The sequence below is a fragment of the Loktanella sp. SALINAS62 genome, from assembly GCF_018263905.1.
Lineage (GTDB): Bacteria > Pseudomonadota > Alphaproteobacteria > Rhodobacterales > Rhodobacteraceae > Loktanella.
This window is the reverse complement of the sequence record NZ_JAAFZU010000055.1, coordinates 75,673-303,289: the sequence shown is the minus strand read 5'-3', so window position 1 is coordinate 303,289 and position 227,617 is coordinate 75,673. Positions and strand designations below refer to the sequence as shown.

At 60.6% G+C, this 227,617-nt stretch carries 224 protein-coding genes, 2 tRNA genes and 1 pseudogene (1 of these 227 cut by a window edge); 129 read left to right on the top strand and 98 right to left on the bottom strand.

Going from position 1 to position 227,617, the window contains the following annotated elements; all coding sequences use genetic code 11:
• Positions 1-2,477 carry the 5' portion of an aminopeptidase N gene (gene pepN, locus GZH79_RS15970; protein WP_211644750.1) on the bottom strand. 73 nt of this gene lie to the left of the window's left edge, so 2,477 of the gene's 2,550 nt are visible here — the first part of the coding sequence; the start codon lies at positions 2,475-2,477; the stop codon falls past the left edge of the window.
• Between the two features lie 109 nt (positions 2,478-2,586).
• Between pepN and GZH79_RS15965 the strand changes: the two genes are divergently transcribed.
• The 4 genes from GZH79_RS15965 to GZH79_RS15950 all read left to right on the top strand — a co-directional run bounded on the left by GZH79_RS15965 (position 2,587) and on the right by GZH79_RS15950 (position 4,290).
• Complete coding sequence (locus tag GZH79_RS15965; protein ID WP_211644749.1) at positions 2,587-2,790, top strand: hypothetical protein; 204 nt, start codon at positions 2,587-2,589, stop codon at positions 2,788-2,790.
• Position 2,791: 1 nt separating this feature from the next.
• Complete coding sequence (locus tag GZH79_RS15960; RefSeq protein ID WP_211644748.1) at positions 2,792-2,944, top strand: DUF2256 domain-containing protein; 153 nt, start codon at positions 2,792-2,794, stop codon at positions 2,942-2,944.
• Between the two features lie 70 nt (positions 2,945-3,014).
• The gene (locus GZH79_RS15955) at positions 3,015-3,440 is read left to right on the top strand and encodes a heme-binding protein (protein WP_211644747.1); all 426 of its coding nucleotides are present in this window, start codon (positions 3,015-3,017) and stop codon (positions 3,438-3,440) included.
• Positions 3,441-3,513: 73 nt separating this feature from the next.
• Positions 3,514-4,290, top strand: a complete 777-nt coding sequence (locus tag GZH79_RS15950; RefSeq protein WP_211644746.1) for a gamma-glutamyl-gamma-aminobutyrate hydrolase family protein — start codon at positions 3,514-3,516, stop codon at positions 4,288-4,290.
• An 18-nt stretch (positions 4,291-4,308) separates the two neighbouring features.
• Here the strand turns inward: GZH79_RS15950 and GZH79_RS15945 are convergent, their stop codons facing one another.
• Positions 4,309-9,882 carry a Hint domain-containing protein gene (locus GZH79_RS15945; protein ID WP_211644745.1) on the bottom strand — a complete coding sequence of 1,858 codons (5,574 nt, stop codon included), beginning with the start codon at positions 9,880-9,882 and terminating at the stop codon, positions 4,309-4,311.
• A gap of 367 nt (positions 9,883-10,249) precedes the next feature.
• On the opposite strand from GZH79_RS15945, the gene GZH79_RS15940 reads away from it, so the two are divergent.
• The 5 genes from GZH79_RS15940 (at position 10,250) to GZH79_RS15920 (ending at position 13,541) form a co-directional block, all read left to right on the top strand.
• Entirely contained in the window at positions 10,250-10,870 is a 621-nt protein-coding gene (locus GZH79_RS15940) for an ATP-dependent Clp protease proteolytic subunit (RefSeq protein WP_211644744.1), read from the top strand.
• Positions 10,871-11,017: 147 nt separating this feature from the next.
• A complete protein-coding gene (clpX, locus tag GZH79_RS15935) occupies positions 11,018-12,283 on the top strand; it encodes an ATP-dependent Clp protease ATP-binding subunit ClpX (protein WP_211644743.1) in 1,266 nt (421 codons plus the stop codon).
• A gap of 72 nt (positions 12,284-12,355) precedes the next feature.
• Positions 12,356-12,739 carry a RidA family protein gene (locus GZH79_RS15930; RefSeq protein WP_211644742.1) on the top strand — a complete coding sequence of 128 codons (384 nt, stop codon included), beginning with the start codon at positions 12,356-12,358 and terminating at the stop codon, positions 12,737-12,739.
• Positions 12,740-12,801: 62 nt separating this feature from the next.
• Positions 12,802-13,185: an NADH:ubiquinone oxidoreductase subunit NDUFA12 gene (locus GZH79_RS15925; RefSeq protein WP_211644741.1), complete on the top strand. Its 384-nt coding sequence runs from the start codon at positions 12,802-12,804 to the stop codon at positions 13,183-13,185.
• Entirely contained in the window at positions 13,182-13,541 is a 360-nt protein-coding gene (locus tag GZH79_RS15920) for a DUF2155 domain-containing protein (protein WP_349291223.1), read from the top strand. The genes GZH79_RS15925 and GZH79_RS15920 overlap by 4 nt, the downstream gene beginning before the upstream one ends.
• Here the strand turns inward: GZH79_RS15920 and aat are convergent.
• The 8 genes from aat to GZH79_RS15880 form a co-directional block, all read right to left on the bottom strand.
• Positions 13,505-14,146: a leucyl/phenylalanyl-tRNA--protein transferase gene (gene aat, locus GZH79_RS15915; RefSeq protein WP_349291222.1), complete on the bottom strand. Its 642-nt coding sequence runs from the start codon at positions 14,144-14,146 to the stop codon at positions 13,505-13,507. The two genes, GZH79_RS15920 and aat, sit on opposite strands and share 37 nt — an antisense overlap.
• A 4-nt stretch (positions 14,147-14,150) precedes the next feature.
• A complete protein-coding gene (gene accC / locus GZH79_RS15910) occupies positions 14,151-15,497 on the bottom strand; it encodes an acetyl-CoA carboxylase biotin carboxylase subunit (RefSeq protein WP_211644739.1) in 1,347 nt (448 codons plus the stop codon).
• Between the two features lie 11 nt (positions 15,498-15,508).
• Entirely contained in the window at positions 15,509-15,997 is a 489-nt protein-coding gene (gene accB, locus GZH79_RS15905; protein ID WP_211644738.1) for an acetyl-CoA carboxylase biotin carboxyl carrier protein, read from the bottom strand.
• Between the two features lie 168 nt (positions 15,998-16,165).
• Complete coding sequence (locus GZH79_RS15900) at positions 16,166-16,915, bottom strand: ABC transporter ATP-binding protein (RefSeq protein ID WP_211644737.1); 750 nt, start codon at positions 16,913-16,915, stop codon at positions 16,166-16,168.
• A gap of 69 nt (positions 16,916-16,984) precedes the next feature.
• Positions 16,985-17,743 carry an ABC transporter ATP-binding protein gene (locus tag GZH79_RS15895; protein ID WP_211644736.1) on the bottom strand — a complete coding sequence of 253 codons (759 nt, stop codon included), beginning with the start codon at positions 17,741-17,743 and terminating at the stop codon, positions 16,985-16,987.
• Between the two features lie 4 nt (positions 17,744-17,747).
• Positions 17,748-18,959: a branched-chain amino acid ABC transporter permease gene (locus GZH79_RS15890; RefSeq protein WP_211644735.1), complete on the bottom strand. Its 1,212-nt coding sequence runs from the start codon at positions 18,957-18,959 to the stop codon at positions 17,748-17,750.
• 4 nt (positions 18,960-18,963) lie between these two features.
• Positions 18,964-20,040, bottom strand: coding sequence for a branched-chain amino acid ABC transporter permease (locus GZH79_RS15885; protein WP_211644734.1), 1,077 nt, complete (start codon positions 20,038-20,040; stop codon positions 18,964-18,966).
• A gap of 126 nt (positions 20,041-20,166) precedes the next feature.
• On the bottom strand, positions 20,167-21,525 hold the full coding sequence (locus GZH79_RS15880) for a substrate-binding protein (protein WP_211644733.1): 1,359 nt from the start codon (positions 21,523-21,525) through the stop codon (positions 20,167-20,169).
• Between the two features lie 198 nt (positions 21,526-21,723).
• On the opposite strand from GZH79_RS15880, the gene GZH79_RS15875 reads away from it, so the two are divergent.
• From GZH79_RS15875 to GZH79_RS15855, 5 genes are all read left to right on the top strand, one after another.
• Entirely contained in the window at positions 21,724-23,016 is a 1,293-nt protein-coding gene (locus GZH79_RS15875) for a short-chain fatty acyl-CoA regulator family protein (protein ID WP_211644732.1), read from the top strand.
• A 90-nt stretch (positions 23,017-23,106) separates the two neighbouring features.
• Positions 23,107-23,475 (top strand): response regulator, encoded by a 369-nt coding sequence (locus tag GZH79_RS15870; protein ID WP_211644731.1) that lies wholly within the window; start codon positions 23,107-23,109, stop codon positions 23,473-23,475.
• Positions 23,472-23,768 carry a hypothetical protein gene (locus tag GZH79_RS15865; RefSeq protein WP_211644730.1) on the top strand — a complete coding sequence of 99 codons (297 nt, stop codon included), beginning with the start codon at positions 23,472-23,474 and terminating at the stop codon, positions 23,766-23,768. Before GZH79_RS15870 ends, GZH79_RS15865 begins: the two co-directional genes overlap by 4 nt.
• Positions 23,765-26,452, top strand: coding sequence for an ATP-binding protein (locus GZH79_RS15860; protein WP_211645045.1), 2,688 nt, complete (start codon positions 23,765-23,767; stop codon positions 26,450-26,452). The genes GZH79_RS15865 and GZH79_RS15860 overlap by 4 nt, the downstream gene beginning before the upstream one ends.
• Positions 26,453-26,520: 68 nt before the next feature.
• On the top strand, positions 26,521-27,465 hold the full coding sequence (locus GZH79_RS15855; RefSeq protein ID WP_211644729.1) for a flagellar motor switch protein FliM: 945 nt from the start codon (positions 26,521-26,523) through the stop codon (positions 27,463-27,465).
• A 3-nt stretch (positions 27,466-27,468) separates the two neighbouring features.
• Here the strand turns inward: GZH79_RS15855 and GZH79_RS15850 are convergent, their stop codons facing one another.
• Positions 27,469-27,882: a TIGR01244 family sulfur transferase gene (locus GZH79_RS15850; RefSeq protein ID WP_211644728.1), complete on the bottom strand. Its 414-nt coding sequence runs from the start codon at positions 27,880-27,882 to the stop codon at positions 27,469-27,471.
• An 84-nt stretch (positions 27,883-27,966) separates the two neighbouring features.
• On the opposite strand from GZH79_RS15850, the gene GZH79_RS15845 reads away from it, so the two are divergent.
• Positions 27,967-28,251: a metalloregulator ArsR/SmtB family transcription factor gene (locus GZH79_RS15845; protein WP_211644727.1), complete on the top strand. Its 285-nt coding sequence runs from the start codon at positions 27,967-27,969 to the stop codon at positions 28,249-28,251.
• Here the strand turns inward: GZH79_RS15845 and GZH79_RS15840 are convergent.
• On the bottom strand, positions 28,248-28,463 hold the full coding sequence (locus tag GZH79_RS15840; RefSeq protein WP_211644726.1) for a hypothetical protein: 216 nt from the start codon (positions 28,461-28,463) through the stop codon (positions 28,248-28,250). The genes GZH79_RS15845 and GZH79_RS15840 overlap by 4 nt on opposite strands.
• 109 nt (positions 28,464-28,572) lie before the next feature.
• On the opposite strand from GZH79_RS15840, the gene GZH79_RS15835 reads away from it, so the two are divergent.
• The 7 genes from GZH79_RS15835 to GZH79_RS15805 all read left to right on the top strand — a co-directional run bounded on the left by GZH79_RS15835 (position 28,573) and on the right by GZH79_RS15805 (position 35,631).
• Positions 28,573-28,833, top strand: coding sequence for a DUF2312 domain-containing protein (locus GZH79_RS15835; RefSeq protein WP_211644725.1), 261 nt, complete (start codon positions 28,573-28,575; stop codon positions 28,831-28,833).
• 50 nt (positions 28,834-28,883) lie between these two features.
• Positions 28,884-29,846 carry a Gfo/Idh/MocA family oxidoreductase gene (locus GZH79_RS15830; protein ID WP_349291221.1) on the top strand — a complete coding sequence of 321 codons (963 nt, stop codon included), beginning with the start codon at positions 28,884-28,886 and terminating at the stop codon, positions 29,844-29,846.
• A 66-nt stretch (positions 29,847-29,912) separates the two neighbouring features.
• Positions 29,913-32,000: a hydantoinase/oxoprolinase family protein gene (locus GZH79_RS15825; RefSeq protein WP_211644723.1), complete on the top strand. Its 2,088-nt coding sequence runs from the start codon at positions 29,913-29,915 to the stop codon at positions 31,998-32,000.
• Positions 31,997-33,697 carry a hydantoinase B/oxoprolinase family protein gene (locus tag GZH79_RS15820; RefSeq protein WP_211644722.1) on the top strand — a complete coding sequence of 567 codons (1,701 nt, stop codon included), beginning with the start codon at positions 31,997-31,999 and terminating at the stop codon, positions 33,695-33,697. Before GZH79_RS15825 ends, GZH79_RS15820 begins: the two co-directional genes overlap by 4 nt.
• Positions 33,698-33,702: 5 nt before the next feature.
• Entirely contained in the window at positions 33,703-34,344 is a 642-nt protein-coding gene (locus GZH79_RS15815) for a glutathione S-transferase (RefSeq protein WP_349291220.1), read from the top strand.
• 219 nt (positions 34,345-34,563) lie between these two features.
• Positions 34,564-34,782, top strand: coding sequence for a hypothetical protein (locus GZH79_RS15810; protein ID WP_211644721.1), 219 nt, complete (start codon positions 34,564-34,566; stop codon positions 34,780-34,782).
• A 174-nt stretch (positions 34,783-34,956) separates the two neighbouring features.
• Positions 34,957-35,631 (top strand): sugar transferase, encoded by a 675-nt coding sequence (locus tag GZH79_RS15805; protein ID WP_349291219.1) that lies wholly within the window; start codon positions 34,957-34,959, stop codon positions 35,629-35,631.
• A 33-nt stretch (positions 35,632-35,664) separates the two neighbouring features.
• Here GZH79_RS15805 and GZH79_RS15800 read toward each other — a convergent pair whose 3' ends face one another.
• Positions 35,665-37,707: an ASKHA domain-containing protein gene (locus GZH79_RS15800; protein ID WP_211644720.1), complete on the bottom strand. Its 2,043-nt coding sequence runs from the start codon at positions 37,705-37,707 to the stop codon at positions 35,665-35,667.
• A 164-nt stretch (positions 37,708-37,871) separates the two neighbouring features.
• On the opposite strand from GZH79_RS15800, the gene guaB reads away from it, so the two are divergent.
• From guaB to GZH79_RS15785, 3 genes are all read left to right on the top strand, one after another.
• Positions 37,872-39,323, top strand: coding sequence for an IMP dehydrogenase (gene guaB, locus GZH79_RS15795; protein ID WP_211645042.1), 1,452 nt, complete (start codon positions 37,872-37,874; stop codon positions 39,321-39,323).
• Between the two features lie 6 nt (positions 39,324-39,329).
• Complete coding sequence (locus GZH79_RS19350) at positions 39,330-40,502, top strand: RsmB/NOP family class I SAM-dependent RNA methyltransferase (RefSeq protein ID WP_211644719.1); 1,173 nt, start codon at positions 39,330-39,332, stop codon at positions 40,500-40,502.
• Positions 40,503-40,563: 61 nt separating this feature from the next.
• Positions 40,564-42,927, top strand: coding sequence for an ATP-binding protein (locus GZH79_RS15785; RefSeq protein WP_249219234.1), 2,364 nt, complete (start codon positions 40,564-40,566; stop codon positions 42,925-42,927).
• Between the two features lie 91 nt (positions 42,928-43,018).
• Here GZH79_RS15785 and GZH79_RS15780 read toward each other — a convergent pair whose 3' ends face one another.
• Positions 43,019-43,999 carry an ROK family protein gene (locus GZH79_RS15780; protein WP_211644718.1) on the bottom strand — a complete coding sequence of 327 codons (981 nt, stop codon included), beginning with the start codon at positions 43,997-43,999 and terminating at the stop codon, positions 43,019-43,021.
• Complete coding sequence (locus tag GZH79_RS15775; protein WP_211644717.1) at positions 43,996-45,324, bottom strand: GH1 family beta-glucosidase; 1,329 nt, start codon at positions 45,322-45,324, stop codon at positions 43,996-43,998. Before GZH79_RS15775 ends, GZH79_RS15780 begins: the two co-directional genes overlap by 4 nt.
• A 141-nt stretch (positions 45,325-45,465) precedes the next feature.
• Here GZH79_RS15775 and GZH79_RS15770 point away from each other — a divergent pair, with 141 nt between their 5' ends.
• Entirely contained in the window at positions 45,466-47,127 is a 1,662-nt protein-coding gene (locus GZH79_RS15770; RefSeq protein WP_211644716.1) for an alpha-glucosidase, read from the top strand.
• 141 nt (positions 47,128-47,268) lie between these two features.
• Here the strand turns inward: GZH79_RS15770 and GZH79_RS15765 are convergent, their stop codons facing one another.
• From GZH79_RS15765 to GZH79_RS15755, 3 genes are read right to left on the bottom strand one after another with little or no spacing between them, the layout of a single operon-like run.
• Positions 47,269-48,336 (bottom strand): methyltetrahydrofolate cobalamin methyltransferase, encoded by a 1,068-nt coding sequence (locus tag GZH79_RS15765; RefSeq protein ID WP_211644715.1) that lies wholly within the window; start codon positions 48,334-48,336, stop codon positions 47,269-47,271.
• Positions 48,333-49,328: a methylenetetrahydrofolate reductase gene (locus tag GZH79_RS15760; protein ID WP_211644714.1), complete on the bottom strand. Its 996-nt coding sequence runs from the start codon at positions 49,326-49,328 to the stop codon at positions 48,333-48,335. The genes GZH79_RS15765 and GZH79_RS15760 overlap by 4 nt, the downstream gene beginning before the upstream one ends.
• On the bottom strand, positions 49,325-49,621 hold the full coding sequence (locus GZH79_RS15755; RefSeq protein WP_211644713.1) for a virulence factor: 297 nt from the start codon (positions 49,619-49,621) through the stop codon (positions 49,325-49,327). The genes GZH79_RS15760 and GZH79_RS15755 overlap by 4 nt, the downstream gene beginning before the upstream one ends.
• A 235-nt stretch (positions 49,622-49,856) precedes the next feature.
• Here GZH79_RS15755 and GZH79_RS15750 point away from each other — a divergent pair, with 235 nt between their 5' ends.
• On the top strand, positions 49,857-50,969 hold the full coding sequence (locus tag GZH79_RS15750) for a Ppx/GppA phosphatase family protein (RefSeq protein WP_211644712.1): 1,113 nt from the start codon (positions 49,857-49,859) through the stop codon (positions 50,967-50,969).
• A 65-nt stretch (positions 50,970-51,034) separates the two neighbouring features.
• Positions 51,035-51,760, top strand: a complete 726-nt coding sequence (locus GZH79_RS15745) for an RlmE family RNA methyltransferase (RefSeq protein ID WP_211644711.1) — start codon at positions 51,035-51,037, stop codon at positions 51,758-51,760.
• On the opposite strand, the gene GZH79_RS15740 is transcribed toward GZH79_RS15745, so the two are convergent.
• Complete coding sequence (locus GZH79_RS15740; RefSeq protein ID WP_211644710.1) at positions 51,745-52,353, bottom strand: gamma-glutamyl kinase; 609 nt, start codon at positions 52,351-52,353, stop codon at positions 51,745-51,747. The two genes, GZH79_RS15745 and GZH79_RS15740, sit on opposite strands and share 16 nt — an antisense overlap.
• A 196-nt stretch (positions 52,354-52,549) precedes the next feature.
• Between GZH79_RS15740 and recA the strand changes: the two genes are divergently transcribed.
• The 4 genes from recA (at position 52,550) to GZH79_RS15720 (ending at position 57,250) form a co-directional block, all read left to right on the top strand.
• Positions 52,550-53,626, top strand: coding sequence for a recombinase RecA (gene recA / locus GZH79_RS15735; protein WP_211644709.1), 1,077 nt, complete (start codon positions 52,550-52,552; stop codon positions 53,624-53,626).
• Between the two features lie 176 nt (positions 53,627-53,802).
• Entirely contained in the window at positions 53,803-56,460 is a 2,658-nt protein-coding gene (gene alaS / locus GZH79_RS15730; protein WP_211644708.1) for an alanine--tRNA ligase, read from the top strand.
• Positions 56,457-56,744, top strand: a complete 288-nt coding sequence (locus GZH79_RS15725) for a DUF1330 domain-containing protein (protein ID WP_211644707.1) — start codon at positions 56,457-56,459, stop codon at positions 56,742-56,744. The genes alaS and GZH79_RS15725 overlap by 4 nt, the downstream gene beginning before the upstream one ends.
• 5 nt (positions 56,745-56,749) lie before the next feature.
• On the top strand, positions 56,750-57,250 hold the full coding sequence (locus GZH79_RS15720; protein ID WP_349291232.1) for an MOSC domain-containing protein: 501 nt from the start codon (positions 56,750-56,752) through the stop codon (positions 57,248-57,250).
• A 63-nt stretch (positions 57,251-57,313) separates the two neighbouring features.
• Here the strand turns inward: GZH79_RS15720 and typA are convergent, their stop codons facing one another.
• From typA to GZH79_RS15660, 12 genes are all read right to left on the bottom strand, one after another.
• A complete protein-coding gene (gene typA, locus GZH79_RS15715; protein ID WP_211644706.1) occupies positions 57,314-59,137 on the bottom strand; it encodes a translational GTPase TypA in 1,824 nt (607 codons plus the stop codon).
• A gap of 61 nt (positions 59,138-59,198) precedes the next feature.
• Positions 59,199-59,528 carry a multidrug efflux SMR transporter gene (locus tag GZH79_RS15710; protein WP_211644705.1) on the bottom strand — a complete coding sequence of 110 codons (330 nt, stop codon included), beginning with the start codon at positions 59,526-59,528 and terminating at the stop codon, positions 59,199-59,201.
• Between the two features lie 31 nt (positions 59,529-59,559).
• Positions 59,560-60,162, bottom strand: coding sequence for a YitT family protein (locus GZH79_RS15705; protein WP_211644704.1), 603 nt, complete (start codon positions 60,160-60,162; stop codon positions 59,560-59,562).
• 88 nt (positions 60,163-60,250) lie between these two features.
• The gene (locus GZH79_RS15700; protein WP_211644703.1) at positions 60,251-61,459 is read right to left on the bottom strand and encodes an NADP-dependent isocitrate dehydrogenase; all 1,209 of its coding nucleotides are present in this window, start codon (positions 61,457-61,459) and stop codon (positions 60,251-60,253) included.
• 93 nt (positions 61,460-61,552) lie between these two features.
• On the bottom strand, positions 61,553-61,690 hold the full coding sequence (locus GZH79_RS15695; RefSeq protein WP_211644702.1) for a hypothetical protein: 138 nt from the start codon (positions 61,688-61,690) through the stop codon (positions 61,553-61,555).
• Positions 61,687-62,934: a formate dehydrogenase subunit gamma gene (locus GZH79_RS15690; RefSeq protein ID WP_211644701.1), complete on the bottom strand. Its 1,248-nt coding sequence runs from the start codon at positions 62,932-62,934 to the stop codon at positions 61,687-61,689. The genes GZH79_RS15695 and GZH79_RS15690 overlap by 4 nt, the downstream gene beginning before the upstream one ends.
• A gap of 68 nt (positions 62,935-63,002) precedes the next feature.
• Entirely contained in the window at positions 63,003-63,596 is a 594-nt protein-coding gene (gene fdh3B / locus GZH79_RS15685) for a formate dehydrogenase FDH3 subunit beta (RefSeq protein ID WP_211644700.1), read from the bottom strand.
• Between the two features lie 11 nt (positions 63,597-63,607).
• Positions 63,608-66,565, bottom strand: a complete 2,958-nt coding sequence (locus GZH79_RS15680) for a formate dehydrogenase subunit alpha (protein ID WP_211644699.1) — start codon at positions 66,563-66,565, stop codon at positions 63,608-63,610.
• Between the two features lie 42 nt (positions 66,566-66,607).
• The gene (locus GZH79_RS15675; protein WP_211644698.1) at positions 66,608-66,799 is read right to left on the bottom strand and encodes a twin-arginine translocation signal domain-containing protein; all 192 of its coding nucleotides are present in this window, start codon (positions 66,797-66,799) and stop codon (positions 66,608-66,610) included.
• A 48-nt stretch (positions 66,800-66,847) separates the two neighbouring features.
• On the bottom strand, positions 66,848-67,435 hold the full coding sequence (locus tag GZH79_RS15670) for a molecular chaperone TorD family protein (RefSeq protein WP_211644697.1): 588 nt from the start codon (positions 67,433-67,435) through the stop codon (positions 66,848-66,850).
• Positions 67,432-68,109, bottom strand: coding sequence for a DUF3306 domain-containing protein (locus GZH79_RS15665; protein WP_211644696.1), 678 nt, complete (start codon positions 68,107-68,109; stop codon positions 67,432-67,434). Before GZH79_RS15665 ends, GZH79_RS15670 begins: the two co-directional genes overlap by 4 nt.
• Positions 68,106-68,690, bottom strand: coding sequence for a DUF3305 domain-containing protein (locus GZH79_RS15660; RefSeq protein WP_211644695.1), 585 nt, complete (start codon positions 68,688-68,690; stop codon positions 68,106-68,108). The genes GZH79_RS15665 and GZH79_RS15660 overlap by 4 nt, the downstream gene beginning before the upstream one ends.
• 205 nt (positions 68,691-68,895) lie before the next feature.
• On the opposite strand from GZH79_RS15660, the gene GZH79_RS15655 reads away from it, so the two are divergent.
• From GZH79_RS15655 to GZH79_RS15635, 5 genes are read left to right on the top strand one after another with little or no spacing between them, the layout of a single operon-like run.
• The gene (locus GZH79_RS15655) at positions 68,896-70,845 is read left to right on the top strand and encodes a 4Fe-4S binding protein (RefSeq protein WP_211644694.1); all 1,950 of its coding nucleotides are present in this window, start codon (positions 68,896-68,898) and stop codon (positions 70,843-70,845) included.
• Between the two features lie 9 nt (positions 70,846-70,854).
• Positions 70,855-71,049 (top strand): DUF6494 family protein, encoded by a 195-nt coding sequence (locus GZH79_RS15650; RefSeq protein WP_211644693.1) that lies wholly within the window; start codon positions 70,855-70,857, stop codon positions 71,047-71,049.
• Positions 71,046-72,110: an iron-sulfur cluster carrier protein ApbC gene (gene apbC, locus GZH79_RS15645; protein WP_211644692.1), complete on the top strand. Its 1,065-nt coding sequence runs from the start codon at positions 71,046-71,048 to the stop codon at positions 72,108-72,110. The genes GZH79_RS15650 and apbC overlap by 4 nt, the downstream gene beginning before the upstream one ends.
• A complete protein-coding gene (locus GZH79_RS15640; RefSeq protein ID WP_211644691.1) occupies positions 72,110-72,802 on the top strand; it encodes a biotin/lipoate--protein ligase family protein in 693 nt (230 codons plus the stop codon). The genes apbC and GZH79_RS15640 overlap by 1 nt, the downstream gene beginning before the upstream one ends.
• Positions 72,799-73,275, top strand: coding sequence for a DUF6505 family protein (locus GZH79_RS15635; RefSeq protein ID WP_211644690.1), 477 nt, complete (start codon positions 72,799-72,801; stop codon positions 73,273-73,275). Before GZH79_RS15640 ends, GZH79_RS15635 begins: the two co-directional genes overlap by 4 nt.
• 19 nt (positions 73,276-73,294) lie before the next feature.
• On the opposite strand, the gene GZH79_RS15630 is transcribed toward GZH79_RS15635, so the two are convergent.
• Positions 73,295-73,747 carry a cupin domain-containing protein gene (locus GZH79_RS15630; RefSeq protein WP_249219233.1) on the bottom strand — a complete coding sequence of 151 codons (453 nt, stop codon included), beginning with the start codon at positions 73,745-73,747 and terminating at the stop codon, positions 73,295-73,297.
• 304 nt (positions 73,748-74,051) lie between these two features.
• Here GZH79_RS15630 and GZH79_RS15625 point away from each other — a divergent pair, with 304 nt between their 5' ends.
• Positions 74,052-74,333, top strand: coding sequence for a hypothetical protein (locus GZH79_RS15625; RefSeq protein WP_211644689.1), 282 nt, complete (start codon positions 74,052-74,054; stop codon positions 74,331-74,333).
• Here the strand turns inward: GZH79_RS15625 and eno are convergent.
• The 3 genes from eno to GZH79_RS15610 form a co-directional block, all read right to left on the bottom strand.
• Positions 74,303-75,580 (bottom strand): phosphopyruvate hydratase, encoded by a 1,278-nt coding sequence (gene eno / locus GZH79_RS15620; protein WP_211644688.1) that lies wholly within the window; start codon positions 75,578-75,580, stop codon positions 74,303-74,305. The genes GZH79_RS15625 and eno overlap by 31 nt on opposite strands.
• 35 nt (positions 75,581-75,615) lie before the next feature.
• Positions 75,616-76,506, bottom strand: a complete 891-nt coding sequence (locus GZH79_RS15615; protein WP_211644687.1) for a DMT family transporter — start codon at positions 76,504-76,506, stop codon at positions 75,616-75,618.
• A 68-nt stretch (positions 76,507-76,574) separates the two neighbouring features.
• Positions 76,575-76,994 carry a Fur family transcriptional regulator gene (locus GZH79_RS15610; RefSeq protein WP_211644686.1) on the bottom strand — a complete coding sequence of 140 codons (420 nt, stop codon included), beginning with the start codon at positions 76,992-76,994 and terminating at the stop codon, positions 76,575-76,577.
• Positions 76,995-77,137: 143 nt separating this feature from the next.
• Here GZH79_RS15610 and GZH79_RS15605 point away from each other — a divergent pair, with 143 nt between their 5' ends.
• The gene (locus GZH79_RS15605) at positions 77,138-77,929 is read left to right on the top strand and encodes a DUF533 domain-containing protein (RefSeq protein ID WP_211644685.1); all 792 of its coding nucleotides are present in this window, start codon (positions 77,138-77,140) and stop codon (positions 77,927-77,929) included.
• Here GZH79_RS15605 and GZH79_RS15600 read toward each other — a convergent pair.
• The 4 genes from GZH79_RS15600 to tyrS form a co-directional block, all read right to left on the bottom strand.
• Positions 77,926-78,897, bottom strand: coding sequence for a CorA family divalent cation transporter (locus GZH79_RS15600; RefSeq protein WP_211644684.1), 972 nt, complete (start codon positions 78,895-78,897; stop codon positions 77,926-77,928). The two genes, GZH79_RS15605 and GZH79_RS15600, sit on opposite strands and share 4 nt — an antisense overlap.
• The gene (locus GZH79_RS15595; protein ID WP_211644683.1) at positions 78,887-79,729 is read right to left on the bottom strand and encodes a PhzF family phenazine biosynthesis protein; all 843 of its coding nucleotides are present in this window, start codon (positions 79,727-79,729) and stop codon (positions 78,887-78,889) included. The genes GZH79_RS15600 and GZH79_RS15595 overlap by 11 nt, the downstream gene beginning before the upstream one ends.
• Before the next feature lie 91 nt (positions 79,730-79,820).
• Positions 79,821-80,672, bottom strand: coding sequence for a GNAT family N-acetyltransferase (locus GZH79_RS15590; RefSeq protein WP_211644682.1), 852 nt, complete (start codon positions 80,670-80,672; stop codon positions 79,821-79,823).
• 168 nt (positions 80,673-80,840) lie between these two features.
• The gene (tyrS, locus tag GZH79_RS15585) at positions 80,841-82,091 is read right to left on the bottom strand and encodes a tyrosine--tRNA ligase (RefSeq protein WP_211644681.1); all 1,251 of its coding nucleotides are present in this window, start codon (positions 82,089-82,091) and stop codon (positions 80,841-80,843) included.
• Between the two features lie 61 nt (positions 82,092-82,152).
• Here tyrS and GZH79_RS15580 point away from each other — a divergent pair, with 61 nt between their 5' ends.
• Together GZH79_RS15580 and GZH79_RS15575 are read left to right on the top strand one after the other, a co-directional pair.
• Positions 82,153-83,256, top strand: a complete 1,104-nt coding sequence (locus GZH79_RS15580; protein WP_211644680.1) for an anhydro-N-acetylmuramic acid kinase — start codon at positions 82,153-82,155, stop codon at positions 83,254-83,256.
• Positions 83,257-83,390: 134 nt separating this feature from the next.
• Positions 83,391-83,969 carry an outer membrane beta-barrel protein gene (locus GZH79_RS15575; RefSeq protein WP_211644679.1) on the top strand — a complete coding sequence of 193 codons (579 nt, stop codon included), beginning with the start codon at positions 83,391-83,393 and terminating at the stop codon, positions 83,967-83,969.
• A 60-nt stretch (positions 83,970-84,029) separates the two neighbouring features.
• On the opposite strand, the gene GZH79_RS15570 is transcribed toward GZH79_RS15575, so the two are convergent.
• Together GZH79_RS15570 and GZH79_RS15565 are read right to left on the bottom strand one after the other, a co-directional pair.
• Entirely contained in the window at positions 84,030-85,208 is a 1,179-nt protein-coding gene (locus tag GZH79_RS15570) for a pyridoxal phosphate-dependent aminotransferase (protein ID WP_211644678.1), read from the bottom strand.
• A gap of 31 nt (positions 85,209-85,239) precedes the next feature.
• Positions 85,240-85,590, bottom strand: a complete 351-nt coding sequence (locus GZH79_RS15565) for an MmcQ/YjbR family DNA-binding protein (protein ID WP_211644677.1) — start codon at positions 85,588-85,590, stop codon at positions 85,240-85,242.
• A 196-nt stretch (positions 85,591-85,786) separates the two neighbouring features.
• Here GZH79_RS15565 and cysS point away from each other — a divergent pair, with 196 nt between their 5' ends.
• The 3 genes from cysS to GZH79_RS15550 all read left to right on the top strand — a co-directional run bounded on the left by cysS (position 85,787) and on the right by GZH79_RS15550 (position 89,702).
• Positions 85,787-87,220 (top strand): cysteine--tRNA ligase, encoded by a 1,434-nt coding sequence (gene cysS, locus GZH79_RS15560; RefSeq protein ID WP_211644676.1) that lies wholly within the window; start codon positions 85,787-85,789, stop codon positions 87,218-87,220.
• A gap of 70 nt (positions 87,221-87,290) precedes the next feature.
• Positions 87,291-88,916, top strand: coding sequence for a citramalate synthase (gene cimA, locus GZH79_RS15555; RefSeq protein ID WP_211644675.1), 1,626 nt, complete (start codon positions 87,291-87,293; stop codon positions 88,914-88,916).
• Between the two features lie 18 nt (positions 88,917-88,934).
• A complete protein-coding gene (locus GZH79_RS15550; RefSeq protein WP_211644674.1) occupies positions 88,935-89,702 on the top strand; it encodes a squalene/phytoene synthase family protein in 768 nt (255 codons plus the stop codon).
• On the opposite strand, the gene GZH79_RS15545 is transcribed toward GZH79_RS15550, so the two are convergent.
• The 3 genes from GZH79_RS15545 to cobA are packed head-to-tail and all read right to left on the bottom strand — an operon-like array spanning position 89,699 to position 93,081.
• Entirely contained in the window at positions 89,699-90,934 is a 1,236-nt protein-coding gene (locus tag GZH79_RS15545) for an MFS transporter (protein ID WP_211644673.1), read from the bottom strand. The two genes, GZH79_RS15550 and GZH79_RS15545, sit on opposite strands and share 4 nt — an antisense overlap.
• 7 nt (positions 90,935-90,941) lie before the next feature.
• Positions 90,942-92,285: a cobyrinate a,c-diamide synthase gene (locus GZH79_RS15540; protein ID WP_211644672.1), complete on the bottom strand. Its 1,344-nt coding sequence runs from the start codon at positions 92,283-92,285 to the stop codon at positions 90,942-90,944.
• A complete protein-coding gene (gene cobA, locus GZH79_RS15535; RefSeq protein WP_211644671.1) occupies positions 92,230-93,081 on the bottom strand; it encodes a uroporphyrinogen-III C-methyltransferase in 852 nt (283 codons plus the stop codon). Before cobA ends, GZH79_RS15540 begins: the two co-directional genes overlap by 56 nt.
• Positions 93,082-93,178: 97 nt before the next feature.
• Here cobA and GZH79_RS15530 point away from each other — a divergent pair, with 97 nt between their 5' ends.
• The 8 genes from GZH79_RS15530 (at position 93,179) to pgi (ending at position 100,793) form a co-directional block, all read left to right on the top strand.
• Positions 93,179-94,225, top strand: coding sequence for a cobalt-precorrin-5B (C(1))-methyltransferase (locus GZH79_RS15530; protein ID WP_211644670.1), 1,047 nt, complete (start codon positions 93,179-93,181; stop codon positions 94,223-94,225).
• On the top strand, positions 94,222-94,950 hold the full coding sequence (locus GZH79_RS15525; RefSeq protein ID WP_211644669.1) for a cobalt-precorrin-6A reductase: 729 nt from the start codon (positions 94,222-94,224) through the stop codon (positions 94,948-94,950). Before GZH79_RS15530 ends, GZH79_RS15525 begins: the two co-directional genes overlap by 4 nt.
• Positions 94,932-95,579 carry a DNA-3-methyladenine glycosylase 2 family protein gene (locus GZH79_RS15520; protein WP_211644668.1) on the top strand — a complete coding sequence of 216 codons (648 nt, stop codon included), beginning with the start codon at positions 94,932-94,934 and terminating at the stop codon, positions 95,577-95,579. The genes GZH79_RS15525 and GZH79_RS15520 overlap by 19 nt, the downstream gene beginning before the upstream one ends.
• Positions 95,576-96,244 (top strand): alpha/beta fold hydrolase, encoded by a 669-nt coding sequence (locus tag GZH79_RS15515; protein ID WP_211644667.1) that lies wholly within the window; start codon positions 95,576-95,578, stop codon positions 96,242-96,244. Before GZH79_RS15520 ends, GZH79_RS15515 begins: the two co-directional genes overlap by 4 nt.
• Positions 96,245-96,376: 132 nt before the next feature.
• Entirely contained in the window at positions 96,377-96,961 is a 585-nt protein-coding gene (locus GZH79_RS15510; protein ID WP_211644666.1) for an HNH endonuclease, read from the top strand.
• Positions 96,962-97,058: 97 nt separating this feature from the next.
• On the top strand, positions 97,059-98,513 hold the full coding sequence (zwf, locus tag GZH79_RS15505) for a glucose-6-phosphate dehydrogenase (protein WP_211644665.1): 1,455 nt from the start codon (positions 97,059-97,061) through the stop codon (positions 98,511-98,513).
• 4 nt (positions 98,514-98,517) lie between these two features.
• Entirely contained in the window at positions 98,518-99,189 is a 672-nt protein-coding gene (gene pgl, locus GZH79_RS15500; RefSeq protein ID WP_211644664.1) for a 6-phosphogluconolactonase, read from the top strand.
• A 5-nt stretch (positions 99,190-99,194) separates the two neighbouring features.
• Entirely contained in the window at positions 99,195-100,793 is a 1,599-nt protein-coding gene (pgi, locus tag GZH79_RS15495) for a glucose-6-phosphate isomerase (protein ID WP_211644663.1), read from the top strand.
• On the opposite strand, the gene GZH79_RS15490 is transcribed toward pgi, so the two are convergent.
• From GZH79_RS15490 to GZH79_RS15475, 4 genes are all read right to left on the bottom strand, one after another.
• On the bottom strand, positions 100,790-101,260 hold the full coding sequence (locus GZH79_RS15490; RefSeq protein ID WP_211644662.1) for a thioesterase family protein: 471 nt from the start codon (positions 101,258-101,260) through the stop codon (positions 100,790-100,792). The two genes, pgi and GZH79_RS15490, sit on opposite strands and share 4 nt — an antisense overlap.
• Positions 101,257-101,601, bottom strand: coding sequence for a RidA family protein (locus GZH79_RS15485; RefSeq protein ID WP_211644661.1), 345 nt, complete (start codon positions 101,599-101,601; stop codon positions 101,257-101,259). Before GZH79_RS15485 ends, GZH79_RS15490 begins: the two co-directional genes overlap by 4 nt.
• 156 nt (positions 101,602-101,757) lie before the next feature.
• The gene (locus GZH79_RS15480; protein WP_211644660.1) at positions 101,758-102,387 is read right to left on the bottom strand and encodes a siderophore-interacting protein; all 630 of its coding nucleotides are present in this window, start codon (positions 102,385-102,387) and stop codon (positions 101,758-101,760) included.
• Between the two features lie 148 nt (positions 102,388-102,535).
• Complete coding sequence (locus tag GZH79_RS15475; protein ID WP_211644659.1) at positions 102,536-103,444, bottom strand: iron-siderophore ABC transporter substrate-binding protein; 909 nt, start codon at positions 103,442-103,444, stop codon at positions 102,536-102,538.
• Between the two features lie 102 nt (positions 103,445-103,546).
• Here GZH79_RS15475 and GZH79_RS15470 point away from each other — a divergent pair, with 102 nt between their 5' ends.
• The 3 genes from GZH79_RS15470 to GZH79_RS15460 are packed head-to-tail and all read left to right on the top strand — an operon-like array spanning position 103,547 to position 106,324.
• A complete protein-coding gene (locus GZH79_RS15470) occupies positions 103,547-104,530 on the top strand; it encodes an iron ABC transporter permease (protein WP_211644658.1) in 984 nt (327 codons plus the stop codon).
• Positions 104,527-105,546: an iron ABC transporter permease gene (locus GZH79_RS15465; protein ID WP_349291218.1), complete on the top strand. Its 1,020-nt coding sequence runs from the start codon at positions 104,527-104,529 to the stop codon at positions 105,544-105,546. Before GZH79_RS15470 ends, GZH79_RS15465 begins: the two co-directional genes overlap by 4 nt.
• Complete coding sequence (locus tag GZH79_RS15460) at positions 105,539-106,324, top strand: ABC transporter ATP-binding protein (RefSeq protein ID WP_211644657.1); 786 nt, start codon at positions 105,539-105,541, stop codon at positions 106,322-106,324. Before GZH79_RS15465 ends, GZH79_RS15460 begins: the two co-directional genes overlap by 8 nt.
• 104 nt (positions 106,325-106,428) lie before the next feature.
• Here the strand turns inward: GZH79_RS15460 and GZH79_RS15455 are convergent, their stop codons facing one another.
• Positions 106,429-108,783 (bottom strand): DUF2309 domain-containing protein, encoded by a 2,355-nt coding sequence (locus GZH79_RS15455; RefSeq protein WP_211645037.1) that lies wholly within the window; start codon positions 108,781-108,783, stop codon positions 106,429-106,431.
• Positions 108,784-108,789: 6 nt separating this feature from the next.
• Complete coding sequence (locus GZH79_RS15450) at positions 108,790-110,349, bottom strand: proton-conducting transporter membrane subunit (protein ID WP_211644656.1); 1,560 nt, start codon at positions 110,347-110,349, stop codon at positions 108,790-108,792.
• A 105-nt stretch (positions 110,350-110,454) separates the two neighbouring features.
• Here GZH79_RS15450 and GZH79_RS15445 point away from each other — a divergent pair, with 105 nt between their 5' ends.
• Positions 110,455-111,324 carry a LysR family transcriptional regulator gene (locus GZH79_RS15445; protein ID WP_211644655.1) on the top strand — a complete coding sequence of 290 codons (870 nt, stop codon included), beginning with the start codon at positions 110,455-110,457 and terminating at the stop codon, positions 111,322-111,324.
• Positions 111,325-111,631: 307 nt separating this feature from the next.
• Here GZH79_RS15445 and GZH79_RS15440 read toward each other — a convergent pair whose 3' ends face one another.
• From GZH79_RS15440 to GZH79_RS15425, 4 genes are all read right to left on the bottom strand, one after another.
• Positions 111,632-111,874, bottom strand: a complete 243-nt coding sequence (locus GZH79_RS15440; protein WP_211644654.1) for a hypothetical protein — start codon at positions 111,872-111,874, stop codon at positions 111,632-111,634.
• A gap of 511 nt (positions 111,875-112,385) precedes the next feature.
• Positions 112,386-112,853 carry a DUF3237 domain-containing protein gene (locus GZH79_RS15435; RefSeq protein ID WP_249219232.1) on the bottom strand — a complete coding sequence of 156 codons (468 nt, stop codon included), beginning with the start codon at positions 112,851-112,853 and terminating at the stop codon, positions 112,386-112,388.
• Positions 112,850-113,794, bottom strand: coding sequence for an alpha/beta hydrolase (locus GZH79_RS15430; protein ID WP_211644653.1), 945 nt, complete (start codon positions 113,792-113,794; stop codon positions 112,850-112,852). The genes GZH79_RS15435 and GZH79_RS15430 overlap by 4 nt, the downstream gene beginning before the upstream one ends.
• Entirely contained in the window at positions 113,791-114,468 is a 678-nt protein-coding gene (locus tag GZH79_RS15425; protein ID WP_211644652.1) for a TetR/AcrR family transcriptional regulator, read from the bottom strand. Before GZH79_RS15425 ends, GZH79_RS15430 begins: the two co-directional genes overlap by 4 nt.
• Positions 114,469-114,600: 132 nt before the next feature.
• On the opposite strand from GZH79_RS15425, the gene GZH79_RS15420 reads away from it, so the two are divergent.
• The 5 genes from GZH79_RS15420 (at position 114,601) to GZH79_RS15400 (ending at position 120,306) form a co-directional block, all read left to right on the top strand.
• A complete protein-coding gene (locus GZH79_RS15420; RefSeq protein WP_211644651.1) occupies positions 114,601-115,491 on the top strand; it encodes a shikimate dehydrogenase in 891 nt (296 codons plus the stop codon).
• Between the two features lie 50 nt (positions 115,492-115,541).
• Positions 115,542-116,525, top strand: coding sequence for a TRAP transporter substrate-binding protein DctP (gene dctP / locus GZH79_RS15415; RefSeq protein ID WP_211644650.1), 984 nt, complete (start codon positions 115,542-115,544; stop codon positions 116,523-116,525).
• Positions 116,526-116,605: 80 nt separating this feature from the next.
• Positions 116,606-117,127 carry a TRAP transporter small permease gene (locus GZH79_RS15410; RefSeq protein WP_211644649.1) on the top strand — a complete coding sequence of 174 codons (522 nt, stop codon included), beginning with the start codon at positions 116,606-116,608 and terminating at the stop codon, positions 117,125-117,127.
• The gene (locus GZH79_RS15405) at positions 117,120-118,415 is read left to right on the top strand and encodes a TRAP transporter large permease (protein ID WP_211645035.1); all 1,296 of its coding nucleotides are present in this window, start codon (positions 117,120-117,122) and stop codon (positions 118,413-118,415) included. Before GZH79_RS15410 ends, GZH79_RS15405 begins: the two co-directional genes overlap by 8 nt.
• 4 nt (positions 118,416-118,419) lie before the next feature.
• On the top strand, positions 118,420-120,306 hold the full coding sequence (locus tag GZH79_RS15400) for a sugar phosphate isomerase/epimerase and 4-hydroxyphenylpyruvate domain-containing protein (protein ID WP_211644648.1): 1,887 nt from the start codon (positions 118,420-118,422) through the stop codon (positions 120,304-120,306).
• A gap of 159 nt (positions 120,307-120,465) precedes the next feature.
• Here GZH79_RS15400 and GZH79_RS15395 read toward each other — a convergent pair.
• A tRNA-Gly gene (locus GZH79_RS15395) sits at positions 120,466-120,539 on the bottom strand.
• A 94-nt stretch (positions 120,540-120,633) separates the two neighbouring features.
• On the bottom strand, positions 120,634-121,203 hold the full coding sequence (locus GZH79_RS15390; protein WP_211644647.1) for a DUF882 domain-containing protein: 570 nt from the start codon (positions 121,201-121,203) through the stop codon (positions 120,634-120,636).
• A 340-nt stretch (positions 121,204-121,543) separates the two neighbouring features.
• On the opposite strand from GZH79_RS15390, the gene GZH79_RS15385 reads away from it, so the two are divergent.
• From GZH79_RS15385 to GZH79_RS15370, 4 genes are read left to right on the top strand one after another with little or no spacing between them, the layout of a single operon-like run.
• Entirely contained in the window at positions 121,544-123,142 is a 1,599-nt protein-coding gene (locus GZH79_RS15385; RefSeq protein WP_211645034.1) for a L,D-transpeptidase family protein, read from the top strand.
• A gap of 34 nt (positions 123,143-123,176) precedes the next feature.
• Positions 123,177-124,271, top strand: coding sequence for a UDP-3-O-(3-hydroxymyristoyl)glucosamine N-acyltransferase (locus GZH79_RS15380; protein ID WP_211644646.1), 1,095 nt, complete (start codon positions 123,177-123,179; stop codon positions 124,269-124,271).
• Positions 124,272-124,302: 31 nt separating this feature from the next.
• Positions 124,303-124,560, top strand: coding sequence for an acyl carrier protein (locus tag GZH79_RS15375; RefSeq protein WP_211644645.1), 258 nt, complete (start codon positions 124,303-124,305; stop codon positions 124,558-124,560).
• Between the two features lie 6 nt (positions 124,561-124,566).
• On the top strand, positions 124,567-125,769 hold the full coding sequence (locus tag GZH79_RS15370) for a beta-ketoacyl-[acyl-carrier-protein] synthase family protein (protein ID WP_211644644.1): 1,203 nt from the start codon (positions 124,567-124,569) through the stop codon (positions 125,767-125,769).
• Positions 125,770-125,840: 71 nt separating this feature from the next.
• Here the strand turns inward: GZH79_RS15370 and GZH79_RS15365 are convergent, their stop codons facing one another.
• Complete coding sequence (locus GZH79_RS15365; RefSeq protein ID WP_211644643.1) at positions 125,841-126,470, bottom strand: invasion associated locus B family protein; 630 nt, start codon at positions 126,468-126,470, stop codon at positions 125,841-125,843.
• 323 nt (positions 126,471-126,793) lie between these two features.
• On the opposite strand from GZH79_RS15365, the gene GZH79_RS15360 reads away from it, so the two are divergent.
• Positions 126,794-128,332, top strand: a complete 1,539-nt coding sequence (locus tag GZH79_RS15360) for a helicase HerA-like domain-containing protein (RefSeq protein ID WP_211644642.1) — start codon at positions 126,794-126,796, stop codon at positions 128,330-128,332.
• Between the two features lie 48 nt (positions 128,333-128,380).
• Here GZH79_RS15360 and GZH79_RS15355 read toward each other — a convergent pair whose 3' ends face one another.
• From GZH79_RS15355 to GZH79_RS15340, 4 genes are read right to left on the bottom strand one after another with little or no spacing between them, the layout of a single operon-like run.
• Positions 128,381-129,697, bottom strand: coding sequence for an HlyC/CorC family transporter (locus GZH79_RS15355; protein WP_211644641.1), 1,317 nt, complete (start codon positions 129,695-129,697; stop codon positions 128,381-128,383).
• A gap of 55 nt (positions 129,698-129,752) precedes the next feature.
• Positions 129,753-130,691: a site-specific tyrosine recombinase XerD gene (locus tag GZH79_RS15350; RefSeq protein WP_211644640.1), complete on the bottom strand. Its 939-nt coding sequence runs from the start codon at positions 130,689-130,691 to the stop codon at positions 129,753-129,755.
• Entirely contained in the window at positions 130,688-132,205 is a 1,518-nt protein-coding gene (locus tag GZH79_RS15345) for a hypothetical protein (protein ID WP_211644639.1), read from the bottom strand. The genes GZH79_RS15350 and GZH79_RS15345 overlap by 4 nt, the downstream gene beginning before the upstream one ends.
• A complete protein-coding gene (locus GZH79_RS15340) occupies positions 132,202-132,354 on the bottom strand; it encodes a hypothetical protein (RefSeq protein ID WP_211644638.1) in 153 nt (50 codons plus the stop codon). The genes GZH79_RS15345 and GZH79_RS15340 overlap by 4 nt, the downstream gene beginning before the upstream one ends.
• Before the next feature lie 153 nt (positions 132,355-132,507).
• On the opposite strand from GZH79_RS15340, the gene GZH79_RS15335 reads away from it, so the two are divergent.
• A complete protein-coding gene (locus GZH79_RS15335) occupies positions 132,508-133,086 on the top strand; it encodes a shikimate kinase (RefSeq protein ID WP_349291231.1) in 579 nt (192 codons plus the stop codon).
• Positions 133,083-134,186: a 3-dehydroquinate synthase gene (gene aroB, locus GZH79_RS15330; protein WP_211644636.1), complete on the top strand. Its 1,104-nt coding sequence runs from the start codon at positions 133,083-133,085 to the stop codon at positions 134,184-134,186. The genes GZH79_RS15335 and aroB overlap by 4 nt, the downstream gene beginning before the upstream one ends.
• Positions 134,187-134,231: 45 nt before the next feature.
• Here the strand turns inward: aroB and ssb are convergent, their stop codons facing one another.
• A complete protein-coding gene (gene ssb / locus GZH79_RS15325; RefSeq protein ID WP_211644635.1) occupies positions 134,232-134,765 on the bottom strand; it encodes a single-stranded DNA-binding protein in 534 nt (177 codons plus the stop codon).
• Positions 134,766-134,937: 172 nt separating this feature from the next.
• On the opposite strand from ssb, the gene GZH79_RS15320 reads away from it, so the two are divergent.
• The gene (locus GZH79_RS15320; protein ID WP_211644634.1) at positions 134,938-135,525 is read left to right on the top strand and encodes a lytic transglycosylase domain-containing protein; all 588 of its coding nucleotides are present in this window, start codon (positions 134,938-134,940) and stop codon (positions 135,523-135,525) included.
• Between the two features lie 79 nt (positions 135,526-135,604).
• Complete coding sequence (locus GZH79_RS15315; protein WP_211644633.1) at positions 135,605-136,897, top strand: DUF2254 domain-containing protein; 1,293 nt, start codon at positions 135,605-135,607, stop codon at positions 136,895-136,897.
• Here the strand turns inward: GZH79_RS15315 and GZH79_RS15310 are convergent.
• From GZH79_RS15310 to miaA, 6 genes are all read right to left on the bottom strand, one after another.
• On the bottom strand, positions 136,894-138,987 hold the full coding sequence (locus GZH79_RS15310) for an ABC transporter ATP-binding protein (RefSeq protein WP_211644632.1): 2,094 nt from the start codon (positions 138,985-138,987) through the stop codon (positions 136,894-136,896). The two genes, GZH79_RS15315 and GZH79_RS15310, sit on opposite strands and share 4 nt — an antisense overlap.
• Before the next feature lie 59 nt (positions 138,988-139,046).
• Positions 139,047-140,492 carry an ABC transporter permease gene (locus GZH79_RS15305; protein ID WP_211644631.1) on the bottom strand — a complete coding sequence of 482 codons (1,446 nt, stop codon included), beginning with the start codon at positions 140,490-140,492 and terminating at the stop codon, positions 139,047-139,049.
• A 10-nt stretch (positions 140,493-140,502) separates the two neighbouring features.
• Positions 140,503-141,549, bottom strand: coding sequence for an ABC transporter permease (locus GZH79_RS15300; RefSeq protein ID WP_211644630.1), 1,047 nt, complete (start codon positions 141,547-141,549; stop codon positions 140,503-140,505).
• 99 nt (positions 141,550-141,648) lie between these two features.
• On the bottom strand, positions 141,649-143,307 hold the full coding sequence (locus GZH79_RS15295) for an ABC transporter substrate-binding protein (RefSeq protein WP_249219231.1): 1,659 nt from the start codon (positions 143,305-143,307) through the stop codon (positions 141,649-141,651).
• A 153-nt stretch (positions 143,308-143,460) separates the two neighbouring features.
• Positions 143,461-144,318, bottom strand: a complete 858-nt coding sequence (locus GZH79_RS15290; RefSeq protein ID WP_211644629.1) for an AraC family transcriptional regulator — start codon at positions 144,316-144,318, stop codon at positions 143,461-143,463.
• Positions 144,319-144,383: 65 nt separating this feature from the next.
• A complete protein-coding gene (miaA, locus tag GZH79_RS15285) occupies positions 144,384-145,265 on the bottom strand; it encodes a tRNA (adenosine(37)-N6)-dimethylallyltransferase MiaA (protein WP_211645032.1) in 882 nt (293 codons plus the stop codon).
• Between the two features lie 94 nt (positions 145,266-145,359).
• Here miaA and pyrH point away from each other — a divergent pair, with 94 nt between their 5' ends.
• The 13 genes from pyrH to lpxB all read left to right on the top strand — a co-directional run bounded on the left by pyrH (position 145,360) and on the right by lpxB (position 157,432).
• Entirely contained in the window at positions 145,360-146,073 is a 714-nt protein-coding gene (pyrH, locus tag GZH79_RS15280; protein WP_211644628.1) for a UMP kinase, read from the top strand.
• Positions 146,074-146,189: 116 nt separating this feature from the next.
• Complete coding sequence (gene frr / locus GZH79_RS15275; RefSeq protein ID WP_211644627.1) at positions 146,190-146,750, top strand: ribosome recycling factor; 561 nt, start codon at positions 146,190-146,192, stop codon at positions 146,748-146,750.
• Between the two features lie 97 nt (positions 146,751-146,847).
• Complete coding sequence (uppS, locus tag GZH79_RS15270; protein ID WP_211644626.1) at positions 146,848-147,576, top strand: polyprenyl diphosphate synthase; 729 nt, start codon at positions 146,848-146,850, stop codon at positions 147,574-147,576.
• Between the two features lies 1 nt (position 147,577).
• Positions 147,578-148,387: a phosphatidate cytidylyltransferase gene (locus tag GZH79_RS15265; RefSeq protein ID WP_211644625.1), complete on the top strand. Its 810-nt coding sequence runs from the start codon at positions 147,578-147,580 to the stop codon at positions 148,385-148,387.
• Complete coding sequence (dxr, locus tag GZH79_RS15260; protein ID WP_211644624.1) at positions 148,384-149,553, top strand: 1-deoxy-D-xylulose-5-phosphate reductoisomerase; 1,170 nt, start codon at positions 148,384-148,386, stop codon at positions 149,551-149,553. The genes GZH79_RS15265 and dxr overlap by 4 nt, the downstream gene beginning before the upstream one ends.
• Positions 149,554-149,557: 4 nt before the next feature.
• Positions 149,558-150,883 (top strand): RIP metalloprotease RseP, encoded by a 1,326-nt coding sequence (gene rseP, locus GZH79_RS15255; protein ID WP_211644623.1) that lies wholly within the window; start codon positions 149,558-149,560, stop codon positions 150,881-150,883.
• Positions 150,884-150,955: 72 nt separating this feature from the next.
• On the top strand, positions 150,956-151,081 hold the full coding sequence (locus tag GZH79_RS19275) for a hypothetical protein (protein ID WP_283094819.1): 126 nt from the start codon (positions 150,956-150,958) through the stop codon (positions 151,079-151,081).
• A 167-nt stretch (positions 151,082-151,248) separates the two neighbouring features.
• Entirely contained in the window at positions 151,249-153,540 is a 2,292-nt protein-coding gene (gene bamA / locus GZH79_RS15250) for an outer membrane protein assembly factor BamA (protein WP_211645031.1), read from the top strand.
• Positions 153,540-154,160, top strand: a complete 621-nt coding sequence (locus GZH79_RS15245) for an OmpH family outer membrane protein (protein WP_211644622.1) — start codon at positions 153,540-153,542, stop codon at positions 154,158-154,160. Before bamA ends, GZH79_RS15245 begins: the two co-directional genes overlap by 1 nt.
• A 71-nt stretch (positions 154,161-154,231) precedes the next feature.
• Positions 154,232-154,705 carry a 3-hydroxyacyl-ACP dehydratase FabZ gene (fabZ, locus tag GZH79_RS15240; RefSeq protein ID WP_211644621.1) on the top strand — a complete coding sequence of 158 codons (474 nt, stop codon included), beginning with the start codon at positions 154,232-154,234 and terminating at the stop codon, positions 154,703-154,705.
• Positions 154,702-155,484: an acyl-ACP--UDP-N-acetylglucosamine O-acyltransferase gene (gene lpxA, locus GZH79_RS15235; protein ID WP_349291217.1), complete on the top strand. Its 783-nt coding sequence runs from the start codon at positions 154,702-154,704 to the stop codon at positions 155,482-155,484. Before fabZ ends, lpxA begins: the two co-directional genes overlap by 4 nt.
• On the top strand, positions 155,481-156,263 hold the full coding sequence (gene lpxI, locus GZH79_RS15230) for a UDP-2,3-diacylglucosamine diphosphatase LpxI (protein ID WP_211644619.1): 783 nt from the start codon (positions 155,481-155,483) through the stop codon (positions 156,261-156,263). Before lpxA ends, lpxI begins: the two co-directional genes overlap by 4 nt.
• Positions 156,260-157,432 carry a lipid-A-disaccharide synthase gene (lpxB, locus tag GZH79_RS15225; protein WP_211644618.1) on the top strand — a complete coding sequence of 391 codons (1,173 nt, stop codon included), beginning with the start codon at positions 156,260-156,262 and terminating at the stop codon, positions 157,430-157,432. Before lpxI ends, lpxB begins: the two co-directional genes overlap by 4 nt.
• Here lpxB and GZH79_RS15220 read toward each other — a convergent pair.
• The 5 genes from GZH79_RS15220 to guaA all read right to left on the bottom strand — a co-directional run bounded on the left by GZH79_RS15220 (position 157,368) and on the right by guaA (position 162,639).
• Entirely contained in the window at positions 157,368-158,285 is a 918-nt protein-coding gene (locus GZH79_RS15220) for a DMT family transporter (RefSeq protein ID WP_211644617.1), read from the bottom strand. The two genes, lpxB and GZH79_RS15220, sit on opposite strands and share 65 nt — an antisense overlap.
• A gap of 102 nt (positions 158,286-158,387) precedes the next feature.
• Positions 158,388-159,812, bottom strand: a complete 1,425-nt coding sequence (locus tag GZH79_RS15215) for a hypothetical protein (RefSeq protein WP_211644616.1) — start codon at positions 159,810-159,812, stop codon at positions 158,388-158,390.
• 126 nt (positions 159,813-159,938) lie between these two features.
• Entirely contained in the window at positions 159,939-160,805 is an 867-nt protein-coding gene (locus tag GZH79_RS15210) for a DMT family transporter (protein WP_211644615.1), read from the bottom strand.
• Positions 160,802-161,068 (bottom strand): putative quinol monooxygenase, encoded by a 267-nt coding sequence (locus GZH79_RS15205; RefSeq protein ID WP_349291216.1) that lies wholly within the window; start codon positions 161,066-161,068, stop codon positions 160,802-160,804. Before GZH79_RS15205 ends, GZH79_RS15210 begins: the two co-directional genes overlap by 4 nt.
• Positions 161,065-162,639, bottom strand: coding sequence for a glutamine-hydrolyzing GMP synthase (gene guaA, locus GZH79_RS15200; RefSeq protein ID WP_211644613.1), 1,575 nt, complete (start codon positions 162,637-162,639; stop codon positions 161,065-161,067). Before guaA ends, GZH79_RS15205 begins: the two co-directional genes overlap by 4 nt.
• A gap of 127 nt (positions 162,640-162,766) precedes the next feature.
• On the opposite strand from guaA, the gene GZH79_RS15195 reads away from it, so the two are divergent.
• Positions 162,767-164,314, top strand: a complete 1,548-nt coding sequence (locus tag GZH79_RS15195; RefSeq protein WP_211644612.1) for a trimethylamine methyltransferase family protein — start codon at positions 162,767-162,769, stop codon at positions 164,312-164,314.
• Here GZH79_RS15195 and GZH79_RS15190 read toward each other — a convergent pair.
• Positions 164,307-164,615: a DUF6477 family protein gene (locus GZH79_RS15190; protein WP_211644611.1), complete on the bottom strand. Its 309-nt coding sequence runs from the start codon at positions 164,613-164,615 to the stop codon at positions 164,307-164,309. The two genes, GZH79_RS15195 and GZH79_RS15190, sit on opposite strands and share 8 nt — an antisense overlap.
• Positions 164,616-164,850: 235 nt before the next feature.
• Between GZH79_RS15190 and GZH79_RS15185 the strand changes: the two genes are divergently transcribed.
• Together GZH79_RS15185 and lipA are read left to right on the top strand one after the other, a co-directional pair.
• Positions 164,851-165,933 (top strand): DUF6456 domain-containing protein, encoded by a 1,083-nt coding sequence (locus tag GZH79_RS15185; RefSeq protein ID WP_211644610.1) that lies wholly within the window; start codon positions 164,851-164,853, stop codon positions 165,931-165,933.
• A gap of 99 nt (positions 165,934-166,032) precedes the next feature.
• Positions 166,033-166,980, top strand: coding sequence for a lipoyl synthase (gene lipA, locus GZH79_RS15180; RefSeq protein WP_211644609.1), 948 nt, complete (start codon positions 166,033-166,035; stop codon positions 166,978-166,980).
• 6 nt (positions 166,981-166,986) lie between these two features.
• Here the strand turns inward: lipA and GZH79_RS15175 are convergent, their stop codons facing one another.
• Positions 166,987-167,166 (bottom strand): hypothetical protein, encoded by a 180-nt coding sequence (locus GZH79_RS15175; RefSeq protein WP_211644608.1) that lies wholly within the window; start codon positions 167,164-167,166, stop codon positions 166,987-166,989.
• Complete coding sequence (gene hpt / locus GZH79_RS15170) at positions 167,163-167,699, bottom strand: hypoxanthine phosphoribosyltransferase (RefSeq protein WP_211644607.1); 537 nt, start codon at positions 167,697-167,699, stop codon at positions 167,163-167,165. Before hpt ends, GZH79_RS15175 begins: the two co-directional genes overlap by 4 nt.
• Positions 167,700-167,781: 82 nt before the next feature.
• Between hpt and GZH79_RS15165 the strand changes: the two genes are divergently transcribed.
• Positions 167,782-168,231, top strand: coding sequence for a type II toxin-antitoxin system RatA family toxin (locus tag GZH79_RS15165; RefSeq protein ID WP_211644606.1), 450 nt, complete (start codon positions 167,782-167,784; stop codon positions 168,229-168,231).
• A gap of 20 nt (positions 168,232-168,251) precedes the next feature.
• Here the strand turns inward: GZH79_RS15165 and GZH79_RS15160 are convergent, their stop codons facing one another.
• Genes GZH79_RS15160 through GZH79_RS15150 form a run of 3 tightly spaced genes read right to left on the bottom strand, consistent with a single transcriptional unit; the run spans position 168,252 to position 170,331 of the window.
• A complete protein-coding gene (locus tag GZH79_RS15160) occupies positions 168,252-168,728 on the bottom strand; it encodes a CinA family protein (RefSeq protein ID WP_211644605.1) in 477 nt (158 codons plus the stop codon).
• On the bottom strand, positions 168,725-169,216 hold the full coding sequence (locus GZH79_RS15155; RefSeq protein WP_211644604.1) for a phosphatidylglycerophosphatase A: 492 nt from the start codon (positions 169,214-169,216) through the stop codon (positions 168,725-168,727). The genes GZH79_RS15160 and GZH79_RS15155 overlap by 4 nt, the downstream gene beginning before the upstream one ends.
• Positions 169,213-170,331: a bifunctional 2-C-methyl-D-erythritol 4-phosphate cytidylyltransferase/2-C-methyl-D-erythritol 2,4-cyclodiphosphate synthase gene (locus GZH79_RS15150; protein WP_211644603.1), complete on the bottom strand. Its 1,119-nt coding sequence runs from the start codon at positions 170,329-170,331 to the stop codon at positions 169,213-169,215. Before GZH79_RS15150 ends, GZH79_RS15155 begins: the two co-directional genes overlap by 4 nt.
• 189 nt (positions 170,332-170,520) lie before the next feature.
• Here GZH79_RS15150 and dusB point away from each other — a divergent pair, with 189 nt between their 5' ends.
• The 9 genes from dusB to hflX all read left to right on the top strand — a co-directional run bounded on the left by dusB (position 170,521) and on the right by hflX (position 182,243).
• A complete protein-coding gene (dusB, locus tag GZH79_RS15145) occupies positions 170,521-171,504 on the top strand; it encodes a tRNA dihydrouridine synthase DusB (protein WP_211644602.1) in 984 nt (327 codons plus the stop codon).
• Entirely contained in the window at positions 171,501-172,571 is a 1,071-nt protein-coding gene (locus tag GZH79_RS15140; RefSeq protein WP_211644601.1) for an ATP-binding protein, read from the top strand. The genes dusB and GZH79_RS15140 overlap by 4 nt, the downstream gene beginning before the upstream one ends.
• Entirely contained in the window at positions 172,571-173,932 is a 1,362-nt protein-coding gene (locus tag GZH79_RS15135; RefSeq protein WP_211644600.1) for a response regulator, read from the top strand. Before GZH79_RS15140 ends, GZH79_RS15135 begins: the two co-directional genes overlap by 1 nt.
• Positions 173,933-174,037: 105 nt before the next feature.
• On the top strand, positions 174,038-176,266 hold the full coding sequence (locus GZH79_RS15130) for a PAS domain-containing sensor histidine kinase (RefSeq protein WP_349291215.1): 2,229 nt from the start codon (positions 174,038-174,040) through the stop codon (positions 176,264-176,266).
• Between the two features lie 10 nt (positions 176,267-176,276).
• Positions 176,277-177,677 (top strand): sigma-54 dependent transcriptional regulator, encoded by a 1,401-nt coding sequence (locus tag GZH79_RS15125; protein ID WP_211644599.1) that lies wholly within the window; start codon positions 176,277-176,279, stop codon positions 177,675-177,677.
• Positions 177,678-177,732: 55 nt separating this feature from the next.
• Complete coding sequence (gene trkA, locus GZH79_RS15120) at positions 177,733-179,109, top strand: Trk system potassium transporter TrkA (protein WP_211644598.1); 1,377 nt, start codon at positions 177,733-177,735, stop codon at positions 179,107-179,109.
• Positions 179,109-180,629 (top strand): TrkH family potassium uptake protein, encoded by a 1,521-nt coding sequence (locus GZH79_RS15115; protein ID WP_211644597.1) that lies wholly within the window; start codon positions 179,109-179,111, stop codon positions 180,627-180,629. The genes trkA and GZH79_RS15115 overlap by 1 nt, the downstream gene beginning before the upstream one ends.
• 102 nt (positions 180,630-180,731) lie before the next feature.
• The gene (gene hfq, locus GZH79_RS15110) at positions 180,732-180,965 is read left to right on the top strand and encodes an RNA chaperone Hfq (protein ID WP_072899168.1); all 234 of its coding nucleotides are present in this window, start codon (positions 180,732-180,734) and stop codon (positions 180,963-180,965) included.
• Positions 180,966-182,243: a GTPase HflX gene (hflX, locus tag GZH79_RS15105; RefSeq protein ID WP_211644596.1), complete on the top strand. Its 1,278-nt coding sequence runs from the start codon at positions 180,966-180,968 to the stop codon at positions 182,241-182,243.
• A gap of 99 nt (positions 182,244-182,342) precedes the next feature.
• On the opposite strand, the gene glnA is transcribed toward hflX, so the two are convergent.
• Together glnA and GZH79_RS15095 are read right to left on the bottom strand one after the other, a co-directional pair.
• Positions 182,343-183,749, bottom strand: a complete 1,407-nt coding sequence (gene glnA / locus GZH79_RS15100; protein ID WP_211644595.1) for a type I glutamate--ammonia ligase — start codon at positions 183,747-183,749, stop codon at positions 182,343-182,345.
• 30 nt (positions 183,750-183,779) lie between these two features.
• The gene (locus GZH79_RS15095) at positions 183,780-184,118 is read right to left on the bottom strand and encodes a P-II family nitrogen regulator (RefSeq protein ID WP_211644594.1); all 339 of its coding nucleotides are present in this window, start codon (positions 184,116-184,118) and stop codon (positions 183,780-183,782) included.
• A gap of 169 nt (positions 184,119-184,287) precedes the next feature.
• Between GZH79_RS15095 and GZH79_RS15090 the strand changes: the two genes are divergently transcribed.
• Complete coding sequence (locus GZH79_RS15090) at positions 184,288-185,835, top strand: NAD(P)H-hydrate dehydratase (RefSeq protein ID WP_211644593.1); 1,548 nt, start codon at positions 184,288-184,290, stop codon at positions 185,833-185,835.
• A gap of 13 nt (positions 185,836-185,848) precedes the next feature.
• Here GZH79_RS15090 and GZH79_RS15085 read toward each other — a convergent pair whose 3' ends face one another.
• Positions 185,849-186,316 carry a Hint domain-containing protein gene (locus tag GZH79_RS15085; RefSeq protein WP_211644592.1) on the bottom strand — a complete coding sequence of 156 codons (468 nt, stop codon included), beginning with the start codon at positions 186,314-186,316 and terminating at the stop codon, positions 185,849-185,851.
• A 173-nt stretch (positions 186,317-186,489) separates the two neighbouring features.
• On the opposite strand from GZH79_RS15085, the gene GZH79_RS15080 reads away from it, so the two are divergent.
• The 3 genes from GZH79_RS15080 to GZH79_RS15070 all read left to right on the top strand — a co-directional run bounded on the left by GZH79_RS15080 (position 186,490) and on the right by GZH79_RS15070 (position 188,567).
• Positions 186,490-186,574: transfer RNA gene (locus GZH79_RS15080), tRNA-Leu, on the top strand.
• 25 nt (positions 186,575-186,599) lie between these two features.
• Positions 186,600-187,934: a trigger factor gene (tig, locus tag GZH79_RS15075; protein WP_211644591.1), complete on the top strand. Its 1,335-nt coding sequence runs from the start codon at positions 186,600-186,602 to the stop codon at positions 187,932-187,934.
• 141 nt (positions 187,935-188,075) lie between these two features.
• Complete coding sequence (locus GZH79_RS15070) at positions 188,076-188,567, top strand: hypothetical protein (protein WP_211644590.1); 492 nt, start codon at positions 188,076-188,078, stop codon at positions 188,565-188,567.
• A 63-nt stretch (positions 188,568-188,630) separates the two neighbouring features.
• Here GZH79_RS15070 and rplI read toward each other — a convergent pair whose 3' ends face one another.
• The 3 genes from rplI to rpsF are packed head-to-tail and all read right to left on the bottom strand — an operon-like array spanning position 188,631 to position 189,893.
• Complete coding sequence (gene rplI / locus GZH79_RS15065) at positions 188,631-189,278, bottom strand: 50S ribosomal protein L9 (RefSeq protein ID WP_211644589.1); 648 nt, start codon at positions 189,276-189,278, stop codon at positions 188,631-188,633.
• A gap of 11 nt (positions 189,279-189,289) precedes the next feature.
• Complete coding sequence (gene rpsR / locus GZH79_RS15060; protein ID WP_211644588.1) at positions 189,290-189,517, bottom strand: 30S ribosomal protein S18; 228 nt, start codon at positions 189,515-189,517, stop codon at positions 189,290-189,292.
• A 22-nt stretch (positions 189,518-189,539) separates the two neighbouring features.
• Complete coding sequence (rpsF, locus tag GZH79_RS15055; RefSeq protein ID WP_211644587.1) at positions 189,540-189,893, bottom strand: 30S ribosomal protein S6; 354 nt, start codon at positions 189,891-189,893, stop codon at positions 189,540-189,542.
• Positions 189,894-190,139: 246 nt separating this feature from the next.
• On the opposite strand from rpsF, the gene GZH79_RS15050 reads away from it, so the two are divergent.
• Together GZH79_RS15050 and GZH79_RS15045 are read left to right on the top strand one after the other, a co-directional pair.
• Positions 190,140-190,718 (top strand): hypothetical protein, encoded by a 579-nt coding sequence (locus GZH79_RS15050; protein WP_211644586.1) that lies wholly within the window; start codon positions 190,140-190,142, stop codon positions 190,716-190,718.
• Between the two features lie 94 nt (positions 190,719-190,812).
• Positions 190,813-191,388 (top strand): YceI family protein, encoded by a 576-nt coding sequence (locus tag GZH79_RS15045; protein WP_211644585.1) that lies wholly within the window; start codon positions 190,813-190,815, stop codon positions 191,386-191,388.
• Positions 191,389-191,450: 62 nt separating this feature from the next.
• On the opposite strand, the gene GZH79_RS15040 is transcribed toward GZH79_RS15045, so the two are convergent.
• Positions 191,451-192,644 (bottom strand): cytochrome b/b6 domain-containing protein, encoded by a 1,194-nt coding sequence (locus tag GZH79_RS15040; protein ID WP_211644584.1) that lies wholly within the window; start codon positions 192,642-192,644, stop codon positions 191,451-191,453.
• Positions 192,645-192,779: 135 nt separating this feature from the next.
• Here GZH79_RS15040 and fabD point away from each other — a divergent pair, with 135 nt between their 5' ends.
• The 24 genes and pseudogenes from fabD (at position 192,780) to cysE (ending at position 212,653) form a co-directional block, all read left to right on the top strand.
• A complete protein-coding gene (gene fabD / locus GZH79_RS15035) occupies positions 192,780-193,718 on the top strand; it encodes an ACP S-malonyltransferase (protein WP_211644583.1) in 939 nt (312 codons plus the stop codon).
• 5 nt (positions 193,719-193,723) lie between these two features.
• Positions 193,724-194,461 carry a 3-oxoacyl-[acyl-carrier-protein] reductase gene (fabG, locus tag GZH79_RS15030; protein ID WP_211644582.1) on the top strand — a complete coding sequence of 246 codons (738 nt, stop codon included), beginning with the start codon at positions 193,724-193,726 and terminating at the stop codon, positions 194,459-194,461.
• Positions 194,462-194,598: 137 nt separating this feature from the next.
• Positions 194,599-194,832: an acyl carrier protein gene (locus tag GZH79_RS15025; RefSeq protein ID WP_056031618.1), complete on the top strand. Its 234-nt coding sequence runs from the start codon at positions 194,599-194,601 to the stop codon at positions 194,830-194,832.
• A 205-nt stretch (positions 194,833-195,037) separates the two neighbouring features.
• A complete protein-coding gene (gene fabF, locus GZH79_RS15020; protein WP_211644581.1) occupies positions 195,038-196,300 on the top strand; it encodes a beta-ketoacyl-ACP synthase II in 1,263 nt (420 codons plus the stop codon).
• Positions 196,301-197,461, top strand: a complete 1,161-nt coding sequence (gene mltG / locus GZH79_RS15015) for an endolytic transglycosylase MltG (protein WP_211644580.1) — start codon at positions 196,301-196,303, stop codon at positions 197,459-197,461. It begins immediately after the preceding gene.
• 186 nt (positions 197,462-197,647) lie between these two features.
• The gene (locus tag GZH79_RS15010) at positions 197,648-197,983 is read left to right on the top strand and encodes a hypothetical protein (protein WP_211644579.1); all 336 of its coding nucleotides are present in this window, start codon (positions 197,648-197,650) and stop codon (positions 197,981-197,983) included.
• Positions 197,919-199,263, top strand: a pseudogene (locus GZH79_RS15005) (terminase family protein). Before GZH79_RS15010 ends, GZH79_RS15005 begins: the two are co-directional and overlap by 65 nt.
• 99 nt (positions 199,264-199,362) lie before the next feature.
• Complete coding sequence (locus tag GZH79_RS15000) at positions 199,363-200,532, top strand: phage portal protein (protein WP_211644578.1); 1,170 nt, start codon at positions 199,363-199,365, stop codon at positions 200,530-200,532.
• A gap of 20 nt (positions 200,533-200,552) precedes the next feature.
• Positions 200,553-200,738: a hypothetical protein gene (locus tag GZH79_RS14995; RefSeq protein WP_249219228.1), complete on the top strand. Its 186-nt coding sequence runs from the start codon at positions 200,553-200,555 to the stop codon at positions 200,736-200,738.
• Positions 200,739-200,764: 26 nt separating this feature from the next.
• Positions 200,765-201,307: an HK97 family phage prohead protease gene (locus GZH79_RS14990; protein WP_211644576.1), complete on the top strand. Its 543-nt coding sequence runs from the start codon at positions 200,765-200,767 to the stop codon at positions 201,305-201,307.
• A gap of 35 nt (positions 201,308-201,342) precedes the next feature.
• Positions 201,343-202,524, top strand: a complete 1,182-nt coding sequence (locus GZH79_RS14985; RefSeq protein ID WP_211644575.1) for a phage major capsid protein — start codon at positions 201,343-201,345, stop codon at positions 202,522-202,524.
• Between the two features lie 154 nt (positions 202,525-202,678).
• Positions 202,679-203,269 carry a head-tail connector protein gene (locus tag GZH79_RS14980; RefSeq protein WP_211644574.1) on the top strand — a complete coding sequence of 197 codons (591 nt, stop codon included), beginning with the start codon at positions 202,679-202,681 and terminating at the stop codon, positions 203,267-203,269.
• Positions 203,269-203,607 carry a head-tail adaptor protein gene (locus GZH79_RS14975; protein ID WP_211645029.1) on the top strand — a complete coding sequence of 113 codons (339 nt, stop codon included), beginning with the start codon at positions 203,269-203,271 and terminating at the stop codon, positions 203,605-203,607. The genes GZH79_RS14980 and GZH79_RS14975 overlap by 1 nt, the downstream gene beginning before the upstream one ends.
• A complete protein-coding gene (locus GZH79_RS14970) occupies positions 203,604-204,014 on the top strand; it encodes a DUF3168 domain-containing protein (protein WP_211644573.1) in 411 nt (136 codons plus the stop codon). The genes GZH79_RS14975 and GZH79_RS14970 overlap by 4 nt, the downstream gene beginning before the upstream one ends.
• A gap of 30 nt (positions 204,015-204,044) precedes the next feature.
• Positions 204,045-204,458, top strand: coding sequence for a phage major tail protein, TP901-1 family (locus GZH79_RS14965; RefSeq protein ID WP_211644572.1), 414 nt, complete (start codon positions 204,045-204,047; stop codon positions 204,456-204,458).
• The gene (locus GZH79_RS14960; RefSeq protein WP_211645028.1) at positions 204,458-204,772 is read left to right on the top strand and encodes a gene transfer agent family protein; all 315 of its coding nucleotides are present in this window, start codon (positions 204,458-204,460) and stop codon (positions 204,770-204,772) included. The genes GZH79_RS14965 and GZH79_RS14960 overlap by 1 nt, the downstream gene beginning before the upstream one ends.
• Entirely contained in the window at positions 204,769-204,975 is a 207-nt protein-coding gene (locus GZH79_RS14955; RefSeq protein WP_211644571.1) for a rcc01693 family protein, read from the top strand. Before GZH79_RS14960 ends, GZH79_RS14955 begins: the two co-directional genes overlap by 4 nt.
• Complete coding sequence (locus tag GZH79_RS14950; RefSeq protein WP_211644570.1) at positions 204,968-205,627, top strand: phage tail tape measure protein; 660 nt, start codon at positions 204,968-204,970, stop codon at positions 205,625-205,627. The genes GZH79_RS14955 and GZH79_RS14950 overlap by 8 nt, the downstream gene beginning before the upstream one ends.
• Positions 205,628-205,639: 12 nt before the next feature.
• Complete coding sequence (locus GZH79_RS14945; RefSeq protein ID WP_211644569.1) at positions 205,640-206,272, top strand: DUF2460 domain-containing protein; 633 nt, start codon at positions 205,640-205,642, stop codon at positions 206,270-206,272.
• Complete coding sequence (locus tag GZH79_RS14940; protein ID WP_211644568.1) at positions 206,269-207,150, top strand: DUF2163 domain-containing protein; 882 nt, start codon at positions 206,269-206,271, stop codon at positions 207,148-207,150. The genes GZH79_RS14945 and GZH79_RS14940 overlap by 4 nt, the downstream gene beginning before the upstream one ends.
• Positions 207,147-207,575 (top strand): NlpC/P60 family protein, encoded by a 429-nt coding sequence (locus tag GZH79_RS14935; protein ID WP_211644567.1) that lies wholly within the window; start codon positions 207,147-207,149, stop codon positions 207,573-207,575. The genes GZH79_RS14940 and GZH79_RS14935 overlap by 4 nt, the downstream gene beginning before the upstream one ends.
• A gap of 7 nt (positions 207,576-207,582) precedes the next feature.
• On the top strand, positions 207,583-211,506 hold the full coding sequence (locus GZH79_RS14930) for a glycoside hydrolase/phage tail family protein (RefSeq protein ID WP_211644566.1): 3,924 nt from the start codon (positions 207,583-207,585) through the stop codon (positions 211,504-211,506).
• Positions 211,506-211,790 (top strand): hypothetical protein, encoded by a 285-nt coding sequence (locus GZH79_RS14925; RefSeq protein WP_211644565.1) that lies wholly within the window; start codon positions 211,506-211,508, stop codon positions 211,788-211,790. Before GZH79_RS14930 ends, GZH79_RS14925 begins: the two co-directional genes overlap by 1 nt.
• A gap of 53 nt (positions 211,791-211,843) precedes the next feature.
• On the top strand, positions 211,844-212,653 hold the full coding sequence (gene cysE / locus GZH79_RS14920) for a serine O-acetyltransferase (protein ID WP_211644564.1): 810 nt from the start codon (positions 211,844-211,846) through the stop codon (positions 212,651-212,653).
• Between the two features lie 68 nt (positions 212,654-212,721).
• On the opposite strand, the gene GZH79_RS14915 is transcribed toward cysE, so the two are convergent.
• From GZH79_RS14915 to GZH79_RS14890, 6 genes are all read right to left on the bottom strand, one after another.
• Entirely contained in the window at positions 212,722-214,086 is a 1,365-nt protein-coding gene (locus GZH79_RS14915; RefSeq protein WP_211644563.1) for a pyruvate dehydrogenase complex dihydrolipoamide acetyltransferase, read from the bottom strand.
• Positions 214,087-214,098: 12 nt separating this feature from the next.
• Positions 214,099-215,478, bottom strand: a complete 1,380-nt coding sequence (locus GZH79_RS14910) for a pyruvate dehydrogenase complex E1 component subunit beta (protein WP_211644562.1) — start codon at positions 215,476-215,478, stop codon at positions 214,099-214,101.
• A 3-nt stretch (positions 215,479-215,481) separates the two neighbouring features.
• The gene (gene pdhA, locus GZH79_RS14905; RefSeq protein WP_211644561.1) at positions 215,482-216,492 is read right to left on the bottom strand and encodes a pyruvate dehydrogenase (acetyl-transferring) E1 component subunit alpha; all 1,011 of its coding nucleotides are present in this window, start codon (positions 216,490-216,492) and stop codon (positions 215,482-215,484) included.
• Positions 216,493-216,598: 106 nt separating this feature from the next.
• Positions 216,599-216,898: a septum formation initiator family protein gene (locus tag GZH79_RS14900; RefSeq protein WP_211644560.1), complete on the bottom strand. Its 300-nt coding sequence runs from the start codon at positions 216,896-216,898 to the stop codon at positions 216,599-216,601.
• A 111-nt stretch (positions 216,899-217,009) separates the two neighbouring features.
• Positions 217,010-217,900, bottom strand: coding sequence for a fructose bisphosphate aldolase (locus GZH79_RS14895; protein ID WP_211644559.1), 891 nt, complete (start codon positions 217,898-217,900; stop codon positions 217,010-217,012).
• 95 nt (positions 217,901-217,995) lie between these two features.
• A complete protein-coding gene (locus GZH79_RS14890; protein ID WP_211644558.1) occupies positions 217,996-219,174 on the bottom strand; it encodes a phosphoglycerate kinase in 1,179 nt (392 codons plus the stop codon).
• Positions 219,175-219,299: 125 nt separating this feature from the next.
• On the opposite strand from GZH79_RS14890, the gene GZH79_RS14885 reads away from it, so the two are divergent.
• From GZH79_RS14885 to GZH79_RS14875, 3 genes are all read left to right on the top strand, one after another.
• The gene (locus tag GZH79_RS14885) at positions 219,300-219,806 is read left to right on the top strand and encodes a peptidylprolyl isomerase (protein WP_211644557.1); all 507 of its coding nucleotides are present in this window, start codon (positions 219,300-219,302) and stop codon (positions 219,804-219,806) included.
• The gene (locus GZH79_RS14880) at positions 219,799-220,347 is read left to right on the top strand and encodes a peptidylprolyl isomerase (protein WP_211644556.1); all 549 of its coding nucleotides are present in this window, start codon (positions 219,799-219,801) and stop codon (positions 220,345-220,347) included. Before GZH79_RS14885 ends, GZH79_RS14880 begins: the two co-directional genes overlap by 8 nt.
• An 81-nt stretch (positions 220,348-220,428) precedes the next feature.
• Positions 220,429-221,388: a DUF3179 domain-containing protein gene (locus tag GZH79_RS14875; protein WP_211644555.1), complete on the top strand. Its 960-nt coding sequence runs from the start codon at positions 220,429-220,431 to the stop codon at positions 221,386-221,388.
• Between the two features lie 4 nt (positions 221,389-221,392).
• Here the strand turns inward: GZH79_RS14875 and GZH79_RS14870 are convergent, their stop codons facing one another.
• From GZH79_RS14870 to GZH79_RS14845, 6 genes are all read right to left on the bottom strand, one after another.
• Complete coding sequence (locus tag GZH79_RS14870; RefSeq protein ID WP_211644554.1) at positions 221,393-222,799, bottom strand: protein adenylyltransferase SelO; 1,407 nt, start codon at positions 222,797-222,799, stop codon at positions 221,393-221,395.
• Complete coding sequence (locus GZH79_RS14865; protein WP_211644553.1) at positions 222,796-223,245, bottom strand: GNAT family N-acetyltransferase; 450 nt, start codon at positions 223,243-223,245, stop codon at positions 222,796-222,798. The genes GZH79_RS14870 and GZH79_RS14865 overlap by 4 nt, the downstream gene beginning before the upstream one ends.
• Complete coding sequence (locus tag GZH79_RS14860) at positions 223,242-224,180, bottom strand: nucleoside hydrolase (protein ID WP_211645027.1); 939 nt, start codon at positions 224,178-224,180, stop codon at positions 223,242-223,244. Before GZH79_RS14860 ends, GZH79_RS14865 begins: the two co-directional genes overlap by 4 nt.
• Positions 224,181-224,344: 164 nt before the next feature.
• Complete coding sequence (gene ilvN / locus GZH79_RS14855; protein WP_211644552.1) at positions 224,345-224,917, bottom strand: acetolactate synthase small subunit; 573 nt, start codon at positions 224,915-224,917, stop codon at positions 224,345-224,347.
• A gap of 30 nt (positions 224,918-224,947) precedes the next feature.
• The gene (locus tag GZH79_RS14850) at positions 224,948-226,699 is read right to left on the bottom strand and encodes an acetolactate synthase 3 large subunit (RefSeq protein WP_211644551.1); all 1,752 of its coding nucleotides are present in this window, start codon (positions 226,697-226,699) and stop codon (positions 224,948-224,950) included.
• 237 nt (positions 226,700-226,936) lie between these two features.
• A partial coding sequence (locus tag GZH79_RS14845) for a YihY/virulence factor BrkB family protein (RefSeq protein WP_249219226.1) occupies positions 226,937-227,617 on the bottom strand: 681 nt, incomplete at its 5' end.

Here is a 227,617-nt window from a genome sequence, read left to right as displayed (position 1 = left end):
GCGGCGCGCATCGCGGCCTGCCGCGTGGGGTTCTGCCGTCCAAGGCTGTCAAACGCCGTCACCATCCGTGCCGTCGTCTGCGGGTTCAGCGGGTCAAGCCGGATCAACCAATCCGCCAGCAGATCGTAGCCCGATCCGTCGGTGCGGTGAAATCCCGCTGGATTTGCGGCAAGGCTGCCAAATACGCTGCGGAACCGATTCGGGTTTTTCCAGTCAAAGGCGGGGTCCTGCGTCAGTCGTTCGGTCAAGGCGACGGTGTCGTCCGGATGCGATTGCCGAATTTGCAGACCGAACCATTTGTCCATCACCAGACGATCCGCCTGCCATTGCGCACGGAACGCGGCCAGCGCGTCCTGACCCTGTCCGATATCCAGCAGACAAGCCAATGCGGCGATCTGCTGGGTCATGTTGTCGGCGTCCGCATATTGCGCCTGCGCACGTCTGCCCCCGTCGATCAGGGTCAGATAGCCCAGTAGGACATTGCCCAGCGTGCGTTTGCCCGCATCATCGGCCCGTGGATCGTAGGGGCCGGGAACCTGCATCCTGTCGTGGACCGGCGCCAGCACGTCGTGCAGATGGGCGGCAATCGCCTGCCGTATCTCACGCCTGCCGATATAGATCTGCATCGGGTCAGGGTCGCCCTTGCGCCGCACCATGGCGTCGGACACGTCCTGTTCGCTGGGCAGGGTCAGCACACGGGCCCGAAAGGCGGGGTGCAGGGTGTCGTCCAGCAGCGTCGCGCGTAGCCCGTCCAGATAGGCGGCATCGGGGTCCGCCCCGGTCATGACACGGTTCAGCAATGCGTCCAATGCCAGCGTGCGCCCTGCTTCCCAGCGGTTGAATGGATCGGTGTCGTAGGTCAGCAGAAACGCACGCTCTGCCGTGGTCTGGTCGCGGTCCAGAATGACGGGGGCCGAGAAATCCCGCAGGATCGATGGCACGGGCTTTTCCGCCAGCCCGTCGAACGTGAACGTCTGGCTGGCCTGTGTCAGTTCCAGCATCTGGGTCGGCACAATCTGCGATCCATCGGGGGCCAGCAGACCGACCGCCACCGGAATATGCAGCGGTTGTTTGTCAGGCTGGCCGGGTGTCGCGGGTGTGTGCTGTGTCAGGGTCAACGTATACGTGCCGTCCGCGAAATGATCGCTGACGCCGATTTGCGGCGTGCCGGCCTGCGCATACCATAGCGCGAATTGCGACAGATCGCGGCCCGTCACATCCGCAAAACAGGCAAGCCAGTCTTCGATGGTGGCGGCCTGTCCGTCGTGGCGGTCGAAATACAGGTCAAGCGACTGGCGGTAGTGATCGTCGCCCACCAGACGTTTCAACATGCCGACCAATTCCGCGCCTTTTTCATAAACCGTCGCGGTATAGAAATTGTTGATCTCGACAAAGCTTGCGGGACGCACGGGATGGGCGAGGGGGCCTGCGTCCTCTCTGAATTGGCGGGCGCGCAGCATCAGCGCATCATCGATTCGTTTGACCGCGTGGCCGCGCAGATCACCGGTGAAGGTCTGGTCGCGGAACACGGTCAGACCTTCTTTCAGGCACAGTTGGAACCAGTCGCGGCAGGTAATCCGGTTGCCGGTCCAGTTGTGAAAATATTCATGCGCGATGATCGCTTCGATCCGTTCGAAATCCGCATCGGTCGAGGTTTCGGGTTTCGCCAGCACACAGCTGGAGTTGAAGATGTTCAAACCCTTGTTTTCCATCGCCCCCATGTTGAAATCGTCGACGGCAACGATGTTGAAAATGTCCAGATCGTAGGCGCGACCGTGGGTGCGTTCATCCCAGATCATCGAGTCCTTCAGCGCCGTCATGCCAAAGGCGCATTTGTCCAGATCGCCGGGCCGGACCCAGATGTTCAGCGCGACATCGCGGTTTTCCATCGTGGTGAAACGATCGCTGTGCGCCACCAGATCGCCCGCAACCAGCGCGAACAGATAGGCGGGTTTTGGCCAGGGATCGTGCCATTCGGCCCATCCGTCACCGGATGCCACCGGATTGCCGTTCGACAACAGCAACGGCATATCGCTTTCGATGCGCACCGTGAAAACGCCCATCACATCGGGGCGGTCAGGGTAATAGGTGATCTTGCGGAAACCTTCGGCCTCGCATTGGGTGCAATACATGCCGCCGGACATATAAAGCCCCTCCAACGCGGTATTGTCGGCGGGGGCGATGATGACCTCTGCTTGCCAGATGAACGGTCCGTCGGGCACATCACAGGTCAGCCCCCGCGTGGTCACATCAGGCGCAACCGGCTGTCCATCGATCTGGGCCGATACCAGTTCAAGCTGTTCGCCATGCAGGAAAAACTGGTCCTGCGCGCCGTCGGGATTAGGACGAAAGGCGATGCGAGAGATGACACGTGTCGCATCCGGCGACAGATGGAACGTCAGATGAACGCTGTCCACCAGCCAACCGGGGGCTGTGTAATCCGCCAGGTGGACGGTCTGCGGCGCGCTGTCTTTCATGGTCTTGTCCCAAATCGGTGCATCATCGCCGGGGACGGTATGTTCATCATTGAATAGCCGCAAGACGCACTATTTTGTGCATTAACAAGCTTGAAGAAGGAGTATTCCAATGTCTGCACCACGCACTGATCTGGATAAACAAGAAAAACGTCACCGCGGCGCATTGACCGGTATTTTTACGGTTGTCGGCTTTGCCCTGCTGTTGCTGGCCGGGCTTTTGATCTTCATCAGCGCCAACGGGAATGAACCCGATGGCGCGGAAACGCAGATCGACGGGCGCACCGGTGCCGAAGTGGAAGGCGCCACCGAATAACATGGCGCGGATGCGCAAAAAGGCGGATTTACCGTCAAAGGTTTGCGCAACCTGCGGACGGCCCTTTGTCTGGCGCAAGGCTTGGGCCAAGGTGTGGGATGACGTAAAATACTGTTCCGACCGTTGTCGTGCATCCCGCAGCCGAACGAAATGAACGCTGGAACGATCTGGTGTTGCGGGGCATGCTGCAGCCGGTTCAACACATACAAAGGCTGCATCATTCCATGACCGAAATCACCAGTGCACAGGCGCGCATCATCATCGACACGGCGATGGCCAAGGGGACCGAGTTGGGACTGAAACCGCTTGCCGTCGTGGTTCTGGACGCGGGTGGCCATGTCAAGGCGTTCGAACGTGCGGACAACGCCGCCGCCGGCCGGTTCAATATCGCGCATGGCAAGGCTTATGGTGCGGTCATGCTGGGTATGCCGGGCAGCGCACAGATGAAAAGGGCCGAAGATCAGCCCTATTTCATGGCGGCCATAAATGGGGTTTACGGTGGGCATGTGGTGCCCGTGCCCGGCGGCGTTCTGGTCAAGCACGATGACCGCGTCATCGGTGCGGTCGGTGTGACGGGCGATACATCGGACAACGATGTCATCTGCGCGCTGGCTGGATTGGACGCAGCGGGCCTGATCGGCGAAGCGTAATCAAGCGGTCTTTGCAGTTGCAGCACAAACGCGGTATTGCAAGGGCGTTCCCGCCCAAAAAGGATGTGTTTTCGTGCCTCGTCCCGTCATCGGTATCATCGCCAACTCTCATGTGATCAACGACAGTTATCTGGTTCAGGCTGTGGGGGACATGAATTTGGAAGCTGTCGCCGACGTCTGTGAAGCGGTGCCGGTGATCGTGCCGGCCAAACCCGGCATCGTCCTGATCGACGATTTGCTGCACACGTTTGACGGTTTCATCTTTCCGGGTGGTCGCCCGAACGTGCATCCCGAAGAATACGGAGAGGCTGAAACAGAGGCGCATGGCACCTTTGACCGCGACCGTGACCGGTTGGCGCTGCCGTTGATCCGTGCCTGTGTCGATGGGGGGCTGCCTGTGCTGGGGATTTGCCGTGGTTTTCAGGAAATAAACGTGGCCTTTGGTGGTTCGCTTTATCCTGAAATCCGCGATTTACCGGGCCGCGACAACCACCGCATGCCGCCCGATGGCACAATCGAAGAAAAATTCGCGATGCGTCACACCATCCGGTTCAGTCCGGGCGGCGTTTTCCATCGCCTGCTGGGGGCGGAACAGGTGGTGACCAATTCGCTGCACGGTCAAGGGATCAATGAGCCGGGCGCGCGGGTCATCGTCGAAGGCTGGGCCCCCGACGAAACGCCCGAGGCCATCCATATCCGCGATGCAAAAGGATATGCGCTGGGCGTGCAGTGGCACCCCGAATATCAGGCCGGGATCGACCCTGTGTCGCGTCCGTTGTTCCGGGCCTTTGGCGATGCGGCGGCGGCATGGGCGCAGGGCAAACGCACACCAGCGCGCAATATCGCCTGATTGGGCGAACCAGACGATCTAGATGCGCATGTTGTCTGCGGCAAGCAATTGTGACTCGTGCCGTTTCAGACAGCGCCGGGCCGTATCCCCGTACAGATTAACATCGGATCGCAGTTCCGGGAACAGTGCGAACAATTCTTCGCGTGCACTGTCATGGATCGCGTTCATGCCGACATCACCGGGGTGAAAGCTTTCTGTCGCGGCACCATTGGCAAACACGATTTCGTGGTGGTCGAACATCATGTGGATATATGTGACATCGCCGCCGAATTCCTGTGTGACATGCCGTCCGTCCAGCAGATGCTTGGCCGGAACAAGAACCTCTGATTCGCCGAACAATAATTCGGCGCGGTAGCCGTGGAACAGCATCCGATGCTGTGGCGACACCAGCAAATCCGCTTCTTGTCCGGTGACGACGCCGGGGCGGATCAGGATGGGTGCAAAACCGCCTGTGGCGGGCACCGTGCGGGATTGAATCCAGCGGATCGGCTGCAACCCGTGGTCACGGGTCACAACCAGATCACCGACACGCAGGGTGGCGACGTCACGCGCGCCGCGTGGTGTGGCGATCATGGCGCCGGGTGTGAAACAAACGATTTCCTCGATATTGCTGAAGTTCAGGATCGTGCCGTCGTCCAGCGTGGCGGTGCCGGAATAGCTGCCGGTGCCGTCATCGACCGCATTCGCAAGGATCTCTTTCAGGTTGCCCAGCGTGCCAAGCACCAGACGGTCGCCCGTGGTTTCATCGCCGGACCCGCCAAAAATATTGATCGTTTCGGTGCCAAGCTGGTCCTGAACGATAAACGTATCGTCCCCGTCGCCGCCTTCAGCCACGTCGCCTTCTGCGACGGTGATCAGGTCGTTTCCGGCGCCGGCGTCGATGCTGTCGGCCCCGGTGCCAAGGTCGATCGTGTCGTTGCCCGCGCCGGTGCTGACCGTCTGGCTGCCCGCATCGGCGGTGATGGTGTCGTTGCCACTGCCTGTCGCAACCTGTTCGATTTCGGAAAATGTCGCGGTGTCGACGCCGTTTGTCAGTGTGCCCGCTTCTGCGCCGGTGAACGTGACTGTGGTATCGGTGGTCATACCGGACGCATCCAGCAGGTCACCGGTTGTTTCCGTCGTTTCGCCACCCGTCAGCGTATCGGTGCCGAAACCGTCGCCCAGGACCAGAACATCATCGCCCGCGTCGCCAAAAACGGTGTCGTTACCCGCGCCACCGACAAGGCTGTCGTTGCCATCGCCGCCATAGATTTCGTCGTTGCCGTCGCCCGCAAGCACCACGTCATTGCCGGCGCCCGCTACGATCAGATCGTCATTTGCAGTGTCGCCTGACAGGATCGCATCGTCGCCATCCACACGGTCGCCGTCGGGATCACCGGTATATGCTGCATCAATGATGTCGTCGCCAGCGGTGCCGCTGACAGTCCCGTCTGGCAGGGGAATACCAATCGCGGCCAATGCAAAAGGTGACGACAATTCTGCGGCAGTGACGCCAACCAGCAGCACGGATTCCCCGTTGGCAAAGGTCAACAGCGCGCTGCCGCCCTGATCGGTCACGGTGACGTCGTTGGTGTTGACCGGCAGGCCGTCCGGGCCGCTCAGGTCGCTGACATCCAACAGGTCTTGGCTGGTGAATGTGCCGTCGCCGTTGTCGATCGGGCCTTCGAATTCAAAAACCTCGTCGTTGCCGCTGCCATCGTTCAGCTGAACGATGTCGACGGCATTGTCGTCGGCACCCAAGGCAATGGTGTCGTTGCCAGCGCCCGCGTTGACGGTATCCGCGCCCGCGCCTGCGTCGATGCTGTCATCGCCCGCGCCGGTGCTGATTGTGTCGTTGCCCGCGCCTGTGTCGATTGTGTCGTTGCCAGTGCTGCCGATGATTGTGTCATCGCCCGCGCCGGTCAGGACGCTTTCCATTTCGGCAAAGCTGAGCGTGTCGGTGCCGTCCGACAGTGTCCCGGCTTCGGGCCCGGACATTGTGACTGTCACGCCTGTCGTCAGGGCGCTGCCGTCCAGCGTATCACCGTTGGTTTCACCCGTCTCGCCGCCGGTTACGGTATCGTTGCCGAAGCCGTTGAACAGCGTGAAAATGTCGTCGCCCGCGCCCAGATCGACGGCGTCGTCGCCTTCACCGCCAAAAACGGTGTCATTGCCTGATCCCAGAAAGAACGATTCGATTTCTGCAAAGCTGACGGTATCGGTGCCGTCAGTCAGGGTACCGGTTTCCGCGTTCGTAAACGTCAGGGTGGTGTCGGTTGTCAGGGCTGACGCATCCAGCGTGTCGCCCGTGGTCTCGCCGGTTTCGCCGCCAGTGACAGCGTCGTCGCCAAAGCCTGCTTCCAGTTCGAAGAAGTCGTCGCCGTCACCACCAAACAGGGTATCGTTGCCGGTGCCGCCATCCAGCGTGTCGTTCCCCGTGCCACCTTGAAGGATATCGTTGCCAGCGTCGCCCGACAGCGTGTCGTCGCCGTCGCCGCCAAACAAGGTGTCGTCACCCGTGCCACCGGACAGGTCGTCGGCCCCGGTGCCGCCGTAGATTTCATCATTGCCGTCGCCCGCAAACACGGTGTCATTGCCTGCACCGGCTTCGATCAGGTCGTCGTTGCCACTATCACCCGCCAGAACCGCGTCATTGTCGTCGATGGAATCGCCATCGGCGTCGGTATAGCCCAACCCGATCAGATCATCCCCGGCGGTGCCGCTGACAGTGCCGTCCGGCAGCGGAAAGCCAATCGCATTCAGCAGAAATTCGTCGGACGCCTGTGTGGGTGTGATGCCTTGCAGGACCACTTCTTCGCCGTTCGGAAAGATCAGCAGCGCGTTGCCGAACCCGTCGTCGGACACGACCACGTCGCGGGTGTTGACCGGATTGCCCTGCGCATCCAGCAGTTGGCTGACATCAAGCGTATCGATCGAGCTGTAGGTGCCGTCCGGATTGGCGGTAATCGTGTCGAAGCCCACAATCGTCAGTCGGGTGAACCCGTCACGCAAGATCACAACGTCGGCTTCGCCGTCGCTGCCCAGATCGACAGTGTCGTTGCGCAGTCCTGCGTCAATCGTATCCGCACCGGTGCCCGCGACGATCAGGTCGTCGCCCGAACCGCCGATGATGCTGTCGTTGCCTGCGCCGCTTTCAAGCGTGACACTTGTTGTTGCGGCACTGGCGTCGATCGTGTCGTCAAATTCCGTGGTGACGACCCGTTCGATCTGCGAAAAGCTGCCGGTCGACGTGGTACCGTCAAAGCTGAACGTACCGGATTCGCTGCCGTCAAATGTTACCGTCGCGCCAAGGGTGCTGGTGGTGCTGGTCAGGCCCAGCGTATCGATGTCGCCATCGCCCAGGTCTTCGCCACCGATGACCGTGGTTTGATCGTGATCATCCGCGACCTGCAACAGATCGTTCCCGGTGCCGCCGTCCAATACGTCGTTGCCGGTGCCGCCGAACAGGGTGTCGTCACCCGTGCCACCGTACAGCGAATCGTCCCCGACGCCACCGCGCAGCGTATCGTTTCCGGCTTCGCCCCAAAGCGTGTCGTTGCCTGCTTCCAGATCGTCGGAACCCAGAATGTCGTTGCCGTCACCACCGATCAGCGCGTCATTGCCCAGACCGCCTGACAGGCTGTCATCGCCGCCTTCGCCCCACAAAGAGTCGTCACCACCGTCACCTGATAAGGTGTCGTTGCCGGTGCCCCCGATCAGCCAGTCGGTATCATCGCCACCGCTGAGCGTGTCGTCGCCGTCATCGCCATACAGTGTATCGCTACCCGTGCCGCCAAACAGCGTATCGTTCCCGGACCGGCCGATCAGGGTGTCGTTGCCCGCATCCCCGTACAGGATGTCGTCTTCGCCTTCGCCATTGATGTGGTCGTTGCCGATCCCGCCAAAGGCGACGTCGTTGCCCCCGCCGGTGTAGATCGTATCGTCACCGCCGCCGCCGTAAAACGTATCAGAGCTGCTGCCATTGAAAGAGCCCGGCTCGTCATCGATCAGGTCGTTGCCGTCGCCACCGTAAACAACGTCGTTCCCGGCGCGGCCATATAGCGAATCGTTTCCGCCACCGCCGTACAGCGTGTCGTCGCCGTCGCCACCGTCTAGCGTGTCGTCGCCGGGGCTTGGCAGGATGGTCGTGAACTGGATGTCGCTGATATAGATCGCGTGCTGCGTCGTGCCGCCGGGACTGTTAAAGTTGACGACGATGGAACTGACAGGGCCGGCGACCTGCACATAGATCGCCCCATCGGCCTGATTGGGCTCGTCGTTGTCAAAGGATGCGGTCACCGTCTGGCCGGATACGGAATCGTTGTTGCCGACCGGCTGGGTCAAGGTGACCGGGACGATGTTGCCATCCGAATCGTATGCGGTCAGCACCACCTGATCGCGGAAGTCGTTGGTGCCGTCGTCGACGGCGTCAATATCGGTGATCCAGAAACCCACGTTGCTGACAGCGTCGGTCACGCCGCTGTTTGGGTCGGCTGCAAAATCGATTGTGGTCGTGACCGTCTGTTCGGCCCCGCCGACCAAGAACAGCGATGAATCGGTCGCGATGCCGGTTGTTCCGGTAAAGATCGCGGTGTTCGACGACGAAACTTCTGTCAGGCTTCCGTCGTCGCGGAACGAGACACTGACGTTGATATTGCCGGTGTCCTGCGTAAAACCGCTGCGCAGATTTGTGCCGCTGGCAGCCTGTGTCGTCCAGCGCAGGCTTTCGGTGGTGACAGCAGCGGGGGCCGGATCATCGCCATACAGAATATCGTTGCCGCTGCCGCCCAGGATCGAGTCGTTGCCGGCCTCGCCATAGACAGTGTCATTTCCGGCCCCGGCGTCGACCGTGTCGTCGCTGTCGCCGCCGTAGACCGTATCGGCACCGTCACCTGCGATAATGCTGTCGCGGCCTGCGTTTCCCGACAGGATATCTGACCCGGTGCCGGCGATGATCGTATCGGACCCCGTACCGCCCATGACGCTGTTGTTGCCTTCGCCCGCGTCGACGTAATCGTTGCCAGCGCCCGCATCGATCCGGTCGGCACCGGCACCGCCATACAGACTGTCGGTTCCCATCCCGCCCAGAATCGAATCGTTGCCGTCACCGCCATAGACGATGTCGTTGCCACCATTGCCGTTCAGGGTGTCGTCACCCACGCCACCAAAAAGCGTGTCGTTGCCGGACCCACCGGATACAAGGTCGTTCCCGTCGCCTGCATACACCGTATCGTTGCCGCGCCCGGCAGAGATCGTATCGCTGGACGTGCCGCTACCGCTTGTGTTGGCCCCGCCATAGATCAGGTCGGATGTCGTCCCGCCCGTGATGGTATCCCCAGAGGATGTCCCGGTATAAAGTGAAAAGGTCGGTGCCGACTGTACCGTTACAGATCTGATATTGTTCGGGAATGCGGTGTCCGGGACGAAATAGACCCGTCCTTCCACACCCAGATAATAGGTTCCGGTGATGGTCGTGTTGGTGCCACCCCGGGTGACCGTAACGGACCCTGTCCCGATGATGCGGTCAGTTGTGAATGTCGTCGTATCGGTCGCGCCACTGTCACCGCCGTTCAGGCGGTTGTCACCAAGGTTAATTAGATAGCCTGTGGGCATGTGTGACCTCAATCCAACTGGTCGGTCATGAAAACCGCAAAATCGTTAGAATGGAGGTAAGATCGTGACATGGCCGGATTGGGACGACCGCGTGATCAATAGGCGATGAAAGCGGCCATTCGGTGGCAATTGGCTACAAAGATGGCAGGATCGCCTGAATCCGGCACGAAGAACATTGAATTGCTGCAATTGTCGCGCACAACCACTGGTCGGACCGGGGATTGATCGCTTTGCGACAACAGTGGGGTGATCCGTGCTGCGACGTGTTGCGCACCCTTCGACCCTTGAAGCTGCAAGTCACCCTGCATAGTGTTAGCGAGATCGACAAAGACACCGCCAACAGGTGTCCCCCAGTAAAGGCGTGCCCATGCAAGATCCGATGCAAACCCACATGAACCTCGTGCCGATGGTGGTTGAACAGACCGCACGCGGCGAACGCGCCTATGATATTTTCAGTCGTCTGCTGAAAGAACGGATCGTGTTCGTGAACGGTCCGGTCCATGATGGCATGAGCCAGCTCGTTGTCGCGCAGCTTTTGCACCTCGAAGCGGAAAACCCGAAAAAAGAAATCTCGATGTATATCAACTCTCCGGGCGGCAGCGTCGTGGCCGGGATGAGCATCTATGACACGATGCAGTACATCCGACCCAAGGTGTCCACGTTGGTCTGTGGTCTGGCCGCGTCGATGGGGTCCGTTATCGCAATCGGCGGCGAACCCGGCATGCGCTACGCGCTTCCGAATGCCGAATTTCTGGTGCACCAGCCGTCAGGCGGGGCGCGCGGCACCGCTGCCGACATCCTGATTTCGGCCAAAAGCATCGAAAATACCCGCGAACGGATGTACAAGCTTTACCAAAAGCACACCGGTCAAAGCTACAAAGAGGTTCAAAAAGCGCTGGACCGCGACAAGTGGATGACACCGGAAGAGGCGAAGGAATGGGGCCACATCGATGAAATCGTGACAAGCCGCGATAAATCGGACGATTGATCCCGCATCCGGTGCCATGATCACACGAAGATGAACGGGGTCGCCCTTTACGTCGATTTGGCGTTGTGACCCGATACGCGCTGTCCTACTCTGTCAGACCAAGGACAGCGCGACACCAAAACTGGCCCCGGCGCCGAAGGACACGACATGGCAACCACCACCGGCAGCGACAGCAAGAATACACTTTACTGCAGCTTTTGCGGCAAAAGTCAGCACGAGGTCCGCAAATTGATTGCGGGGCCGACCGTTTTCATCTGCGATGAATGCGTCGAGCTGTGTATGGACATCATCCGCGAAGAAACCAAAAGCGCATCGCTCAAATCGGGTGACGGCGTGCCGACGCCCCGCGAAATCTGCCAAGTGCTGGACGATTACGTCATCGGACAGATGCACGCAAAACGGGTCCTGTCGGTCGCGGTCCATAACCACTATAAGCGACTGAACAACAGCGACAAATCCGACATCGAACTGGCAAAATCCAACATCATGCTGATCGGTCCCACGGGCTGCGGCAAAACGTTGCTGGCACAAACGCTGGCCCGTATCATCGATGTGCCTTTCACGATGGCGGACGCCACCACCCTGACCGAAGCGGGTTACGTCGGTGAAGACGTTGAAAACATCATCCTGAAACTGCTGCAGGCGAGCGAATACAACGTCGAACGCGCGCAGCGCGGCATTGTCTACATTGACGAGGTCGACAAGATCACCCGCAAATCCGACAACCCGTCGATCACACGCGATGTCAGCGGCGAAGGTGTGCAGCAGGCCCTGCTGAAAATCATGGAAGGCACGGTTGCATCCGTGCCGCCACAGGGTGGGCGCAAACATCCGCAACAGGAATTCCTGCAGGTGGACACGACCAACATCCTGTTCATCTGTGGCGGTGCATTTGCCGGTCTGGACAAGATCATCGCACAGCGCGGCAAAGGGTCCGCAATGGGATTTGGTGCGGACGTCAAGGATACAGAAGACCGCGGCGTCGGTGAAACCTTTATGGATCTCGAACCCGAAGATTTGTTGAAATATGGTCTGATTCCGGAATTCGTGGGCCGTCTGCCCGTGATTGCGACGCTGACGGATCTGGACGAGGACGCGTTGATGATCATTTTGACTCAGCCGAAAAACGCGCTGGTCAAGCAATATCAGCGTCTGTTCGAACTGGAAGACACCAAGTTGACGTTCACCGACGACGCGCTGACAGCGATTGCCAAGCGCGCCATTGAACGCAAGACTGGCGCACGTGGCCTGCGGTCCATCATGGAAGACATCTTGCTGGATACGATGTTCGAACTGCCCGGCATGGACACCGTGACCGAAGTGGTCGTCAACGAAGAAGCCGTTGGTCCCGACGCATCGCCGCTGATGATCCACGACGAAAAACGCAAGGAAAAGGAAACCGCCAGCGCCTAAAGCGCGGCGGCGACCAGCCAAATTCTAAGGGCCGTCACACACCGTGGCGGCCTTTGCTTTGAGGGACGATCTATGGACGTTCGGCATATTTCCACCGGCAGCCCGTTCGAAGAGCGGATCGGCTATTCCCGCGCGGTCGTAGTGGATGGCTGGGTTTTTGTCGCCGGGACAACGGGTTATGATTACGCGACCATGACAATGCCCGACAGCATTGTGGACCAGTGCCGCAATACGCTGGCTACGATTAACCGCGCGCTTGTCGACGCGGGCAGCGGTCTGGATCATGTGGTGCGGGCGACCTATATCCTGCCGGACCGCACCGAATGGGAAGCCTGCTGGCCAGTGCTGGCCGAAGCGTTCCGCACCGCCAGACCTGCGGCCACCATGCTGGTCGCGGGGTTGCAGAACCCCGAAATGAAGATCGAGATCGAAGTCACGGCGCGCCTGCCGCGCTGAACCTGCTGGACCTTGGCACCCGATTGCGGCATGACAGGACCAACCAAAGACCGGAGACGACCATGGGCATCGGACGTAATATCGCACGTATTTTTACCTGGTGGGACGGACAGACCTTTGCCACGCAATTCTGGACGTGGCGCAAGGGTGAACGGGTTGGCGAAGACGGCGCCGGCAACATTTTCTACCGCAATGCCGACGACAGCCGCCGCTGGGTGATTTTCAACGGCGAAGCCGAAGCATCGCGCGTCGCACCCGAATGGCATGGTTGGCTGCACCGCACGTGGGATCAACCGCCGACCGAAGCGCCGATCCAGCATCAGCCGTGGGAAAAACCGCATTTGCCGAACCTGACCGGCACGTCAGAAGCCTATGCGCCCTCTGGATCATTGCGACGCGCGGCACCTAAACCCCAAAGCGACTACGAGGCATGGACCCCCGAATGATGATCCGCCTGCTGGCCATTGCACTGACGGTCTGGCCATTGTCCGCGACCGCACAGCAAGCCGTATCGCAGCCGGGTGCGGAATTGCGTGTGCTGGATAAGGTCACGGGCCAGGTTCAGGACGTCACGATGCAGGTCGGGCAGGCTGAAAGCATTGACCAGTTACTGATCCAGCTGAACGACTGTCGGACACCGGTGAATAATCCGTCGGGGGATGCTTTTGCGGAACTGTCGGTCAATTACCGCAACAGCGAAACGCCGGTATTTTCCGGTTGGATGATCGCATCCGCGCCAGCGCTTCATGCGTTGGACCATCCGCGCTACGATGTTTGGATCATGCGCTGCACAGACGGCTGATCCAGCCGGATCGGTCCAGCCGGCCCGAAACACGCGTCGATGGCGACGGCCTTTGCCAATCGTTGTTCATACGCGTGGCGCGGGATTTCGACGGCGCCAAGTGATGCCAGATGCGCTGTTAGGAATTGCGTATCGAACAGCGTAAAACCCGCGCTGCGTAGCCTGTCCACCGCGCAGAGCAGTGCAACCTTTGATGCGTCGGTGCGGGTCGAAAACATGCTTTCACCGAAAAACGCACCGCCAATCGTGACACCATAGACCCCGCCGACCAAATCGCGGTCCTGCCAGACCTCGATTGAATGGGCGTGCCCCGCAGCGTGCAACTGCCGGTAGGCTGCAAAGATCGACGCATTGATCCAGGTTTCGTCACGGTCTGCGCAGCCTGCGACCACGGCATCGAATGCCGCGTTGGCACTGGCCTGAAACAGTCCCTTGCGCAGGGTTTTGCGCAAGGACCGCGACACGTGAAAACCATCCAGTGGCAAAATGCCCCGCAGTCGGGGCTGCACCCAGAACACGTCTGTCGCGTCGCGGTCTTCGGCCATGGGGAACACGCCTGCCCGATAGGCCTGCAGTAACAGATCAGGGGTCAGCAGGTCCGACACACCCCTAGCCGAGATGGGTTTCCAGCCAGTGTTCCAGCCAGTGGATATTGTAGTTTCCGGTCTGGATATCTTCTTCGGCCAGCAGGGCATCGAACAGCGGCACTGTGGTGTCCACGCCGTCGATAATCAGTTCCCCCAATGCGCGCGACAGTCGGGCCAAAGCCTCTGGCCGGTCGCGGCCATGGACGATCAGCTTACCAATCAGGCTGTCGTAATAGGGAGGAATCCGATACCCCTGATACAGTGCGCTGTCGATGCGCACACCCAGACCGCCGGGCGCGTGATATTGCGAAATCGTACCGGGGCTGGGCTGAAAATGCGGCAGCTTTTCCGCATTGATCCGCACTTCGATGCTGTGACCGTTGATTGTCAGATCGTCTTGGCTGAACGACATCGGCAGACCGGCCGCGACGTTGATCTGTTCGCGGACAAGATCGACACCGAAAATCGCCTCTGTCACCGGGTGTTCGACCTGAAGCCGCGTGTTCATTTCGATGAAATAGAACTCGTCATTCTCGAACAGGAATTCGATGGTGCCGGCACCGATATAATTGATCTGTGCAACCGCATCGGCGCAAACCTTGCCGATCCGCGCGCGCAGTTCGGGTGTAATGGCGGGGCCGGGGGCTTCTTCCAGTACTTTCTGGTGGCGACGTTGCAGGCTGCAATCGCGTTCACCCAGATGCACGGCGTTGCCCTTCCCGTCGCCAAAGACCTGAATTTCGATATGGCGCGGGGTGGTCAGGTATTTTTCGATATAGACTTCGTCGTTGCCGAACGCGGCCTTGGCTTCCTGACGGGCGGATAAAAACGCCTTTTCCATATCGGCGGCGGTCTGCGCGACCTTCATGCCGCGTCCGCCACCCCCGGCTGTTGCCTTGATGATGACCGGATAACCGACTTCTTCACCGACGCGCTGTGCGTCCTGCAGCGTCGGAACACCGCCTTCAGAGCCCGGAACGCAGGGCACGCCAAGCGCCCTCATCGTGTCTTTTGCGGTGATCTTGTCGCCCATGATCCGGATGTGTTCGGCAGTCGGGCCGATAAAGGTCAGGCCGTGATCTTCGACGACCTGCACAAAAGCCGCGTTTTCAGACAGGAATCCGTAGCCGGGGTGGATCGCCTGCGCGCCGGTGATTTCGCACGCAGAGATGATGGCCGGAAAATTCAGGTAGGAATTGGTCGACGACGGCGGACCGATGCAGATCGCCTCGTCGGCCATGCGGACATGCATGGCGTCCGCGTCGGCTGTAGAATGGACGGCCACGCTGTGGATGCCCATTTCGCGGCAAGCCCGCACGACCCGCAGCGCAATTTCGCCGCGGTTTGCAATCAGGATTTTATCGAACATGGGACAGGCCTTTATTCGATGATCATCAAGGGTGCGCCGAATTCGACGGGGCCGCCGTCTTCGACCAGAATCCGTTTCACCGTGCCTGATCGCGGCGCGGGAATGTGGTTCATCGTTTTCATGGCTTCGATAATCAGCAGCGTATCACCTTCGGCAACAGTCTGACCGGCCACGACAAACGGTTTCGCGCCCGGTTCGGCGGCCATGTAGATCGTGCCGACCATGGGCGATGTCACGGCGCCGGGGTGGGCGGCCGGATCTGTCGCCGGTGCGGGAACCGGTGCAGATGGTGCCGGTGCGGATCCTGCCGGTGCAGGTGCCGGTGCGGCAGCGGGCGCTGCTGGGGCTGGCTGGGTAAAGCGGCTGACGCGCACATTCAGGCTGTCGTTTTCAGCATAGTCGCGTTTGACCTGCAGTTCCGTAAGATCGTTGGCACGCAAAAGCTCTGCCAGTGCCTGAATAAAACTGACGTCGCTATCCTGAGAGGTCTTGTTGCCCATAATCAGAACTGTCCTTGCATAATTTAATATACCCGACGCGACCTGTCGTCACATCGCATTGCGGACTTATAGGGCAACCCGGACGTGGGGGAAAGCGCAACCCGAAGGATGAGCTGTCGCAGTCAGCGTGCCAGACCGGCCCTATTGGGCCGGCCCATGCAGGTGGCTTTAGATTGCAAGGTATTCCGCGCGCAGTTTTTCGTCGTCCAGCACGTCCTTGGCAGAGCCGTCGAACACAACTGTCCCGGTATCAAGGATCACGGCACGGTCGGCCAGTTTCAGTGCCGCCACGGCATTTTGTTCCACGATGACCGTCGTAATCCCCTGATCACGAATGATATTCAGTGTCTTGGCAATTTCCTGCACGATGACCGGCGCCAGACCTTCGTAGGGTTCGTCCAGCAACAGTACCTTGATGTCACGGGCCAGCGCACGCGCGATCGCCAGCATCTGCTGTTCGCCACCCGACAGCGTTACACCTTCTTGTTTGCGGCGTTCTTTCAGGCGGGGGAACAGGTCATAGATCCGTTCCAGCGACCAACCAATCGGCGGTGCGATCTGGGCCAGTTGCAGGTTTTCCTCGACGGTCAGACCGGCAATGATGCGGCGGTCTTCGGGCACAAGCGCGATCCCGGCAGCGGCGGCCTGATGGCTTTTCATCTGGTGCAATGGCTGGTGATCCAGCCAGATTTCACCGTGACGCAGTTCTGGATTGCCCAGCCGCGCGATCGTGCGCAGGGTCGACGTCTTGCCCGCGCCGTTGCGCCCCAGCAGGGCCAGGATTTCGCCTTCGTGAATGTCAAAGCTGACGTTCTGGACGATATAGCTTTCGCCGTAATAAGCCTCTATTTCCCACACGCTGAGAAATTTCGACGCGGTGGCGGCGTTGTTGCGATTCTTGTCGAATGGGGCGTTCATCTTGTTTCCTTCGCGGTGCCGCATCTTCGCAAAAACGCGGGGGCTCGATTTTTCGCAGAAAAAAGTTTGTCAGACCTGCGCTTCACCCAGATATGCTTCGCGGACCTTGGGGTGACCCTTGATGTTTTCGGGGGTCTCCTCGACCAGCGGTCGGCCTTGGGCCAGAACAGTGATCCGTTCGGCCAGGCTGAACACCACATGCATGTCGTGTTCGATGATGCACATGGTGATGTTGCGCTTTTGCTTGATCTCTTTCAGCAGGTCGATCGTGTTGTTGGTATCTGCCCGCGCCATGCCGGCTGTCGGTTCGTCCAGCAACAAAAGCCTTGGTTCCTGAACCAGACACATCGCCATTTCCAGCCGCCGCTTGTCGCCACGCGACAGCGATGACGCCACCATGTCGCGCTTGTTGACCATATTGACGTCCGCCAGAATGGCCTCTGCCTGTGCGATGATCTCGCCCTCGTGACGCACGCTTTCGATTGCGTGCATCCGAAACGCACCGTCGCGTCTGGCAAAGCAGGGGATCATCACGTTTTCCATGACCGTCAGATCGGCAAAGATTTCCGGCGTTTGGAACACGCGGCTGATGCCCATCTGGTTAATCTCGTGCGGCTTGCGGCCCAGCACGGACTGTCCGTCGAACAGCACCGAACCTGAATCGGGGATCAGTTTGCCGACAAGACAGTTCAGCAAGGTCGACTTGCCAGCCCCGTTTGGCCCGATGATGGCATGGACGGTGTTTTCCACCACGCTCAGGTTCACGTCACCCAGCGCTTGCAGACCACCGAAACGTTTGTTGACGCCTTTGACTTCAAGAATGCCCATGATCTTACTCCGCCGGGGTTTTTGAATTGGCTTCGACAACGGAATCCGTCTCTGTCTCTGCGGGTTTGGCGCGGCGGCGGAACAGCCCGCCAAGCTTTTGTCCGCCCTGCACCAATCCGCCGGGCAGGAAGATGACGACCGCCATGAACAAGACGCCCAAGCTGAGGTGCCAGCCTTTGCCGATAAAGGGATGGATGATCGCGACCAGCAGATTGTCCAGCCAGTCCGGCATAAAGGCGAACCAGTTGTGCAGGATGGTATCATTGATCTTGGATACGATGTTTTCCAGATACTTGATCAGTCCAGCGCCCAGCACCGGGCCGATCAACGTGCCGACACCGCCGAGGATCGCCATGACGACGATTTCACCACTCGCGGTCCAGAACATGCGTTCCGCACCGGTCAGCGGGTCCATTGCAGACAACAGCCCACCGGCCAGCCCCGCGTAGCAGCCAGAGATCACGAAAGCGGCCAGCATGTATGGCTTGGTGTTCATCCCGGTATAGCTCATTCGGGTCTGGTTCGATTTGATCGCCCGCAGCATCAGTCCGAAAGGTGACCGGAAAATGCGGATCGACAGATAAAAGCCCGCAATCATAAAGACCGCCGCCAGATAGTAACCGTTCTGAAAAATGAACTCCCATCCGCCCAATTTCCACGTGACTGATGAATTCATTTCCAGCCCGAACAGGTGCGGCACGATGGGATCGCCTTGGCTCATCAGCACTTGGGGGTCGTCGCTGTAGACCTGCAACCCGGTTTCACCGTTCGTGATGGGCGACAGCACCGAATAGGCCAGCGCATAGGACATCTGCGCGAAAGCCAGCGTCAGGATCGAAAAGTAAATGCCAGAGCGTCGCAGACAGACGTATCCGATGACGACGGAAAACAAGCCAGCGACGACGACCGACAGGATCATGGCGGGTATGATGTTGTAGGACAGCAGCTTGAACATCCAGACGGCGGCATAGGAACCAACCCCCAGGAAAGCGGCGTGTCCGAATGACAGATAACCCGTCAGACCGAACAGGATATTGAACCCGATCGCCAGCAACCCAAAGATCACGAAGCGTTGCATCAGGGCGGGGTAGCCCGCGTTAAAGCTTTGCCCCAGCGCGCTGTCCACCGGGAACGGGTTCAGCAGTATAGGGGCTGCCAATGTCATGACGACGACAATGGCAAACAGTTTGAAATCGCGTGAATTAAGACCGAGCATATTCCTATTCCTCCATCACGCCCTTGCGGCCCAACAGGCCACGCGGACGGGTCAACAGAATGACGATGGCAACAAGATAGATGATGATCTGGTCCAGACCGTTGATCACTGTGCCGGTGAATGTATCGTTCAGCCGCAGGGCATCCACGATAAAGCCTTTGAAGGCCGGGTTGGAAAAGAAGCTTTGCATGATGCCCAGCAGGAACCCGGCAAGCACAGCGCCAGGCAGCGATCCCATGCCGCCGACGACCACCACCACAAAGCTCAGGACAAGGAAATCCATGCCGATGTTGTAGTGCGGGGACAGGATCGGCGCATACATCATGCCCGCCAGACCCGCGACCGCTGCGGCCAGGCCGAACATCAGCGTGAAACGCTTGTCGATATCGATCCCCAGCATCCCGACCGTTTCACGGTCCGCCATGCCAGCACGGACGACCATGCCAAAGGTTGTGAACTGCAAGAAAGCAAAGACCGCGGCGATGATGATCGCGGAAAAGAAAAAGTAGATCAGACGCCATGTCGGATAGGCAACGGCACCTTCACCAAGTCCCAGATACCGGCCCATATCAATCGTCCCGACAAATGCGGACGGCATGGGCGTCTGGATCGGGTTTGCACCGTAAAATGCCTTGATGATTTCACCGATGACGATGGCCAGGCCGAATGTGACAAGGATCTGGTCGGCGTGTGGGCGTTTGTAGAAATGCTTGATCAGGCCGCGTTCCATGCCCCAACCGACCAGCAGCATGACCGGAACCGTCAGAAAAAAGGCGAGTGGCACGGACCAGTCCTGAATGGTGGCGCCCGCTGCCGCCCCGAACCAATCCTGCACATACGGCACCTGAACCGCCATCGGATTGCCCAGAAAATCGGTCTGTGTCTCGTCAATGACCGTCCGCGACAGCCCCAGAATACGTTGCATGGTCACGGCGCAGAACGCACCGATCATGAACAACGCCCCGTGCGCAAAGTTCACCACGCCCAGCGTGCCGAAGATCAGCGTCAGACCCAGCGCGATCAGCGCATAGGCTGATCCCTTGTCCAGCCCGTTCAGAATTTGCAGGATAAATGCATCCACGTCACCACTCCTCAATGGTTTCAGCCAGCGCGGGCCTTTGGACAGTCTTTTGTCGTTTGGCGATCGGAACGCGTGTGTGCGTTCCGTAAAAGGGGCGGCGCGGAACGCCGCCCCCGGATGGCACGGTTACGCGCCGGGATTACATTCGCCCAGGCTACCGCCTGCGAACATCGGGTGGTCGGGTTCGTATTCGACCTGTGCACGCGGCGTCACTTCGACGATGGACAGTGTGTCGTAACCCATCATGTTGGCGTTGCCGGAACCGGCCACACCTTCCATGACCAGCACGTCCTTGAAACACTGGTGATCGGCGCCGCGATACGTCGTCGGACCGTTGCCAAGACCGTCAAAGTCAAAGTCTTCCAGCGCTTCAACGACGGCGCAGGGGTTGAACGACCCTGCACGTGCGACGGCATCTGCATACAGCATGATCTGGACATAGCAGGTGTGCGCGGCGTTCGACGGCGGGAAGCCATACTTTTCACCGAACGATTTGACGAACGCCTTGCTGCCCTCATCTTGCAGCTGCCAGTTCCAGTTCATCGAGCCGTAAACGCCTTCGATGTTGGACCCTGCACCTTTGGCCATCAGTTCCGAGTACAGCGGAACGATGATCTGGAAATCCTTGCCGTTGACTTGCTTGTCCTTCAGGCCGAACTGCACAGCCTGCGTAAGGGAGTTCACCATGTCCCCGCCGTAGTGGTTCAGGATCAGCACATCCGCGCCAGAGTTCAGCACAGGCGCGATGTAGGACGAGAAGTCGCCGGCACCCACGGGTGTCAGCACGTTCTGGACGGTTTCCCAGCCCAATGCCTCTGTCGATGCAGCGATGGATTCGTTCTGTGTCCAACCCCAGTTGTAGTCGGCGGTCAGGTGATAGGCACGACGGTCCGACCCGTATGCTTTTTCCAGCACGGGTGCGAGTGCGACGCCGGACATGTAACCGTTAAAGAAATGGCGGAAGCCATTTGCCTTGCGGTCCTTGCCGGTGGTGTCGTTGGAATGCGTCAGGCCCGCCATAAAGATCACGCCAGCTTCTTGGCACAGACCCTGCACGGCGACAGCCACACCGGACGACGACCCGCCGGTGATCATGATGCAATTGTCTTTTTGGATCATCGACTGCGCAGAAGCGCGGGCGACGTCGGATTTGGTCTGCGTGTCACCGGTGACGAAATTGACCTTCTTGCCCAGGATACCTGTGCCATCAAGGTTCTGTTCGCTAAAGGTCGCCAGCATGCCGCCGTCGCCTTCGCCGTTCAGGTGCTGAACGGCCAGTTCCTGTGCGCGCAGCTCGTCCAGGCCTTCTTCGGCATAGGGACCGGTCTGCGGCACGTTAAAGCCCAGCGTGACCGTGTCGCCGGTGGGTGCGTTGGTGAAACCTGTGTGGGCTTCGGCCCGCAGATACGTGGGCAGCATCAGACCTGTGCCGGCTACGGCACCCGTCTGTAACACCCGACGGCGTGAATACGTCGATTTCGTCATGGTAATCCTCCCGTTGAAACGCTGGCCGGACCCTCCCGTCCGGGCAACTGCACATTGGTCGTGCTGGCCAAAGGATGCAGGGCAACCTTGCGTCAAACAACAATCGCTTGCCACGGCGCATTGAATTTGTAAATTAATAGACGAATGCGTTGGTGGTTTTGTAAATCAGTTTCCGGATCAACGCGCTAAGGGGGGCCGATGAACAGAACCGGCGAACGCATCAGGGCGCGACGCATGGATGCGGGTTTGGCCCAGCGCGATCTGGCGCGCGCGGTCGATATCTCTGCCAGTTACCTTAATCTGATCGAACATGGCAAACGCCCGGCGGGGGCGGCATTGCTGCGGCGCATCGCGGCGACGCTTGCCGTCGACATCGGGCTTTTGGAACGGCCAGCCGATCCCACGCTGGTTGATCGTTTACGCGCCGCGTCGGATCGGTTGTCCACCATCGCCACCGAAACGGTGCAGACAGAGGATCTGGTCGCCCGGTTTCCAGGCTGGGCCGGTCTGATCACGGCGCAGGCGCTGGAAATCCGCACGCTCGAGGATCGGTTGCAGATGATGACCGACCGTCTGACCTATGACCCCGATCTGGCAAAGGCGCTTCACGGTGTCATTTCTGCGGTGACTGCCATTCAGTCTACGGCGGCGATCCTGACGGGTGACAGCAAGATCGACGCCGATTGGCAAGCCCGGTTTCACAGCAACATTCACAGCGACGCGCGCAAATTGGCGGATACCAGTCGCGCACTTGTCGCATATCTGGACGCACCTGATGATGCAGAGCGCACGCTTTTGTCGCCGCTGGAAGACCGCGAGGCGATCCTTGCCACCACCGGATTTCATCGCCCGCATCTGGAAACACACCCCGCACCGGCACCCGCACCGGTGACCCGCCCGGCGGTAGCGGCGCTGGTGACGCAGTATGATGCACGATACGCTGATGATGCGCAGGCCTTGCCGCTGGATGATTTCCTGCAGGCCGCACGCGCGGCGGATCATGACCCGATGGTATTGGCCAGTCAGACACGCCAGCCGCTTGACCGTATCTTTCGGCGGCTGGCCAGCGTGCCACCGACAAGCCATGATCCCGACCACGGATTGATGGAAATTGACGCTGCCGGCGCGGTTTTGCTGCTGAAGCAGGTGTTTGGCTTTGATCTGACCCGTGGCGGGGATTGTCCGCTTTGGCCGATTTACACAGCGCTTGGTCAGCCCGGACGTCCGATCACTGCGGCCGTCGTGCTGCCGGGTCAGAATGCCGCACATCTGGTTTGCCACGCCATCGCGGTGCCTGTGGCGCATCCGCATGGCCCGCATCTGCCGCCGCTTGTCTGTGCAACCATGCTGGTGCGGACAATCAATGCGCCATCTGGCCCGCAAACGATCCCTGTGGGCGTGGCTTGCCGCATCTGTGCGCGGTCAGATTGCCCGGCGCGGCGCGAACCGGCGATGCCTGTCCTTGCTGTCGGGAATGTCGCATCCCTTTGACATGATGCGCGGGGCGGACAATAGTGCGCCGTGGACCACGTCGGGGAGGGCGTCGTCCGTACCAAGCCAAGCAAAGCGGGGGGAATGCTGATGGCCAAACGCGTCTTGCTGATCGAAGACGAAGCCAACATCATCGAAGCCCTGAGCTTTATCCTCAGCCGGGACGGTTTTACCGTCCACACCCACGAGGATGGCACGACCGCGATGGACAAGATCCGTGGCCAGCGGCCTGACATGATCATTCTGGATGTCATGCTGCCGGGACGGTCGGGGTTCGATATCCTGCGTGATTTGCGTGCAGATCCGACGACCCGCGACCTGCCGGTCATGATGTTGACGGCGCGTGGTCAAAACAAGGACAAGGCGCTGGCAGAGGAACTGGGCGTTGACCGGTTCATGACCAAACCCTTTGCCAACGAAGAGGTCTGTGCGCAGGTCCGTGCACTGATCGGATCATGACGGTCCCGCATGATCCGCAGACACCACGCACCGGCGGCGGTGGGCTTTTTCTGGCGCGCGAACGCTATCGGCAACGCAGACTCCGCGATGTGGGGCGGGTTCTTCCGATCCTGGGGTTGGTGTTGTGGCTGGTCCCGCTGATGTGGACGCGCGAAGGTTCGGGCGGGCTTGCGGGAACCATCGTCTATATTTTCGTGGTCTGGACTTTTCTGATCCTGTGTGCCGCCATCATGGCGCGCCGGATCGACACAACGGACGATGCCGCATCCCCCCCTGAAGAGCCGCGCGGCTGATGTCGTTCAACGCGCTAGTCTTTGCCGCCGTGCTCTATGTCGCGTTCCTGTTCATCATCGCGGCACTGGCGGAACGACAGGCGGAACGCGGGCGGGGCGGCTGGCTGCGTATGCCGCTGGTCTATACGCTGTCACTGTCGATTTACTGCACGGCATGGACGTTTTACGGCGCGGTCGGCTACGCCGCCCGGTCGGGGCTGGAATATGTCACGATCTATTTGGGGCCGTCGCTGGTGATGGTGGGCTGGTGGCTGGTGTTGCGGCGGCTGGTGCGGATCGGACGCGCGCAGCGGATCACGTCGATTGCCGATCTGATCTCTTCGCGGTTTGGTAAATCCACGACGCTTGGCATGATCGTCACCATCATGGCGATCATCGCATCAACCCCTTATATCGCCCTGCAATTGCAGTCGGTCGTGCTTAGTTTTCAGGTCTTTGCGCAGGCAAGCGGCCAGAACTGGGACAGTCCGGACCTTAGCCTGGCGGCGATACTGGTGTCCGTCGGGTTGGCGATTTTTACGATCCTGTTCGGGACGCGCCACGTCGATGCCAATGAACGCCAGCATGGCGTCGTGATCGCCATCGCGGTCGAAGCTGTGGTCAAGCTGATCGCCTTGCTGGCGGTCGGGATCTTTGTGGTCTGGGGGCTGTCTGACGGGATTGCCGACACGTTGCAGGCCATCGAATCCTCGCCCGTTGCGGATTGGTCGCAATCCGGCACACGCTGGTCGGCCCTGATCTTTTTGTCTGCGGCGGCTTTTTTGTGCCTGCCACGGATGTTTCAGGTGCTGGTTGTTGAAAATGCGGACGAACGGCACCTCAAAACAGCCTCTTGGGCTTTTCCCCTATACCTCGCGTTGATGAGCCTGTTTGTGGTGCCCATCGCCGTGGTCGGGTTGCGCATCATGCCAGCGGGGTCAAATCCGGATCTGTTCGTGCTGACAGTGCCATTGGCCGAAGGTCAGACCGGTCTTGCGCTGCTGTCGTTTCTGGGCGGCTTTTCGTCGGCCACGTCAATGGTGATCGTATCCACGATCGCCCTGTCAACCATGGTGTCGAATCACGTGGTCTTGCCAGTCTGGATGCGCAGCCAGTCGCAGACGCGGGCGGCGATTTCGGGCGATGTGCGCGGCGTCGTGGTGCTGACGCGGCGGTTGGCCATCGTGGGCATTCTGGCGCTGGGTTATCTGTATTACAGCCTGTCGGGCGGCGGCGGTGCATTGGCGGCCATCGGGCTGATCTCTTTTTCGGGGGTGGTGCAGGTGCTGCCCGCGTTGCTGGGCGGCATCTTTTGGCGGGGGGCGACGCGGACGGGCGCGATCCTTGGGCTGGTGTCGGGATCGACACTTTGGTTCTGGACGCTGTTCCTGCCCAGTTTCGGGCCTGACGCGATCCTGTCCGCGCAGGTCATGGCGGATGGCCCCTATGGCATCGTCTGGCTGCGACCAGAGGCATTGTTCGGGATCGCAGGGATGGACCCGATCCTGCACGGTCTGCTGTGGTCGATGCTGGGCAACACTGTGCTGTTCTTCGTGGGATCGGTCCTGTCGTTCCCGACACCGCTGGAACGGCTGCAGGGTGCGCAATTCGTGAATATCTTTGACGGGCCCGGCGGCCAGCAGGCGTGGACACGCTCTGCCGCCACGGCAGAGGATTTGCTGATCATGTCGCAGCGCATTCTTGGTCCACGTCAAGCGCAGGCGATGTTTCAGGCCGAAGCCGCAGCACAGAACAAGACAGGGTTCCTGCCCGATGTCTCGCCCGCCTTTCTGGCGCGGCTGGAACGCGAATTGTCCGGGTCAGTCGGTGCCGCCACCGCCCATGCCATGATCGGACAATTGACCCAAGGTGTCAGCGTCACGGTCGACGATCTGTTCGCACTGGCGGATGAAACCGCACAGATCCTTGAATATTCCGGCAAGCTGGAAGCCAAAAGCCGTGAACAGGAACAGACGGCCCGCGCGCTGCGCGATGCAAACGCCAAACTGATGACCCTGTCAGTTCAAAAAGACGCGTTCCTGTCCCAGATCAGTCACGAGCTGCGCACGCCGATGACGTCGATCCGGTCGTTTTCGGAAATCTTGATGCAGCAAGATATGAAAGGGCCGGAATCGGCGCGCATGGCCGCTATCATCAATGCTGAGTCGCAACGCCTGACGCGGCTGTTGGACGATCTGCTGGATCTGGCTGTGCTGGAAAACGGGCAGGTGACGCTGCACCAGCAGACAGGACGGCTGCGCGATCTGATCGACCGGGCCATCGCATCGGCTGACGTCCGGCCGGATCAGTTGCGGATCATGCGCGACCCGGTGGCAGAAGACGTCACCCTGACGACCGATCTGGACAGGCTTAGCCAAGTTTTCATCAATCTGATCGCCAACGCCAAGAAATATTGCGATGCCGATATGCCCGTCCTGACGATCAAGGTCTGGACAACCAAAACCGGCGCCATCGTTGATTTCATCGACAACGGCAGCGGAATCGCGCCTGCCGACGCCCAGGTGATATTTGAGAAATTTTCGCGCCTGACCGATGCGGCGCGTGCTGGCGGGGCGGGTCTGGGTCTTGCCATTTGCCGCGAGATCATGACCCGTCTGGGCGGAGAGATCGTGTATTTGCCGGGGCAGGGCGGGGCTGCCTTTCGGGTTGTCCTGCCTGCACCGCTTGCGTTGGCCGCGCAGTAGGTCCGTGATTTACGCATGATTCATGCCTTGCGCCCTAAGGTTGGGCGTTGAGGCAAAGGATGGACGGCATGACGGGCCTGTTGCAGCGCATGATACAACGGCCCGGTGCGGATGCGCCCGATGTGCCGCTGACCGCCGCCCGCGCGGTAAAACGGTCTGTGACACAGGTGGCGCAAAACAGTCTGGGACTGGTGCTGGATATCGACGATGTGTCCGAACGGACCGGTGATCTGGACACAGTGCTGGCTGGCCTGTCCGATGATCTGTTGATGCTGCACTTGATCCGGGGCGGCGTGACGGTGGGATTGCTGACCTGTGATGCACAGCTTGTTGCCGTGGCGATCGAAACGCTGACCACGGGGCAGGTCGCAGCCGCCCCCGCGGCGGTGCGTCCCATCACACATACCGACATGGCGCTGATTTTGCCGTTTCTGCAGGGGGTTATTTCGGAACTGGATGGCAGCACCGTCGGCACGGCACTGGACGGCTGGTCCACTGGCTGTGACGTCGGTGCGCGGCTGGCGGATCGGCGTGCGGTGGGCTTTGCCTTGACCGAACAATCGTATCGCGTGATCGGGCTGACGGTGAATGACCGGGTGACGGATCGCAGGCCGGTCCTGTCCATCGTGTTGCCCAACCCCGCCGTTTCCGTTGCTGCACCGACAGCGCAACCTGCATTGGACGCAACGCAATGGAAAATCGCGATGCAGCGTGCGGTCAACAATGCGCCTGCGGCACTGGATGTCATCGTGCACCGGATGCCCGTGCCGTTGTCACGCCTGACCGAAATGGCGGTCGGGGATTGCCTGCCACTGCATGGCTGCACCATTGGCGCTGTCCGGTTGGAAGCGCCGGGCGGAATGCTGGTGGCCCGCGGCAGGCTGGGTCAGATGGCTGGCCGGATCGCGGTCCGTATCGAACGGCCTGACGACAGCCAGATGCAGGACCTGCCGCACCGCGAAGCCATCACCAAGGACGGCCACGCGATCAAAGACGTGTCGCAGATCGTATAGCGGTCAGGACAGCGTTTCCAACTGACTGCGCATGCCGTTCAGGTCGTAGCCGGCCTTGGCGGCGGCAGCGACGATGTCATCGACCGGCATTTTGCCCGCTTGACCCAATGCCCAGACAATCGTGGACCGCGTACCGGACGCGCAATAGGCCAGTGTCTTACCCTGTGCTGCTGCCGCGGTCTGGGCGTGGACCATATCCATGTTCAGCCCCTGATGGGTGACGGGGTTGTCCACAAATGTCATGCCCGCCGCTTCGACTGCGGCGCGTACGGCGTCGGATTGTTGCGCTGGCGGCACTTCGGCATCGGGACGATTGCAGATGACGATGGTAAAGCCCTGCGCGGCGATCGTGTCCGCGTCGGCGGGCATGATCTGCGGAGAAGCGGCGTAATCGGGGGTGATCTGATTGATTTGCATGGGCAGAGTGTTAGCCGCAGTCGGCGCGTTGGTCCAGCGCGATCAGGTCTGGTGGTTGCAGGGCACCGCGTCTAGTTTTCGGTTATGACAACACCGCCCGATCCAGTGACGGCCGCTGCAGACCACCTGAATGCCATGGGCAACCCGGTGCGGCTGGCCATCCTGTGCGCGCTACGTGACGGGCCGTTGACGGTTGGACAGCTTCAGTCCGCAGCGGGTCAGGCGCAGGCGCTGATATCGTCCCACCTGAAACGGTTGCGCAACGCGGGGCTTGTGCGGGCGGATCGTAGCGACGACGACGCACGCATCATTTTTTATTCGCTGTCCGACAGCCGGATCGTGACAATTCTGGACGCGCTGGGGCTTTAGCCCAGCAGCACGCCGACCAGCACCATCATCAACCCCAGCATCGCCGCAAAGAACGATCCAAGGTTGATGGGCATCATCGCGCCTACCTTGGCACGCAATGCCTCGTCCGACAGGTTTGCGCGCTTGGCGCGGGCCACGGTGACGATGGAATAGACCACACCACCCAGCCCCAGCAGGGACACCAGCGCCCCGATCCATATCATTGTCGCCATCGTCCACCTTTCTGATTTGCCGCCAATGCCGCTACCTTGCCACGGCGCACCTTGCAAGGTTTTGGCGGGACCGCTAGGACAGCCCGCAATCACCCGCAGGAGAGTTTCGATGTCCGACACCGCCACCCCCCCCGACGAAAACGTCGCAGGACAGGAACTGCGCCAGTTCATCGAACGGTATGAACGGCTAGAAGCCGAGAAAAAAGACATCGCTGACGGGCAAAAGGAAATCATGGCCGAAGCCAAGGGCCGTGGCTATGACGTAAAAGTCCTGCGCAAGATCGTCGCCATGCGCAAACGCGACAAGGACGATCTGGCCGAAGAAGAAGCCGTGCTGGAAATGTATCTGGCCGCGTTGGGGATGTCCTGACCGCTTAAAGCCCTATGTGCCGCCGCAGACATCAACAGACGAGGCATAGTGTGACAGCGACAAGTTCTTCTGGCCGGCAACTGACCGGTGCAAAAATCGCGCTGGCGGGGATCGGCAAGATCGCCAGCGAACAGCATATGCCGGCAATTGCAGACAGTACGGCCTTTGACCTTGCGGCGACGGTCAGCGGGTCCGGCGGCGTCGACGGTGTCGAAAACCACGACGACATCGGGGCACTGATCGACGCGCGCCCTGACATTGATATCGTCAGCCTGACCATGCCCGCACTGCCCCGCTATGACATCGCAGTCAAATCGCTGATGGCGGGCAAGCATACGATGCTGGAAAAACCGCCCGGCGCATCCGTGACAGAGGTTCTGAAACTGGAACGTCTGGCGCGGGCCAAAGGCGTGACCCTGTATGCGTCCTGGCATCTCAAACACGCCCCCGGCGTGGCTGCCGCCCGCGCATGGCTGCGCGACCGCACGGTCAAGGGAATGCGGATCAACTGGCGTGAAGACGTGCACGTCCATCACCCCGGTCAGGACTGGGTCTGGGAACCGGGCGGGCAGGGCGTGTTCGACACCGGGATCAACGCGCTGTCGATCATGTCTGAAATCCTGCCCAATCCCGTGCATCTGCGCGAATCCAAACTGGCATTTCCCGCCAATCGCAACATGCCTATTGCGGCAGACCTGACCTTTGTCGGTGCTGGCGGCATGAAAGTGTCGGCCACCTTTGATTGGCGTCATGAAAACCCGCCCGTCTGGGACATGGAAATCGACACGACAGACGGCACGTTGCGCCTGTACGATGCGGCGACAAAGCTGACGGTCAACGGCCAACCCCAGGCCATCAAGGACCAGACTGAATACGAAGGCGTCTATCACCGCTTTGCCGAATTGATCGAAACGGGCCAGTCCGATGTCGATGTGTCGCCGCTTCAGCACGTGGCCGATGCCATGATGATGGCGCAACGTCAGACGGTCGCAGAGTTCCATCAAAAAGACTGACCACAGCGTTTGACATTCCGGATGTTCGCGCGCTGCATGGGCGCAAACGGCACGGATGGATGCGGAATGAACGACACGACGATGCGGCTGGGCGTGGACATCGGTGGTACTTTTACCGATGTGGTGCTGGAAACCGGCACGGCGCGCTATTCGACAAAGGTACTGACGACTTACACCGCACCCGAAGATGCCATAGTCGATGGGATGCACCGCGTCTGCGCCGACGCGGGGGTCGAGCCGGGTCGGATCGGTCAGATTATCCACGGCACGACGCTGGCCACCAATGCGCTGATCGAACGGCGCGGTGCGCGGACGGCACTGATCACGACCGAAGGATTCCGCGACGTCATTGAAATGCGCAGCGAATCGCGGTTCGAACAATACGATCTGAACCTGTCGCTGCCCGAACCGCTGTTGCCCCGCAACCGCCGCTATGTGGTGCGCGAACGCATGGATGCAGACGGCGGCGTTTTGATCCCGCTGGACCGGGCAGAGGTTGCGGCGCTGGCCGACGAATTGATCGTTGCAGGGTATGACAGTATCGCCGTGGGCCTGCTGCATTCCTATGTGAACAACGCGCATGAACGGCTGATCCGCGACGTGCTGGCCGAACGGATGCCCGGCGTCATGGTGTCTTTGTCATCAGACGTCAGCCCCCAGATGCGCGAATACGAACGGTTCAACACGACCGTCGCCAACGCATATATCAAGCCGCTGATCAAATCCTATCTGGGCCGTCTGGCACAGCGTCTGCGTGACGAGGGCGCGGATTGCCCGGTGTTCCTGATGCATTCGGGCGGTGGGATCATCGACCTTGCGACTGCGGCGGAATTTCCGGTGCGGCTGGTGGAATCGGGGCCTGCGGGCGGTGCGGTTTTTGCCGCCGATATTGCGGCACGGCATGGACTGGACAGGGTACTATCGTTCGACATGGGGGGGACGACGGCCAAAATCTGTCTGATCCGCGACCAGACGCCGAAAACCGCCCGCGTGTTCGAAGTGGCACGGACCTACCGTTTCAAAAAGGGGTCAGGCATGCCGATTTCGATTCCCGTGATCGACATGGTGGAAATCGGCGCGGGCGGCGGGTCGCTGGCCCATATCGACGCGCTGCGCCAGATCCGCGTGGGCCCCGAAAGCGCGGGGTCCGAACCGGGGCCGGCCTGTTACGGGCGCGGCGGCACGCGTCCGGCCGTCACGGATGCCGACCTTGTGCTGGGAAAGCTGGACCCAGATGGCTTCGCGGGCGGGCGCATCCCGCTGTCGACGGCGCAATCGCTGGATGCGCTGACCGACACGCTGGCCATCCCGCTTGATATGTCGGCGATTGAGGCGGCGCATGGTCTGGCAGAGGTCGTTGACGAAAACATGGCCAACGCCGCCCGCGTGCATGCTGTCGAAAACGGCGAAGATCTGGCCGATTACACCATGATCGCATTTGGTGGTGCGGCCCCGCTGCATGCCGCGCGCCTGTGCGAAAAGCTGGGCATCACCCGATGCCTGATCCCGCAGGGTGCGGGCGTCGGGTCTGCTATCGGGTTCCTGCGCGCGCCCTTCAGCTTTGAGGCGAACAGGTCGGTGTTCATGCGGCTGTCGGATTTTGACAGCGGCGCGGTCACGGCCCTGTTCGACGAACTGACGGCAGAGGCCACCGGATTTGTGCGGTCTTGCGATGCGACCGCGCCGATCCGTGCCGAATACAAGATTTACATGCGCTACAGCGGGCAGGGCTGGGAAATTCCCGTCACGCTGACGCCGGACGATGCCAAAGCCCCCGATGCCGCAATCTATCTGCGCCGGTTCGAAGATGCCTATCAGACCCTTTTCAACCGCACCGTGGCCGGGATGGAGGTCGAAATCACCGTCTGGTCCGTCAACGCGACGACCCCGGTGCCGCCCGTCCAGCGCGAGGACGCGGTGACCGACCGCCGCGATGTCACACCATCGGGACAGCGTGACCTTTTTGATGCCGCACAGGCGCGCATGGTCAACGCCGGTGTCCATCGCCGCGCCGATCTGACACCGGGCGACACTGCGCGCGGTCCGGCGGTCATCACCGAAGACGAAACAACGATCATTTGCCCCAGCAGCCGCGATGCCGTGGTGCTGGCAGACGGATGCATCGACTTGCGTGCCAAAGGAATCGCCCCATGACCAGCACAGTCGCCCACCAGATCATGTGGAACCGCCTGATTTCCATTGTGGAAGAACAGGCGCAGGCGCTTGTGCGGACCGCGTTCAGCACATCCGTTCGCGAAGCGGGGGATCTGTCGGCGGGTGTCTACGATGCGGCGGGCCGGATGCTGGCGCAGGCCGTCACCGGCACGCCCGGCCATGTCAACGCGATGGCGGACGCGGTGCCGCATTTCATCCGCTGCATCGGCGCAGACACGATGCGGCCCGGTGACGTCTACCTGACCAACGATCCATGGCTGGGCACCGGCCACCTGCATGACATCACGGTCTGTTCTCCTGCGTTTTATCAGGACAGACTCGTCGGCTTCTTCGCCTGCACGGCGCATGTCACCGACATCGGGGGGCGCGGGTTCGGTGCGGATGCCGATTCCGTTTTTGAGGAAGGCTTGCACCTGCCTATCATGCGTTTTGCGGCAGCGGGTCAGGTCGATGCGACGCTTGTTCAGATCGTGCGGTCCAATGTGCGCGAACCCGACCAGTTGATCGGTGACTTGCACGCGCTGGCGACCTGCAACGACATCGGACAACGGCGGTTGGTCGATATGCTGGCGGAATTCACCCTGACCGATCTGGACGGCGTCAGCGATTTCATCCTTGATCATTCGCGGCAGGCAACGCTGGACCGGATCGCAGCGCTGCCGCGCGGGCGGGCGGACGGTCACATGCGGATCGACGGCTACGCGCGGCCCGTCGATCTGCGGGTATCTGTGACCTTTGCCGACGACCATGTGGCATGTGACTGGACCGGCACCAGCGGACCCGACCCAAAGGGGATCAATGTGCCGATGGTCTATACCAAAGCCTATTCCTGCTACGCGCTGAAATGCGCCATCGCCCCCGACATTCCCAACAACGCGGCCAGTCTGGAACCCTTTCGGATCAGCGCGCCCGAAAATACCATCGTAAATGCGCTGCATCCCGCGCCCGTCGCGCTGCGCCATGTGATCGGGCACTTGCTGCCAGACACGATTTTCGCTGCATTGGACCAGTTGTTGCCCGACACGGTCCCCGCCGAAGGGGCCGGGTGTCTGTGCAATTTCCAGATGTCGGTGCGGCCGCGCAGCGATGCACCCGCCCCCGATGGCGCGCGGCGCGCAGAGGTGCTTGTCTTCAACTCCGGTGGCACGGGTGCACGGCCGACACTGGACGGGATGAACGCGACTGCGTTTCCGTCGGGCGTGATGACCATGCCGGTAGAAGCCACTGAACAGGTCGGCCCCGTGGTGATCTGGCGGAAAGAGTTGCGCCCCGATTCCGGCGGTGCCGGCCGGTATCGCGGTGGGCTGGGGCAGGTGATGGATGTGGGCCCACGCGACGGGCACGAAATGGATTTGTCTGCCATGTTCGACCGGGTCGATCATCCCGCGCGGGGCCGCAGGGACGGCGGGGATGGCGCGCCAACCACGGTCGCCTTGGGCGATGGTACGCCATTGCGCGGTAAGGGACGCCATTTGATCACGCACGGATCGCGCGCCTGCATGGCATTTCCGGGTGGTGCTGGTTACGGATCGGCTGCCGACCGTGACCCTGCCGATGTCCGGCGCGATCTGGCGCTGGGTTATGTCACGCCGGCGGCGGCCAAGGCGGATTACGGGTTGAGCGATGATGACATCGCCGCCGTGCTGGCGGCGGTGCGACGCGGCGATCAGGGATAAGCGGCGTGGCGGTTGATCCATCCAGCCTGCCGATCCTGTGGTCGTTTCGCCGCTGCCCCTATGCAATCCGTGCGCGGCTGGCATTACAGGCGTCGGGCCAAACTGTCGCCCTGCGAGAGGTCGTTTTGCGGGACAAGCCAGATGCTTTTCTGGCCGTGTCACCCAGTGCCACTGTCCCGTGCCTGCAGACTGCGGACGCAGTGATCGATGAAAGCCTGGACATCATGCTTTGGGCACTGCGGCGAAATGATCCGCTGGGCTGGCTGGACATGCCGACCGAAGGTATGGCGCTGATCGCGCGCAACGATGGTCCGTTCAAGCAGGCGCTGGACCGCACAAAATACGCCATCCGCTACCCCGACAGTGACCCGTCGGAACAGCGCGCGGCGGCATCGCAATTCCTGCACGATCTGGATGATCGCTTAACACACGACTGGCTTTTTGGCAGGCAAAGCCTTGCGGATATAGCGATCCTGCCATTTGTGCGCCAGTTCGCGGCGATTGACCGGCCCTTGTTCGATGCACAGCCGTGGCCGCGTCTAAGAAGATGGCTTGACCGATTTGCCGCATCGGTCGAATTCACAGCCGTGATGTCACGCCACCAACCTTGGCGACCTGCACAGGCCCCGATCATATTCCCTGCTTAGCCCGTCGCTGCGTGGCGAGGGGCAGGCCGTGCACAATCCTAAGTCACACCATCACGCAACGTCATGTTCCGTTTCGCTGCATATCGACGTTTTTAGGGTTGCAAATAATTTCGGCTTGTTTTGCTGCGGTTGCAAAGCTATGAGTCCATAACAAATGTTGCTGAAAATTTTGAACTCAAAGCCAAACTGTAACGACGTTCGTGACCAAGGATTTAAACCATGAATAAAGTGATTGCCGCTGCTGCATTTTGTGCCTTTTTGCCACTTGGCGTGTCTGCCCAGAACGCGCCCGATGTTGCGGTGCCGGTTGTGCCAGGGATGGGGCTACCGACAGGCTATGAAACACTGCTTCCTGTCGGACTGCTGGTCGCGACTGTCATTCTGAACGGTCTGTCCGATGAGGACGATCAAGGCACGGCGCCGTCGGATACGAACTGAATAATTGCGCTGGCTTTGGGCCATCGATGCAGTGCCGGGCACAGAACAGCCCAAGCGCATCTTGTGTGTTCACGGGCAATTCGAACTTCGGTGTGTTGTCTAAGTGACGCGAAGACTTGGTGGTTTTAGCCGACGCGTCTCGCATGAATCTTTAGGTATTTTTGCAGGAATGTCGTGGTTGATCTAAGTCAGTTTTCTGCATTTTTGGCGTCACGGTCGTGTGGCGCGGAAACGCGATATGAAATCGTCAGGGAAACGACGGGGCCGTTTTACGTCATTTTCAAACGTGTTTTTGATATCGGTGTATCCGTGCTGTTGCTGGTGCCGACCGTCTTAACTGCGATCATGCTGCTGCTGCTCAACCGCTTTATCAATCCTGGACCATTGTTTTACGTGCAGGATCGGATGGGTCAGGATTGTGTGCCGTTCCGCGCGTATAAATTCCGGTCCATGCTTTGCGCAAAAGATATCGACAGAGGCGCGTTTGACGATCTGGAAGTATCACGCATAACGCCGTTGGGTCGTTTCTTGCGCAAATGCCGTTTGGATGAACTTCCACAGGTTTTCAATGTATTGGCCGGCGATATGAGCTTGATTGGCCCGCGTCCCGATTTTCTGGATCACGCCTGCATCTATTTTGAAACGGTGCCCGGATATCGCGCACGCCATCATGTCAAACCCGGAATTACGGGGTTGGCCCAGACCGAAGTCGGGTATGTCGACGGGCGCGACGGGCTGGAGCGTAAGGTATCGGCCGATCTGGCCTATATTGAAAATCGGTCGATCCGAATTGACCTGTGGATCAGCTGGCGCACGGTCGTGACCGTTTTCGGCGGCAAGGGCAGCTAATTCCAACGCATGCGGCAGCGCCGACTGACCCCGCTATTTGCGGGGCCGTCTGCGGCGGCGTCCCTGATCGTCGACGCTGCCCCCCCCACCAAGGTTAAAGCTGACATGGGGCAACGTCACGAGCGCTGCGAGATTGGGGAACGGATCGGTCGCGTGCGGGATGGCGTTCGCATTGACGAAATGTTCCTGGAATTTCGGGGCGATGGCGGTTTCGACCTTTGTGATCTGTCGCACAATGCGCGCGATGTCCTGACGCGCGGTGACGGAACACAGCGCGATCCGCGCGCCGGTGCCGGCCGCATTGCCCGCGCTGCGAACCTTGTCCAGCGGCGCATCGGGGATCATGCCCAGCACCATGGCGTGTTTGGGGCTGATATGCGCACCGAATGCCCCGGCAAGTGTGATGCGGTCAACATGATCCACACCCATTTCATCCATCAGCAGCCGGGCACCTGCATAAAGCGCCGATTTCGCAAGCTGGATCGCGCGGATATCGCCCTGTGTCACGGATATCAGCGCGCCACCCTGGGCCGTGCCATCATGCAACACGTAAGCGTGGGTGCGCCCGGTGGCGATGCAGCGCGCCGTGCCGGTCTGTTCGGCAGAGCCGATCAGCCCCTTGTCATCCAGCAGGCCCGCCATGCGCATTTCGGCAACCGCTTCGATGATGCCTGATCCGCAGATGCCCGTGATCTGTGCGGCGGCATCGAAATCGGGATCGGTGGACCATTGGTCGTGGCCGATAATCTTGAACCGTGGCTCCTTTGTCTCGGGGTCGATTTCCACACGTTCGATGGCACCCGGCGCCGCCCGCTGGCCCGCGCTGATCTGCGCGCCTTCGAACGCCGGGCCGGTGGGCGATGAACAGGCCAGCACGCGGCTGGTGTCGCCTAGCAGGATTTCCGCGTTGGTTCCCACGTCCACGATCAGCACAAGATCCTCTGACTTGCCGGGTTCCTCTGACAGGGCGACGGCGGCAGCGTCCGCGCCCACGTGACCTGCGATGCAGGGCAGGATGAACACCTGTGCGGCATCGTTCATGCGGGTCAGGTCCAGATCGCGGGCCGCCAGTCCCATCGCGTCGGATGTTGCCAGCGCGAACGGTGCCTGACCCAGTTCCACCGGGTCCACGCCAATCAACAGGTGATGCATGACCGGGTTGCAGACAAACACCGCTTCCATGATCTGGTCGGGTGTGATCCCGGCTTCTGCCGCGATGTCGACGGTCAGATCGTTGATCGCCGCGCGGACGGCGGCGGTCATCTCGACCTCTCCGCCGGGGTTCATCATGGCATAGCTGACACGGCTCATCAGGTCTTCGCCAAAGCGGATCTGCGGGTTCATGATGCCTGCGCTGGCGGCAACCGTCCCATTGCGCAGATCACACAGGTGGGCCGCGATGGTGGTGGACCCAAGGTCGATGGCCAGCCCGTAAATGCGGCCCTCGTAAAAGCCGGGATAGACGTCGATGATCTGGTGGCGCGTGTCCAGCGATCCACGGTGCAGGGCGACGGTGACTTCCCAATTGCCTTTGCGCAGCAGCTTTTGCAGCTTTTTCAAAACGGGCAACGGGGCATGCACATCCATGATGCCCCATTCATCGCGCAAGGCACGCGCCAGCCGTTCCAGATCGCCTGACGGTTCGTGCATATCCGGTTCTGTCACATGGACGAAATACATCTTTGTCGCCGGGTCCATGACGATGTCACGCGCGGCGGCGGCTTTGCGCACCACCTGACGGTGGACCTGGCTTTCGGGGGGGACGTCGATCACAACATCGCCCTGCACGGTGGCCTGACACCCCAGACGGCGGCCTTTTTTCAACCCACGGATATCGTCGTAGCGTTGTTCGACGCTGTTCCATTCCGACAGCGCGCCGTCGCGCACCGTGACGCCGTGTTTGGAAAATTCACCATAGGACGGCGCGATCTGGCATTTCGAACAGATGCCGCGCCCGCCGCAGACGCTATCCAGATCGACGCCCAGTTGGCGGGCCGCCGTCAGGATCGGCGTGCCTGCGGGAAACCGCCCCCGCTTGCCAGAGGGGGTAAAGATGACGAGAGGATCACTGGTCATTGCGGGCACCTTTGCTGCGTTGCGCGCACACTAGCCATTTCGCGGCGATACGAAAGGCCAAGGCGCGACGACACAGCGCCGCAAGCGTCATTCTTTTGACCTTTTGCCCGCGCGTCATTCGTGCAATACGGCACCGCCAAACGACCCTATCAGGAGAGACCGTGATGGAGATTCGCGAGGCATTGACCTTTGACGACGTTCTGCTTGTTCCCGCAGCGTCATCCGTGCTGCCGTCGACAGCAGATACCCGCACATTCGTCACGCAATCAATCCGGTTGAACATCCCGCTTTTATCGTCCGCGATGGATACCGTGACCGAAGGCCGCATGGCGATTGCGATGGCGCAGGCGGGCGGAATGGGGATCGTTCACAAGAACCTCGACATCGACGCGCAGGCCCGCGAAATCCGGCATGTGAAACGGTTTGTGTCCGGCACCGTCTATAACCCCGTGACCCTGCGCCCCGATCAGACACTGGCCGATGCAAAAGCGCTGATGGAACGTTATCGCGTTACCGGATTTCCGGTTGTGGGGCCCGAAGGACGCGTTGTCGGGATCGTCACCAACCGCGACATGCGGTTCGCAACGGACGACAACACCCCCGTCAGCGTGATGATGACATCTGACAATCTGGCGGTGCTGCACGAACCTGCCGATCTGGAAGAAGCGCGGTCATTGATGCAGGCGCGGCGGATCGAAAAGCTGCTGATCACCGATCAGGCAGGCAAACTGACGGGGCTTCTGACGCTAAAGGACAGCGAACAGGCGGTGTTGAACCCCGTGGCCTGCAAGGACGATCTGGGTCGTCTGCGGGTCGGGGCTGCGACTGGCGTGGGCGATGCAGGCTTTGAACGGTCAGAAGCGCTGATCGACGCGGGCGTCGATCTGATCGTCGTGGACACCGCGCATGGTCATTCTGACGGTGTGTCGCGCGCGGTCGAACGGATCAAGGCGCTGTCCAATCAGGTGCAGGTCGTGGCAGGCAACGTGGCAACGGCAGATGCCACAAAGGCGCTGATCGGTGCGGGTGCCGATGCCGTAAAGGTCGGGATCGGGCCGGGGTCCATCTGCACAACGCGCATGGTTGCCGGTGTCGGCGTGCCGCAGCTGACGGCTGTCATGGATTGCGCCGGTGTCGCTGGCGACGTTCCAGTCATCGCGGACGGCGGGATCAAGTTTTCCGGTGATTTTGCCAAGGCCATCGCGGCCGGTGCATCCTGTGCCATGGTCGGATCAATGATCGCCGGCACCGACGAATCTCCCGGCGAGGTGATCCTTTATCAAGGCCGCAGCTTCAAAAGCTATCGTGGTATGGGCAGCCTTGCGGCGATGGCGCGCGGATCTGCCGACCGTTATTTCCAAAAAGATGCCGCCAGCGACAAACTGGTGCCCGAAGGGATCGAAGGGCAGGTGCCGTACAAGGGATCGGCCAGCGCCGTTGTGCACCAGTTGGTCGGGGGGCTGCGGGCTGCGATGGGCTATACTGGCAACGCGACGGTGGCCGACATGCGCAAGAACGCGACATTCGTGAAAATCACAGGGGCGGGACTGCGTGAAAGCCACGTCCACGATGTGCAGATCACACGCGAATCGCCGAATTACCGGTCCACGGCTTAATTTGCTGTGACGCCCGCTGCCCGCTATGCCGCCGCGATTGCGGTTCTAGATGATGTTCTTGCCGGTGAATCGGCGGAACGGACCCTGACAACATGGGCCCGCAAGAACCGGTTTGCGGGGTCAAAGGACCGCGCGGCGATCCGCGATCACGTCTACGATGCCTTGCGCGGGCGTCGTTCTTTATGCGCGTTGGGCGGGGATACGTCAGGGCGCGGGGCGATCCTGGGCCTGTTGCGGCGTGAAGGGATCGCGCCGGACACTGTATTCGGCGCGGGTGGCTATGGCCCCGCGGCCCTGACCCCGCAAGAGGCGGCAGGCGGCTCTGAACCCGATACCGATGCGGCCCGTGCTGATCTGCCCGACTGGTTGTGGCCGATCTGGCAAGATGCCTTGGGTGGCGACGCGATGGATGTGGCGCAGGCGATGCGTCACCGCGCCGGGGTTTTCCTGCGGGTGAACCTGTCCCGCGCGACCCTTGCTGACGCGATCGACGCGTTGGCCGCTGACGACATTGTTGCGGTTCCCGTACCTGACGTGAAGACTGCGCTGAAAGTCATTGAAAACGAAAGAAAAGTAGCGAGCTCGGATGCGTTCGCTTCGGGCTTGGTCGAGGTGCAGGATACGGCGTCTCAGATCGCGATACATCGCCTGCAGGATGTACGGGCAGACCGCATCCTAGATTTCTGCGCGGGTGGTGGTGGCAAGGCGCTGGCGTTGGCGGACCTGCAGGATGCGGCCATCTTTGCCCATGATATCGACGCGGCCCGCACTGCGGATATCGCCCCGCGTGCAGCGCGCGCCGGGGTCAAGATCACGACGCTGCGCACGGCTGGCTTGGCGCAGGCGGTGCCTTTTGGGCTGGTGTTGTGCGATGCCCCCTGTTCCGGAAGCGGCACATGGCGCCGTGCGCCCGATGCCAAATGGCGGTTGACGCGCGATCAACTGGATCATTATGGCGAGCTTCAGTCCGGCGTGCTGGATCAGGCCCAGGGGTTGGTCGCACCGGGCGGCGTGCTGGCCTATGCGACGTGCTCTGTCATGACGCAGGAAAATGACGATATCGTTCATGACTTTTTGGCGCGCCGCACAGAGTTCAGCCTGGTTGATCGTATGCAGCTTTTGCCCGGCCCAGATCACGATGGTTTCTATCTGGCGATCATGCGCAAGGCTCAACCTTAAGTATTATTGATCCGTTTTAAGGACTTGTTTACGCTCCACCCGATACGGTCCTGCGACATGCATGTCCGCGGATGGAGAAATCGTGCTGCCCACCCACACACCCATCCTGCCGGATCGGCATGCCATGCCACCGGGATTCTGGTTTTTGATTGCAGCAACAGCGCCTTGCGGCTTTGCGGGCCTGTTCAGCAACGATCCTGTCGTCAGGGCCGTGGCGGTTGGTGGTGGGGTGGTGTTGTTGTTGGCGGCGCTGTTCATTTATGCGCGCAACACCAAGCGGACGCAGGATTTGGGCCCTGCTGTCAGCGATATCCAGCGCGCGTTTCAGACATTGCTGCATCTGGACCATGGCAGCGCCTATCTGGCTCGGACGGACGGCCGGATTGTATTTGCTAATGCGGCCGCGATATCCCGTTTCGGTGACGTCCAGGACGATCATCTGGCGACCGCCCTGGGCCGGATCGTGGCCAGCCCCGAAGTGATCCTGGCAACGCTTCAGGATACGGCCGCACGCGATGGTCTTGCCAAAGAAGATATCGTTACCCGCAGCGGCAACTACCGATTGTCGCATATGCCGGTGGAACCTGGGCTTGATTTGTGGCGGCTGGATGATCTGGGCCAGTCCAGTCAGTCACTCGGCCGGGCCGCCGATATCCTGACGCTACCGATGCTGACAGCGGGCCCATCGGATACGGTGCTTTACCTGAATGATGCTTTCCGCCGATTGCTGGGCGAAAGACCCAAATCGGTGCGCGATATTTTCGGACAAACACCGCCGGTCAGTGGCCGGGTTTGCCACATCGATACACCCGACGGCATGAAAGCCTTTATTGCGGGTGTGGTCGATCGGACCGCGCGTCGGCGCGAAATCTACCTTTTGCCATGTCAAAATGGGGCTGGCAGCAGCGACGGGCCGCCCGCATTGTCCGCCGGATGGGATGCGATAGAAGACCTGCCTGTCCCCCTGTTGAAAATCAACAATGCCGCGATGATCACGGCGTCGAACCGGCAAGCCAGGGTTTTGCTGGGGCTGGAAAACATGAATGACCGGCGGGTTCAGGACGTGTTGGACGGGCTTGGCCGCCCCATCGTTGACTGGATCCGCGAAGCGCTTGCTGGCCAAGGCGGACATGTGTCGCAATTTCTGCGCGGACGTGGTGATAATCAGGAAACCTTTGTTCAGGTCACGCTGAATATCGCAGACGGCGCAGAAGGGCGTCATCTGATCGCTGTGCTGAACGATGTCACTGAACTGAAAACGCTGGAAGCGCAGTTTGTACAAAGCCAGAAAATGCAGGCCATCGGGCAGCTTGCAGGCGGGGTGGCACATGATTTCAACAATCTGCTGACTGCGATTTCAGGGCATTGCGATCTGTTGTTGTTGCGTCACGATCAGGGCGATCACGATTATGGCGACCTGATCCAGATCCACCAGAATGCAAACCGCGCTGCCAGCCTTGTCGGGCAGTTGTTGGCGTTTTCGCGCAAACAGAACCTGCAACCCGAACGTATCGACTTGCGTGATACCCTGTCGGACCTGACGCATCTGCTAAACCGACTTGTCGGTGAAAAGGTCAGTCTTATGCTGGAACACGCGCCGGATCTGGCGGCGATCAAGGCGGACAAACGCCAGCTTGAACAAGTCATGATGAACCTCATCGTGAACGCCCGCGATGCGATGCCCCAAGGGGGCGAAATCCGGATCGTGACACAAAACCGCGTGCTTGATACGCCGATGGTCCGGGGCAATGTAGCGGTCCCGCCGGGCGAATATGTGGTGGTGCGCGTCATCGACGAAGGCTGTGGTATTGCGCCGGATCGACTGCAAAAGGTGTTTGAGCCGTTCTATACCACCAAGCGCACGGGCGAAGGCACCGGGCTTGGCCTGTCAACCGCCTATGGGATCGTCAAGCAGTCGGGGGGATTCATATTTGCCCATAGCGAAGCCGGGCAAGGCACCGAATTTGAAATGTTTTTCCCCAGCCAAACGCTGCCCGTGGCAAACGGGGGACTGCTGCCTGCGAAAGCGTCTGAACACACCGTCACGCATGGCACGGGCGTCGTTCTACTGGTCGAAGACGAGGCACCGGTGCGCGCCTTTGCATCCCGTGCGTTGCGTCTGCGCGGCTATACCGTCATGGAAGCCGATTGCGCCGAAGCAGCGCTGGAACTGCTGGCTGACCCCGATCTGATGGTCGACATCTTTGTGACGGATGTCATCATGCCCGGCATGGATGGGCCGACCTGGGTCAAAAAGGCCATCGTCGACCGTCCGGACACAAGGGTCGTTTTTGTATCCGGCTATTCGGAAGACGCGTTCAGCGATGACGCAGAACCTGTGCCGCAGGCTGTTTTCCTGCCCAAACCGTTTTCGCTGAACGCCCTGACTGAAACGGTGTCAGCGCAGCTTGCCGCGCGGCGCTGATCTTTTGCGGCATCTGATCCCGTAAGCCTTGTTTTGCGATTGTCTGATTCAGGGTGGACGCAAAACTCACCGAACTGCGACCAGCCGCGACCTAACCCTGACGATCCAGCGCTTCTAGCTGGCAGGCGCATCCTGTCAGCGCGGCATAGTCGTCTTCGATGATGGTGACCGGGAAATTCGACATGAATCCTGCAAACCTCCCCTTGTCGCGGAACGCATCACCAAACCCGAATTGGGTCAGATAGGGGCCGAACGCCCGGGCGACGCCACCGGCCAGATAGACGCCACCAAACGGCAGTTGGATCAAGGACAGGTTGCCCGCGACAGTGCCCAGTATCCGGACAAAAATTCGCGCCGCTTCCGCCGCACGGGCATCTGCACCGTCTGCAAGCGCGGTCATGATGTCCTGTGCCAGTATTTCCTTTGGTTCGCCCGCTTCCTGTCCCAAAAAGGCATAGACCCGTTCCAGGCCTCGGCCTGACAGCACGTCTTCGACCGCGGGAAACCCGTGGGCATTGGATACATATTGGCAAAGCCGCAATTCCAGATCCGTTCGGATCGGCAAATTGGCATGACCGCTTTCCGATGCGGTCACGATCCGCCCCCGTGGGGTTTCGAAAACGGGGGCGGCGTTGAACCCGGTGCCGACCCCGATCACCAGTTTGGTGGCGTCCGGACCGGCGCTGGTGCCGGTCAGAACCTGCCGCAAATGGGCAGGTGCAATATGTCCCAATGCGTGACCCTGCGCCTGCAGGTCGTTCAAAATGGCGACCTTTTCCGAACGGCTGGCGCGCGCAAGCGTATCGGTGTCAATCGTCCAGTCCAGATTAGTCATCGCGGCGCGCCCATCGCGGACAGGCCCGGCAACAGCGACGCAGGCGGCATGTGGATCAACGTGACCTTGGTCATCGCAATACTGGCGGATCACGCTTTCCAAGCCGGTGAAATCGACGTTGCGATAACGCTTTACGGTCGCAGGCATCACATCCGCCCCTTGGGCAAGTGCGATCCGTGTGTTCGTCCCGCCGATATCGGCGACAAGGTTGTAACTGTTGGCTTGCCGAATGGTCATGCTGGGTCCTGCCGTGCGATCGCGGTTTTGAGCGCGTGGTAAGACGATTTCGGCGTGCGGTCCAGAGTGTCAAAGTCGACGTGCACCAATCCGAACCGCTTTTCGTAACCAAAGGCCCATTCGTAATTGTCCAATAGCGACCAATAGAAAAACCCCTGTAAATTGACGCCTTGGCCGATGGCAGCATGCATCGCCTGCAAATGGCTGTCGATAAACCCGGTCCGCGCGTCATCTGCATGACCGTCCGTTTCCGGCCAGGCCATGCCGTTTTCAGTGACGAACATCGGCAGGGTTCCCACGTAATCCTTTGCCATGCGGATCAGGGTGTCCTGTAGTCCTTGGGGATAAATTTCCCAGCCCATCTGTGTTTTATCAAGCGGACCGCCGACCGGTGCGGTGGCAGGCCATGGCGCGTTTTCGACCGCCTGCACCAGCCCGCGCGTGTAATAGTTCACACCCAGAAAATCGATCGGCTGGCTGATTTCGGCCATGTCGTCTTGCCAGTTGGCGGGCAAATGGGGTTCCAGACCGTCCAGCGCCTCTGCCGGGTAATGGCCTTTGGCGATGGCTTCGATGAACCAGCGGTTGTGGGTTGCGTCCTGTGTGGCCGCCGCGCGTCGGTCGGCGCTGATATCACTCGCGGCCTGTGTCGCTTCGAAATTCAGGACGATTCCGCAGGTGTCCTGACCCATGTCGCGCAACCGGGTCATGGTGCGGCCGTGCGCCTTGTTCACGTGGTGCATCGCACGCGCGGTTGCGCGGATGTCGCGTAGACCGGGCGCATGATGGCCCAGAAAATGCGACAGATAACTGACGCACCACGGCTCATTCAGGGTCGCGATGGAATGGACGCGGTCACCGATACGGCGGGTGATCACCTCTGCGTAATCGGCCATCCAGTCGGCCACATCGGGATTGGTCCAGCCGCCCAGATCAGCCAATGCCGACGGCATTTCCCAATGATACAAGGTTTGAAACGGTTTCAGTCCGCGTGCCATGCAGCCATCGACCAGCCGATCATAAAAATCAAGTCCGTCTTGATTGGGCGTGCCGCGCCCGTCGGGCAGGACACGCGCCCAACTGGTCGAGAATCGGTATGCATCCATGCCTGCGTCGGACAGCAGGTCCAAATCCGCATCCATCCGGTGGTAGTGGTCGCACGCGATTGCCCCGTTTTCGGCACCCACGACGTTGCCGGGGGTTGCGGAAAACGTGTCCCAATGGGTGGGTCCGGCCCCGCCAAAGCTGTGGCCTTCGATCTGGTAGGCCGCGGTCGCTGCGCCGAACATAAAATCAGTCGGGAAATCTGCGCGTCGAAGTTTCATTTCTGTCTCCAGTAGGGGTTGCTGTGATCAAGCGACATGGCTGCCGAAATGGCAACCCGGTCACATGCGGCCCGTTGCCAAAGTCACCGGGCAAGGCTAGTGCGCTGGCACTAAACTGGATTGACCAAGGGAACGACTATCATGACCGCCATCGCCGCACGACGGATTGACAACATTGCCAACCCTGACTGGTGGCGCGGGGCCGTGATCTACCAGATTTATCCACGCAGTTTTCAAGACAGCAACAGCGACGGTGTCGGTGATCTGCTGGGGATCGTGAACCGTCTTCCCTATATCGCGTCGCTGGGTGTCGATGCGATCTGGATTTCGCCGTTCTTCACCTCTCCGATGAAGGATTTCGGCTACGACGTCAGCGACTACTGTGATGTCGATCCGATGTTCGGTTCCGTCGCTGATTTCGATGCGGTCGTGGAAACGGCGCATCGGTTCGGCATTCGGGTCATGATCGATCTGGTGCTTAGTCATACATCCGATCAGCATCCCTGGTTCAGGGAAAGTGTCATCGACCGCACCAATCCCAAGTCGGATTGGTATGTGTGGTCCGACCCCAGACCTGACGGCACGCCGCCCAACAACTGGCTGTCGATCTTTGGTGGGAGCGCGTGGCAATGGTCGTCGCGGCGCGAACAATATTATCTGCACAACTTTTTGACCAGCCAGCCGGACCTGAACTTTCACATGCCGGCGGTTCAAGATGCGTTGTTGGACGTGGCACGGTTCTGGCTGCACCGGGGTGTCGACGGGTTTCGACTGGATACGATCAATTTTTACACACATGATCTGGATCTGCGGGACAATCCCGCGCTGCCAAAGGATCGCCGCAACGCCACGATTGCGCCGTCGGTGAATCCCTACAATCACCAAGAGCATTTGTACGACAAAAACCGCCCTGAAAATCTGGCGTTTCTGCGCCGCTTGCGGGCAGAGATGCAGCCGTTTGGTGCCGCCGCCGTTGGAGAGGTCGGAGACGCGCAGCGCGGTCTGGAGATCATGGGTGAATACACCCGTGGCGACGATCTGATGCATATGTGCTACGCGTTTGAATTCCTCGCATCCGATCAGCCCACGGCATCGCGTATTGTCGATGTGATGAAACAGGTCGACGATGTGGCGAGGGACGGCTGGGCGTGCTGGGCGTTTTCCAATCACGACGTGGCACGCCATGTCAGCCGGTGGGGATTGTCGCCAGCCGCAGCGCGGATGTTTGTGACACTGATCATGTGCCTACGCGGATCGGTCTGCCTGTACCAAGGCGAGGAACTGGGCCTGCCAGAGGCGGATGTGCCCTACGATCAGTTGCAAGACCCTTATGGCATTGAATTCTGGCCCGAATTCAAGGGTCGCGACGGGTGCCGGACGCCGATGGTCTGGGATGATGACCATCACAATGCCGGTTTTTCGGAAAAGCCGAAAACATGGCTTCCGATCGGGTCGGCGCATCGCGCATTGGCGGTCGCGGCACAAGAGCATGATCCAAATGCGCTGCTGCATCACTATCGCCGTGCAATTTCGTTCCGCCACAATCACGCGGCACTGCGTGTCGGGTCACATGACGGACTGAAAGCAGACGGCAATGTCGTCTATTTCAGCCGCACGTTCGAAAACGAAACGATTTTTTGCGTCTTCAACATTTCGGATCAGCCCAGCGTTTTTGAAATGCCCAAAGGGGAATGGCGCACCACCGCGTCCGAATTGGGCAGCGCCTATATTTCGGAAGACGGCAAATTGCATCTGGGCCCATGGCAGGTGTCACTGTCGCTGGATCGGTCAGATCGGGCATAAATGTCTGAATTTTTGCTGCGCATAATCTAATTAAATCCCGACCGTGCGGGATCGAAATGCGTCGATCCTTTCGTCGTGGGCCGTAATGCAGGTCAGGTCTGTCATGACCCGCATCACGGCCGCCAGAATTAGATAAAAGCGTTAGTTGCGGCGGCGACGCCCGGTACGGGCGCGGCCTTCGCCTTCTTTGACGGGGGCGCGGTTAAAGCGGATCCATTCCGATCCCGACGGGTCGTTGTTGGTCAGAAAGTTGGCGGCGCGGATTGCTTCCATTTCGGACCCGGCGCGGGGCTTTGTGGACCCAAGGCCTGTCAGCATGGCCAGCAGTTCAGGATCGATGTCGTCGGGCACGATGATGCCTGCAGCGGCCATTTCGTCGATCTTGGCCTGCAGCTTGTTCGGGCCGACGGGCAGGGCGACGGGGTTCATGATTGCGGACGTCATGCCCGCCGTCATCGCCATCGGCAGGAACGCGTTGTTGATCCCGTGCCGGTTCGGCAGGCCAAAGCTGATGTTGGACGCGCCGCATGTGGTGTTCACACCCAGTTCTTCGCGCAGGCGACGCACAAGGGTAAAGACCTGCAGGCCAGCGGTCGACATGGCCCCGATCGGCATGACCAGCGGATCGACGACGATATCATGGGCGGGGATGCCGAAATCCGCTGCGCGTTCCACGATCTTTTTCGCGACGGCAAACCGGACGTCGGGGTCTTCGGAAATGCCAGTGTCGTCGTTGCTGATCGCCACGACGGGTACATTGTATTTCTTGACCAGCGGCAACACCAGTTCCAGACGGTCTTCTTCACCGGTGACGGAATTGAGCAGGGGGCGGCCTTCGGCGGCGGCCAGCCCGTTTTCCAGCGCACCGGGGACAGAGCTGTCGATGCACAGTGGCAGATCGACCACCCGCTGGACGCAGGCAATAAGCTGGGTCATCAGCATCGGTTCGACAAAGTTGTTGTCGGCATACCGAGGGTCTTCGGCCATCTTGTTGCTAAAGACCGCGCCCGAATTCACATCAAGCACGTTCGCGCCCGCAAGCGCCTGTGCGATGGCGTCGGATTCAACCCGGCTGAAATCGCCGCGTTCCAGTTCTTCGGACAGGATCTTGCGCCCCGTCGGGTTGATCCGTTCACCGATCACGCAGAACGGCTGGTCAAAGCCGATGATCGCGGTTTTTGTCTTTGATTCGACGACGGTACGGGTCATGCAATATTTTCCTGTGGATTTGCGGGAGCGGCAGAAGCGCCGCCATGGGTCATGGCCCAAGTCGCGTTGGTCTTGATCCCGCCCAGCGGGAAAAAGTGGACGTTGGTGACGTTGAAATCGGGGTTTGCCGCCTTGTGCGCGGCAAGGGCCGTGACGACCTCTTCGGGTTCATAGGGCAGCAGCAGTTTGGTCACGTCTGCGGCGCGTTTTTGCAACACGCGCAGGGACGGGCCGACACCGCAGGCGATGGCGAATTTGATCATCGTCTGCAGCTTGGCCGGACCGGCGATGCCGATATGGATGGGCAGGGTGATGCCCGCGTGTTTCAGGCTATCGGCCCATTCGATGATCGGCTGCGCCTCAAAACAGAATTGTGTGGCAATCGCCATGTCCGCATCGGTGCGCGATTGGAAATCATTTTTCCAGCGCAGGGCTTCGTCGACCCGCAGGCGCGATCCGTCCGTGTCGATATCACGGTTGCCTTCGGGGTGGCCTGCGACATGAATGCGGGTGAACCCGGCCTGATCGAACAACCCGGTTTCCATCAACTGCATGGAATCGCTGAAATCGCCGTGCGGTGCGGTCACGCCACCCGCCAGCAGCAGGCCCTGTTTGACGTCCGCTTCGCCCTGATAGCGGGCGATCCAGTCGGCCAGCGTCGCGCGGTCCTTGATGATGCGGGCCGGAAAGTGCGGCATGACGTTGTAGCCGTCTGCGTTCAAGCGCGCTGCAGTGGCGACCATGTCTTCGATCGGCGTCCCTTCGATGTGGGCGATGTAGACCCGGGTGCCGGCAGGCAGAAGCTGGGTGAAGTCCACAACCTTTTCGGCGGTCCGGGGCATCACTTCGATCGAATAGTCATTCAGGAACGCCTCGACCTCGGCATTTGCGTGGATGGGCGCCTGCGGCGCGTCTTTGCGTTTCAGAAAGGGAAGCAGGGACACGACAGTTTCCTTCAGTCGGAGGGGAATTAAAGACGCCGGAGGGATCATGCCCAGCCGTCTGTTGCAATCAGCGCCTTTAGGCGGTCGGTGGTGTATTCGGCATCCAGTCGCGCCGCTTCGGCGCTTGCAATCGCTGCATCGTCGCCGTCCACGACATAGGGGTCGCCGCGTCGCATGCCCGCCAGATATTCATCTGTCCCTGCGGCACCCGATTTCATCGCAGCACGGTCAATGGCTTGTTCAAACCGTTCCGGAAGCTGGATTTTCTGGGCCTTGCGTCCACGGCCGACCATGACCTGGGCAGGCATGTCGCGCCAGTAGATGATGGTCACGTCGGGCATGTTGCGTGGTCCTTTGGTATGTGTTCTGCGCCTTCTAGCATTCCCCGCGCGGGCCAAACGCCTGTTTTCGACATTCCCGCGCGCTGCCGCGACCGGTATCGCAAGTGCGGCACCGCAGGGCCACCCCGCCAAAGGTCAGAAAGCAACATGATGATGATGCAGCGGCTTCATGTCGCTTGCGTGACGACTGATCTGCCCCTACCTTGAAACTAACTCGAAATAGGAGGGCGTTAAGATGACGCCCATGCGTCCCCATGGTGCGGGCGCGTTCCCCAAAGCGATCGCAACCCCCGCGCCAAATCCCCCGGACCCTGCGCAGCTTTATGCGGCGCTGGATCTGGGAACAAATTCCTGTCGGATGTTGATTGCCCAACCCAAGGGCAGTCAGTTTCACGTCATCGACAGCTTTTCAAAGTCCGTCCAGTTGGGGCAGGGTCTTGAAAGCACGGGAAAATTATCGCGTGCATCCATGAATCGCACGATTCAGGCGATGCGGATCTGCAGGCAAAAACTGGAACGCCACGGCGTCAAACGGATGCGGCTGGTCGCAACCGAAGCATGTCGCCGGGCCCGCAACGGTGCCAATTTCATTGCGCAGGTGCGTCGCGAAACTGGGCTGCAACTGGAAATCATCAAACCAGAGGAAGAAGCCCGGCTTGCTGTTATTTCCTGCGCGCCGCTGGTCAGCACCAAGACCGAACAACTGCTGGTGGTCGATATCGGCGGCGGGTCCACGGAATTGGTGTGGATCGACATCAGCCATGTTCCGGCGCGCGAACGCCCCCGGGCGATCATGCGGCTGCACGCGGGATTCGTGGTGGACCCCGGCCCGTTTGCCGCCGCCAAGGTCGTGGACTGGATTTCGGTGCCCTTGGGTGTCGCCACCCTGCGCGACCAGTTTGCGGATGTGGATGACGATGCCGCGCGATTTGCGTTGATGAGCTGGTTTTTTGAGGAAAACCTTGCAAATTTCGCGCCCTATGCGGCAGAACAATCCCGCGCGGGGTTTCAAATCGTTGGAACCAGCGGCACGGTTACGACGGTCGCGGCGTCGCATCTGGGACTGAAGCGGTATGACCGGACCAAGGTGGACGGGCTGCGAATGACGTCGGACCAGATCGACGCGGTGATCCGCAGCTATCTGACGATGGGTCCGGACGGACGGCGACAGGACCCGCGGATCGGGCGTGATCGGCAAGCACTCATCATGTCGGGGGCGGCAATCCTTCAGGCGCTGATGCGGCTATGGCCGACGGACCGGCTGTCCGTGGCCGACCGCGGCCTGCGAGAGGGGTTGCTTTACGCGCAGATGTCGGCAGATGGGGTGCTGGAAGACGCGCCTTATTGACGGGGCCGATTTTTCTGTGAAAAATCGGTGGCCCCACGCAGGCTGCGATGACTTGGAAGAAGTGCATGGCGAATAAACCGACGAAAAACACATCCGGACGCGGCCAGCGAGACCTGACGGTCAAGGTCAAGACGGCGCGCGGGCGTTCGACGTCTTCGACGCGGTGGCTGCAGCGGCAGTTGAACGACCCTTACGTCAAAAAGGCCAAGGCCGAAGGCTATCGCGGGCGTGCTGCGTTCAAGATACTGGAGCTGGATGACAGGTTCCGGTTTCTTGTGCCGGGGGCCCGTATCGTCGATCTGGGCTGTGCGCCGGGTGGCTGGTGCCAAGTGGCGGCCCGCAGGGTTAATGCCTTGGGTGACCGCACGTCAAAGTCGATCGGCACCGTGCTGGGCATAGATCTGCAAGAGGTAGAGCCCGTCGCGGGGGCCGAAATCCACCAGCTTGATTTTCTGGACGAGGGCGCCGACGAACAGGTCAAGGGCTGGCTGGGCGGTAAGGCCGATGTGGTAATGTCCGACATGGCCGCCAGCGCGTCTGGCCATAAGCAGACCGACCATCTGCGCATCATTGCGCTATGCGAAGCCGCCGCTTATTTCGCGTTCGACGTTCTGGAAGACGGCGGCACATTTGTGGCCAAAGTGCTGGCGGGAGGTGCCGAAGGCGAGTTGCAGAAGCTGCTGAAAAACCGGTTTACAAAAGTTTCAAACGTCAAACCGCCCGCGTCGCGCGCGGACAGTTCGGAAAAGTTCGTGGTGGCGACGGGGTTCAAGGGTCAGCTGACCGACTGACGCCCTGCCATGTCCCAGACTGCAAATTCGACGGCGCGTTTGTCGCGCAACCTGTCTGCCACATCATCTGACAGCGGCGTCGGGACAGACGGCGACACGTTAAGCTGTTTCAGATCGATGGTCGTGTCCAGCCGATGTTCCAGAAATGCGATCAGGCGCGCCTGATCTTCGTAACGGAACAGATGGTCGACACCCAGATTGCCGTCGCCATCCAACACGAATTTCGCCTGCGAACCGACGTTGGCAAAATCGGCGGGCTTGCCCTTGCAGTATTCCAGCACAAAATCATCGAAACTGATGTCCCGGGTGCTGTTGGGATGACCATTAAGGTCATCACGCGACCGATACCGATACCAACTGCCCAGCCAGTCGATGGGATTACGCACGACGGCCATGACTTCGGGTTCCTTGCCGCCGGCCTGCACGAACAATGGTTTGAAAAACCGCCGGTAACGGTAGACCGGCGCGTGTTTGATGGTTGGCGGATCATGCAGCACCATGGCCGCTTTGGGGGCGAGCGCGCCTTCGATTGCTGTGGTGCCGGTTTTGGGGACCGCAAGAAAGACCAAATTTTGTTTCCAAAACACCAGCATGGCGCGTCCCCTTTTGGCCCGACGGATGCACCCTACGCCATGAACGAAGTTTTAACCACTCTGGATGCAACCTGAGGTGACAGAGAAAAAGGTTGAAATGTTCTTGTTTCGGTCTCATATCGGTTAACAAGAACACAGCAAGAACAAAGAGCGGTGATTGCCGCTGTTACAGGTACGTGACATAAGGACGAAACTCATGGCAACGGCAGAACTTCTCAAAATGGCTGACAAGAAAACCGCCGACAAGCAAAAGGCGCTCGAAAGCGCGCTGGCACAGATCGAACGCCAGTTCGGCAAGGGGTCGATCATGACCCTGGGTGGCAAGAATCAGATGCCCGATATCGAAGCGACCAGTACCGGATCGCTGGGTCTGGACATCGCGCTGGGGATCGGCGGCCTGCCCAAGGGGCGGATCGTGGAAATCTACGGTCCTGAATCGTCGGGCAAAACGACGCTGACCCTGCACACCCTTGCAGAAGAACAGAAAAAAGGCGGCGTCTGCGCCTTTGTCGACGCCGAACATGCGCTGGACCCGCAATATGCGAAAAAGCTGGGCGTCAATCTGGACGAACTGCTGATTTCCCAACCCGATACTGGCGAACAGGCGCTGGAAATCGTCGATACGCTGGTGCGGTCGGGTGCGGTCAGCCTTGTGGTGGTCGATTCCGTCGCCGCGCTTACGCCGAAATCCGAACTGGAAGGCGACATGGGCGACAGCAGCGTCGGCGTGCACGCCCGCCTGATGAGTCAGGCCATGCGTAAATTGACCGGGTCGATCAACCGATCTGGCTGCATGGTGATTTTCATCAACCAGATCCGCATGAAAATCGGCGTCATGTTCGGCAGCCCTGAAACGACGACGGGCGGCAACGCGCTGAAATTCTATGCCTCTGTCCGGTTGGACATCCGCCGCATCGGCGCGATCAAGGACCGTGACGAGGTTGTCGGCAACGCCACCCGCGTCAAGGTGGTCAAAAACAAGGTTGCACCGCCGTTCAAGCAGGTCGAATTCGACATCATGTATGGCGAAGGTATCTCGAAGACCGGCGAACTGCTGGACCTTGGGGTCAAGGCCGGAATTGTGGAAAAATCCGGTGCCTGGTTCAGCTATGGTGATGAACGGATCGGGCAGGGGCGTGAAAACTCCAAAACCTTCCTGAAAGAAAACCCGGCCATCGCGATGGAGATCGAGGACAAGATCCGTGCGTCGCATGGATTGGAATTCGATGCTGTCGGCGGTCCTGACGACGCGGACGATCTGGTCGAAATGTAAGCCACGGTGCGGGGCGACACCAGAAACGCCTGACGTGTGGATGATACGCACGGACAATATCCGGGATACGGCGCAAACATCGGTTTGCGCCGTATTTCGTTATCGGGAAATGCGCTGGACCCTTAGGCGCGGGACCGCTATTTCTGCGCGAACCCGTTGATCCGAAAGCGCCTGATATGACCTCACTTGCCGATATCCGTTCCACGTTCCTGAACTTTTACGGTCGGAATGGGCACGAGATTGTGGATTCCAGCCCGCTGGTGCCGCGCAATGACCCGACGCTGATGTTCACCAATTCAGGCATGGTGCAGTTCAAGAACCTGTTCACCGGGCTGGAAACCCGCGATTACCAGCGCGCGACATCGGCGCAAAAATGCGTGCGTGCGGGCGGCAAACATAATGATCTGGACAATGTCGGCTATACAGCGCGGCACCATACGTTCTTTGAAATGCTGGGGAATTTCAGCTTTGGCGATTATTTCAAGGACGACGCGATCGCTTTTGCCTGGGACTTGCTGACGCGTGATTTCGGTCTGAACAAGGACAGGTTGCTGGTCACGGTCTATCACAGCGACGACGAAGCGGTGAACATCTGGAAAAAGGTTGCGGGCCTGAGCGACGACCGGATCATCCGCATTGCGACCGACGATAATTTCTGGCGGATGGGCCCGACCGGTCCGTGCGGCCCCTGCACCGAAATTTTCTATGACCATGGCGACCATATCTGGGGCGGTCCTCCGGGCAGTGCCGAAGAAGACGGTGACCGATTCATCGAGATATGGAACCTTGTCTTCATGCAGAACGAACAGTTCGAAGACGGCACGATGCGCCCGCTGGACATGCAGTCCATCGACACAGGCATGGGGCTGGAACGGATCGGCGCGCTGCTGCAAGGCAAGCACGACAACTACGACACCGACCTGATGCGCGCCCTGATCGAAGCGTCGGCGCATGCAACCAGCACCGACCCCGACGGGCCGGGCAAGGTGCATCACCGGGTCATCGCCGACCATTTGCGCGCCACGTCGTTCCTGATTGCCGAAGGCGTGCTGCCCAGCAACGAAGGGCGCGGTTACGTCCTGCGCCGGATCATGCGCCGTGCGATGCGGCACGCGCACCAGTTGGGCGCCCAGGACCCGTTAATGCACCGGCTTGTGACCGCGCTGGTGCAGGAAATGGGTGCGGCCTATCCTGAACTGGGGCAGGGTAAGGCGCTGATCGAAGAGACTTTGAAGAACGAAGAAGTGCGTTTTCGTCAGACCCTTGATCGTGGTTTGAAACTGTTGGACGACGAACTGGCCATATTGCCCGACGGCACAGACCTGCCGGGTGAGACGGCGTTCAAGCTGTATGACACCTTTGGCTTTCCGCTGGATCTGACGCAGGACGCGCTGCGTGAAAAAGGGCGCGGCGTGAACACCGAAGGATTCAATTCCGCCATGGCCGAACAAAAGACCAAGGCACGCGCCGCTTGGTCGGGCAGCGGCGAACAGGCCGACGCGTCTGTCTGGTTCGATATTGCGGAAGCCAAAGGCCTGACCGAATTTCTGGGCTACGAGACGCTGAATGCCGAAGGCCAGATTGCTGCCGTCGTCGTTGATGGACAACCCGCAGAGGTCGGCAAGGATGCGGTCCAGATTGTCCTGAACCAGACACCTTTCTATGCCGAAAGCGGCGGTCAGGTCGGCGACGCGGGCACACTGAAAACCGAAACCGGCATGGTGCGGATCACCGACACCAAAAAGGTCGCGGGCGTGTTCATTCACATCGGAGAGGTCACAATGGGCGAGGTGCGGCGCGGTCAGGCCGCGGTGCTGTCCGTCGACGTGGACCGTCGTGCCGACATTCAGGCCAACCATTCCGCCACCCACCTGCTGAACGAAGCCCTGCGCGAAGTGCTGGGCGATCATATCGCGCAGCGCGGATCACTGAACGCACCGGATCGGTTGCGGTTTGATTTCAGCCATCAAAAGGCGCTGGATACAGCAGAACTTGCGCAGGTCGAACGTGATGTGAACCGACTGATCCGCCAGAATACGACCGTTGAAACCCGGATCATGACCCCCGACGATGCGCGCGCGCTAGGGGCGCAGGCGCTGTTCGGTGAAAAATACGGCGACGAGGTGCGGGTCGTGTCGATGGGCCGCAGGGACGGGTCCGGCAAGGGCGTGGACGGGCATACATATTCGCTGGAATTGTGTGGTGGCACGCATGTATCGCGTTTGGGTCAGATCGGGGCGTTCGTGCTGCTGGGTGACAGTGCATCCAGCGCCGGGGTCCGGCGGATCGAGGCACTGACCGGACAGGCGGCGCTGGATCACCTGAAAACCCAGGGCGAGGCATTGGCCCAAGCCGCTGCAACCCTAAAGGTGCCCGCTGCGGATGTGGCGGCGCGGGTCAAGGCGCTGATGGATGAACGCAAGGCCTTGGCCAATGAAGTGGCGCAATTGCGCCGCGACGCGGCGATGGGCGGTGGCAGCGGTCAGGCTGCTGACGGTGTGGACGTCAACGGCACCCGGTTTCTGGGGCAGGTGATGGACGGCGTGTCGGGCAAGGATCTGCCCGCATTGATCGACCAGTACAAGGATCGGCTGGGGTCGGGTGTGGTATTGCTGATCGCGGACGCTGGCGGCAAGGCGGCTGTGGCCTGCGGTGTCACGGCGGACCTGACGGGCCGCGTGTCGGCCGTTGACGTCCTGCGTGCCGCAGTCGCGGAACTGGGTGGCAAGGGCGGCGGTGGCCGGCCCGACATGGCGCAGGGCGGCGGTGCATCTGTCGACAATGCCGATGCCGCTTTGACGGCTGCGAAATCGGTTTTGGAGGGTTTATCATGAAAACCGCACTTTGGATCGCCCATGTGACGGTCACGGACGAAGAATCCTATGCCCGCTATGCGGCACTGGCGACGGGGGCGATTGCGGACCATGGCGGCGTGTTCTTGGCGCGTGGCGGCGATTACGAAACGCTGGAAGGACCGGACCGGTCGCGCAACGTCGTGGCGCGGTTCCCGTCCAAACAGGCCGCGCACGATTGTTACTACTCTGACGCGTACCAAGAGGCGTTAAGCCATGCCAAGGGCGCGTCCGTCCGAGAGTTGAGCATCGTCGAAGAGCTGTGACCGCTATTCGCGGTCTGGCCGCGATGATGGCGCAGCATGCCCGGCCCGGTCGGCTGGACTGGATCGGCCTGCGTGCCGCGCGCCGGGCCGATGTGCAGCCGGTTCATGACACGCAGGTCGATCAGGCCGGGTTGGTCGGTGATCACGGTCGGCCCGGCAAACGGGCGGTGACGCTCATTCAGGCGGAACATCTGCCTGTGATCGCCGCGCTGATCGACGCGGCGGTGTCGCCCGAATGTCTGCGGCGCAATCTGGTGATTTCGGGGATCAATCTGGCGGCCCTGCGCAAGGACCGGGTGCGGATCGGCGATGTCATTTTACAGATCGAGGGACCCTGTCCACCCTGTTCGCGAATGGAAGAAACATTCGGTCCCGGCGGTTATAACGCCGTGCGCGGTCATGGTGGCTGGTATGCATCTGTGGTGACGACTGGCCGGATCGCACTGGGGGACAGTGTCACGCGGGTGGAGGACGAGCCAGATGGAACGCCGTCACCTGCGCGCTAGTGCACCGTTCATGGTGCAACTGTTAAGGTGTCGTGGCGCGCCCTGAACGGGCGCGCCAATGGTTCAGGATGCCGCGCGGGACGCGCGTTTGCGTTCATGCGGGTCAAGGTGACGCTTGCGCAGACGGATCGCGTTCGGCGTGACCTCGACCAGTTCGTCGTCGTCGATGTAGGCGATGGCCTGTTCCAGCGACATGGTGACGGGGGTCGTCAGACGCACTGCTTCGTCGGTGCCGGACGCACGCACGTTGGTCAGTTTCTTGCCCTTGAGCGGGTTCACTTCCAGATCGTTGTCGCGGGAGTGTTCACCTATGATCATGCCGGTATAGATCGGTTCCTGCGCGCCGATGAACATCTTGCCACGATCTTCGAGGTTCCACAGGGCAAAGGCGACTGAAATCCCGTTTTCCATCGAAATCAACACACCCTGACGGCGACCTTGGATCGGACCCTTGTATGGGGTCCAGCCATGGAAAAGGCGGTTCAACACACCCGAGCCGCGTGTATCGGTCAGGAATTCGCCGTGATAGCCAATCAGACCGCGCGACGGGACATGCGCGATGATGCGGGTCTTGCCAGCGCCTGCCGGTTTCATCTCAACCAGTTCACCCTTGCGCGGGCCAGTCAGTTTTTCGACCACGGAACCGGTGTATTCGTCATCAACGTCGATGGTGACTTCTTCGACGGGTTCCAGACGGTTGCCGTTTTCGTCGCGGTCAAAGATCACCTGAGGCCGCGAGATTGACAGCTCGAACCCTTCGCGGCGCATGTTTTCGATCAACACGCCCATCTGCAATTCGCCGCGGCCAGACACCTCGAAGGCATCGCCGCCGGGGGTGTCGGCAATCTTGATGGCGACGTTGACTTCGGATTCTCTCATCAGGCGTTCGCGGATCACGCGGGACTGCACTTTTTTGCCATCCTTGCCAGCCAGCGGGCTGTCGTTGATGCCAAAGGTCACTGTGATCGTGGGTGGGTCGATAGGCTGGGCGGGGATTGCGGTATCGACGGTCAGATCGCACAGCGTGTCGGCCACGGTCGCCTTGGTCATGCCTGCGATGGTGACGATGTCGCCAGCTTCGGCCACGTCGATGGGCTGCTGGCCCAGACCGCGGAACGCCAGCACTTTGGACACGCGGAACTGTTCGATCTTGTCACCATTGCGCGACAGCGCCTTGATGGTTTCGCCAGCTTTCAACGATCCGGCTTCGACGCGCCCGGTCAGGATGCGCCCGATGAACGGATCAGCGGACAGGGTGGTTGCCAGCATCTGGAACGGTTCGTCCTTGCGGCTGATCTGCTTGGGCTTCTGCACATGTGTGAGGATCAGATCGAACAGCGCGTCGAGGTTTTCGCGCGGACCGTCCAGCGTGGCGTCACACCAGCCCGCACGGCCAGATGCGAACATGACCGGGAAATCAAGCTGGTCGTCGTCAGCTTCCAGTGCTGCAAACAGGTCGAACACGTTGTCCACGGCCTGATCGGGTTCACCGTCGGCCTTGTCGACCTTGTTGACCACCACGATCGGGCGCAGACCCAGCGCCAGCGCCTTGGATGTGACGAATTTCGTCTGCGGCATCGGGCCTTCGGCGGCATCCACCAGCAGGACGACGCCGTCGACCATGGACAGGATGCGTTCAACTTCGCCACCGAAATCGGCGTGGCCGGGGGTGTCGACGATGTTGATCCGCGTGCCTTTCCATTCGACGCTGGTACATTTTGCCAGAATCGTGATGCCGCGTTCGCGTTCGATGTCGTTGCTGTCCATCGCCCGTTCGGTCGTCGCTTCGTTTTCGCGGTAGATGCCGGATTGCTTCAGAAGCTCGTCCACCAGTGTGGTCTTGCCGTGGTCAACGTGTGCGATGATCGCGATATTGCGAATGTCCATGTGGTCAGCCTTTGTACGGAGTTGCGCGCGCCATACAGCGCGCAGCACACAAAGGCCAGCCCTAGTGCGGTGTGACGTCAGAGAACACCTGAATCACGACGATTCCCACCATGATCAGGGCCAGACCCAGCACCGCAGGGGTATCCAGACGCTGATTGAAGATCAGATAACTAAACCCGGTGATCAGCACGATTCCCAGTCCAGACCAGATCGCATAGACCACACCGACCGGCATGAATTTCAGCGCCAGCGACATGAAATAGAAGGACGCGAAATAGGTGGTCAGACACAGCACCGTCGGCCACAGCCGGGTGAACTGCTGACTGGCCTGCAGTGACATCGTGCCGATGGTTTCCAGCGCGATCGCAATGACGAGCCACAGGTAGTGCATGGGGTGGACCTAACGGCTTTGACGGTGGTTATCACGTCGCAACATAGCGATCACGGCGATGGTTGAAAGTGATGATCAGGTTCAGCACAACGGCCCCCATCAGGGACCACATGACGACGGTTGCGGGAAACAGCAGCAGCGCCGCGGCAAAGATCACGCCGTCGACCGCAAGTTGCAGATAACCGGCCTTGAACCCGGTTGTATCCTGCACCAGCAGTGCGACGATTCCCAAACCCCCCAGACTGCCGTTGTGGCGGAACAATGCCAACAACCCAACACCTGTCAGCGCGCCGAATGTGATTGCCCCGAGAAGCGGCGACAGGTCGGTAAACATCAGATTTGCGGGAATCACTTCGGTCAGCACCGACAGGGCCGTGACGCAGATCAGTGATTTGATTGTGAACGCGCGACCCATCCTGATCCACGCCAGCACATAGAACGGCAGGTTGATGACAAAGAATACCGGGCCGAATGACCAGCCGCTGAGATAGGAAATGATGACGGCAATTCCTGCGGTCTGGCCCGTGATCAGGCCCAGATGGGTCAGAAACGTCAGGCCAAGCGCGCAGAAGAACACGCCAAGCGACATGCCTTGCAGGTCTTCGACAAAGGTGTGGCGCTGAGGATCGGTCATGGCGGTCAGTTAGGACAATAAGCCTGACCCGTCCACGAAAAAGGCCGCCCCGAATCCGGGACGGCCTGAAATTCGCGGAAATGCGTGATTACATCGCGGCGTTCAGGTTGGCGTCGACGGCTTCAAGGAAGCCTTCGGTCGTCAGCCATTTCTGGTCGGGACCGACCAGCAGGGCCAGATCCTTGGTCATCTGACCCGATTCGACCGTATCGACCACGACCTTTTCCAGCGTTTCCGCAAATTCGCGCAGCTTGATGTTGTCGTCCAGCTTGGCGCGGTGCTTCAACCCGCCGGTCCATGCAAAGATCGATGCGATAGAGTTGGTAGAGGTCGCTTTGCCCGCCTGATGCTGGCGGAAGTGGCGCGTTACGGTGCCATGGGCGGCTTCTGCCTCGACGATCTTGCCATCGGGGGTCATCAACTGGCTGGTCATCAGACCCAACGAACCAAAGCCCTGCGCCACGGTGTCGGACTGCACGTCACCGTCATAGTTTTTGCAGGCCCAGACATAGCCGCCGGACCATTTCATCGCGGATGCGACCATGTCGTCGATCAGTCGGTGTTCGTAGGTCAATCCGGCTTCTTTGAACTTGCCCGCAAATTCAGCGTCAAAGATCCGCTGGAAAATCAGCATGAACTGACCGTCGTAATTTTTCAGGATCGTGTTCTTGGTGGACAGATAGACCGGGTAGTTCCGCTTGAGGCCATAGTTGAACGACGCGCGGGCGAAATCCTCAATCGATTGGTCAAGGTTGTACATGCCCATGTAAACGCCGGAGGAGGGGGCGTCGTAGACTTCTTCTTCCATGACGGTGCCGTCTTCACCGACGAATTTCATCGACAGCTTGCCCGGTCCGGGGAATTTCATGTCCGTCGCGCGGTATTGGTCACCGAACGCATGGCGACCGATGACGATGGGCTGGGTCCAGCCCGGCACCAGACGCGGCACGTTGGAACAGATGATCGGTTCACGGAAAACGACGCCGCCCAGAATGTTGCGGATCGTCCCGTTGGGCGATTTCCACATCTTTTTCAGGCCAAATTCTTCGACACGGCCTTCGTCCGGGGTGATCGTGGCGCATTTCACGCCGACGCCGATTTCCTTGATCTTGTTGGCGGCGTCGATGGTGATCTGATCGTCGGTGTCGTCGCGCGCCTCTATCCCCAGATCGTAGTACAGCAGATCGACGTCAAGGTAGGGCAGGATCAGCTTTTTCTTGATGAAATCCCAGATAATGCGGGTCATCTCGTCGCCGTCGAGTTCGACGATCGGGTTCTCTACCTTGATCTTGGACATGGTCACTCCGGTGTTTGGGCTGCATTTCACAACGCCTTACCGTAAAACCGGCAGGTCGAAAAGATGGTATACGAATGTATGCCGAATTTTACGCTAATCCGCGCCGACCCGCACATAAGGACCAGAGGTATAGGCCTGTTCAGACGCAAGCGGCACTGTTTCGGTCAGCACGATATTGGCCACGACGGTAATCAGGGCGGTGCAGACAAGGGCAGCAAGAAACGATTTCATATGCGACGCTCCGAGATCTTTTCAGGCTGGGTCTGCCGCACCTGTTCCAGCCACAGGTTATGATGTTCATGCGCCCATTCTTCGTCCACGTCGCCGCGGCCCATGGCGTCAAACGCGCCTTCCATACCGACGGTGCCCAGATAGATATGGAAAAAGATGATCGCAGTCAGGATCAATGCCATGGCCGCGTGCCAGATCTGGGCCAGCGCCATTTCTTCTTGCGGGGCCAGATCGGTGGGCAGGGGGGACAAGCCGACCCATGACAGCACACCGATATCGTTGATGATGCCGAACGTCTTGGCAAACAGGTTCAGCTGGAACGGGAACAGCAGCGACAGACCCGACAGTGAAATGGTCAGGCCAAACACGATGACGGCCCAGAAAATCAGCTTTTGCCCGGCGTTGAATTTCTTGGCGGGCGGGTGGCCGCCACCAAACATGCCGCCGCCGCGTGCCAGCCATTTCAGATCGGTGCGGTCGGGGATGTTGTTCATCACCCACATCACGAAAATCATCACCAGCGCGATCATGAAAGCCCAGCTGATGTTGTCATGCACCCATTTGGACGCCGACGCGACAGCGGCAAAAGATTCGTGTCCAAAGATCGGTATGAACACCTTACGCCCGAACAGCGACAGCAGGCCGGTAACACCCAGAACGATGAAACTGGTTGCAAGCAACCAATGGCCAAAGCGTTCGATCGCCTTGAACCGTTCGACACGGCGCCCGGTTGGCGGGTGGTCCATGCGCATCTTGCCCCGGAAAATGTAGAACACCGCAAGCAGTGCCAGCGACCCCAGCAGGATCACGCCCCCCCAGAATGCCAAGGGACCGCGCCGCGCTTCCAGCCATGTCATGCCGCCGTCCTGGATCAGCGTCGTCGCCGCCGGACCGTTGTTGACCGATGTCACATCGGCGCGGTCATAACGCAGCGCGCGCCACTGGTCACTGTCAGACGCCACGCCGGACGGCCCCAGAACCCCTGATGCCGGGATGTCACTGTCAAATCCGGTACTTTCGCGGCGGGCACTGTCATCGACAGGCGCACCGTTTTGCCGCCGCAGGATATCGTCCAGCGTTGCCGCCCCCCCGGTCGTTGCGCGATCCCCCATGGTCGGGACCGACCCGGCCCCGGTGGCGGAATCGGTCTGCGCCGCACCTGTGACAGCAGGGTCCACGTATTGCGCAAACGCCGGGCCGGTCAGGCCGACAGACAGAACTAGGGCGGCAAAAGCCTTTAGCATGGATCGCTCCCGGAATTTTGAAATGGGCGGGGCGCGCCCACAGACTGCGCGCCCCGTGTCACAGGCTATTAACCCTGCTTTTCGCCATAAGCTGTGCCCCAGCCCCATGCGCCAGCGCCAAAGCCGCGCGCCACGACACGTTCGCGGTAGATCGCGGATACGTCGTCGCCGTCACCAGCCAAAAGCGCCTTGGTCGCGCACATTTCGGCGCAGATTGGCAACTTGCCTTCGGCGATCCGGTTGCGGCCGTATTTCTGGAATTCGGCCTGGCTGTGGTTTTCTTCGGGTCCACCGGCGCAGAAGGTGCATTTGTCCATCTTGCCACGGCTGCCAAAGTTGCCGGCTTGCGGAAACTGCGGCGCGCCAAACGGGCAGGCATAAAAGCAGTAGCCGCACCCGATGCACAGGTCTTTGGAATGCAGCACCACGCCGTCGTCGGTCTGGTAGAAACAATCCACCGGGCAGACCGCCATGCAGGGCGCATCCGAACAATGCATGCAGGCCACGGAAATCGACCGTTCGCCCGGTTTGCCGTCCTGGATCGTGACGACCTTGCGGCGGTTGATGCCCCACGGCACTTCGTGTTCGTTTTTACATGCGGTGACGCAGGCGTTGCATTCGATGCAGCGTTCAGCGTCGCAAAGGAATTTTGCGCGTCCCATAGTATCTCTCCTTACGCTACGCTGATTTTGCAGAGTGTGGCTTTGGTTTCCTGCATCTGGGTGACGCTGTCATACCCATAGGTCTGTGCAGTATTGGTCGATTCACCCAACACGATGGGGTCCGCACCTTCGGGATAACGTGACCGCAGGTCTTCGCCTTCCATGACACCGCCAAAGTGGAACGGCATGAATGCGACACCCGGTCCGACACGTTCGGTCACCATCGCAGCCACCCTGACACGACCGTTTTCCGGGCCTTCGACCCAGACCTGCTGGCCGTCGCGCACGCCGATGTTGTTGGCGTCGCGCGGGTTGATTTCCACGAACATCTCTTGCTGCAGTTCCGCAAGCCACGGGTTTGACCGGGTTTCGTCACCGCCGCCTTCGTATTCGACCAGACGCCCAGAGGTCAGCACGATCGGATGGCTTTCGGAAAAGTCGTTTTCCTGAATAGAGGCATACAGGGTCGGCACACGCCAGAACGTCTTGTCTTCGTAGGTGGGATAATCCGCCACCAGATCGCGACGTGGCGTATACAGCGGTTCACGGTGGATCGGCACAGGATCGGGGAACGTCCAGACCACGGCACGCGCCTTTGCATTGCCGTAAGGCGCGCAACCATGGGCGATGGCGACCCGCTGGATGCCGCCCGACAGATCGGTTTTCCAGTTCACGCCACCGGATTTCTCGTTGTAATCGCTCGGCAATTCGCCCTGCTGGCTGGTTTCACCGACTTCTTCCTGACCCGGTTGCTGATCGCGGAACCCCGCGACCCAGTCGATCATCGCTTTTTCGTATGCGGTCAGATCGCTGTCCCAACCCAGTTCGCGCAGCATCGCCATCGTGAATTCGGGATAGCCGTCCTCGATCTCGGAGCCGGGGTTGGTCACACCTTCGGCCAGAAGATTGTCGCCGTCGCGTTCGACGCCGAAACGCGCGCGGAATGGCAAGCCACCTTCTGCGACCGGCAGCGACATATCATACAGGTTGGCCGAACCGGGGTGGTTCAGTTCCGCCGTGCCCCATGCAGGCCAGGGCATGCCGTAGAAATCACCATCCGCCGGGCCACCGTTCGCACGCAAGGTCGTGCGGTCGAATGTGTGCTGGTTCGCCATGTGCATTTTCATGCGTTCGGGGCTTTGTCCCGTATATCCGATCGTCCACATGCCGCGGTTGAATTCGCGTGTGATGTCTTCGATGTTGGGCTCGTCGCCTTCGACGGCGATGTTGCGGAACAGGCGGTCCGAAAATCCGAATTTATCGGCCAGCAGTTTCATGATGACGTGGTCAGGTTTCGATTCGAACATCGGGTCGATGATCTGGTCGCGCCATTGCAGCGACCGGTTCGATGCCGTGACCGATCCGCGCGTTTCGAATTGCGTGGTCGCGGGCAGCAGCCACGTGTTGTCCTGACGGTTCTGCATGACGGCGGACACGGTCGGGTAGGGGTCGATCACCACCAGCATGTCCAGGCTTTCCATCGCCGTGACCATTTCCTTTTGCCGGGTCTGGCTGTTTGGCGCGTGGCCCCACAGGACCATCGCGCGCGTGTTGTCGGGCTGCTGCAGGTTTGCGGAATCTTCCAGCACGCCGTCGATCCAACGGCTGACCGTGATCCCCGACAGGTTCATCATTGGCGTGTCGTTGAATGTCGCGTCACTGAACCGGCCTTCCAGCCAGCTAAGGTCTTCTTGCCAGACGCGGGCCCAATGCGCCCAAGCCCCCGGTGCCAGACCGTAATAGCCGGGCAGTGTATCGGCCAGCACGCCCAGATCGGTCGCACCCTGCACGTTGTCGTGGCCGCGGAAAATGTTGGTGCCACCGCCAGCGGTGCCCATGTTGCCCAGTGCCAGCTGCAGGATGCAGTAGGCGCGGGTATTGTTGTTGCCGTTGGTGTGCTGCGTGCCACCCATGCACCAGATCACGGTGCCGGGACGGTTGTTGACCAGTGTGCGGGCCACGCGTTCCAGCTGTTCGCCGGGCGCGCCGGTGACGCGTTCGACCTCTTCCGGGGTCCAGTTCGCGACTTCAGTCCGGATTTGATCCATGCCCCAGACGCGGGTGCGGATGAATTCCTGATCTTCCCAGCCGTTTTCAAAGATGTGCCACAGGATGCCCCAGACCAACGCGACATCGGTGCCGGGCCGGAACCGGACGTATTCGTCCGCATGGGCTGCCGTGCGGGTAAAGCGAGGATCGCAGACGATCAGGGGTGCGTTGTTTTCTTCCTTGGCCTTCAGGACGTGCAGCAGCGACACGGGGTGCGCTTCTGCGGGGTTGCCGCCGATGATAAAGATTGCCTTGGAATTGTGGATGTCGTTGTAGCTGTTGGTCATGGCGCCGTAGCCCCATGTGTTCGCCACACCGGCCACGGTGGTGGAATGGCAGATCCGCGCCTGATGGTCGACGTTGTTGGTGCCCCAATAGGCCGCGAATTTGCGGAACAGATAGGCCTGTTCGTTGTTGTGTTTGGCCGATCCCAGCCAATAAACGGAATCCGGGCCGGATTCTTCGCGGATTTTCATCATGCCGTCGCCGATTTCATTGATGGCATCGGCCCAGGACATCCGTTGCCATTCACCGGCAACTTTCTTCATCGGGTATTTCAGGCGGCGTTCGCCATGGGCGTTTTCGCGCACGGCTGCCCCTTTGGCGCAATGCGCGCCCAGGTTGAACGGGCTTTCAAATCCGGGTTCCTGTCCGATCCAGACGCCGTTATCGACCTCTGCCAGGACGGTGCAGCCGACGGAACAATGGGTGCAGACGGATTTGATGATTTCGACGTTGGCCGCGCTGACCTGCTGGGCGCTGGCCGGGGCCACGGCACCGCCGGTCGCGGCGATTGCAGACAAGCCCCCGATCGCAAGGCCAGAGCCCCGCAGGAAGCCGCGTCTGTCGATGGTGCCGCGCGGCGTGTCACCGGCAATACCCGGACGGGCGCGGCGGTTATCGGTCTTTTTGCGAAGCATGGTGTCCTCCCTCTGGCCGCGCTGTGGCGGCCGGCATTGAAATCAGAAGCGGGCGCTGGCCAGATAGGCACGCGTGTGATCGGTGTCCTGCATGGTGGTGGCGGACAGATCGACGGGTTTGGCCTGTGCCTTATCCGGCGAGGACAGGGCCACAGCCGCGATTGCTGCGGGTGCGGCGGTGCCTGCGAGCTTCAAAAAGCCCCTGCGGTTTGTGCCTGTTGTCTCTTTGGTCATCTGTAATCCTCCCCTTCGTGTTTCCGGGCGTCCCCGTGTTGTTGTGTGTCAGGCTGCGAGCCTGAAAGCCTCTCGTTCGATGGCCATGAACGCGGCCCCCACCGCGCCCACATGCGCATACAGGTCCGCCGATTTGGCCTTGACCAGATCGTCAAAGAAGTGACCGGCCCAAGGGCCGATATGTTTGGCGTAGAAATCTTTCTGCGCCGCAAGCGACACCGGCGCGCCGAAGCGTCCGACGATCATGCCGCCCATCATTTCCATCAATGATGCGGCGTTGTCTTCGGGTTCGAACACGTTGTCGGATCGCACGATACGCATATCCGACATATCGCGGCGCAGACGCGCCAGCGGTTTTTCGTTCAGAAATCCGGTCAGGTAATAGCTGGCATAGGGCAGCAATTCGCCGCGTCCCAAGCCGATGAACAACGCGTTGTATTCGCGGACCAGCGCCTTTGGACGGGCGGTGCGCGCGGCCTGCGACAGCCCGGTGATCGCCACCCCCAGATCGGTGTCGTCACCGGTCAGCTGTGCCGTCTGGTCCAGCAACATCTGTTCGGGCGGCGCGGACAGCATCACACCCAGATAGTTGTAAAGATCGGCGCGCATGCGGTCTTCGGGGTCAAGATCGCTCATGCGTCAGTCCCCTGAAATGCAAACCGCATCCGGCGCGGGGCTGGTGCATCGGTCATATCCGCGTCGGCGGGTGTATCCTGTTCCTGCGCATCCTGTTCCTGCGCGGCCTGCGGCTGTGTATCCGCCGACTGTGCGTCCGGGGCGGGTGCGACCGCAAAACCGGTATCTGCGCTATTGCCGGGCTGATCCGCCGCGGCTGTCACAATGTCAGAAGCTGCGTCAGCATCATCAATCATATCGTCCTGTGTGGCCGCCGCGTCTTCCTTGGCTGCCATGGCTTCGATATGCTTCAGCAGGCCGCGTCCGACCTGATAGCTGGTGCGGACCGGGCCCTGATCCATCGCCATCGCACGGTAATCATCGTCGTAATCGTTCAGGCCATCGACGCAGGCCAGCACCGGGTTGGACCGCCACAATGTGCGCAAAGCCCGTTTGCGCAGATAGGCCGGAACAGCCTTGGCCATGAAGGCCGCGAAATCATCGCCTGTTTTCAGCGTATCGGGATCGGGAAGGTTCAGCAGGCGCAACACGTCTTCTTCGGGCAGGTCGTCCAGATCGACGGAAGGCTCTTGCGCGGCCTCTGCGGCGACGTCGGCATGCTTTGCTGCTTCGGCTTCTGCCTCTGCTTTCAGACCGGCGCGGCGTCGTTCGAAAAAGGATGCCACGCTGCTCATGTCATGGTGTCCCGCTGCGTCGGCGCGCGGTAGACGTCGGTGGGCTGGCTGATGCGCTGATCGCCGATGCCGTGCTGCGTGCCATCGGTCGCCACGCTGTCCCGGCGACGTTTCACAAAGGGCGTGTCGACATGGTGCCGCGCGACAAAGGTTTCGACCCACGTGCGCAGGGCGGCGGGCATCGCGACCTTTTCAACGATATCTTCGCCGTTGTCGGCGTAATCCTGCGCTTCGAACGGTGACGCGGTGACGGATACGACCGTCAACGGTGCATCCGGACGCTGCGGATTGTCGCGCATGATAATATAGACCGACGGCACCCGCGTCTGCAGTTCATGCACATAAGCTTCGGTATCGGCGACATGCAAATCCATGTCCAGCGTGGCTGCGTGGAAATAGGTCACATCATGCGCTGCCCGCAGTTCCATCCAATCGGCGGGCCCGGCACCGGGCAGCACGTCGGTTGCGACCCACGACCATTTCGCCCAACGTGTGACGCCCGGCGCACGACGCACCACGACGCCGACCGGCAGCGTTTGCTGGTCAGGGGTCGTCAGGCGCAGGGCGCTGGTATCTTTCATGGCTGTCCCGGTTTTTTGGCTGTTGCTATCTTGGCAGTCGAAAGCCTGATTTTGCAAGTCATAACTCTGCTTTGCACTGGTGCAAGATTTCCGGAAAATATGCAGTGGTATACCGACCTGATGCACGTAATTGTGATCCCGCCGTGGGTGTTTACCCTGACCGCGTTTCACTGGTATCAGGTGCAACTTCGACGGGGGATGATGCATGACGAAGACCGTTTTGATCTGTGACTGCCTTGGCAGCCAGCGTGTTGACGGCACGCTGTTGGATGCCGCGGCGGGGGTGTCGTGTTCAGCCTGTCACACCAGCCTGTGCGACACCCAGATCGACATCGCAGAGCGTGCGATGGCGGGTGGCGATCTGGTGATTGCCTGCCAGCAGGAAGCGCCGCGCTTTCGCGAACTGGCCGCCGATATTGGTGCGTCTGAGCCGATGTTCGTGGACCTGCGTGACCGGGCCGGATGGACCGCTGACGACGCGGCCCCGGCCAAACAGGCAGCGTTGCTTGCAGAGGGGGTGCAGACGCCGCCGGCCACCCGGACATTTGATGTGGAAAGCGCAGGCACCTGCCTGATCCTTGGCACGTCAGAGGTGGCGGTCCGTGTCGCGGCAGACCTTGCGCCGATCCTTGGTGTGACCCTGCTGATGCCCGACGGCTGGGACGTCGATCTGCATACCGGATACGACACGGTTACCGGGACATTAACGCAGGCCACCGGATCGCTGGGACGGTTCGAGACGCGGTTCGACAACCTGCGTCAGACGATCCCGGGCGGACGTGGGCCTGTTGCGATGACGGCAGCGCAGGACGGGGCGCGGTCCGGCTGCGATATCATTCTTGATTTGCGCGGCGAGGGGGCCCTTTTCGCCGCCGATACCAAACGTGACGGCTATCTGCGCGCCGATCCCGGCAGCCAGCCAGCCGTCGCATCGGTGGTGCTGGCTGCGTCGCAGATGGTCGGCACATTCGAAAAACCGTTCTACGTGCGGATGGAACCATCGCTGTGCGCCCATAGCCGGGCCGAACAGGTCGCCTGCACCAATTGTCTGGATCTGTGTCCCACGGGGGCAATCACGCCGGACGGCGATCATGTGACCGTCGATCCCGCGATCTGTGCGGGCTGCGGCGCCTGTTCGGCGGTCTGCCCGTCGGGGGCGATCAGTTTCGATGCACCCGCACCCGACGACACGTTCCGGCGGCTGAACACACTGGCGTCCACATACCGCAAGGCGGGCGGCACCGCACCACGCCTGCTGGTCCATGACGCGGACCACGGCACCCAGATGATTGGTCTGGCCGCACGGTTCGGGCGCGGTCTGCCTGCGGATGTGATCCCGTTGCAGGTCGCGGCACTGGCGGCATTCGGCCATGCAGAATCGTTGGCCGCCCTTGGCGCGGGCTTTGCGGATGTGGCGATCCTGCTGTCGCCCAAAACCGAACGGCCCGCACCGATTGCCGAAACCGCGCTGGCCAATGCCATTGCGGGCCGCGATGCGGTGCGTTTGCTGGATCTGGCTGATCCCGATGCGCTGTCGGATGCCCTGTTTGACACTGTGCCCGGTCCGGTTGTGGCGACGCCAGCGTTGCAGATGGGCCGCCGTCGTCAGGTCGCACGTTTGGCCGCCCGGACGCTGAACCCCGACGTCGATGTGATCCCGCTGCCCGCAGGCGCGCCGTATGGGGCCGTGCTGGTGGATACCGACGCCTGCACGCTTTGTCTGGCCTGCGTGTCGCTGTGCCCATCGGGCGCATTGGGCGACAATGCCGACCGCCCGCAACTGCGGTTCCAGGAAGACGCCTGCCTGCAATGCGGGTTATGCGCGGGTGTCTGCCCCGAGGACGCGATCACCCTGAAACCACAGCTTGACCTGACAGAAGCCGCGCTGACACAGACCGTTGTGAACGAAGAAGAACCCTTTGCCTGCGTCTCCTGCGGCAGCCTGTTCGGCGTCAAATCCACGATCGAGGCGGTCACGGCCAAACTGGCGGGGCACGCCATGTTCCCGAACCCTGACGCGCTGCGGATGATCCAGATGTGCGACGATTGCCGGGTCAACGCGCAATATCACAGCGAAGGCAACCCGCTGTCGGGTGGCGACAGGCCCAAGCCGCGCACCAGCGACGACTATTTTTCGAAACGCAAGGACCACTAGGAGAAGACGATGAGTGACGATAATTTCAATATGTCGATGCGTAAGTTCCTCAAGCAGGTCGGCGTGACCAGCCAGCAGGCCATCGAAGAGGCGATGCGCGGCGCCGATACCGCTGGCAAGACCTTTGACGCAAAGGTCGTGCTGACCATCGACGGGCTGGACGTGGAACATGTCGTCACCGGAAAGATCGAAGGCCAGCAATGACCGCGACCCGCGATGATGTCCTGCGCGTTCTGGGCGGGATCACCGACCCCGTTACCGGCGGTCCGCTGAATGCATCCGGCGCGGTCAAGGCGCTGACCGTGGACGGCGGCACCGTGCGTTTCGTGCTTGAAATCGCAGCCAGCCGCGCGGCGGAGTTCGAATCCGTCAAGACGCAGGCCGAAACGGGAATAAAGGCGCTCGATGGTGTCGATACAGTCAGCGTCGTGCTGACCGCCCATTCCAGCCCTGCTGCCCCGCCGGATCTGAAATCGCAGCGGTCCGAACCCAAAGGCCCGCAAAAGATCCCCGGTATCGACCGCATCATCGCCATTGCGTCGGGCAAGGGTGGGGTGGGCAAATCCACCGTGACCGCAAACCTTGCCTGTGCGCTGGCGGCCGAAGGGCGGCGCGTCGGTCTGCTGGATGCCGATGTCTATGGTCCCAGCCAGCCGCGGATGTTGGGCGTGTCGGGCCGTCCGGCCAGCCCCGATGGCAAGACGATCCTGCCGCTGCGGAATTTCGGCGTGACGATGATGTCCATTGGCTTGATGACGAACGAAGATCAGGCGGTCGTCTGGCGTGGCCCGATGCTGATGGGCGCACTGCAGCAGATGATGAATCAGGTGCAATGGGGCGCGCTGGATGTGCTGCTGGTGGACCTGCCGCCCGGCACCGGCGACGTGCAGATGACGCTGGCGCAAAAGGCGCAGGTTGACGGCGCGATCATCGTCAGCACCCCGCAGGACATCGCGTTGCTGGATGCCCGCAAGGGGATCGACATGTTCAACCAGTTGAATGTGCCGATCATCGGGATGATCGAAAACATGTCGACGCACATCTGTTCCAACTGTGGCCACGAAGAACACGTCTTTGGCCACGGCGGGGTCAAGGCAGAGGCTGCGAAACTGGGTGTGCCGCTCTTGGCAGAGGTGCCGCTGCATATGTCGATCCGCAAGGCGTCTGACGGGGGCGCGCCCATCGTAGTGTCCGATCCCGAATCCCCGCAGGCCGGTGCATTCCGTGACGTGGCGCGTGCGCTGATTGCAGATGGCCGCGCCTGATGCCTGACTTTCCGCCGCTGTTTCGTGGGCTGGACTGCACTGGCCACGATCCAGTCACGGCGGCGGTCGCCGCCGGGCGGGCAGGCGATGATCCGGGGCTTGTGACCTATGATCTGGCTGCGGATCAGTTGCGCGCAGCGATCCTGTTTGCCCCGGAAATGCCGATCGACCGCGCTGCGATCATGCTGCCCTTGTGTGCTGTCGGGTTTCAAAACGCGCTGGGCGTCATTGGGCCGCCTGTTCTTGCGATCCATCTGGGATGGAACGGCACGATCTGGGTCAATGGCGGGCGCTGCGGCGGGTTGAGCATGCACGCGCCATCCGGTGACGGTGTGCCCGACTGGCTGGTGATCGGCCTGCGGGTGGCGTTATGGCCGCGCGACGGCGAAGGCGGCGACACGCCGGACGAAACAGCGCTGTACGCCGAAGGCTGCGCCGATGTAGCGGCCCCCGATCTGCTGGAAGCCTGGGTGCGGCATAGCCTGTCATGGCTCGACACATGGGATCATCACGGCGTGGTCGACCTGCACCGCGATTGGACAGGGTTGGCACATGGGATGAACGAGCCCGTCACCTTTGCGGGGCGTAGCGGCACATTTGTCGGCATGGACGAAAACTTTGGCGCCTTGCTGAAAGAGGCGGACACGACAGCGCTTGTGCCACTGACGGCACTCAGAAAGGACACCCCATGAAACTGGCCCGTGCCATCCATTTCGACGACAGCGATACGCGCGTTTTCCATAATCCCGCCCGCACGGGCGAATGGTGCATTTCCGGCGGGTTCGAGTTTTCGAACTGGAGCGAGGGCGATCTGGTCGGCAAGGCCCGTCAGGCATTTTCAAACGGCTGGTTCGGGTTGGAAACCTTTGGCCGGACCAGTTTTGTCGCCGTCACATCAATTCAGGGGTCTGAAATCGACGCCCTGACCGATGCATTGGCGTCGCATTTCGTGACAATCTACGGCGCCCCCGATCTGGACAGCGCCCGCCCCGTCGCCGCCGAAGAGATCCGACAGATGATCGACCTGTGCGACGATCACGACCCCAACACGCTGTTGACCGTGGCCCGCGAATTGACCGATGCAGGCGTGCGCGAAGGATATCGCGCGATCCCGCCGCAGGATGCAGGGCTGGAACAATTCGCGATTCACGTCACAGAAGACTGACGCACCGCCGGGTGAATTTTCACAGACGCGGAATGTCGAAATGTGGTGGCGCAAGCTCGAAGCCATCGTATTGAAAGCCGGGCGCGCAGATGCAGGTGCAAAGCGTCCAGTTGCCGGTGCTGCGGGCCGATTGCCATTCATAGGGCGCCAGCGCCACCTGTGGAATATGGCCCGATGCTAGGTCCGGTCCCATGACCATATCCTCTGCCGGGCCTGCATCGGTGGTGGATCGGGACAGGATCAGCGGCGATCCGGCGTGAAACAGCCAGACTTCCGGCGTATCGACACGGTGCCAATGGCTTTTTTCGCCCGCCGCCAGCAGAAAATAGATCGCTGTGATATTGGCACGCTCGCCGCCGCCGTGGGACCACGTTTCACGGAACCAACCGCCTTCGCGGTGTGGTGACAGGTCAAGATAGCTGATCAGTTGCGCCGTGCTCATATGCATCAGTCGCTCTGGCGATCCTTCCATTGCCTGCTCTCTTTCGTTTGCATTGATACATTCTGACGGCACTCGCCCTCTGGGTGCATGTTTAATGCGCAGGATAACCCTACGTAAAGCGCCGCGGCAACTGACTTTGCGTCAACACAGTAAACCTTGCGCGTTGATTTCCGGTGATTTTTGCCGCAGCGCCGTGGATGCTGTCCAAGCGTGCTTTCTTTGGCGTATCATAGCCACCGACAAAAACAGACTGAAAAATCAGTTCCGTTTGGAACCTGGGCGTGTCTGTCATCGGCCGCCCGCATCACCGGGCAGAACAGACGATCCGACGCTGATGAAAAAACTGACCGCTGCAATCGGCCCTGGCCTGATTGGAACGGTGGCGTTCGTTTTGCATGTGGAAATGAACAATGGGGGGATGCCTGCCGCCGACCGGAGTTGTCCCAGAGATGTCGAAAACAGCAACGTTTACTGGATGAGGAGGGACGACGCGCTGATCATGATGTCGGCAAAACGGCCCCGACCGCGCGGTCGTCATTGTGGGTTGGCAAAGGCCCAAAGCACATGCTTTGGGCCTTTTACCGATCAGGTTTTCAGGATCGAGCGCCCGGCGTAGATCGCTGTATCCCCCAGAATCTCTTCGATCCGGATCAACTGGTTATATTTTGCCAGACGGTCCGACCGCGATAGCGATCCGGTCTTGATCTGGCCGCAGTTGGTGGCGACGGCAAGGTCGGCAATGGTCGCGTCTTCTGTTTCGCCCGACCGATGCGACATGACGTTGGTGAATCGCGCGCGATGCGCCATATCCACGGCTTGCAGCGTTTCGGTCAGCGTGCCGATCTGGTTGACCTTGACCAGCATGGAATTGGCGCTGCCCCTTGCGATGCCTTCTGCCAGACGTTTGGGGTTGGTCACGAACAGGTCGTCACCGACCAGCTGGATGCGGTCGCCGATCCGGTCTGTCAGGGCTTTCCAGCCGTCCCAGTCGTCTTCGGACATGCCGTCTTCGATGCTGATGATCGGATAGTCACCGACAAGCTGTTCCAGATAATCGACGTTCTGTACGGATGTCAGCGATTTGCCTTCGCCCTTCATCTCATACTTGCCATCGCGGTAATATTCGGTGGACGCACAATCGAGCGCGAGAAAGATTTCCTCGCCCGGCTTGAAGCCCGCCTTTTCAATGGATTTCAGAATGAAATCCAATGCTTCGCGGGTGGATGACAGGCCAGGTGCAAAACCGCCTTCGTCACCGATCCCGGTGTTGTGGCCTGCAGCGGACAGTTCTTTTTTCAGCGTGTGGAATACTTCGGCACCCATGCGCACGGCTTCGCGGATGTTGTCCGCGGCGACCGGCATGATCATGAATTCCTGAATGTCGATCGGGTTGTCGGCGTGTTCGCCGCCGTTGATGATGTTCATCATCGGGACGGGCAGGGTGCGCGCGGACGTGCCACCGATATAGCGAAACAGCGGTTGCGTGGTGAAATCGGCTGCGGCCTTGGCCACGGCGAGGGACACGCCCAGAATGGCGTTTGCACCCAGACGGCTCTTGTTATCGGTGCCGTCCAGTTCGATCATCGTCATATCGATGCCGACCTGATCTGTCGCGTCGAAATCCAGCAGCTCGTCCGCGATTTCGCCGTTCACGGCAGCGACGGCTTCCAGTACGCCCTTGCCCATGTAGCGGCTTTTGTCGCCGTCCCGGCGTTCGTGGGCTTCGTGGATGCCTGTCGACGCGCCCGACGGGACGGCGGCCCGGCCCATGGTGCCATCTTCAAGGGTGACATCGACCTCGATGGTGGGGTTGCCCCGGCTGTCAAGGATTTCGCGGGCGTGGATGTCGATGATGCTGCTCATGATGGCTCCTGCTGGTGATGTTAGCGTTACCGGCGTCATACCAATGGCGGTTGCCGAAGGAAAGTGCGACGCCTTTGCGCTTCTCTCAGCAGGGTGTAAAGCCCAGAACCCACCACGATGGCCGACCCGGTCAGAACCCAGATATCAGGCCGTTCACCGAACACCAACGTGCCGATGACCAGCGCAAAGATCAGCCGCGAATACCGGAACGGCGATACATAGGACACGTCCCCGATCCGGGTCGCGGCGACAATGGTATAATAGGCGATGACCCCCGTGATGACGGTCAGGGCAACCAGCGCAATGGCTGACCCATGCGGCACCGACAGCGTCTGGTCGGTCAGGGCCAGCACGATCATGCCCGTGGGCACAATCACGGCAAAGGCATATGTCGACAATTGCATGCTGCTGACAGTGGCCGGCACGCCGCGCGTTGCCAGATCGCGCCCGGCCAGAAACACCGCCGCCTGCAATGCGAACAGTGACGCGGGCTGGAAATCGTCCATGCCGGGGCGGATAATCAACAAAACGCCGCTGAACCCCACCAGAATGGCGACCCAACGGCGCCAGCCCACGGTTTCGCCCAGAAACAATGCAGCACCCGCCGTCACGAACAGCGGAATTGCCTGCAGGATCGCACTGGCGGATGAAATCGGGGTCAATGCGATGGCCGTGACAAAACCGGCGGTGCCCAGCACCTCGCAGGCGTTACGCAGCAGGACCATGGGATGCAGCAGATCGCCCGACAGCAGCCTGTCGCCGCGCCGCAGGCTGAGTGCGCCGAACATCAACGCACCGCCCAGACCCAGAAAGATAAGGATCGCACCGACTGACAGCGAACCGGCCAGCAGCTTGATGAACATATCTTCGATGGCAAAGCCAAGCATCGCCAGCACCATCAGGATGCCACCGCGTAGATTGTTCATGGGGGACTCCGTTGGTGTCTGCCCCTGATTACGCCCGCCCGTCGCCGGTTGCCACCCCTGCGACGCGGTTAAGATGTCTTGTCATTGATCGGCACACCATAAAGTTCCAGCCTGTGCCCCTGCAAACGATAGCCCAGCCGTTTGGCGATCTTGTCCTGCAAAGCCTCAATCTCGGGATCGACAAATTCGATGACCTTGCCGGTCGTCATGTCGATCAGATGGTCGTGGTGCGCGCCATCCGCATGTTCATACCGTGCGCGGCCGTCACCGAAATCGTGTTTTTCCAAAATGCCTTCGGTTTCGAACAGCTTGACGGTGCGATAGACGGTCGCCAGTGAAATGCGGCCATCTACAGTTGTGGCGCGGCGGTGCAATTCCTCGACGTCGGGATGATCGCTGGATGCGTCCAGCACCTGCGCGATGATGCGCCGTGGACCTGTCATCCGCAGGCCAGCGGCGGCGGCGCGGGCGTGTATCGTCTGGTGCATCGGCCTTCCCCTCGACATGGTGCGTGCGGTTGTAGACAATTTTTTGCCGACGAACCATTGCTGCATTACCTTTGCAATTGGCATGCGGTCATCGAATGTGCCAGCCTGCAGTCCAACTGCTGAACCAAAAAGGGGGATAAGTCATGAGCCTGATGAAAACACTGGCCCGCGTGGCGATCGGCGTCGCTGTCGCCAAGGGCGCGTCGTCCATGGCACGCAGCGCGCGCAAGGGCAAATCCGGAACGATGCTGGACGATCTGCTGTCAGGTCAAAAAGGGAAAACCGGTGCATCGGGTGGCGGTCTGGGCGGCCTGTTGGACAGCCTGCAGGGGACCAAGACACGCGGGACGCGTCAGGCTGGCAGCTCTGGTGGGCTGGCGGACATCTTGGGCAACCTGACCGGGTCCGGCAGCGTCCGTGGTGGCGGTCTGGGCGGTTTGGCCGGAGCAGGCGGACTGGGCGGATTGCTGGGCGGTCTGGCTGGCACGGCTGCGGGGGGCAGCAGCGGCGGCGGTTTTGGTCGCACGCTGAATTCCCAGTTTGAAGACACGCCAGAACCCGCCGTCGATCCCAGCCCCGCCGAAGAAGGTCTGGCCGCGATCATGCTGCTGGCAATGGTGCAGGCTGCAAAAGCGGACGGCACGATGGATGCGGATGAACAAGGCCGCATCATGGACCATCTGGACGATGCGACGCCCGAAGAACGCGCCTTTGTCGAACAGGCGATGACCCGCGATATTCCGGTGGCTGATCTGGCCGCGATGGTGCCGCAGGGCGCAGAGGCACAGGTCTACGCAATGGCACTGGCGGCCATCGATCTGGACCACATGAAAGAAGCGGAATTCCTGCGCGATCTGGCGGACCATCTGGAACTGGAAACCGAAACGGTGAACGATATCCACGACCGGATGGGCGCGCCAAAGCTGTTCAACTAGAACCAGCGCAGCCAGCGCATGATCAGTGCGGATACCGCGCCGACCGCGACCATGCCGATGCACAAGATTGCAAAGGCGTTGTCGTGGTCGATCCCCGGCATCCCACCGACGTTGACCCCGAACAGCCCGGTCAGAAATCCCAGCGGCAGGAAAATCGCTGCCACGATCGACAGCCGGTAGCCATTGCGTTCCAGCCGGGTGGCGGCGACCGCGTCCAGATGATCGGCCATCGCGTCCAGCCGGTCATGAACCTCTGACAGCTCTTCCAGCGCCCAACGGCAGCGGCTGGCGGTATCGCGCATGCGTGCGCGCAGATCGTCCGCGATCAGGCCAGTGTCCGACAGCGCCAGTTGTTGCAGGGTATCGGCCAGCGGTGACACGTGGCGGCGCAGCTTGATGATCTCGCGCCGCAGGGGGGCCAGATCGGTCAGCGGCTGGCGGTTTTCCTCGTAGACGGAATCCTCCATGTCGTCGGCCAGATCCTCGCGGTCGAATGCGATCTGTTCGACGCGCGCGACCAGACCTTCGGTCAGGCGGGCCAGCATGTGATCGGGGCTGTGCGGGGCGTCACCCTGTTCGATACGCGCGCGCAAGGCGTCCACTGCAAAAACGCGCTGACGGCGCACGGTGACGATCAGACGGTCGCTAATCCAGATCCGAAGCGACACCATGTCGGCGTCTTCTTCGTCTTCGTTCAGGTTCACACCGCGCAGCGTGACCGATAGCCCGTTTTCACCCTGATCCATGCGCGGTCGCGTCTTGTCCGCCAGCAAGGTGCGCCGGGCCAGCGGGGGCAGGTGCTGGGTGGACCAGTCAGCCAATGCCCTGTCCGACAGATCCAGATGTAGCCAGCGATAGGACACCCCGTCGGGGGGCGCCACGCCAAGATCGGCACAGGGTCGTGCGCTGCCGTCGGCCCGGATATCGTAGCCGCACAATGGCACCAGCGTCGGTGTTTCAGTAGACAACGCGTCCCTCCATGATGTGACAGGCCTGACCTGCGATGCGCACACCATTTGCATCGGACTGCGCGCGTATGACCGACGGGCGCCCCATATCGTCGCCCTGATGGATCGTCAGATCCTGATCGGTGCCGGTGACGTCGCGCAGCAGCGCTGCGAGTGCCGCGGCGGCGCTGCCGGTGGCGGGGTCTTCGGGGATGTTGTCCAGTGGCGCAAACATGCGCGCATGCACCGTTGATCCGTCCCGGACATAGGCCAGCGTGGCGAAATCAAGACCGGCAGGATACAGGTCGCGCGCCTGTCGCATTGCGGCGATGTCCGGCTGACAACGGCTAAGCGTAGCGCGGTCGGCCAGTTGCACGATGGTAAACGCCAGACCCACACCCGCCTGCAGGGGGACGTGAACGGTCGTGTCGATGCCATCCGCCGTGATGCCCAGCGCCCGCGCCACCAGATCGGGCGCGGGTGTGGCAGTCCGGTTCAACGGCACGGTGGTAACAAAGGCTGCGCTGTTGCCCGTCACCTCGCACGGGATCGGACCTGCGCCGGTTTCCAGTGTCATGTCGGGCGGAAAGCCCAATTTGCACAACGCGACAGCGGTGCCGATGATGGGATGCCCGGCAAAGGGAATTTCCATTGTCGGGGTAAAGATCCGCAGCTTTGCCGTATGCCGCAGATCGTCGGGTGGATAGACGAATACCACCTCGGAAAAATTGAATTCGGACGCAAGGGTTTGCAGCTCGTGGTCCTTGATCGCTTCGCCGTCGGGGAATACGGCCAGCTGATTGCCGCCAAAGGGCGTATCGGTAAACACGTCATAGACGACATATGCGGTCATGGTCCGGCTCCGTTTTGTCAGGGATGGTGTGCGCCATCCGGTCGGTTTGAAATGTCATAAATGAGATGTTTCCGCCAGCCGTGCCGCATGGTCAGTGAAACGGCAGCCTGATCCATGTGCCGCCCAAACGCAGCGCCTGCGCGCCACACCCCAGTTTGAATCTGGCCAGACCGGGGCTGTTGATCGTATCCAGCGTGCCCAGATCCAGTTGCAGCACGCCGCAGGCGCGCAGCGCGTCAGCGGCATGCAACAGCAAGGCGTGATGCGCGCTGTGTCGCCGCCCGGCGGTGTCCGACCAGCCGATCTGATAGGTGGCCGTGGTCCCGTGCAGCAGCATCAGCATCGCGGCGACCGGGACCGCCCCGATGTGGGCGGTGAACAACTGCGCCAAGCCGGGATTGCTGGTGGCATAGGCTGTCACCACCGCCGCTGGCAAATTGCGGTAGCCCCGTGCGCGCGCCATCGCGCGGTCGACGTCGAATAACCAGTTGTGGCTGTCTGCGCGCAGCGCGGCTTGCCGGATCACCAGCCCCGACCGTTGTGCCTGCCGTGCTGCATTGCGCCACTTGCCCCGCGTCTGAACCAGTTGCGCATCGCGGTCGGAACACAGCGGCAGGATGGCGACCGTCGCCGGTGTCATGACCTGCCGAAAACCTGCGGCATGGCACATCGGTTCGGTTCCGCCATTGGCGTTCAGCACATGCAGCCTTAGCGCTTTCAGGGCTGCGATACGTTGGCCTGTGCTGGTGTGCGGGTCAAACACCGGGCCGCGCGACGCAAACCGTACGCTGACAGGACCAACGCGCCGTTGGATCACGGCGACCTGCCCCGCGTCATCCAGCGGAACGATGCGCGCATCGCGCCCCAGCGCGCGCAGGGTGCGCATCATCTGCGGTGATTGCATCAGGGCAAGGGGCGGCGCGGCGATGTTCATCGCGGGCATTAGGACCTTTGAAACCTAATGGCCGCTTAATGGCTGCATCCAACAAGGGGGGGATATGCAAAAACCCGTTCTATCAGTCGTTGCACGGCCCGCGCGGCCCACCGTTCTAGGGGCCGCGCTGATGGCCGTGCTTGTGTGCCTGCCGCTGCTGGCGCTTTGGTCGCTGGTCTAGCGCAAGCGCACCAGCGCGTGACGCTTTTTGCCTGCGCTCAGCTTGATTGGCGTGGCCAGTGCGTCGGCTGTGATCATCAGGCCCGCGTCGGTCAGGGGGGCGTCGTTCAGGCGTGCGCCGCTTTCGGTGATCAGACGCTTGGCTTCCTTGCCGGACCCGGCCAGACCGCTGCGCACGATCAGTTGCACGATGGACATGCCGTCGCCCAGTTCTGCCGCCGTCAGATCAAGGGTCGGCAGATCGTCACCGACGCCGCCTTGTTCAAACACCTCGCGCGCGGTGGCTTCTGCCGCTTCTGCCGCAGCGCGACCGTGCAGCAGGGCCGTGACCTCATTGGCAAGGATGATCTTGGCCTGGTTGATGTCCGACCCCTGCAACGCACCCAGACGGTCGCATTCGTCCACGGGCAGTTCGGTAAAGATCTTAAGGAACTTGGCCGTGTCCGCATCCGTGGTGTTGCGCCAGAATTGCCAAAAGCCGTAAGGCGCCAGCATGTCGCCGTTCAGCCAGATCGCGCCCCCCTGGCTTTTGCCCATCTTGCGCCCGTCGCTGGTGGTCAGCAGCGGGGTGGTCAGGCCAAAGATTTCCGTATCCGCCACGCGGCGGGTCAGGTCGATCCCGTTGATGATGTTGCCCCACTGGTCCGATCCGCCCATCTGCAACAAACAGCCATAGCGGCGGTTCAGTTCCAGAAAGTCGTAGGCCTGCAAAATCATGTAGTTGAATTCCAGAAACGACAGCGATTGTTCGCGGTCCAGCCGGGATTTTACCGATTCAAATGCCAGCATCCGGTTGACGCTGAAATGCCGTCCGATGTCGCGCAGAAATTCCAGATAGTTCAGCTGGTCCAGCCATTCGGCATTGTTCAGCATAATCGCGTCGGTCGCCCGATCGCCATAAGACAGGTATTTGGCGAACACCTGTCCCATACCGTCGATATTGGCCTGAATCTGTTCCGGTCCCAGCAGGGGCCGTTCATCGCTGCGGAACGATGGATCGCCCACCTTTGTCGTGCCGCCGCCCATCAGGGTGATCGGCTTGTGCCCGGTCTTTTGCAGCCAGCGCAGCACCATGATGTTCATCAGATGGCCGACATGCAGGGATGCGGCCGTCGCGTCATAACCGATATAGGCGGGCACGACCCCGTTGCTCAGTGCATCGTCAAGGCCCTGATAATCGGTGCAATCGGCCAAAAAGCCGCGTTCCATCATCACCGCGATGAAATCCGATTTGGGGTGGTAGGTCATATCTTGTTCCCTTGGCCATGAATTGGCATCAATAGCGGCGAGCTTGGCCAAGGGAAAGACCATGAAGATCAAAGGACCGGTGCGCGCACTGGGGGCCATGTCTGGGACATCGCTGGACGGGATCGACGCCGCGGTGCTGGTCACCGACGGCGTGACGATCACGTCCTTTGGCGATTGTGACTACCGCGAATATTCATCGCGCGAACGCGCCGTTCTCAAGGCGGCGCTGGGCCGCTGGCCGGGCGATGATCTGGATGCCGCAGCACATGTCGTGGCCAAAGGACACGACGTGTTGCTGTCGGGGTTCGACGAAATCGACCTGATCGGATTCCACGGACAGACGCTGGCGCATGATCCCGGCGGTCGCGGCACGCATCAGTTGGGGGATGGGGCCGCCCTTGCCGATGCGCTGGGCGTGCCAGTCGTCTGGGATTTTCGCACCGCCGATGTCCGGCTGGGTGGGCAGGGCGCGCCGCTTGCGCCGTTTTATCATTTTGCGCTGGCCAAATGGATGAATGCGACCGCGCCGTTGGCGTTTCTCAATCTGGGCGGGGTGGGCAACCTGACATGGATCGACCCGACACGGACCCGGCCAGAGGATGATGGCGCATTGCTGGCCTTTGACACCGGACCCGCGAATGCGCTGCTGGATGATGCGATGATGACCCGCACCGGACGCACGCGTGACGAAGGCGGGACGTTGGCTGCCCGTGGACAGATTGACGACGCCATTGTCGGTGCGTTTCTGGAACATCCCTATTTCTTCAAGATACCGCCGAAATCACTGGACCGGGATACCTTTGCCGGACTGGCGCAGGCGGTGCGCCCGCTGGCCGATGCGGACGCAGCCGCAACATTGACGGCCGCCACAGCGCTAAGCGTGGCCGAAGGGTTGCAGCATTGTCCCAGCCCCCCCGCCACGATCTGGGTCTGCGGTGGGGGGCGTCACAATCCGACGATGATGCAGATGATCGACGCAGCCACCGGCGCACGGGTCCGCCCGGTCGAAGACGCGGGCCTCAACGGCGATATGCTGGAAGCGCAGGCCTTTGCCTATTTGGCGGTGCGGGTCGCACGCGGCTTGCCGACGTCCTGCGCGGGCACCACCGGCGTGCGTGCGGCGGTGTCGGGTGGCACGGTATCGACACCGGATCGCGCATCCTGACGGGCCATCGGCAAGTATCCGCGCTTTCACGATCATATGACGCGATGGCAGGGGGCATTATCTATCTTTTGGACGGACCCGAACCTATGTCTTGCGCGTTAAACAGGCAAATGTGCTCAAAAGGACCTGCTGTAATGAAATACGTAATCTCGACCGCTGTTATGATGATTGGCCTGTCTGGCGCCGCGTCTGCCGGCGGTATGGCCGAACCAACGATGGAACCCGCACCTGCGCCCGTGGCACTGGCACCGATCGTCGCGTCCGACTGGACCGGTTTTTACGGCGGTCTGCACATCGCCACCGGTGACGTTGATATCGCGGGCAATAGCGTTGATGCGGACGGCCTAGGCCTGCATGCAGGCTACCGTTATGATCTGGGGTCTTATGTTCTGGGCGCAGAGGTCGATGTGACACGTCTGGACATCGACACCTTGCCCGATGACGGCACTGTCGCCCGCCTGAAAGGTGTTGCCGGTTACGACGCCGGTGCGTTCATGCCCTATGTCACCGCCGGGATCGCAAGCCTGAGCATCGACACAGCCGCCGACGACTTGCGCGACACCGGCAGCTTTTTCGGCCTTGGCGCGACCTATGCCGCAAGCGAGCGTGTCGATCTGTCGGTTGAATACCTGGAACACCAGTTCGACGATTACGAAACGCTGGGCGACGTCGATGCGTCGACCGCATCGGTGCGGGTGTCGTTCAATTTCTGATCCGGCGACCCTATGACCGATTTGGCGGGCATCCCGGCGGGGTGCCCGTTTTTCGTTTCTTCAGCCGTCGATCAATGACCCGGCATAGCTGACGATCCGGGTCAGAGCCGTGGCAAACCGGTCGTCATCCACCGTCATGGCCACACGGATATGACCTGCGCCACCAGCGCCAAAGCTTTCGCCCGGCATCACGCCGATTCCTTCGGCATCCAGCAGTCCGTTGGCGAAATCCTTGCCGCTCAGACCTGTCGCACGCACGTCCAGCATCGCATACATCGCACCCATGACGGGCGCGGCAGTCACGGCATTCTGACTGGACAGGGCATCCAGCACAATCTTGCGCCGCCGCTGGAATGGCGCGGCGACCATTTCTTCGAACGCGGTGCCTTGGGCCAGCGCGAACAGGGCGGCATCCTGCAGGAACGGTGCGACGCCATAGGTGTTGTGGGTTGCCAGATGGCCGATGGCCGCTATCGCATCTTCTGGTCCGCAGACCCAGCCGACGCGGCTGCCGGTCATGGCGTGGCTTTTCGACATCGACCCCACCACCAGCGTCCTGTCCTGCATGTCGGGCAGGCTGCGCGGGCTGATGTGGGCGCCGTCCCAGACCTGTGTGTCGTAAACCTCGTCCGAAATCAGCCACAGATCACGGTCGCGGCAGACGTCTGCGATCTCGTCCAGCGTGTCGCGTCCGTAAACCGCGCCCGTCGGATTGTTGGGCGAATTAATCAACAACGACCGCACATCGGGCGTTGCCGCCGCTTCCAGATTGGCGCGCTGCGGGTGAAACCCGTCTTCGGCCCTGACGCGTACGGGGCGGTCGATGGCACCGACAGCCCTGATCGTGCCGGGGTAGGTGGCATAATAGGGATCGATATACAGCGCCACATCGCCCGGATCGCAGACCGCATGATGTGCGGCGAACAAAGCGGCCTGACCGCCCGGCACGATAATGACATTGCGCGCCGTGGTCGCCACACCTGTGCGGGTCTGGATGCGGTCTGCCACAGCCGCGCGCAGGGACATGGCACCGGGCACAAGGCTGTAGCCAGTATTTCCCGCCACCCCCGACCGGTGCATCGCGTCCAGGATGCTGCGGTGGGTTCCGATGTCGTGTTCGCCCATCGTCAGTTCGATGACCGGTTGGCCCGCATCGCGCAGGGCGCGGGCACGATAAAAGACAGACCAGCCGTCGTCGCCACCGGTCGTGATATTCGATATACGGTTTGAAAGCTTCATGACCCCACACGAAAGGGCCATAGCGCCGGTGTCAAGCCGTCAGTGGTTGGGGCAGGCTGTCGCGCACCGCGCGGGTCAGGCCCGCGCGCACGATGTCATAGGACACGTTCAGGCGGTGGACCAGTTCGGCAGGATCGGCCGTCACCGGGACCGCGACCCATGACCGATGGAAATAGCGTGCCCGTGTTGCGGCGCCTGCGTCGATCAGCATCAGTGCCGTGTCGATACTGTCGGTCTTGACCGATACGCTGGTGCTGTCGGGCCCCATGCTGGCGAACAGCTTGCCGCCGATCTTCCAGCTGTCATGGCCCGGACCCAACGCGTCATCGTGGGTCGCGGCGGCAAAGCTGGCGCACAGCGCATTGACGGTCTCGCGGCTCATGCCCGCTAATCTGTGACAACCCAAATCCCTTGGCAAGATCGTTCAACACTGCTAGGGCTTGGGAATGAACAAGCGTTGCATTCTCATTTGCTGCATTATTTCCTGCTGATCCGCTCGGCAGGCTGCTTTTTCACGTTTCATCCTTGAACTGAACTCGCTAGGTCTGCCGCCGCGCATTGTCTGCCGCGAGGGCCCGATGACCACGATCCGACTGCATAATTCCAAGACCCGCCGGAAAGAAGATTTCCAGCCGCTCAAGCCCGATCACGTCGGGATGTATCTGTGTGGGCCGACGGTTTACGACCGCGCGCATCTGGGCAACGCGCGCCCGGTCATCATGTTCGACGTGCTTTATCGCCTGCTGCGACAGGTCTACGGCACTGATGCAGTGACATACGTGCGCAATTTCACCGACGTGGACGACAAGATCAACGACCGCGCCGCACAAACCGGACGCGCGATCGGTGATATCACCGCCGAAACGATCCGGTGGTATCACGACGACATGGATGCGCTGGGCGCGCTGCGGCCGACCCACGAACCCCGTGCGACCGGCTGTATCCCCCAGATGATTGCCATGATCGAAACGCTGATCGCGGGCGGCCATGCCTATGCCGCCGAAGGGCACGTGCTGTTCGCGGTTGAAAGCTTTGCCGACTACGGCGCGCTGTCGGGTCGGTCGCTGGACGACATGATCGCGGGCGCGCGAATCGAGGTTGCGCCATACAAGCGCAACGCAATGGATTTTGTGCTGTGGAAGCCGTCATCCGACGGCCAGCCCGGTTGGACCAGCCCATGGGGTTACGGGCGGCCCGGCTGGCATATCGAATGTTCCGCCATGTCAAAGGCGCTGCTGGGCGATACATTCGACATTCACGGCGGCGGCAACGATTTGATGTTCCCGCACCACGAAAACGAAGTGGCGCAATCATGCTGTGCCAACCCTGACGGCGATTTCGCGCGCTACTGGCTGCACAACGAGATGTTGCAGGTCGAAGGCAAGAAAATGTCAAAGTCGCTGGGTAATTTCTTTACCGTGCGCGACCTGCTTGATCAGGGCGTCGCTGGGACTGTGATCAGGCTTGTGATGCTGGGCACGCATTATGGCAAACCGATGGACTGGACCGAAAAGCGGCGTGAAGATGCGGATGCAACCCTGCGCCGGTGGTATGGCATTCTGGCCGGGCATCATTTCGGTCCGGACGTGATTGCGGCCTTGCGCGCAGACAATCTGTGGAAACCCGATGCCGAATTCATCGGCGTGCTGGCAAACGATCTGAACACATCCGGTGCCATCGCGCGGCTGCATGTGCTGGCCAAGGGTCGGACGGCCACGCAATTGGCGGGCTTTGCGCACGGGTTGGACATGTTGGGTCTGGTGCCCGACTGGGCCGCGCTGCCGCATCTGGACGGCGGCGAAGGGGGCGCAACCGTGTCTGCGGCCACCGCCGACCGGATCGACGCGCTGCTGGCCCGTCGCGCACAGGCCCGTGCGGACAAGGATTGGGATACCGCCGACGACGTGCGCAACATCCTGACGGCGGCGGGCGTGCTGGTCACGGACGTCGGGGGGCAGGCCACATGGTCCGCCGGCCCCGATTTCGACGCCGCCCGGCTGGAGGAAGACTGATGCCTCATTCATGCGCAAATAGGGATCGGACCAAACTTTTGCGAACGTTTGGTGGATCGGGGGCGCGGCCATGACCAAGGAACGCCTGTACCTATACGATACCACGCTGCGCGACGGGCAGCAGACCCAAGGCGTGCAGTTTTCCACGGCCGAAAAGCTGCGGATCACGCAGGTGCTGACCGATCTGGGCGTTGATTACATCGAAGGCGGTTGGCCGGGTGCGAATCCCACCGACTCGGAATATTTCGAAACGGTGGGGCAGATCACGCCGACGCTGGCCGCATTTGGCATGACGAAACGGGCAGGGCGGTCGGCTGAAAACGACGACGTGCTGGCCGCCGTTTTGAATGCGAACACGCCAGCCGTCTGCATTGTCGGCAAAAGCCATTCGTTCCACGTCAGCACGGCGCTGGGCATCACGAATGCGGAAAACACCGACAACATCAGTGCCTCTATCGCGCATATCGTGTCGCAGGGCCGCGAGGCGCTGTTTGACGCGGAACATTTCTTTGACGGCTACAAGGCCGATCCCGATTACGCGCTAGAGGCGGTTCACGCCGCCCATGCCGCAGGCGCGCGCTGGATCGTGCTGTGCGACACCAACGGCGGCAGCCTGCCGCAAGAGGTGTCTGATATCACCACAGCCGTGATCGCCAGCGGCATCCCCGGTGACCGGCTGGGCATCCACACCCACAATGACACAGAACATGCGGTCGCCAATTCGCTGGCCGCCGTCGCCGCCGGTGCCCGCCAGATTCAGGGCACGCTGAACGGGTTGGGCGAACGCTGCGGCAATGCCAACCTGACAACCCTGATCCCGACGCTGTTGCTGAAAGAACCCTATGCCAGCACGCTGGAAACCGGTGTGACGCATCACGCGCTTCAGGGGCTGAAATCTGCAAGCCGCGTGCTGGACGACATCCTGAACCGGGTGCCCGCAAAACAAGCCGCCTATATCGGGGCCAGCGCCTTTGCACACAAGGCGGGTCTGCATGCCAGCGCCATCGCCAAGAACCCCACGACCTATGAACACATCGACCCCGCGCTGGTGGGCAACGCGCGAATCGTGCCGATGTCCAATCAGGCCGGACAGTCGAACCTGCGCGAACGTCTGGCCAGCGCGGGGATCGTGGTGGAACCGGGTGACCCAAGGCTGGCGCGCATCCTTGACCGGATCAAGGAGATGGAATCGCGCGGCTATGCCTATGACACGGCACAGGCCAGTTTCGAGCTGCTGGCCCGGCGCGAACTGGGAATCATGCCCAATTTCTTCGAGGTGAAACGCTACCGCGTTACGGTCGAACGCCGCCGCAACAAGCGCGGCAAGATGGTGTCCCTGTCCGAAGCGGTGGTTGTTGTGAAAATCGGTGATGAACGGATGCTGAACGTGTCCGAAAGCCAGGGGCCGGATGGACGCGACCGTGGCCCCGTCAACGCGCTGGGGCGCGCATTGAGCAAGGATCTGGGCCCCTATCAGGCGATCATCGAAGACATTGATCTGGTCGATTTCAAGGTGCGGATCACAAGCGGCGGAATAGAGGCGGTTACCCGCGTCATCATCGACAGCGCCGATTCGCAGGGGCGCACATGGTCGACGGTTGGTGTGTCCGCCAACATCGTTGATGCGTCATTTGATGCGCTTGTGGATGCGATCAACTGGAAATTGGTGCGCGACGGTGCATCTGTCCAAGGGTGACACCGCTAAGGAGATGACATGAGCTTTGAGGCCTGTGCCGCCTTGGTCGAACGGGGTGATCCGCCACGATTTCGCGCGGCGATGGCCGCACCCGTGGCTGCGCGGCGCGTGCTTTTCCCGCTTTACGCCTTCAACCTTGAAGTGGCGCGCGCGCCTTGGGTCACGTCGGAACCGATGATCACCGAAATGCGGCTGCAATGGTGGCGCGATGTGCTGGACGAAATCGCGGGCGACGGCCCCGTACGACGACACGAAGTGACGGAACCGCTGGCCGATGTGCTGGACGCGCAAGGCGCCCGTGATCTGGACCGTTTGATCGCGGCGCGGCGTTGGGATGTCTATCCCGATGCGTTCGAGGACGCTGTCCATCTGGATGATTACATCGACGCCACGGCGGGCGGTCTGATGTGGACAGGGGCGCGTCTGCTGGGGGCTGAAAACGCTGAAAGTACCGTGCGTGATCTGGCCTTTGGCGCGGGGGTCGCGGCCTTTTTGCAAGCGGTCCCGACGTTGGAACAGGCGAACCGCAAACCATTGATCGATGGCACCCGCGACGGTGTGGCGGCATTGGCGCGGCGGGCGTTGGACCGTTTTGATCGCGGGCGCGCAGCGCAGCGTGAACTGCCGCAGGTCGCGCGTGCCGCGATCCTGCCGGCGTGGCAGGCGCGCCCCCTGCTTACGATGGCGGTCCGTGATCCGGGGCGCGTGGCCGACGGTGCGTTGCAGATCGGCCCGATTGCGGATCGGTTACGTCTGGCGCGCGCGGCGATGACGGGCCGGGTTTAGGCCGCTTTGCGCACGCCACCGCGCGCCAGCCAGACCAACGCACCCGCCGCCAGAATCAGGAACGGCACCATGGCGATGTTCACGTATGACCAGCCCTGCACCGCAGATCCGCCTGCACAATTCATCAACCCGCCCGATGCCAGCGACGCCAGCGTGACCATTCCGAACACGATCATGTCGTTCAGACCCTGAACGCGGCCGCGCTCTGCAGGGCTATGGCTGCTAGCCAGCATCGTGGTCGCGCCGATGAAACCGAAATTCCAGCCCAGTCCCAGCAGAACCAGCGCAACATAGAAATTACCCAGCTCGACCCCCGACAATGCGACGATTCCGGCGACGCCAAGTAACGCCAGACCGGTGCCGATAATCCGTTCGGCGCCAAAGCGCGCGATCAGGTGACCGGTAAAAAAGCTGGGTGCGAACATTGCAAGCACATGGCCCGTCACGATGTTGGACGCGTCGCTGACGCTGTACCCGCAGCCCACGACCGCCAGTGGTGTCGAGGTCATGACAAGGTTCATCAGCGCATAAGCAACCATGGCGCAAATGATGGCCACCGCGATGCGGGGTGTCGTCAAAAGCTGGCCGATGCTGCGTCCCTGATCCGATCCCATCACGGGACGCGGCGGTTTGGGGATGCGCAGCAGCGGAAACAGGGCCATGCCGATCAGGTTCAGCACGATCGCGCCATAGTATATCGGCAAAAACCGGGCCACGGTCGCATCCGGATTGTTAAAGGTCAGATAGGATACCAGTTGCGGCCCGATGATGGCCGACACCAGCCCACCCGCCAGTACGTATGAAATCGCCTTGGGCCTAAAGGCGTCGGATGCGGTATCCGCGGCGGCAAACCGAAAAAAGCCCTGCGCGCTCATGTAGATGCCGGTCAGATAGCTGCCCAGCAGGAACAGCGCGAAATGCCCGATGGTGATGGCATAGCCAGACAGGGCGGCGCCGATCAGCCCGCCTGCGGCCCCGGTCATGAACCCCGCGCGACGGCCGTACCGCTGCATCAGGTTGGACAGCCACGGCGCTGTGGTCATCGATCCGAACACGATCATCGAAATCGGCAGTGTCGCAAGGCACGCGATGGGCGATAATTGCTGCCCGGCCAGTCCGCCCACGACAAAGATCATGGTGATCTGGCTGCCAAGGATCGCCTGTGCTGCAACAAGGATGACAACATTGCGCTTGGCAAGCCGGTCGTCTGCGGGAGCTGATATCTGGTTCATGCGTGACTTATGACCTGTCGATCAGATGTGCGAAAGACCCCGCGACGCGGCCTGCGACCAATCCCATGTCCGGCAGGGCGGTGCCTGCGGCGTCGGTGGCGGTAAACAGCGGCTGCCCGGTTGCTGACAGGGTGGTGGCGTAATGAAACTCGTGCCCCGCCCATGATCCGGCCATACGTCCCTGTGCCGCCATCAAATTGCGGTAGCCCAGATGCAGGCGGCGCGTCTGGAAAGAGGTGTGCAGGTCCAGCAGGCCTGCCATTTTATGTGTCGTGCCGTCGGCATCTGTCAGGGTTTGCCCCAAAGCCATATATCCCCCACATTCACCATATATATCAGTTGATTGCGCGGCATGCCTTATGCTTTGCATGAACTGAATCGCAGCGCTTAACTGGCCCGCGTGCAGTTCCGGGTAGCCGCCGGGAAGCAGGATCAGGTCGGCGGCTGGCACCGCCATATCTGCCAGCGGCGAAAACGGCGTCACCGTCGCCCCTGCGGCCTGCCATTCCGCCAGTTGATGCGGATACACAAAGCTGAACGCCGCGTCCTGCGCGACAGCGATCCGTTGGGCGGGCGGATCGACGCGGACGGGCGGGGCTGCGGTCAGGGACGTGGCCAACGCGGTCAGGGACGTCAAATCCAGATGCGCCGTCATCACATCGGCGGCGGCGTTCAGAAAGGTGTCCAGCGCCGGGTCCTCTTGTGCTTGCACAAGGCCAAGGTGACGGGATGGACGCGCAAGTGCCGCGGCGCGCGGGATACAGCCCAGCACCGGCAGGCCCAGCGGGTCCAGCGCGCGGCGCAGCATCGCGGCGTGTCGGTCAGATCCGACGCGGTTCAGGATCACGCCCGCAATCCGGACATGCGGATCGTGGGCGGCAAAGCCTGCGACCAGCGGTGCGATGGATTGCGCCATGCGGGCGGCGTCGACAATCAGCACCACAGGCAGGTCCAGCAAGCGGGCCAGATCTGCCGTCGCGCCGCGCCCGTCAGGGGGGGCACCGTCGAACAGGCCCATCGCGCCTTCGATCAGCAGCAAACCGTCGCCTGACGCACGGGCGCGCAGGCTGGCAGGTGTCATCGCCCAAGCATCAAGGTTCAGACAGGCTCGCCCGCAGGCGGCGGCGTGAAACGCAGGGTCGATATAGTCGGGTCCGGATTTCGCGCCGCGCACAGGGACACCTTGGCGGGACAACGCCCGCAGAACGCCAAGCGTCACAGTCGTCTTGCCACTGCCCGATGCGGGCGCTGCAAAAATCAGGCCGCGGGCGGGGGCCGGGTTGGTCACGGCAGGATCAGGCGGATTCGGCGGGCAGACCCCGGCCAAGCGGGTCCAGATTGCGCGGCGCATCGCCCGCCATCATGCCTTGCCAGTCCAGCACCTGCCGCATCAGCACGGATTGCCCGACGCAAATGATCGCGGGCGGTTCCATGCCGGTGGCTTCGATATCGGCGACAAGCGACCCCAGCGTCGTTTCCAGCACCCGCTGGTCGGCGGTCGTGGCGGATGTGACGACGGCCACGGGTTCGGACGGTTGCCGCCCGGCGTCCATCAGGTGTCCCGCGATCTGGGCGGCGTGCTTCATCCCCATATAGATGACCAGCACCTGACTGCCCTTGGAAATACTGGCCCAATCCAGTGACGACGGTGCCGCCCCGCTCTGGTCGTGGCCTGTCACGAACGTGACCGATTGGTTCACGTCGCGGTGGGTGACCGGAATGCCCGCATAGGCCAGACCGCCGATGCCTGCGCTGATGCCGGGAATGATCCGGACGGGGACGTTATGTTGCACAAGGGTCTGTGCCTCTTCCCCGCCGCGGCCAAAAACGAACGGATCGCCGCCCTTTAGTCGCAGGACACGTTTGCCGGCGCGGGCCAGATCGACCAGCCGCAGGGAAATATCGCGCTGCTTTGCCGACGGTTTGCCGCCACGTTTGCCAGCATAGATATGTTCCGCCTGGGGCGCCCAATCCAGTATCGCCTCTTGCACCAGCGCGTCGAAAATCACGACGTCGGCCTGCCGCAGCGCATTCAGCGCGTGCAGGGTCAACAGCCCCGGATCGCCGGGGCCCGCGCCACAGAGCCAGACCCAGCCGGGTTCCATCCGGGGCCAGTCAAATGCGGGAAGGGATATGCTGTCGCTCATGTGCGCTTTATGGCCCAAGGTCGTCGCGTTGAAAAGGCGGGCAGCGGCGATTTGCGGTCTCTTGGCGACAGGCGGCGCAACACATATAGTCCACGTCATGACGCGCAAACCCGACGGTCCCCTGCGCCGTGGCTGGACCACGGGCGCCTGTGCAACGGCCGCCACAAAGGCCGCGTTGCAACGCCTGTGGGGCGGCGCATTTCCTGACACCGTCACCATCACGCTGCCGCGCGGCGAAACGCCCGTGTTTGCGGTGGCGCACAGCGCCGCGGGCGACAACTGGGCAGAGGTTGGGATCACCAAGGATGCGGGCGACGATCCCGACGTCACGCATGGTGCCCTGATTATCGTGCGGGTGGCCGCATCGGACGGGGGCGTGGTATTCCGCGCGGGTGACGGTGTCGGCATGGTGACAAAGCCGGGCCTGCCGATCCCGCCGGGTGAACCCGCGATCAATCCGGTCCCGCGCACCATGATGGGCGATGTGGTGGCCGAACAGGCGGCGGCCTATGGCATGTCGCCCGATGTGACCATTACCGTATCGGTGCCGGGTGGTGCCTTGATCGCGCAAAAAACGTGGAATCCGCGATTGGGTATCGCGGGTGGGCTGTCGATCCTTGGGACCACGGGTGTGGTGCGGCCGTTTTCCTGTGCCGCTTGGATTGCGTCGATCCATCGCGGAATAGATGTCGGCCGTGCAGCCGGATTGACCCATGTTGCGGGCTGTACCGGGGCCACCAGCGAGCGGACCGTGCAGGCACTTTACGGTCTGCCCGATCACGCGATGCTGGATATGGGCGATTTCGCGGGCGGGATGCTGAAATATCTGGCGAAACACCCGATCCCACATGTCACCATCGGTGGCGGCATCGGAAAGATGACGAAACTGGCGCAGGGCGCGCGCGATCTGCATTCCGCGCGCTCGCAGGTGGATTTTGCGGCGCTGGCCGAACGGACAGCGCTGCCGGAAATCGCGCAGGCGAATACAGTCTTGCAGGCCTATCAGATGGCGGGCACACCACTGGCACAGGCCGTGGCGCAGGATGCGCTGGCGGCGGTCACGCGTGACTTTGGGGGGCAGATGACCTTTGACATCGTCATTATTGACAGGGACGGGCAGATCATCGCCCGGGCAGACAAATGACATTACTGCTGCTGGCAGGCACGGGCGATGCGCGCAGGCTGGCGCATGGGCTGGCCGATAGCGACATTCCGGCAGTGGCGTCCCTTTCGGGCGCGACACGTCAGGCGCAACCGCTGCCGATTCCCACACGCGTCGGCGGGTTTGGCGGCGACGCAGGCTTTCGTGCGTATCTTGCGTCAGCGGGAATCACTGCCGTGCTGGATGCAACGCATCCTTTTGCCAGTTTCATCAGTGCGCGCACCTCTGCCGTGTGTCGCGCGCTGGGGGTGCCGTATCTGTATCATCTGCGCCCTGCGTGGACGCCCGGCCCGGACGACCGTTGGACGATGATCGACCGGGAAGAGGACGCTGCCCACCACATTCCGGCAGGCAAGACCGTGTTTCTGGGCACCGGGCGGCAGACGCTGGACCGGTTCCGCAATCTGGAAGGGCGGCGCGTCATCTGTCGCCAGATCGACCCGCCGACAGCACCCTTTCCGTTCGAGGGGGGTGAATTCCTGATCGGTCGCCCGCCGTTTTCGGTGCCGCATGAACGCGATCTGTTCTGCGCGTTGGGGATCGACGTGCTGGTGGTGAAAAACGCAGGCGGCAATGCAAGCCGCACGAAACTGGTGGCCGCCGCCGATCTGGGACTGCCTGTGGTGATGGTCCGCCGCCCGCCGCCACCGGACGCGCCCATTTGCGATGATCTGGCGGAAACGCTGGAATGGGCCAAGAAGCAGTGACGACGGGCCGGATCATCACCGGCCCCGACTGCGTGGCAGAAGGCGCCGCTTTTCTGGCGGCGGTCGATGACCGGATGGGCCATGCCTTGGGCCGCATCGGGCCGCTGCCCCTGCGCCTGAAGGACGATGGTTTTGCGGCGTTGTTGTCCGCGATCTGTGGCCAACAGGTCAGCGTGGCGTCCGCCAGCGCGATTTTTGCCCGGCTGACGGCGGCGGGCATGACTGATCCCGCGACGGTGGCCGCCAGCGATGTCGATACCCTGCGCGCCTTGGGGCTAAGCCGACCGAAAGCGCGCTATGCGATCGCATTGGCGCAGGCCGGGATCAATTTTCAGGCCTTGCGGACCATCCCAACCGAACGCGTGACCGAAACCCTGATCGCTGTGCCGGGCATCGGGCGCTGGACGGCGGAAATCTATGCCATGTTCAGCCTTGGCCGGGCCGATGTCTTTGCGTCCGGGGATCTTGCCCTGCAGGAAGGCGCGCGCATGCTGTATGATCTGCCCGACCGTCCGACGGACCGCGCGCTGCGTGACATGGCTGTCCGCTGGTCACCATGGAGATCGGTTGCGGCGCGCATTCTGTGGGCCTACTACGCTTTGGAACGATCGCGAGAGGGGATCCGATGACACGCGCACTTAACGCAGGCCGCAAGGAACCGAAATCAGGCGAGGTCCGCGCCGCGGTCATATTCCTGCACGGATATGGTGCGAACGGTGCCGACCTGCTGGGGCTGGCCGATCCGCTGGAAGACCACATGCCCGACACGCTGTTTCTGGCCCCCGATGCGCCCGAAGCCTGCGCCGGTGCGCCGATGGGATATCAGTGGTTCCCGATCCCGTGGATCGACGGGTCCAGCCAAGAGGAATCAGAAGACGGGCTGCGTCGCGCCAGTGCCGATCTGGATGCGTTTCTGGACGGTGTGATGGTGGACGAAGACCTGTTGCCGGAACAGGTCATGGTCGTGGGGTTCAGCCAGGGCACGATGATGGGCCTGCACGTGTTGCCGCGCCGTGACGATCCGGTTGCCGGTATGGTCGCCTTTTCGGGGCGATTGTTGCAGCCGGAACTGCTGGTGGACGAGGTCGTCAGTCGTCCGCCCGTCCTGCTGGTGCATGGCGATCAGGACGAGGTTGTTCCGCCGCAGTCACTGCCGCTTGCAGCCGAAGCCTTGCAGCAAGCAGGCTGGAAAGAGGTTTACGCCCACGTAATGAAAGGCACCGGTCACGGGATCGCGCCGGACGGGCTACAAGTGGCGCTTGCGTTCATGGCTGACCGGCTTGGGATGGACTGAAACCGCCTGAAAAACCTGTCATGCAAAATTCATTTGGAATTGGCTGGACACTAGATATAGTCGTTAACAACAGGTGGCGCGCCACGTGCGATTGGCAAAGCGCCACCCCCGACCAATTGGGACGTGGGCGACATGGACGGCGATTTCAGAACTGAATTTGTGCGTGATCCGGCGGGGTTGAAACACTTTCCCGCGCTGGTCCTGAACGCGGATTACAGACCGCTCAGTTACTATCCGCTCAGTCTTTGGCCATGGCAGGACGCGGTCAAGGCGGCGTGGCTGGACCGGGTGCAGATCGTCAGTGAATATGACGAAGTGGTGCACAGTCCATCCACTGTGATCCGGATCCCGTCCGTTGTGGTGCTAAAAGATTATGTTCGTCCTCAAAAGCGCGTGGCTTTCACGCGCTTTAATTTATTTCTGCGTGACGAATTTTGCTGCCAATACTGTGGTGCAAAGGGTGATCTGACGTTCGACCATGTGCTGCCGCGTGCACGCGGCGGGATCACAAGCTGGACCAATGTGGTTGCGGCCTGCAGCCCCTGCAACCTGCGCAAGGGATCACAGGTGCTGCGCAAATCCGGGCTGACCCTGCGGCGACTACCGCGCCAGCCGCAACCGTCGGAATTGCAGAATGTCGGGCGCAAGTTTCCGCCTAATCATTTGCACGAAAGCTGGATGGATTTTCTGTATTGGGATGCAGAACTTGATGCCTGAAATGGCTTGGATCGGCCCGCTGCGCTAGACTTTCGTTTCACCAATCGGTAACACGCACGCGTTAGCGCTAACGCGCACTCCGGGAATTGGAGCCGTCATGGTATCTCGCGTTATTCCGGTCGATGATTTCGACCTCGTCATTTTTGGCGGCACGGGTGATCTGGCCCGCCGCAAGATCCTTCCGGGCTTGTTCCGCCGCTTTCGGACCGGGCAGATGCCCGAAGCCAGCCGGATCATTGGTGCCGCGCGGTCCGAAATGGATTCGGCTGGCTACCGTGACATCGTGCGTGACGCGATCATGGAATTCGGCGGCGACGAAAAAGCCGATACCGACGCGCTGGACCAGTTCGTCGGTGCGCTGGAATACATCGCCATCGACGCAAAAGGCGACGGTGGCTGGGCCGATATGAAAAAGCTGATCCGCGAGTCTGTGATCAAAGCGTTCTATTTTTCCGTCGCCCCGTCACTGTTCGGTGATCTGGCGGAACGGCTGCACGCGCACGGGATTGCGGACGCCGACAGCCGGATCGTCGTGGAAAAACCGTTCGGGCGCGATCTGGCCTCTGCCAAGGCGCTGAATGCCACGCTGGCCGAACATTTCGAAGAATCGCAGATCTACCGGATCGATCATTATCTGGGCAAGGAAACGGTCCAGAACCTGATGGCCGTCCGGTTTGGCAACGTGCTGTTCGAACCGTTGTGGAACAGCCATTACGTCGATCACATTCAGATCACAGTGGCCGAAACGGTCGGTGTCGGCGGGCGCGGCGGTTACTATGACAAATCGGGCGCGATGCGTGACATGGTGCAGAACCATCTGATGCAGTTGCTGTGCCTGATTGCGATGGAACCGCCCAGCGTGTTCGGCGCGAACGAGGTGCGCGATGAAAAGCTAAAGGTGATCCGTGCCCTGCAACCGGTCGAATCGCATCATATCGTGCGCGGCCAGTATGATGCCGACGGCAACGAACCCAGCTACCGCGCCGACGTGGAAAACCCGCGCAGTTTCACCGAAAGCTTTGTAGCGATGAAATGCCATGTGTCGAACTGGCGTTGGGCCGATACGCCGTTCTATCTGCGGACCGGCAAAAAGATGAAAGGCCGGGCATCCGAAATCGCCGTCGTGTTCAAGGATCTGGGCCACAAGATGTTCGAAGGCGACACCGCGCGGCACCGCAATATCCTGGCCATCCGCCTGCAACCGAACGAAGGCATGGATCTTCAGGTCACGATCAAGGAACCCGGGCCGGGGGGTATGCGTCTGATTGATGTCCCCTTGGACATGACCTTTGCCGATGCGCTGGGTGATGACGCGGAACCCGCGACCGATGCCTACGAGCGGCTGATCATGGATGTGATCCGGGGCAATCAGACCCTGTTCATGCGGGGCGACGAGGTCGAGGCCGCTTGGGCCTGGACCGATCCCATCATCGAAGGATGGGAGGCACGCAACGATGTGCCGAAACTGTATGATGCGGGGTCCGCTGGCCCCGAAGATTCGATGATGCTGATGCATCGCGACGGGCGCCGCTGGCGCGAAATCAAAGGCTAAGACAATGGAAATGATCGCATATCCCGATACCGAAGCGATGATGATGGACCTTGCAGGCAAGCTGGCCAGCGAATTGCGTCAGTGTTTGCTGACGCAGGATCATGCGTCATTGGCGGTGCCGGGCGGCAGCACGCCGGGGCCGATCTTTGACAACCTGTGTGACGCCAATCTGGACTGGTCGCGCGTCCGCGTGATGCTGACCGACGAACGTTGGGTGCCCGAATCCAGCGACCGGTCCAACACCGGGCTGCTGCGCCGCCGTTTGCTGACGGGCCGCGCGGCGGACGCGGTGTATCTGCCGCTATATGCCGATGCACCCACGCCAGAGGACCGTCTGCCCGAACTGGAAGAATCGCTGCAACCGGCGCTGCCCTTGTCGGTTTGCCTGCTGGGCATGGGAACCGATATGCACACCGCGTCGATTTTTCCGGGGGCGGACCAACTGGACCGCGCGCTGACCGGCAACGATACGCTGGTGGCCATGCGCGCGCCGGGTGCGCCCGAACCCCGCATCACGCTGTCGGCGCGTGTGCTGCGCGACGCGATGCACCGCCATCTGGTGATTGTCGGCGGCGAAAAGCGCGACGCGCTGGAACGCGCCCGCAGCCTGACACCGCAAGAGGCACCTGTCGCCGCCATTCTGGACGGCGCAACCGTCCACTGGGCAGAAAGCTGAAAACCATGTTCGATGTCCTGAAACGACACCATGCCGGAATAAAGGACCGCCGGTTCGCAGATATGCTGGACGCCGACCGCGCGCGTGATTTCAGCGCAAGTCTGGGTGATATGCGGTTCGACTACGCCAAGACCAATATCGACCGCGAAGGCCGTGCCTTGCTGATCGACCTGCTGGATGCGCGCGGCGTGGCCGACCGTCGTGACGCGATGTTCAGCGGTCAGGCGATCAACGAAACCGAAGGCCGCGCCGTTCTGCATACCGCCCTGCGCAATCTTGACGGCGGGCCGGTCACGGTGGACGGACAGGACGTCATGCCCGACGTGCTGGCGACGCTGGACCGGATGGGTGATTTCGCGGCAGCCGTGCGCGATGGCAGTTTTGCAGGGCAGGGTGGCCGGATCACCGATGTGATCAACATCGGCATCGGGGGGTCCGATCTGGGACCGGCGATGGCGACACTGGCGTTGGCACCCTATCATGATGGCCCGCGCTGTCATTTCGTGTCGAACGTTGACCCGGCCGATATCGCGCAGACGCTGTCGGTCTGCGATCCTGCCACGACGCTGGTGATCGTGGCGTCAAAGACCTTTACCACCATTGAAACCATGACGAACGCGCAGACCGCGCGCGACTGGATGGCGGCCAGCGTGGCGGATACAGGCGCACAGTTTGCGGCCCTGTCCACCGCCGCCGAAAAGACGGCCGCGTTTGGCATTGCACCCGAACGCGTGTTCGGGTTCGCCGATTGGGTCGGTGGGCGTTATTCGATGTGGGGACCGATCGGGCTGTCGCTGATGATCGCCATCGGGCCGGACCACTTTCGCGCGTTCCTGCGCGGTGCGCAGACGATGGACACCCATTTCCGCGATGCACCATGGGACCGGAACCTGCCCGCGCTGCTGGCGATGGTCGGGATCTGGCACAATCAGGTCTGCGGCTACGCGACCCGCGCCGTGCTGCCCTATGACAACACACTGTCGCGTTTGCCTGCGTATCTTCAGCAGCTTGAAATGGAAAGCAACGGCAAGGGCGTCAGCATGGATGGCGCGGAACTGCCCTATGCCTCTGGTCCTGTCGTCTGGGGTGAACCGGGCACCAACGGCCAGCACGCGTTCTATCAGCTGATCCATCAGGGCACGCGGGTCATTCCCTGCGAATTCATGGTCGCCGCACGCGGGCACAATGACGATCTGCACCACCAGCATCGCCTGCTTGTCGCGAATTGTCTGGCCCAGTCAGAGGCGTTGATGAAAGGCCGCGATCTGGACGCGGCACGTGCAAAGGTCGCGGGTAGCTTTGCCGGTGATGAACTGGAACGGCAGGCGATGCACCGCGTTTTTCCGGGCAACCGCCCGTCCACCACGCTGACCTATCCAATGCTGACCCCGCAGGTGCTGGGCATGATCGTGGCCCTGTATGAACACCGCGTTTTTGTCGAAGGCGTCGTGCTGGGCATCAATTCCTATGACCAATGGGGCGTGGAACTGGGCAAGGAACTGGCGACGTCACTGCAACCTGTGGTCGAAGGCAAGACCGATGCGGCGGACAAGGACGGATCGACTGCCGCCCTTGTCGCGATCCTGCGCGAACAGGGGCTTTAATCCGCGATCTGTTCGATCTGCCGGATTTCGGCGCGCAGGCTGTCGGGCAGGGGCCGTTTGGTATTATCGGGGTTCAGCATCACCAGCACCGCGTGGCTGGTGGTGGTCAACCTGTCCCCGACCCAGACGCCGTATTCCATCGTGAAACTGGAATTTCCCATTTTCATGATGCGGCCCGTCAGGATGTAGCGGTCGGTCAGCTTGACCTCTGAGCGGTAATCCAGATCGACGGCGCGCAGCACGAATTTCGGGCGCGTGTCTGAGTCTCTCCATAGCGTAAACTGCTGGAAATAAAGAATCCGCAGGTTTTCGAACCACTTGAGGTAGACCGCGTTGTTGACGTGCTGCAGCGCGTCGATTTCACCGAACCGCACCTGATCGGCCATTCCAAACCGCCAAGGTTCCGGAATGCCCGCAGGGCGCAGATGATCGGCGTGAAGCGGTGTCAGAAACGGAATATCCGTCATACGGCTGCGGTCACGATGATTTCGATTTTGTAGTCTGGTGTGGCCAGCTTGGCCTCGCCGGTCCAGCGGGCGGGCGCATGTCCGGGCGCGACCCAAGTGTCCCAGACTGCATTCATCGCGGCAAAATCGGCCATGTCGGCGACCCAGACCTGAGCGGTCAGGATACGCGTCTTGTCGGTGCCGGCTTCTGCCAGCAGGGCGTCGATGCTGTTCAGGACGGCCTGTGTCTGGGCGGTCGCGTCTTCGCCGGGGGCACCGACCTGACCGGCCAGATAGGCGATCCCGTTGTGTACGACGGCTTGTGACATCCGGGCACCGGATTGAATGCGTGTAATGGTCATCTGGGATGTTCCTGCGCGATGGAGGGTGGAGCGGGTAACGAACCCCGCTGTGATGTCGTTTCCCGTATCAATTCGTAAGGTTTCGTCAAGTAAATTGGGTATTTACGATAGACGTTGTGACGGCACGTTGGGTTAAATCCGCAGCGGTATTTTCGATCACGCCATGCTGTGTCTTGGCTGCTCATGTCCAACACCCGACAGGTTTGTGTCTGCGAACCAGTCCGGACCCCTCTTTGCTGCGTCGATCTCTTCGGCGGTCAGTCCGGCTTTCCAATAGCCCGAAGTGATCACCTGTTTTCCAGAGAGTTCCAGATCATCGAGGGCGAACCGCCGCAGCCGCCGCATCTTGTTGGCTTCGCAAGCGACGAAAAGCAGGCCCGACTGACCGAACGTCATGGTCCGAAGCTCGGCTTCGACCTGACTGACAGTCTTGTACCGCGAAATTTTCACCGGTCTTCCCGGTTCGACTGGCGGTAGTTGCGTATGACTGTCGTTGAGCAGCATCAGCGCCCTGATATCGCGACCGATATGTGCGTTTTCGATCAGTGTCGAGATTAACGGTAGCGCCGTCATGTCACCGATGAGAACGGCTGCGTCATCGCATGGCCCGGCAAGCGAGACCTTGGGTGGGCCGCCATGACGCCATTGCAGGTTATCGCCGTGGCGAGCCTGACGCAGCCAGACGGCTGCGGGGCCGTTTCCGTCGTGAAGAACAAAGTCCACATCGAACCGACCGTCCGCGTGCCAGCGCCGGTAGGTAAATGTGCGCGGTCTACGTAAACGCACGCCCGCTGGGTCTGGGAAAAACAGCTGACAATGTCCGCCGTGAACCCGGCGATGAAACGGCTGTGGACCCACCAGCGGTATGAACGTCACGCGCCGCATTGTCGCGCCGAGCGGATAGATCCGCTCGACACTGACATCATGAATGGTCTCAGTCGACGCCATAGATCTGCGCGATGTCTTCAAGCATCAATTCGGCGGCGAGAATGCCGCCTGCGGTGTTCCAGATGGCATCGCTGACGGCATGGACCCGGCCTGCCTGAACCGCCGACAGCGATTGCCAAAGCGGGTCGGTCAGGACGTCCTCGGCCAGTGCATCGCCCTCGCCGTCACCAGTGTCCCACGTGAAATGGAATATCCGGTCGCCGTCCATATTCGGGATGCTTTCCTTGCCAGTCGAAATGGCGAAAGCTTCGACATTCTGATTGTCAGGGCGCTGAAATCCAAGGTCTTGCAAAAGAACGCCAGAGAAACTGTCGCGTTGGTAGATACGAATTTGTCCGGGAAGAAAGCGGATGACAGATACCTCTTCCGCGAGCGCATCGCCAAGCGATGTGCGAACTTCGTCAACATTTTCATCATAGGCAGCGATTGCGATCTCCGCCTCGTCCTGAAGGCCAAGAGCTTCGGCGTAGAGGCGGAAATTGATCTTCCAGTCACCGCGTAGTTCCTCCGACAGGACCGTAGGCGCGATGGCCGACAGTTGCGGATAGATTTCTTCTTGGCGCTGCGCATTTCCGATGATCAGATCGGGTTCCAGAGCTGCGATCAATTCCAGATTTACCGCGCTTTCGGTGCCTACTGGCACAGCGTCACCCATCTGGTCCGCGATATGATCCCACCACGGGTCACCATTCCAGGAATTTGCCGCACCCACAGGGACCATACCAAGCGCGAGCAGTGCCTCGGTTCCTTCGTTGGTCAGGACGACCACGCGCTGCGGATTTTCCGGAACATCGGTCGTTCCCATGGCGTGGCTGATGTCGCGGGCCTGAAGTGGACTGGCGAACAGTGCGACCGCGACAGGCAGAGCCGCGAAGACGGTTTTGAACAGTGACATTGACGGAATCCTTATTTCCGAGTGATTTGGTATGGTTATGAGTTATTTGTTGACTAAATCAATCAAGAATGTCAATTGGCCCCGTAAAACTGCGGGCATCCTGTGACCAAGCTCTTATTTACACTCGTCTTTGTCTTGGCGTTCGCGATCGGTGCGAGTTTGCATATCGGTCTGCGGACCTACTCTCCTGCGGTAGTGCTTGAAGCCTTGCAGGGCGGTGAAAGCACAGATGCGATCATCATTGCCACGCTGCGCATTCCGCGCACGCTGATCGGGATTTGCGCTGGTGCCGCATTCGGTGTGTCCGGTTTTCTGATGCAAGCGGCGACCCGAAATCCGTTGGCCGAACCCGGCCTGTTGGGAATCAATGCTGGGGCGGCTTTCGCCGTCGTGCTGGGGTTCTCCCTGTTTGGAACGCTGGGGCTGGGGGGGATCGGTGCGCTTGCACTGGCTGGCGGATTGACCGGAACCTTGCTTGTTTTTGCGATCGTCAGCGCGGCAGGGCGGACGGCAGGACCAGCGACGACACTTCTGGCCGGGGTGACGATGGCTGCGATGCTGTCGTCATTGACGCAAGTGATGCTGCTCGTCGATGAAACGGCGCTTGAAACCATGCTTTTCTGGCTTTCCGGTGGCTTTGCCGACCGGGGACTTGCACTCCTGACACTTGGTCTGCCGACGCTTGTCGTGGGCGGGCTTGGCGCTCTGGCGCTTGCTCCGTCACTTGACGCGCTCAGGCTGGACGACGACAGCGCGGGGGCGCTGGGGGTCAGGGTCGCGGGTGTGCGGCTGGGCGCGCTTTCACTGGCGGCCCTGCTGGCGTCCGGCGCTGTGGCCGTGGCGGGGCCTGTCGTTTTTCTGGGTCTCGTAGCCCCGCATCTGTCCCGGCGGCTTTGCCCGTCTAGCGGCAGCGCGCAGCTGATCGCGGTGACCGCGTTGGTTGGTGCAACCCTCGCCGTTCTGGCGGATATTGCGGCGCGGCTGATCGTGGCGCCCGGCGAGGCACCAATCGGTTCGGTTCTGGCTCTTGTGGGTGTGCCCGTTCTGATTGGCCTTCTCCGGCAGCGGCGGGAGACGGTTCAGTGATCGCGCGCGCGCCGCTTTACCGTCTTTTGGCACCTGCCGCCTGCCTGATTGCACTTACGGTCGTCGCGACGGGGATCGGGTCGAGCTATATGCCGCTTGATCGCGTCGCGGCCGCTTTGCTTGGGCAAGGCGAGCGGATGGACGAAGTCATCATCTGGACCCTGCGTTTGCCGCGCGTCGCACTTGCTGTTCTTGCTGGCATGGCGCTGGCGCTGGCGGGCGCATTGCTCCAGCGGGTCACGCGTAATCCGATTGCCGCCCCCTCTGTGCTGGGTGTCACTGACGGCGCGGCTGTGGGCGTCGTTGGGTTTCTTTGGTTATTCTCGGACGATGCCAATGCCTTGACGGTCTCGATCCATTGGCAACCGCTGGCGGCCGCAATCGGGGCGTTCGTCTTTGCGGGGTTGGTGACGCTTTTTGCCCTGCTTGACCCCGGCGGACGAACCCCGTTGCGGATAATCCTGTACGGTATTGCGCTTGCGGCGCTGGCCAAGGCAGCGGTCACGCTGATGATGATCCTCGGGCCGGTGTATCGCGCGGGGCAGGCGCTGACATGGCTGACCGGTTCCGTCGGTGCCGCACACTGGACCGACGTGTTCACCGTTGCCGCAGGGCTTGTTGTGGCCTCGGTCGCTTTCGTCTTGATGCGCGGCACCATCCGGCAACTTGTTCTTGATCCTGAAAGTGCCGCAGCGACGGGCGTTCGCGTGGGGCGGGCGCAGGTCGCTCTTCTTGCTTTGGCCGTCGGCTTGACCGCTCTTGCTGTTTCGCAGGTCGGCGCGGTGGGCTTTGTAGGGTTGATCGCGCCGCATGCCGCGCGGCTGCTGCACGGGCAGTTCACGGGTGGCTATCTCATTGCGACGGCCCTGATCGGCGGTGCGCTGGTTCTTGGCGCTGACACGCTGGCCCGCGTCATCGCGGCCCCGCTTGAATTGCCTGCAGGCGCGCTGACCGCGTTGATCGGTGCGCCGCTTTTTATCCGGCTGCTTTTGAAAGGACGCCGCGTTTATGGCTGATGCACTCGCCCGGCTTCATGGTGTGACCGCGTGCTATGATGGGATCACCGCACTCGATCTGATCAATCTTGATCTGCCAGAAGGGCAGGTCATCGCTTTTTGCGGGCCAAATGGCAGCGGCAAGTCCACTGCGTTGCGGGTGCTGCGGGGATTGCACAAGGTTGAGGGGGGCACCGTCGACGTGGCGGGCCGTCCGCTGCGTGATTGGGTGCCAAAGGATCTTGCGAAAGCGGTCGCGATGCTGAGCCAGTCGCCGGAAGCTCCGCCCGAACTGACTGTTCAGGATCTTGTGCGACTGGGCCGGTTTACACACCGAAAGCGGTTTGCGGGGCACTCCGGCGAGGATCATGCCGCCTGCGCCAATGCTCTGGCCGCCACCGAAATGACGGGGCTCGCAGAGCGGCCGATCGGGCATTTGTCCGGCGGGCAAATGCAGCGGGCCTGGATCGCGATGACGATCGCACAAGAGGCGCCACGGATCTTTCTGGACGAACCGACCAACCATCTGGACGTGGCGCATGCGTTCGAAGTGCTGGAACTGGTCCGCCGCCTTAACCGGACCGAAGGACGCAGCATCGTTCTGGTGCTGCACGATCTGAACATGGCGATGCGCTACGCCGACCACGTCGTGCTTTTCGATGCTGGCCGCGTTGTGACATCCGGTCCGGTTCGCGAGGTTCTGACTGAAACCCGCGTGGCGGATGTATTCGGCATTCGCTGCAAGGTCATCGATGTCAGTGGCGAGGATATTCCTTTTCTCATCACGCTGCCTGACTGATGCTCAAAGCCGCAAAAGCTTGTCGCATATACCGGGACCAAAAAACGTGGTCTGGCCAGCCGCGCGTGGAATAGCATGCGCCAGCTTAAACGTTTCGGGCAGCGTCAGATGCGGTCACCCCACGTCAAACTTGATCTGTAACGCGCCCTGATCTTGCCGCTGTCGAGCGCGAAGAGATGTAGCCAACCGTTGTCAAAGAGTTGCCGCACCTGATCGTGTTTGCGCAATACTTCGGTGATCGCCTCGGTCGGGGCGTCGATCATCACGGACAGACGCAGCGGATCGTGCGCCGGGGTTTCGCCATCGTGCACCGCTTGCCACGGCAAACCGGGACGCAGTTGACCGCCGTTTCCCTGCACCACGCCGATACCACCGACGACGTTGTGGATCAGTTTGTTACCGCCGCCGAACACCTGCGGTGCAACGGTCGATCCATAGTATTGCAGGCTGATCCAGCTTGCGACCACGACCGGCGCCGTCAAGATCAATTCCAGCGTGGCGAATCCGTTATCGGCGCGCCAGTCGTAATTGTGCAGAAATGCACGGCCTTTCAGGTCACGGCCTGCCGTTGCGCTGCGCGGGGCAGCGATGAAGGCGGCACAACCTGCGAGGCCCCATTCCGGACGCATCTCGGCCCAGTCGGCCGCGCGGCCGAGCAGGCTGTTGCCAGTCGCACCGGGCAGCCGCTGCGCGCGTTCCGCCCGTGCCAAACCGCTTGCCGCGCAAAGCCAACCCTGCACTTGGGCCAAATCTGTCGTGTGATCCGGTGCTGGCGTATCGGGGTAAAGCGTCACCTTGTCCGTCACGGTGTCGTGCAGGGCGGCGACGAAATGCGTGTCGTCGGCCAGATGGATGCCGTGCTGCGGCAAACCTGCACGCGTTTCGGGATCGTTTAGCAGTGCGGCCAGCAGACGGGCCGACACTTCGCCCGTCTGGCCACCACAGGCCCCGCAGTGATACCCGCTTTCATGTGGATTGTTGGTCACTTGTGCGCCGTGTCCGACCAGTAAAACCAGCCGTGCGGTGTTCTGCGTCAGGCTCATGGCGCGCAAGATCGATGCCGCTGTCTGTGCCTTGGCCTCGGGCGATAGGTCCGTTTCAAGGCGGGGCATCGGGCCCGGTGCAAGCCCGGTCGTTCCACTGCCAAGAGCGTCTTTCATCAGCTTCAAACCATAGGCGGGTCCCGCTGCTTCTACGAAGGCAAAAGAGGATACCGCCGCCTGCCGGAACCGGCCCCAAGCGCGGGTGGCACGCGCGCTGATGCGGGCCGTGGTTTCGCTGGCTGCATCGGTGTGGCTGGTCGAAACCAGCGCCGGGTTCAACAAGGCAGGCAGATGGGATTGCACCGCGTCGGTGCCGTGTTGGCGATGCGCCACGGGTAGCCCGAAGAAACCGGCAAAGCCCAGCGTTTCGATCCCGTCGTTCTGCGCCTCAAGCTCCCGCCGCATGACTTCGGACCGGACATCGATGCAAAACGCCGCCTGAAGGTCGGGGCGCCCGGCGCGTTCTGCTGGACCCGACAGGACCGCGCCAAGATGCCGTTGGTGGCCGCGTTCAGCCGCGTCCTGCAAGATCGCGTCGAGCACCTGGTCAGGCGTCGGCGCGACAGGAGCCGCATGTGCAGCGACTGTCGCCTGCCAGTGATCCGTGACCTGTGGGTACTGCGCCAGCAATGCTTCTTCCCAGATCAGGCGGATCGCCAGCAGATCGGTCAGGGTGCTATCCGTGCCGCCTGCCAGTTCCGCCTGCCACAAAAGCCACCGCGCATGTTGTGACCAGCCGCCCAGATCGATGAGAAGCCGGTGAAAGGCGGTGGGCCCGGCGTCTTTGGCCAAACCCAGCCGCTCTGCCGCGCGCAGAATCGCGCGTTCGGCGGTATCGGGCGCCTGCGCGATATGGGCGCAGAACCCGGACAGCCCCGCAATCTCGGGCGTCAGGTCGTGGGTCGCCCATTCACGCCATGCGGCATAGGCCGTGTTGTCGGGCCTTGGTGTCCACAGGGCCTGACCGCGGTCGAAATGGCCCGCGGCCCAAAGTCCGAAACACCGGTGCAGAATGGCGGACCAGTCGGTGCCGGTTGACGTGGCCGCCAGATCCGCGACGGTCGGCAGTGCCGCAGCTTGTGGCGCATCGACATGGATCTTTGCTTTCAGCAGCGCCAGGTCACGGGGCTTCATGGGTAGTGTCGATGCGATCAGCGCGGCCGCCAGATCGTCGTCCGTGATTTCGCCCGCTGCAATTTTTGCGCGGTAGCTCGCGCGTGGTGGCGTCAGGCTGACACCCGCGACGCGACCCAAGCGGGCGGCGGCATGAACCAGATCTTCGCCCGATTGACCAAGAAACGGATTAACGGCCACCGTGGCATCCAGTGGAAAAGCCGGTGGGATTGTGCGTGCCGCCGTTTTGGCAGCGTCCAAAATGGCACTTACCATGTCGGGTGCGACGGGTGTGGTGTTCATAAACATTTAAATCTCCGGTCCGGATTTATGTGACACGCGGAAACCACCGATCATCCGATCGAACACCGCATTGAGGTAAAGCCCGTTGGCCAGATGCACCCGCAGACCCGCTGTCGAAGGGTGATGTGCCCAGTAGGGAAAAAGCGATTGCGCCACGGCAACGCCTCCAAAAGATAAAAGCGCAAGGACGATCAACTGCCATTCCAGCGCGCCGGCCACGGGGGGCGGGGGAAGCGCCGGACCCCAAATCGCTTGGGCTGTCACATGAAATCCGAAGTAGGCGAGCGCCGTCGCCAGCGACGCACCAACGGTCAACCGTGTCAGGGCACCTGGTGCCGCATCGGCAAGACCCTGGGCGATCAGGTATGAGACGCCGAAGACGAGGATCGCACCAAGCGCCAAGGCCTGTGGCGTCTTTGGCCCCACAACAAGCGTGAAAACAAAAGCGACAGTGCCATAAAGCGCCAATGCCAGTCCAAAGGATCGCAGAACAGCGCCCGGTCCCGGCACCGCGACGGGCCCCGGCTTGCGGATCGCATTGACCGTCCGCACCGCGTTGCCCGATGAAAGAAAGGCATGCGCCTTATAAAGCGAATGTGCCACGATATGCAGCAGGGCCAGCGGCCATAGGCCCAGTCCGCATTGCAGCAGCATGAAACCCATTTGTGCGATGGTCGACCAGGCCAGCGCCGTCTTGATCGCGCTCTGCGTCAGCATCACGACGCTTGCGAACAGCGCGGTCAACCCACCCAGCATCACCAGAACCGCCATGACGCCGGGACTTTGCTGCACGACACCTGCCAAGGTGATCAAAAGAACGCCGCCCGCGTTGATGACGCCCGCATGCAGCAGCGCGGAAACGGGCGTCGGGGCCTCCATCACCTCTGTCAGCCAGCCGTGGACGGGCAGCATCGCCGTTTTTAGCAGGGCCGTCAGGACCAGCAGCGCCACTGCGACCTGTGCCATCGCAGGCAGCCCGTCGCTAGCGATGACGCTCAGTGCCGCGATGTCGGTTGTGCCAAAGGTTTGCCAAAGCAAGACTGCCGCGACGATCAGCGTCACGTCACCGGCTGTCCAGACGAGCGTGAATTTGGAAGCCGCCCGCCGGGCCTCCTTTCGGGCTGGATAGAACAGCAAAAGCTGACGCAGAAAGATACCGATCGCGATAAAGCTGGCGATCAGGATCACAAGATTCCCGGCCTGTACCAGCATCAAAACTGCGGCGATCGTGGCCAGCGTCCAGCCATGAAACGCACCTTCGCGCGCTTCTCCGTCAAGGGACCGCCTTGCGTAGCGCGTGACGACCCAGCCAATGAATGACACCAGCAAGCTCAGCGTGACGCTGATGGCGTCCAGCCGGACCGATGCAAACCCGCTTAGCGTGTGGCCCATTGATCCGGCGGTCCAGAACTGAACGGCACCGGCCACGACAAGACCGATGGCAAACAGTGTCGACCCTTCGGCAATCGCAAGCAGGTGAGGCGGACGACGCCCCGGCCGCCACACGAAAAGCGCCGCGCAGGCAAGAAGGGTAAGCGGGGCAAGAGCTGTCAGAGGTAGTAGCATCGCGGCGGCATCCGTGTTGTTGGCTGTCGCGGATGGTGTAGTCGGTGGCCGAGGTTCATAAAATTACATATATTGTTCGTTATCATTCTGTTTTATAGAAGAACGATGATACTCAATCTGCATCATTTGCGCCTGTTCAGGGCGGTGGCGACCGTCGGGACACTGACGGGCGCTGCGCGATCGCTGAACCTGTCACAATCGGCGCTTTCCACGCAGTTGCGTACGCTGGAGGCATCGCTGGGCCATGATCTGTTCGAGCGGCGGGGACGCGGACTGATCCTGACCGAAGCGGGACGGATCGCTCTTGATCATGCAGAGTCGATCTTTCGCACTGCCGAAGACCTGACCGCGACCCTGCGCGATGCGGGGCGCGCGCGCCGGGCATTGCGGGTGGGGGCGCTTGCCACACTTTCGCGCAATTTCCAGATGCAGTTCCTGCGGCCGCTGATCGGCCGTGCGGATGTCGAAGTCGTGCTGCGATCGGGTTCCCAGGTCGAGCTTTTGCGCGGATTGGAAGCACTCGCGCTGGATGTCGTATTGACCAATCTTGCACCACCACGCGATGCGGTCAGCCCGTGGTTGATAAACCGGATCGACGAGCAGGCAGTCAGTCTGATCGGTACGCCCGCCCGCGTCGGGACGCCACCGCGTCCCTTGGACGTCCTGCTGTCATCAGAGCCGTTGATCCTGCCTGCACCCGAAACGGTTCTGCGCGCGGCATTCGACGCGCTCGCCATCGGGCTTGACGTGCACCCGATCATTGCGGCCGAAGTCGACGATATGGCGATGATCCGTCTGTTGGCCCGCGCTGACGCAGGACTGGCGATCATTCCCCCGATCGTGGTGCGCGACGAACTCGAAACGGGGTTTCTGGTCGAAGCCGCAAAGCTCACTGGCATGAACGAAGCGTTCATGGCCGTCACGCTGCAACGCAGATTCCCTAATCCGCTGCTGGCCGAGATTTTGGCGCAGTGATGCGGCCTGTCGATGACCGTTTTCGCCGTAAAGATGGTATGTCTGTGACCATTGGCCTGATAAATGATCAAGGTCCAGTATGCTGCGCCGCATCTCGGGTCGGCATTGAGCCCAAATTGAACCTTAATCAGCCCGCAGCGAATGTCTGGTCTTCGTGGCCTCTCAAAAATCAGTGAAAGCGTACTGAACGAGAGGCAGGGTTTCGAGAGACCGTTCCGGGAGTATTTGCAGACGCAGTTCTTTCGCCTAGCAGACAGGCCAGTTCAACTCGCGTAAACCATCGAAATCAAGAGCTTTTAACTTGAATTCACCCACCGAACCCACGGACCCCCTCCTCCCCCTCAACATCGGCGTTATCGCTGATCCCCTTGTCAAGATTTTCTTGCCATTCCTCACTTCCCTCTTCGGGCTCGTCAAGATTTTCTTGCCATTCCTCTCTTTCTTCCTCGGTCTCCTCGTCGTCCGATGCGTAGCCAGCAAGGGGCGCGACAGAAATCAGTATGAATGCAGAGAGGCAAAGGAATAGTCGCACTAAGCGGCTGTTGGACATGTGAAACTCATTTCATTCGACATTTCCCAAATGGCATGCCGTTGGTGATCAAGGTCGCCCGATCAGGCGCGTAAGTCAATCATTTCGCGGCCATTGATGCGCGCATCGCTGCGGAGGCAGCTGGAACTGTGCGGATCAAGCTGCGAATCCGCATCATCCTGGCCTGGCGTCTCCGGTTTTCAGCGCGACGGACAGACCTGTCCTGCTGCTTTCGTTCCGGTTGGTTCTGGGTCGCGATCACGCGCATGACGGCGGCGGTCGCAAGCGTTGGATCGCGGGAAGGATGGCGCGTACCATCGGGCCGGTCACCGCGTCTTCGGCCACCGCTTGTCAGTGTGGCAGCGAAGGCCCGCTACGCCGAAGGAAACGGCCAAAACTCCTCGTCTGTGTCACCGGCGAAAAGGACGGATCTTGTCCGCCTGCTTTGGAAGCCGACTTCGACCAATGGCAGCAACGTCCTGCATCATTGCCCTTAATCGCTCCCGGACGGTGCGGAATCTATGCTGAACCGTCATTCGACAAGATAGACGTCAATCGCAATCGCTTCTGGTCTCGGTGACAGCGAGCAGACGAAGAGCCGCTCGCGCAGCCAGGCGTGGGGTCCGTCGGGTGCGTCAAAGACCGGGGCCGCGCGCATATAGACCTCCGCCGGGTCCACAGGCTCGCCCGCGCGCAACCGTTGCAGCGTTTGTGCAGACGACACGCGCAGGCCGCGGTTGACGACGTAGATCAGCGTGCCGTCATCGGCCTCGATCGTGTAGCGGGCGTCGATGCGCGAATTGCCGTCCGGACCAATCACCGGCCAGTCCGAACCGCCGGGACGGATCGTGCCCGTCAGGCGGGGGCCGCGAACTTGCCCGCCGATGATCGCGATGTGTAGCCGTTCGCCGTGCGGTGCAGGGCCCGCTGATCGCGGCGGCGCGATGTCGGCCTGAATCGTAAAGGCGTAGGTCAGCGCGGGCCGGGGGGGCTGCATCATGCGGCTGCGCTGGCGTTGGCCTGCCGCAGCCAGGCGGCCATGGATTCCAGTTTGCGCATGCTGTCGCTGCAGTAATCCATTGCCCGCAGGTAACCGTGGATCAGACCCTTGCCGTCGTCCAGCGTCATGGGCACGCCCGCCGATTTCAGTGCTGCGGCATAGGCACGGCCACTGTCGCGCAGGGGGTCGCATTCGGCCACGGCGACAAACGCCTGCGGCAGGCCGGTGTGATCCGTGGCGTGTAGCGGTGCCGCGCGCGGATCTACCAGATCGGACGGGTTGGGGCAGTACATCGCGTTCACAGCCGGCATGTCGCGTGGAAACAGCAAAGGGCCATTGGCGTTTTCGATCATCGACGGGCGCGATGTGTCGAAATCGCAGGCCGGATAGACCAAAAGCTGCGCCATCGGCATGTCAGCGGTCCCTTTCAATGCCAGCGTGACGGCAGCGGCCAGATTGGCACCGGCGCTGTCGCCACCGATGGAAATGCGCGCAGGATCGACGCCAAGATCGTGCGCCTGCGTCCTGACCCACCGCGTCACGGCGAGGCACTGGTCGTAGGCCTGCGGAAACGGATGTTCCGGGGCCAGCGCGTAATCCACGCTGATGACGGTCTGCCTGTTCCATGATGCGATGCGCGCCGTGATGTCCCAGTGGGTTTCGGGGCTGCCCTGCATCCACGCACCGCCATGCATGTAAATCAGGCAAGGCTGCGCCGTGTCGTCGCCATCATACCGAAACACCCGCACCCGCGCGGGCCCGGCCGGGCTGTCGACGTGATGTTCCGCGTCGCAATTCACATCGTCTGGCGTCGGCAATCGCATGTCGCGTGCGATCTGCTCGAAATGCGCGCGGCGTTCTGCAGGGCCAGAACCTTTGGGCAGGTCGCTCCACTTTTCGTTCCAGACGTTCAGGAAATCCTGCAATTCGGGGTTCATCATGGCAAAGTCTCCTTGGTCATGCGGACGGATTCAACCACCATGCGGATGATGTCGTCGCGCAGGGCGTTTTGTTGGGCGTCGGTGAACAGGTCTGCCCCGAACAAGGCCGAAAACGAAGGCCGGTTCGAGACGTTGAAAAATGAAAGAGCCGAAATCTGCCAGTGAAGCTGCATGGGATTCACGCCTGCGCGAAAAACGCCCGTCGCAACACCACGCTTGCAGATGTCGCTTAGCGTGTCGATTGCCGCGACGTTGAGGGTCCGGATCACGTCGGAATGCGCGATGCAATCGGCGTTGTGGATGTTTTCGATCATGACCATGCGGATGAAATCAGGATTCGCGCGGTGGTGGTCAAATGTGAATCCGATCAGGCGGGCCAGTGCGTCGTCGGGTTCAAATCCGGCAAGATCAAGGTTTTCTTCACCGTGACGCACTTTGGCGTAGGCTGCTTCGAGCGCGCGGGCGTAAAGCCCGTCCTTATCGCCGAAATAGTAGTAGATCATCCGTTTCGACGTGCGTGTGCGTGCCGCGATGTCATCAATGCGGGCGCCGGACAGGCCACGCGCTGCAAACTCGGATACCGCCACCGACAGGATATCGCGCCGGACGCCTTCCGGGTCCTGTTTCCAGCCCTGTGCTGTCGTCGCACCTTTGTCTGCGGTCCGTTCGGTCATGCCTCTTTCCTCCTGCGCGAACCCTAACATCCGTCAATTTAACCGGCCAGTACAAAATTCTTGACCAAGTTAAACGCACGGTACAATGTGCGGATGGAGGCAGTGGTCAGGACCACTGTGGGAGGAGACGACATGGGCAATGAGACAAAGGTTCAGTCCGGGCGCACCGGGGCAACCCAACGTGCCGTCCGTGTTGGACTGATCGGACGTGGTATCCAGCAATCCCGCACGCCCGCCATGCATACGGCGGAAGGGCGGGCACATGGGCTGGATTATCGCTACGATCTGATCGACCCGGACCAGCCCGGGGTCGAAAGCGACCCTGCCAAGATCATTGCGAAAGCCGAGGCAGACGGATTTGCCGGACTGAACGTCACATATCCTTTCAAGCAGGCCGTGTTCGATCTAACAGACGATCTGTCCGACGCTGCACGCAAGGTCGGTGCGGTCAACACTCTGGTTTTCCGCGACGGCAAGCGGTTTGGGCACAATACAGATTTCTGGGGTTTCGCAGAAAGCATGCGCCGTGGACTGCCCAATGTGACATTAAGCCGGGTGCTGTTGATCGGTGCCGGGGGCGCGGGGGCGGCGGTTGCGTTTGCCCTGCAAGATCTTGGCGTGACCGACCTGATGATCGCGGACAACCGGCCCGACGCGGCGCAGGCGCTTGTCGACCGTGTCAACCGCGCGTCGGGCGCCACGATTGCCCGTGCCGCAGACGATATCGCGGCCTGCGCCAGCCGGGCCGGCGGGATCGTCAATGCCACACCGATGGGCATGGCCAAGCTGCCGGGTGTGCCGCTTGATCCGGCCTATCTGACATCCAGTCAGTGGGTGGCCGAAATCGTCTACTTTCCACTTGAAACCGAATTTCTGCGTATCGCCCGGGCCAAGGGCTGCCGCACGCTTGACGGGTCCGGCATGGCTGTTTTTCAGGCCGTCCGTGCCTTTCACCTCTTTACCGGTCTCAATGCCGACGCCGATCGCCTGAAGGCGACGTTCGGCACCTTTGAGGCCCGGTAACACGTCGTTCCACAGAGCGGCAAAACGAAACGCGAAAGGGAGGAAAACCAATGCGTTCCACAACCACAAAGACCCTCATGGCCAGCGCGGCTGCCCTGGCACTGACGGCGACCGCCGCACTGGCACAAGACACCATCGAGATCATCTATTCGGACACCGTGTCGCCGACCGATATCCGGTCGGAAACCCTGCAATCAGCCTTTGGCGATTGCCTGGGCGAGGGGTTCGATTTTCAGGCGTTCCACGGTGCCACATTGTTCGAGCAAGGGACCGAGCTGACGGCGATGCAGCGCGGCAATCTGGACATGGGCAACCTTGCGCCCTTCGACTTTCAGAACCAGGTGCCGTCCACAAGCGTGCTGGGCACGCCGTTCCTGTTCCGCGACTACGATCACATGCGCGCGGTCTACAACAGCGACGTGATCGACGGCATGCTGGCCGAAATCGAAGAGAAGGCAGAGGTCAAGGTTCTGGCATTTCCCTACATCGGCGCAAGGCACATTGGATATGTCGGTGAAGAACGGATCATGACACCGGCCGATTTGCAGGGCGTGCAACTGCGGATGCCGCCGGGCGAAGGCTGGCAATTCGTGGGCGAGGCGATGGGGGCCACACCTGTGCCCGTGCCGTTCACCGAAGTCTACACCGCGCTTCAGACCGGTGCCATCGACGGACAGGACAACGGCTTTCCGGCCACGCGGTCGATGAAATTCGACGAAGTGCTGACTCATATCGGGACCACCAGCCACCTGATTGCATCCAATCTGTTCACCATCTCGCTTGAGACGTGGAACGAGATGACGCCCGAACAGCAAACCACGGTTCAGGGCTGTGCCGACCAGTTCGAAGCAGAACTTGACGCCATCACCATCGAACAGGAAACCACGCTGGCCGCAGACATCGCCGCCAACGGTGTCGACGTCTACATGCCCGACAACGCAGCGTTCCGAGAGCACGTGCTGGGGATCTATCAGGAATCCGAATATTCCAACGACTGGCCCGAAGGCTTGGTCGACGCGATCGGCAATATGTAAATCAGCCAATCGGACGATATCAGCGGGACCGGTCCATCCGGTCCCGCAGGTAAGACGATCCCACAGAAAGATTGATCAAGATGGAATCTGCAAAGAAACTTGGGTCATGGCTGCACGCCCGGGCAGAGAATATCCTTGCGGCCATGCTGCTGAGCATGTTCGTCGTGTTCTTGTTGCAGGTCCTGTTTCGCTACGTGCTCAACATCTCGGTCGATTGGACCGTCGAATGGGTCACGCTGGTTTGGGTCTGGGGAATCCTCTTTGGCTATGCCTTTGTGGTCAAAGGCACCGAAGTGATCCGTCTTGATATGGTGTATTACGCGGTCCCACGTGGCTGGCGACGCGGGTTCGACATTTTCGGCGGTCTGACAATCGCTGCGATCTTTGTTTTCACGCTGCCTGCGGTCTGGGACTACATCGATTTCATGGCCCGCGAACGGACGGCGGCCCTGCGCATCCCGTTCAATTGGGTCTTTTCCATCTACATGCTGTTCGCGGGGGCCGTGATCATCCGCGCGTTGGTACAGGTCTGGGACGCAGTCATGGGCCGGGGGCCGCATGTCCATCTGCCGCAGGACCCGGAGAGCCATGACTATGACTGATCCGCTGACCCTGTCTATTTTGCTGATCGTTCTTCTGGTCATCGCCGGACAATCCGTAGGCGTAACGATGATCACGGGGTCGCTGGCCTATCTGGTCCTGGCCGGGCGCGATCCGGGACTGGCCCCCGAGACGATGCTGCAGGGTCTATATAACGGCTATACCCTGCTTGCGATTCCGTTGTTCATCCTGGCCGCAGACATCATGAACGTCGGTTCGCTTGCTGACCGGCTATTGCGGTTCTGCCAAGCACTTGTCGGGCGGTTTCGGGGCGGGCTTGGCCACGTCAACGTCGTCTCTTCGGTGATCTTTTCGGGCATGTCCGGGTCTGCCGTGGCCGACGCCGTCGGCATGGGCAAGATCATCATCGGGATGATGACGAAAGATAACCGCTACACACCGCAATATGCCGCAGCAATCACCGCCGCCACCGCGACCGTCGGCCCGATCATTCCGCCTTCGATCCCGATGGTGCTTTACGCGCTCGTGTCTGACCAATCTATCGGATTTCTCTTTGCAGCTGGCATTCTGCCGGGTCTGATGATGGCGATGATGATGGCTGTCATGAATTACATCATCGCCCGCCGCCGCGATTTCCCGGTCGATGATATCGTCCCGGCGCGAGAGCTTCCGGGCCTTACGTTCAAGGCTATGCCCGCACTTTTGCTGCCGGTCATATTGCTGGGCGGGATCTATGGTGGGGTTGTTACCCCGACCGAAGCCGCAGCCGTTGCCGCATTTTACGCGCTGGTCATCTCGATCGCGCTTTACCGGTCGGTCAGCCTGCGGCAGTTCTATGGCGCGCTGCTGTCTTCGGCACGGTCAACCGCTGCGGTCGGCATCTTGGTCGCGGGCGCGCTTGCCTTTGAATACGTGATCGTGCGTGAACAGGTGCCCAACCAGATCGCGGCCCTATTGCTGGACTACGAGCTGAACGCAGTCACCTTTTTGATTGCAGTCAATGTATTGATCCTGCTCCTTGGCTGCGTGCTGGAAGGCGGCGCGATCCTGCTGATCATCGTGCCGATCCTGATCCCGACCGCCATCGCCCTGAATATCGACATGCTGCATTTCGGTGTCGTCGTGGTGGTCAACGCAATGATCGGGCTGATCACGCCGCCCTACGGGCTGCTGTTGTTCGTTGTCTCCAACGTCTCTGGTGCGCCCATCGGCAAAGTCATCCAAGAGATTTGGCCGTTCCTGCTGGCCCTGATCGGTGCGCTGATGATCATCACGTTTGTGCCCGACATCGTGCTGTTCCTACCGCGCCTTCTTGGCTACCGAGGTTAGAGTCATGAAAACATCCATCGCGACCGTTTCCATATCCGGCAATTTCACCGAAAAGCTTGAGGCGATAGCCGCCGCAGGTTTTGACGGGATCGAGATTTTTGAACAGGATTTCATTGCGCATGACGGCGACCCGCGCGAGGTTGGGGACCTGATCCGTGCGATGGGTCTGGAAATCACGCTCTTTCAACCGTTCCGTGATTTCGAAGGTCTGCCCGATCCCTTGCGCGCCAAAGCTTTTGACCGGGTGGAGCGTAAATTTGATCTGATGCAGGAACTGGGAGCGGACCTTGTTCTGATCTGTTCGTCTTGCCATCCTCAGGCGCTCGGCGGCATCGACAAGGCTGCGGCTGATTTCAATGAATTGGGCCATCGTGCTGCCAAGCGGGGTTTGCGGGTTGGGTATGAAGCACTCGCATGGGGTCGGCACGTCAATGATCACCGCGACGCATGGGAAATCGTGCGCAGGGCCGATCATGACAACATCGGTCTGATCCTCGACAGCTTTCACACATTGGCCCGCGGTATCGACCCCGAAACGATCCGGCGGATTCCCGGCGACAAGATCTTTTTTGTGCAACTCGCTGACGCCCCCGCGATCGAAATGGACCTGCTTTACTGGTCGCGTCACTTCCGCAACATGCCGGGAGAAGGCGATCTGGATGTCACCGCATTCATGCGCGCTGTCGTGGCGACAGGCTATGCGGGGCCAGTATCGCTGGAGATTTTCAACGACCAGTTTCGTGGCGGACGACCGTCGGAAATCGCCAAGGACGGCTATCGCGCGCTCGCCGCGCTGATGGACGACGTGCGCCGGGTCGAACCCGCACCGCAGCAAAACCTGGTGCCGATGCCCCCGCGCGCGCGTGTTGCCGGGGTGGCCTTCCTCGAATTCGCCAGCAAGGGGGCCGAGGCTGACGCGCTCGAGGCGCTGCTGGGCACGCTCGGTTTCCGGCACGCGGCCGATCACATCGGCAAGCGCCTGTCGCTGTGGGTGCAAAACGACATTCGCATCGTCATCAACCGCGAAACCGAAGGCTATGCCAGCAGCGCCTATACGACGCACGGCACCTTGATCTGCGACATCGGGATCGCGGTCGACAATGCGGCCGCGACCGTCGCACGGGCCGAACGGCTGGGCGCGCGCCCGTTCGATCAGCCGGTCGGTGCGCATCAGTTGGACATCCCTGCGATCAGGGGCCAAAGCGGCAGCGTTCTGCATTTCATCGACGACGCCAGCGGATTGTCCGACGTCTGGGATATCGAATTTACCCCGGTTCAAACCCCGGCAGCCGGGGTTGGCCTGACCCGGATCGACCATATCGCCCAGACGACGACCTATGATGAAATGCTCAGCTGGTCGCTGTTTTACACCACGCTGTTCCAGATGACCAAATCGCCCATGGTCGACGTGATCGACCCCGACGGGCTGGTGCGCAGTCAGGCATTGTCCACGCCGGACGGGACATTGCGCGTGACGCTGAACGGGGCAGAAACGCACCGCACCATGGCGGGTCATTTTCTGGCCGACAGCTTTCACGCTTCTGTCCAGCATGTGGCGTTGGCGACGGACGATATCTTTGCCACCGCCGATGCGCTTGACGGAACAGGATTCGCGACCTTGCCGATCTCTGGGAACTACTACGCCGATCTGGCCGCACGGTTCGATCTGGCGCCCGATGTGATTGACCGGCTAAGCGCGCGCAACATCCTGTACGACGAGGACGCCAACGGGGCGTTCTATCAGCTGTATTCGCGCCCCTTTGCGGGCGGCATGTTCTTTGAAATCGTCCAACGCGAGGCGGGATATGCGGGCTACGGCGGCCCCAACGCACCGTTCCGTATCGCCGCGCAAAAGCGTCTGATGCGGCATAAGGGAATGCCGCGAGCGTAACTGGTAAATCCCGCCACATCCTGACCACGTCGCTCTTGCAAACCGGTTGGCCGGTCCAGCCAAACCAAGGTCAGTCCAAAGCCCGTAAACCCAGCCTGGTTTCGGGCGGCTGGTTAAGCTTCCAAAAAAGCCTGAGTTCCAGAAGCGTACACATTAGATTGGAGCGGGTAACGGGAATCGAACCCGTAACTGAAGCTTGGGAAGCTTTCGTGATACCTTTTCACCATACCCGCGCAGGCCTGTCTGTACACGGGGTCCAGACGCCCCGCAAGACCGCACGAAAAAAGCGCCCGAAGGCGCTTTGTTTTCGTTGTCGTGCCGGCTGGGTCAGGCGCCCCAGGTCCGGACTGTGCCGCAATCCATATGCACGAAATCCGAACCGGAGTATTTTCCAACACCACCGGCACGGCAGGCTGCTGCGGCCTGTGCCATCTGACGCACCGTCCGGCTTTCAAGACGCAAATCGGCAGCCTGACCTTTGAGGTGAAGCGAATTTTTCGCCACACCGGATGATCTGCTGCGCAGCATGTTGTTGGTTTCCGGAGAGCGGTAGCCAGACAACAGCATATAAGGTTCAGAACAATCCAGCAGGCGGTGCGATGCTGCCATGATATCGATGGTGCGGCTGTCGATATTGGCAACCTTGTTGTTCCGCCAGTCCCGCATGAACGCGTTGATTTCGGCCATCGCTTCACCGATGTACTGGCCTTCGATCCAGTAGATCGTGTCCAGCCGTTCGCCTGTGCGTCCCGAATACATTTTAATCCGACGAATGTCGCCGCCGCCACGCAGGAACCCTGCTGCGTTGCCATAGGTCGGTGCGGCTGCCAGTGCCGTTGCCGCAAACGCACCGAGAAGTCCACGTCGAGTCATGCCCGAAGAGCTGTTCATTGCCATAGTAACCTGTCCCAGTCTGTCATTGCACGGTTGATCCGCGCTAAGTGATCTTTCAGATACTCCGAATATGTTGCACAGAACCTGCCACGCACCAACCCCGGAGCGGTTTTGTTCCATCGTCCGGCGGTTTATCGGCAAAAAATCGCGCAAATCCTCGTGTGTGTTAAGCAGGATCAAGCCGCGACCCAGATACAACAAACGATCGCAAACCCCGTTGATCGCACTGTAACACTGTGGACAGACACCGGCAGACCGGGAACAAACAACCCTAATGCCCATGCTGCTTGGGCGCATTTGCGGTGTGGGGAAACGCGTGACGATTCAATTTCATTCCGGGTCCATGATCCGGGCTACAGGGCTGGTTCTGGCCCGATTCATTCTTGTTGCCTGTTTCTTCAGTGTCGCCAATTCGGCATCGGCACAGGTCACGGCGTTTCGTCAGGCGGTCGCCGAATCGGTGGCGCGTGACACAGAACTTGCAGGTTTTTACCGTGATCGGGAATTTCAGGGCGTCTGGACCGGATCGGATTCCGCGGCACGGAACCGCCGCAACGCGCTTTTGACCGCTTTGGCCGATGCAGGGGCGCATGGCTTGCCGCAGGCTGAATATGACCCCGATCGCCTGATGGCGGAACTGCGCGCAGCACAGGCCCCCGCACAGCAAGGCGCGATGGAAGTCCGGCTGAGCCAGGTTTTCCTGCAATATGCCCGCGACGTGCAGACGGGTATTCTGACGCCGGGCCGCGAAATCGACCAGATCAAGCGTGAGGTGCCCCTGCGGTCCCGGTTGAGCACGATCAACGCATTTGCGCAGTCGAACCCGGCGGCCTTTTTACGGTCATTGCCGCCCAGTAGCCCCGAATACGGGCGCTTGCTGGTGGAAAAATTGCGGATGGAACAGCAATTGGCGCAAGGCGGCTATGGACCTGTCGTACCCGTCGGCAGTCTTGCCCCCGGCGCGTCCGGTGCCGCTGTTGTCGCCCTGCGGGATCGTTTGATCGCGATGGGTCATCTGGGCCGCACGGCGACCCAGACGTATGACGCCACCGTCCAATCCGGCGTGCAGCGGTTCCAGCAGGCGATGGGGTTGAGCGTCGATGGCGTGGCCGGCAGCAGTACGATGGAACAGATCAACATGCCGATGGAACGGCGCATGCAATCGGTCATCGTTGCGATGGAACGCGAACGCTGGATCAATCGCCCGCGCGGCGCCCGGCACATCTGGGTCAACCTGACGGATTTCACCGCCGCCATCGTGGACAATGACCGCGTGACGTTTTCGACCCGTTCGGTGATCGGTGCGCGTGACGTGGACCGCCGCACACCCGAATTTTCCGATGTGATGGACCACATGGTCATCAACCCCACGTGGTATGTGCCGCGTTCGATCGTTGTGGGGGAATACCTGCCGCAGTTGCAGCGCAACCCCGGCGCCGTCAGCCATCTGGACGTCACGGATCGGGCAGGGCGGGTGGTGCCACGTGGATCGGTGAATGCCAGTGCCTATACCGCGCGGACATTTCCCTATGCGATGCGGCAGGGGCCAAGCCCCCGGAACGCGTTGGGTCTGGTCAAGTTCATGTTCCCGAACAAATACAATATCTATCTGCACGACACGCCCGCCAAGAACCTGTTCGGCCAGTCGGTGCGCGCCTTCAGCCATGGCTGTATCCGTCTGAACGATCCGTTCGATTTCGCCTATGCGCTGTTGGCCAGACAGGAAGGCAATCCCGAAGCGTTCTTTCAATCGCGCCTGAAGACGGGTTCGGAAACGCGCGTCAATCTGAACGAGCCGGTGCCGGTGCATATTGTCTACCGCACGGCGTTTACCCACGTGACGGGCAAGCTGCAGTTCCGCAGCGACATTTACGGACGTGACGCGCAGATCTGGAACGCACTGGCACGCGAAGGGGTAGCGATCCGCGCTGTGCAGGGCTAAGTCACGGTCAGACATCCGGAACCGGAGAAAGCCCATGACACTGACCATCGCCCAGATCGCACAGGCCCTTGGGACGGTGGCGCACGGCGACACATCGCTTTGCGTGAACCGTCCGGCCGAACCTGCGCAGGCGGGGCCGGATGATCTGGCGCTTGCGATGTCGCGCAATTATGCCGATGCGCTGCGCAACAGCCGCGCCCGCGCGGCCATCGTCTGGGACGGGGCCGATCTGTCCGACCTTGGGCTAGAGGCCGCGATAACCGTGCCGCGCGCACGTTTGGCCATGGCGCATCTGACGCAGGCTTTTGACCCACGTCCCCGCATAGGGGGGATTCATCCCACTTCCGTGATCGACCCGTCAGCAAAGCTGGGGGCAGATGTGACGATGGGCCCGTTTGCGGTGCTGGGCGCCGACGTGACGCTGGGTGATCGCTGCCGGATCGAGGCCCACAGCAGCGTGGCAGAGGGTGCGACGCTGGGTGATGACTGCTGGTTGCATGCGGGCGTGCGGATCGGGCGCAACTGCCATCTGGGCGACCGGGTGATCGTGCAACCCAATGCGGTCATTGGGTCGGACGGATTTTCCTATGTCACCACGGACCCCGCGAACGAAGAGCGCGCATTCAGAACCATGGGCCGCACGCCCCTGACGCCGCCGGTGGACGGGACCCGGCACCGCATCCATTCGCTGGGGGGCGTTGTTCTGGGTGACGATGTCGAGGTCGGATCGAACACCACCATCGACGCAGGCACCATCCGTCCGACCCGGATCGGGCGCGGCACAAAGATCGATAATCAGGTCCAGATCGGCCATAATTGCGTGCTGGGGCAGGATTGCATCGTGTGCGGTCATGCCGGGCTGGCAGGGTCCGGCACCTTTGGCGACCGTTGTGTCATGGGCGGCAAGACCGGCACAAAGGATCATATCACGGTCGGCAATGATGTGGTCATGGGCGGGGGCACGAACGTGTTCAATGATTTCCCCAACGGTGTGTTCATCATGGGCGATCCCGCGATGGAAATGCCGGATCACCGCATCCGCCAAAAAGCGATACGACGGCTGCCAAAGCTTCTGGAAGAGCTTGATGCGTTGCGAAAGCGGCTTTTAAAAGAGGGTCCGAATGACTAGATCCTGTGCGGAGCAAAAGGAGCTACGGGACATGACCATTTCGGACCGGGTGATCCGGATACTCGCCGATCACGCGTTGCTGGACACCAGCGATGTGACGATGGACGACACCCTGGAATCGCTTGGACTGGACAGCATGGGACTGGTCGAAACGATCTTTGCCATTGAAGAAGCGTTCGATATCACGGTGCCGTTCAATGCCAATGCGCCGCAGGACAGTGCGTTTGATGTGTCTTCGGTCCGGTCGATCGTGGCTGCGGTCGAAGATCTGATGAAACAGCAGGCCTGACGCCCCATGCGTCGGGTGGTGATCACGGGCGCAGGCACGATCAACCCGCTGGGCTATGCGGTTGGTGCGACCCACGCGGCGATGCGGCAGGGGCATTGTGCCATCGGACCGCTGGATATTCCCGATCTGGACCGGTTGCAGATCCAGATCGGTGCGCAGGTGCGCGATTATGATCCAACGGATCATTTCACGAAATCGCAATTGTCGCTTTATGACCGGTTCACCCAGTTTGCATTGATTGCGGCGGACCAGGCGCTTCGGCAAGCTGGACAGGCGGTCGTTGATCCGGACCGGGCAGGGGTCGTGATGGGGACATCGGGCGGCGGATTGACCACGCAGGATGACAGTTACCGCGCCGTCTATCAGGACGGTAAGGACCGCGTTCATCCCTTTGTGGTGCCGCGCCTGATGGCGAATGCCGCCGCCAGCCATATGTCCATGACCCACGGTCTGCGTGGGCCGAATTTCACCATATCGACCGCCTGTGCATCGTCAAATCATGCGATGGGTCAGGCGCTGGCGGTCATCCGCAGCGGTCAGGCCGACGTGATGCTGACAGGCGGGGCAGAAGCAATGCTGTGTTTCGGCGGCATCAAAGCGTGGGAAGGTTTGCGCGTGATGGCCCGCGATACTTGCCGCCCGTTTTCCGCCGACCGGACCGGGATGGTGCAGGGCGAAGGCGCTGCCGTTTTCGTGTTCGAGGAACGCGAAAAGGCGTTGGCGCGTGGCGCACACATATTGGCAGAGGTTGCGGGGTTTTCCGCGACATCTGACGCGGGCGATATCGTCAGCCCCGATTGCGACGGTGCGGTCCGCGCGATGTGCGGCGCGCTGCGCGATGCGGGGCTGACCCCGGCCGATATCGGTTACATCAACGCGCATGGCACGGGCACGGCGATGAACGACCGGACCGAATGTGCCGCTGTGCGCAAGGTGTTTGGCGTATCCGCAGACGATGTATTGATATCATCTACCAAATCCATGCACGGGCATCTGATCGGTGCGGCGGGTGCTGTCGAACTGCTGGCCTGCCTGCTGGCCCTGAACGACGGGATCATCGCCCCGACCGTGAACCACCGCATAGCCGATCCCGACTGCGCGTTGGACATCGTGGCCAATACGGCGCGCACAGCCAAGGTGGATGCCGTATTATCCAACGCGTTTGCGTTCGGTGGGCTGAACGCAGTGTTGGCGCTGACACGCGCGTAAATCCGCATGGCCCACGACAAAGGCCGCCCGGCAGTTGCGGGGCGGCCCATCATCGCCAACAGCGTCTGCTTTTACTGTTCGTTCACGCTGTTGAAACCGGCGGTGAAGCCTGACAACGACATATCCAGCAGAACTTCTTGATCGGGGGCTGCGGCGGGGACCATGCGTACCACGGCAGTGTTGCCACGCTGAAGCTGGGTCACCTCTGCGGCGGTAAACCCGACGCGGGCGACGCAACCAGCCTCGTTGCAGAACGTGAACGGATAGACCTTTGGTTCGCCAGCGTCGATTGTCACACGCAGGTTTTGCGTCAGCAGTGTTTCAAGTGGCACCACGATGGTTGCACCGGCGGCGGCATCGCCCCCATCGGGTAGCGGGAACAAGCTGACCTCTGCCACGGCATTGCCGTCTTCATCCTGCAGCAGCTGGTATAGCTGGCAGGGGTCGACATCGTCTTCGGATTTCAGGCAACGCAGGGACCAATCCCCGAATTCTTCGCGGATGTAGGGCTGACCGACGCGCAATGCGCCGTCATCGGCAACGGCCGCAGGTTCGTCCGACGCCGGGTCTTGGGATGCGGCGGGTGCTTCTGCCGGGGCTTCGGTTGCGGGTGCTTCATCCTCTGTCGTTTGGGCAAGGGCGGACAAGGGCGCTGCAGCGATCAGAAGCGAAAGAAGCGAAATCTTGGTTGTGTTGAACATCGGATACCTCTTGGCAAGAATTTGGCCTGTGACCTACCACGGTGACTGGTGACTGTCAGGGTTAATTTAATCGCACTCGCACGACTATGCCGACATGAAAAAGGGTCCCGCAAAGGACCCTTTTTCGGTTTCTCCCTGTCGGACGTTGCCGACGAATTGAGCAGACGCTAGGCCATGAAAATTCCTGCGTCAACGCGAAATTATCGCAAGATGATCGGTTTTGACGTCAGCGCGGGCAGGGACTGTCATGCGGGGCTGTTCACACTTTCATCACGCGGCGGGCGCGCTTAGTCTGGGGTAGATAAATTGGTTTAGGGGCGATCATGTCGGATGAAATTTTTATTGGCGGCGGCGGCGCGGACTACGGCGTCGCGCAGTCGCTATTGTTGGACAAGGCAAACCGTCATGGCCTGATCGCGGGTGCCACCGGCACGGGCAAGACTGTCACGCTGCAAATTCTGGCCGAAGGTTTTTCCAACGCCGGGGTGCCGGTGTTTCTGTCCGATGTCAAAGGCGATCTGTCCGGCCTTTCGGTGGCTGGATCAGCGGATTTCAAGCTGCATGACGCCTTTATGAAACGGGCGCAGATCATCGGGCTTGATCTGCAATACGATGCCTTTCCCGTCACCTTTTGGGATCTGCTGGGCGAGCAGGGCCATCCTGTCCGGGCGACGGTCGCGGAAATGGGGCCCCTGTTGCTGAGCCGTTTGCTGGGCCTGACCGACGTGCAAGAAGGTGTGATGAACGTCGCCTTTCGCGTGGCCGACGAAGAAGGTCTGCCGCTTCTGGATCTCAAAGACCTTCAGGCTTTGTTGGTCTGGGTCGGCCAGAACGCCAGCGACCTGAGCCTGCGTTATGGCAACGTGGCATCGTCATCCGTGGGGGCGATCCAGCGTCAGTTGCTGGTGCTGGAAAATCAGGGCGGCAACAACCTGTTCGGGGAACCTGCGCTGGAACTGTCGGATATGATCCGCTGTGCCGATGACGGGCGGGGCATGATCAACATTTTGGCCGCCGACCGGCTGATGGCGTCGCCCGCGCTGTATGCCACGTTCCTGCTGTGGCTGTTGTCGGAATTGTTTGAAGAATTGCCAGAGGTCGGCAATCCCGACAAACCCAAGCTTGTTTTCTTTTTCGACGAAGCGCACCTGCTGTTTGATGATGCACCCAAGGCGCTGGTGGATAAGGTCGAACAGGTCGCGCGCCTGATCCGGTCCAAAGGGGTCGGGGTCTATTTCATCACGCAAAATCCCGATGACGTGCCCGATGACGTGTTGGGCCAGTTGGGCAACCGGGTGCAGCATGCGCTGCGGTCATTCACCGAACGCGACCGCAAGGCACTGAAAAAGGCGGCAGAGACATACCGCGCAAACCCCAGTTTCGACACGGCCGAAGCGATCCAGCAGGTCGGCACTGGCGAAGCCGTCACATCCATGCTGGACGCGAAAGGTGCCCCGCAGATCGTGGAACGGACGTTGATCCGGCCGCCATCATCACAATTGGGTCCGATTGATGCGGCAACGCGCGCCGTGATGATGGGCCAGAACCCGATGCATGCAAAATATGCCCAGACGGTCGATCGTGAAAGCGCGTTTGAACTGCTAGGCAAGCGGGCTGAAGATGCGGCCAAAGCGGCCGCAGAGGCCGAGGCAGAAGAAGAAAAAGCTGACGCACAGGAGCGCGAGTTCAAGATGGCGCGCCGCTATGATGGTCGTCAGACAGAGCGGTCCACGTCACGACGGTCCAAGGCCGACAGCGGTTTCGGCGGGGCCATCGCATCTGTCGTCATCAAGGAATTGAAAGGCACAACAGGACGCCGCATCGTGCGCGGCGTGCTGGGCGGTCTTTTCAAGGGGCGCTGACTGGGCTTGGCGGCGCTGCCCCCAGCGCCGCCCGTGTCGCCGTCTGTGTCAGAGGGGGCGGATGTTCAGTATTGATATGCGGTTTTCGTCCTTTGCGACGACTTCAAACCGAAAGCCGTGAAAGCTGAAGACCTGACCTTCGGTCGGGATGATCTGTGCGTCGTGGATCACCAGACCCGCCACGGTGTTGGCTTCCTCGTCCGGCAGGTTCCAGTCGTGCGCGCGATTCAGGTCGCGGATCGTCATGGACCCGTCGATCAGAAACCCCCCGTCAGCCGTGCGTTCAAAGGCGTAATCTTCTTCGTCGTCGTGTTCGTCCGCGATTTCGCCCACGATTTCTTCCAGGATATCTTCGAGCGTCAGCAGACCCTGCAGTGCGCCGTATTCATCGACGACCAGCGCGAAATGCGATTTGCGCTTCAGGAACTGGCGCATCTGGTCATCTAGCGTCGTGGTTTCCGGCACAAAATAGGGCGGCATTGCCACGTCCATGATATCGACGCGGGTGACACCGTCTGACAGGCTGGCCCCGTCGGACACCACATGGTGCATCGCGCGCAACAGATCCTTGGCGTGAATGACGCCCACGATGTTTTCGGGGTCATCGCGAAACAGCGGCAGGCGCGTGTGGGTGCTTTCAAGACAGCGGCGCAGGATGTCGGCTGCGGGCTGGTCGGCGTCGATCATTTCGATGCTGGACCGGTGCAACATGACCTCTTCCACGGTGCGTTCGGCCAGATCAAGCGCACCCAAGATCCGGTCGCGGTCCTCTTTCAGCACCACGCCTTCGGAATGACCCAGTTGCAGCGCACCGGCGATTTCTTCGCGCACGGCAAGGATCTGGCTATCGGGATCTGTCTGCACACCGAACACACGTAACACGCCGCGCACGAAATAGCGCACGGCCGATACCACCGGCGAAAACAGGATCACGATGATCTTGATCGGGCGGGCCACGAAACTGGCGGTCGTTTCGGGGTTCGTGATGGCATAGGTTTTTGGCAGAACCTCTGCAAAGATCAGCACCAGCGTTGTCATCACCAACGTCGCCAGTGCCACACCGTTCGGGCCGAACACCCGCGTCAAAAGCGCCGTGGCCAGTGATGTTGCAAGGATATTGACGACATTGTTGCCCAGCAGGACTGAGCCGATCAGACGTTCACTGTCTTCGGTCAGTTCCAGTGCACGGACCGCCCCCGTGCTGCCGCGATCTGCGGCGGCGCGCAATTTGCCACGGGACGCGGCGGTCAGGGCGGTTTCGGACCCGGAAAAGAAACCCGACATGAACAACAGGACGACGATGCCCCCGGCGGTGATCCAGAAAGCGGCATCCAAGAGCGCCGGTTCGCTCGTAAGGGGGTCCATCGATGTTGTTCCTGTCTTATGTCAGCGCCGTAATATGGCGTCAGGCGACTATGCTTCAAGGGTCTTTGGTTGCTTGTGCCAAGGGGTGATGATTAAGCACCAATTCGGACAATGCCTCGTCCAGCACGTGGGTATAGATTTCGGTCGTGGCCACATCGGCGTGTCCCAGCATGATCTGGATTGCGCGCAGGTCAGCGCCGCCTGCCAAAAGATGCGTGGCAAACGCATGTCGCATGGTGTGCGGTGTCACGTCGTCAGGGTCGATCCCGGCGGTGGTCGCCAATTCCTTGATCAGGACGAAAAAACGTTGCCGGGTCATATGACCTGCCTTGCCACGGGCGGGAAACAGGAATTTGGACACAGGTTTGCCATCGGCGCGGCGGTCGTCCTGCGTCGCATCCCACGCGGCAAGCCAGTCGCGGACCGCCATGCGGGCCGGGGGCGAAAGCGGCACCAGACGTTCCTTGCCGCCCTTGCCCAGCACCAGCAGCATCCGGGGATCACCACGCGCCGACGACACCGGCAGGCTGACCAATTCTGTCACGCGCATCCCCGTCGCATAAAGCAGTTCCAACAGGCAGGTGTTGCGCAAAGCGTCGGCACCACTGTCGCGGGCGGCCTGCAACAAACGCCCGACCTGTTCCACGCTCAGCGTCTTTGGCAGGGATTTCGCCTTGCCCGGACCCTTGATCCGGATCGCGGGATTGTCATGGCGCCAGCCTTCTTCAAAGGCAAAGCGGTATAACTGCCGGATCGACGACAAACGGCGCGCCCGCGTCGCGCGCGCCAATCCCAGCCGGTCGCAGTCGATCAGGTAGCCCGCAACGTCATCTTGCGTGGCATCCGCGAAATGCAGCCCCTTATCCGCCAGCCAGTCCGCGAAATCTGCCAGATCGCGCGCATAGGCCAATTGCGTATTGCGGGCGGCATCCAGTTCAGCCGCCTGCGCCGCTACAAAAGTCTGAATCCAGCGCATCATTGGCTGTGGCGTCATATGCGCCGGTCCAATAGCAGCAGTTCGATCGCGGCCCGCCGTGCGGTCTTGTCCTGACCTGCGGCACGCAAGACCCGCAAGGCATCGGTGATGGCTGGCCCGTCACCGGCCGCGCCTGCGTTAAAAATGGCGATGGCGCGCAACAAGGCTTCGCCGATGCGGTCTTCTGTCAGCAGGTCTTGCAATGGCTGCGACGGTGGTTGGTCGTCGAACCCGGCCTTTATCGCGTCCTCAATCGGGTTTGCCGTGTCGGCGGTGGCGGGATCGCCGCCCAGCAAAGCCTGCAGAATGGGCGATGCGTCGTCCGTCGGCTGCCCTGCCAACATGCGCATGATGCGGGCAATATTGCCCGCTGGCGTGTCGCTGTTCACATCTTCCACGGCATCGGCATAAAGCGTCGCGAACAGGTGTTCCGCGCGGATCTCCTCCATTGCGGCCCAGGCATCGGGCAGGGTGGCGGTGATGGCGCTTTTGTCCTTGATCCGGGTCGCGGCGTGAAAATCCTGCACCGCCGACACCCGGTCCCAGATACCGCCTGACGCAGAAGGTGTGCGCGACAGATAAATGTCCGACAGGGTCGGCGCGGCCAAGGCGCCATGCAGCGCCAGACGTTCAGCCGCATCAAGCCGGCTTTTCAAACCGACGGTGTCGCGCAGATCGGCATAGGCGAACGCCAACGGCAACCGCGTGGTGGCCAGCCCTTCTCCGACGGCTTCGCGCAGGCGAAACATCAATGGGCTGATCCGGTCGGGCGCGGGTGACGGGCCTTCGTCCTCGAACAGTTCGGGGTCCAGAAAACGTGACAGCAGCAGTTCTTCGTCCGGGGTCAGATCGCCCAATGCGCGGCGGGTGTTCAGGGTCAGTGCGGCAGCGGGCCAATCCCCGGTGCGTGCAAGACAAAAGACACGGGCCGGCACGGTCGGCGCAAGCGACGGCGTCGATTGCATCGCGTTGCAGGCGTCGTCTTCGGTTCCGGTCAGTAATGCCATGTCGAACCAGCGCCGGAACAGCTGGGGATCAGATCTGGCATCGACAGCGTCCATCAACGACAGCGCCTGTGGCATCAGCGCAAGGTCCAGCAGTTTGTCGATCCGGGCCAGCAATATATCCAGTTCGGCGCCTGTCGGGGCTTCTGCCTTGGTCAACAGGATAGCTGTTAGCAAATCGTGCAGCGCGGGTAGCCCGGTGTCAGATTGCGCCTGGATCAGTGTGATGATGTCGGCAGGGTCGCTGGCCAGCCACAGATCGGTTGGCAAACTACTGACCGCAGAAGAAATCGCGCCGACCGCGCCGTATCCTGCCTGCGACAGCGGGGTGACTGTGACAACCGGCGCTGTGGCCGAGTCCGTGACAGAAGGTTCGTTGCGTGGCGTCACCGGCGCAGATGTCGCAGGCGCCGATGTGGTGACCGACTGCGACAGCCAGTCGATCGCCGACAGCGGTTCGTTCGCGTCCTGAGCCAGACTTGCTGTTGGCCCTGTCAACAGGGCGATGACGAGTGCTGCGCGGTTCAATCGGTGTCCAGTGTAATGGGCTGCATGATCTGTGTGCTGGGTGCCGCAAAATCGTCAGGGAATACCAGCGGCCCGATATAGGCATATGCAATCAGCGCAAGACCAGCCAGAATCGCCAGATAAAACAGAACCTTGATTAATCGCCACATATTACGGGCCCCCGCCAAATTGCCGAATCTGCGGTACGTCACCACCGAATTTACCTGATTGTATATGGCCTTTTCACCAAGATCACGCCATTCAGGGCAGGAAATTTGAAACCGGCGGCAGACAGCCTGCCGCCAACATCCAACGGGTCGCAAGTGGCGTCTGAAAAGAACACGGCAATGCCGTCCGCGCCCATCCTGCACCGCCCGGTCGTGTTGGTCGGGATGATGGGGTCAGGCAAGACGGCGATCGGGCGCGCGCTGGCTGCCCGGCTGGGCGTGCCCTTTGCCGACAGTGACGCCGAAATCGAAGCCGCCGCCGCCGCGACGATTGCCGATATCTTCGCCCGCGATGGCGAGGCGTTCTTTCGTCGCCGTGAATCAGAGGTAATCGCCCGCCTGATCACCGAACGGCCCACGATCCTGTCCACGGGTGGCGGCGCCTATCTTGCGGAACGCAACCGGCAGGCGATCCATGACAAGGGGATCGCGATTTGGCTGAACGCCCCCCTGTCGGTCCTGTGGGACCGTGTCCGCCACAAGGATACCCGCCCGCTGTTGCGGACTGCCGATCCTTACGGCACGCTGGCAGCACTTTTTGCCGCGCGCACGCCGATTTATGCCAAGGCGGAACTGGAATTGCCCGTGCAACCCCGCGCCAGCATCGATGATACCACCAATGCAGTGATCGATTTGCTGCGTACCCGTCCCGATATTCTGGAGGACCGCCCATGACTGCCACCGTGACCGTCGATCTGCCGGGCCGTGCCTATGACGTGATGATCGGCGGCGGTGTGCTGGCGGACGCAGGCGCGCGCATCGCGGCGTTGGGCGGGCGCACGCATATTGCCATCCTGACCGATGAAACTGTGGCGGGGCTGCATCTTGACGCGTTGCAGGCGGCACTGTCTGCCGCTGGACTGACATCGGACGCGCTGGCACTGCCGCCCGGCGAAAGCACAAAGAACTGGACACAGCTGTCGCGCAGCGTGGAATGGCTGCTGGATCAAAAGGTCGAACGCGGTGACATCGTCGTGGCCCTTGGGGGCGGTGTCATCGGCGATCTGGGGGGCTTTGCCGCAGCGATCCTGCGCCGTGGCGTGCGGTTCGTGCAGATTCCCACGACATTGCTGGCACAGGTCGACAGCTCTGTCGGGGGGAAAACCGGGATCAACGCGCCACACGGCAAGAACCTGATCGGCGCGTTCCACCAGCCCAGCCTTGTGCTGGCGGATACCGATTTACTGGCAAGCCTTTCGCGCCGCGATTTTCTGGCAGGCTACGGCGAGGTTGTGAAATACGGTCTGTTGGGGGATGCCGCGTTCTTTGACTGGCTGGACGACAATGCAGCCGCAATGGTCGCGGGCGATGCTGCGGCACGCGCCCGCGCCGTGACGCGGTCGGTGCAGATGAAAGCGGAGATCGTGCAGCGGGACGAGACAGAACAGGGCGACCGGGCGCTTTTGAATCTGGGTCATACATTCTGTCACGCACTGGAAGCAGCGACAGGTTATTCGGACCGGCTGCTGCACGGAGAAGGCGTGGCCATCGGCTGCGCACTGGCGTTCGAGCTGTCCGCCCGTCTGGGTCTATGCCCCCAAGAGGTGCCAAGCCGTGTGCGCGCGCATCTGGAAAAGATCGGCATGAAAAAGGATATCCGCGACATCCCCGGTGATCTGCCGCCGCCTGACGCCCTGCTGGCCCTGATGGGTCAGGACAAAAAAGTGCAGGACGGGGTGCTGCGGTTCATTCTGGCCCACGACATCGGTGCGGCGTTTGTTACGTCCGATGTGCCAAGCGAAGCAGTGCTGTCGGTATTGCGCGATTCGGCCTGACGCCAGATCAGTATGCGCCGCCCCATCGGGACGGCGCATCTGCGATCAGAACGGGATTTCATCATCCATGTCGCGGCCACCGCCGCCGGTGCCGCCGCTGGAACCACTGCCACCGCCGGAACTGCCACCACCGTAGCCGCCGCCCGTATCACCGCCAAAGCTGCCACCGCCGCCGTAGCCGCCTGAATCGCCACCGTAATCACCGCCACCGCCACCGGCGTTATCGCCGCGACCGTCCAGCATGGTCAGGGTGGACGTGTAGGGCCGCAGCACGACTTCGGTGCTGTAACGGTCCTGACCGGACTGGTCCTGCCATTTGCGGGTTTCAAGCTGGCCTTCAATGTAAACCTTTGATCCCTTGCGCAGATATTGTTCTGCCACCTTGGCCAGCGGTTCGCTGAAAATGGCGACACTGTGCCATTCCGTGCGTTCCTTGCGTTCGCCGGAATTGCGGTCTTTCCACGTTTCGGACGTCGCAATCCGCAGATTGCAGACCTTGCCGCCGTTCTGGAAGGTGCGCACTTCTGGGTCGCGCCCCAGATTGCCGATAATAATGACCTTGTTTACCGAACCCGCCATGACGGTCCCCCTGCGATTCTGTTGTTCGTGTCGTTGTGACAGATTTGCGGCGCAAGGTTAACAGCCGCTGAAGACCTGCGCGCCCATTCGCGGACCAGTCTGCGGCGAAACGCTGGTCTTAGCCGCGAAATGATTTAAGTTGCGGTCAGTGGCAATGACAGCGGGAGCGGCCATGACTGGAACACGGATCGCGATTTATCTGATTGGTTTGGCCTGCGCGACGCAGGCCTCGGCGCAGACGATTTCCACATCCAACCGGATGCAGCTTTTCCAGAACCAATTGTCAGTGCTCGATAATCGGGCGGCAAATCAGTACAACAATTCCGTGAGATTGCAGCCGCCGCGTGCGGTTGTGCCCAGTCTGTCACCCGCCACGCCAAGTTACGCCGGCCGCTACGCCGGGCCATATCTGACGCTTGCGCGCGATACGGCGCGACGTCACGGGATTCCCGAAGATCTGTTCGCACGACTGGTTCAACAGGAATCAAACTGGAACCCGACGGCGCGGTCGCACAAGGGGGCCATCGGTCTGGCCCAGTTGATGCCCGGAACGGCGCGGCTGCTGCGGGTCGATCCGCATGATCCTGTGCAAAACCTTGATGGCGGTGCGCGATACCTCAAGCAGCAGTTTGTCAAATTCGGCAATTGGCCGCATGCGCTGGCGGCATATAATGCGGGGCCGGGCGCTGTCGAAAAATACCGCGGGATTCCCCCGTTTGCGGAAACCCGAACCTATGTCGCGCGCATCTGGGGCAGCTAATCCGCGCGCTGCGCGCGGCTTGCCTTTGGCGTGATTATCCGCAACCTGTGCCGCCTGACCATCCGTGTAAAGGCGTCTCATGTCATCGTTGAAATACCACCTTAGTATTCTGTTTCAACGTATCTGGGTGCCGATTGGGGCTTACGGTTTGTTGGGGATCGTCGCTGCGGCAATGGCGTATCTGTTTCGCGGGCTTATTCCGGAATCCCTTGCGTTTCAGATTGGTGCGGATGCGATCGACAGCATTCTGAACATCCTTGCGTCATCCATGCTGGCCGTCACGACGTTTTCGCTTTCGATCATGCTTGCAGCTTTCAATTCGGCATCCAGCAGCGCGACACCGCGCGCATTCTTGTTGCTCAAGACAGATCAAACCGCCCAACAGGTGCTGGCCAGTTTCATCGGTGCGTTCATCTTCAGCCTAGTGGGGATCATCAGCCTGCAAATCGGGATCTACGGCGAAGGGGGCCGCGTCATCCTGTTCGGGGCGACGCTGCTGGTGTTGGCCCTGATCATCGTCAATCTGGTCCGCTGGATCGGGCATCTGACCGACTTTGGCCGGTTGGGCGATACCGTCACACGGGTCGAGGAAGCCACATTGGACGCGATGACACGCAGGTTGGCGACCCCGTTTCTGGGGGCGCGGCCATTGCGGTCGCGCGTGCCCGATGACGCAGTGCCGCTGAACCTACAGGTCATTGGTCACGTCCGTTTCATCGACTTGCCGCGCCTGAACGAACTGGCGTCCGATAATGATGCGACGTTCTATCTGAATGTTCTGCCGGGGGAATTCGTCACCCGTGACACACCGATGTGCTACGTGGCGTCCGGTCCGATTGGCGACGACTATGACAAAATGCTGACCGCCGCGCGTGCCTGTTTTCAGGTCGGCATGATCCGCAGTTTTGATCAGGACCCGCGTTTTGGACTGATCGTGATGTCGGAAATAGCCAGTCGTGCGCTGTCGCCGGCCGTCAATGATCCGGGCACATCCATCGATGTGATCCGGCGCATGACCCGCGTTCTGTCCCAATGGGACGAGGTTATGGAACCGGACGTCATCTATCCGCAGGTCTTTGTGCGGGGGCTGCGTGCGGATGAAGCGATGCGCGATGCGTTTCAGGCGCTGGCCCGCGATGGTGCCGCATTGTTCGAGGTTCAGATCGCGTTGCAAAAGGCGCTGTTGTCATTGACGCGGCTGCATCCGGGCGTGTTTGGGCCGTCGGCTGTCGGTCAATCATCGCGCGCGATGATTTACAGCGAAGATCAAATGCTGATCGAACACGATATCGCGCAGTTGCGCGTGATCGCTGCGGAAATCGCGGATATTGCGCGCAGTGCACAGGACAGGGGCGTCACCGGTCGGATTTAGGCGGTGTCCTGCGTCGCTGCGATCTGGATGACCGGTTCCATCGCATCCAGAACGGCATCGTCCAGATGGCATTTGACCTGATGGCCGGTCGCAAGGGTTCTCATCGGGGGGACGTCGCGTTCGCACAGGTCGCCCGGCACCTGCGATTTGCGGGGGCAGCGGGTCTGAAACGGGCAGCCGGAAGGCGGGTTCATCGCGGATGGAATGTCACCTTCCAGCACGATGTGCTTTTTCTTCACCCGTGTGTCGGCAATGGGCACGGCGGACAAAAGCGCTTCTGTGTAGGGATGGTAGGGCGGGGCGAAAACCTGATCGGTGGTGCCCAGTTCGACCACATGGCCCAGATACATGACCATGACGCGGTCGGACAGATAGCGCACGATCGATAGATCGTGGCTGATGAACAGCAGCGTCGTTTTCTGTTCGCGTTGAATATCCATCAGCAGGTCCGCGACAGCGGCCTGCACGCTGACATCAAGTGCGGACACAGGTTCGTCTGCCACCACGATCCTTGCGTCACCGGCAAACGCCCGTGCGATGCCGACGCGCTGCTTTTGTCCACCCGACAACTGGCGCGGCATCCGGTCCGCAAATTCCCGTGGCAATTTCACCAGATCAAGCAGCGCCAGCATGCGGTCGTGACGTGCGGCATCGTTTTTGCCGATGCGAAAGATTTCGAGCGCACGGATGATCTGGCGTCCCACCGTCATCGACGGGTTCAGCGTGTCGAACGGGTTCTGGAACACCATCTGGATATCCGCGACGTTCTGGGTCGACCGCTTTTCGATCGGCACATCCCCGATGCTTTGGTTGTCCAGCATGATCTGGCCATCGGTCGCGGTTTCCAGCCCCATCAGCACCTTGGCAAATGTGGATTTGCCGCAACCTGATTCACCCACGATGGCAAGCGTTTCGGATTCATGGGCGTCAAAGGTCAGGGTTTCGTTTGCCTTGACGACCTTTTTGGCCCCGCCGAACATCGCGTTGGCGGCGACGCTGTAATATTTCTTGAGGTCCTCCATCCGCAGGACGACCGGCCCCGGTTCGGTGGGTGCCGTTTCAAGAGTGCCCAGCAAGGGCGCCTTCCAATCAATTTCATCGACCCGGATGCAACGTGACAGATGCCTGTCGTCACCCGCGATCCGGTGCATCGGAATCGCTTGCGCGTCGCAGCGCCCCGGCAAGAAATAATCACAGCGCGGCCCAAAATTGCAGCCCGGCGGGCGTTCGTGGGGCAGGGGAAAGTTTCCGGGGATCGCCTTGAGCGGGCGCATGGTTTTCGATGCACCGGGCAGCGGGATCGACCGGAACAGCGCCTGCGTATAGGGGTGCTGCATTTCGTCGAACACGTCTGTGATGGACCCGCGTTCCACCGCTTCGCCGGAATACATGACGTTGATTCTGTCACAGGTATCCAGCACCAGCCCCAGATTGTGGCTGATGAACAGCATGGACGTGCCGTATTTCTGACCCAGATCGCGGACCAGTTCGACGACCGCCGCTTCGACCGTGACATCAAGCGCGGTGGTGGGTTCGTCAAGGATCAGCAGTGCCGGTTTCGACATCAGCGCCATGGCGATCACGATGCGCTGTTGCTGGCCGCCTGACAGCTGGTGCGGGTAGGCTTTCAGGATGCGTTCGGGATCGGGCAGTTTCACGTCCGTCACAACCTCTAGCGCGCGGGCGCGGGCCTCTGCCTCTGGTATGCCTTCGTGGATCATCGGCACTTCCATCAATTGGCGGCCGATCTTCATGGCGGGGTTCAGCGATGCCATCGGTTCTTGGTAGATCATGGCGATCTGGCTACCCCGGATGTCGCGCAGCCGGTCGGGGGACATGGTCGTCAGCTCTTCGCCCTTGAACTTGATCGACCCGCCGACGATGCGTCCGTTGACCCCCAGATCCTGCATGACACCCAGCGCGACCGTGGATTTGCCACATCCGGATTCGCCCACTAGGCCCAGCGCCTCTCCGGGCATGATGGTCGCAGAGAAATCCATGACGGCGGGAATTTCCCGCAGCCGGGTGAAAAAGCTGATCGACAGATTGTCGATTTCAAGGATGGGACCGTCGTAGGCGGGATCGGGCATCGTATTCTCCTTCGTGGTCCGGCTTCGCAAAAAACCGACAGACGCTGAATCCTGAAAATTCAGTCGCGCAGGCTTTCTTCGCGCAGGCCATCGGCCAGCAGGTTCAGGCCCAGCACAAGGCTGAGCAGTGCAAGCGCGGGCGGCAGTGGCGGGTGCACGAAAATCAGCAACAGCTTGCGTCCCTCGTTGATGGTCGATCCCCAGTCCGGGCTTTCGGGCGGCAGGCCCAGACCAAAGAAGCCAAGCGTGCCCAGCAGGATGGTGGTGTAACCGATCCGCAGGCAGAAATCGACGATCAGCGGGCCACGCGCATTGGGCAGGATTTCCCACAGCATGATGTACCACGCGCCTTCGCCACGGGTCTGGGCCGCGGCAACATAGTCGCGCGTCTTGATGTCCATGGTCAGGCCACGCACGATCCGGAACACGGTGGGCGCATTCACGAAAACAACAGAAACAAAGACCACAAGGATGCCGGGGTTGATGTCAAAGCCGTCCAGCCAGCCCGGCAGAAACGTCAGTGCTGTGCCGTCTTGGGAAATCAGCGACAGGTAAAGCCAGCCCAACACCGCCATCACGACAATCAGGAGCGGCGTGCGTTTGGCGGGTTGCGTGTAATAGCGACTGTTCAGCAGAACACCGAAGAACACGATCGGAAAGATGAACAGCACGGCGGCCATATAGCTGGGGATGCCGGTCGCCACGATTTCCGGTGTGACAAGCAGGTAGAACAGCAAGATGACCGGAAATGCGAGGATGAGGTTCGCCAGAAAGGTCAGTGCGACATCCAATTTGCCGCCATAAAACCCCGCCGGCAAACCAACGGTGATCCCGACCATGAACGCAAAAACCGTGGCCAGCGGTGCGATGGCGATGACGATCTGGCTGCCTTCGATCATCCGGCTGAACACGTCGCGGGCCAGATTGTCGCCGCCCAGCAGGTAATAGGGGAACAGCCCGTCTTCTGGCACCGGGACACCGGGAAGCTTGTTTTTCAGGCCAGAGATCTGGCGCAGCGGGTCATGGGTCGAAATCATGTCGAACAGGCCCGACAGGATCGCCGCATAGACCCAGAACATCACCAGACCGAAACCGATCATGCCGACCGTGCTATCAAACAGCTTACCATAAAGCCCCAGACCGCGCTTGAAACGGATCGACACGGCAAAGGTCACGATCAGCGCGATCCAGACGGGCAGCAAGCGGCGCGCCATGCCGCCCAAGATGCCTGCGCCCTGATACGACAGGATGATGCCGCCCAGCAGATAAACGACCGCAAGGCACAGGTTCAGCACGAATGTCCATTTCAGTGCCGTTTCCAGCCTGCCCAGCAAACCGCCGCGCGCCATCAATGTGCCGTCCGTATTCGATTGCAGCGTGACAGCGGGGGCAAAGAACCCGGCCATGATCTGGGCAAGGACCGTGATGGCCAGAACCGACACCGTGATGATTACGACGGGGTTCAACACCGCGCCAAGCGCCCCGGTCCAAGAGAGAGGTTCCATCGCGTTCTCCTTAGGAAATGCGGATGCGGGGGTTCAGAAACACGTAACCGATGTCGGACAACAGTTGTGTGATCAGCACGACGAAAACGGACACGACGGACACGCCCAACAAAAGTTCGATGTCGTTGTTCGACGCGGCCTGCACCAGCGTCCAGCCAAAGCCTTTGTAGTTGAACAACGTTTCGACAATGACGACGCCGTTCAACAGCCACGGGAATTGCAGCATGATGACGGTGAAGGGGGCGATCAGTGCATTGCGCAACGCATGTTTCAGCACGATGTTGCGGAACGACACGCCCTTTAGTCTGGCCGTGCGGATATATTGCGCGGTCATCACTTCGGTCATGCTGGCCCGCGTCATGCGGGCGATATACCCCATGCCGTAAAGTGCGATGGTGATGACGGGCAGGAAAAAGTTGTTGAAATTCGCGTCATCCATGGCCGATGTCGCGGTGCCGCGAAACCAGTTCATGCCAAAGGTCGAGGTGGCGAATACCGCGATGAACACAACACCCGAGACATATTCCGGTGTTGCGGTCGTCAGGATGGAAACGGTCGACAGGCTGCGGTCCAGACGCGACCCTTCGCGCATGCCTGCAAGGATGCCCATGATCAGCGCGCCGGGCACCATTACCATCATGACCCAGAACATCAGTTTGCCGGTCAGCCCCAGCCGCGTTGTGATGATGGTGGACACATCATCGCGCAACACGGTGGAAAAGCCCCAGTTTCCCTGCAAAACGCCACAGAACGCCGGCGCATCGTCGATGGTCAGACCCCGGGTTGAACAGCGCGCGCGCAGTTCGCCATCGCTGCCTTCGATCACATAGCCGGGCAAGACACCCAGCCATTCGCCGTATTTGACCAACAGGGGCTGGCTATAGCCGCGATTGTCCAACCAGCTTATGACCTCTTCATCGGCCATGCGGGCGTTGCCTTGGGTTTTTGCCAGCTTTTCAAGGTTTGGTGACAGGTTGGTCAGCCAAAAGACGATGAATGTCAGGCAAAGTGCCGTTGCCACCATCCAGCCCAAACTGCGAAATATCATGCGTGCCATACAAAAGGCCCCGTATCCTGTCGAACGTCAGCAGTTCGTCGCAAATAAAAGAGGGGCCGGCCAGGACATGGCCGACCCCTTTTTTTACAAACTAGATGATCAAGCCGCGAAGCCCAGTTTATAAAGCTGCGGCAAAAACGCGATATGCATGTCGCCCCCCACAACACCCGGCTTTGAGTGGCGGTAAAGTGAGCGCCAGTAGGGCTGCAATGTCACGGCGTCATCACGCATGATCGTTTGCAGGCGTTCCATGACGGCGCGACGCGCGTCGGCGTCCGCGATTGAATTTGCTTCGGCCAGGGTCGCGTCAAATTCGGGGTTGGCATAACCGGCCTCATTCCATGCTTCACCGGACCGGTATGCAATGGCAAGGATCTGGGTGCCCAATGGGCGATGGTTCCAGTTGGTCGAACTGAACGGATATTTCGTCCAGTCGTTCCAGAACGTGCTGCCGGGAATGATCGTGCGTTTGACGTTGAATCCAGCATCGCGCAGTTGTGCGGCGACCGCGTCCGTTGTGTTCTTGCGCCAGTCATCGTCGATGGAAATGATTTCCATCTCGAAATCGGCCATCCCGGCTTCTTGCAGCAGGGCAAGCGCGCCTTCGGGATCGTAGGGCAGGCCGGGCACGTCGGCCCATTCGGGATGCATCGGTCCGACGTGGTCGTTGCGGGCAGGCGCACCGCGATCCGCGTAGCCCAATTCCAGACAGACGGACGGATCGACGGCCATCGCAATGGCGCGGCGCACGCGCACGTCGGCATAGGGTTTCATGCCATCGACTTCGGCCTGTTGGTTGGGACGAATGCAGATCGTCGCACCCGATGCGATTTCCGACCGCTGCCAGCCAAGGCCATCCATGATTTCGACGAAATCACCAACGGTTTCATACAGGATGTCGACTTCTTCCGACGACGCTGCCGCCACCCATGCCGATGGGTCCTGTCCGTAGTCGATGAATTCGATCCGGTCGAGGTAGCCCCCCTTGCCGGCGGCCGTGCCCCACCAGTCGTGGTCGGTGTTGCGGACCAGCACGGCCTTGATCCCGACGTCCATTGATTCCGGAAGATAAGGTCCGGTGCCGACGGGGTTTTCCAGCATTGAATCGGCATTGAAGCCTGCGGGCGTAATGGATGCCGGGTAATCCGACATGCCAGCAATCAGCGATATGTCAGAGGTGGGCAGATTCAGACGCACGGTGTGTTCGTCGACAACCTCTATCGCGCCGTCGATGGCCTGGCCTGTCGCCTCATCGATCAGAACGGCAAAGCGTCCAGCCATCGAATTACCGTCCATCGATTTGTCACACCAGCCGGTGATGTTGCGCGCGACGTCTTCGGCTGTAAAGGCTGTGCCGTCGTTCCATGTGACGCCCTGACGGACATTCAGCGTGTATTCGGTCGCGTCATCGTTGACCGACCAGCTTTCCAGCAGCATCGGGGTAAAGGTGCCGTCGTTGTTGTATTCGACAAGGTATTCCAGCCAACCCGATGCCACATAGGCGATCTGGGTCCAGTCAAATGCGCGGGGATCTTTCAGGGCGCGGACTTCCATCTGCATCCGCATTGTGCCGCCTTGCCGGGCCTGTGTCTGTGCCATTGCCGGGCTCGACAGTCCTAACAGGCCATAGGCGGCGGACGCCGTCAGTCCCAAGGCCGTGGTGCGCGTCAGAAATTCCCGACGGTCAAGTTTGCCGGATTTCACCTCTGCGGCATACATTTTTGCGGCGGGGTGAACCTGGTTCGCGTGTGCGGCCATCGAAATCTCCTCGTGTTTCATCCAAGAGGAGCACATGATTTTTGTGACGCGCCCAGCGATCTGGCGTGCGTCCGGCAATGTCCCTCATTTGATGCCATGAAGGCATGCGGGTGCAGTGTGCGTCAATGCAATTATCCCCGAAAGGGATCACATTTAGGAAGAAAGCGACCTGCGAATGTCGTTTCCAGACCTGCGGAATGCGGTCGGTGTCTGGCCTGCGCGGGCCTGAAATACCCTGCTGAAATAAGCGGCAGACCCATAGCCTGCGGCAACCGCGACATCGCGGACGGGCGTTACGGTATCGCGCAGCAGGCGGCAGGCCTCATAATGGCGGCGGTCTGCAAGCAAGGTCAGCGCACTATGCCCGCTTGTCTGTTTGCAACATCTGGAAAGATGTGTCGGCGTCACGCCCAGTGCCGCCGCATAGGTTGCCACGCCCTGATCGGTGTTGAAATCGCGTTCAATCAGGTCGGTATATGCGGCGACCAGTCTCGCCGCTGACGAATTGCGTCTGTCTATCTCGCCTGAGGTCGCCTGCAGCTTGGCGACCTGACGCGCGAAAAAGACGGACAAAAGACCCGCGTGATAATGCGCGGCGCGTTTGGCGTTCAGGCGGTCAGAGGTTAATTCCCTTTCCAGTCCGTCGAAGAGGGTCAGAAATTCTTTTTGGGCCATCACATCGCGCAATCGCAGATGGACGGGCTCCGACGGCCATTCAGGGGCCATGGCAGCGGGCAGGGTCAGCAGGTGGCCGAACACGGTCTGTCCCGCTTCGAACCCATACATGGTGCGGGCGGGAATATAGATCAGGTTGTTGGCATAATAGCCGTGGGTCAGTCCCTGAATGACAATGCGGCCCTGACCGCGTGCGATAAAAAGCAAGCGCGGTGTGGCGTGGCTGCGCATGGCTTCGGTGCGCCATTTATTGGACAGGCTCGATCCGCCGACGGGCTGCAGCGCCAATGCGCTGTCCGCTGGTCCAATCGGTATCGCGGGGCGAGAATGCGGCATGGCGGGCGTCCGATGTTGCATATGGACAAGCCTGACGGCAAAGGGGTCCAAAAACAACAGGTTAATTAAGCAACAAACTGTATATCTGTGGATAAATCTGTGGATGGCATGTGGAGTGTTGTCCAACCGCGCATCCGCTTGCGAAACCATGTGCGTTGTCGTTTTGCGTATTGCTGTGATGCAATGATGGCCGCGTCCCGCGCGGCGTCCAGACTGATTTCGCCGGTGATATGGGCGATCAGTTCCACCGCCCCGATGGCTTTTGATGACGGGTGTCGCGGGTTCCACGTCGCGGCCATCGCGCGGGCTTCTTCCAATGCGCCGAAGGTCAACATCGTGTCGAAACGCCGCGCGATGCGGGGGGTCAGCCACTCTTTGGGGGCGTCGACGACGATGGCGGTCGCCTGCGCCAGCGGCAACAACGGCGGCGGTGTGGCGGATTGCCAGTCCCGCAGGCTGCGCCCGGTTTGCGTCAGGACTTCCCATGCGCGCTGCACGCGGGCACGGTTGGCTGTATCAATTCCCGCGCGGGTGGCCTCGTCGATCCCGGCCAGAAGTTCTGACAATGACAAGTCATCCGCGGCCATGCGCACATCAGGTGCGGTGGGGGGTATGTCTGCCAGGCCTTCGGTCAAGGCCGACAAATACAACCCGGTGCCGCCCACGATGATGGGCCGCGCACCCGCCAGTAGCGGCGTCACATCGCGCAACCAATGCCCCACAGAATAAGCCAGATCAAATGGCACATGCCCATACAGCGCATGTGGTGCCAGCGCCTGTTCTTCATCCGACGGTCGCGCCGTGACGATGCGCCAGCCGTCGAAGACCTGCATCGCGTCGGCATTTACCACAACACCGCCTTGGGTGCGGGCAATATGCAGCGCCAGCGCCGACTTGCCCGATGCGGTCGGTCCCGCAATCAGGACGGGGCGGTCGCTGCGGATCATGATCGGTGCCACAGCGGGCCTTTCTGCAATTGAACCTTTGGTCTTTTTGCGACACTTTGCGGGGCAGCGAAACCCCGACATACAGGATGCCCCCATGCCCACCACTTATAGCCGCGTCATGCTCAAGATTTCTGGTGAGGCATTGATGGGTGACACGGCGTTTGGCCTGCATCCGCCTACAGTGCAGCGGATCGCACGTGAAGTGCAGACCGTGCACGAAATGGGTGTCGAAATCTGCATGGTGATCGGCGGCGGCAATATCTTTCGCGGCCTGCAGGGCAGTGCGCAGGGGATGGAACGCACGACAGCGGATTATATGGGCATGCTGGCCACGGTAATGAACGCGCTGGCGATGCAGTCGGCGCTGGAACAGCTGGGCATCCACACCCGCGTCATCAGCGCAATCACGATGAACGAAGTGGCAGAGCCATATATCCGCCGCCGCGCCGTGCGCCATCTGGAAAAGAAACGCGTGTGCATCTTTGCCGCCGGAACCGGGAACCCTTATTTCACGACCGACACAGCCGCGACCCTGCGCGCCAACGAAATGGCCTGCGAGGCGATTTTCAAAGGCACCAAGGTCGATGGCGTCTATGATCGTGATCCGGCAAAGCATGACGACGCGAAACGTTATGATCGTATCAGCTATGACGAAGTGCTGGCCCAGCATCTGGGGGTGATGGACGCCAGCGCCATTGCCTTGGCCCGTGATAATCACCTGCCGATCATCGTCTTTTCATTAGATGAGCCGGGCGGTTTCAAGGGCATACTGGCCGGGGACGGCAAATATACGATCGTGCATGACTGACGGGCGGGACAACGCCGAAAGGGTCGGCTTGTGTCCTTCGGAAACCTATACAACCGCGTGAAATTGACGTAAGTGCAAGGAAAACCGGGTAAAGCCCGACAAGAGAGCGATGAGACATGGCAGACGACTTTGAACTTGATACCGACGATCTGGCGCGCCGCATGGATGGTGCGATTGCCAACCTGAGGACCGAATTTGCATCATTGCGGACCGGGCGTGCGTCGGGGTCGATGCTGGAACCGATCATGGTCGACGCCTATGGCAGCCCCACGCCGATCAACCAGGTCGGCACCGTGAACGTGCCGGAACCCCGGATGGTGACGATCAACGTGTGGGACAAGGGTCTGGTGAATAAGGTTGAAAAGGCGATCCGCGAAAGCGGTCTGGGCATCAATCCCCAGATGAACGGCACGATCATCATGCTGCCGATCCCCGAATTGAACGAAGAACGCCGCCGCGAGTTGACCAAGGTCGCCGGGTCCTATGCTGAAAGCGCGCGGGTCAGCATCCGCAATTTGCGCCGCGACGGGATGGACCAGATCAAGAAGGCCAAGGACGGCATGTCGGACGACGACCAGAAATTCTGGGAATCTTCTGTGCAGGAACTGACAGACGCCCACATCAAGCTGGTCGACGATACGCTGGAAACGAAACAAGCCGAAATCATGCAGGTCTGATCTGCCGTCTGGCCGCGATGGCCGGACAGTCACCATACCAACGCAAGTGCACGTCGCGGCGTGTTTTGCAGACTTTAACTACCGGGAAGGGCCACCGATGCCCCAGATTGATCAACCTTTACACGATGGACCCAAACACGTTGCGGTCATCATGGATGGCAATGGACGCTGGGCGCAGAAACGTGGTCGTCCGCGTTTGTTTGGTCACCATGCAGGGGCACGACGGGTGCGCGAAATCGTCCGGGCCTGCCCCGACGAAGGTGTGAAATATCTGACGATTTTCGCGTTTTCGACCGAAAACTGGAAACGGACCCAGACCGAAGTTGCGGGCCTTATGGCGTTGTTTCGCCGCTATATCCAGCGCGAGGCGATGGCACTGCTGGACGAAGGCGTGCGCGTGCGGTTCATCGGTGACCGCATCAAGCTGGACGACAAGTTGGTCAGCCTGATGGACAATCTGGAATTGCTGACATCCAACAATGACAAGGTGCATCTGACCATCGCGCTGAACTACGGGAGCCGGGACGAAGTGACCCGTGCTGCGCAGCGTTTGGCGGTGGAAATCGAACAGGGGCGGCTGTCGCACAAGGATGTGGACGCCGAAACGCTGTCGCGCTTTTTGGACACGCGGTTCCTGCCGGACCCTGATCTGGTCATCCGGACCAGCGGGGAAGCACGGATCAGCAACTTTCTGCTGTGGCAGTCGGCTTATGCGGAATACGAATTCATCGATACGCTATGGCCGGATTTCACCAAGGACGTCTTTGCCAAGGTGTTGGCGGGATATGGGAAGCGTGAACGCCGGTTCGGGGCTGTGATCGCCTAGGATGTCCGGACCGATCCCGCAGAACGACCCCGGTAAATGGGATGATCTGACCATTCGCATCGCGTCAAGTGCCGCGATGCTGGTTGTCGGTGCCGCCGCCGTTATACTGGGTGGTGTCTGGTTTCAGATCGTGGTGATTTTCGCGGTTGCCGTGATGATCTGGGAAATCTGGATGATGATCGCGTCCGATCAGCCGACGATGGGCATGATCCTTGCCGCCATGACGGCATCGGTTCTGTCGGGCATGCTGACCCACGAAAGCGCATGGATTCTGCTGTTGTTTCTGGTGGTGCCGATCGGCGGTGCCTATCTGGTCAAGCACGAGCGGCTTTATTTCTTTTGCTTTGCGTTCGCGGTGCAGGTCGCGGGCTGGGGGCTTTTGACGTTTCGGATGGATTACGGATTCATCTGGATCCTGTGGCTGGTCTGCGTCGTCGTGGCCACGGATGTGTTTGGCTATCTGATCGGGCGCACGATGGGCGGCCCGAAATTCTGGCCGAAGGTCAGCCCAAAGAAAACATGGTCCGGCACCGTTGGCGGCTGGGTGGCGGCTGGACTGATCGGCGTGTTGTTCACCCTGCTGACAAAGGCTGGCATGACCATCATCGTGCTAAGCGTCGTGCTAAGCTTTGCCAGCCAGATGGGTGACATCATGGAAAGCGCGTTCAAGCGCCGCATGAAGGTCAAGGACAGCTCTACCTTGATCCCCGGACACGGGGGTCTGTTCGATCGCTTTGACGCGCTTTTGGGGGCGTCCCTGTTCATGTTGCTGATCGCCAGCACGTTCAACGTGCCGGGCGTAAACTTTTGAGGCGGATTTCGATACTGGGGGCGACCGGGTCGATTGGACAAAGCACAATCGATCTGATCAAGCGGCGTCCTGACGATTTTGAAGTTGTCGCACTGACCGGTGGCTGCAACGCCAAACAACTGGCACGTGATGCGATTGCACTGCGCGCCCAGATCGCTGTGGTGGACAGCGCGGAGTGTTACGCCGAACTGCGCGACCTGCTGGCGGGAACCGGGATCAGCTGCGGTTGCGGTGCGCAAGCGATTGCAGATGCCGCACGGATGCCCGCCGATTGGATCATGTCGGCCATCGTCGGGTCTGCGGGTCTGCCGCCGGGGATGGCCGCGCTGGAACAGGGCACGACGCTTGCGCTGGCGAACAAGGAATCGCTTGTCACAGCCGGGCCGCTGTTGATGGATGCCGCGCGCAGGTACGGCGCAAGGATCCTGCCGGTCGACAGCGAACATTCTGCCGTGTTTCAGGCGTTGGTCGGGGAACCGATGGATGCGGTGGAACGGGTCATCATCACCGCATCGGGTGGGGCGTTCCGCGACTGGCCGATGGAAAAGCTGCAGACAGCGACGGTGGCCCAAGCCTCTGCCCATCCGAACTGGGATATGGGCCAGCGGATCACCATCGACAGCGCGTCAATGTTCAACAAGGCGCTGGAACTGATTGAAACGCGTGAGTTTTTTGGCATTTCGCCCAAGGCGATAGAGGTCATCGTCCACCCTGAGTCGTTGATACATGCGCTGGTCGGATTCCGGGACGGCGCCCTGATGGCGCATGTCGGGCCGCCCGATATGCGCCATGCCATTGGTTATGCGCTGAACTGGCCCGACCGGTCCCATTTGCCTGTGGACCGGCTGGATCTGGCGGCGATCGGTCAATTCACGTTCCGGGCACCCGACGATGCGCGCTGGCCCGCGCTGCGCCTTGCCCGCGAGGTGATGGCGACCCGGGGCAAGGCGGGGGCAGTGTTCAATGCGGCCAAGGAAGCAGCGCTTGATGCATTTATCGCGGGGCAGGTGGGGTTCATGGACATGGCAACCGCTGTGGATATGACACTCGCCAAAATGTCAGCGCAATCGGACCTGCAAAACGCCCCTATTTCGCTAGAAGATGTTATGGAAACAGACCGCCTGTCGCGCCGCTATGCGATCGAGGCTTTGACCACGCTGGGATAAGACCATGGACCTGACGACAATCTTGCCTTCGGTGGGGGGTGGACTTTTTACGTTGGTGGCGTTCGTCGTCTCATTGTCGATCATTGTCACGATTCACGAATACGGCCATTATATCGTGGGCCGTTGGTCCGGTATCCATGCCGAAGTGTTTTCGGTCGGCTTTGGTCCGGTGCTGTTTTCGCGCAAGGACAAGCGTGGCACGGTCTGGCAGGTTGCGGCGCTGCCGTTGGGCGGCTACGTGAAATTTCTGGGCGATGCCAACGCCGCGTCGGTGGGTGGTGATGACACCGTTGCAGCGGGGCGGGACGCCCGACATACGATGCTGGGTGCGCCGTTATGGGCCCGTGCCGCCACGGTGGCCGCAGGGCCGTTGTTCAACTTTGCCCTGACGATCCTGATCTTTGCAGGTTATCTGATGTGGGTTGGCACACCGTCCGATCCCATGACGGTCAAACGCGTGTTTGACCTGCCGCCTAGCTTTGCAACCGGGTTGGAACCGGGGGACGAGGTGTTGGCGATCGGTGGCCAGCCGCTGGAAGACGACACTCCAGTGGATACGCTGCCGATTGCGCCGTCGGTTGATTACACGGTGCTGCGCGATGGCGCGCAGATGATCGTGACGGGCCCCTATCCCGTGCCGCCGCGCGCGGCAGGCGTGACGCCACGATCCGCGGCGGATGATGCGGGCTTGCGGATCGGGGATGTGATAACCGCCGTCGACGGTGTGGAAATCAATGCCTTTGCCGAACTGGTTGATATCGTGCGCGATGCAGAAGGCGACGCCTTGCTTTTGGACGTCTGGCGCGACGGGGACACCCGCAATGTGACGCTGTCACCACGCCGGGTTGATCTGCCGCTGCCCGAAGGCGGGTTTGAAACACGCTGGCTGATCGGCATCAGCGGGGATCTGTTCTTTAGTTCCGCCACCGAAAGCGTCGGCCCGTTCGAGGCGCTGTGGACCGGTGTGCAGCAGTTGTGGCTGACTTTGCGCGTGTCGGTCTCTGGCTTGTGGCATGTGATCACGGGCGCGATTTCGACCTGCAACATTTCCGGCCCCGTCGGCATCGCGGAAACAAGCAGCACGATGGCCAGTCAGGGGGCGGGAAACTTTATCTTGTTCATCGCGTCGCTGTCGGCTGCGGTCGGTCTTTTGAACCTGTTCCCGATCCCTATTCTGGATGGCGGGCATCTGGTGTTCCATGCCTACGAGGCGATTTTTCGCCGCAAGCCCACGGACGGCGCGCTTCGTGTCCTGATGGCTGGCGGTTTGGCGCTGATCCTGACGTTCATGCTTTTCGCGATCCTGAACGACATCTGGTTCTGCCCCTAAAGCGTCCGGGTCATTGCACATTGCTGCCACATTTCCGAGCGATTGCTAGAGGTGATGTAATAGGAGCGATTGATGCAGTTTCTGAAGCAAGGATACAAAAGCGTCGGGACGCTTGCATCCCTGAATTGGGATCGCGTGTTGATGTGCGCCACGATGATTGTTGCGCTGTTCATCGGTGGGCAAGTTGCCATGATGTGACCCCACACGACCCGAAGTGCACGAATTTTCACGCGCGCGCAGCAATTGCGGGCGCGTGTTGCTTTTGACAATCCGGCTCAGAGTAGGTAATCCGGACGCATATCAAATGAACAAAAGCGGGCGCTGACATGACTTTGACGACAGGGGGCGTTTACGCGTCCGGACTGATGGGACTTTGCCGCACCGCTTCGCTGGTATTTGTGGCCTCTGCCATGATTTCGGCGGGTCCGGTTGCTGCGCAAAGCTTTACCTTCAGCAACGTGGTGATCGACGGAAACCAGCGGGTTGCGGACAGCACCATTCTGACCTTTGCGGGGATATCGCGCGGGCAGACGGTTGATGCGGCGACGCTGAATACGGCGGGGCAAAACATTCGCGCCTCGGGTCTGTTCGACGATGTCGACATCAGCACGCAGGGCAACACACTTGTCATCAACGTCGTCGAATTTCCGACCGTCAGTCAGGTGGCCATCGATGGTAACCGCAGGCTGGCCGATGGTGAATTCCTGCCGCTGCTGGAAAGCCAGCCGCGCCGCATCTATTCACCCGCCGTCGTGGAACGTGACGTCGCCACAATCACCGCGATCTATGCGCGCAACGGGCGGATCAACGCCAGTGTAACACCACGCATCATCCGGCTGTCGGAAAACCGCGTCAACGTCGTGTTCGAAGTCAGCGAAACCGGCGTGACAGAGGTAGAGCGCATCAGCTTTGTCGGGAACCGCAGCTTTTCCGACCGCCGTCTGCGCGGTATTCTGGAAACAAAGCAGGCTGGCCTGCTGCGCGCCATCATCAGCCGCGATACATTTTCCGAAGATCGCATCAATTTCGATCGGCAGGTGCTGACCGATTTCTACCAGTCGCGTGGCTTTGCCGATTTCACGTTGCAGAATGTGGATGTGACGCTGACGCGCGAACGCGACGCCTATCTGATCACCTATAATGTGCAGGAAGGTCAGCGTTTTACCTTTGGAAATGTGTCGGCCAGTTCTGTCTTGCCAGAAGTCGACACCGCACTGTTCCAGAACGCGCTGACAACGCGGACCGGTGCAACCTATTCCCCCGGCCAGATCGACCGTGACATTGCGCGGCTGGAACGTCTGGCCATCCAGCAAGGTCTGACATTCGTGGCGGTTGAGCCGCGCATCACCCGCAACGACCGTGATCTGTCGCTGAACGTGGATTACGCGCTGGTGCGCGGGCCGCGCATTTTTGTTGAACGCATCGATATCGAAGGCAATTCGACAACGCTGGACCGGGTTGTGCGCAACCAGTTCCGCACCGTCGAAGGCGACCCGTTCAACCCGCGTGAAATTCGGCAGGCCGCCGACCGTATCCGTGCGCTTGGGTTTTTCGCCAATGCAGAGGTGGACGCCCGCGAAGGGTCCAGGCCCGATCAGGTCATCGTGGATGTCAATGTCGAAGAAGCGCCAACCGGGTCATTGTCGTTCGGTGCCAACTACAACACCGACGTCGGTGTGGGTCTTGTAGCCAGTTTCCGTGAAACGAACTTTCTGGGGCGTGGTCAATCGGTTGGGGTGCGCGTGTCGACGGCCAGCACGAACCGCGTGTTTGATTTCAATTTTTCGGAACCGAATTTGCTGGGGCGCGACCTGCGCGCCGGTTTCGATCTGTCGTATCGGACCACGGACAACCAGAACGCCGACTATGATACCGAAAATTTCCGGCTAAGCCCCAACCTATCGTTCCCGGTCAGTGAAAACGGGCGTCTGACGACGTTTGCCGCATTGTCCTATGACGATCTGTCGGGGCTGGAAGACGCGACCGGCATCAGCCCGTTCATTCAGGAAGAAGCAGCGTTGGACGGCGTGATGACGCAGTCCATCGGCTACAGCTACAGCTTTGACAACCGCCGTACCGGGCTTGATCCAACGACGGGCTTTGTCTTCCGCTTTGGTCAGGAATTCGGTTTCGGTGACACGCAATTCATCAAGACATCGGTTTTGGCCGCAGCCGAAACATTGGTTCTGAACGAAGATGTGACGCTGCGCGCAACTGTCGAAGGTGGCAATCTGGCCTATCAGGACGGGTTCAGCCGGGTGACGGATCGATATTTCCTGAACGGCAACACGCTGCGCGGGTTTGCGGCCAATGGGGTTGGTCCGCGCGACTATGATCCAGGTAATGACGTCAATGATGCGCTTGGCGGCAATACATATGCGGTTGCCCGTCTGGAAGCCGAATTCCCCGTTGGTCTGCCCGAAGAATATGGCATCACGGGCGGTGTGTTTGTGGATTATGGATCGGTCTGGGATGTGGGCCGTTCGCCGACAGACACGACGCTTTATAATGATTTTACTGCGCGAGCGACGGCCGGTCTGTCCATTTTCTGGACCACCCCGCTGGGACCGCTGCGGTTCAACTTTACCGATGCGTTGCAGGCGGAACAGTTCGACGAAACCAAAGCCTTTGACGTGACGATTTCGACGGCATTCTGATGCGGTTTGGTGTGCTGGCCATCCTGCTGGCATTGGCGGGACCGGTTGCCGCGCAACAGGTGCCGCCTTCGTTGCCGATCCTGATCGTCGATTACGACAGGCTTTATCTGGACAGCACTTATGCCCAGACCATCCGTGAAGGGCTGGACGCCGACGCCGCCGCGCTGAAGGCCGAAAATGATCGGATCGTGGCTGCGTTGACCGATGAGGAACGGAGCCTGACCCTGCGGCGGCCCACGATGACCGCTGACGCGTTCCGGGAAGAGGCAGAGGCGTTCGATATCAAGGTGCAGGCGATCCGGCGCGCCCGCGATGCCAAAGAGGTGGAACTGCAGCGCGCCCGCGCCGCCGCCCGAGAGGAATTCTTTGCCTCTGTGCGCGATGTGGTGGGACAGTTGATGCTGGAACGCGGCGCATCCGTTATTCTTGATCGGCGGTCGGTGTTTCTGGCGTTGGCCGCATCGGACATCACTGACGAAGCCGTCGACAGGATTGACGCCGTGATGTTGGAAACCGGTCAGGCGCCGGGGGCAGATGCGCCCCTGATCGGTGGCGGCGGGAATGCCGAACCATCCGTCGATGAAAATCCGCCGGGCGGGGATGCATCCATACAGCCCTGAGCGGCTTGTCGATGGGCGGCCTGCTTGGTAGTCAGGCAGTGGGCCGATGGCCCCCAATTGCAGGAGCCGATATGTCCGACACCGAACCGCAGCCGATGACGCAAGCCGACATTCACGTCATTCAGGCGATCTTGCCGCATCGTTACCCGTTTTTGTTGGTGGATCGGGTGATCGATATCGTGGGCACGCAGTCCGCGACGGGCATCAAGAACGTGACGATGAACGAACCGCATTTTCAGGGACATTTTCCCGGCACCCCGATCATGCCTGGTGTCACGATCATCGAAGCAATGGCGCAGACGGCGGGTGTGATGGTCGGCGCGGGCATGGGTCTGCTGAACGGTGACCTGCTGATCTATTTCATGTCCATTGATAAGGCCAAATTCCGGCGCAAGGTCATCCCCGGAGACCGATTGCTGATGCATGTCACAACGACGCGCGGCAAGCCCGGCGGCAAGGTCTGGAAATTTCATGGCCGCGCCGAAGTCGACGGCGAATTGGCGGCGGAATGCGAATTTTCAGCGATGCTGGACCTGAAGGGGTGACGGCAGATATCCATCCCAGCGCAATCGTGTCCGATCACGCCGTGATCGGGGAAAACTGTACGATCGGTCCATTCTGTGTCGTTGGCAGTCAGGTGGTTCTGGGCGATGGTGTCTGGCTGAAAAGCCATGTGATCGTCGATGGCGATACGCATATCGGTGCAGATTGTACCGTGTTCTCCTTTGCCGTGATCGGTGAGATCCCGCAGGATCTGAAATTCGACGGCGAAGCGACACAGTTACGGATCGGTCAGCGGAACCGGATTCGCGAACATGTCACGGTCAATACGGGCACTGTCGGCGGCGGGGGCGTGACGCGCATTGGCGACGATTGCCTGCTGATGGCCGGGTGCCATATCGCGCATGATGTCCAGCTTGGCAGTCGGGTCGTCGTCGTGAATTCTGTCGCTGTCGCAGGGCATTGTGTGGTGGGCGATGATGTCATTATCGGCGGGTTGTCAGGTATTCACCAGTTCGTCCGGATCGGGCAGGGCGCGATCATCGGGGCCATGTCGATGGTGTCGCATGACGTGATCCCGCATGGTCTGGTGATGGGCGAACGCGCGCGGCTCGAAGGATTGAACCTTGTGGGCCTGCGCAGGCGCGGGGTGGCGCGTGCCGATATTGCAGCCTTGCGCAAAGCGTTCGAACATCTGAAATCGGATGAAGGCACGTTCAACGAACGTGTGGCGGGTTTGCAGGATGATGACAGCGCCTATGTGCAGGAACTCGTCGCGTTTGTTCTGGGCCAGTCCGACCGCAGTTTCCTGACACCGAAATGACACTGGCGCTGATCGCGGGCGGGGGTGAATTACCGTCCGCCTTGATCGATGCGCTGGATACGCGACCGCTGATCTGCGCGCTGGACGGGGCCGATCCGCAGGTGCCTGTCGATCTGCGGTTTCGACTGGAAGCGGTCGGCAGTTTTTTGACCCAGCTTCGGCGTCTGGGCGTGACACGCATTTGCATGGCGGGTGGTGTGACGCGACCGCGGTTGGAATGGCGTCGTTTCGATGTGGTCACGATCAGGCTGTTGCCGACCATATTGCGCGCCTTGGCCAAGGGTGACGACGGCGCGCTGCGGGCATTTATTGCAGTGCTGGAACGGCGCGGTTTTACGGTTGTCGCGGCGCATGACATTGTCCCCGATCTCTTGCCGCCAGAGGGTGTTGTGACGACGATCCAGCCAAGCGATGTCCATCGGATGGACGCGCTGGTGGGTGATGCCTGCCTGCACGATATGGGACAGCGTGACAGCGGGCAGGCCTGTATCGTCAGGCAAGGTGTCGTGGTCGATCAGGAAGACCGGGCCGGTACCGATGCGATGATCACGCGTCATACGGGCAGCGGTGGTATTTTGTTCAAGGGTCCGAAACCCGGTCAGGATCGCCGCGCCGATCTGCCGGTGATCGGCCCCGGTACGGCGCGTCACATCATCGCCGCTGGATTGGATGGTATCGTGATCGACGCAGGTGGCGTCATGGTCCTGAACCGGGCAGAGGTCGTGCGCACATTGAATGATGCAGGCCGCTTTTTGTGGGTCAGAAAGGCACCGTTATGAAAGTATTCATCATTGCAGGTGAACCGTCAGGCGATGCGCTGGGGGCGGCTGTCATGGCGGGGCTGCGTGAACTGCGCCCCGACGTGTCCTTTGACGGCGTCGGTGGCCCGTTGATGCAGGCGCAGGGGATGGTCAGCCGGTTTGCGATGGATGAACTATCGGTCATGGGACTGGCCGAAGTATTGCCGAAATACCGCGCGCTGAAACGGCGGATTTCGGAATGTGCCGCCGCGGTGCTGGACACACGCCCCGACGTTTTGTTGACCATCGACAGCCCTGATTTCTGCCTGCGCGTGGCCAAACTGGTCAAGGCGCGGTCAGATGTGCCGACGGTGCATTATGTGGCCCCATCGGTCTGGGCGTGGCGGCCCAAGCGCGCGGAGCGCATGGCGCATCATATCGATCATGTGCTGGCGCTTTTGCCGTTCGAACCGCCCTATATGCAGGCCGCCGGCATGGGCTGCGATTTCGTGGGGCATCCGGTTGTGGCGCACCCGCAGGCGACAGATGCTGCCGTTGCCGCGTTCCGTATGGACCACAGCACCGGTGCAGGGCCGTTGGTATTGGCCCTGCCGGGGTCGCGGCGTGGAGAGGTCACGCGACTGACCGGGCGGTTCGGGACAGCCTTGGGCCTGCTGAAACAGAGCCATCCCGATCTTTCGGTCGTCATCCCCTGTGCGGCGTCTGTCGTTGATCTGGTGCGTGATCTGACAGCGGACTGGCCGATCACGCCCGTGCTGATCGATCCGGCAGACGATCCGGATGGTGCGATGAAACGCGCAGCCTTTGGCGCGGCGGATGTGGCGCTGGCCGCATCGGGCACGGTATCGCTGGAACTGGCTGCGGCGGGCACACCGATGGTGATTGCGTATGATATGGCGTGGCTGTCGCGGATCATCATGCAGCGCATGGTCCGGATCGATACGGTGACGCTGGTGAACCTTGTGTCAGAAACGCGGGCCGTACCGGAATTCATCGGCGCGGACTGTACGCCCGACCGCATCGCCAATGGTCTGCGCGATACGCTGGCGGCCCCCGGTGCGCAGCAGGTTGCAATGGATCTGACCATGGACCGGTTGGGGCGGGGCGGGGACGCGCCGGGGCTTAGGGCCGCAAGGGCGGTCTTGTCCGTCGTCGGTTCAGGATCAGCAGACCAGCCGCAAGGATGACGAACCCTGCATAGGCGCGTGGCGGCAGGTCTTCGTTCAGCACGATTGCGCCAAGCGTGATGGCGACGGGGGCCACCATCAATGTGACAAGCATCAGGTTGCCGGACCCCGCCATGGCTAGCACGCGGTAGTACAACAGATAGGCGACTGCCGTGGCAACGACGGCATAATAGCCAATCGCAGCCCAGGTGCGTGGAGTCAGATCCAATGTCATCGGACCGTCGACAATATGGGCCAGCGGAATCATGATTAACGCGGATGAAGTCAGCATGCCTGCGGTTGCCACCTGCGGCGTCAGCCCGCCCAGCATCTTGCGCGCCCAGACGCCTGCCAGCGCATACGATACGGTGCCGCCGATCACCGCCAGTTGGCCCAGCGACCTGATATCGAAACTGGCTAGCGCCTGCGGTCCGATGGCGATGACCACGCCTGCAAACCCCAGCGACACACCGCTGAGCTTGCGCCAGGTCAATCGCTCATCCGACAAAAACAGGGCTGCGGCCAGAACACCGAACAGGGCGGTGGACGCGTTCAGGATCGCGGTCAGCCCGGTTTCGATATGCAGCTGCCCCCATGCCATCAGTGTGAACGGGATCGCGTTGTTCAGCAGACCCATACCGGCGAACCCGATCCAGACACGTGGGCTGCGTGGCAGCGGCAGCCTGCGCAGGATAACGTAGGTCCACAGGATCAGCGCGGCCCATCCGACGCGGTGGGCCACTGCGGTCAGGGGGCCGATTTCGTCCAATGCGATGCGGATCGACAGGAACGAACCACCCCAGATCAGCGACAACAGGCCCAGTTCGGCCCACGCGCGCGTCGATAACGTCTTTTGGGGAATGGCAATGGTCATGGGGTCACTTACGCTGGTTCAGGGCGCCGGACCAACCCGGAACATGCGAAAAGCCCCGCCGTGAACGGGCGGGGCTTTTGCGATTGTCGCGCGTCCGTCAGTTCAGAAACGGTATCCGACCGACAGGCCAACGGCCAAAGCGTCATTGTCGTTGAACGACACGGCCAGCGCTTCGTTTTCGTTGTCCAGGCCGTCGCCAAAGGTGATATATTCGACTCCGCCGGTGATCTTGAACGCATCGTAGTTATAGGTGCCGCCGACGCCGAATGCGGTCGAACCGTCGGTCGGTGCCAGACGCGATAGAACGTCGCCATTGCCCTTTTCATAGGTCACGCGCGCAAAGGCGGAAAAGTCTTCGGTGATCTGACGACCGACGCCCAGACGATAGGTCGTTACATCGCTGTCGATGCCGGTCACGCGAAGACCCGTAACGGCCTGATAGCCTGCGGGGCGCACTTCCCAGTCCGACCATGTGGCGTGCCGGATGGACCCGAAAACAAGCGTGTCCGCCGCAACACCGGATTGGAAATCCAGTGTGAAGACGTCGGGCATATCGACCTCTGTCACGGTGTTGATCTGTGCGGCAGGCAGGGCGTCGATGTTTTCGCTGGTGACGAATTTGTGCGTATAGCCCGATTCGTAGGTCAGCGCGACGCGCAGTGCGATTTCGGGACGTTCATAGGCGACGCCCAGAATGTAGCTGGTCGCCCGGTCCTTTTCCGTATTGGCGGTGTAGGTATAGGGGCCGTCGGTCGGGCTGTCGTTGAACGCGGAATCCGCGATGGCGGTCGCTTGCGCGCCAAGCGCGCGCGCGGCGTCGCCTTGGGCGGTCGCTTCGGCGCCCAGTCTTGTTGCCTCTTCGCCGTTCGCTATAGCTGTGGCCCCAAGCGCAGCGGCAGCCTCGCCTTCTTCGATTGTTGTAGCGGTAGCACCCAAAACAAGTGCTTCCGCACCCTGCTGAGTAGCCAATTCACCAAGACTACGGGCCTTATCTCCTAGTGCTGCCGCTGCTTCGCCTTGCGCGGTGGCACGCGCGCCAAGTACGCTGGCCAGCGGCAAGGCCACCAGACGGTTGGGGATGACGATATTCGCCCGGCTTTCGATGCTGCGCAGACCGCCGTAAACGCTGACGTTCGGGGTCGCCTGATATTTCAGCACCAGTGCGATCTGGTTGGAATCCCATTCTGCCGACAAGCCCTGATAGGGGCCATCGGGGTAGCTGGCGTTCGCACCGAAGGGCTGGTTGACGAACATGCCCAGATCGAATTTGTCGTTCAGCGCGTATTTCAGCGAAAAGGCGGCGGTGTTGAAATCTTCGGACATCGTGCCGGTGCTGCCGCCGTCGAATGCGGGCCGGTTCACGGGGTAATCCCCCGATACGTCAGGGCGCACGAATGCGAATGACAGTTCGGTGTAGTTTCCATCCTCGAACAGGACAGCGTAATTGTTCAGCGTGCGGTCGATGCCGCCTGCAGAGGCGGCTGTCGTCAGCAACAATGCTGCGCCAGTCGTAAGTGAAAGTTTCATGTCTCCATCCCATCCATGAAAGAAAAATATTTTGTCTTCCATGTCTGAAAAAGCATTTCGATTCCGTCAATCTGCGACCTTACGTTACATTGAGCGCGCGATCCGGACTGTGACGTGAATGCCGCCTCAGGTTGTCAGCACACGCTTGGGCTTGCGCAGGTTGACGTAATTCCCTGCCACAATGAACGCCGCACCCAGGAACAGCCACGGGTCCAATTGTTCGGAATAAGCGACCGCGCCGATGATCGCCACCGTTGGCAGGCGTGCGAAATCGATGGGCATCACGATGGTGGCGGGTGCCAGTGACAGGGCTGTCGTCAGACAAAAATGCGCCAGCAGGCCTGCGCAGCCAATGACCACAAGCCACGGTAGGGTGGTGGCTGATGGCAGGGCGATATCCATATCCCAGCCCGCGCATACCAAACCGAACACCGCCTGCATGGTGGTCAGATAGAACAGGATGCAGGTGATGGTGTGGGATTGCGTCAGGCGACGGGTAAAGATCGCGGACAGCGCGAAAAAGATCGCGCAACCAGCCGCCGCCAACAGACCGGGCGTGACGGGGATCGACCCCGGACGCGTCACGATCAGCACGCCTACGAAACCGACCAGCGCGGCGATTGCGCCGTTGCGGGTGATCCGCTCGCTTAGAAACAGCGGTGACAGCAAAAGCACCCAGATGGGCGTGGTGAATTCCAGCGCAAAGACCTGTGCCAGTGGGATGCTGGCAACGGCAAAGAACCACAGGTTCTGACCGGTGAAATGCGCCAGATTCCGCACGCCATGCAGCCGAAGATCGCGCCGTTCGATTTGGTTCAATGTGCCGGCCAGACCGCCCACCGTGACCACGATCACGATACCCAACAAGCTGCGATAGAGCATGATTTCAAAGGTATCGAGGGCAAAGCTAATCTGACGACCGGCAACTGCCATTGCGGTGAATGACATGATCGCGCCAATCATCCACAGACAGGCGCGCAGTGTCGGTGTCATTTTTCAGTCACGCTGTAATCGCGCGGCAATCCGTCGGTAGTGCGTGCCCAATCGCTTGATGCAGCACGCGACTGGTGGGCGTCAAATGCAGGGCGGTCGGCAAAGATTTCCGACACGGCAAAGACGCCTTGTTCAGGTTCTGTCACGTCGAACTGGACGCATCCGGGTTCGGCGCGGGTAAGGGCCACGTGAACCGGCAGTGCTGCCCGCACGCTGTCCAGACGGTCAGGCGGGCAAGTCATCGTGCCGGTCAAATGGATCATTCCCATTCGATCGTGCCCGGCGGTTTCGACGTGATGTCATAGGTCACGCGATTGATGCCCGGCACCTCGTTGATGATGCGGGTGGCGGTTTCGCCCAGAAATTCATGGCTGAACGGATAATAATCCGCGGTCATGCCGTCGACGGATGTGACGGCGCGCAGCGCGCAGGCGAAATCGTAGGTGCGGCCATCACCCATGACTCCGACTGTACGCACGGGCAGGATCGCGACAAAGGCCTGCCAGATATCGTCATACAGGCCATGCAGGCGGATCTGGTCGATGAACACCGCATCGGCCAGCCGCAGGATTTCCAGCTTTTCGCGCGTGATCTCTCCGGGACAGCGAATCGCAAGGCCGGGACCGGGGAAAGGGTGACGCCCGATGAAACTGGGCGGCAGACCCAGTTCGACACCCAGCGCGCGGACCTCGTCCTTGAACAATTCACGCAGGGGTTCGACCAGTTTCAGCCCCATCTTTTCGGGCAGGCCACCCACGTTGTGATGGCTTTTGATGGTGACAGACGGGCCACCCGAAAAGCTGACCGATTCGATGACGTCGGGATACAGCGTCCCTTGGGCCAGAAACTCTGCGCCTTCGATATCGTTGGCGTATTTCTGGAACACGTCGATGAACAGACCGCCGATGATCTTACGCTTTGTTTCGGGGTCGCTGACACCGTCGAGCTTGCCCAGAAACAGGTCTGCTTCGTCGGCGTGGATCAGGTTCAGGTTGTAATGGTCGCGGAACATGGTGACGACCTGCTCGGCCTCTCCCAGGCGCAGCAGACCGTGATCGACGAACACGCAGGTCAGTTGTTCACCGATCGCTTCGTGGATCAAAATTGCGGTGACGGAACTGTCGACGCCGCCCGAAAGCGCGCAAATGACCTGTTTATCACCGACTTGTTCGCGGATCGCGGCGATGGCCTGTTCACGGTAGGCGTCCATCGTCCAATCGCCGCTGAAACCCGCCAGTCGAACAAAGTTTTCGTAAAGTTTCGCGCCGTTCGGGGTGTGGTGCACCTCTGGGTGGAACTGCACGGCGTAGAAATGGCGCGTCGCGTCGGCTGTGACTGCAAAGGGGGCGTTGGGCGATGTGCCGTAGACCTGAAAGCCGGGCGCGATCCGCGCGACGTGGTCGCCGTGGCTCATCCAGACCTGTTCGCGGTCCAGCGTGAACCACCCTTCCAGCAGGTCAAGCTTGTCCACCGGTTTGACAAAAGCGCGCCCGAATTCGGCCGTGCCGCCGCCGCCGGAAATCTTGCCGCCTTCGACGTGGCCGCCCAGATCCTGCATCATGACCTGCTGGCCATAGCAAATGCCCAGAATCGGCACGCCCAGATCGTAGACCGACCGGGGCGGTCGCGGCGACCCGGCGCGCGTCACGCTGTCCGGTCCGCCCGAAAAGATAACGGCTTTCGGCGCGAAATCGGCCAGAAACGCGTCAGTCACGTTCTGAAATGGGTGAATTTCACAATAGACGTTCAGTTCCCGCAGGCGGCGCGCAATCAATTGCGTGACCTGGCTTCCGAAGTCGATGATCAGCAGGCGTTCGTGGTCAGTCATATCCATGCCGTCTGATTATGCTGTCGAACGGTCCGCTGCAATGTCGCTTTCGTACGTTGAAGGGCGTTTGTCAGCCTTCGATGCAACAGCGCGCGCCGTATGAGAGAGCAACACAAGCGCAAAGAGGCCCATCATGACAGATACAGCATCCCCCAGCCGCAGGGCCCGTGGCGGTGGCGGGGCAGCCCGACGCGCCGAACGGACGGCCATCAGCGTCGAAACCGCGCGTTACATCGAACGCAACATTCCCAACTACGAAGTCCTGACCGAAGATGCGCTGGATCTGATCGAGCGCAACGCCGAAACGGTGCTTGCCGAAATCGGCGTCAACTTTGTGGATAATCCCGATGCACTGGAACGCTGGCGTGCCGCCGGTGCCCAGATCGAAGGCGAACGCGTGCGAATCCCGCGCGGGCTGGCCCGCAAGCTGTGCAGCACAGCCCCGTCGCAATACACGCAACATGCCCGCAATCCTGAACGATCCGTCGTTGTGGGGGGCCGCAATCTGGTGCTGGCACCTGTCTACGGCCCGCCATTCGTGCGCGACGTCGAAGGCGGGCGCCGCTACGCCACGATGGCGGATTTCGAAAAGTTCGTGAAACTGGCCTATATGTCCAAATGGTTGCACCATTCCGGTGGCACGGTCTGCGAACCGACCGACATTCCCGTCAACAAGCGCCATCTGGACATGCTGTTGGCGCATATGACGTTGTCGGACAAGCCGTTCATGGGGTCCGTCACCGAACCTAGCCGGGCGCAGGATTCGGTCGATATGTGCAAGATCCTGTTCGGTGATGAATTCGTCGAAAACAACACGGTCATGACGTCCCTGATCAACATCAACTCTCCGCTGACGTTTGATTCGGTCATGATGGGTGCGCTGGAAGTCTTTGCGCGCCACAATCAGGCCAGCATCATCAGCCCGTTCATCGTCGGCGGTGCGATGGCGCCGACATCGGTGGCGGGGACGCTGACGCAGGTTCTGGCCGAAGGTCTGGCCGGGATCGCCTATTCCCAACTGGTCCGGCCCGGTGCGCCGGTCGTGATGGGCGCCTTCGTCACCTCGATCGACATGAATTCTGGTGCGCCGACGTTCGGCACGCCGGAAGCCAGCCAGATCACCTATGGCGTGGGGCAGTTGGCGCGTCGTCTGAACCTGCCATATCGGTCGGCAGGCGGATTCTGCGGGTCAAAACTACCCGATGCGCAGGCCGCATACGAATCAGCCAACAGCCTGAACATGGGTCTTTTGTCGGGGGTGAATTTCATGCTGCATGCCTGCGGCTGGCTGGAAGGCGGGCTTGTCGCCAGCTTTGAAAAGTTCGTGATGGACGCAGACCAACTGGGTGCGCTGCATCAGTTCGCAAAAGGCGTGGATCTGTCCGAAAACGCCCAAGCAATGGGCGCCATCGCAGAGGTCGGTCCCGGTGGCCACTATCTGGGCTGCGCGCATACGCAGGAAAATTTCAAATCGGCGTTCTGGCGGTCGGAGTTGTTCGATTACAAACCGTTCGAGACATGGGACGAAGAAGGTGCGCGCGACACGCAGGCGCTGGCAAGCCTGCGCGTCAAGCGCATGATCGACACCTATCAGCAACCAGCGCTTGACCCCGAAATCGAAGCGCGGCTGCGTGCGTTCGTCGCCGCAAAAAAAGCCGAAAACCCCGACAGTTTCATGTAGGGTCAGGCACAATCAGGGGGCGCGTGGCCGCAAGGTCGCGCGCCTCTGACATGATGGCTGCCAGTGCGATGATGTGCGGACCAACCTGATAGGCATGCGACCCGGCACTGCGGGCGGCATCCATCTCTTTTTCTATGTCAAGCAAATCAACCAGCGCGGGGCCGGGCGTTGCCGGCACACGGCCATCCAGCAGCCGCGACAGATCCCTGCCGCGTCGATAGTCGTCGACGGCAAACCGCGCCGCCCGCACCAAAAGCGCCGGACGGCTGAGCTGGCGCACCTGCGTGTGAAGATCGAGCATGTTCGTGTCTCCTTGCGATCAAAGCATTCAACGATGTCATATTTTCACAATTCGATGGGGCGTTGCGCTGAGCGGGCAATGTCCGAACGCATCCAGTGAGAAAAATTAATCCTTTTGGAGCAAAACGTTACGAGGACGTTAATATTAACGCATAGTTAATGAGACACTCATAGGTTGTTCGAAATTGACAGTTCGGCCGTGGCCGACTGCAGTTGACTGCAAGGGGAACGTGGACATGGAAATGCAACGGAAAGGCGGTTTTTCAGACTGGGTGCCGCCTCCGGTTCGGGATTATTTGGCACATACGGTCGATGGTCGATCTATTCGGGCGCTGGCCCGGCAACGCAAGGTTCATCCGTCGACCATCTTGCGGCAGGTCCGTTCGTGCGAGGCGCGGCGTGACGATCCACTGATTGATGCGGCCCTGCGCGCGCTGGTTGAAACGGATGCGGCGCCCGACATACAATTGAACCAAAAGGCTGGCCCCATGACGTCTGTAAATCCTGCATCTGCCTTTGATCTGTCCCGTCCTGTCAGCAAGGCACGCATCGACCGCGAAGCGGTGCATATTCTACGCCGTCTGTGTGAACCGGGCGCGGTCATGGCTGTGGCCCGTGATATGGACAGCGCCGTCATCGTACGAGAAGACAGAGAAGGCAAAGCGCTGAAAACCGCCATTGTCGAAAGCGATATGGCGCAGGCGATGGCCCTGCAGAACTGGATTTCCTGTGCCGATCCGGCGGCCCGCGTCGTGCGGTATTTCGTAACTGCTGCCGGGCGGGCAGAACTGCGGCGCCTGACCGCGCGGGACGAAAACCGCGCACAGGGTTTTTCGGATGCCACTGCGGGGCAGGGCGATTGGATCGCGGCAAACGGGTGTCAGGTGGCATCGCGTTTCATTGCGACCGAAACGCCGCTCATGGGCCTGTCGCGGCGGCGCGACAAGGCGGGCAAGCCGTTTTTGTCACGTGAACTGGTGCAGGCCGGTGAACGCCTGCGAGAGGATTTTGTCGTGGCCGACGCCGGACCCGACGTGCTGGATGACTGGCGGCTGGCGCTGGCGGTCCGCCCGCACAAGCCGATGGCACGTGGGGCCGTACTGGCGCGGCAGCGGGTTGGCGATGCGCTGGATGATCTGGGGCCGGGGTTGCAGGATGCGGTGCTGCGCTGCTGCTGTCTGCTGGAAGGGCTGGAAGTTACTGAACGGGCGATGGGCTGGTCTGCGCGGTCCGGCAAGATCGTGCTGCGAATCGCGTTGCAACGATTGCTGCGACACTATGACAGCCAAAAGGGCATGCAGCCGCCTATGATTGGCTGATACGCCGTTTTGCAGGGCGGGGTGCCGGTGCAGTTGATGGACTTTCGCAGGGCAAGCTATTAGGTACTGATCAACCCAAGATGAATTGAGGTGGTCAGCATGCGCGACCTGAAGATCCCGGCTCAGCGGCATCCGGAAAAGGCCAAGCGCCCCGACAACGTTCAGCCCAAAAAGCCGAGCTGGATCAGGGTCAAGGCACCCACGTCCGAAGGGTATAAAACCACCCGTGACATCATGCGGACGCACAAGCTGACAACGGTCTGCGAAGAAGCGGGCTGCCCCAACGTCGGCGAATGCTGGAGCCAGGGCCACGCTACCATGATGATCATGGGCGAAGTCTGCACCCGGGCCTGCACCTTTTGCAATATTGCGACGGGTAAACCGCCCGAAGCGCTGGACGTGTTCGAACCGGGGCGTGTGGCCGACGCGGTCAAGAAACTGGGTCTGAAACACGTCGTCATCACGTCGGTCGACCGTGACGATGTCGAAGACGGCGGGGCGGAACATTTTGCCCAGACGATCCGTGCAGTGCGCCGTCAGGCCCCCGGCACCACGATCGAAATTCTGACGCCTGATTTCATCCGCTGCGCCCCCGAAGCATTGGAAGTCGTCGTTGCCGCCAAACCGGACGTGTTCAATCACAACCTAGAAACTGTGCCGGGTCTGTATCCCGAAGTGCGCCCCGGTGCCCGGTATTTCCACAGCCTGCGGCTGTTGCAGCGGGTCAAGGAACTGGACCCGACCATGTTCACCAAATCCGGTATCATGGTGGGTCTGGGAGAGGATCGTCAGTCTGTCATTCAGGTGATGGAAGACATGCGCGCCGCCGACATCGATTTTTTGACGATCGGCCAATATCTGCAACCGACCCCGAAACACCACGCGGTCGATCGGTTCGTGACACCGGAAGAATTTGCATCCTATGAAAAAGCGGCGTTCGGCAAAGGGTTCCTGATGGTGTCGGCATCGCCTTTGACCCGATCAAGCTATCACGCAGGTGACGATTTTGCCCGGTTGCAGTCGGCACGACTGGCCAAACTGGGCTAGTCGCGTCTAGCGGTTCATGATGCTGCGTGGTCCGGTGCGGTCGGTGCCAACATCCAGACCGAACAGCCATTCCGCACCCGCCAGCCCAAGGCAGACCGCAATGACCGCCAATCCCAGCCAAACGCGTTTGGCCGATGGCGGGTTGCGCGCCCAGCGGCTGGCGTGCAACAGCCAGCGTGGGTTCACGACGTGAACCTGACACAGCCAATATAGGGCAGGTTGCGGTTTCGCTGGGCATAGTCGATCCCGTAACCCACCACAAAGGCGTCGGGAATTTCGAAACCGATCATGTCGGCCTTGAAATCAACTTCTCTGCGGGCGGGTTTGTCCAGCAGGGCGATGGTTTTCAGGCGGGCGGGTTTGCGTGCGGCGACAAATTCGCTGACGCGCGCCAGCGTATGGCCGGTATCGACGATGTCTTCGACGATCAGCACGTCGCGGCCTTCGACAGTGCCGCGCAGATCCTTTAGGATTCGCACCTCGCGGCTGGTTTCCATGCCGTCGCCGTAGCTGCTGGCCTCGATGAAATCGACCTCGACCGGCAGGTCCAGTTCACGCACCAGATCGGCGATGAACACGAAAGATCCTCGCAGCAGGCCCACAACAAGCAGCTTTTCGGTCCCGGCAAAGGTTGTTTCGATCTCGTCGGCTAATGCCTCGACCCGGGCTGCGATGGATTTCGCACTGATCATCTGATCAATGACATAGGGTTGGGTCATGGGGTCACCTGTCGCACCGGGGTTGATTTCGGGGTCCTACATACGACATTCAGTGCAATAGTCACACAGCCGAAAGCGACCAATGCCAATTCACGATGAGACACGGGTTCTGCCCTATTCACCGCAGCAGATGTACGATCTTGTCGCAGACGTCGAAAGCTATCCGGAATTTCTGCCGTGGACGGCGGCAGCGCGGATTCGTGACAAAACCGATCACGCCGATCACACGGTGATTCTGGCGGATCTGGTGGTCAGCTTCAAAGTGTTCCGCGAAACATTTGGCAGCAGGGTGACCCTGTGGCCGGACCAAAGGGCCATCGACACGGAATATATCGACGGACCATTCAAACACCTGAATTCACGTTGGGAATTTTCCGAGGCACCCGAGGGGTGCAGGGTGAATTTCCACGTCGATTTCGAATTCAAAAACAGGTTGTTGCAGGGCGCTGCGGGGATGTTTTTCAACCAAGCGATGCAAACCATCGTAAAAGCGTTTGAACGGCGGGCGCAGGCGCTGTACGGCACCGCCTGACCGTTGACTGACGCGTGCGGTCACTTTTGGCTGGAAGCGGTCTGTATCAGCAGTGTCAGGGCATGATTGACAGTGGCCTGCCGCACCTGCGCGCGGCCCAATGCGCCGAAATCCCGCGTTTGCGTGATTGTGCCGTCTGACGTGGCGACGCCAAAACAGACCCGCCCTTCGGGCTTGTGGTCCGATCCGCCGGGTCCCGCGATCCCTGTCACGGACAGCGCGATCGTCGCATCAGATCGCGTCAACGCGCCCTGTGCCATCTGCGCCGCGACCTGTTCGGATACAGCGCCATGGTCTGACAGTGTCTGCGCAGAGACGCCCAACATCTGTATTTTCGCCGCGTTGGTATAGGTGACGAACCCGCGGTCGAACATGGCAGAGCTGCCCGCAAGGTCGGTCAGCGCTGCCGCAATCAACCCGCCGGTGCAGCTTTCGGCGAGCGCGATCATGGTCGCGTTTTCGCGTGATAAAGCAAGTAGTTGCGATGCACTGCTCATGACATCAGGACCATGTGGAAAAGCCCGGCAAGGATCACCACGCCAATGGCTGCGAACACCCCGGCGATGACGTCATCCAGCATGACGCCCATCGCATCGTTGCGCCGGTCCGCCCAGCCGACCGGTCCCCATTTTGTAATGTCAAACAGCCGAAACAGCAAAAATGCCGCGATCCAGCCCGGCCACAGCGCGGTATAGGATGCACCGGCGTTGGCCGCGCCGAACGCCAGCGGCCAAAGTGCGATCCACTGGCCCGCGACCTCGTCCACAACGATTTCGGACGGATCGTGGCCCGGTTGTCCTGCTGTCATCCGCGTGGTGGCCCATGTGCCTGCGACAAAAATCAGCACCGTCGCCACGACCAGCAGCCATGGCCCGCCCAGCACCATCAGCGCCCATCCGGTCGGCAGCGCCGCCAGCGATCCCCAAGTGCCGGGCGCGGGGCGCAGATAGCCGATGTAACCGAAGGTTGCGATCAGACGGATCATGACGCCACCAGTGCGGCGGTCGCAAGGGCTGCGATTCCTTCGCCCCGTCCGGTGAAACCCAGTTGTTCGGACGTCGTCGCCTTGACACTGACGCGGGTGCTGTCGATCCCCAGAATGGCGGCCATCGCTGCGCGCATCGCGGATTGATGGGGCCCGATTTTTGGAAATTCGCAGACCAGAGTGCAATCGACATTGCTGATGGCAAACCCCGCGTCACGGGCCATTGTGGCGGCATGGCGCAAAAAGATCTGGCTTTCGGCGCCTTTCCACTGCGGGTCCGACGGTGGGAAGTGCACGCCGATGTCGCCTTGTCCGAGCGCGCCGTAAATTGCGTCGGTCACCGCATGCATGCCGACATCGGCGTCGGAATGACCCTGCAACCCCCGGTCGAACGGGACGGCGACGCCGCACAGCACCACGTGGTCACCGGGGCCGAAACGGTGCACGTCATAGCCATTGCCCAGTCTGACATCCATGTGGTTCTCCAGCCGTTGTGCGGCGCGGATGAAATCATCCGCGTGGGTGATTTTAATGTTGTCTTCATCGCCTGCTACGATGGCCACGTCCAGCCCGGCGGCCAGTGCCACGGCGACATCATCGGCGGCCCCGGCGGGGGCGGCCAGATGCGCGGCAAGGATGGCCGCGCGGTCGAATCCTTGGGGCGTTTGTGCGCGGTGCAGACCGTCGCGGTCCTGTAATCCGGTCACGAGGGTGTCACCACGCCACAAAGCATCGGTCACGGCCAGCGCGGGTGCGGCGCCCGTGTGATGATCCAGCATGGCGCAGACCCGGTCGATCAGTGCTGCACTGACCAGTGGGCGCGCGGCGTCATGTATCAAAACGCGTTCGGCATCAGTGGCGCGAAGGCCAGCCAGAACAGATTCTTGGCGCGTGGACCCACCTGCAACGCAGATCACGTCGGGATTGCGCAGGCGGTGCATATCGTCGGGGTGAAGGACGACGATGACCTGTGTTATTGCGGGGTGGGTGGAAAAGGCAGCGATTGTGCGGTCGATCACCGGACGCCCCGCCAGATCGCGCCATTGTTTCGGCAGGCCACCGCCTGCCCGAAGGCCGCGACCGGCGGCCACGATGATGGCGGCAATACGGGTCATGAAACGCCTTTGCGATCAGATATCGTCTGTAAAGTGACTAGTGAACCACCATCGCGCACGCAAGTCCCGGTAATACTGCCCAAAAAACAGGCGCACCGTCGGAACCCATGATCGTGGTCTTGGCGTTTGGACGCAGGGGGCGTAGGTAACCGTTGATTTCGATGGTTTCGCACAGGCTTTAGGCAAACGATGAAAAGCGCGGCAATGGATCTGATGCTGGACCGACCTGCTGTGGCCCTTGCGCCCTTGGCCGGGATTACGGACCTGCCGTTTCGACAGGTGGTGGCAGGTTTCGGCGCGTCTTGGGTCGTGTCGGAAATGGTCGCATCGCAGGATATGGTGCAGGCGAAGCCATCCGTGCGCGACCGGGCGGAACTGGGGCTGGACCAGCGTGCGACGGCTGTGCAACTGGCAGGACGTGATCCGCACTGGATGGCCGAGGCGGCACGCATCGTCGAAGCCAGCGGTGCGGCGCTGATTGATATCAACATGGGATGTCCCGCCAAAAAGGTGGTGGGCGGTCTGTCCGGGTCTGCGTTGTTGCGCGATCCGGACCATGCGCTGCGCCTGATTGATGCGGTTGTGGGGGCGGTCGATGTACCGGTCACGCTGAAAACGCGCCTGGGGTGGGATGATAACACGCTGAATGCTGCAGACGTGGCGCGGCGTGCGCAGGATTCGGGTGTGCAGTTGGTGACAATTCACGGGCGCACCCGCTGCCAATTCTACAAGGGCCGTGCTGACTGGGATGCGATCCGCCGGGTGCGTGATGCAGTGACAGTTCCACTGATCGCGAACGGCGACATCATTGACGCTGCAACGGCTGCAACAGCGCTGCGTCAGTCCGGGGCGGATGGTGTGATGATCGGTCGGGGTGCGCAGGGCCGCCCCTGGGTGCTGGCCCAGATCGCAGCCGCATTGCGTGGTGATCCGGTGCCGCAGTCACCCAGCTGTGCGGCACTGATTGATTTGGTTTCAACACATTACGAGGCGATGCTGACGTTCTACGGCCCCACACTCGGGCTGCGCGTCGCACGCAAACATCTGGGGTGGTATATGGACACGGCGCAAACCGCGACGGACGTGCGGCACCGGGTGCTGACCGCGCACGTGCCGCAGACGGTCCTGTCGCTGTTGCCGGATGCGCTTTCGCCAATGCAGGCAGCGGCATGATCACGGACGAGGCGCTTTGGTCTTCGCTGCCGACACCGGCGCTGCTGCTGGACGGCAATGACTGCATCACGCAATCGAACCCGGCCGCAGAGGCATTTCTGAACCTGTCCACCAAGTCGCTGAATGGGCAGGTGGTGTGGGAAAAAGTGCTGATCGACTCGCCACTGGAACGTCCGTTTGAACGCGCAAGGGCGCAGCGCACGTCCTTGTTCATAAACGATGTTTTCGTGGGATCAGGGATGCGCGCGCCGCAGCACTGCAATTTGCAGTTTTCGCCGTTGCAGGGGACCGATGACGTGATGATCATGATCATCAGCCCGCAGCAGATCGTATCCCGGCTTGTGCAGAATTCCGTCACCGGCAAGGCCGCGCGGTCAGCCATTGGCATGGCCGAAATGCTGGCCCATGAAATCAAGAACCCGCTGGCGGGCATCACCGGTGCGGCACAGCTTTTGTCGATGGGGCTGACGCCAGAAGATCAAGAGCTGACAGACCTGATCGTTGCGGAATCCCGTCGCATCGTAAAACTGCTGGAACAGGTTGAACAGTTCGGCAATCTGCGCCAGCCGGATCGCAAATCCATCAATATCCACGACACGCTGGACCGCGCCCGGCAATCCGCCGCAGTGGGATTTGCGGCGCATATGATGTTCGTGACGGATTATGACCCGTCGCTGCCACGCGCCTTGGCGGATTCGGATCAATTGCAGCAGATTTTCCAGAACCTGATCAAGAACGCGGCAGAGGCGAACAGGGATGGCGGCAAGATCACACTGCGGACATTCTACGATGCCAGTCTGCGGGTGTTGCAGGCAGATGGTATTCACGCGCGTTTGCCGCTTCAGATCGAAGTGATCGACGACGGGCCGGGCCTGCCGCCGGACATTGCGGCCAATGTGTTCGAACCGTTTGTATCGGGCCGCGAAAACGGGACCGGGCTGGGGTTGGCGCTGGTCAGCAAGCTTATTCAGGATGGTGGCGGTTGGGTCACCGTAGACAGCGCACCGGGGCGGACCGTATTCCGCATTTCCCTGCCACGCGCAGATCAAGATGACGGAGACGACTAATGGATGGCACGATACTTGTCGCGGATGATGACCGCACGATCCGGACCGTGCTGACGCAGGCGCTGACGCGGGCGGGCTGCAAGGTCCATGCGACATCCAGCCTTGTGACGCTGATGCGCTGGGTCGAAGAAGGCAAAGGCGATCTGGTCATTTCTGACGTGATCATGCCGGATGGCAACGGGCTGGAACAGCTGCCCAAGATTGCCAAGGCGCGGCCTGGGCTGCCGGTAATCGTGATTTCCGCCCAGAACACGATCATGACCGCAATTCAGGCGGCAGAGGCGGATGCCTATGATTATTTGCCCAAACCGTTCGATCTGCCTGACTTGATGAAACGTGCGGCCCGCGCGCTTGAAGTGAAGCGCACTGTCGCGACGAACCGCAAGGACAGCGTAGAGGTGAATTCCGATTTGCCGCTGGTCGGTCGGACCCCGGCGATGCAGGCGCTGTACAAGCTTGTGGCGCGGGTGATGAACACGGCGCTTCCGGTGCTGATCACTGGTGAAAGCGGCACTGGAAAATCGCTGATTGCGCGGGCGATCCATGACTTTTCGGATCGGCGGTCGCTGCCGTTCATAACCGCCAGCGCATCGGATCTGGACGGGCTTGATGGCCCTGCGATGGTCCTGTCGCGGGCCAAGGGCGGATCGATCCTTTTTGATGAAATCGGTGACTTGGACGCGACGGCGCAGGCCCGGATCGTGCGGATGCTGGACCAATTGGGCGACAGTGCGCCACGGATCATGGCGACGTCACAGACCGATCTGGGCGGCCGCATCGACGCAGGCGAATTCCGTGACGATTTGTTCTATCGTTTGTCGGGCGTGACCATTGTGGTGCCATCGCTGCGCGAACGGGTGGACGACATTCCGCTGTTGGCGGAACACTTTCTGACCAAGGCGGAACGCGACGGTGCCCCGCAGCGCCGAATCGCGGAACCCGCGATGGCCATGATCCGCAGCTACAGCTGGCCGGGCAACGTCCGCCAGCTGGAAAACACCGTCCGGCGGCTGGTATTCACCGCAGCCGGGGACGACATCGCAAAGTCCGAAGTCGAAGGTGTTCTGGGCAACCAACCCGCAATGGAACCCCTGCGCGGGGGAGAGGCTGACAAATTGTCTGCGGCCGTTGCCCGACACCTTAAACGCTATTTCGATCTGCACGGCGGGCAGTTGCCGCCGCCGGGGCTGTATAACCGCATTCTGCGTGAAATAGAGGCGCCCTTGATCGAGATTGCGCTGGATGCGACCGCTGGAAATCAGGCGAAGTGTGCCGATTTGTTGGGAATCAACCGAAATACGTTGAGAAAGAAGATCACAGACCTCGATATTCAGGTGACACGCCGCCGCAAATTGATGTAAAACCGCAACATAAACGTGGCCCCGGCGGAACATCCCCCGGTAAGGACCACATAAAACGGCGGTATAGGCGGGGTCACTCCCGTCGCAACAGACAGGGCATCACGCGTGAAGCGGTCCCGGCTGAGTTTCAATTACCAGCGCATTCAGCGTTGGCGGCGGCAGCGTGCCGTCCAGAACTTTGCGACCTTGGGGTTGGTGGTTCTGGGCCCGGTGCTGGCTGCCGTGACGTTCCTGATCCTGCGCAGCCCGCTGGACGGTGGCACCTCGTCACCTGTGTTGCGGCTGATCCTGCTGGGGGATCTGGTCTATATCATCATCGTTGCAGGTCTGGTGCTGAGCCGGGTCTTTTCGATGATTATCGCGCGACGCAACCAGTCGGCGGGGTCACGACTGCATCTGCGCCTGACGGGCGTCTTTGTCGCGCTGGCCTTGATCCCGACGGTGCTGGTGGCCGTGTTTGCGGTGTTGTCGATCAACCTGGGGTTTGAAGGCTGGTTTTCCGAACGGGTGCAAAACGTGCTGGGCACGTCGCTGAGAACCGCGCAAGCCTACGAGGAAGAAGAGAAATCAGAGGTGCTGCGCGACGGCAACGCGCTGGCGGCGTATTTGAATACCGAACGCCAGACCAATTTCTTTATGAACGATGGCGATGTGCGGCAGGCGTTGGCGGCCGTCCAGCCACAGATTGATCGTGGCCTGTCAGAGGTATTCTTTCTAAACGGGACGGGTGAAATCATGACGCGCGGCGGCGGGTCATACGATTTCAACTATGAACGCCCCACACCAGAGGATTTCGCCCGCGCCCGCGATACCGGATTTGCGGTGATCGAAGACGCGGCCAACAACGAATTCCGCGCATTGCTGCCGGTGGAAACCTTTCCGGATCGCTATCTGCTGGTGACGCGTCCGGTGGATGGCGAAATTTTGGCCCTGCTGGACGAGACCGAAGCGACAGTCGCGCTGTATGAACAGTTGGAACGCGACCGCGGCGCATTGTTGTTCCAGTTCGGCGGTCTGTATCTGGGGTTTGCCGTAATTCTGATTTTGGCTGCAACGTGGCTGGGCCTGTGGTTTGCGGAACGCCTGTCGCGCCCGGTCGGGCGTCTGGTCACGGCATCGCAACGGGTCGGTGCTGGGGATCTGGACGTGCGCGTCATCGAAGACGATGGCGACGACGAAATCAGCCAGTTGGGGCATTATTTCAACCAGATGACAGGTCAACTGAAGACGCAGCGCGATGATCTGCTGGGCAGTAACCGTCTGTTCAATTCTGTGCTGTCTTCGGTGACATCCGGTGTGGTGGGGCTGGATGCCGATGGGCGCATCAGTTTCGTCAATCCGTCCGCCATACGGCTGCTGAACGTCGGCCGGGGGCAAACCACCACCGATCTGGCGGTGGCTGTGCCGGAATTTGGGCCGCTATTCGACAAGCTGCGGGGCGAAACCCGCGCGTTTGTTCAGGAACAGATCAATCTGGTCCGGGGCGGCAAGCAAGAAAGCCTTTTGGTGCGCATGGCACCGCGCGCAGGCACTGACGGCACGCTGGACGGGTATGTCGTGGCATTTGACGACGTGACCGATCTGGTCAGTGCGCAGCGCATGGCGGCATGGGGCGACGTGGCACGCCGCATCGCGCATGAAATCAAGAACCCGCTGACGCCGATCCAACTGTCTGCCGAACGGATCAAGCGCAAGTTCAGCGCCGAGGTCGCTGATAGCGACAAGCTGATCCAGATGACCGATGTGATCGTCCGCCAGACCAACGACCTGCGCCGGATCGTGGATGAGTTTTCCAAATTCGCACGGATGCCGGAACCGGAACTGACGGTATCGGACTTGGCGGAATTGGTGCGTGATGTCGTGACCTTGCAAGAAGCGGGACAGCCCGGCGTCCAGATTACCGCCAATCTGCCACACGACCGTGTGCTGGCCGATATTGACCAGACCATGATCGGTCAGGCACTGACCAATCTGATCAAGAACGCGGGTGAGGCGATTGAAACACGGATCGAAGATCAGGGTCAGATGCCTGAGACGGCCCAGATCAAGGTTGCGATGCAGACATCAGCGACAGGCGCGCGCATTACCATTTCCGACAACGGGATCGGTCTGCCGCAGGATCGTGCCCGTCTGTTCGAACCCTATGTGACCACGCGCAACAAGGGCACAGGCCTTGGCCTGCCGATCGTGCGCAAGATCATCGAAGAACACGGCGGCACGCTGCAACTGGTCGATGCCGAACCGTTCGGCGCGGACCCCCACGCGGGGGCCTGCGCCGTGATTGAACTGCCGCTTGCCCCGATCGGGCTGGCGGCCAACAAAATTCCAGCATGAGGTTTCTAAAATGAGCGATATTCTGATCACCGATGACGAACGCGATATCCGTGAACTGATCGGCGACATTCTGGAGGACGAAGGGTTCACCACGCGGCTGGCCGCAAATTCGGATCAATGCATGGCCGCCATCGCCAAAGAGGTGCCGGCCCTGATGATCCTGGATATCTGGCTGAAAGATTCCAACATGGACGGAATCGATATCCTCAAGTCTGTCAAACGCGATCACCCAGAGGTGCCGATCGTTATCATCTCTGGTCACGGGAATATCGAGATCGCTGTCGCGGCGATCAAGCAGGGCGCCTATGACTTTATCGAGAAGCCATTCAATATCGACCAGTTGATGGTCGTGATCCGGCGCGCGATGGAAACCAGCCGCCTGCGCCGTGAAAACGTCGAACTGAAACGCGGTGACAGCGCGCCTGCGGAAATGCTGGGCGATTCCGCTGCATTCCGGGGCATGAAGGCGCAACTGGACAAAGTCACCAAATCGAACGGGCGCGTGATGCTGACCGGCCCGGCAGGGGCGGGCAAGGAAATCGCGGCCCGTTATATTCATGCCAATTCAAGCCGTGCCAACGCGCCTTTCGTCACGGTCAATTCCGCCAGCGTCGAACCCGAACATATGGAAGAAGCGCTGTTCGGTCGTGAAAGCGCGGGCAAGGGGGTTGAAAAGGGATTGCTGGAACAAGCCAACGGCGGTGTTGTCTATCTGGACGAAGTCGCGGAAATGCCGATGGGCACACAGGCCAAAATGCTGCGTGTGCTGGTCGACCAGTCGTTTCAGCGCGTGGGCGGCACGGAAAAGGTGCAGGTCGATCTGCGTTTTGTGTCATCCACAAACCGCGATCTGCCAAAGCTGATCGACGCCGGGATGTTCCGTCAGGAATTGTATCACCGTTTGAATGTCGTTCCCGTCGATGTCCCCAGCCTGGAAGAACGCCGCGAGGATATTCCGCTGCTGGCAGAGTATTTCATCACCATGCTGAACCGCACACAGGGTCTGCCATTGCGTGAACTGGCCGAAGACGCGCGCGCGTTGCTACAGACGATGCTGTGGCCCGGTAACGTGCGTCAGCTGAAAAACGTGGTGGAACGGGTGCTGATCTTGGGTGAAACCACCGACCCGATCAGCGCGCGGGAATTGCCCAGCGTACAGGATGCACCGGCGACCGAAGGGCGGATCGTGCTGTCGGGCGGGCTGGCCACGCTACCCCTGCGCGAGGCGCGCGAATTGTTTGAACGCGAATACCTGCTGACCCAGATCAACCGCTTTGGCGGCAACATCAGCCGGACCGCCAGCTTTGTCGGGATGGAACGCAGCGCGCTTCACCGCAAGTTGAAATCGCTGGGTGTCGCGACGGCCAACAAGGCGGGCGCGCGCGTCGCCTATGTCGAGGTGGGCGCGTGAATTGACGCGCCCCGCGGGCTCTGTCACTGGGGCATAGGTCGACAGGAGAACATCGATGAAGGTCATCATCTGCGGGGCCGGGCAGGTCGGCTGGCAAATTGCGCGCCATCTGGCTGGTGAACGCAATGACGTGACGGTCGTGGACAATAACCCCGAACTGGTGCGCCGCGCGACCGACAGTCTGGATGTGCAGGGGATCAGCGGTTTCGCCAGCTATCCCGACATTCTGGAACGCGCTGGGGCGCGCGATGCCGATATGATCATCGCAGCGACCCATTCGGACGAGGTGAACATGGTCACCTGTCAGGTCGCGCATTCGGTGTTTTCGATCCGGCGCAAGATCGCACGGCTGCGGTCACAAAGTTATCTGGATGCAATTTATTCCGACCTTTATCGCCGGGACCATCTGCCCATCGACGTGGTGATCAGCCCCGAAAAAGAAGTCGCCGCCGCCGCCCTGCAACGGCTGGCTTCGCCTGCGTCGTTCGATACAGAGCAGTTTCTGAATGAAAAGGGCACGCTGCTGGGGATATCCATCGACCCGGATTGCCCCGTGGTGAACACACCGCTGCGGCAGTTGACCGACCTGTTTTCCACACTGCGCGCGCTGGTTGTCGGGGTGCGGCGCGATGGCGTCATGTTTGTGCCGTCGGCCAAGGATCAGCTTTTTGCGGGCGATGACGCATATATCTTTTCCCATACCGATGACGTGACCCGCACATTGGAAATCTTTGGCAAGCAACAGTCCCGGCAACAGCGGATCGTTATTATCGGCGGCGGAAATGTCGGTCTGGCGGTGGCCCGTGCGCTGGAGGCCAAGACTGAACGCCTGCGCGTGCGCATGATCGAATTTTCGCGCCCTGCCGCCGAACGCGCCGCCGATGCGCTGGACCGGACCATTGTTCTGAACGGCGACGGGCTTGATTCCGCGTTGCTGGAAGAAGCGGGCATCACGACCGCAGATGCGGTGCTTGCCGTGACCGACGACGACAAGGTCAACCTGCTGGCGTCCGTCCGCGCCAAAGAGATGGGCTGCAAAATGTCGATCTGTCTGGTCAACGACCCCACGCTGGTCCCCCTGATGGGGCCGCTGAATGTGGACGCTTGGATCAACCCGCGATCCACGACGGTATCGTCGATCCTGCGTCATGTGCGTCATGGCCGGGTGCGCGGGGTTTATTCCATTGGCGACGCAGAAGCAGAAGTGATCGAAGCGCAGGTGCTGTCGACATCCCCGATGGCAGGGCAGCGCATCCGTGACATCGCCTTTCCCGAAGGGGCGGTGGTCAGCGGCGTGTTCAAGAACGGCGAGATGATCAAACCGATGGCAGACACCCGGATCGACGACGGTGATCTGGTGGCGATCTTTGCGATGGCCGACGACGTGCCAGAGGTCGAGCGGCTGCTTCAGGTCTCGATCGACTTTTTCTGATGGCAGCGCTGCGACAACTGCCATTTTTCGTCCTGCTGATGGGAATAGCGTCGGCCGCGATGTTGGTTCCGGCCTTACATGCCTATGCGCTCAGCGCGACGGAAGTCATGCAGACGTTCTTTTATGCGTCGCTGCTGGGGCTTACGCTGACATTGCTGGCGGCGCTGGCGACCACGGGCCGGGAACCCCGCAACGCCGCACTTAGTCAGTTGATGACGCTGGTGCTGGCCTTTGGGGCGTTGCCGTTGATGTTTGCGGTGCCATTCTATGAGGTCGGCCAGAACGTCCGTTTTACCGATGCTTGGTTCGAAATGGTGTCATCGTTCACCACCACGGGTGCCACGCTTTACGAAGATGCGGGCCGGCTGCAGCCGTCACTGCATCTGTGGCGCGCCACGGTCGGCTGGTTGGGCGGGATGCTGACATGGATCGTGGCGGTTGCGATTTTTGCCCCGATGAATTTGGGCGGGTTCGAGGTCCGGACCGCCGGGGGGATCGCCCAGTTTACCAGCGGGCACAACACCCAGATCGGTCGGATCGCGAAATTGCAGGATCGCCTGTCGCGGTACACGCTGACATTGGTGCCGATCTATACCGGCCTTACGTTCCTGCTGTGGATCGGCCTCGTCCTGCTCGGAGAGGTGCCTTATGTCGCGCTGTGTCACGCGATGTCGGTTCTGTCGACGTCGGGTATTTCACCCATCGGCGGGGTCTACTACGCCACATCGGGATTCTGGGGTGAAGTCCTGATTTTCTGCTTCTTCGCCTTTGCGATTTCACGGCTGACGTTTTCACGCGGCATGTTCGGCGACAGCGACGCGCGCCTGTCGCGCGACCCCGAAGTATTCATGGCCCTGATTCTGGTATCGGGCACCACAGCTTTGCTGTTCACGCGGCACTGGCTGGGCAGCATCGAAGAAGGCACCACATCGACCATTTCGTCGCTTTTCGCATCCCTTTGGGGCAGCATATTCACCGTGACATCGTTTTTGACAACGACCGGATATGAATCGCGTTACTGGGAAGGGGCTGCCGATTGGTCAGGCCTTGAAACGCCGGGATTGTTTCTGGTCGGGCTGGCCCTGATCGGTGGCGGGGCGGCGACAACGGCGGGCGGGGTCAAATTGTTGCGCGTCTATGCCCTGTTCCGCCATTCCGAACGCGAAATAGAACGCCTGCTGCATCCGTCATCTGTCGGGGGGGGCGGCAGAGAAGCGCGGATGATCCGGCGGCAAGGGGCGTATATCAGTTGGGTTTTCTTCATGCTGTTTGCGTTGTCGATCGCAGCGGTCATGTTGTCGCTGGCGCTGACAGGTGTGCAGTTTGAAACGACGATGATTCTGACTGTGGCAGCCTTGTCGACAACCGGACCGTTGGCCGTGTTTGCAGGTGAAACACCGATCAGCTATGCAGGCCTGCCGGATGCCGCCAAGGCAATCCTGGCGGCGGCAATGGTTTTGGGGCGTTTGGAAACGCTGGCATTGATTGCGCTGTTCAATCCAGAAATTTGGCGACGTTAGTGGGTTGAATTTTGGGCTGGATCATCCTTAAGACAGCCTACATAGTAAAAAGCTGAAAAATACGGTCGATCCGCGACCCGCAAGAATAATTGGAGAGCTGCCATGGCGTCAGACAAGGCCAACCTGCAAGACGCGTTTCTGAACCACGTCCGCAAGACCAAAGTGCCGGTCACGATCTTTTTGGTGAACGGGGTCAAACTGCAGGGCGTCATTACATGGTTTGACAGCTTTTGCGTGTTGTTGCGCCGCGATGGCCAAAGCCAGTTGGTTTATAAATCGGCAATCTCGACGATTATGCCAGCCCAGCCCATCAGCCTGTACGAGGGCGAAGAATAATTGCTTGAACATGATCGGCCCCTGACCCGAGCCTACGTTCTGCATCCGGATCTGAAAAGCGACCGTGATCGGCGCGACGCGTCACCTGCCCTGGAAGAAGTCATTTCGCTGGCAGCGGCCTTACCCGACCTTACCGTCGTCGGTGCAGAAGTGGTGCGTTTGCCGAAACTTCTGCCCGGCACCCTGTTCGGCAAGGGCAAAGTCGCTGAACTGAAGGACCGCCTGAAAGCTGAAGAGGCGGAGCTGGTTTTGATCGACGGCCACGTCAGTCCCGTGCAGCAGCGTAATCTGGAAAAAGAATGGAACGTCAAGCTGTTGGACCGGACCGGTCTGATCCTTGAAATCTTTTCCGACCGTGCGCGCACGGCAGAAGGTGTGCTGCAAGTTGAAATGGCAGCGCTGTCCTATCAACGGACGCGACTGGTGCGGGCCTGGACCCACCTTGAACGGCAGCGCGGTGGACTGGGATTTGTCGGCGGTCCGGGGGAAACCCAGATCGAATCCGACCGCCGTGCCATCGACATGCAGTTGCAGGCGCTGAAACGTCAGCTGGAAAAGGTCGTGAAGACCCGGACGCTGCACCGTGCGGCACGGGCAAAGGTGCCTTATCCGATTGTGGCGTTGGTCGGCTATACCAACGCGGGCAAATCGACATTGTTCAACCGCCTGACCGGGGCAGATGTCTTTGCCAAGGACATGCTGTTTGCAACGCTTGACCCGACGATGCGGCAGATCGAATTGCCAGAAGGCGACAAGATCATCATGTCGGATACGGTCGGGTTCATTTCAAACCTGCCGACAGAATTGGTCGCGGCGTTTCGTGCAACACTGGAAGAAGTGCTGGACGCCGATTTGATCGTGCATGTGCGCGACATCAGTCACACGCAGACCGAAGAACAGGCCGAGGATGTGATGGCGATTCTGTCGTCGCTGGGTGTCGCTGACGATGCGCCGTTGTTGGAAGTCTGGAACAAGATCGACCGTTTGGCGCCCGACGCGCACGATGCAATCGTAACGCAAGCACAGCGAACGGACGGTATCTTTGCCACATCTGCGATCAGTGGCGAAGGGCTGGACGCGCTTTTGTCAGCCATCAGCGAAGTGTTGAAGGAACCGCGCAAGGCCGCGACCCTGTCGCTGACGTTCGCGCAGGGTAAGCAACGCGCTTGGCTTTTTGATCAGGGCGTCGTCACGTCAGAGGTCCAGACAGAAGACGGCTATGATATAGAAGTGTTCTGGACTGAATTGCAGAAAAAGCGTTTCGCAAAAGGCAGCTGAGACACCCTGATTGCCAGCCTGCATACGGTTGGTTTTCAGGTCTATCGATCAAAAAAGGGCGCCCTTTCGGGCGCCCTTTTATCGTAAAGTCGGTGCCGATCAGCAGCTGTAGTACAGCTTGTATTCGACCGGGTGGGGTGTGTGTTCGACCTGATACACTTCTTCCCATTTCAGGTTCATGTAACCCTGAAGCTGGGATTCGGTGAACACATCGCCCTGCAGCAAGAAGTCGTGGTCAGCTTCCAGCGATTCGAGGGCTTCGCGCAGCGAGCCACAAACCGTCGGGATTGCTGCCAGTTCTTCCGGCGGCAGATCGTACAGATCCTTGTCCGAGGAGGGACCGGGATCGATCTTGTTCTTGATGCCGTCAAGGCCAGCCATCAACAATGCTGCAAAGCACAGGTAAGGGTTTGCCGCCGGATCGGGGAACCGGGCTTCGACGCGCTTTGCCTTGGGGGATTCGGCCCATGGAATACGCACACAGCCCGACCGGTTACGGGCGGAATAGGCGCGCAGCACGGGGGCCTCGAAACCGGGGATCAGACGCTTGTAGCTGTTCGTCGACGGGTTGGTGATCGCGTTCAGCGCTTTCGCGTGCTTCAGGATACCACCGATGAAATACAACGCTTCCTGGCTCAGGTCGGCGTATTTGTCGCCTGCGAACAGGGGCTTGCCGTCTTTCCAGATGGACATGTTGACGTGCATGCCGGTGCCGTTGTCGCCCGCGATGGGTTTCGGCATGAACGTCGCGGATTTGCCATAGGCCTGTGCGACGTTGTGGATGACGTATTTGTATTTCTGAATTTCGTCCGCCTGATGGGTCAGCGTGCCGAAAATCAGGCCCAGTTCGTGCTGGCAGGATGCGACTTCGTGGTGGTGCTTGTCGACCTTCATGCCCATGCGTTTCATGGTGGTCAGCATTTCACCGCGCATGTCCTGCGCATCGTCGATCGGGTTGACCGGGAAATAGCCGCCCTTGATGCCGGGACGGTGGCCGGTGTTGCCCATTTCGTATTCGGTGTCGGAATTCCACGCGCCGTCGATGGCGTCGACCTGGAACGAGACCTTGTTCATGGAGACCGAATAGCGGACATCGTCAAAGACGAAAAATTCGGCTTCGGGTCCGCAAAAGAAGTCGTCGCCGATACCGGTCGATTTCAGGTAGGCTTCTGCCTTTTGTGCCGTACCGCGGGGGTCGCGGTCGTAGGGTTCCATCGTGTCGGGTTCGACAACGGTGCAATGAATGCAAAGTGTCTTTTCGGCATAGAACGGGTCGATGTATGCCGTTGCGGTGTCGGGCATCAATTTCATGTCCGACTGGTCGATGGATTTCCAACCGGCAATCGACGATCCGTCAAACATGAAGCCTTCTTCGATGAAGTCTTCGTCAACCAGATCTGCAATGATCGTGACGTGCTGCAGCTTGCCACGGGGGTCGGTGAAACGGATGTCGACGTATTCGACCTCTTCGTCCTTCATCAGTTTCATGATGTCTTTAGTGCTCATGAGCGTATTCCTTTTTCGAGAGTTCGTAGCTTACAGCGCGTCGTCGCCGGTTTCGCCGGTTCGGATACGGATTGCCTGTTCCACGGTGCTGACAAAGATTTTGCCGTCACCGATCTTGTCGGTCTTGGCGGCGTCGACGATGGCAGCGATTGCCGCGTCCACCTGATCGTCCGCCAGAACGACTTCGAGTTTCACCTTTGGCAGAAAGTCCACGACGTATTCCGCGCCGCGATATAGCTCTGTGTGGCCTTTCTGACGTCCGAAGCCTTTGACTTCGACGACGGATAGACCTTGAATGCCCACTTCCTGAAGAGCTTCTTTGACTTCATCCAGCTTGAAAGGCTTGATGATGGCTTCAATCTTTTTCACGCAGTGTCCCCCGGATTGGCTTTCCATCGAGGTCAGACCATCATCGACAGGCAGGAACAATTCGCAGGGTGCGGCGCTTCATTGAAAATGGGTGGAAATCGGTATCTGCGGCGCAGGTATGGGCGGTTTGATTATAATATGTGCAAAATGAAAACAGGAGGCCGGTAACGTGTCGAACGTGGTGACAACCGACCAGATGCGGACGATTGAGCAGCGCGCAATCGCTGCTGGAACCGTGCGTGCGGGCACGCTGATGGAACGTGCGGGGCAGGCGGCTGTTGATGTCATTCGGTCATGGATGAACGTGGTTGACGGCAACCGGCGCAAGGCTGTCGTGTTGTGTGGGCCGGGTCGTAACGGCGGTGACGGATTTGTCGTGGCGCGGTTGCTGGCGCAGGCCGGTTGGACGGTGGACGTTCATTTTGCCGGTGATGCCGATCGCCTGCCGGTCGAGGCGCGCGCCAATCACGACCGTTGGCAAGACATCGGGACGATTGCGCCGGACGATCAGATGCCGGACGCCAATGCTGATCTGGTGATCGATGCATTGTTCGGGATCGGCCTGTCACGGCCCCTGGAAGGCATGGCGCGCGTCTGGGCTGCAACAATCGGTCAGTCGAAAGAGACGGTCGTTGCGCTGGACATGCCATCGGGTCTGTGTGGCGACAGTGGCCGCGTTCTGGGCGACGTGGCCGTGACCGCAGGACTGACGGTCAGCTTTCATGCAGGCAAGGTCGGACATTATCTGGCACAGGCGCCGCAGCACTGTGGCCGGGTGGTGACTGTGGATATTGGACTGAAAACGCCGTCTGATATGACCCTGACGCAGCTTGTCACGCCACCGTCCGGATTGGGCAAAGCGCTTGGCAAGCACAAGTATGATCACGGTCATGCGTTGATACTGGCGGGGGGCGTCGGTCAGGGCGGTGCCGCGCGGATGGCTGCCAGGGCGGCACTGCGGATCGGTGCGGGGGCCGTCACGGTTGGTTGCCCGCCGTCCGCGCTGATCGAAAACGCCGCACAGTTGAACGCGATCATGTTGCGGTCGATCAAGGACGGGTCGGCGCTGTCCAAAGCGCTTGGGGACCAGCGTTTCAGTGCCGTCTGTCTTGGCCCAGGTCTGGGGCTGACGGATCGGCAGGCCGGGCTGGTAACTGCGGCGTTGGACTGGGCGGGCGACTTGCCTGATCGTCGTGGATTGGTGTTGGATGCGGATGCGCTGACGATCCTGTCACGATCAGCGACATTGTTTGAAAAATTAGGGCCTAACTGCGTGCTGACGCCCCATGACGGGGAATTCGCGCGCCTGTTTCCAGATATCGCAGATCAGCTGAACAGCACGGCAACACGTGGTCCGGCTTTTTCGCGACTGGACGCGGCACGACTTGCCGCGATGCGGGCGGGGTGCACAATTTTGTTGAAGGGACCAGATACGGTCATTGCGACGCACACCGGTCAGGCTGCCATTCACGCCGGCATCTATGAACGCGCCACACCTTGGTTGGCGACTGCCGGTGCGGGCGATGTTCTGTCGGGGATGATCACCGGGCTTTTGGCGCGTGGAATGCGTGTCGAAGCCGCAGCCGCACAGGCGGCGTGGGTTCATGTAATGGCGGCCCAACACTACGGACCCGGACTGATCGCAGAGGATTTGCCGGATTTAATTCCAGCCATCTTGCGACAGCTGGAACCGGGTTCGGACGGTGCGGCACAGTGATGTGCGGCGTAATTCAGATGTCTGCGGATGCCATTTCGACGCCATCGACATACAGGATGTGCTGACGATCAAAAATCAGCGTGTAGATCGTGACGTCCTGCACGGCCTGCACAGCCAGATATTCACCATCGACAAGACGCGATGCTTCGACCATGGCGGTTGCGGTCCCGAACAGGGCTTCTGCGCGCCAGTCGCGGATGTGGATGATCGCTTGCGGTGCCACCATCATGTCACGGTCGGGGCGAGTGTGGCCTAGCGAACCCGCTTTGATGCGGATCGGCGCGACCTTTGTCGTGGTGACCTTGACGTCGCGCAGAACGGCCATTCCGCTGTCGCGCGTAATGACGCGCGTTCCGGGTTTCAGATGTTCGACGGGCATTTCGCCGTCAAGCGTCATAATGGTCGTACCAGCACAAACGCCGGCGTTTAAAGAAAGTGTTTTGGTTGCAGCGACGCTGCGTTCAATGGTCCCGGTTTGCATGGCGATTTTCCCGCTCTAGCTAATGTCTGCCTCAATAGTTCTTCCATAACTAAGGCAACAATCGGGCACAGTCATGCTTTTTCTAAGATGCGTTTTATTCTCGCATCCCCCTGTGACCTTTGTTAGACAGCCGCCAAACAGCGGGGGCGGGGTAACGCGTCCCCGCTTCACATGCGGGTGTGGCGGAATTGGTAGACGCACCAGATTTAGGTTCTGGCGCCGCAAGGCGTGGGGGTTCGAGTCCCTTCACCCGCACCATGATTTGATGAAAGAAGGACATTCCATGCAGGTCAACGAGACCCTCAACGACGGCCTTAAGCGCGGCTACACCATTACCGTCACAGCATCCGAGCTGGACGCGAAAGTGGTTGAAAAGCTGGAAGAGGCGCGTCCCGGCGTCGAAATGAAGGGTTTTCGCAAGGGCAAAGTCCCGATGGCCCTGCTGCGCAAGCAATTCGGCCCGCGCCTGATCGGCGAAGCGATGCAGGACAGCATCGACGGCGCGCTGCGCGACCATCTGGACAGCACCGGTGACCGCCCGGCGGCCCAGCCCGAAATGAAAATGTCCAACGAGGACTGGAAAGAGGGCGACGATGTCGTCGTCGAAGTATCCTATGAAAAGCTGCCGGACGTGCCGGACACCGACTTTTCCAAGGTCACGCTGGAAAAGCTGGTTGTGAAGGCCGATGATTCTGCCGTCGAAGAGGCGCTGCAGAATCTTGCCGACAGCCCGCAGGCGAAAACGTTCGAGAAAAAGAACGGTATGGCCAAGGACGGATTCCAGGTCGTGATCGATTTTGTCGGCAAGATCGACGGCGAAGCATTCGATGGCGGCAGCGCCGAAGATTACCCGCTGGTGCTGGGATCGAATTCGTTCATCCCCGGCTTTGAAGAACAGCTGATGAAGTCAAAAGCTGGCGACGAAAAGGCCGTGACGGTCAACTTTCCAGACGATTACCAAGCCGAACATCTGGCTGGCAAAGAAGCCGTGTTCGATGTGACGGTGAAAGAAGTGCGCGAACCCGTCGCCCCCGAAATGAACGATGAATTGGCCAAGAAATTCGGCGCCGACGACATGGATGCGCTGAAAGCCCAGATTCGTGACCGTCTGGAAGCCGAATACCAGGGCGCATCGCGCGCCGTCGCAAAACGCAAGCTGCTGGATGCGCTGGATACAGCAGTTGAATTCGAACTGCCGCCCAGCCTGGTTGAGGCGGAAGCGAACCAGATCGCACACCAACTGTGGCACGAGGACAACCCAGACGTTGAAGGTCACGACCACCCTGAAATCGAACCGACCGAAGAGCATGTTTCATTGTCAAAGCGCCGCGTGAAACTGGGTTTACTGCTGGCCGATATCGGTCAGAAAGCTGAAATTCAGGTGACCGATCAGGAAATGACGCAGGCGATCATGAATCAGGCACGTCAGTATCCGGGTCAGGAACGTCAGTTCTTTGAATTCGTGCAGCAGAACGCGCAGTTCCGTCAGCAGCTGCAAGCGCCGCTGTTCGAAGACAAGGTCGTGGACCATGTTCTTGAAAAATCGAACGTGACCGAAAAAGAGGTCAGCAAGGACGATCTTCAGAAAGCCGTCGAAGAGATGGAAAACGAAGACTGATCGAAGCGATCACGGTCCCGTTACAATGGCGCCCTGCGGGGCGCCATTTTGTTTTGATCCCTTGCCATTATTTATCGGCGTCCCATTTTAGATTTAGTCCACCGGCATTTACCGGCGTTGACGATCCCAGTGGTGTAGAGCTTGAAAAAGCGTTTCTTATATATGTTTGCCGCAATGATGTGCGGGGCGGCGGTAGCGCTGCCACTATCCGCAGCGGCCTGCCCAAACCCTGAACACAGCTCTGTTGTGCGGTTCACCGAAAGCGGTGTGAACCTGCGACGTGGCAAAATCGTCCGACTGAATGCCGGAGGGACGTCAACCCTTGCCGAATGCCCACAGGCTGGCGTGGTCCGTGACAACGATGCATATTTCACCGATGCACCGTCGCTAGAATTGGAGCTTGTCGGTATGATGGGGCTTGGTTTGCAAATCACGCCGGATCAGGGCTGTGCCAACAGTATTCTGGTCCTGACGCCCGATGGTCAGTGGTACAATCGCGGGCCGGGCCTGAACGGATACTTGCCTGCCTTGATGCTGTCGCGCCCCGGCACCGGAGAGCTTAAGGTTTGGGTCGGTACAAAGTCACCCGAACGCTGTCGGCTACGTATGGAAGTGCTGACAATTCGCAGATAAGCGAAACAGAAAAAGGGCCGGATGATTGCTGATCCGGCCCCTTTTGTTACGTGTTGTCGCGGTTTAGCGATCCAGTTTTTCGTCCAAGGTGGATTTTTCCTGAACGGCAGGCTTGCCGCTGCGCTGTTCGTCGACGGATTCGTCGTCGTCCAACATGGCAGAACCCATGTCTTCGAACAGTTCCTGAATTTCGAATTCAGCGGCGGCTTCTTCTTCGGCTGCAAGTTCCTGAATGGATTTGCCGGCGGCCTGAAGCTCTGCTTCTTCGTTGGAACGGGCGATGTTCATCGTGATCGTCGCGTCGACTTCGGGGTGCAGGTTCAGCGTGACGTCGTGCAGACCCAGTTCCTTGATCGGGCCTTGCAGGACGACCTGATTGCGGTCGATCTTGTAGCCATCGGCTGCTGCGGCATCAGCCACATCGCGCGGCGTGACGGAGCCATAAAGCGACCCTGCGTCGGACGCCGAACGGATGATGACGAACTGCTTGCCGTCGACCTTGTCGGCTTCGGCCTGTGCTGCGGCACGTGTTTCGGCGTTGCGGGCTTCGAGTGCGGCCTTTTCGGCCTCGAATCGGGCCATGTTGGCAGCATTGACGCGCAGCGCCTTGTTCTGCGGCAGCAGATAGTTGCGCGCGTAGCCTGCTTTGACAGAGACGACTTCGCCCATGTTGCCCAGCTTTGCGACGCGTTCGAGAAGAATGATATCCATGATCTGGTTCCTTACTTCACGGCGTAGGGCAGAAGGGCAAGAAACCGGGCGCGCTTGATCGCTTGTGCAAGCTTACGCTGGTTTTTTGCGCCGACGGCGGTGATGCGGGCGGGGACGATCTTGCCGCGCTCAGAGATGTAGCGCTGCAGGGTGCGTGTGTCTTTGTAGTCGATCGCGGGCGCGTTATCGCCTTCGAACGGATCGGACTTGCGACGACGGAAAAACGGTTTGGTAGCCATGTCTTACAATCCTTTTGTGATATTAGCGGCGCTCGCGACGGGTGTCGCGTTCGTCACGTTTCTGCATTTGGACCGAAGGGCCTTCTTCGTGTTCGTCGACCTTGATCGTCAGAACACGCATGACATCGTCATGCAGGCGCATCAGGCGTTCCATTTCCTGCACGGCCGCCACGGGGGCGTCGCTGCGCAGATAGGCGTAATGGCCTTTGCGGTTCTTGTTGATCTTGTAGGCCATCGTCTTGACGCCCCAGTATTCAAAATCGACAAGCTTGCCTTCGTTGTCAGACAGCACCGTTCCGAAATGTTCGATCAGGGCTTCGGCTTGCGTGTTGGACAAATCCTGACGCGCAATCATCACATGCTCATACAGCGGCATGGTATTCCTTACATGTTCGGCGCACTTCAAAGACCGGATAATCAGGCTTCCGCATCCCGGTCACGAGAGGCTGCGCAGGTCAAAAGTCTTGCGGAAGCCCGGCGCTTATACACGTCATCCATAAAGGCGCAAGGGGGCGGGAAAAGCACTGGTGCGCCATGAAAAGCCGCATCGCTGCCAAGCTTTGGACGTAGTTCTGCGACAGCCTGAGATTCCAGGCAAGTTGAATGTCGGAATGGAATGAATATGACAGATTTTTCGACATATCGTGCGGCACCGTTGGTTCCCGCCCTGACCGGTGGGTTGCGCAAATTGCGCCAGACCGGCTTTGTCATCGAGGAAACGTATTGGGGCTATAGTGTTGTCGATACCGGGTCGCCGCGTGTGTCGCTGGTGCTGACCCAATTACTGGTGATGTGCGTTGGCGCGATGTGCGCCGCGTCTGCGGTGGCCCAGCTGATGTTGTCCCCGATCGAAGACATCCTGTTCCGCTCGCCGCTGATTGCAGGGTGTTTTGCGTTCGCGCTTTTGCTGATGTGGTTTGCCACGCGCGGACTGTCGTCACGCTTTGAAGTGGATACCAACCTGTCCGAATTGCGCGAGGTCATCCGTAACCGCACGGGCCGATTTACAATACGGGCGCGGCATGGGTTCGACGCCACTGGTTCGGTCTATATAGAAAGGACGGGCGTCTCGACGGGGCAGCTTTGCCTGCGGTTTCGCAATTCAACCGGTCGCTTGCTGATCGCAACTGGTTGCACGGCGGATCTGGAACGCGTGCGCGACCGGATGGGGCGCGACATGATTGTCAACAATCGCAGCTAAGCGGCGTGAACACCAAGTGTTCGTAAATGTGAAATTGCCCTGTTGGGTTGTTGGCATCAAGTGATGTCATGCAATCTAACCCAGGAGACTTCACATGAAGAACATTCTTAGCACGACCGCTGCACTGATGCTGCTTGGCGCACCTGTTCTGGCCGCACCCGCTGCTTACACGCTGGATTCAAGCCACAGCCAGATCGTTTTCACCTACAACCACCTTGGTTTTTCGACCACCTACGGCATGTTTTCGGGGTTTGAGGGCGATATTTCTTTCGACGCCGAAGATCCTGCCGCATCTTCGGTAAACGTGTCTTTCCCCGTGCGCAGCATGATGACCGGCTGGGAAGAGCGTTTCGAACACTTCATGTCCGATGACTTTTTCGGCGCTGGCGAAGACGACATGGTGACATTCACGTCGACCGGCATCGAAGTGACAGGCGAAAACACCGCGCTGATCACCGGTGATCTGACGATGAACGATGTGACCAAAGAAGTCGTGCTGGACACGACGCTGAACCAAGCGGGTCAGCATCCGATGAACGAAACAGCCTGGCTGGGTTTCGATGCGACAACATCCGTGCTGCGGTCCGACTTTAACGTCGGCGCCTTTGCACCGTTTGTCGGTGACGAGGTCACGATCATGATTTCGCTTGAGGCCGCTGCCGCCGAATAATCACGCATGAGTGTGACAGATATAAAGGGCCGCGTTCATCGAACGCGGCCCTTTTGTTGTTTTCAGTCCTGTGCGCCACGTGTGGCTGTCAGCGTCACGTCCAGCACAACATCAAAGCCCAGATTGTCCGACGTTGTCATGCTTTCCCCGATCCCAAAGGTCTGACGGTTCAAGGACGTCTGACCACTGGCCGTCGCGGTATCCCCATCCAGCACCAGATCAAAAGGCAATGTGACAGGTGCCTGCGTGCCCTTGAGCGTCAGCGTGCCGTCCGCGATGTAGCTGCCATCGTCCTGACGCAGGATCGGTGCGGAAAAACTGGCGGTCGGAAAGGCGTCCGTGTTGAAGAAATCAGCGCCCATCGCCTGATCCGTCACAGATCCGAGCGACAGCGATCCGATGGCGACCGTCACATCGACGGTCCCGGCCTCTGCCTCTGCCTGGGGATCGAAACTGATTGAGGCCGTCCAATCTGCGAACTGGCCCGTCACCTCTGATCCCATCTGGATGACGGTGATCGACACGTTGCCGTCCTGCACGGTCCAGTCCGAAGCAACCTGTTCCAGCGCGGCGGCGGTCTGCTGGTCCGATCCAGTGACAGACAGAGCGACACCCGTGCCCGCACCTGCCATCAGAACGACCACGGCAAGAACAGGCGCAATGACCGGGGTGCGATGGTGCGGGACTCGGGGCAGGGCGACCGTGCCGAACCACATCCGGCGCAGGGTCGCATCCTTGTCGATCAGGTGATGTTTCAGCGCGCCGGCAACGTGCAGAACGACGGCGGCAACCATGACCTTTGTCAGGACCCAATGCATGCCCCCGAACAGATGGGCGACGTCAGGGTCTTTGGGCACAAACGGGAGCGATTGACCAAAGGGCCACCAGATCGGCGCAAAACCGGTGCTGGCGGCGTGGTGTAGCCAGCCCGTCAACGGGGCTGCGACAAGGCTGCCATACAAGACCCAGTGCACGATTTCCGCCAGCAGCGTTTCGCTTTTGCGTTCGGGGTGCATTGGTCCGGGCTTTTGCTGTCCCAGCGCCCAGACGATCCGCAAAAGTGCGACGAAAAACACGGTGACGCCCAGCGTTTTGTGGATCGAGAACAGCGTCGTCTTGATGGACAGGGCGGCGTCGGTGTCGGCGGGCCAATCCGCTGCGACAAGCCCCAGTGGAATGATCGCCAGGATCAGTGCCGCTGTGATCCAGTGAAAGCTTTTCGTGACGGCGCCGTAGGCCCTGACCGAGTCTGACATCGCGTTATTCCTTTGATTGTTCGCGCGAACCTTAGGCGAAACTGGCAGGGCGTCACAATTTGCATTGACGCAGAGGCATTGTGCGACAGGGGGGCATTGGGTATCCAGCGCCCAGAGATGGAACAGGAGACCGCCATGCGTGCATTCGTATTTCCCGGCCAAGGGGCGCAAACCATCGGCATGGGCAAGGCGCTGGCTGACGCCTATCCCGAAGCCCGCGCCGTGTTTGACGCGGTCGATGACGCCTTGAGTGAAAAGCTGTCGCGGCTGATCTGGGAAGGCGACGCCGACACACTGACATTGACGCGCAACGCACAGCCCGCGCTGATGGCGACATCGCTGGCGGCGATGGCCGCGCTGAAGGCCGAAGGTGTCACACTGGCGGATGCGTCTTTTGTCGCGGGCCACAGTCTGGGCGAATATACGGCGCTGGCAGCGGCGGGTGCGCTGGATATCGCAGATTGCGCACGTCTGTTGCGGATCCGTGGTGATGCGATGCAGAACGCCGTGCCCGTGGGCGAAGGTGCAATGGCAGCCATTTTGGGATTGAGCATCGCAGAGGTCGAAGCTGTCGTCGCCCGCGTCGCGGGTCTGGGCGTCTGCGAGGTGGCGAATGAAAACGATCCGTCCCAGACCGTGATTTCGGGCAGCAAGGCAGCCGTGGAACAGGCCGCAGCGATGGCCAAGGAAGCTGGGGCGAAACGCGCGATGCTGTTGCCGGTATCGGCACCGTTTCATTGCGCGTTGATGGAACCTGCCGCCCGTGTCATGGAAGCCGCCTTGAACGATGTGACGATCAATACACCCGTCGTTCCGGTTGTGGCCAACGTCAAGGCCGAAGCGGTGCAGGACCCGGACGAAATACGCACGCTGTTGGTGCAGCAGGTGGCGGGCCGTGTGCGCTGGTCTAAATCTGTTGCATGGATGGCAGAGCAGGGTGTGACCGACATATTTGAAATCGGGGCGGGCAAGGCGTTGTCGGGCATGATCCGGCGGATCGCAAAGGACGTGCGCTGCGCCAATGTCGGCACACCGGAAGAGGCAAAGGCCGTCGCGGCCGCGATAAAAGGATAAATAACATGTTCAATCTGACGGGTAAGAATGCACTGATCACGGGCGCTTCTGGCGGGATTGGCGGCGCCATCGCCACGGCATTGCACGAGGCGGGGGCGACGGTCGGTCTGTCCGGTACACGGGTCGAACCGCTGGAAGCACTGGCGGCAGAATTGGGCGAGCGCGTGCATGTGCTGCCCTGTAACCTGAGCGACGCTGAGGCCGTGACAGCCCTGCCAAAGCAGGCCATCGAAGCGATGGGGTCGCTGGATATTCTGGTCAACAACGCCGGGATCACGCGCGACAATATCTTTATGCGGATGTCGGACGACGAATGGTCCAGCGTGCTGGACGTCAACCTGACGGCGACCATGCGGCTTTGCAAAGGTGCGATCCGTGGCATGATGAAATCGCGCTGGGGCCGGATCGTGAACATCTCCTCAATCGTGGGGGCAACGGGCAACCCTGGACAGGTCAATTACGCGGCCAGCAAAGCGGGTATGGTCGGCATGAGCAAGTCCATCGCCTATGAGGTCGCAAGCCGGGGAATCACGGTCAACTGCGTGGCACCCGGATTCATCGCAACCCCGATGACCGATGCGCTGAACGACGAACAGCGCAGCGCAATTCTGAACCAGATTCCAGCCGCCCGCATGGGCGAGGCGGACGAAATCGCGGCGGCGGTGCTGTATCTTGCCAGCCCCGAAGCCGCTTATGTCACCGGTGCGACCTTGCATGTGAACGGTGGAATGGCCATGCTTTAGCCGAGGCACGGCAGGGGTGGTGAAAGCGTTTGCGCGCTCTCGTTTCTCTGCTATAGCGCTTTCGGAAACTGATGGACGGGCCTTGGTGGCTCGTTACAAACCGGGGTTCGTCCCCATACAGAACGTGAGGATACTACATGAGCGACGTCGAAGGCCGCGTACGCAAGATCGTTGTTGAACATCTTGGGGTTGAAGAAGACAAAGTCGTCGAAAGCGCGTCGTTCATCGACGACCTTGGCGCTGACAGTCTGGACACCGTCGAGCTGGTCATGGCGTTTGAAGAAGAGTTCGGGATCGAAATTCCGGACGACGCAGCCGAAACCATCCAGACATTCGGTGACGCGGTGAAGTTCATCAAGGGCGCGCTTTAAGCGCAGCGCCCGGTCCGCGACAGGACAAAAATGCGAAGCGGCCTCTGATATCTCGGGGGCCGTTTTTGTTTGCAGATGCGGAACTGGCGCCTGTCTTGCAGGCGAAGGCACCCTGCCGGGTTTCACGTGGATGTGGGCAGGTCTTGCCCCGGTCCCGTTGGTTACGGTATCAGGGCCACAATTCGCCAGTGGAAAAGGACGAAACATGCGCCGGGTAGTCGTTACTGGATTGGGACTTGTCACACCTTTGGCCGACGGGGTCGAAGCCAGCTGGAGCCGTATTTTGGACGGTCAGTCGGGAGCTGGCCCAATTACGCAATTCGATACCGAAGGGTTGGTCACGACCTATGCCTGCGAGGTGCCGCGTGGCGATGGCAGCGACGGCACGTTCAACCCCGACACCTATATGGAGCCGAAAGAACAGCGCAAGGTCGATACCTTTATCCTGTTCGGCATCGCCGCAGCCCAACAGGCCATCGAGGATTCAGGCTGGATGCCGACGGAGTCCGAAGATCGGGAACGGACGGGCGTGCTGATCGGGTCGGGGATTGGCGGTCTGAATTCAATCGCGAACACGGCCGTGATGATGGAAGAAAAAGGGCCGCGTCGGGTGTCGCCGTTTTTTGTGCCCGGTGCGTTGATCAATCTGATTTCTGGTCAGGTCAGCATCCGCTATGGGTTCAAGGGGCCGAACCATTCGGTCGTGACAGCCTGTTCGACCGGCGCGCATGCCATCGGTGATGCCAGCCGGTTGATCCAATATGGCGACGCCGATGTGATGATCGCTGGCGGTGCAGAAGCCGCAATCTGCAGGATCGGTATTGCTGGTTTCAACGCGTGCAAGGCGCTGTCGACCGACCGCGCGGACGATCCGACAAAAGCCAGCCGTCCGTGGGACCGCGACCGCGACGGGTTCGTGATGGGCGAAGGTGCGGGGATCGTCGTTCTGGAAGAATACGAACACGCCAAGGCGCGCGGTGCCAAGATCTATGCCGAGGTCAAAGGATACGGCCTGTCGGGCGATGCGCACCATATCACGGCGCCGCCCCCCAACCACGAAGGCGCGGAGCGCGCGATGCGCGCGGCCTGCCGGAATGCCGGTATCACGCCGCAGGACATTGATTACGTCAACGCCCACGGCACTTCGACAATGGCGGATACCATTGAACTGGGTGCCGTTGAACGCTTGGTCGGGCCGGAAGCTGCTGCACGGCTGAAGATGTCGTCGACGAAATCTGCAACAGGTCACCTGCTGGGCGCTGCCGGCGCGATCGAGGCGATTTTCAGCATTCTGGCGATCCGCGATCAGGTCGCACCGCCGACGCTGAACCTTGATCATATCGATGCCGAAACGCAGATCGATTTGTGTGCGAACGAAAAGCGTCCTGCCAAGATCGACATCGCCTTGTCAAATTCGTTCGGTTTTGGCGGGACCAATGCCAGCCTTGTGTTGGGAAAGGTCGAATAAATGTGGCGACACCTTGCGTCTAATGCGCTGACCTTCATGATCGTCGCGTTATTCGTCGTGGCGGGTGTCATTGCGTGGGGCACCCAGCAGTACGCAACTGCTGGACCATTGACGCAGGGGATTTGCCTGCAGGTCGCGCCCGGATCGAACATGCGGCGTGTCAGCGAGAACCTGCAAGAGCAAGGCGCTGTATCGTCTGCCGCGATCTTTCGGATGGGCGCGGATTATGCGGATAAGTCATCGGAACTGAAGGCAGGCAGCTTTTTGATACCAGAAGCCGCATCCATGGCTGACATCGTGGATACGGTCACGCGGGGCGGGGCGAATACCTGCGGCACGGAAATCGTGTACCGCGTCGGTGTGCGTGAAAACGAAGTACAGGTCCGCGAACTTGACCCGACGACGGGTCAGTACAGCGAAGTCACGGAATTTGTGCCGGGTGAAGATGAAGCGCCGGCGGCCTATACCACGGTCTTGCAGCAGGGTGATACACGTTTGCGATTGGCTGTCGCGGAAGGCACGACAAGCTGGCAGGTGGCACAGGCCCTGCTGGCGATTGATGTATTGGACGGTGATCTGACCGATACGCCGCCCGAGGGATCATTGGCGCCAGACAGCTACGAATTCACAGCGGGCACGACGCGGGAGACCATCATTGCACGGATGACAGCGGCGCAGGAACAGATCCTTGCCGATGCCTGGGCTGCACGGGTGGACGGATTACCCATCGAGACGCCAGAAGAGGCGTTGATCCTTGCGTCGTTGATCGAAAAGGAAACGGCCGTTCCGACCGAGCGACGTCAGGTTGCCAGTGTCTTTATAAACCGGCTGGAACGGGGCATGCGGCTGCAAACGGACCCGGCCGTGATCTATGGCGTGACCCAAGGGCAGGGTATTCTGGGGCGTGGGTTGCGACGGAGCGAATTGGATACGCCGACGCCGTGGAACACCTATACCATTCCGGCGCTGCCGCCGACGCCGATTGCCAATCCGGGAAAGGCCAGCATCGAAGCCGCACTTGACCCCGATACCACGGATTATGTGTTCTTTGTGGCTGACGGTACGGGCGGGCATGCGTTTGCGACCAATCTGGACGACCATAATCGCAATGTCGCCGCGTGGCGTGTCATTGAGGCGGAGCGTGCGGCCAGCGATGGTTAAGCACGCCGCCGTCATGGTCCGTTAAGCGGACCGGACGTCCAACCCCCTGAATTTATTTGAACCTTAACAGCTTGTACCCAGTTTCGGGTGCGAGCTGGAAAGCGTTGTGCCGCCCTTTTTGACCCTGTTTGCGGGTGGTGTACGTTTCTCGACCCCGACGGACGCATCCATAAAGGTTGATACCGCATGAACGAACAGGACTTGCCTGACCCACCGGGTCAGGCCGCTGCGGAGGCGCGGCAACGCGAAATCGCGGCGCTTTACGACACACTGAAGCGCATGATCCACAGCCAGCTGGACGCGCTTGGTGATTTGGACACCCCACCTACCAAGGCATTGGTCACGCGGATCGGTGAATTGTCAGCCGTACACCTGATCTTGTTGAAAGCCGAGGAGGCGTTCCGTGAAAAATTCATCCAAGATGACCCCAGCGTGCTGGACCACGACGCGTTGCGCGATCAGATCCGGCGCCAACTTGATCGCATCCGGGCCGCGGATACGGCAGGATCTTTTCCTAAATGATTTGACAGAGGGCGCGCTGCAGGCCTTGCCCTATCTGTTTGATTTCTGGGCGCTGCCGCATCAGGTGCCGCCGGTCGGTGATTGGCGCACATGGGTCATTCTGGGCGGACGGGGGGGCGGGCAAGACGCGGGCCGGGGCTGAATGGGTGCGCGCAAAGGCCGAAGGCAGCAGGCCACGACAGCGTGGTGCGGCGCGTCGGATCGCCATCATCGGTGAAACCTATGATCAGGCCCGTGAGGTCATGGTGCTGGGGGATAGCGGGATCATGGCCTGTTCGCCGCCCGACCGCGCGCCACAGTGGATTGCGAACCGCCGTATTCTGCGCTGGCCCAATGGTGCAGAGGCGCAGGTTTTTTCAGCTTTTGATCCCGAAGCATTGCGGGGGCCGCAGTTTGATGCGGTCTGGGCTGACGAGGTCGCCAAGTGGAAAAATGGTGAAGCAACCTGGGATATGGTCGAATTCGGATTGCGGCTGGGGGATTTGCCACAGGCGGTTGTCACGACCACGCCGCGCAATGCGCCGGTGCTGAAAGATATGCTGGAACGGTCCAGCACGGTCACGACCCATGCATCGACATTCGCCAATGCGGCGCATCTGGCACCGTCATTTCTGGCAGAAGTCCACAGACGTTATGCGGGCACCCGGCTGGGCCGACAGGAATTGGATGGCGTCTTGCTGGATGATGCCGAAGGGTCGCTGTGGACCACGGACGCCCTGATTGCGCTGATCGTGCCAGAGGTCGAGGCGCTGGACCGCATTGTGGTGGCAGTCGATCCGCCCGCGACCGGTCATCGCGGGTCGGATGCCTGTGGGATCGTGGTGGCGGGGGTCAGCAATTCAGGCCCGCCGCATACATGGCGCGGCTATGTGCTGGAAGATGCCAGCGTGCAGGCAGCGACCCCGCTGGATTGGGCGAATGCTGCGGTGGCCGCCTATCGCCGTCACAATGCGGACCGGCTGGTGGCAGAGGTCAATCAAGGTGGCGACATGGTCGAAGCCATCGTGCGCCAGATCGATCCGCTGGTGTCGTATACGGCGGTGAATGCGCGCAAAGGCAAGGTCGCGCGCGCCGAACCCGTTGCCGCGTTGTACGAGCAGGGCCGCATCAAGCATTTGCGGGGCTTGGGCGCGCTGGAAGACCAGATGTGTCTGATGACAACGCAGGGGTTCACGGGAAAAGGATCACCCGACCGGGTGGATGCGCTGGTCTGGGCGTTGCACGAGTTGATGATTGGGCCCGCGCAGAACTGGCGCGCACCCCGGATGCGGCGGCTTTGAGGGTGTTGCTAAAGCTGCGCACGGTGGGTGCAGAAGCTGGAAAGGTTTGTGCTGCAAAACGCTTTTGACAGTCACGACAGCGGCCCCGAGGAGTGAGCAATGTTTGAATTCTGGAACAAGGCGGCGACCCCTGCGGTGGCAGAGGTGAAAGCCTCTGCCACGGGCAAGGTCGTCAATTGGGCGACACAGGGCCGTACCGCCTGGAGCGCGCGGGACACGGCATCGCTGACGCGGGCGGGTTTTGCCGCCAACCCCATCGGGTTCCGTGCGGTCAAGCTGATTGCAGAAGCTGCGGCGGCCCTGCCTTTGATCGCGCAGGACCGGCTGCAACGTTACGACACGCATCCGGTGCAAGACCTGATCGCGCGGCCCAACGGGGCGCAGGGCCGGGCGGAGCTGCTGGAATCGCTTTACGGGCAGCTTTTGCTGACTGGCGATGCCTATCTGGAAGGTGTGGGTGACGGTGGTTTGCCGATTGAACTGCACGTGCTGCGGTCTGATCGGATGCGGTTGGTGCCGGGGCGGGATGGCTGGCCAGAGGCCTTTGAATACAGCGTGGGTGCGAACAAGCACCGTTTCGCCGTGACGGCCGAAAGCTCTGCCATTTGCCATATCAAAAGCTTTCACCCGCAAGACGATCATTACGGTTTCAGTCCGATGCAGGCGGCTGCCAATGCCGTCGACGTGCACAATGCGGCGTCGGCTTGGTCCAAGGCGTTGCTGGACAATGCGGCAAGGCCATCGGGTGCCATCGTGTATAAGGGCAACGACGGGCAATCGCAGCTTAGCCAGGATCAATACGACCGGCTGGTCGACGAAATGGAACATCAGCACCAGGGCGCGCGCAATGCGGGCCGTCCGATGTTGCTGGAAGGCGGGCTGGATTGGAAACCAATGGGGTTTTCGCCGTCCGACATGGAGTTTCAGCAAACCAAGGAAGCCGCGGCGCGCGAAATCGCGATCGCGTTTGGTGTGCCACCGATGCTGTTGGGCATCCCGGGTGATGCGACCTATGCCAATTATCAAGAAGCGAACCGTGCGTTCTATCGCCTGACGGTGTTGCCGCTGGCCACACGGGTTACCAGTGCGATTGCGGACTGGCTGTCGGATTTCACGACCGACCGGCTGGATCTGCGCCCGGACATCGATCAAGTCGCAGCACTGGCATCGGAACGTGATGCGCACTGGCGGCGGGTGTCTGACGCCACGTTCCTGACGGATGCGGAAAAGCGCAGTCTGCTGGGTCTGCCAGCACGCGAGGTCGAATGATGGTGCAAAAGGTTTTTCCATTGCCCGACCGCCGCCCAACGGCCGAGGTCCCGCAGAACGCTGACATCTGGCACGATCAGATCAATCGTAGGTTGGCCGGGATCGAACGGATGCTGCGGCGGCTGGAATGGCAGGTCTGGGCGCTGTGCTGCGGCGCAGGCGCGCCGTTGATTCTGCATTTTTTGCACATCCTGCCACGCGGATGACGTGCGCTTTCAAGAAGGGAATGCCGATGACTTTGGAACACAAGTTCTGCCCGCCGCAGACGCGGTTGGTGGTGGCCAATGGGTCTGAAATCGCGGGGTATGCGTCTTTGTTCGACCGTGTCGATCAGGGCGGTGACCGGGTTTCGCACGGCGCCTATGCGGCATCGCTGGCCAAAGTCGCAGCCAGTGGTGGACGGATCAAGATGCTGTGGCAGCATGATCCGATGCAGCCCATCGGCGTATGGGACGAAATCCGCGAAGATGACCGCGGATTGTTCGTCAAAGGCCGCATTCTGACCGATGTGGCGCGTGGCAAGGAAGCGGCGGCACTGGTGGAAGCGGGGGCCATCGACGGGCTGTCGATTGGATACCGGACAGTCAAGGCAGCCAAGAGCGCTGACCGTGGACGCACCCTGACAGAGCTGGATCTGTGGGAAGTGTCGCTTGTGACCTTTCCGATGCTGCCGGATGCGCGGGTCGATGCCAAATCCGAAGCACCGGGGGACGCGACGCTGCGCGAACTGGCCGCGCTGTTTGCCGACGCAAGAGTGGCACTGCGACTGGACTGATCGCAGCCTGAACACCTGACACGAAAGGACACGAGATGGGCAAGACCGAGGCTACGCCTCGGACCGGGGAAGATCTGTCCCCGACCGAGGACCTGCGGGGCGCGATTGGCGCTTTCCTCACGGAATTCAAAACCTTTTCAACCGGCATTCACGCCACTTTGCAAAAACAGGAAGACCGTATGAACAAGCTTGATCGCAAATCCATGATGTCGCTGCGTCCGGCACTGGCGAGTGCTGCCGCCGATGAAGCGCCGCATCAGAAGGCTTTTGCCGCGTATCTGCGGTCAGGTGATGACGATGGTCTTCGGGGCCTGACACTGGAAGGTAAGGGCATGAGCACGGCCATTGCGGCGGACGGTGGTTATCTGATCGACCCGCAGACGGCAGACACGATCCGCAGCACGTTAAGTGCAACAGCATCCATCCGCGCCATCGCAAACATCGTGAACGTCGATGCGACGTCCTATGATGTGCTGATCGACCATACCGAAATGGGCGCGGGCTGGGCCACCGAACAGGATGCGACGGTCGAAACGGATTCGCCGCAGATCGACCGCATCACGATCCCGCTGCATGAATTGTCTGCACTGCCCAAGGCGTCGCAACGCCTGCTGGATGACAGCGCGTTTGATATCGAAGGCTGGCTGGCGCAGCGCATTGCGGACAAATTCGCCCGATCCGAAGCGGCGGCGTTTGTCGGCGGTGACGGGATCGACAAGCCAAAGGGTATTCTGGCCTATCCGGCGATCGACAATGAATTGTGGGAATGGGGCAACCTGGGCTACGTGCCGACCGGCGTGGACGGCAGTCTGGGTGATGCGAACGCGATTATCGATCTGGTCTATGCGCTGGGTGCGGAATACCGGGCAGGTGCGGTGTTCGTCATGAATTCGCGTACGGCGGGTCTGGTGCGCAAGCTGAAGGACGCGGACGGTCGGTTCTTGTGGTCTGATGGGCTGGCCAGCGCCGAACCTGCGCGCCTGATGGGCTATCCTGTGCTGATCGCGGAAGACATGCCCGATGCGGCGACCGGCACGTCGCCCATCGCGTTCGGTGACTTTGCCGCGGGCTATACCGTTGCGGAACGCCCCGACCTGCGGGTGCTGCGCGATCCGTTTTCTGCAAAGCCGCATGTGCTGTTTTACGCGACAAAGCGCGTCGGTGGCGGTGTCAGCGATTTCGCGGCGATCAAGCTGCTGAAATTCGCCGCGGGCTGAACCTGATTGCGTGACGGCGGGTGTCGTCGCGCAATATCCGGGCGCGCCTTTGGTTGCGTCGTCCAGCTGCTCACGTCCGTCCGAGTGACGCGACTTTGCGGTGCGCCCGGACCGTTCGCATGAAGCGCCAGCCGAAGACCGGAGATCAAATCCCATGATGTTAGTCGAGTTGACCAGCCCGCCCGTGGCCGCCCTGCCGATAGAGGCCTTTCGCGCGCATTTGCGGCTGGGGTCCGGTTTCAGCGGCGGTGATTTGCAAGATCCGTTGCTGGAGGCCTGTTTGCGGGCCGCACTGGCCGCGATCGAGGCCCGGACCGGCAAGGTTCTGCTGGAACGCGAATTTCGCTGGACAGTGACAGCGTGGCGCAACACGGCGCGCCAGCCTTTGCCGCTGGCCCCGGTCAGTGCCGTTGTCAGTTTGGTGCGTTATACCGGTGATGACGCGCAGACACCGCCACAGACCGCGTACCGGCTGGAAGCGGATATGCAGCGACCGCTGCTGGTGTCAACGGGTGCCACCCTGCCGGCTGTTCCGCGTGGCGGGCGGATCGAGGTGGTGTTGCTTGCGGGTTTTGGTCCGGAATGGTCCGATCTGCCCGCCGATCTGGCACAGGCTGTATTGCTGCTGGCTGCACATTATTACGAATACCGCGTGGAAACCGAAGGCCGGTCGCTGTTGCCGCCCAGCGTGGCCGCCCTGATCGAGCGCTATCGCACGGTACGGCTGTTCATGGGGGGCAAATGATGCGCGTGCCTACGCTGAATCGTTCGCTGACGCTGGAGGCGCCACAAAGCACACCTGACGGGGCCGGCGGCTATGTCCTGACATGGTCCGCGCTGGGTACGCTGTGGGCCGATGTCCGACCCGGAAACGGGCAGACCCGCGCGATCGGAGAGACGACAGTCAGTCGTGTGCCCCTGATCATCACGGTGAGGTCCGCAGTGGTCGGGTCCGATGCACGCCCGGTCGCGGGACAGCGGTTGCGTGATGGCGCGCGTCTATTTGCCGTTTTGGCGGTCACGGAACGCGACCCATCGGGACGGTTCCTGACCTGCCATGCCACGGAAGAGGTGATCGGATGAGCTATGGCATGTCCCAAGCGCTGCAAGAGGCTGTTTATCGGCAGCTTTATGAACACCCGGGGGTGCAGGCCATGGTCGGTGAACACGTCTATGATACGGTGCCTGCGTTCATACAGCCGGGGCTATATGTCGTGCTGGGGTCCGAAAAGGTGCGCGATGCGTCCGATGCGGACGGTGCGGGATCAATCCACGAGCTGACGGTGTCGGTCCTGACCGATGCTGCGGGATTTTCGCAGGCCAAACGCGCAGCAGGTGCCGCAAGTGATGCGTTGCATGACGCAGAGCTGACGCTGACGCGGGGCAGGGTTCTGGCGCTGCGATTTCACAAAGCGACGGCGGCACGCGTCGGGTCTGCGGATCGCCGGCGGATCGATCTGATCTTTCATGCGCGGCTGTCGGATGACTGATGCCGCAACATTCAAGCAAGGAGCAACGAGATGGTAGCCCAAAGCGGTAAGGACCTGTTGGTCAAGGTCGACATGAGCGGCGACGGAACATTCGAGACGGCTGCCGGCCTGCGCGCCACGCGGATCAGTTTCAATGCGGAGACCGTCGATGTGACATCGCTGGAAAGCGAAGGCGGATGGCGCGAGCTGCTGGCCGGTGCCGGGGTCAAGACGGCATCGATCAGCGGATCAGGTGTTTTTCGTGATGCCATCACAGATGAACGTATGCGGCAGGTGTTTTTCGACGGAGAGACGCCCGGTTTTCAGGTGGTGATCCCGGATTTCGGCGTGGTTGAAGGACCGTTCCAGATCACGTCCATCGAATATGCCGGAACCTTTGACGGCGAGGCGACATACGAGATGGCGCTATCGAGTGCCGGACAACTGAGCTTTGCCGCGGCATGATGGTCAATCCGTGTGCTGGAGAAGTTGCGGTGACCATCGACGGCGAATGCTTTGTGGCGAAGCTGACGCTGGGCGCGCTGGCATCACTGGAGGCAGAACTGGACACCGGTACGTTAATCGATCTGGTCGAACGGTTCGAAACGGGTCGCTACCGGGGCCGTGACGTTCTGGCGCTTATCGTGGCGGGATTGCAGGGCGGTGGCTGGCGGGGCTGTGCGGATGACCTGCTGAGTGCTGATATCGCGGGCGGGCCTGTGGGTGCAGCGACTGTGGCGGCACAACTGCTGTCCCGCGCCTTTACGCCACCGCCATGACGGCGCTGGACTGGGCAGGGTTGCTACGGGCCGGGCTGGTGGGCTTGCGGCTGACCCCCGATGCCTTTTGGCGTCTGACGCCCGCAGAACTGGCGATCATGCTGGGTGACACGGGCGCGCCCCGTGCCATGACCCGATCCGGATTGGATGCGCTGGTCGCACGCTTTCCCGATCATGTGACAGAAAGGTGTGAAGATGACTGAGCTGGATCAGATCGATGGATTGCAGGTTGATGTCGATGCGCTGGAACGGACGCTGGGTGATGCCAGCGCCATGGCGCGGACATTCGATCAGACGTTGCGCGGTATGCAATCCACACTGGGTGAAACCACGCGTGATCTGGGCAACTTGACGACCGGATTTTCGGGCGGGCTGCGACGCGCCTTTGATGGGGTGGTGTTCGATGGGATGAAACTGTCTGACGCGATGAAAGGTGTCGCGCAGTCCATGGTCGATACCGCCTATGCGGCGGCGATCAACCCGGTGGCGAAGCATGCGGGCGGGCTGTTGTCGGACGGAATCAACGCGGCCGTGTCGGGCGTTATGCCTTTTGCCAACGGTGCGCCGTTCAGTCAGGGGCGCGTGACGCCATTTGCCAAGGGCTGTGTCGTCAGCGGTGCCACAACTTTTCCGATGCGCGGGGGTGCGGGGTTGATGGGCGAAGCTGGCCCAGAGGCCATTATGCCCCTGACGCGCGGTGCAGACGGGCGTCTGGGTGTCAGCGCGCAGGGTGGGCGGGCAGTGCATGTGACCATGCATATCACCACGCCTGATGTGCAGGGCTTTCAACGCAGTCAGGGGCAGATCGCGGCGCAACTGGGCCGCGCGCTGTCTGCCGGACACCGCAATCGATAAGGAGACAGGCGCATGGCCTTTCACGACACGCGGTTTCCCGCGAACCTGAGCTTTGGTGCCATTGGCGGGCCGGAACGGCGCACAGAGATTGTGACGCTTGCCAATGGGTTCGAAGAAAGATCGACCCCGTGGAAACACTCGCGCAGGCGGTATGATGCGGGGCTTGGGCTACGGTCGCTGGATGATTTGCAGCGGATGATTGCATTTTTCGAAGCCCGCGAAGGCCAGTTGCATGCTTTCCGCTGGAAAGACTGGGGTGATTTCAAATCCTGCCTGCCATCGGCGCAGGTGTCGCCCCTGGACCAGCTGATCGCGATGGGCGACGACGTCACGCGCGAGATCGCATTGACGAAGACCTATGCCTCTGGCGCGCAAAGCTATGCGCGTCCGATTGCCAAGCCGGTCGCTGGCACGGTGCGGGTAGCCGTGGGCGGGGATGAAATTCAGGAAGGCGTCGATTTCGACGTCGACCTGATGACGGGTGTGATCATTTTTCGGGATACGCCGGACACCGGGGCAGAGGTGCGCGCGGGCTATGAATTCGACGTTCCCGTGCGTTTCGATACCGACCGGATTGAAACGGCTGTTTCCAGTTTTCGCGCAGGACAGGTGCCCAGCGTGCCGGTGATCGAGGTGCGGGTATGAGCCGCGATGCGCTTATGGCCCATCTCAGGGACGGGGCGGCGCATAGCTGTCAGGCCTGGTCGATTGTGCGCAAGGACGGGGTGGTGTTCGGTTTCACCGATCACGACGTCGATCTGCATTTCGACGGCGTGCGATTTCAGGCGGACAGTGGTTTAAGCGCGCGTGCGCTGGCCACCAGCACGGGACTGAACGTTGATAATTCGGAAGCGGCTGGTTTGCTGCAATCTGATGTAATTTCCGACGTCGATATCGCTGCGGGACGTTTTGACGGGGCAGAGATCACGAACTGGCTGGTACGGTGGGATGACGTATCGGCGCGGCACATTCGGTTCCGTGGCGAGATCGGAGAGATCACACGCGAGGCAGGACAATTCCGTGTGGCGCTGCGCGGTCTGGCGGAACGCCTTAATCAGCCCATCGGGCGTGCGTTCCTGCGCAGTTGTGCGGCGGTGTTAGGTGATAAAGCCTGTCGTGTCGATCTGACGGATAGTCGCCTGATGACTGAACGATCGGTGCTGCGACTGACAGGCGATACCGGTGTTACGATCCCGGCAGGTGGATACGCGGCGCAGTGGTTCACGCATGGCACGCTGACGGTCCTGAATGGTCCGGCGCAGGGGCTCACATTCACGATTAAATCACACGACACGGCAGGCGGTGAAGCCCAGTTAATGCTTTGGGATGCGATCAGGGCAGAGTTGCGGGTTGGGGACCGGGTCCGTGTGACGGCAGGCTGCGACAAGCGCGACGCGACCTGTCGGTTGAAATTCGCCAACCTGATCAATTTTCAAGGGTTTCCGGATATGCCGGGTGATGACTGGCTGATCGCTGTGCCCCGCGCGGACGGCAACACCAGCGGTGGGAGCCTAATCCGGTGAGCGATATTGTCGCCATCGCCCGCACATGGATCGGGACGCCTTATGTCCATCAGGCGTCTGTGCAAGGTGTCGGATGCGATTGTCTGGGGCTGATCAGGGGCATCTGGCGCGCGCAACACGGGGCAGAGCCTGAAGCGATCCCGCGCTACACAGCCGACTGGTCGGAACCACAAGGGGAAGAGCGGTTGTTGCGGGCAGCAGCACGACATCTGATCCAAGTGGACGACGCGCCGTTTGCGGCAGGGCAGGTGTTGTTGTTCCGTATGCAGATTCAGGCGGTCGCCAAACATCTTGGCGTTGTCGCTGAAGCGGGCGAGATGCCGACCTTTGTGCATGCCTACAGCGGTCACGGTGTAACGGAGAGCCCGCTTTCAGCACCGTGGCAGCGCCGTATTGCGGCACGATTTGAATTCAGAAAAGGATAGGCCCGACATGGCGACACTCGTTTTATCGGCGGCTGGAATGGCTGTGGGCGGTTCTGTCGGCGGCTCTGTGTTGGGGTTATCGTCAGCCGTCATCGGGCGCGCCGTCGGGGCGACGATCGGGCGCCACATTGATCAGCGTATTCTCGGGTCGGGCAGCGAGCCGGTCGAGATCGGGCAGGTCGATAGGTTCCGTCTGACAGGCGCCAGTGAAGGTGCTGCAGTGGCGCGGCTGCATGGGCGGATGCGGATTGCGGGACAGGTGATCTGGGCGACGCAGTTTGCGGAAAGCGAAACGGTGACCGGGGGTGGCGGTGGCAAGGGTGCGCCGCGCCCCGCCGATCCCGAGGTCACGACCTATAGCTATACTGTCAGCATGGCGCTGGCCCTGTGCGAAGGCGAGATTGCGCGCGTCGGGCGTATCTGGGCGGATGGGGTAGAGATCTCAGCGTCAGACGTGAACATGCGTGTTTATCGTGGGACCATGACACAGCAGCCCGATCCCAAGATTTCTGTGGTCGAAGGGCTGGAATATACACCCGCATATCGCGGGATCGCGTACGTTGTGTTCGAGGATATGCCACTTGGCCAGTTTGGAAACCGCGTGCCGCAGTTTTCGTTCGAGGTGATGCGGCCAGCCGAACCGGGCACGCCAGACGCGTTTGCCGATATGGCGCGACAGGTAACCGGTGTTGCGATGATCCCCGGCACTGGGGAATATGCGCTGGGCACAACTCAGGTAGATCTCAGCGGTGGTTTTGGCGATAGTCGGCCCATCAATGTGAACACGCCAAGCGGCGGGACCGATTTCAGCACGGCAGCACTTGCTTTGGAAGAAGAATTGCCAGCCTGCAAGGCTGTCAGTCTGGTCGTGTCTTGGTTCGGCAATGATCTGCGGTGTGGCAATTGTGCGGTTCGCCCGATGGTCGAACAATATGACGCCGATGGCGACGACCCGTGGCGCGTCAGCGATGTGAAACGCTATTTCACCGAACGTGTGCCACGGATCGATGGGCGGCCCGTCTATGGCGGGACGCCGTCAGATGCGAGTGTGATACAGGCTATCCGCGATTTGACTGCGCGTGGGATGGAACCGATGTTCTATCCCTTTATCCTGATGACGCAGATGGCAGGCAATGATCTGGCAAACCCATGGACGGGTGAAACCGGCCAGCCAAAGCTGCCGTGGCGCGGTCGGATCACGCTGAGCCGTGCGCCGGGTGTCGCGGGCACCCCTGACAGAACTGCGACGGCGGCAGAACAGGTTGCAGATTTCATGGGGCAGGCGCAACCCGGCGATTTTGTCCGCGATGGCGATGCTGTGCGCTATTCCGGGCCGGCAGAGTGGCGGTATCGGCGGTTCATCCTGCACTATGCGCATTTGTGCAAAATCGCGGGCGGGGTGAAAGCGTTTTGCATCGGCTCTGAGATGCGCGGTCTGACCCAGATCCGGGGTGCAGGTGACAGCTTTCCTGCGGTCGCGGCGCTGGTCGCATTGGCCGCGGATGTGCGCAGCATTCTGGGAAGCGATTGCAAGATCAGCTATGCATCCGATTGGTCGGAATATCACGGTTATCAACCGGTAGGGACGGCAGACAAGTATTTCCACCTTGATCCACTGTGGGCAAGTTCGAACATCGATTTCATCGGGATCGACAATTACATGCCGCTGTCGGACTGGCGCGATACCGACGACCATCAGGACGCAGCCCATGGGTCGATCTATAATCTGGGGTATCTGTCCGGCAATGTGGCGGGCGGCGAAGGTTATGATTGGTTTTATGCCAGTCCCGAATCGCGGGCGGCACAGCGGCGCACGTCAATCACGGACGGTGACGGGGAACCGTGGGTCTGGCGTTACAAGGATTTGCGCGGCTGGTGGCAGAACAAACATCACAACCGGATAAACGGTGCGCGGGTCAGCACGCCGACGGCATGGGTGCCCTATAGCAAACCGTTCTGGTTCACGGAATTCGGTTGCGCCGCAATTGATAAAGGCACGAACCAGCCCAACAAGTTTCTGGACCCCAAATCGTCGGAATCGCTGCTGCCGCATTATTCGAACGGGGCGCGGGATGATTTCATGCAGATGCAATATCTGCGTGCAGTCTGGCGCCATTTCGCGGACCCCGAACATAATCCGCGGGCAACGACGGGGGCGTATCGGGGCCGAATGGTGGATATGGACCACGCTTTTGTGTGGTGCTGGGATGCACGGCCATTCCCGTATTTTCCTGCCAACAGCAATCTCTGGTCAGATGGTGATAATTATGCGCGTGGACATTGGCTGAACGGGCGGGCCACGGCCCGCACGCTTGCAGGTGTGGTGGCCGAGATTTGCCACAATGCAGGGGTCACACGGATTGATGTGTCACAGCTTTATGGGGTGGTGCGTGGTTATGTGATCGACCGGATCGGGTCCGCGCGCGCGGCCTTGCAGCCCTTGATGATGGCTTACGGTATTGAGGCGTCAGAACGTGATGGCGTGCTGTACTTTGCCAATCGCGCTGGGCAGGCGGTTGCGCAGATTGGACGCGACGATCTGGTGCTGGACCCCGAACGCGGCGCGGACATCGCATTTACGCGTGCGCCGGATGCAGAGACATCGGGGCGGGTGCAGATTGCCTATGTCGAAAGCGAAACGGACTATGGCGTCGCGGTCGCAGAAGCTATTCACGCGCAAGACGAAACCACGTCGATTGCGCGCAGCGAATTCGCGCTTGTCATGACCAAGGGCGAGGCATCATCGACAGCCGAACGGTGGATCCACGAAGCAAGGGTCGCACGCGATACGGTCAGTTTCAGTGTTGCCCCGTCGCTGGGCGCGCTTGCCGCCGGTGATGTGGTGCATATCCGCGACGCGGGGCAGGACGGGCGCTACCGGATCGACCGGATCGAAGATGCGGGCGTGCGCCGCATCGATGCGACCCGACTGAACGGCACGCTTTATCGACCGCAGCGCCGCTTTGAAGAAGGCGCGCGGTTGCAAAGCTATAAGGCACCGGGCCCGGTTGTTGGTTTGTTCATGGATCTGCCGTTGATCCGTGGTGATGAAAGCGCGCATGCGCCGTATTTCGCGACGACGGCGGCAGATTGGGGCCCTGCCGTCGCACTATATTCCGCGCCTGCGGACCGGGGCTATATTCTTCAGGATGTGTTTCGCCGCCGCAGTGTGATCGGCACCCTGACCGCACCTTTGCCGCGCGGACGCACGGGGGTTTGGGACAGGCAAGTGCTGTCGGTAAAACTGGTGCATGGGGCACTGTATGCCATCGACCCTGATGATGTCCTGTTCGGTCGCAATGTGCTGGCGCTGGGCGATGGCAGTGCCGACAATTGGGAAATCGTGCAATTTGCACAGGCCCAGATGACGCAAGACCGCACGTTTGCGCTGACCGATTTGCTACGGGGACAGGCGGGAAGCAGTGCGATGATCCCCGACGTATGGCCCGCTGGGACAAAGATGGTGCTGATGGATGGGCGCCCAGAACAGATTACCATTCCGACCTACGCGCGGGGACAAAGACGTCACTTTCGCTTTGGTCCGGTCAAGCGGCCTTATACCGACAAAAGCTATCGGCATGTGGTCGAAGCGTTTCGCGGCAACGGTTACCGCCCCTATCCCGTGGTGCATTTGACTGCGCGCTTCACACCAGCGGGGCTAAAGGTGGACTGGATCAGGCAGACGCGGATCGACGGGGATGTCTGGGGACGCGGGGATGTCCCGCTTGGGGAAGAGAACGAACGCTACATCGTGCAGGTCAGGCAGGGCAACAAGGTCGTCAGAGAAACCACTGTCGCATCATCGTCCTGGATCTATCCCGCTGCCGAGGGTGAGGCAGATGTCGGGAATGCAGGCTTTGTGGTGGGGGTCGCGCAACTGTCGGAACGGTATGGCACCGGCCCCTTCAGCGATGTTGTGATCGGATCTTAATGCGACCGATTGGTTTGCTGGATCTGGATGCGGTCGTGCGCCGCGTTCAATATCTGACCCCGGCAGACGCTGCGGCGCGGGCGCGCCATATCATTCAATCTGCCGACACGGCAGATCGGTATCGCAAGCGCACTGACCGCCGCCACACTTTGTTTGGTGATGGGACGCTGGCGGCTGCCGCTGGCGCGTTTCCGGCAGTCCCTGTGGCACAGCGGATCGATGATTCCTATCTTGCAGCGCTGACGGTGGTGGTACACGCTTTGCGTGAAAAGCGGCGCTTTTGATTTTTACAAATGGGCCCTATATGAACAATCATCACTGATCCAAAGGCGGCATCATGGCACATACTCAATCGCACCTGCTGGCGCTCGATCCTGTTTGGGATGAAATTCGTGGCGACGCGGCCCACGCGGTCCGAAAGGCCCCGGCGATGGGGGCGATGTTGCACGCGGGCATTTTGCAGCATGATCGGTTTGACGACGCGCTGGCCTACAGGGTTGCGATGAAATTGGCATCTGACGAAATGTCGGCGCAAAATCTGCGGGACATTGCGGATGATGTCTATGCATCCGACAGCAAGCTTGCACTGGATGCGCGCGCCGATCTGATCGCAACGTTCGAACGTGATCCGGCCTGCCACCGCATGATGCAGCCATTGATTTTTTTCAAGGGATTTCAGGCCGTTCAGGCGCATCGTCTGGCGCATTGGCTGTGGAACGACGGCCAGCTTGATTTGGCATACTTCATTCAGATGCGCGCATCAGAAGTGTTCGGCGTCGACATTCATCCCGGCGCGCAGATCGGCAAGGGGCTGATGATCGACCACGCCCATTCCGTTGTGGTGGGTGAAACCGCCGTCGTCGGTGACAATGTGTCCATGCTGCATTCCGTGACGCTGGGCGGCACCGGCAAGGACGAAGAAAAGCGCCATCCAACCATCGAGAACGGTGTGCTGATCGGGGCAGGGGCCAAGGTGCTGGGCAATATCACCGTCGGCCATTGCAGCAGAATCGCTGCGGGTTCCGTGGTGCTGCATGATGTGCCCCAGATGAAAACCGTTGCAGGTGTTCCTGCAAAGATTGTGGGTGAAGCGGGGTGTTCGCAGCCGTCGATCCTGATGGATCACATGCTGGGCCCGATGGACTGATCGACGCCTTGCCAAAACAAAAAACGCCGGGTCACTGACCCGGCGTTTTTCGTTTCAGGCAATAGCGATCAGGCCAGCATCGTCATCGGGCTTTCAAGGTTGTCCTTGATCGCCTGCAACAGGTTGGCACCCAATGCACCGTCGATGACGCGGTGATCAACCGAAAGGGTGACCGACATCACCATACCGACGGTCAGTTCGCCGTCCTTGCCCACGATCGGCTTTTTCACGCCCGCGCCGACGGCCAGGATTGCAGAATGCGGCGGGTTGATAATCGCGTCAAAGTTATCGATGCCGAACATGCCCAGATTGCTGACTGCAAAGCTGCCACCGGCGTATTCATGCGGTGCCAGCTTGCGGTCGCGGGCACGGGTGGCAAGGTCTTTCATCTCTGACGACAGCGACGACAGCGATTTTGAGTCCGCGTCTTTCAGGACAGGGGTGAACAAGCCGCCTTCGATGGCGACGGCGACGGCCACGTCGGATTTCGTGAACCGCAGCATGCGGTCGTTCGCCCAGACGGCGTTGGCATCCGGCACCTGTTGCAGCGCCAGCGCGCAAGCCTTGATGATGAAATCATTGACCGACAGTTTGACGTTGCGCGACTCCAGTTGCTTGTTCAACTGGCTGCGGAACGCCATCAGCGCGTCCAGCTGAATGTCGCGGCGCAGATAGAAATGCGGCACGGTCTGTTTGGCTTCGGTCAGCCGCGATGCGACGGTCTTGCGCATGCCGTCCAGCTTGACCTCTTCGAACGGGCGATCTTCGTAGGTTTTGAGGATCGTTTCGGTCGATGGGCCGCTGGCGATTGTGCCGCCCTTGGTGGCGGGGATCGGCGCGTCCTTTGCGCTGTCTTTGGCACCTGTTTCGGCGGCGGCGGATTGCGTCTTTGGCTGGGCGTTTTCGACGTCGGATTTGACGATCCGTCCGTGCGGGCCGGACCCTGCAATATCGGCCAGATCCAACCCTTTGTCAGCCGCGATCCGACGCGCGAGGGGTGAGGCAAAGATGCGTTCGCCGTCCTTTTTGTCCCCGGCAGACGCAGTGTCGGGTTTCGCTTCCTGCGCTGCGGACCCGTCACGTCCGTAACCTGCGGCGGGTTCGGTCTGTTTGGATGCCTCTGCCGGTTCGGCATGGGACGAGGCGGGTTCCGATTTGGCAGAGGTGTCACCGATGTCGTCGGCGCTTTCGCCTTCGGCCAGCAGGACGGCGATCACGTCGTTGACTTTGACGCCTTCGCTGCCTTCGGGGACGACGATCTTGCCGATGGTGCCTTCGTCCACGGCTTCGAATTCCATCGTCGCCTTGTCGGTTTCGATTTCAGCCAGCAGGTCACCGGCGGACACGGTGTCGCCTTCCTTGACCAGCCATTTCGCCAGCGTCCCTTCCTCCATCGTGGGGGACAGGGCGGGCATCAGGATTTCTGTGGGCATCGCGCTGGCTCCTTACCGGTAGGTGACTTTTTTGACGGCTGCGACCACTTCGGCTGTGGTGATCAACGCATGCTTTTCCAGGTTCGCGGCATAGGGCATCGGGACGTCCTTGCCGGTGCATGTGATGACGGGCGCGTCCAGATAATCGAACGCTTCCTGCATGATGACGCCACTGATGTAGCCGCCGACGCTGCCTTGCGGCCAGCCTTCTTCGACGGTGACGCAGCGGTTCGTCTTGCGCACCGATTCAAGGATGGTTTCGGTATCCATCGGGCGCAGGGTCCGCAGGTTGATGACTTCGGCGTTAATGCCTTCTTCTGCCAGCTTTTCAGCGGCTTCCAACGCATAGGTCATGCCGATGCCGAACGATACGATGGTCACGTCATCGCCATCGCGTTCGATCTTGGCCTTGCCGAAGGGGATTGTGAAATCATCCATGACAGGCACGTCAAACGACCGGCCATACAGGATTTCGTTTTCCAAAAAGATCACCGGATTGGGATCGCGGATCGCGGATTTCATCAGGCCTTTTGCGTCGGCGGCGGAATAGGGCATGCAGACTTTCAGTCCCGGCACCTGCATGAACCATGCGGCATAATCCTGAGAGTGCTGCGCACCCACACGCGCTGCCGCACCGTTGGGCCCGCGGAACACCATCGGCGCACCCATCTGGCCGCCTGACATATACAGCGTTTTGGCGGCAGAGTTGATGATCTGGTCCATCGCCTGCATGGCAAAGTTGAAGGTCATGAATTCCACAATCGGACGCAGCCCGCCGAATGCCGCACCCACACCGATACCGGCAAACCCGTGTTCGGTGATCGGGGTGTCGATCACCCGTCTGGCCCCGAATTCGTCCAGCAGCCCTTGGGAAATCTTGTAGGCGCCTTGATATTCGGCGACTTCTTCACCCATCAGGAACACGTTTTCGTCGCGGCGCATTTCTTCGGCCATCGCATCGCGCAGGGCTTCGCGGACGGTCGTTTTCTTGACCTCTACGTCGTCGGGCCAGTCCGGCGTGCGATCCGATTGTTTGGGTTCAGGATGGCTCATCGCGGCGGCGGGCGCAGTTTCCGACGATTGTTCCTTGTCGGCGGCAACGGGCTGCTGCGACTGGCTGGTGTCGACCGATACATCGTCCATCGTTTCGCCATCTTCCAGCAGGACCGCGATGGCGGTGTTGACGGCCACGCCTTCGGTGCCTTCTGCGATCAGGATCTTGCCGATGGTGCCTTCGTCCACGGCTTCAAATTCCATCGTTGCCTTGTCGGTTTCGATTTCGGCCAGAATGTCACCGGATGCGACGGTGTCGCCTTCCTTGACCAGCCATTTGGCCAGAGTGCCTTCTTCCATCGTGGGGCTCAGGGCGGGCATCAAAATTTCGGTTGCCATCAATCAAGCCTCCTGCGGAACTTCGGTTGCGTAGATATCGGTCCAAAGCTCTTCCAGATCGGGTTCCGGGCTTTCCTTGGAAAATTCGGCGGCGTCATTGATGATGCCTTTGATTTCCTTGTCGATGGCTTTCAAATCGTCCTCTGTCGCGTGGCTGCCGGTCAGCAGCAGGTCGCGGATCTGTTCGATCGGGTCGCGTTCATCGCGCATCTTCTGCACCTCTTCGCGGGTGCGGTATTTCGCGGGGTCGGACATGGAATGGCCCCGGTAGCGATAGGTTTTGATTTCCAGAATATACGGACCGTTGCCCGCGCGGCAGTGCGCGACCGCCTTTTCACCAGCTTCCTTGACCGCCAGCACGTCCATGCCATCGACTTCTTCGCCGGGGATGCCATAGGCGGCACCGCGTTCCCAGTAGCTGGGCGATTTTGTCGACCGTTTGGTCGATGTGCCCATCGCATATTGGTTGTTTTCGATCACAAAGACGACGGGCAGATCCCACAGTTCGGCCATGTTGTAGGTTTCATAGACCTGACCCTGGTTGGCGGCACCGTCCCCGAAATAGACAAAGGTGACGTTATCGTTGCCTTTGTACTTGTCCGAAAACGCAAGGCCCGCACCCAGCGGTACCTGTGCCGCGACGATGCCGTGACCGCCGTAAAAATGCTTTTCCTTCGAGAACATGTGCATGCTCCCGCCCTTGCCTTTGGAATAGCCGCCTTCGCGGCCTGTCAGTTCGGCCATGACGCCCTTGGGGTCCATGCCACAGGCCAGCATGTGGCCGTGATCGCGGTAGGATGTGACGCGCTTGTCGCCGTCCTTGGCTGCGGCTTCCAGACCGACGACAACGGCTTCTTGTCCGATGTACAGGTGACAAAAGCCGCCGATCAGCCCCATGCCGTAAAGCTGTCCCGCTTTTTCTTCAAAGCGGCGGATCATCAGCATGTCGCGGTAATAGGCCTTCAGGTCATCGGCCGATACATTCGGCTGTGCGTCCTTTTTGCGTGGCGGCATTGCGCGTCCCCTCGTAGGTCCAGAGAATTGTTTAGTGTTAAACTAATTCCCAAACCTAAAGCGGTTCGTCGGGTAAGGCAACGCGGTCGCCACAAAAACCTGCGTCTCAGCGGATCACGATTTCATCCGTCCGGATCAGGCCCAGCACATCGCGGGCCTGCTGGTCCAGCAGGTCAAGGTCCAGATACTTGTCGGACAGGCGCATGGTCAGGTTTTCCATGCGGCTGACTTCGGCCTGCAACAATTGCAATTCCTGTGCCAGCACGCGTCCTTCGGCTTCGATCCCGCTGCGTTTCAACACACCGTAATCGCCTTGCACCGCAGCAAAGGTAAAATAGAAACCAAGGGCCAATGCCCCCAGAAAATAGATCAAAGTGCCTACAGCGGGTCGGTTGCGTTTGCTCATCTGCGCCTCTGGTGTGCGGTATTCTGTCCGCGCTTGACGCTATGCTAATCACGAATCCGGTGTCGATGGAATCCCGCAATTCATATTTCGTGCCTGCGTGATATCGACGTGTCAGCCCGTGACAGAGGCGCGATAGATCGCGTCGATGCTTTGCGCGATGGCGGCGTTGAATTCCGCGTCAGATTGTTCGGCGGACAACCGTTCAGTCAGTGCGCGTGAAAAGCTGGCGATGATACCGGGGTTCTGGGCCAGCCGCGCTGTCGCTTCGTCCAGATCGTAACCACCGGACAGTGCGACGACGCGCATCACTTTGGGATGATCGACCAGTTGCGCGTATTGTCCGGGATTTTCCGGCAGCGTCAGTTTGATCATGACTTCTGTTCCATCGGGCAGCGTGTCCAGCGCGCGCAGGATTTCGTCCAGCAGCATGTCTTCTGCCGCGGCCTTGTCCGGGATCGAGATTGTGATTTCAGGTTCCAGAATGGGCATCATGTCGTGCGACAGCACGCGACGGCCAATGTCGAATTGCTGTGCCACGATGGCAGCGATGCCTGTGGGATCGGCGGCGTGGATCACCGACCGTTCCTTGGTGCCGAAAATGCCCAGACCTGCAGCGCGTGACAGGGTGCCGTCCAATCCGGCAATCGGTTTCATCAACTGCACACCGTCGGCGGTGTCTTCCAGACCGTGATCGATCTTCAGGAACGGCACGACGCCCTGATCTTCCCACAGGTGGCGCGGGGCGGGTTTGCCGGCAAAGTCGCGGTCCATCGTCTGTTCAAACAGGATTGCCCCCAGAACCTTGTCACCGTTGAACGTCGGCGCGGACACGATACGGCACCGCATGTCGTGGATCAGATCGAACATCTGGTTGTCGTTTGACCAGTCTTTTTCACACAGTCCGTATGCTGCCAGCGCCTTTGGCGTCGATCCACCGCTTTGGTCCAGTGCCGCGATAAAACCCGACCCGCTGCGCATCTTGTCCGCCATGTCCGTATTCATCGTTCCGCCCCTTGCGTGATCCGTTACAACGGACATAGGCAAGGGGTGCCGCGATGGCAAATATGATAGCGCAAACGCAGGTTTGTTTAACGCTATCAGTGATCTAAAGCAGCGACTCCGGGCAGGGTTCGGCCTTCCATCCATTCTAGGAATGCGCCGCCCGCGGTCGAAACGTAGCTGAAATCGCCAGACACACCGGCCTTGTTCAGGGCGGCCACGGTGTCGCCGCCACCTGCGACGGAAATCAGCGCACCGTCGCGCGTCAATGCTGCCGCTGCCTGTGCCGCCGCTGTTGTCGCCGCGTCAAAAGGTGCGATTTCGAACGCGCCGAGCGGTCCGTTCCAGACCAGCGTTTTGGACCGTTTCAGCACATCGACGATATGCGCGACCGAATCCGGACCTGCATCCAGTATCATGGCGTCCGCCGGACAGTCTTCGGTCTTGACGGTTTGGCTTTCGGCGCCTGCCTTGAATTCACGTGCCACGACGACATCGCGCGGCAGCAGGATTTCGCAGCCCCGGTCGGCTGCTTTTTGCGCGATCTTGCGGGCGGTGTCGGCCAGATCGTGCTCGCACAGCGATTTGCCCACGTCGATGCCCGACGCCGCGAGAAAGGTATTGGCCATGCCGCCGCCGATCACCAGCGTGTCGACCTTTTCCACAAGGTTGGACAGCAGGTCCAGCTTGGTCGATACCTTGGCCCCCCCGACCACGGCGACGACGGGGCGTTCAGGATTGCCCAATGCGCGGTCCAGCGCGCCCAGCTCTTCTGCCATCAGGCGTCCAGCGCAGGCAGGCAGCTTGCGGGCCAGAGCATCGGTGCTGGCATGGGCGCGGTGCGCGGCAGAAAACGCATCGTTGACATAGACATCGCCAAGTGTGGCCAATCGGGATGCGAAACCGTCGTCGTTGGATTCCTCGCCCGGATTGAACCGCAGGTTTTCCAGCAACGCCACATCGCCCTGTGCCAACGCGGCAACCCGTTCGCCATAGTTGCCGTCGATGAACGCCACATCGCATCCCAGCGCCTGTTCCAGTGCGGGCACGATCTGGCCCAGCGACATTTCTGGCACTACCTTGCCCTTGGGGCGATCGAAATGCGCCAGCAGGATCGGGGTGCCGCCCTTGGCCTTTATGTCCTGCACCGTCGGCACGATCCGGTCGATGCGGGTGGTATCGGTGACGCGTCCATCCTCGACGGGCACGTTGATATCGACGCGCACCAACACGCGTTTGCGGTTCAGTTCCATGTCGTCAAGTGTCTTCCAGCCCATGATGGCCTCCTGCGGTTCGGGTTACCTCTTAACTGCGGCACGCATCTGCCGTCGTCAACGTCTGCCGGTTGGCATTCGGCCCTGTCCACCATATGTCAGGGCCAAGCAATCAACAGGAGTGCCAGATGGCCGATTACGACGATCCCGAAAACACCATCATCATCACGCTCAAAGACGGCGATGTCGTCATCAAACTGCTGCCCGATGTCGCCCCCCAGCACGTCGCACGCATGAAAGAGCTGGCGCGCGCTGGCAAATACGACAACGTCGCGTTCCACCGTGTGATCGATGGCTTCATGGCGCAGACGGGCGACGTGCAGCACGCGAACATGGAACAGGATTACGCCCCCGGTCGCGCGGGCACAGGCGCATCTGACCTGCCGGACCTGCCGGCTGAATTTTCCAAGGTGCCGCATGCACGCGGATCGCTGGGTGCTGCGCGGTCAGCCAACCCCAACAGCGCCAACAGCCAGTTTTTCATCAACTTCAAGGACAACGATTTCCTGAACGGTCAATACACCGTCTATGGTCAGGTGATCGAAGGCATGAAGCACGTCGACAACATCGCCAAGGGCGAACCGCCCGCGAACCCTGACCGCATGATCAAAGTCGTGGTGGCCGCCGATGCTTAAGTTCGCGCTTCCCCTTGCCATGTTGGCCAGCCCTGCGCTGGCGACCGGCCTTGAAATCGAAATCGCGGGTCAGGCCAACGGCACCGTGACCGTCAACCTGTTCGAAGACGTGGCCCCCAATCACGTCGCACAGATCACCACGATCGCCGAACAGGGCGGTTATGACGGCGTGGTGTTCCACCGTGTGATCGATGACTTCATGGCCCAGACCGGCGACGTGCAGTTCGGCAAGACCGGCAGCGATCTGTCACGCGCAGGCACCGGCGGGTCCGATCTGCCTGATATCGCGGCAGAATTCAGCGACACGCTGTCGTTCGAGCGCGGTGTGCTGGGCATGGCCCGCAGCCAAAGCCCGGATTCGGCCAACAGCCAGTTCTTTATCATGTTCGAACCGGGTCCGTTTCTGGATGGCCAATACACCATCGTGGGCGAGGTCACGGACGGCATGGATGTCGTCGATCAGATCAAGCGCGGCGATGGCCCCAACGGGTCGGTCACGTCCGACCCTGACGTGATGACGTCCGTCACCGTCACCGAATGATGTTTCAGCCCCTTCACCCTTGGGTGAGGGGGCTATCCCGGTGGTCCGGTCTGTCGCAATCTGACAGGCAGGAGGACACCGATGAAACACCTGATCCTAGCCCTGACATTACTGTGGCCGCTGACTGCGCAGGCCAGTCCGGAATTCTGGCGCAACGTCTGGCCCGATACCGATTTCAGCAAATCCAGCGTGGAATGGATTGAAATCCTGTCAGGCGGCCCGCCCAAGGACGGTATCCCCGCGCTGAATGACCCTGCGATGATCCCTGTCAGTCAGAAAAGCGGTCTGGCCGGTCGCGAAGCGGTGGTCGCGCTTGAACCGGATGGCGCATCAGCGCGCGCCTATCCCGTCCGCTATTTGATGTGGCATGAAATTGCGAATGACACGGTGGGCGATGTGCCTGTCGCAGTCACCTTTTGCCCGCTTTGCAACACGGCCATCGTGTTCGACAGACGTACCGATGCCGGGGTTCTGGAATTTGGTGTTTCGGGGCTTTTACGGTTTTCCGATATGATCATGTTTGACCGCCAGACCGAAAGCTGGTGGCAGCAGGCGACGGGCGACGCCATCGTGGGAGAACTGACCGGGGCAAAGCTGCGCCAACTGCCTGCGTTTCTGGAAAGCTGGGACAGTTTTGTCGCGCGCAATCCGGAGGGTCTTGTGATGGATGAACCTGCCGCCGCGCGCGCCTACGGCACGAACCCCTACGAAGGGTACGACAGCAGTTTTCGCCCGTTTCTATATTCCGGCGACCCTGTCCCGCACGACATTCCGGCAATGGCACGCGTCATCGCGGTCGGTGAACGCGCGTGGACATTGGAACGCCTGCGCGACGCGGGCCGCATCGCAGAAGCGGGCGTGGTGCTGACGTGGGAGGCAGGTCAGGCCTCGGCTCTGGATACCCGCGATCTGGGCGCGGGCAAAGAGGTCGGCAATGTCCGCGTACGCGACGCAGACGGGGCTGACATGGTTCATGCGGTCATGTTCGCCTTTGCCTTTGACGCGTTTCACCCCGATGGCGAATGGATGCTGGCAGACTGACAGGTCAGGTGCCGCAAAACGTCTGGCGCACGATCTGGCTGGGTTCCGGCGGCAAGGCATAGGGCGCGCGCGCATCATCCAATGGCGCATAAGGATCGGTGACGACGCCCAGTAAGGTATGGAAAGGTGCTAAATCACCTGCCACAGCGGCGTCGATCACAGCCTGCACCTGATGGTTGCGCGGGATCACGGTCGGGTTGGCGCCCGCCATGATTGCCAGGTAATCAGGCGCGCGACGCGCCTGCCAGTCGGTGTGCCACGCGTCGAAACCCGGCAGGTCTGGCAGTTTTTCGCCTTGTGTCAGGCGGGCAAAGGTCGCGGTGAAATCGGCACCTGCGTCTGCCATCAGGGTCAAAAGACGCTGGATCAGGTCCGCATCCGCCAGGGTCGGATCGGCCAGCCCCAGTTTTGCACCGAACACACCGACCCAGGCGTCCTGATACAGATCGGGGAACCTGTTGACCCGGTCGGTGAAATCGGTGACCGCCGCGTCCTGATCCGGCATCAACGGGATCAGTGCGGTCGCAAGTTGCGCCAGATTCCAGATCGCGATGCCGGGCTGATTGGCATAGGCATAGCGGCCCATCCGGTCGATACTGGAAAACACCTTTTGCGGGTCGTAATCATCCATGAACGCGCAGGGTCCATAGTCGATGGTTTCGCCTGCCAGACTGCAATTGTCGGTGTTCATCACACCGTGGATGAACCCCAGACCCATCCATTGCGCGATCAGTTGCGCCTGTGTGGCAACCGCCGCATCCAGCAGACCGGCAGGGCCATCTGCGTCCGGGTAATGACGCGCGATGGTGTAGTCTGTCAGCGTGCGCAGCGCGTCCGTGTCCTGTCGTGCGGCGTGCATCTGAAATGTGCCGACGCGGATATGGCTGCGCGCCACGCGTGTCAGGATCGCGCCGGGCAGCATGGTGTCGCGGAACACGTCCTCTCCGGTTGTGACGGCGGCCAGCGCGCGGGTCGTGGGCACGCCCATGGCGTGCATCGCTTCGGACGCAATGTATTCGCGCAGCACCGGCCCCAGCCATGCGCGCCCGTCGCCGCCCCGCGAATAAGGCGTCAGGCCCGATCCCTTGAGCTGGACATCGCGCCGTATCCCGTCGGTGCCCACGATTTCGCCCAGCAGGATCGCGCGCCCGTCGCCCAGTTGCCCGGACCAGTTGCCGAACTGATGTCCGCCATAAAGCTGCGCCAGCGGTGCGGCGGTGTCGGGCAGGCTGTTGCCTGCGAAAACCGCCGTGGCGGCATCGGAATGCAGCCAGTCGCGATCCAGACCCAGCAACGCAGCCAGATCGTCGTTCACGGCAATGATACCGGGATCGGCCACGGGCGTCGGCGCGATGCGCGTATAGAACGCGTCGGGCAGGCGGGCGAAACTATTGTCGAAATGTAGGGTCACAGCGGGTCCGTCATCAGGGTTGGGGTGCGCACGGCGCGAAATCCGGTACGGGTGCAGAACCGCACCAGCCCCGCGTCGTCGCTTGGCAAAAAGACATGCATGGCGCGCAGGTCGGCGCGCTGCAGGTTCACGGTGACGGCGTGCAGGACCTCTGTCCCGATACCACGGCCACGCACGGAGGGGCGGATGAACACTTCTTCCAGCCAGCCGATCAGTCCGCCATGCGGCATCGACCAGCCGAATGTCACCATGACATAGCCCAGTGGCGCACGGCTGGGACCGATCAGCCAGATCGCCCCCAAGGGGGAGCCATCCAGCAGCGGCCCCGCGACTGTGGCGCGGTGCGTGTCATCATGGGGCAATTGCGCTTCTTCATGATAACGCGCCATCAGCGCCAGAACACGTTCGGCGTCGGCCGCCGCTGCAAGGGTGATTGCCGTGCTCATAGCCGGGCCAGCCGTTCGATCAGCAGGGCAAAGAACCCGTCCGCGTCCACATCCCCGATAAACAGCGCATTGGCGGGCCGGTCGGTGACGCGCCACCAGTCGGCCACGGTCATGCCAAGCGTCAGGTCGGATGCGGTTTCAATCTCGACGTTGATGTCGCGCCCTGAAAACAGGTCGGGTTGCAGCAGATAGGCGATCACGCAAGGATCATGCAGCGGCGCACCGGCAGACCCGTATTTTTCCTTGTCGAAGCGTTCGAAAAAGCCGGTCCAGTCTGCCACGGCCCGGCCCACATCGGTGCCCATCGCGCGAAACGCATCGACGCGCGGCTGCGTTGTCAGCGCCTTGTGCGTGACATCCAGCGGCAGGACCACCAGCGGCGCACCGGCGGCAAAGACGATTTTGGCGGCTTCGGGATCGACGTATATGTTGAATTCGGCGGTCGGTGTGATGTTGCCCACCTCGAAATAGGCGCCGCCCATCAGCACGATCTGTTGCACACGGTCGATGATGTCGGGCGCACGTTCAAAGGCTGCGGCGATATTCGTCAGCGGTCCCAGCGGACACAGGGTCACGCTGCCCGTGTCCTGTATGCGCAGCGTGTCGATGATGAAATCGACGGCATGGGTGTCCTGCAACGGCATCGTGGGGTCGGGCAGGGTGGGGCCGTCCAGCCCGGTTTTGCCGTGGACGTGTTCCGCCGTGACCAGTTTGCGCGACAGGGGGGCGTCGCAACCCGCGTAAACCGGCATTTGCCGCCGGTCCGCCAGTTCGCAGATGATGCGGGCATTGCGCGCGGTCAGGTCCAGCGGCACGTTGCCCGCCACGCAGGTCAGGCCCAGCACCTCCAGTTCCGGCGATGCAAGTGCCAAAAGAATGGCGACGGCGTCGTCCTGTCCGGGGTCGGTATCGATGATGATCTTGCGGGCCATGATGCGTCCTTTGCTTTGCCCTTATGTGGCCCGGTATGGGCCATGGGGCAAGGTCGGACCTGTTGAATGGCAGCAAGCCGCGCGCGCGTGGACCGATCGTGACCGGCGCACGAAAACGCCGGTCCTTGAACAGTGCGGGTTCAGGGGGCCGAAAAACCCTTCCGGGTTCAGACGTGGGTTGTTTCGCCCCGCGCCAGCGCCGCGACGCCCGTGCGCGCGACCTCTTGCAGGCCAAGCGGACGCATCAGTTCGGCAAAGGCGTCGATCTTTTCCGGCGTCCCGGTGATTTCAAAGACAAAGCTTTCCAGCGTGCTGTCTACCACCGAAGCCCGGAAGATATCCGCCAGACGCAACGCTTCGACCCGTGCCTCGCCCTGTCCGCGCACCTTGAACAGCGCCAGTTCGCGTTCAACGCTTGGGCCTTCGACGGTCAGATCGTGTACCTCATGGACGGGAATGATCCGGCCCAGTTGCGCCTTGATCTGCACGATCACCTGTGGCGTGCCGGATGTGACGACCGTGATCCGGCTGCGATGCCCGGTGTGGTCTATTTCGGCGACGGTCAGGCTTTCGATATTGTAGCCCCGGCCCGAAAACAGACCGATCACGCGGGCCAGAACGCCCGGTTCGTTTTCAACGATGACCGCCAGCGTGTGCCGTTCGATCACATCGGAAAAATGCGACCGCAGGTCATAGGCGGAATGGCTGGAAGACCCTTTTTTGATCTTGAGTGGTGACATGTCGTTTTCTTTCCAAATCCGCGGCCGGTCCTAGACCAGCACTGCGCCCGTCGCATTGATCGAACCCTGCACCTGCGCGTTGGCCAGCAGCATTTCGTTGTGACCCTTGCCCGATGGGATCATCGGAAAGCAGTTTTCATGCTTTTCCACAAGGCAATCCAGAATGACCGGCCCGTCATAGGCGATCATTTCGCGGATGGCGTCATCCAGATCGGCGGCGTCATCGACCTTGATCCCCTTTGCACCAAACGCTTCGGCCAGTTTGACGAAATCGGGCAGGGATTCGGACCAGCTGGACGAGTAGCGTTCACCGTGCAGCAGTTCCTGCCACTGGCGCACCATGCCCAACCGTTCGTTGTTCAGGATGAATTGCTTCACCGGCAGGCGGTACTGCATCGCGGTGCCCATTTCCTGCATGTTCATCAGCCAGGACGCTTCGCCCGCGACGTTGATAACCAGCGCGTCCCGGTGCGCCATCTGCACACCGATGGACGCGGGCGTGCCGTAACCCATCGTGCCCAGACCGCCCGACGTCATCCAGCGGTTCGGTGCCTCGAACCCCATATACTGCGCGGCCCACATCTGATGCTGGCCGACCTCTGTCGTGATGTAGCGGTCATGATCCTTGGTCAGGGCTTCCAGCCGGCTGATGGCGTGTTGGGGCCGGATGATCTTGCCGGTCTGTTCGTAACCCAGACAATCGATGGCGCGCCATTCCGCGATCTGTTTCCACCATTTTGCCAGACCTTCGGTATTGGTCTTGCGGCCATTCGCCTTCCAGACCTTCAGCAGGTCTTCAAGCACGTGGGCCACGTCGCCAAGGATCGGCATGTCCACGCGGATCACCTTGTTGATGGATGATGCGTCGATATCGATATGGGCTTTTTTCGATTTCGGGCTAAACGCGTCGACGCGGCCCGTGATCCGGTCGTCAAAGCGGGCGCCGACGTTGATCATCAGATCGCAACCATGCATCGCCATGTTGGCTTCATACGTGCCGTGCATGCCCAGCATGCCCAGCCATTTGTCACCCGACGCCGGATAGCAGCCCAGACCCATCAGGGTGGACGTGATCGGAAAACCCGTCGCTTCGACAAGTTCACGCAGCAGTTGGCTGGCCAGCGGACCGGAATTGATGACGCCGCCGCCCGTGTAGAAAACGGGCCGTTTCGCTGTTTCCAGCGCACGGGCCAATTCCGTGATGGTGTCGATGTCACCTTTCAATTGCGGGGCGTAATGCGATTTGCGTTTCGCCTTTTCCGAATAGGTGCCGGTGGCGAATTGCACGTCTTTGGGAATATCGACCAGCACCGGACCGGGCCGTCCTGCGGTGGCGATATGAAACGCTTCGTGCAGGGTGTTGGCCAGCTTGTCGGTCTCTTTCACCAGCCAGTTGTGTTTGGTGCAGGGGCGGGTGATGCCGACGGTGTCGGCTTCCTGAAACGCATCCGACCCGATCATAAAGGTCGGCACCTGACCCGTCAGCACGACGATCGGGATGCTGTCCATCAGCGCGTCGGTCAATCCTGTGACCGCGTTCGTCGCACCGGGGCCAGAGGTGACAAGCGCCACACCCGGCTTGCCTGTGGACCGCGCATAGCCTTCGGCGGCATGCACAGCACCCTGTTCGTGGCGTACCAGCACGTGCTGGATGTGGTTTTGCTGAAAAATCTCGTCATAGATCGGCAGGACGGCGCCGCCGGGATAGCCAAAGACTACCTCCACCCCCTGATCGATCAGGGCCTGAACCACCATTTTCGCGCCGGTCATCGTTTTTGTCATTGGTCTCGTCCGTTAAAATCTGTCGTTCGGCATAAAAAAGCCCCCGGTGTGAAACGGGGGCGCATGGGAACCTGATGGGTCAACCGTTACCGGCCCATGCGCTGATTTCCTACGATTAGTACGACAGTGTTCATGCCAACATCCCTTGTGTTTGCTGACCCTATGCGCCCCGTCCCACAGGGTCAACCGCCCGGGCGGAGAAAATTTCGCCCAAGCGGTGTTTTTGGTAACTTTCTTTCAGGGCTTGTCGCGGTGCAGCGTCGCATCGTCCAGTTTCCCGCTGTCCGCCGTGTCAGGTGCCGCAGTATCCGGTGCCGGATTTTGTTTGCCCTGCGCTTCGATTTCAGAATCGATTTCCGCACCCAGCAAAACGATAAAAGACGACAACCACAACCAGACAAGCAGGATGATAACCCCGCCCAGCGCGCCGAATGTTTCATTGTAGCTGGCAAAGTTGCGGACATAAAACGCAAACGCCATCGACCCCAAAAGCCACAACAAACACGCAATGACGGCGCCCGGTGTGATCCAGCGCCAGCGGCGCTGGCTGCGCGCGGGACCATACCGATACAGGATTGCCAAACCGCCCGCGACCAATAGCAGCACCACCGGCCAACGGATCAACGTGATCAACAGCTCTGTCCCTGCCGGAAGGCGCAGAAAGTTCATCACGACAGGAATCGCAACCAAGGTCGCCACGATCACGAAGAACCCGACAACCATGGCCAATGTCAGTGTGAAGCGCGCCAGCAGATTGCGCAGAAAGCTGCGCGCTTCTTCGACACGAAAGGCGACGTTCAGCCCTTCGATCAGGGCCGACATGCCGGCTGACGCGGAATAAAACGCCGTCAGCACACCCAGAATCGCGGCCAGTCCCAATCCGCCGCTGTCGGACCCCGCGACAGATTTGGCCTGATC

Excerpts from the sequence above, each read along its gene's own strand:
- GZH79_RS15965 (WP_211644749.1), top strand. The coding sequence starts at position 2,587 with ATGTCTGCACCACGCACTGATCTGGATAAACAAGAAAAACGTCACCGC.
- GZH79_RS15960 (WP_211644748.1), top strand. The coding sequence starts at position 2,792 with ATGGCGCGGATGCGCAAAAAGGCGGATTTACCGTCAAAGGTTTGCGCA.
- GZH79_RS15955 (WP_211644747.1), top strand. The coding sequence starts at position 3,015 with ATGACCGAAATCACCAGTGCACAGGCGCGCATCATCATCGACACGGCG.
- GZH79_RS15945 (WP_211644745.1), bottom strand. The coding sequence starts at position 9,882 with ATGCCCACAGGCTATCTAATTAACCTTGGTGACAACCGCCTGAACGGC.
- GZH79_RS15940 (WP_211644744.1), top strand. The coding sequence starts at position 10,250 with ATGCAAGATCCGATGCAAACCCACATGAACCTCGTGCCGATGGTGGTT.
- clpX (WP_211644743.1), top strand. The coding sequence starts at position 11,018 with ATGGCAACCACCACCGGCAGCGACAGCAAGAATACACTTTACTGCAGC.
- GZH79_RS15930 (WP_211644742.1), top strand. The coding sequence starts at position 12,356 with ATGGACGTTCGGCATATTTCCACCGGCAGCCCGTTCGAAGAGCGGATC.
- GZH79_RS15925 (WP_211644741.1), top strand. The coding sequence starts at position 12,802 with ATGGGCATCGGACGTAATATCGCACGTATTTTTACCTGGTGGGACGGA.
- GZH79_RS15920 (WP_349291223.1), top strand. The coding sequence starts at position 13,182 with ATGATGATCCGCCTGCTGGCCATTGCACTGACGGTCTGGCCATTGTCC.
- accC (WP_211644739.1), bottom strand. The coding sequence starts at position 15,497 with ATGTTCGATAAAATCCTGATTGCAAACCGCGGCGAAATTGCGCTGCGG.
- accB (WP_211644738.1), bottom strand. The coding sequence starts at position 15,997 with ATGGGCAACAAGACCTCTCAGGATAGCGACGTCAGTTTTATTCAGGCA.
- GZH79_RS15900 (WP_211644737.1), bottom strand. The coding sequence starts at position 16,915 with ATGAACGCCCCATTCGACAAGAATCGCAACAACGCCGCCACCGCGTCG.
- GZH79_RS15895 (WP_211644736.1), bottom strand. The coding sequence starts at position 17,743 with ATGGGCATTCTTGAAGTCAAAGGCGTCAACAAACGTTTCGGTGGTCTG.
- GZH79_RS15890 (WP_211644735.1), bottom strand. The coding sequence starts at position 18,959 with ATGCTCGGTCTTAATTCACGCGATTTCAAACTGTTTGCCATTGTCGTC.
- GZH79_RS15880 (WP_211644733.1), bottom strand. The coding sequence starts at position 21,525 with ATGACGAAATCGACGTATTCACGCCGTCGGGTGTTACAGACGGGTGCC.
- GZH79_RS15875 (WP_211644732.1), top strand. The coding sequence starts at position 21,724 with ATGAACAGAACCGGCGAACGCATCAGGGCGCGACGCATGGATGCGGGT.
- GZH79_RS15870 (WP_211644731.1), top strand. The coding sequence starts at position 23,107 with ATGGCCAAACGCGTCTTGCTGATCGAAGACGAAGCCAACATCATCGAA.
- GZH79_RS15865 (WP_211644730.1), top strand. The coding sequence starts at position 23,472 with ATGACGGTCCCGCATGATCCGCAGACACCACGCACCGGCGGCGGTGGG.
- GZH79_RS15855 (WP_211644729.1), top strand. The coding sequence starts at position 26,521 with ATGACGGGCCTGTTGCAGCGCATGATACAACGGCCCGGTGCGGATGCG.
- GZH79_RS15850 (WP_211644728.1), bottom strand. The coding sequence starts at position 27,882 with ATGCAAATCAATCAGATCACCCCCGATTACGCCGCTTCTCCGCAGATC.
- GZH79_RS15845 (WP_211644727.1), top strand. The coding sequence starts at position 27,967 with ATGACAACACCGCCCGATCCAGTGACGGCCGCTGCAGACCACCTGAAT.
- GZH79_RS15840 (WP_211644726.1), bottom strand. The coding sequence starts at position 28,463 with ATGGCGACAATGATATGGATCGGGGCGCTGGTGTCCCTGCTGGGGCTG.
- GZH79_RS15835 (WP_211644725.1), top strand. The coding sequence starts at position 28,573 with ATGTCCGACACCGCCACCCCCCCCGACGAAAACGTCGCAGGACAGGAA.
- GZH79_RS15825 (WP_211644723.1), top strand. The coding sequence starts at position 29,913 with ATGAACGACACGACGATGCGGCTGGGCGTGGACATCGGTGGTACTTTT.
- GZH79_RS15820 (WP_211644722.1), top strand. The coding sequence starts at position 31,997 with ATGACCAGCACAGTCGCCCACCAGATCATGTGGAACCGCCTGATTTCC.
- GZH79_RS15810 (WP_211644721.1), top strand. The coding sequence starts at position 34,564 with ATGAATAAAGTGATTGCCGCTGCTGCATTTTGTGCCTTTTTGCCACTT.
- GZH79_RS15800 (WP_211644720.1), bottom strand. The coding sequence starts at position 37,707 with ATGACCAGTGATCCTCTCGTCATCTTTACCCCCTCTGGCAAGCGGGGG.
- guaB (WP_211645042.1), top strand. The coding sequence starts at position 37,872 with ATGGAGATTCGCGAGGCATTGACCTTTGACGACGTTCTGCTTGTTCCC.
- GZH79_RS15785 (WP_249219234.1), top strand. The coding sequence starts at position 40,564 with ATGTCCGCGGATGGAGAAATCGTGCTGCCCACCCACACACCCATCCTG.
- GZH79_RS15780 (WP_211644718.1), bottom strand. The coding sequence starts at position 43,999 with ATGACCATTCGGCAAGCCAACAGTTACAACCTTGTCGCCGATATCGGC.
- GZH79_RS15775 (WP_211644717.1), bottom strand. The coding sequence starts at position 45,324 with ATGAAACTTCGACGCGCAGATTTCCCGACTGATTTTATGTTCGGCGCA.
- GZH79_RS15770 (WP_211644716.1), top strand. The coding sequence starts at position 45,466 with ATGACCGCCATCGCCGCACGACGGATTGACAACATTGCCAACCCTGAC.
- GZH79_RS15765 (WP_211644715.1), bottom strand. The coding sequence starts at position 48,336 with ATGACCCGTACCGTCGTCGAATCAAAGACAAAAACCGCGATCATCGGC.
- GZH79_RS15760 (WP_211644714.1), bottom strand. The coding sequence starts at position 49,328 with ATGATCCCTCCGGCGTCTTTAATTCCCCTCCGACTGAAGGAAACTGTC.
- GZH79_RS15755 (WP_211644713.1), bottom strand. The coding sequence starts at position 49,621 with ATGCCCGACGTGACCATCATCTACTGGCGCGACATGCCTGCCCAGGTC.
- GZH79_RS15750 (WP_211644712.1), top strand. The coding sequence starts at position 49,857 with ATGACGCCCATGCGTCCCCATGGTGCGGGCGCGTTCCCCAAAGCGATC.
- GZH79_RS15745 (WP_211644711.1), top strand. The coding sequence starts at position 51,035 with ATGGCGAATAAACCGACGAAAAACACATCCGGACGCGGCCAGCGAGAC.
- GZH79_RS15740 (WP_211644710.1), bottom strand. The coding sequence starts at position 52,353 with ATGCTGGTGTTTTGGAAACAAAATTTGGTCTTTCTTGCGGTCCCCAAA.
- recA (WP_211644709.1), top strand. The coding sequence starts at position 52,550 with ATGGCAACGGCAGAACTTCTCAAAATGGCTGACAAGAAAACCGCCGAC.
- alaS (WP_211644708.1), top strand. The coding sequence starts at position 53,803 with ATGACCTCACTTGCCGATATCCGTTCCACGTTCCTGAACTTTTACGGT.
- GZH79_RS15725 (WP_211644707.1), top strand. The coding sequence starts at position 56,457 with ATGAAAACCGCACTTTGGATCGCCCATGTGACGGTCACGGACGAAGAA.
- typA (WP_211644706.1), bottom strand. The coding sequence starts at position 59,137 with ATGGACATTCGCAATATCGCGATCATCGCACACGTTGACCACGGCAAG.
- GZH79_RS15710 (WP_211644705.1), bottom strand. The coding sequence starts at position 59,528 with ATGCACTACCTGTGGCTCGTCATTGCGATCGCGCTGGAAACCATCGGC.
- GZH79_RS15705 (WP_211644704.1), bottom strand. The coding sequence starts at position 60,162 with ATGACCGATCCTCAGCGCCACACCTTTGTCGAAGACCTGCAAGGCATG.
- GZH79_RS15700 (WP_211644703.1), bottom strand. The coding sequence starts at position 61,459 with ATGTCCAAGATCAAGGTAGAGAACCCGATCGTCGAACTCGACGGCGAC.
- GZH79_RS15695 (WP_211644702.1), bottom strand. The coding sequence starts at position 61,690 with ATGAAATCGTTTCTTGCTGCCCTTGTCTGCACCGCCCTGATTACCGTC.
- GZH79_RS15690 (WP_211644701.1), bottom strand. The coding sequence starts at position 62,934 with ATGCTAAAGGCTTTTGCCGCCCTAGTTCTGTCTGTCGGCCTGACCGGC.
- fdh3B (WP_211644700.1), bottom strand. The coding sequence starts at position 63,596 with ATGGGACGCGCAAAATTCCTTTGCGACGCTGAACGCTGCATCGAATGC.
- GZH79_RS15680 (WP_211644699.1), bottom strand. The coding sequence starts at position 66,565 with ATGCTTCGCAAAAAGACCGATAACCGCCGCGCCCGTCCGGGTATTGCC.
- GZH79_RS15675 (WP_211644698.1), bottom strand. The coding sequence starts at position 66,799 with ATGACCAAAGAGACAACAGGCACAAACCGCAGGGGCTTTTTGAAGCTC.
- GZH79_RS15670 (WP_211644697.1), bottom strand. The coding sequence starts at position 67,435 with ATGAGCGATCTTGACCCCGAAGACCGCATGCGCGCCGATCTTTACAAC.
- GZH79_RS15665 (WP_211644696.1), bottom strand. The coding sequence starts at position 68,109 with ATGAGCAGCGTGGCATCCTTTTTCGAACGACGCCGCGCCGGTCTGAAA.
- GZH79_RS15660 (WP_211644695.1), bottom strand. The coding sequence starts at position 68,690 with ATGAAAGATACCAGCGCCCTGCGCCTGACGACCCCTGACCAGCAAACG.
- GZH79_RS15655 (WP_211644694.1), top strand. The coding sequence starts at position 68,896 with ATGACGAAGACCGTTTTGATCTGTGACTGCCTTGGCAGCCAGCGTGTT.
- GZH79_RS15650 (WP_211644693.1), top strand. The coding sequence starts at position 70,855 with ATGAGTGACGATAATTTCAATATGTCGATGCGTAAGTTCCTCAAGCAG.
- apbC (WP_211644692.1), top strand. The coding sequence starts at position 71,046 with ATGACCGCGACCCGCGATGATGTCCTGCGCGTTCTGGGCGGGATCACC.
- GZH79_RS15640 (WP_211644691.1), top strand. The coding sequence starts at position 72,110 with ATGCCTGACTTTCCGCCGCTGTTTCGTGGGCTGGACTGCACTGGCCAC.
- GZH79_RS15635 (WP_211644690.1), top strand. The coding sequence starts at position 72,799 with ATGAAACTGGCCCGTGCCATCCATTTCGACGACAGCGATACGCGCGTT.
- GZH79_RS15630 (WP_249219233.1), bottom strand. The coding sequence starts at position 73,747 with ATGGAAGGATCGCCAGAGCGACTGATGCATATGAGCACGGCGCAACTG.
- GZH79_RS15625 (WP_211644689.1), top strand. The coding sequence starts at position 74,052 with ATGAAAAAACTGACCGCTGCAATCGGCCCTGGCCTGATTGGAACGGTG.
- eno (WP_211644688.1), bottom strand. The coding sequence starts at position 75,580 with ATGAGCAGCATCATCGACATCCACGCCCGCGAAATCCTTGACAGCCGG.
- GZH79_RS15615 (WP_211644687.1), bottom strand. The coding sequence starts at position 76,506 with ATGAACAATCTACGCGGTGGCATCCTGATGGTGCTGGCGATGCTTGGC.
- GZH79_RS15610 (WP_211644686.1), bottom strand. The coding sequence starts at position 76,994 with ATGCACCAGACGATACACGCCCGCGCCGCCGCCGCTGGCCTGCGGATG.
- GZH79_RS15605 (WP_211644685.1), top strand. The coding sequence starts at position 77,138 with ATGAGCCTGATGAAAACACTGGCCCGCGTGGCGATCGGCGTCGCTGTC.
- GZH79_RS15595 (WP_211644683.1), bottom strand. The coding sequence starts at position 79,729 with ATGACCGCATATGTCGTCTATGACGTGTTTACCGATACGCCCTTTGGC.
- GZH79_RS15590 (WP_211644682.1), bottom strand. The coding sequence starts at position 80,672 with ATGCCCGCGATGAACATCGCCGCGCCGCCCCTTGCCCTGATGCAATCA.
- tyrS (WP_211644681.1), bottom strand. The coding sequence starts at position 82,091 with ATGACCTACCACCCCAAATCGGATTTCATCGCGGTGATGATGGAACGC.
- GZH79_RS15580 (WP_211644680.1), top strand. The coding sequence starts at position 82,153 with ATGAAGATCAAAGGACCGGTGCGCGCACTGGGGGCCATGTCTGGGACA.
- GZH79_RS15575 (WP_211644679.1), top strand. The coding sequence starts at position 83,391 with ATGAAATACGTAATCTCGACCGCTGTTATGATGATTGGCCTGTCTGGC.
- GZH79_RS15570 (WP_211644678.1), bottom strand. The coding sequence starts at position 85,208 with ATGAAGCTTTCAAACCGTATATCGAATATCACGACCGGTGGCGACGAC.
- GZH79_RS15565 (WP_211644677.1), bottom strand. The coding sequence starts at position 85,590 with ATGAGCCGCGAGACCGTCAATGCGCTGTGCGCCAGCTTTGCCGCCGCG.
- cysS (WP_211644676.1), top strand. The coding sequence starts at position 85,787 with ATGACCACGATCCGACTGCATAATTCCAAGACCCGCCGGAAAGAAGAT.
- cimA (WP_211644675.1), top strand. The coding sequence starts at position 87,291 with ATGACCAAGGAACGCCTGTACCTATACGATACCACGCTGCGCGACGGG.
- GZH79_RS15550 (WP_211644674.1), top strand. The coding sequence starts at position 88,935 with ATGAGCTTTGAGGCCTGTGCCGCCTTGGTCGAACGGGGTGATCCGCCA.
- GZH79_RS15545 (WP_211644673.1), bottom strand. The coding sequence starts at position 90,934 with ATGAACCAGATATCAGCTCCCGCAGACGACCGGCTTGCCAAGCGCAAT.
- GZH79_RS15540 (WP_211644672.1), bottom strand. The coding sequence starts at position 92,285 with ATGCGCCGCGCAATCTGGACCCGCTTGGCCGGGGTCTGCCCGCCGAAT.
- cobA (WP_211644671.1), bottom strand. The coding sequence starts at position 93,081 with ATGAGCGACAGCATATCCCTTCCCGCATTTGACTGGCCCCGGATGGAA.
- GZH79_RS15530 (WP_211644670.1), top strand. The coding sequence starts at position 93,179 with ATGACGCGCAAACCCGACGGTCCCCTGCGCCGTGGCTGGACCACGGGC.
- GZH79_RS15525 (WP_211644669.1), top strand. The coding sequence starts at position 94,222 with ATGACATTACTGCTGCTGGCAGGCACGGGCGATGCGCGCAGGCTGGCG.
- GZH79_RS15520 (WP_211644668.1), top strand. The coding sequence starts at position 94,932 with ATGGGCCAAGAAGCAGTGACGACGGGCCGGATCATCACCGGCCCCGAC.
- GZH79_RS15515 (WP_211644667.1), top strand. The coding sequence starts at position 95,576 with ATGACACGCGCACTTAACGCAGGCCGCAAGGAACCGAAATCAGGCGAG.
- GZH79_RS15510 (WP_211644666.1), top strand. The coding sequence starts at position 96,377 with ATGGACGGCGATTTCAGAACTGAATTTGTGCGTGATCCGGCGGGGTTG.
- zwf (WP_211644665.1), top strand. The coding sequence starts at position 97,059 with ATGGTATCTCGCGTTATTCCGGTCGATGATTTCGACCTCGTCATTTTT.
- pgl (WP_211644664.1), top strand. The coding sequence starts at position 98,518 with ATGGAAATGATCGCATATCCCGATACCGAAGCGATGATGATGGACCTT.
- pgi (WP_211644663.1), top strand. The coding sequence starts at position 99,195 with ATGTTCGATGTCCTGAAACGACACCATGCCGGAATAAAGGACCGCCGG.
- GZH79_RS15490 (WP_211644662.1), bottom strand. The coding sequence starts at position 101,260 with ATGACGGATATTCCGTTTCTGACACCGCTTCACGCCGATCATCTGCGC.
- GZH79_RS15485 (WP_211644661.1), bottom strand. The coding sequence starts at position 101,601 with ATGACCATTACACGCATTCAATCCGGTGCCCGGATGTCACAAGCCGTC.
- GZH79_RS15475 (WP_211644659.1), bottom strand. The coding sequence starts at position 103,444 with ATGTCACTGTTCAAAACCGTCTTCGCGGCTCTGCCTGTCGCGGTCGCA.
- GZH79_RS15460 (WP_211644657.1), top strand. The coding sequence starts at position 105,539 with ATGGCTGATGCACTCGCCCGGCTTCATGGTGTGACCGCGTGCTATGAT.
- GZH79_RS15455 (WP_211645037.1), bottom strand. The coding sequence starts at position 108,783 with ATGAACACCACACCCGTCGCACCCGACATGGTAAGTGCCATTTTGGAC.
- GZH79_RS15450 (WP_211644656.1), bottom strand. The coding sequence starts at position 110,349 with ATGCTACTACCTCTGACAGCTCTTGCCCCGCTTACCCTTCTTGCCTGC.
- GZH79_RS15445 (WP_211644655.1), top strand. The coding sequence starts at position 110,455 with ATGATACTCAATCTGCATCATTTGCGCCTGTTCAGGGCGGTGGCGACC.
- GZH79_RS15440 (WP_211644654.1), bottom strand. The coding sequence starts at position 111,874 with ATGTCCAACAGCCGCTTAGTGCGACTATTCCTTTGCCTCTCTGCATTC.
- GZH79_RS15435 (WP_249219232.1), bottom strand. The coding sequence starts at position 112,853 with ATGATGCAGCCCCCCCGGCCCGCGCTGACCTACGCCTTTACGATTCAG.
- GZH79_RS15430 (WP_211644653.1), bottom strand. The coding sequence starts at position 113,794 with ATGATGAACCCCGAATTGCAGGATTTCCTGAACGTCTGGAACGAAAAG.
- GZH79_RS15425 (WP_211644652.1), bottom strand. The coding sequence starts at position 114,468 with ATGACCGAACGGACCGCAGACAAAGGTGCGACGACAGCACAGGGCTGG.
- GZH79_RS15420 (WP_211644651.1), top strand. The coding sequence starts at position 114,601 with ATGGGCAATGAGACAAAGGTTCAGTCCGGGCGCACCGGGGCAACCCAA.
- dctP (WP_211644650.1), top strand. The coding sequence starts at position 115,542 with ATGCGTTCCACAACCACAAAGACCCTCATGGCCAGCGCGGCTGCCCTG.
- GZH79_RS15410 (WP_211644649.1), top strand. The coding sequence starts at position 116,606 with ATGGAATCTGCAAAGAAACTTGGGTCATGGCTGCACGCCCGGGCAGAG.
- GZH79_RS15405 (WP_211645035.1), top strand. The coding sequence starts at position 117,120 with ATGACTGATCCGCTGACCCTGTCTATTTTGCTGATCGTTCTTCTGGTC.
- GZH79_RS15400 (WP_211644648.1), top strand. The coding sequence starts at position 118,420 with ATGAAAACATCCATCGCGACCGTTTCCATATCCGGCAATTTCACCGAA.
- GZH79_RS15390 (WP_211644647.1), bottom strand. The coding sequence starts at position 121,203 with ATGGCAATGAACAGCTCTTCGGGCATGACTCGACGTGGACTTCTCGGT.
- GZH79_RS15385 (WP_211645034.1), top strand. The coding sequence starts at position 121,544 with ATGATCCGGGCTACAGGGCTGGTTCTGGCCCGATTCATTCTTGTTGCC.
- GZH79_RS15380 (WP_211644646.1), top strand. The coding sequence starts at position 123,177 with ATGACACTGACCATCGCCCAGATCGCACAGGCCCTTGGGACGGTGGCG.
- GZH79_RS15375 (WP_211644645.1), top strand. The coding sequence starts at position 124,303 with ATGACCATTTCGGACCGGGTGATCCGGATACTCGCCGATCACGCGTTG.
- GZH79_RS15370 (WP_211644644.1), top strand. The coding sequence starts at position 124,567 with ATGCGTCGGGTGGTGATCACGGGCGCAGGCACGATCAACCCGCTGGGC.
- GZH79_RS15365 (WP_211644643.1), bottom strand. The coding sequence starts at position 126,470 with ATGTTCAACACAACCAAGATTTCGCTTCTTTCGCTTCTGATCGCTGCA.
- GZH79_RS15360 (WP_211644642.1), top strand. The coding sequence starts at position 126,794 with ATGTCGGATGAAATTTTTATTGGCGGCGGCGGCGCGGACTACGGCGTC.
- GZH79_RS15355 (WP_211644641.1), bottom strand. The coding sequence starts at position 129,697 with ATGGACCCCCTTACGAGCGAACCGGCGCTCTTGGATGCCGCTTTCTGG.
- GZH79_RS15350 (WP_211644640.1), bottom strand. The coding sequence starts at position 130,691 with ATGACGCCACAGCCAATGATGCGCTGGATTCAGACTTTTGTAGCGGCG.
- GZH79_RS15340 (WP_211644638.1), bottom strand. The coding sequence starts at position 132,354 with ATGTGGCGATTAATCAAGGTTCTGTTTTATCTGGCGATTCTGGCTGGT.
- aroB (WP_211644636.1), top strand. The coding sequence starts at position 133,083 with ATGACTGCCACCGTGACCGTCGATCTGCCGGGCCGTGCCTATGACGTG.
- ssb (WP_211644635.1), bottom strand. The coding sequence starts at position 134,765 with ATGGCGGGTTCGGTAAACAAGGTCATTATTATCGGCAATCTGGGGCGC.
- GZH79_RS15320 (WP_211644634.1), top strand. The coding sequence starts at position 134,938 with ATGACTGGAACACGGATCGCGATTTATCTGATTGGTTTGGCCTGCGCG.
- GZH79_RS15315 (WP_211644633.1), top strand. The coding sequence starts at position 135,605 with ATGTCATCGTTGAAATACCACCTTAGTATTCTGTTTCAACGTATCTGG.
- GZH79_RS15310 (WP_211644632.1), bottom strand. The coding sequence starts at position 138,987 with ATGCCCGATCCCGCCTACGACGGTCCCATCCTTGAAATCGACAATCTG.
- GZH79_RS15305 (WP_211644631.1), bottom strand. The coding sequence starts at position 140,492 with ATGGAACCTCTCTCTTGGACCGGGGCGCTTGGCGCGGTGTTGAACCCC.
- GZH79_RS15300 (WP_211644630.1), bottom strand. The coding sequence starts at position 141,549 with ATGGCACGCATGATATTTCGCAGTTTGGGCTGGATGGTGGCAACGGCA.
- GZH79_RS15295 (WP_249219231.1), bottom strand. The coding sequence starts at position 143,307 with ATGGCCGCACACGCGAACCAGGTTCACCCCGCCGCAAAAATGTATGCC.
- GZH79_RS15290 (WP_211644629.1), bottom strand. The coding sequence starts at position 144,318 with ATGCCGCATTCTCGCCCCGCGATACCGATTGGACCAGCGGACAGCGCA.
- miaA (WP_211645032.1), bottom strand. The coding sequence starts at position 145,265 with ATGATCCGCAGCGACCGCCCCGTCCTGATTGCGGGACCGACCGCATCG.
- pyrH (WP_211644628.1), top strand. The coding sequence starts at position 145,360 with ATGCCCACCACTTATAGCCGCGTCATGCTCAAGATTTCTGGTGAGGCA.
- frr (WP_211644627.1), top strand. The coding sequence starts at position 146,190 with ATGGCAGACGACTTTGAACTTGATACCGACGATCTGGCGCGCCGCATG.
- uppS (WP_211644626.1), top strand. The coding sequence starts at position 146,848 with ATGCCCCAGATTGATCAACCTTTACACGATGGACCCAAACACGTTGCG.
- GZH79_RS15265 (WP_211644625.1), top strand. The coding sequence starts at position 147,578 with ATGTCCGGACCGATCCCGCAGAACGACCCCGGTAAATGGGATGATCTG.
- rseP (WP_211644623.1), top strand. The coding sequence starts at position 149,558 with ATGGACCTGACGACAATCTTGCCTTCGGTGGGGGGTGGACTTTTTACG.
- GZH79_RS19275 (WP_283094819.1), top strand. The coding sequence starts at position 150,956 with ATGCAGTTTCTGAAGCAAGGATACAAAAGCGTCGGGACGCTTGCATCC.
- bamA (WP_211645031.1), top strand. The coding sequence starts at position 151,249 with ATGGGACTTTGCCGCACCGCTTCGCTGGTATTTGTGGCCTCTGCCATG.
- GZH79_RS15245 (WP_211644622.1), top strand. The coding sequence starts at position 153,540 with ATGCGGTTTGGTGTGCTGGCCATCCTGCTGGCATTGGCGGGACCGGTT.
- fabZ (WP_211644621.1), top strand. The coding sequence starts at position 154,232 with ATGTCCGACACCGAACCGCAGCCGATGACGCAAGCCGACATTCACGTC.
- lpxI (WP_211644619.1), top strand. The coding sequence starts at position 155,481 with ATGACACTGGCGCTGATCGCGGGCGGGGGTGAATTACCGTCCGCCTTG.
- lpxB (WP_211644618.1), top strand. The coding sequence starts at position 156,260 with ATGAAAGTATTCATCATTGCAGGTGAACCGTCAGGCGATGCGCTGGGG.
- GZH79_RS15220 (WP_211644617.1), bottom strand. The coding sequence starts at position 158,285 with ATGACCATTGCCATTCCCCAAAAGACGTTATCGACGCGCGCGTGGGCC.
- GZH79_RS15215 (WP_211644616.1), bottom strand. The coding sequence starts at position 159,812 with ATGAAACTTTCACTTACGACTGGCGCAGCATTGTTGCTGACGACAGCC.
- GZH79_RS15210 (WP_211644615.1), bottom strand. The coding sequence starts at position 160,805 with ATGACACCGACACTGCGCGCCTGTCTGTGGATGATTGGCGCGATCATG.
- GZH79_RS15205 (WP_349291216.1), bottom strand. The coding sequence starts at position 161,068 with ATGATCCATTTGACCGGCACGATGACTTGCCCGCCTGACCGTCTGGAC.
- guaA (WP_211644613.1), bottom strand. The coding sequence starts at position 162,639 with ATGGATATGACTGACCACGAACGCCTGCTGATCATCGACTTCGGAAGC.
- GZH79_RS15195 (WP_211644612.1), top strand. The coding sequence starts at position 162,767 with ATGACAGATACAGCATCCCCCAGCCGCAGGGCCCGTGGCGGTGGCGGG.
- GZH79_RS15190 (WP_211644611.1), bottom strand. The coding sequence starts at position 164,615 with ATGCTCGATCTTCACACGCAGGTGCGCCAGCTCAGCCGTCCGGCGCTT.
- GZH79_RS15185 (WP_211644610.1), top strand. The coding sequence starts at position 164,851 with ATGGAAATGCAACGGAAAGGCGGTTTTTCAGACTGGGTGCCGCCTCCG.
- lipA (WP_211644609.1), top strand. The coding sequence starts at position 166,033 with ATGCGCGACCTGAAGATCCCGGCTCAGCGGCATCCGGAAAAGGCCAAG.
- hpt (WP_211644607.1), bottom strand. The coding sequence starts at position 167,699 with ATGACCCAACCCTATGTCATTGATCAGATGATCAGTGCGAAATCCATC.
- GZH79_RS15165 (WP_211644606.1), top strand. The coding sequence starts at position 167,782 with ATGCCAATTCACGATGAGACACGGGTTCTGCCCTATTCACCGCAGCAG.
- GZH79_RS15160 (WP_211644605.1), bottom strand. The coding sequence starts at position 168,728 with ATGAGCAGTGCATCGCAACTACTTGCTTTATCACGCGAAAACGCGACC.
- GZH79_RS15155 (WP_211644604.1), bottom strand. The coding sequence starts at position 169,216 with ATGATCCGTCTGATCGCAACCTTCGGTTACATCGGCTATCTGCGCCCC.
- GZH79_RS15150 (WP_211644603.1), bottom strand. The coding sequence starts at position 170,331 with ATGACCCGTATTGCCGCCATCATCGTGGCCGCCGGTCGCGGCCTTCGG.
- dusB (WP_211644602.1), top strand. The coding sequence starts at position 170,521 with ATGAAAAGCGCGGCAATGGATCTGATGCTGGACCGACCTGCTGTGGCC.
- GZH79_RS15140 (WP_211644601.1), top strand. The coding sequence starts at position 171,501 with ATGATCACGGACGAGGCGCTTTGGTCTTCGCTGCCGACACCGGCGCTG.
- GZH79_RS15135 (WP_211644600.1), top strand. The coding sequence starts at position 172,571 with ATGGATGGCACGATACTTGTCGCGGATGATGACCGCACGATCCGGACC.
- GZH79_RS15125 (WP_211644599.1), top strand. The coding sequence starts at position 176,277 with ATGAGCGATATTCTGATCACCGATGACGAACGCGATATCCGTGAACTG.
- trkA (WP_211644598.1), top strand. The coding sequence starts at position 177,733 with ATGAAGGTCATCATCTGCGGGGCCGGGCAGGTCGGCTGGCAAATTGCG.
- GZH79_RS15115 (WP_211644597.1), top strand. The coding sequence starts at position 179,109 with ATGGCAGCGCTGCGACAACTGCCATTTTTCGTCCTGCTGATGGGAATA.
- hfq (WP_072899168.1), top strand. The coding sequence starts at position 180,732 with ATGGCGTCAGACAAGGCCAACCTGCAAGACGCGTTTCTGAACCACGTC.
- glnA (WP_211644595.1), bottom strand. The coding sequence starts at position 183,749 with ATGAGCACTAAAGACATCATGAAACTGATGAAGGACGAAGAGGTCGAA.
- GZH79_RS15085 (WP_211644592.1), bottom strand. The coding sequence starts at position 186,316 with ATGCAAACCGGGACCATTGAACGCAGCGTCGCTGCAACCAAAACACTT.
- tig (WP_211644591.1), top strand. The coding sequence starts at position 186,600 with ATGCAGGTCAACGAGACCCTCAACGACGGCCTTAAGCGCGGCTACACC.
- rplI (WP_211644589.1), bottom strand. The coding sequence starts at position 189,278 with ATGGATATCATTCTTCTCGAACGCGTCGCAAAGCTGGGCAACATGGGC.
- rpsR (WP_211644588.1), bottom strand. The coding sequence starts at position 189,517 with ATGGCTACCAAACCGTTTTTCCGTCGTCGCAAGTCCGATCCGTTCGAA.
- rpsF (WP_211644587.1), bottom strand. The coding sequence starts at position 189,893 with ATGCCGCTGTATGAGCATGTGATGATTGCGCGTCAGGATTTGTCCAAC.
- GZH79_RS15050 (WP_211644586.1), top strand. The coding sequence starts at position 190,140 with ATGACAGATTTTTCGACATATCGTGCGGCACCGTTGGTTCCCGCCCTG.
- GZH79_RS15045 (WP_211644585.1), top strand. The coding sequence starts at position 190,813 with ATGAAGAACATTCTTAGCACGACCGCTGCACTGATGCTGCTTGGCGCA.
- GZH79_RS15040 (WP_211644584.1), bottom strand. The coding sequence starts at position 192,644 with ATGTCAGACTCGGTCAGGGCCTACGGCGCCGTCACGAAAAGCTTTCAC.
- fabD (WP_211644583.1), top strand. The coding sequence starts at position 192,780 with ATGCGTGCATTCGTATTTCCCGGCCAAGGGGCGCAAACCATCGGCATG.
- fabG (WP_211644582.1), top strand. The coding sequence starts at position 193,724 with ATGTTCAATCTGACGGGTAAGAATGCACTGATCACGGGCGCTTCTGGC.
- GZH79_RS15025 (WP_056031618.1), top strand. The coding sequence starts at position 194,599 with ATGAGCGACGTCGAAGGCCGCGTACGCAAGATCGTTGTTGAACATCTT.
- fabF (WP_211644581.1), top strand. The coding sequence starts at position 195,038 with ATGCGCCGGGTAGTCGTTACTGGATTGGGACTTGTCACACCTTTGGCC.
- mltG (WP_211644580.1), top strand. The coding sequence starts at position 196,301 with ATGTGGCGACACCTTGCGTCTAATGCGCTGACCTTCATGATCGTCGCG.
- GZH79_RS15010 (WP_211644579.1), top strand. The coding sequence starts at position 197,648 with ATGAACGAACAGGACTTGCCTGACCCACCGGGTCAGGCCGCTGCGGAG.
- GZH79_RS15000 (WP_211644578.1), top strand. The coding sequence starts at position 199,363 with ATGTTTGAATTCTGGAACAAGGCGGCGACCCCTGCGGTGGCAGAGGTG.
- GZH79_RS14990 (WP_211644576.1), top strand. The coding sequence starts at position 200,765 with ATGACTTTGGAACACAAGTTCTGCCCGCCGCAGACGCGGTTGGTGGTG.
- GZH79_RS14985 (WP_211644575.1), top strand. The coding sequence starts at position 201,343 with ATGGGCAAGACCGAGGCTACGCCTCGGACCGGGGAAGATCTGTCCCCG.
- GZH79_RS14980 (WP_211644574.1), top strand. The coding sequence starts at position 202,679 with ATGATGTTAGTCGAGTTGACCAGCCCGCCCGTGGCCGCCCTGCCGATA.
- GZH79_RS14975 (WP_211645029.1), top strand. The coding sequence starts at position 203,269 with ATGCGCGTGCCTACGCTGAATCGTTCGCTGACGCTGGAGGCGCCACAA.
- GZH79_RS14970 (WP_211644573.1), top strand. The coding sequence starts at position 203,604 with ATGAGCTATGGCATGTCCCAAGCGCTGCAAGAGGCTGTTTATCGGCAG.
- GZH79_RS14965 (WP_211644572.1), top strand. The coding sequence starts at position 204,045 with ATGGTAGCCCAAAGCGGTAAGGACCTGTTGGTCAAGGTCGACATGAGC.
- GZH79_RS14960 (WP_211645028.1), top strand. The coding sequence starts at position 204,458 with ATGGTCAATCCGTGTGCTGGAGAAGTTGCGGTGACCATCGACGGCGAA.
- GZH79_RS14955 (WP_211644571.1), top strand. The coding sequence starts at position 204,769 with ATGACGGCGCTGGACTGGGCAGGGTTGCTACGGGCCGGGCTGGTGGGC.
- GZH79_RS14950 (WP_211644570.1), top strand. The coding sequence starts at position 204,968 with ATGACTGAGCTGGATCAGATCGATGGATTGCAGGTTGATGTCGATGCG.
- GZH79_RS14945 (WP_211644569.1), top strand. The coding sequence starts at position 205,640 with ATGGCCTTTCACGACACGCGGTTTCCCGCGAACCTGAGCTTTGGTGCC.
- GZH79_RS14940 (WP_211644568.1), top strand. The coding sequence starts at position 206,269 with ATGAGCCGCGATGCGCTTATGGCCCATCTCAGGGACGGGGCGGCGCAT.
- GZH79_RS14930 (WP_211644566.1), top strand. The coding sequence starts at position 207,583 with ATGGCGACACTCGTTTTATCGGCGGCTGGAATGGCTGTGGGCGGTTCT.
- GZH79_RS14925 (WP_211644565.1), top strand. The coding sequence starts at position 211,506 with ATGCGACCGATTGGTTTGCTGGATCTGGATGCGGTCGTGCGCCGCGTT.
- cysE (WP_211644564.1), top strand. The coding sequence starts at position 211,844 with ATGGCACATACTCAATCGCACCTGCTGGCGCTCGATCCTGTTTGGGAT.
- GZH79_RS14915 (WP_211644563.1), bottom strand. The coding sequence starts at position 214,086 with ATGCCCACAGAAATCCTGATGCCCGCCCTGTCCCCCACGATGGAGGAA.
- GZH79_RS14910 (WP_211644562.1), bottom strand. The coding sequence starts at position 215,478 with ATGGCAACCGAAATTTTGATGCCCGCCCTGAGCCCCACGATGGAAGAA.
- pdhA (WP_211644561.1), bottom strand. The coding sequence starts at position 216,492 with ATGCCGCCACGCAAAAAGGACGCACAGCCGAATGTATCGGCCGATGAC.
- GZH79_RS14900 (WP_211644560.1), bottom strand. The coding sequence starts at position 216,898 with ATGAGCAAACGCAACCGACCCGCTGTAGGCACTTTGATCTATTTTCTG.
- GZH79_RS14895 (WP_211644559.1), bottom strand. The coding sequence starts at position 217,900 with ATGAATACGGACATGGCGGACAAGATGCGCAGCGGGTCGGGTTTTATC.
- GZH79_RS14890 (WP_211644558.1), bottom strand. The coding sequence starts at position 219,174 with ATGGGCTGGAAGACACTTGACGACATGGAACTGAACCGCAAACGCGTG.
- GZH79_RS14885 (WP_211644557.1), top strand. The coding sequence starts at position 219,300 with ATGGCCGATTACGACGATCCCGAAAACACCATCATCATCACGCTCAAA.
- GZH79_RS14880 (WP_211644556.1), top strand. The coding sequence starts at position 219,799 with ATGCTTAAGTTCGCGCTTCCCCTTGCCATGTTGGCCAGCCCTGCGCTG.
- GZH79_RS14875 (WP_211644555.1), top strand. The coding sequence starts at position 220,429 with ATGAAACACCTGATCCTAGCCCTGACATTACTGTGGCCGCTGACTGCG.
- GZH79_RS14865 (WP_211644553.1), bottom strand. The coding sequence starts at position 223,245 with ATGAGCACGGCAATCACCCTTGCAGCGGCGGCCGACGCCGAACGTGTT.
- ilvN (WP_211644552.1), bottom strand. The coding sequence starts at position 224,917 with ATGTCACCACTCAAGATCAAAAAAGGGTCTTCCAGCCATTCCGCCTAT.
- GZH79_RS14850 (WP_211644551.1), bottom strand. The coding sequence starts at position 226,699 with ATGACAAAAACGATGACCGGCGCGAAAATGGTGGTTCAGGCCCTGATC.